The sequence below is a fragment of the Pseudomonas sp. HR1 genome, from assembly GCF_030175875.1.
Taxonomy (GTDB): Bacteria; Pseudomonadota; Gammaproteobacteria; order Pseudomonadales; family Pseudomonadaceae; genus Chryseomonas; species Chryseomonas oryzihabitans.
Genome location: NZ_JASNRF010000001.1, coordinates 224,660 through 449,749 on the forward strand (window position 1 = coordinate 224,660; position 225,090 = coordinate 449,749).

Below are 225,090 nucleotides of genomic sequence, written 5' to 3' on the forward strand. Positions count from 1 at the left end.
GCCGCCAGCCTGCGCCGCCGCCAGCGGCTGCCGCACAACATCGTCAAGAGCCTCAGGGCCGGCGGCCTGATCGCCGCGGTCGAGCGCAGCGTCTGCGCCTCGGGCATCCTGCAGTGCCACAACGGCTTCTATGAAGACGGCCTGGAGCCGGGCGCCTTCGAGCGGATCGTCATGCGCCATCCCCATGAATTCGGCGATCACGCCCGCCAGAGCGCCGCCCTCTACTTCGCCCAGGAACCCTTCGCCCTGGAACAGTCGCAAGACGTGCACGACCAGCCGCTGCAGGCCAGCGCCTGATGAGCGAGGCGCACGCAATGACCGGGGCGGCCGGGAGGCCCCAGACCCCGTTCGCCTGCGCGCGTCTCGCCGCCCCCGTTCCCGCGTGCGGTACCGCTTTTCCGGAGTCCTGGCGCATGACGCCCGCTTTCGCGCCGCTCAGCCCCCCATAGCACCCCTGCCCTCGCCGGCCGGCCGATCTCGCTGATCGTGTCGGCTGTCGTCCTTTCGTTGCCGGCCCAGCCGGCAGCGGCCTTTGCCTGCGCGCGTCTTATGACGGGCGTCTCTGCCGATGCCGTTCGCGTCGCCGTCCAGCCGGAGTCCGCTCCCGGAGGGTGGCCGCGGCATGGGCCACGGCTGCGAGGAGCAGACATGACTACCGCCCACGTCCCCCAGGGACGCAACAACTTCGATTTCCTGAGATTCGCCGCGGCCTCCACCGTGGTGATCGGCCACGGCTTCTGGCTCTCGGGGCATATCGGCGCCGAGCCGATCCTCAACTTCACCGGCTTCACCGACGCGGCCAACATCGCCGTCTATGTGTTCTTCGTGATCAGCGGCTTCCTGATCACGGCGTCCTTCCAGCGCAGTCGCAATCCCCTGGACTTTCTGCTCAAGCGCGCCCTGCGGATCTTTCCGGCGCTGATCGTCTCGGTGCTGTTCTCGGTGCTGGTGGTGGGCTGGCTGGCCACCAGCCGGGAAACGAGCGCCTACTTCAGCGATCGTCAGACCCTGGGCTTCTTCAAGAACATCCTCTTGATGACGCGCTTCGAACTGCCCGGCGTCTTCACCGGCAATCCCTTTCCGGACACGGTGAACGGCAGCTACTGGACCCTGCCCTACGAGGTGTTCATGTACCTGTCGCTGCTGATCATCGGGGTGCTGGGGCTGCTGACCCGCTCGGTGGTCATGGCCACCCTGGTGGTGCTGGTGCTGGGCAACTTCCTGCTGCTGCCGCAGATGGGCATCGCCAGCTTCGTGCTGCACAAGGTGTTCAGCCTGGGCATGTTCTTTTTCGCCGGCGCCCTGCTGCAACTCGCGGGACCGCGCATCCCCTGGCGCCTGGAGATCGCCCTGGCGCTCTGCCTGCTGTCGCTGGCGGCCATCGTCTGGCATGTCCTGCCGGTGATCCACCTGGTGTCGCTGGCCTATGTGATCATCTACCTGGCCCAGGTGCAGGTACCGGTGCTGCATGGCTTCGGCCGCTTCGGCGACTATTCCTACGGCCTCTACCTGTTCAACTTCCCGGTCCAGCAACTGCTCATGCACTGGTTTCCCGACAGCTTCTCGCTGCCCGGTTTCCTGCTGGTGAGCTATGTCCTGACCCTGGGGTTCGCGGTGCTCTCCTGGCACCTGATCGAGGCGCCGGCGCTGAGATTCAAGCCGCGGCGCCAGGCCCCGGCGGCGCCGGCCTGAGGCCAGCTGGCCGGGCGTCTCAGCCGAGGCGACCGGCCAGGGCGAAACCGGCCAGGGTCAGCAGCAGCGAGCCCAGCACATGGATGGTCACGGTGAGCGCCGCCCAGCCCAGGCGGCCGCTCTGCAGCAGCCCCACCACCTCGGCGGAAAAGGTCGAGAAGGTGGTGAAGCCGCCGCAGAAGCCGGTCACCAGCAGCAGGCGCCACTGGGCTTCCAGCCCCGGATAACGGGAGAACAGCCCCAGCGCCAGGCCGATCACGAAGCCACCGACCAGATTGACCAGCAGCGTGCCCAGGGGCAGCAGCGGAAACAGCGCATTCAGCCGCAGACCGACCCACCAGCGACAGGCGCTGCCGAGGGCACCGCCAAACATCACCGCGAACAGCGCATAGGGCATCTCAGACTCCTCTCAACGGCGAGGGGCGGCGAGGAGCAGGACGGCAACGCCCGCCAGGGCCGACAGCAGCGACCCCAGCAGCACGCCGATCTTGACCTCGTCGACCAGGAAGGGCGCCCCCGGAAAGGCCAGGGCGCCGATGAACAGGCTCATGGTAAAGCCAATGCCGCAGAGCAGCGCCACGCCATAGAGCTGCAGCCAGCTGGCACCCTCGGGCAGCCGCGCCAGACCGCTGCGGATGGCCAGCACCGCCATCAGGGAAATCCCGATCTGCTTGCCAAGGAACAGCCCCAGGGTCACGCCCAGGGGCACCGGATCCAGCAGATTGGCCGGTGACATCCCGGCCAGGGAGACCCCGGCATTGGCGAAGCCGAACAGCGGCACGATCAGGAAGGCCACCCAGGGATGCAGCGCGGACTCCAGCTTGAGCAGCGGCGAGGCGTCGTCGGCCTCGGTGTCGCCCAGGGGAATGAACAGCGCCAGGATCACCCCGGCCAGGGTCGCATGGATGCCCGAACGCAGCATGCAGAACCATAGCAGCGCCCCCACCAGCAGATAGGGCAACAGGGCGGTGACCTTGAGGCGATTGAGCACGAACAGCACCGCCACCAGACCGGCCGCGGCCAGCAGCATGCTGCTGGAGAGGTCGCTGGTGTAGAACAGCGCGATGATCAGCACGGCGCCGAGGTCATCGAGGATCGCCAGGGCGGAGAGAAACACCTTGAGCGACACCGGCACCCGCGAACCCAGCAGCGACAGCACGCCCAGGGCGAAGGCGATGTCGGTGGCGGCGGGAATCGCCCAACCCGAGAGGGTCTGGGGATCGTGGCGATTGACCAGGGCATAGAGCAGTGCCGGCACCAGCATGCCGCCCAGGGCGGCGAGCCCCGGCAGGGCGCGATCGCCCCAGCTGGCGAGTTGGCCGACCGCCATCTCGCGCTTGATCTCCAGCCCCACCAGCAGGAAGAAGATGGCCATCAGGCCGTCGTTGATCCAGTGACCGAGCGAAAGGCCACCGACGTACCAGTGCAGACTGGCGAAATAGCCCTCGGCCAGCGGCGAGTTGGCGACGATCAGGGCGATGGCGGCGGCCACCATCAGCACGACACCACCGGCCGCTTCGGCCGCGACGAAGCGATTGAGATAGGCCAGGGCCCTGGCCGGAGAAAGGGGAGAGTTCATGGGCAGCCGTACTCCGCGCGGCGGCCCGACCTGCGCTCGATTCAACCTGTCCTACCGCGTGGCTGCGGCGACACCCAGCCGATGATCCTACTACGGCAGCCCCGGCGGTCGCAGCAGAAAATCGCCTGGAGACGGCAGCCGCTCTGGGTCGCCGCCTGGCCGTCGACCCGGGCGCCGAGCGCGCCGCGCCGGTCTTGCCAGGGCTGCGCCCAGGAGGGACCATCAGCGCCCTCGTTCTGCCCAGCAGCTGCCTTTCCCATGTCCCAGGAACCCCTTACGCCGTCGCCTTCGCCGTCTCTCTTCGCCCGCCTGGTCCAGGGCCTGCGCGCCTTCTGGCCGGCGCCGCTGCCCATCGACGGACGCGAGCGGCTGCGCGCCAGCCTCGGCGCCGGCCTCGGCATCCTGCTCGCGGCCCTGCTCGCCGCCTGGTGGCTGGAAGGCCAGCCGGTGCATCAGCATGGCGCCCTGGCGCTGGCGCTGGTGGCGCCGCTGGGCGCCAGCGCCGTACTGGTGTTCGCCCTGCCCTCCAGTCCGCTGGCGCAGCCCTGGTCGGTGGTGGGCGGCAACACCCTGTCGGCGCTGATCGGCATCGCCTGCGCGCTGTGGATTCCCGAGGCCAACCTGGCCGCCGCCGTGGCGGTCGCCCTCGCCATCGCCGCCATGTTCACCCTGCGCTGCCTGCACCCGCCGGGTGGCGCCTCGGCGCTGCTGATGGTGCTGATCGGCGCCCAGGACTTCAGCTATGCCTGGAGTCCGGTGGCGCTGGATTCGCTGCTGCTGGTGAGCGCCGGCCTGCTCTACAACAACCTGACCCGCCGCCCCTGGCCCCATGTGCCACGCCCGGCCGAGCCGAGTGGCGAGACGCGCCTGCAGCGCGCCGACCTGGACGCCGTGCTGGCACGCTACAACCAGGTGCTGGACATCAGCCGCGACGACCTCGCCGAATTGCTCGAACAGGTGGAGGCGCGCGCCTACCAGCGCAAGATGGGCGAGTTGCGCTGCGCCGACGTCATGAGCCACGAACCGGTGACGGCCCGCGCCGAGATGCCGCTGCAGCAAGCCTGGGCGCTGATGCGCGCCCGGCGCATCAAGGCGCTGCCGGTGGTGGATCGCCAGGGTCATCTGCTGGGCATCGTCACCGTCGCCGACTTCATGCGGCAGATCGATCTGGACGTCCACGAAGGCCTCGGCTGGCGCCTGAGATCGCTGGTCCGCCCGCGCACGCGCCAGGAGGAAAACAGCGTCGGCCACATCATGACCCGTACCGTGCGGGTGGCCAGCGCCGACCGCCTGCTGATCGATCTGGTGCCGGTGTTTTCCGAGAACGGCCACCGCCACATCCCCATCATCGACGGCTCGCGCCGCCTGGTGGGCATCATCACCCAGTCGGATCTGATCCGCGCGCTGTACCAGGCGGTACGGGCCTGACCGCAGCGAGCCGCCCTCGGCTGGGGTTCTGCAGCGAACCTCGCCGCGTTTTCGTCGTCTCAAAGGCACTGTCGCCCATTCCGGGCGACCTGCCAGGAATGTTCGGATGAAAACCGGTCCCGCTCGTGCCTCTTCGTTCTCCGCGCCTCGTGCGCTGCTCGCCAGCCTGGTCCTGGGCGGCGGTCTGCTGCTCGCGGGCTGCGCCGGCAACCCGCCGACCGCGCAGATGGCCGTGACCCAGTCCGCCGTCAACGAAGCCGTGAGCGGCGGCGGCAACCAGTTCGCCCCTATCGAGACCAAGTCGGCCCAGGACAAGTGGACCCAGGCCCAGGCCGCCCTGTCCAACGAGAAGTACGACGAGGCCAAGCGCCTGGCCGAGCAGGCCGAGTGGGATGCCCGTCTGGCGACCCGCAAGACCCAGGCCGCCAAGGCCCAGGCGGCGCTGCAGGATGCCCAGAACAGCATCCAGCAGATCCGTGAGGAAGGTCAGATCAACCTCCAGCTGCAACAGAATCTACAGAAAAAGGTGCAGCAGTAAGGCTGCCCGCTCTCTTGAAGGACGAAACCATGCGTAAACGTTTTCTGCTCCCGCTGATGTCGGCGCTGACCCTCACCCTGGCCGCCTGCGCCACGCCGCCCAACCCCAACCTGGAAAAGGCGCGCAACGACTACGCCGCCCTCGAATCCCAGCCCCAGGCCACCCAGCTGGCGGCGTTGGAAACCAAGGACGCCGGCACCTGGCTGGCCAAGGCCGACAAGGCCTACAAGGACGGTGAGAACGAGCGCACCGTCGACCAGCTGGCCTACCTGACCCAGCAACGCATCCAGACCGCCATGCAGACCATCAAGCTGCGCATGGCCGAAGCCGAGCTGAAGAAGGTCGACGCCGAACGCGGCGAAGCCCGCCTCAACACCCGCACCCAGCAGCTGCAGCAACTGCAGAAGGCGATCAAGTAAGGTCCAGGGCGCAGGTCCCCTGGCGGGAATCCTGCGCCCCCTGCCGTGGTCCTCTACTGACCCGCGAGCGTCCTGCTCGCCACAGTCCGGAGGATTTCTCATGCACGCCATACGCCTACGCAAACCCGGTGGTCTGGACCAGCTGGAGCCCTGCGAACTGCCCGATCCCGGGCAGCCGGGGGCTGGCGAGATCCGGGTGCGGATCAAGGCCAGTTCGCTGAATTTCCATGACCTGGGCGTGGTGCTGGGCAAGATGCCGACCGCCGATGGGCGCATTCCCATGTCCGATGGCGCCGGGGTGGTCGAGGCGGTGGGCGCGGGGGTCAGCGAATTCGCCGTGGGCGATCACGTGGTCTCGACCTTCTTTCCCCACTGGCTGGACGGCGCGCCGCCCATCGATGACTTTTCCACCACGCCCGGCGATGGCGTCGACGGTTTCGCCTGCGAGGTGGTGGTACGTCCAGCCACCGCCTTCACCCGCGCGCCCAAGGGCTACAGCCATGCCGAGGCGGCGACCCTGACCACCGCCGGGCTGACCGCCTGGCGCGCCCTGGTGGTGGACGGTGGCCTCAAGGCCGGTGACAGCGTGCTGGTCATGGGGACCGGCGGCGTCTCCATCTTCGCCCTGCAGATGGCCAAGGCCATGGGCGCCACGGTGATCGCCACCTCGTCCTCGGACGAAAAGCTGCAGCGCGCCTATGCCCTGGGCGCCGATCACCTGATCAATTACCGTGAAGAGCCAGAATGGGGCGCCAAGGTGCAGGCCATCACCGGCGGCCGTGGCGTCGACATCGTGGTGGAGGTGGGCGGTCCGGCGACCCTGGCGCAGTCCATCCAGGCCGCGCGCATCCATGGGCACCTGGCGCTGATCGGGGTGCTCACCGGCGTCGAGGGCCAGGTCCCCACCGCCAACCTGATGCGCCGCCACCAGCGACTGCAGGGTTTGATCGTCGGCAGTCGTCGCCATCAGCAGGAGATGATTCGCGCCCTGGAAAGCACCGGGATTAAGCCGGTCATCGATCGCAGCTACCCGCTGAACGAGATCGCCGCGGCCTTCGCCTTCCAGAAGGACGGCAGCCATTTCGGCAAGATCGTCCTGGAGTTCTGATAATGGTCAGACGAAAGCCAGACTGAGCCCAGCAGGCCTCTGCTAGACTTCCGGAATCGTCTCATCGCGTTCCGGAAGTCCCGATGACCTCGCCTGCTCCCCTCCCCTATCTCGTCGTCATCGAAGACAACGGGCTGCTCGCCGAACTGCTGAGCAATCACCTCGAAGAGCGACTGGGCTGGACCTGTGTTCGCTTCGACAACGCCGACGACGCCCTGGTGCATCTGCTCCAGCAGCAGCAAAGCCCCGGGCTGGTGATCACCGACCACCTGATGCCCGGCCAGCTGCGTGGCGGCGAACTGGCGGAGATGCTGTTGCAGCGCTGGCCCGCGCTGCCCATGGTGATCACCTCGGGCTACGGCTACGAGATCACCACGGCGCTGCCCGAGCAGGTGATCTTCCTGCAGAAGCCCTGGACGCTGGACGAGGTGGATTCGGCGGTACGCCTGGCACGGGCGCGCCAGGCGGCGGGCTAGACACCCAGCTGGCCGCAGGCCTTGAGCAACTGGTCGATGGTCCAGGGCTTGGGCAGGAACAGCGCCCGCTCCTCGCGCTCGGCGTACTGCTGGCCGGTATAGCCGGAGGACACCAGGATCGGCAATTGTGGAAAGCGCTGACGCACCTGTTTGGCCAGGGCGAGTCCGTCCAGCCGACCCGGCATGCGCACGTCGGTGAACAGGAGATCGGGCGGTAAGGGATCGGACTCGAGCCAACCCCAGGCGGCGTCGGCGGTATCGAAGGACTGGACGGCATAACCTTCCATCTCGAACACCTCCGTCGCCAGCGATCTCAGCACCGGATCGTCTTCGACGACCAGCACAGTGGTAACAGCAGCGGAAGAAACTACATCGGTCATGGCAACGCTACTTCATTAGTACGACTAAATAGACCGAAATTTCTCGAATTGGATCACAAGGCTCGGATGGGCGGCTGGCAGCCGGGTGCCGGCACTTGTCTGATGCCGTAACGGCTACTTAATTCCCTGTCTGTCGGAAAAAGGTGCTGGCAGATCGCTAGCCATCGCCCGACTCTCTTACTCTAAGGCTCTCGCCGGACGTCACCGCCGTCCGCTTCCGCTGCTCACGCGTTCGAACGACCCCATGGCTGAATCCGCTCTCTCCCACGCTGAACTCCAGGCCGAAGTCCGTCGCCTCCGCGCCGCGCTCGACCAGTGCACCGCGCTGCCGCCCCAGGACGCCCAGCGGCGTCTGGCGATCTTTGATGGTGCCATTGATTTCGCCATGATCGTGCTCGATCCGGCCGGGGTGATCACCGACTGGAACAGCGGCGCCGAACGCCTGCTGGGCTGGACCGCCGCAGAGATTCGCGGCGCGCCGGTCGAGCGCTTCTTCACCCCCGAAGACAACCAGATCGGCCGGGCCGCGCTGGAAATGCGGTTGGCGCTGCAGGACGGTCGCGCCGAAGACGAACGCTGGCACCTGCGACGCGACGGCACCCGCTTCTGGGCCAGCGGCGAGATGCATCCGCTGCACGACGACGCCGGCCGCCATACCGGCTTCGTCAAGATCCTGCGCGACCGTACGCCCCAGCATCTGGCCGGCCAGGCCCTGCGTGACAGCCAGCGCCACGTGGGCGAGGTGCAGCAGAAACTGGCGGAAAGCGAGCGCTATTGGCGCGGTCTGTTCGAGCAACTGGACGAGGGCTTCATCCTCGGCACCATTCTGCGCGATGAGCAAGGTCGCGGCTGCGACTGGCGCTATGACCAGGTCAACCGAGCCTGGTGCACGCACTTCGGCCTGAGCCCGGAGCAGGCGATCGGCCAGACCGCCCGCACCCTGTTTCCCGAACTCGAAGACCTCTGGGTGGAGGATTTCACCCGGGTGGTGGATACCGGCCAGTCGTTCAGCTACGTGCGGCAATTCCAGGCCAACGGGCGCTGGTACGAAGGTCATGCGCACAAGGCCGGCGCGGAGAGCTTCCTGGTGCTGTTCCTGGATGTCACCGAACGCGAGCAGGCCGCCCAGGCGACCCGCGACGAAGAGCGCTATCGCCGCGCCCTGGCAGAACTGGGCGAAGGCTTCAGCCACCTCAACGACATCGAGGCGGTCACCGAGCTGGCCTGCACAGTGCTGGGCACCCTGCTGGACGCCCAGCGGGTGGGCTACGGCCTGGTGGACGCCGACGCCGAGACCATCAGCGTGGAACGCGACTGGACGATCCCGGCCGCCGGAAGCCTGATGGGCACCCTGAATTTCCGCGACTATGGCAGCTGCATCGAGGACTTCAAGCGCGGCGAGACCGTGGCCATCGAAGATGTGCGCGAGGATGCCCGCACCTGCCACAACCTCGCCGCCATGCAACGGCTGGACACCCGCGCCTTCGTCAGCACCCCGCTGTTCGAGCACGGCCATTTCGTCGCCCTGCTCTATGTCAGCGCCAGCCAACCGCGGTGCTGGACGTCGGCCGAAGTGCAATTCATCCGCGAGGTCGCCAATCGCACCCGCTCGGCGACGGCGCGGCTGACCGCTGAGCGCGCCCTGCGCGACAGCGAACTCAATCTGCGGCTGGTGGCCGACACCCTGCCCTGCCTGATCGCCTTCGTCGATCGCGAGCTTGTCTATCGCTTCGCCAACATCGAGGCGCCCAAGTGGTTCAAGGACGCTCCGGAAAGCATCCTGGGTCGCAGCATGGCCGAGGTCTTCGCGCCGGAGCTGTTCGCGGCCCGGCGTCCGGCCATCCAGGCCGCCCTGGACGGCACCCCGGCGCGGCTGGACCTGCCCTGGGCCTGGCCGGACGGCCGGCGACGCATCGCCGACATCCACTATCGTCCGCGACGCGATGCGCGCGGGGCGGTGGACGGCTTCTATGTCTTCGCCCAGGACGTCACCGCCCAGCGCGACGCCCAGACGCTGATCCAGGCGCAGAATCTCAGCCTCAGCCAGGAGGTCCAGGCGCGCACCGCCGAGCGCGACCGGCTCTGGGCGCTCAGCGAGGATCTGCTGCTGACCGCCGATTTCAACGGGCAGCTCCTGCGGGTGAGTCCCTCCTGGTCGCGCGGCCTGGGCTATTCCGAAGCCGAGTTGCTCAGCCGCCCCTACCGGGAACTCATCCATCCCGACGATCTGCCAGGGGTGCTGGTGGCACTGGACGAACTGCGCCGCAGCGGCCTGCCGGCGCGGGTGGAAAATCGCGTGCTGGCGGCGGACGGCAGCTGGCGCTGGCTGTCCTGGACGCTGTCGATGGACACCGAACAGGATCGCCTCACCGGCGCCGGGCGCGACATCACCCGGGAACGGGACGCCGCGGAGACCCAGGCGCTGCTGGAAGAGCAGTTGCGCCAGTCGCAGAAGATGGAAGCGGTCGGCCAGCTCACCGGCGGCCTGGCTCATGATTTCAACAACCTGCTCGCCGGCATCGTCGGCAGTCTGGATCTGCTCACGGTGCGCATCGGCCAGGGCCGGCTGAACAATCTCGAGCGCTACACCACCGCCGCCCAGGGCGCCGCCATCCGCGCCGCCGCCCTGACCCACCGGCTGCTGGCCTTTTCCCGGCGGCAGACGCTGGATCCCAAGCCCACCGACGTCAATCGCCTGGTGGCCGGCATGGAAGACCTGATCCGTCGCACGGTGGGTCCGGCGATCCAGATCGAAGTGGTGGCCAGCAGCGAGCTGTGGTCGACCCTGGTCGATCCGCCGCAACTGGAAAACGCCCTGCTCAACCTCTGCATCAATGCCCGCGACGCCATGCCCGAGGGCGGTCGGATCTTCATCGAGACCGCCAATCGGGCGCTGGATGCGCGCATGGCCCGGGTCCGCGACCTGGAAGCGGGCGAATACATCGCCCTCTCGGTGACCGACAACGGCTGCGGCATGCCGCCCGAGGTGATCGCCAAGGCCTTCGATCCCTTCTTCACCACCAAGCCGATCGGGGTGGGCACGGGGCTGGGCCTGTCGATGATCTACGGTTTCGTGCGCCAGTCCGGCGGCCAGGCGCGCATCCATTCCCAGGTCGATCAGGGCACCAGCGTCACCCTCTTCCTGCCACGCCATCGCGAAGCGGCCACCGGCGTCGACCTCGCCGCCAGCCAGCCGACCCTGCCACGCCAGGGCCACGGCGAGACGGTGCTGGTGGTGGATGACGAACCCACGGTACGGATGCTGGTGGTGGAGGTGCTGGAGGAACTGGGCTACGCCGCCCTGGAGGCGGCGGATGCCAGCTCCGGCTTGCGCCTGCTGGAATCCGACGTGCGCATCGACCTGCTGATCAGCGACGTCGGCCTGCCCGGCGGCATGAACGGTCGCCAGATGGCCGACGCCGCCCGCCAGCGCCGCCCAGGCCTCAAGGTGCTGTTCATCACCGGCTACGCCGAGAACGCCGTGGTCGGCAACGGCCACCTGGAGCCCGGCATGCACGTGATGACCAAGCCCTTCGCCATGGACGCCCTGGCGGTGCGCATCCGCGATCTGATCGAAGGGACCTGAGGTCAGCGTCGGAGTGGATCATCCCTCACCCCAGCCCTCTCCCGGAGGGAGAGGGGGCGGTTGGGAGGCGTAGGGTGGATAGCGGCGTAGCCTTATCCACGAATGGCGGGAAGGTTCGCCCAGTGGAAAACGCTGCGCGGTTTTCCACGCTACGCCAGGACATCGGCTGGATCGCGGCCATGGGCCGCTCCTACGGGAAGCGGTCGCGCCAGGCTCGACCGCCCCTCTCCCCTGGGAGAGGGCTGGGGTGAAGGCGCTCCAGCGCAGAGGTATCCCCTCCGTTGGGCTTCGCTGCGCTCAACCCAACCTACGTGGCCGTAGTGTGGATAACGGCGTAGCCTTATCCACGAATGGCGGGAAGGTTCGCCCAGTGGAAAACGCTGCGCGGTTTTCCACGCTACGCCAGGACATCGGCTGGATCGCGGCCATGGGCCGCTCCTACGGGAAGCGGTCGCGCCAGGCTTGACCGCCCCCTCTCCCTCTGGGAGAGGGCTGGGGTGAGGGCGCTCCAGCGCGGAGGTATCCCTCCGTTGGCCTTCGCTGCGCTCAACCCAACCTACGCGGCCGATCTCGGCCGTAGTGTGGATAACGGCGCAGCCTTATCCACGGATGGAGCAGGGCTTGCCCAGCGGAAAACGCTGCGCGGTTTTCCACGCTACGGTGACTTGGCCAAGACGCCCGAACCACACGCCGCGCCAGGCTCGACCGCCCCCTCTCCCCCTGGGAGAGGGTTGGGGTGAGGGCGCTCCAGCGCGGAGGTATCCCCGCTGTTGGCCTTCGCTGCGCTCAACCCAACCTACTCTGCCGGTACCCGTACCCAGCCTTCCATCAGGCGCCGGGCGCTGCGGCTCATGCTGGCCTTTTCCACCTGCCAGACGCCGCCGACCTCGCGCGCCCGGGCGCCGACCGCCACGGTGCCGGCGGTATGGCCTATGCGGACCTGGCGGCCGTCCAGGTCGCCGGTCAGGGTGTGGACCAGGGTCCCCGGCAGCGCCGCGGCCACCGCCACGGCGACCGCGCCGGTGCCGGGGATGGCGTGGTGCAGCTTGCCCATGGAGATCATCCGCGCGATGACGTCGAGTTCCTCGGCCTGGACCTGCTTGCCACCCGCCACCCGGTAGGTCTGGGGTGGGGCGATCAGGCACAGCTTGGGCGTATGTGGCCGCTCCGCCGTGGCCTGGGCGGCGGTCGCGGCCAGCCCCATGGCCACCGCGCCCGCCGCGCGCAGAGCCTCCAGGCGCGCCAGCAGCGGCCCATCGCCGTTGACCTGCGCCTGGGTTTCGGTGCCGCTCAGGCCCAGGGTTTCGGCGCGCACGAAGACGGTAGGATTACCGGCATTGAGCAGGGTCACCGGCAGCCGGCCCAGTCCCGGGACGTCCAGTTCGTCGACCGCCCGCCCGGTGGGCAGCACACTGCCGTCGCTGCCCGCCGGATCGAGAAAGTCGAGCACCACCTCGGCGGCCGGAAAGGCCACGCCGTCGAAGCGAAAATCGCCCTCCTCCTGCACCTCGCCATTGGCCATGGGAACGTGGGCGAGGATGCGCTTGCCCAGGTTGGCCTGCCAGATGCGCACCCTGGCCAGGCCTTCGCGCGGCGCCTGGACCAGGCCCTCGCTGATGGCGAAGGGGCCGACGGCAGCGCTGAGATTGCCGCAGTTACCCGACCAGTCGATCACCGGGACCTCGATGGCCGGGGCGCCGAACAGATAGTCGACGTCACAGTCCGGGCGGCAGGACGGCGCGATCACCACCACCTTGCTGGTGCTGGAGGTGGCCCCGCCCAGGCCGTCGATCTGCTTGCCGTAGGGATCGGGGCTGCCGATCACCCGCAGCAGCAGCGCATCGCGCGCCGGACCGGCCGGCGGCAGGTCGCGGGCATGAAAGAACACGCCCTTGCTGGAACCGCCACGCATGTAGACGGCGGGGATACGCAGTTGCGGCATCAGAGGTCTCCGTCAGGTGCCTAGGCGAGATAGCGGCCGAACCAGCCCAGGGTGCGGTCCCAGGCCAGGCGCGCGGCGGCTTCGTCGTAGCGCGGGGTGGAATCGTTGTGGAAGCCATGGTTGGTGCCGGCATAGCGATGCACCTCATAGGTCTTGCCGGCCGCCTGGAGCGCCGCTTCGTAGGCGGCGGCGCCCTCGTTGATGCGCGGATCGTTCTCGGCGTAGTGGATCAGCAGCGGCGCCTTGATCGCGGCCACCTCCTCGGCGCGCGGCTGACGTCCATAGAAGGGCACGGCGGCAGCCAGTTCCGGGTAGGCCACGGCGGCCGCGTTGGCCACCCCGCCGCCATAGCAGAAGCCGGTGATGCCGACCTTGCCGGTGCTGAATTCGTGGCCCATCAGGGTTTCCACGGCGGCGAAGAAATCGTTCATCAGCCTTTCCGGATCGACCTGCTGCTGCAGTTCGCGACCCTTGTCGTCGTTGCCGGGATAGCCGCCCATGGCGGTCAGGCCATCCGGCGCCAGGGCCAGGTAGCCGGCCTTGGCCAGGCGCCGGGCGACGTCTTCGATATAGGGATTGAGGCCGCGATTCTCGTGGACCACCACCACCGCCGGCACCTTGCCGCTGGCCTTGGCCGGGCGCACCAGATAGCCACGGACGCGGCCATGGCCCTTGGGCGAGGGGTAGTAGACGTATTCGGCGATGATGTCCGGATCGGTGAACTCGACCTGGGTGGCCAGGGCATAGTTGGGCGTCAGGGCCGCCAGCACCCCGGTGGCCGACAGCCCCAGCACCGCGGCGCAGGCGCCGGCGCGGTCGAGGAAGTCGCGGCGGCTGATGCGACCGTGCACATAGAAGTCGTAGAGCTCGAGCAGTTCGGGCGAGAAATCCTTGGCGGTGAGACGAGTCATCGCGGCGCTCCTCTGGCGGGAAACGGGGCCGCCGGCCCGGTTGGGCGGGCGCCCCGATGGCTCCCGAGTGTGCCGCGAATCGTCTGACTAAGCTACCGTCCGCGCGCCCTCAACCGGACGCCTGCAGCTCCTGCAGGATGGCGATCAGCGCCTCGAAACTGACCGGCTTGTTCAGATGCCGGGCGAAACCCGCCGCCCGTGCCTTGTCGATGTCCAGCCGGGTGCCGTAGCCGGACAGCGCCACCGCCGGCGTGCCGACATTGCGATCGCCCGCCCGTATCTGGCGCAGGAATTCGTGGCCGTCCATCTCCGGCATGCCGATGTCGGAGAGGATGACGTCGAAATCCTGCGCCTGGGCCAGCGCCAGGCCGCTCTGGGAGTCGGTCGCGGCGGTGACCAGGATGCCCTCCTCTTCGAGCAGCAGTTGCAGGGTCTCGACGATATCGGGGGAGTCGTCCACCAGCAGCACCCGCAGCCCGACGACGGAATGGCCTTCCGCCTGCGCCTCGTCCAGCTGGCGTTCGTCATCCTGGCACAGCGGCAGCCAGACGCTGAAGCGCGCGCCCAGGCCAAGGCCCTCGGAATGGGCTTCGATGCGCCCGCCATGGGCCTCCACCAGCTGCTTGACCAGCGCCAGGCCGATGCCCAGGCCATGCTGGGCGCGAGCGGTGTATTTCATTTCCGCCTGGCCGAACATGTCGAACACCCGCGGCAGGAAATCCGCTGCTATGCCCTGCCCGGTATCGGTGACGTCCAGCCGCGCCTCGTCGCCGTCCACCCCCAGGCTGATCTCCACCTGGCCGCCGGCCGGGGTGAACTTGATGGCGTTGTTGAGCAGATTCCAGACGATCTGGCCAATGCGGGTGGCATCCGCCTGGACATGCAGCGGCGTCTCCGGCAGCCGGGTGCAACTCACCTCCACCTCGCCTGCCAGCGGACGAATCACGTCGGCGATCTCGCGCAGCTGCTGGGCCAGGTCCAGACTCCGGCGCTCCAGCTTGAGCTTGCCGGTACGGATGCGCGACAGGTCGAGCAGGTCATCGATGATCTGCGCCTGGCTGCGCACCGCGCGCTGAATGGCCTCGGTAGCACGGCGCGCCAGGGGTACCTCGCGCAGCACCGGCGAACGGGTCAGCAGCTCGCTGTTGAGCTGGATGAGATTGAGCGGGTGCTTGAGTTCATGGGACATCACCGCGAAGAACTCGTCCTTGAGCTTGCCCAGCGCCTGACTCTGAGCCAGGTGGTTGGCCGTTTCACTGGCGCGTACGTGATCGGCGGTGGCATCCCGGGCGATCTTGGCGTAGCCCTCACCGCCAGAGGCGTTGCTCATACGGCTGAGCACCCCGGTGCAGTACAACCGGCTGCCGTCCTTGCGTCTCAGCCAGCGTTCGTCGTGGGCGACGCCCGCTTCCCGGGCCTGGCGCATCTCGGCGTCCGGTACCTGGGCGGCGACGTCTTCCGGGGTGAAGATCAGGCCCATTGGCTGGCCCAGGGCCTCGCGCTCGCTGTAGCCGAACAGCCGGGTGGCCCCGCCGTTCCAGCTGTTGATGATGCCGGCGGCATCCAGGGTGACGATGGCGTAGTCCTGGATGTTCTGCGCCACCAGGCGCATGTTTTCCTCGCCGGCGCGGGCGCGATCCTGGGCCAGGCGCCGGTCGGTGATGTCGATGAAGGTCAGCACCGCGCCCTCGATGCGATCCTCGGCGGTGCGATAGGGCAGCAGTCGCGCCAAATACCAGCGCTCGTCCTGGCTGCGCACCTCGCGCTCGATCAGCCGGAGCGATTCGAAGACCTGGTTGGCGTCGGCGGCCAGCTCGGGATAGTCCAGCCGATGGGTGATGTCGAGCAGCGAACGCCCGGTATCGCTGACGATCATGTTGAAGATGCTCACCGCGCGCGGGGTGAATCTCTTGATGCGCATGCCGCGATCGACGAACACCGTGGCGATGTCGGTGGAGGTGATGAGGTTCTGCAGATCGTCGTTGATCTTGCCGGTTTCCTCGATCTTGGACTTGAGCTCGTAGTTGACGGTGATCAGTTCCTCGTTGATCGATTGCAGTTCTTCCTTGCTGGTCTCCAGTTCCTCGGTGGCCGACCGCAATTCCTCGTTGATCGCCTGCAGCTCTTCGTTGGACGCCTTGAGCTCCTCGGTAGAGGTCTCGGACTGCTCGATGGTCAGCTGCAACTGCTCCTTGGTGCGCTGCAGCTCGGCCTCCAGCTGGGTGAGCACGCTGTCCTTGGCCTCGGTGTGATCGCCGCCGGCGTCGGTGCTCATGACGTCTTCGACTTCATCGAAGAGCACCAGCATGTAGTCGGTACTGGTGTCGCTGTCGCGGAAGGGGCGCACCACCATGTTGATGTAGTAGCTGCGGTCGTCGCGCTGGATATGCACGCGACGCGCCTCGACGCTCTTGTTGCTCTGCAACGCCTGGAACAGTGCCGTACGCAGCTCCAGGCGCAGTTCCTCCAGCACCAGCGCTGGCAGGCTGTAGCTGGGCTCGCCGCCGACGTAGCGCAGAAAGCGCCCGGCCCGCTCGGACATGTGCACGATATTGGATTCGCGGTCGACGATGATGCTCGGCGGCGCGTACTGCTCCAGTACCCGCTGATGCACCTCGGCGAAGGAGACCTTCTTGCGCCGGCCGACCTGGTGCGGCGGCAGGCGCACGCTGTGCATGCCCGGATTGAGGTTGAGCAGCGGCGTGGGCCGCACCACGCTGGTGGTGTGCTTGGCGCGGTAGATGCGGTTCTTCTTGTCCACCGTGGCGAACAGACTGCTCTGCACGTCGGCCGACTCGGAGCTGCCGAGGAACAGATAGCCACCCGGCTTGAGGGCGAAATGGAAGGTGTGCAGGATCTCGGCCTGCACCTCGCGATCCAGATAGATCAGCAGGTTGCGGCAGCTGATGAGATCCAGGCGGGAAAACGGCGGATCGCTGAGCAGGTTGTGCTGGGCGAACAGCACCTTCTCGCGCAGCTCCTTTTTCACCCGGTACTGATTCTGCTCCTTGAGCAGGTGCTGGCGCAGGCGCGCGGGGGCGACGTCGGTGACGATGGAGCCCGGATAGACGCCATGCCGGGCCACCGCCAGGGCATGCTCGTCGAGATCGGTGGCGAACACCTGCAGCCGGGCGCCGGACTGGCGCAACTCGGCCTGTTCGGTCAGCAGCATGGCCAGCGAATAGGCTTCCTCGCCACTGGAACAGGCGGCGCTCCAGACGCGCAATTCCTGGTCGTCTTCGTTGACCGGCAGGTGCTCGAACAACTCCGGAATGACATCGCGTTCCAGGGCCTCGAAGGCCTCGCGATCGCGAAAGAAGTTGGTCACGCCGATGAGCATGTCCTTGAGCAGCGCCGGCGTCTCTTCCGGATGCTCATGGAGAAAGCCGGCATAGGCCGGCATGTCGGCGATGGCGTTGACCTGCATGCGCCGCTCCACCCGGCGCAGCACCGTGGCGGTCTTGTACTGCTTGAAATTGTGTCCGGTGCGGGTGCGCAGCAGGGTGAGGATGTCGCGTAGCGCCAGCTGCATGGCCTTGCTGGACGGACCGGGCACCCGGGACTCATAGTCCAGCTGGCGCAATTCGCTCTGGCTCAGGCTGCTGATGGTGGTGGCCAGTTCCAGCAGCTTCTGCGGCATCTCCACCACGGGCAGGATGAAATCCACGGCGCCCGCGGCGATGGCGCTGCTGGGCATGGAGTCGAATTCGGCATCTTCCGGCGCCTGGGCCAGGGTCACCCCGCCCTGCTCCTTGATCCGCCCCAGGCCCACGGCACCATCGGCGCCGTTGCCCGAGAGGACGATGGCCACGGCATGGGTCCGGTGCACATCGGCCAGGGTGCGAAAGAACAGATCCACCGCCACATGATCGCCCTGGGGGCGTTCCGCTGGACTCAGGCGCAGATAGCCATCGTTCATGGTCAGGTCATGGCCTGGCGGAATCACATAGACATGCTCGGCCTGGATGGGCACCGGCTGGGTGACCTGATGCACCGGCAGGCGGGTAGCGCGCTGCAGGATCTGGTCAAGGTTGCTCTGGTGTTCCCGCGACAGGTGCATCACCACCACGAAGGCCATGCCGCAGTCGGCCGGCAGGGCTTCGAAGAAGCGCAGCAGGGCCTGGATCCCCCCGGCGGAAGCCCCGATTCCCACCACCGGAAACGGCAGATCACTGGGGGTCAGGTGCTTGGAACTGTTGGGTTTGGCCACATCTGCCTGTTTGCTCATCTATCCGCCGTCAGAAAATCCGCAAGAAATCGTGATCGCCGCACCTGCACCGATCCAGCCAGGCCCTCCTCCCTTTCGCCCGGAAAAGGCCTGCCGCCGGCCGAGTATAACGAGCGCACGCCAAAGGGGCGGCCCTCATCCTGCCGCAAGAAGGCGTGGATCGGGGTGTACCGCCTGAATGGGACTGACGAGCGTCGGGCAAGTGCGAGCGAAACGCGGGAAAGGGGCGGGGTGAGGGTGTCCCACGCTCGGCCATTGGCTACACCGGAAACTACGCGTGGATGAGGCTGCGCCGTCATCCACCCTACGCAGGACCCACCCCCCACGCCGATTCGCCCCCTCTCCCGCCTGCGGGAGAGGGCGGGGGTGAGGGTGCTTCAGGCGGCGCGAGTGGCCACGTCAGGAAGCACGCGTGGATAAGGCTGCGCCGTTATCCACCCTACGCCGAACCCACTACCCATGCCGATCCGCCCCCTCTCCCGCCTGCGGGAGAGGGCTGGGGTGAGAGTGCTCCAAGCTACGCGATTGGCCCCGCCGGAAACTACGCGTGGATGAGGCTGCGCCGTCATCCACCCTACGCAGGACCCACCACCCACGCCGATCCGCCCCCTCTCCCGCCTGCGAAAGAGGGCTGGGGTGAGGGAGGGTGTTCCAGGCTACGCGAGTGGCCACACCGGAAACTACGCGTGGATGAGTTGCGCCGTTATCCGCCCTACGCGGCAACATCACTCCAGCCCCCCTAGAACAACCCCATCTGCTGATCCAACAGCCGGTCGAAGCGGTCGCCGACGAAGGGCAGGATGGCGTCGGCCACAGGGGCCAGCTGGCGCTGCACGTAGTGGTCGTAGTCCGGCGGCGCATGGGGCAACTCGACCGGTTCGGCGCCGGCGGTGGTGATCAGGTAGCTGATCCAGCCGCCACGGCGAAAGCGGCTGCGGCGTCCCAGGCGGGCGCCTTCCGCCTCCAGCAGGCGCGCCGCGCGGACCTGCGGCGAGAGGTTGCTCTGGTATTCCTCCAGCGGCCGGCGCAGGCGCTTGCGATAGACCAGCAGGTCGTCGAAGTCGCCGGCGCGGGTACGGGCGACGAAGTCGCGCACATAGTCCTCATGGGGCTCGCCGGTGAAGATGCGCAGGTAGAGCTCGCGCTGGAAGCGCTGGGCCAGCGGCGACCAGTCACTGCGTACCGTCTCCAGGCCCTTGAACACCAGTTCCGGCTGACCGTCCGTCCCGGGTCGCAGCCCGGCGTATCTTTTCTTGCTGCCCTCCTCCGCGCCGCGGATGGTGGGCATGAGAAAGCGGCTGAAGTGGGTCTCGTATTGCAGCTCCAGGTGGCTTTCCAGCCCCAGCTCGGTCTGCAGCTGCGCGCGCCAGTAGGCGTTGACCGCCGCCACCAGGTCGCGACCGATGCGCTCGGCCTCGGCCTCTTGGTGAGCGCGGCCGAGCCAGACGAAGGTGGAATCGGTGTCGCCATAGATCACCCGATGGCCACGCGCCTCGATCAGCTCGCGGGTCTGGTGCATCACCGCATGACCGCGCAGGGTGATGGACGAGGCCAGGCGGTGATCGAAGAAGCGGCAGTGCGGGGTGCCCAGCACGCCATAGAAGCTGTTCATGATGATCTTCAGCGCCTGGGCCAGGGGCGCATTGCCGGCGCGCTTGGCCGCATCGCGCCCCTCCCAGACCCGCGCCACCATCTCCGGCAGGCAGTGCCGGGTGCGATGGAAGCGCGCGCCGCGAAAGCCCGGTACCGTCTCCGCCTCGGGCAGCGCCAGGCCCTCCACCAGGCCCACCGGATCGATGAGAAAGGTGCGGATCAGCGAGGGATAGAGACTCTTGTAATCCAGCACCAGCACCGAGTCGTAGAGCCCGGGCCGCGAATCCATGACGAAGCCGCCCGGGCTGGCCTCGGGCGGCTGGGCGCCGAGATTGGGCGCGACGAAACCCTGGCGGTGCATCAGCGGCAGATAGAGGTGGTAGAAGGCGGCGATGGAGGCGCCATGCCGCTCCAGCGGCAAGCCGGTGACGCTGGCCCGCTCCAGCAGGAAGCGCAGCAGGCCGGTCTTCTCGAAGATGCGGGTGACCAGCTCGCCGTCCACCAGGTTGTAGCGCGCCAGGGCGCTCTTCTCGCCGGCGAACATGCGATTGATCGAGGCCATGCGGTCGTGGGGATTGTCGATGGCCTTGCCCTCGCCCAGCAGGGTGCGGCTGACGTTCTCCAGGCTGTAGGAGGGAAACACCCAGGTCGCCGACTTGAGCGCCTCCACCCCATCGATGATCGGCCGCCCGGCCAGTAGGGCGTGGAAGGGCCGGCCCTGGCCGCCGGGTTCGTAGCGATCGTCCTCGACGGCGCCGCGGCCCAGGTGCAGGGTCACGCCCAGTTTGCGCGCGTGCTCGTGGAGCACGCGGATGTCGAATTGCAGCACGTTCCAGCCGATGATGACGTCGGGATCATGACGCGCCATCCAGGCATTGAGGCGTTCGAGCAGGGTGGCGCGGTCGGCGACATATTCCAGGTCGAAGTCCACCGCGGCATCTTCCCCGGTAGGCGGGCCGAGCATGTACACCTGGCGCTGGCCGCAGCCGTGCAGGCCGATGCTGTAGAGCTCGCCGCGCTCGCTGGTCTCGATATCCAGCGACAGGGTGCGCAGCGTGGGGCGGTAGTCGGGATCCGGCCGCAAGGGCGCGCCGTCGGCGGTGGGCAGCGTCACCGGCGCGGTGATGAAGCGCTCCATGAGAAAGCGATCCGCCGGGGCGATATCCGTCTCGTAGACGTCGATGCCGGCGGCGGGGAGGCGCTGCTCCAGTTCGCGTAGGGTGCGATAGCGCGGCGCATAGAGCCCCAGGACGGGGCGCCGCTGGAAGTCCTGCAGCGCCAGCTCGCGGATCTCCACCCCGGCCGGCAGCAGGCGCTCTATGTCCGCCCGTCGTGCGGCCGGGGCAAAGGCCACCGCCTGTTGCCCCGGCACCCGCAGCTGGTGCGGACCGCTGTCGGTGGCGAACCAGAACACCAGCTCCATCCCGGTGGAAGTCTCGCGCCAGAGGCGTGTCAGCAAGAAACCCTGGACGGCGGCCAAAGCGGTGGCGCTCCTCGACATGGATGAAAGACCCATTCTCGCAAGGCCAGCCGATACAGGCGACCTCGGCGCGCCCGGTGGTCCGCTCGTCGCCCCCGCCGAATAGCCTGTGTCCTGTGGCGATGATCTTGCATCGAATGCCCACACCCGTCGTAGAGCCGACTGTTCGGCGCCTGGGCGCACCCTAGCTTTCAGTTGTCAGGCCGTGTCATGAATCCGTTGTCGTCGTCGTTTCCCACCGCTGCCGCACCCCGCTACAACGCCCAGCAAGCGCGCGTGCGCGAGCAGGCGCGTCGCTGGCTGGAACAGGACGTCCTGGTGCTGGATACCGAGGCGACCGGCCTGGGCGAGGATGCCCAGCTGATCGAGGTGGCGGTCATGACCCTCAGTGGCCGGGTGCTGCTCGATACCCTGGTCCGCCCAGGCATCGCCGTACCGCGCGAGGCGACCCTGATCCACGGCCTGACCGACGCCCACCTGGCCCAGGCGCCGCGCTTTCCCGAGGTGTTCGCCACCCTCTGGCCGCTGCTGCGGGGCCGCACCGTGCTGGCCTATGGCATGGCCTTCGACTATCGCCTGCTGGCGCACAATGCCCGCCTCCACGGCCAGGCCCTGCCGCCGGAACTGGAGCGCGAGACGCCGCCGGTGCAACTGGTGGATGGCACCCGCCTGCACTGCCTGATGCAGCTCTATGCGCACTTCTGGCAGGAGCCGAGTCTGGACAGCCGCAGCCAGGATGGCTGGCGCCGCAAGTCCCTGGCCATGGCCGCCCGCCAGCAGGGCGTCGTGGTCCAGGAAACCCATCGCGCCCTGCCCGATTGCCGACTCAAGGCCGCCCTGGTGCAGGCGCTGGCCGGGGAGGCACCGGCCACCTGGCAGGGCCTGCAGGCGCTGGCGGGCTAGCCGAGCGGCAAGGTACCGGCTGGCAGACAGGCTAACGCTGCGCGACTTGCCATACTGGAGTCGTCATCCCGCCCGAGGTCCCGCCATGAAAGCCGTCGTCTACGAAGCCTTTTCCGCGCCACCCCGCCTGTGCACGGTGCCGGACCCCACTCCCGAAGCCCATGGCGTGGTGCTCAGGGTCATGGCCACCGGCGTCTGCCGCAGTGACTGGCACGGCTGGGTCGGCCATGACAGCGACATCGAATTGCCCCATGTGCCGGGCCACGAACTGGCCGGCGTGGTCGAGGCGGTGGGCAGGGACGTGACCCTCTGGCGCGTCGGCGACCGGGTGACGGTGCCCTTCGTCGGTGGCTGCGGCGCCTGTCCGCAGTGCCATGCCGGCCACCAGCAGGTCTGCGATCACCAGTTCCAGCCCGGCTTCACTCACTGGGGATCCTTCGCCCAGTACGTCGGCATCCACCAGGCCGATCTCAATCTGGTCGCCCTGCCCGAGCAACTGGACTTCGCCACCGCGGCCAGCCTGGGCTGCCGTTTCGTGACGGCCTTTCGCGCGGTGGTCGATCAGGGCCGGGTCAGCGCCGGCCAGTGGGTCGCGGTGCACGGCTGCGGTGGCGTCGGCCTCTCGGCGATCATGATCGCCCGCGCCCTGGGCGCCCAGGTGGTGGCCATCGACATCACCGCCGACAAGCTGGCCCTGGCGCGTCGCCTCGGCGCGGTGGCGACGATCGATGCCACCCAGGTGGCCAGCGTGCCCGAGGCGGTGCAAGAACTGACCGGCGGCGGTGCGCACCTCTCCCTCGATGCCCTCGGCCATCCCATCACCTGCTGCAATTCCATCGCCTGCCTGCGCAAGCGCGGCAAGCACGTCCAGGTCGGACTGCTGCTGGGTGACCAGGCGACCCCGGCGCTGCCGATGAACCTGGTGATCGCCCGGGAACTGGAGATCCTCGGCAGCCACGGCATGCAGGCCCATCGCTACGACGTGCTGATGGCCATGCTGCGCCAGGGCACCCTGGCGCCGGAGAAACTGATCGGCCGCGAGATCAGCCTGGCCGAATCCGGCGCGGCGCTGATGCACATGGACAGGTTCGAAGGCACCGGGGTGACCGTCATCACCCGCTTCGACTAGTCCGGGCTAGTCGGCCTCCGCCGCCTGCAACACCCAGCGCAGGCCCTGCAGGTCCTCGGCGGACAGGATCTCGCGCAGGCGGCAGAGGCGATAGTGAACGCGGGTGTTCATGGCCACCCACTCCAGGTCCTGGCGGGTGGGCTGGGCGACGAAGTATTCGCCATAGCGCTCGTCCAGCCCGGCCATGCGGTACTGGCCCTTGAGCGGCAGATAGATCTGGTTGTTCATCTCCCAGCGACTGGCGCTGCAGCCATGGAAGCGCACCTTGTCGCCAAAGGTGGACAGCTGGGTGCGAAAATCGGTGGTGGCATTGCCGGCACTGGTCTTGAACTGGCTGGCGATCACGCTGAAGACGATGCCTTCCGGCGAAGGCGCGCCCCGCCATTCGATGACCCGGCGATTGAGCGCCGTGTCGAATCCATCGGTGAAGATACCGGCGGCCTGCGCCGTGAGCGTTGGCAGGGTCAAGGCACCCAGCAACGCCATCATTGTTTTCAAAACGAGCTCCTGGTGATGACCCCGGCGTCTAGCCTGAGGCAGCAGGCCGAGGCGGCAAAGGGCCAGCTTCAGACTTTGGAGACCCGATTGGCTGAAAGGTGCCCCCGCCGGTCCGGATAAGCGGTATCTTTCACAGTCTAGCGACGAGCCCGCCTCGTCCACCCCCTTGAACCGTCGCCGGCGAGGCGTACGGCCCGACCACGAAACGACCGGCCAAGCCGCCGGAGAGCACTGCGAGGATCTATGAGCGCTGCGGACATCGATTGGAAGACCCTCGGTTTCGACTACATCAAGACCGACTTCCGCTATATCGCCACCTATCGCAACGGCAGCTGGGGACCCGGCGAGCTGACTCGCGACAACCAGCTGCACATCAGCGAAGGCTCCACGGCCATCCACTACGGCCAGCAGTGCTTCGAAGGCCTCAAGGCCTATCGCTGCCAGGACGGCTCCATCAACCTGTTCCGCCCCGACCGCAACGCCGCGCGCATGCACAAGAGCTGCGCCCGCCTGCTGATGCCGCCGGTCCCCACCGAGATGTTCATCGACGCCTGCCAGCAGGTGGTCAAGGCCAACGAGGCCTGGATCCCGCCGTACGGCACCGGTGGCGCCTTCTACCTGCGCCCCTTCGTCATCGGCGTGGGTGACAACATCGGCGTACGCACCGCCCCCGAATTCCACTTCGTGGTGTTCGGCATCCCGGTCGGCGCCTACTTCAAGGGCGGCATGACCCCGCACAACTTCGTCATCTCCAGCTACGACCGGGCCGCGCCCCAGGGCACCGGCGCCGCCAAGGTCGGTGGCAACTACGCCGCCAGCCTGATGCCCGGCGCCCAGGCCAAGGCCGAAGGCTTCGCCGACTGCATCTACCTGGACCCCCTGACCCATCGCAAGATCGAGGAAGTCGGCTCGGCTAACTTCTTCGCCATCACCGGCGACGGCAAGTTCGTCACCCCGCGCTCCGAGTCGGTGCTGCCGGGCGTGACCCGCATGTCGCTGATGGACCTGGCGCGCGAGCGGCTGAACCTGGAAGTGGTCGAGGGCGACGTCCATATCGACCAGCTCGACCAGTTCGTCGAAGCCGGCGCCTGCGGCACCGCGGCGGTCATCACCCCCATCGGCGGCATCCAGTACGGCGAGAAGCTGCACGTCTTCCACAGCCTGACCGAAGTCGGCCCGGTGACGCGCAAGCTGTACGAAGAACTGACCGGCATCCAGACCGGCGACAAGCCGGCGCCGGAGGGTTGGATCGTCAAGGTCTGACTCGCGGTTGGTTTGGTTTGAAGAAGGCGCCTCAGGGCGCCTTTTTCATTGGACAAGGGGTTGGCGGTAGGTTGGGTTGAGCGCAAGCGAAGCCCAACGCTACGGTGCTACAGGCTTGGCTTTGTCGGTGCCTTGGCTGCTTATCGAGTGCGTTGACGGTTTTGATTTCGCCCACCCGGGCGAGTCACTTTTGCCAATCCCGGCAAAAGTAACCAAAAACGCTTGCCCCGGACATCCGGCCCTCCGCTGCGCTCCGGGTCCGCTCACGCCAGCGCCGCTCCGGGGTCGGCCTACACGGGCCGTCCATGGCCCGTTAGGCCTCTCGCCGCATCCATGCGGCTCGACCCACTCCACGACACTGGCGTTCGCCCTCCTGAACGGGGCGATTCACGTGCCTGATGCTTTGGGTGCAAACCGGTAGGGTGGACAACGGCGCAGCCTTGTCCACGCGTTAAGCGTTACTCCCTCAGTGGAAAACGCTGCGCGGTTTTCCACGCTACAACCTGTGAACACCCAAGTATCAGGCTTGCGTCCCGTCCCCGTCAGTGAGGCCGAGTGCAGGCGTTGCGCAGGGGGATGCGAGGCAGGACGCCGAGCAAGGCGCGAGGGGCAGGAGGCCCCTTCGTGCCGTGCCCCCGGAGCGGCGCCGGAGCGCGGGGACCCGGAGCGCAGCGAAGGGCCGAAACGTGGGGACAAGCGTTTTTGGTTACTTTTTTGGCGTTTGAAAAAAGTGACTCGCCCGGGTGGGCGAAACAGCAACCATCAGCAAACCACGATAATAAGCCAGTACAACAGCTCAAACCCAAAGCCTTGGGCTTCGCCTGCGCTCAACCAAACCCACACAGCCGCCCTCCCCTACACCCCCTCCCGCCGCCGCAGGATGGCGCGGGCGCCGATGAACAGCACCGCCACGCAGATCGCCGCTGCGAAGAACCACCGCTTCGACACATGATGCTCGGCGAAGAAGTCGCGCAGGATCTCGCCCACCGCATAGCCGATGCCGGTCATGACGAAGCCCCAGAGCAACGCGCCGATGATGTTGTAGAACAGGAAGCGCCGTGGGCGTACGCCGCTGGCGCCGATCAGCAGCGGGCCGATCAGGCGGAAGCCGTAGGCGAAGCGGATGCCGATGATCCACAGCGCCTCGTGGCGATGGATGCGGCTGCGCAGCCAGTCGATGCGTGCCTGCTGGCGCTTGAAGCGACCGAGGATGCGATCGCCGTAGCGACGCCCCAGAAAGAACAGCGTCTGGTCACCGATGAAGCCGCCCAGGGCCACGCAGACCGCCGTGAGCGGAAACAGCAGATAGCCGTGGCGGGCGGCGATGCCGGCCAGGATGGCCACGCCATCGCCCTCGATCAGGGCGCCCAGCACGGCGGCGCCGTAGCCGTAGTTGCTGATGACCTCGCTGTCGATCATGGCGCGTCCCTAGAGACCGAGGATGGTCAGCATGATGAAGGTGCCGAACAGCACGAAGTGGGTCATGCCCTCGATGGCGTTGGTCTCGCCGTCGTTGAGGTTGATGGCGGCGACGATCAGGGTCACGGCCATCATCACCGTCTGCACCGGGGTCATGGCCATCTGGATGGGCTGGCCATTGAACAGGGCGATGGCCTCCACCACCGGTACGGTGAGGATGACGGTGGACAGGCTGGCGCCCAGGGCGATGTTGATCACCGACTGCATGCGATTGGCCATGGCCGCGCGCAGGGCCGTGAGGATCTCGGGACTGGCGGAGATCACCGCCACCACCAGGGCAGGCACCAGGGCCGGCACGGCCAGGCCTTCCAGACCGGTATCCAGCGACTTGGACATCACCTCGGCCAGGGCCCCGGTGGCGACGATGCCGACGATCAAGAGGCCGATGGACAGCGCCGAGCTGCTCTCGCCATGGCCGCCTGCCTCGCCCTGCCCTTCCACGGCCGGGCGCTTGCGCTTCTTCTCTGGGTAGCTGTAGCTGAAGAAGTAGCTGTGTGGACCGGTCTGCATGCGCAGGAACAGCGCATAGAGCAGCGCCATGGCGCCGATGGTGAAGAAGGAATAGACGTGCCACTGGGCCGTGGGGATGAACTCCGGCACCAGCATGGAGATGCTCACCGCGGTCATGATCATCACGCCGTAGCTGCGGCTGGAATCGTCGTTGTAGGGCTGCTCGCCGTGCTTGAGGCCGCCGAGCAGCGCCGCGAGGCCGATGATGCCGTTCATGTCCAGCATCACCGCGGCGTAGATGGTGTCGCGGGCCAGGGTCGGCGAGTGGTCGTGGCTCATCATGATCGCCAGGATGATCACCTCCACCAGCACGGCGGAAAGGGTCAGGATCATGGTGCCGTAGGGATCGCCGACCTTTTCCGCCAGCAATTCGGCGTGGTGGGCGACGCGCATGGCCGCGCAGATGATGGCGGCGATCAGGCCGCCGGCGGCGACCAGCGCCAGGGTCTGGCCACCGCCGAGCAGCGCGTGTTCGAACACATAGGCCAGCACCGTGGCACCGATGGCGACCAGCAGCAGGGTTTCGTCTTTGAGGGCGGCGAGCATGGAAAAGGCGTCCTTGGTTGAGCAATGCCTTGTTACGACCGCCATAGACGGCAAAACGCTCGCACCGCGATACGCCCCTGCCCTGATCGCCCGCGCGGCGGCCCCTCAGCCGACCCGGGCGCGTGGCGCCAGACGCTTCCACACCGCCTTGGTGCCGGTGGCGCAGACCTGGCGATAGCCCAGGGCGTGACGCTCGACCAGGTACCAGGACACCACCGCCAGCGGGAGGGTGATGCCGATGGAAAGGATCACCATGGTCCAGGCCTCGATGCCGGGGATCACCGCCGCCAGGGTCTGCTGCACCGGAAAGGAGTAGATGTAGAGGCCATAGGAATAGTCGCCCACCTCGTTGAAGGCGCGGATGCGCCCGGCCGGCACGAAGGCGAGATAGAGCAGTACGTAGCCCAGCACCAGGTTATAGACCAGAAAGAAGCTGTCACGGTCGGGCGTGGCCACCGCCAGCAGCGCCACGGCGGCGGCGAAGAGCGCGCGCGACAGCGGGATGTAGGCGCGCAGCACATAGAAGGCGCCACCGAGAAAGAACATCTGGAACAGCCGCAGCAGATGGGATTCGCTGGCGAAGAAGTAGTGGGCGAACAGCTTGAACAGGGCGGCGCCCACGGCGAACAGCAGGATGGCGCGCTGGAAGTGGCGGCTGTCCAGGCGCAGCCAGAGCACGGCCAACCAGAGCAGCGCCAGCGCGCCGTACATGCCTACCTCGAAGGGCAGCGTCCACAGCGAGCCATTGACGATGGCCTGCAGCGGATTGCCCTCGAACAGCCCGGGCAGGTCGAACTCGGCGCCGGCGATCAGGCCGGTGTTCTTGAACAGATAGAACCAGGTCTGGGGATCGCTCAGATAATCCTGCAGGGGCGCCCGGGTCAGCCAGGCGCCGAGGCCGAGCACCGTCAGCACCAGCATCACCAGCAGCCCAGGTACCACGCGCAGGGCGCGACCCCAGACGAAGTCGATGATGTCGGCCCGGCTGAGCAGGCTCTTGGTGACCAGGAAACCGCTGGTGATGAAGAAGATGTCGACCGCGATGTCGCCCAGGGTCATGCCCAGGCTCTCGCGTCCGGGCTCCGCCGTGGGGGTGCCACTGGAGATGGCGAAGCTGTGGCTGAAGACCACGGCGAGCGCCGCGATCATGCGAATCAGATTGAGATTGTTGTTCTTGCCGCCAACATGATCCTGAACGGTCTGCACGGATACCTCACGCGTGGTGTTTGGAGCCATGCGTCCCGATTGTAGTCAGATCCAGACCCGATGCAGGCGTTATGGCCTTTTGCTGGCCCAAAGCGTGGAATGCTGGGAATTTCTGACCGACGAAGCCACCGTACATCGGTCGGCGGGAACCCGGACGGCTGCGGAAAACCGGGCAAAGCGTGCGACAATCGTCCATCTTTTCCTGATTCAAGCTATCCCGAGGATCCCATGTACGACTGGCTCAACGCCCTGCCCAAGGCCGAACTGCACCTGCACCTGGAAGGCACCCTGGAGCCCGAGTTGCTGTTCAAGCTGGCCGAGCGCCATGGCGTCGCCCTGCCCTGGGGTGATGTCGAAGCCCTGCGCGCCGCCTACAACTTCGGCAATCTGCAGGAATTCCTCGACCTCTATTACGCCGGTGCCGACGTGCTGCGCACCGAGCAGGACTTCTACGACCTGACCTGGGCCTATCTGCTCAAGTGCAAGGAACAGAACGTCATCCACACCGAACCCTTCTTCGATCCTCAGACCCACACCGATCGCGGCATTCCCTTCGAGGTGGTGGTGCGCGGCATCACCCAGGCGCTGAGCGACGGTGAGAAGCAGCTGGGCGTGACCAGCGGGCTGATCCTGAGCTTTCTGCGGCACCTGTCCGAAGACGCCGCCCAGGCCACCCTGGACCAGGCGCTGCCGTTCCGCGACCACTTCGTCGCCGTCGGCCTGGACAGCTCGGAAAAGGGGCATCCGCCGAGCAAGTTCAAGCGCGTCTTCGCCCGTGCCCGCGCCGAAGGCTTTCCGGCCGTCGCCCACGCCGGCGAGGAAGGTCCGCCGGAGTACATCTGGGAAGCCCTCGACCAGCTCGGCGTGGTGCGGATCGACCACGGCGTGCGCGCCTTCGAGGACGAGCGCCTGATGGCTCGCCTGGTCGACCAGCAGATCCCGCTCACCGTCTGCCCGCTGTCCAACACCAAGCTCTGCGTGTTCGACGACATGAGCCAGCACACCATCCTCAAGATGCTCGACCGCGGCCTCAAGGTCACCGTCAACTCGGATGACCCGGCCTACTTCGGCGGCTACGTCACCGAGAACTTCATGGCCCTGCACGAAGGCCTGGGCATGACCCAGGAACAGGCCCGGCGCCTGGCGCAGAACAGCCTCGACGCCCGCCTGGTGAAATGAGCATGAGCCTGACCGCTGCCGAGATTTCCTACTACGAACGCTTCGCCGAGCGCCTGGCCGATGCCGCCGCCGTGGCCATCCAGCCCTACTTCCGCGCCCAGCTGGCGGTGGACGACAAGGGCGACGCGGCCGTCGCCGGGCGTCGCTACGATCCGGTGACCATCGCCGACAAGGCCGCCGAACGAGTCATGCGCGAACTCATCCAGGCCGAGCACCCGGATCACGGCATCCTCGGTGAAGAAGAGGAAAACGTCGCCGGCAGCAGTCCCCTGAGCTGGGTGCTCGACCCCATCGACGGCACCCGCGCCTTCATCACCGGCCTGCCGCTGTGGGGCACCCTGGTGGCGCTCAACGACGGCAGCCGCCCGGTGATCGGGGTGATGAACCAGCCTTTCACCGGCGAACGCTACCTGGGCACCCCGGCCGGCGCCTGGCGCAACGGCGCGGCCCTGCGCACCCGCCCCTGCGCCAGCCTGGCCCAGGCCCGGCTGATGTGCACCAGCCGCGACATCTTCGACACCCCCGAGCGCCTGGCGGCCTTCGACGCCGTGGCCGCCGAGGTGCAGCTGGCCCGCTTCGGCGGCGACTGCTACGCCTACTGCATGCTGGCCTCGGGCTTCGTCGACGTCATCATCGAGGCGGGCCTGCAGCCCTACGACGTCCAGGCGCTGATCCCCATCATCGAAGGCGCCGGCGGCCGCATGACCGCCTGGGACGGCGGCGATGCCCAGCAGGGCGGCGCCATCCTCGCCTGCGGTGATCCGAAGTTGCATGCGCTGTTGGTGGAGCGGTTGCAGCACCTGGCCTGAGGCTTGGCAGACGGATTCGTAGGTTGGGTTGAGCGGAGCGAAGCCCAACACGGAGTCTGCCGTGATGTCTTGGCTTATCAGTGCCCTATTTGCTTATCGAGTGCTCGGATGGCTTTTGTTTCGCCCCCTCGGGCGAGTCACTTTTGCCAGTCGCGGCTGCGCGCCCCGGACAAAAGTATGCAAAAACGCATGCCTCACGTTCGGCCCTTCGCTCCGGCGGCGCTCTAGGGGCACGGCACGAAGGGGTGTCCTGCCTCGCACCTCCCTCCGCAACACCTGCACTCGGCCTCACTGACGGGGACGGGAGGCCAGCCTGAGACTACGGTGTTTACAGGCAAAGTCAGAGCGATTCGTAGCGTGGAAAACCGCGCAGCGTTTTCCACTGAGGGAGTAAGGCCTATCGCGTGGACAAGGCTGCGCCGTTGTCCACCCTACCGGTTTGCACCCAAGGCATCAGGCTAGCGAATCGCCCCGTTCAGGAGGGCGAACGCCAGTGTCGTGGAGTGGGTCGAGCCGCATGGATGCGGCGAGAGGTCCAGTGGGCCATGGACGGCCCATCTGGACCGACCCCGGAACGGCGCTGGCGTGAGCGCACCCGAAGCGAAGCGGAGGGCCGGATGCCCGGGGTAAGCGTTTTTGCTTACTTTTTTGCGGGGCGCGCAGCCGCGACTGAAAAAAGTGAGTCGCCCGGGTGGGCGAAACAAAAACCTTCAAAGCGCTCGATAACCAGCCCTGGCACCAATACCAGCCATCGCGGCCATGGGCCGCTCCTACAGGCCCAACCCAAGCCTGTAGGAGCGGCCCAAGGCCGCGATCGCCCCCCGCTACCCCCTTAAGCCCCCTCTAAGCCAACTCCCGTATACCGGCAGGATTCCGCCAAGAGTCCCTGCCGTGCTCCCCTCCTCTTCCACCGCCTCCCCCAGAGCCGCACAGCTGGAGCGGGCCTTGCTGCTCGGCTGCCTGGCCGCCTACCTGCTCGCCGGCCTGTTCGGTCGTGGTCTGTGGAAGGCCGACGAACCCTATTCCTTCGGCATGGTGTGGAATTTCCTCACCACCCCGGACTGGCTGGTGCCCCGAGTCGGCACCGCGCCCTTCATGGAAAAGCCGCCGCTGATGTACTGGACCGGCGCCTTGACCGCGCGACTGGCCACGCCCTGGCTGAGTGCGCCCGACGGCGCGCGGCTGGCGGTGCTGGGCTGGATGCTGGTGACCCTGGCCGCCCTCGCCTGGCTGACCGAGCGGCTGCTGCCCGGCCGCCGGCGCGAGGCCGTGCTCGCCCTGCTGGGCATGCTCGGGGTGGTGCAGCACAGTCATCTGCTGATCGCCGACGTGCCCCAGCTGGCCGGCGCCACCCTGGGCCTTGCCGGGCTGGCCGCGCAGCTGCACGACAACCGCCATCCCTGGCGCCGTGGCCTACTGTTTGGCAGCGGCCTGGGCATCGCCTTCATGAGCAAGGGCCTGCTGGTCCCCGGGGTGCTGGGCCTCACCGGACTGCTTTGTGCGCTCTGCTGGCCGCGGCGGCTGGTCGAGCCGGAAGGACGGCACTGGCTGCTCGCCGCCAGCCTGGCCGCCCTGCCCTGGCTGCTGGTCTGGCCGGCGCTGCTCTGGCACCGGTCGCCGGAGCTGTTCCATACCTGGCTGTGGACCAACAACATCGGCCGCTTCTTCGGCCTGGAGGCGCGCAACAGCGATACCGATGGCCTGGCCTCCAGCCTGGCGGATTTGCTGGCGCTGTCCTTTCCCACCGGGCTGATCCTGCTGGGCGCCACGCTCTGGCAGCTGTATCGCCGCGGCGGCAGCCCGCTGAAGCGCCTGGGTCGGCATCCGGGACTGGCCACGGTGGTGCTCTATGCCATCGTCTGCCTGGCGGTCCTGCTCAAGTCGGCGGTGTTCCGCAGCCTCTATCTGCTGCCGCTGTTTCCGGCCCTGGCGCTGCTGGCGGCGCGGCTGCAGCCTCCGCCCGCGCTCGCCGCCCTCGGGCGCACCCTCGGCCTGGCCTTCTGGACGCCGATCATCGTCTTGCTGACCTTGGGCGGTTTCGGCCTGGCGCTGGGCTGGCCGCTGCCCTGGCCAGCGCTGGTCCGGGACCATCTGCCGCTCGCTGAACGACTGCCGGTCGGCCTGCTGGCCTGGACCCTCGCCGCGCTGGCGTTGCTCGGCTGGGGCCTGGCACTAGGACTGCACAGACGCCTGGCACCCGGCAGTCTCTGGTTCGTCGGCCTCACCGTGAGCTGGAGTCTGGCCAACAGCCTCTGGCTGCCCTGGGTCGACCTGGGCAACAGCTATGCCCGGCCCTTCACCGAGTTGCAGCGGGTGCTGCCACGGACGGATTGCGTGGCCAGCTACGGCCTGGGCGAGTCGGAGCGTTCCATGCTGCACGTCTACGGCGGCTACCCACCATTGGAGCTGACCGCGCTGCGTCAGGCGCCCTGCCAGGTGCTGGTGGTACAGGACGAATGGCACGAAGCCGTGGCGGTACCGCCGGGCTGGCAGTTGCTCTGGCAGGGCGCGCGGCCCGGCAATCTCAAGGAGCGCTTCCGCGCCTTCATGGTGTCGCCGCGGGTGCCCTGAGGTGTTGGATGCTCAAGCCAACCTACGGCGCCCCCGACGCAGGTTGGGTTGAGACGGCTCCATCGTCGAAGCCCAACGGACCGCGATCAGGAGTCGCTGCCATCACCCCAGGCCGAGAGCAGATCCTGGGATTCCATCACCAGCCCCAGATGCAGGGAGACCATGCTCAGCGCCGCTCGCTCCAGGCTTTCATTGGTCCCTCGTACCAGGTCGCGCAGGACGATGACGCGATAGGTGCGGTTGCTGGCATCGAAGGCGGTGTTGAGCACGCAGCAGTCGGTGAAGCCGCCATCCAGCACCACGGTGGTGATGCGCTGGTTGCGCAGCAGGAAGTCCAGGTCGGTGGGATAGAAGGCCGACAGCCGCCGCTTGTTTTCCACCCGCAGATCCTCGGGCAGCACCTCGGTGAGCAACTCGGTCCAAGGCGAGCCTTCCAGGGCATGGGCGTCGGCATTGGGAATCGGCCCGACGTGCAGCGGAAAGGTCCGTCGCCAGGCCGCGGGAATGCCGCCCAGGTCATCGGCGCCATTGGCGCGCAGTACCGACTTCACATGGACGATGCGCACGCCCAGGGCGCGGGCCTGGCGGTGGAAGGCATCCACCGGCGCCACCAGATCGCGGGCGCGGGGCGCCGGGCAGGGGCAATCCGGCGAGGCGTCCAGGTGGCCGCGGTGCAGATCGATGGACAGCACCGCCGTGGTGCTCGGGTCCAGGTAGTCGGCGAAGTCCGTCCGCGCCAGCAGCCGGGGTTCCTCATAGACGAAAGCACGCAGGTTCATCGACGCTCCTCGCGGACATAGGCTTCGCCCAGGGCGCCGGGTTGGCTCAGGCGGTCACGCCCGGCCAGGGCGACCCAGATCATCACGCCCAGGGTGACGGCATAGGGCGCCATCAGGATGAAGTATTGCGACAGCCGCACCCCGGCGGCGGCCAGCTGGGGAATCAGCGCCTCGATGCAGCCGAACAGCAGCGCCCCGGCCAGGGCGCGCCAGGGCGACCAGCGGGCGAAGATCACCAGGGCTACGGCGATCCAGCCACGGCCGCCGGTCATCTCGGCGATCCACAGCTTGGTGCTGAGCACGGCGATATAGCCGCCGGCGAGACCCACCAGCGCCGCGCCGGCGAGGATCGCCAGCAGTCGATAGCCGGCCACCGAGAGACCGGCGGCATCGGCCGCCTGGGGATTCTCGCCCACCGCCCGCAGGCGCAGGCCGGGGGTGGTGCGTTCGAGCCAGGCGATGACGGCGAGAAAGATCAACGGAGTCAGGTAGACCAGCAGGTTCTGCTGGAATAGACGCCCCACCAGCGGCAGCTCCGACAGCGGCCAGAGCGCCAGCGCCGGCAGGCCGGCCACCGGCTGGTTGGTCCAGCCCCAGAGGGTACCGAGCAGGCCGGTGAGGCCCTGGCAGAAGAACACCAGGGTCAGGCCGGCGATCACCTGGTTGATGCGCAGCCAGATCACCATGACCGCGAACAGCAGCGAGACCAGCGCCGCCGCGCCCATGGCCGCCAGCAGCGCCAGGCCGGCATTGCCCAGGGCCAGTTGCGCGCCGATGCCGAACAGGGCGCCGACCAGCATCAGGCCCTCGGCATGCAGGGCCAGCACCCCGGATCTTTCCGTGAGGATCAGCCCCAGCGCCGCCAGGGCGTAGGGTATGGCGAAGTCGGGGACGTTACCCAGCCAGCTGGCGAGCAGGTTCAAGCGGCACCTCCCTGGCTGCGTCTGAGCCGATGGCGGATGAAGAAATCCGAGGACGCCACGCAGATGACGATCAGCGCCTGGATCAGCTGCACCATGGCGAAGGGGATCTGGTAGAACACCTGCAGATTGCGCCCTGCGACGAACAGGGTCGCCACCAGGAAGGCCACCACGGCGGCGGCCAGGGGGTTGTTGCGCGCTAGGAAGGCGATGAGGATCCCGGAGAAGCCATAGCCCTGGTAGAAGGACTGGGTCAGCCGCCCCTCCTGCCCGGCCGCCACCACGAAGCCGGCCAGCCCGGCCAGGGCGCCGGAGGCCAGCACCGTGGCGAGGATGGTGGTGCGCACCGGCACCCCCACGGCGCCGGCCACCCGCGGATTGGCGTCGACGAATCTCAGGTAGAGCCCGGCCCGGCTCAGGGCCACGAACCACCAGGCCAGCACCGCCACCAAGAGCGCCAGGGGCACCGCCAGGCTCAGCCCGGGCAGCAACTCCGGCAGCCGCTCGAAGGGGCGGAACAGCGGCGAATAGGGAAAGGCGTCGCGCGGGTCCTTCCAGGGACCGAACACCAGGTGCAGCAGGAAGTTGGCGGCGATGTAGTTGAGCATCAGCGAGGCGATGATCTCGTTCACCCCCAGGCGCAGCTTGAGCAGCAAGGGCGCCAGTGCCCAGAGCAGACCGCCGAGCAGCGCCGCCACCAGCATCAGCGGCAGGCGCAGGGCCTCCGGACCGATCTCGAACAGCGACACCGCCGTGGCGCCGATGGCCCCCCAGATCATCTGGCCTTCCAGGCCCAGGTTCCAGAAGCGCGCGCGAAAGGCCAGGCAGCCGGCCAGGCCGACCAGGATCACCGGCGCGGCCTGGAACAGGGTGGCCTGCAGACTCTGGGCATCGAACAGGGTGGCGACCACGAATTCGTTGAGCAACTCGCCGGCCGGCACCCCGGCCAGGACCAGGATCGCAGCCGACAGGCCCAGGCCCAAGAGCAGCGCCAGGCCGAGGATCAGCGCCTGCCAGGGCCAGGCCAGCTGCTGGCGGATCTCCAGGGTGTAGCGCCGGCTGAACAGCGGTTGCCGTGGTCGCGGGCCATCGACCGGGGAAAGCGGAGCACTCAGGGGTTCAAGCATGATTCACCATGGCATGGCCGATCGCCTGGCGATCGGCGGGTCGCTGGAATTCGGCGACGAGGCGTCCGGCGCTCATCACCCCGATGCGATCAGCGAGGGCCAGCACCTCGTCCAGGTCTTCGCTGATCAACAACACCGCGGCGCCGGCCTCGCGGGCAGCCAGCAGCCGTGCCTGCACCTCGGCACCGGCACGCACGTCGAGGCCACGGCTGGGGCTGTGGGCCAGCACCAGCCGCGGTTCGCGGCCGAACTCCCGGGCGATCACCAGCTTCTGGGCGTTGCCGCCGGAGAGCAGCGCCGCCTTCTGCCGCACCGAGCGCACGCCCTGAACATCGAATTGCGTGACCGCCGCCTGGGTCGCCGCTTCCTGGGCGCGTCTATCCAGGCGGGCGAAACCACCGAAGCGACCGCTGTGCACCGCACCGATGGCGAAGTTGTCGGCCACCGACAGGGAGCCGGCCAGGGCACTGCCATAGCGGTCGGCGGGAATGGCGGCGATGCGCAGGTCGCGGCGGCGGGCGCTGGCAGCCGCGGCCAGGTCGCCGAAGCCCTCCAGCCGCACCTCGCCTTCGTAGGGCTGCGGCAGTCCCATCAGCACATCGGCCAGTTCACCCTGGCCGTTGCCGCCGACGCCGGCGATGCCATAGATCTCGCCAGCGCGCAGTTCCAGATCGATGCCATCCAGGGCGCGCCGCCCGCCGCGTTCCGGGGTGCGCAGGCCGCGCACCCTGAGCAGCGGTGCCCCGGCAGCACGGCGCGGGGTATCGGCCAGCGGCTGGGCGTCCCCCACGGTAAGGCGTACCAGTTCGTCCACCGACACCTCGGCGGGGTCCAGGCTGCGCAGGGTGCGACCGCCGCGCATCACCGTGAGGCGGTCGGCGTAGGTCAGGGCGTCCTGCATGCGATGGGTCACCAGCACCACCGCCGCGCCCTCCGCCGCCAGGGCGCGCAGGGTCTGCAACAGCCGCTCGCCTTCGCCATCGGTAAGCACCGCGGTGGGTTCGTCGAGGATGAGGATGCGCGCCCCGGCCAGTAGCACCTTGAGGATTTCCACCCGCTGCTGCTCGGCGATGGACAGCTCCGCCACCCGCTGCTCCGGGCGGATGGCGAAGCCCAGGGCGGCGGCCTGCTGGCGAATACGCTCGCTGATCTCGGCCAGGCGCCGGCGATGGCTACCCTCCCCCGCCGGCAGGCCGAGCAGGACGTTCTCCGCCACACTGAAGGGTCGCACCAGCTTGAAGTGCTGGTGGACCATGCCGATGTGCAAGCGGGCGGCGTCCGCCGGACCGCGTAGCCGCACCAGGTTGTCGTCCACCAGGAGCTCACCGGTCTCCGGCGCATAGAGGCCGGCGGCGATGTTCATCAGCGTCGACTTGCCCGCGCCGTTCTCGCCGAGCAGCGCATGCACCTCGCCCCAGCGCACCAGGAAATCCGCCTGCTGCAGCGCCTGGAAGCCATCGAAGGTCTTGCCGACGCCGCGCAGTTGCAGGGCGTTGTGTCTTTTCATGCTGGTCGGCCTTTATCCAGGGATCGCCTCCGTGGAAAACGCTGCGCGGTTTTCCACCCTACTCAGGCATCAGCTCCGGTGCCGGGCCTCGAGAGACCCGGCACCCAGAGGTGAACCGCTACTTCTGCGTCGTCACGCCCTGGACGAACCAGTCCATCTGCCACAGCGCCGGGTCGGACAGCACCTGGCCGGCGGGGACGCGCTCCTTGCCGTCGCGATCATTCAGGGGACCGGCGTAGATCTGCTTGCCCTTGAGCAGGGCCTCGCGCTCGGCCAGGATCTTCTCCTGGGCCGCCTTGGGCACGGCATCGCCGAAGCCGGCGATGTCGGTGCCGCCGTCGGCCATGGACACCAGGGCACCGTTGGGCGCGGGTTTCCAGTGGCCGGCGATCACGCGCTTGAGCTCGGGCACCAGGAAGCGATCCCAGACCCACACCGAGGAACAGAGGGTGGCCTTGGGCGCGAACTGGCGCATGTCGCGGTGGTGGCCGGTACCATACACGCCGCGCTCCTGGGCGACGATCTGCGGCGTGGGGGTGTCCACGTGCTGGCCGATGACGTCGGCGCCCTGGTCGATCAGGGCGGCCGCCGCGGCGCGCTCCTTGACCGGATCGTTCCAGCTGCCGGTATAGATCACCGTGAGGGTGGCGTTGGGATTCATCTGCCGGGCGCCTAGCTCGTAGGCGTTGATGGTCCAGTTCACCACGCCGAAAGGATTGGCAGCGACGAAGCCCAGCTTGCCGGTCTTGGAGGCCGCGCCCGCGGCCATGCCGCAGAGGTACTGGCTCTCGTAGGTACGACCGTAGAAGGATTCCAGGTTGCGCCCGTTGGTGGTGCCCGAGGCGTTGAGGAAGGCCACCTCGGGATACTGGTCGGCCAGTTGCTTGAAGGTGTCGGAATAGCCGAAGGCGGTACCGATGACGATGTTGGCGCCGCGCTTGATGAAGCGCTCGGCCGCCGGGCGGATGGCCGAGGCGGTCTCCGGCACGTTTTCCACGAACTGGATCTTCAGGCCCAGTTCCTTCTCGATCTTGACCCGCGCCTCGTCCATGGCCTGGGTCCAGCCGCCGTCGTTCTTGGCGGTGAAATACAGCATGGCGATCTTCGGCTCGCCCTTGAGGGTGAAGCCCTCGTCGTCCGCCCGTGCCACGCTGCCCAGCCCTACCAGCGCCAGCACGCACGCCACTCTTCCCAGCCATCTGCTCAGCATCGTCTCGTCCTTAGTCTTGTCTACAACATGTGGTTGATACGGAACACGTTGCCTTCCGGGTCCAGCAGCACCGCCTGGTACCAGTGGTAGTAGGTTTCGTAGGGCGCCTTCAGCAGCCGGGCGCCAGCGGCCTCGGCCACCGGCACCAGCCGGTCCACCTCGGCGCGGCTGTCCACCTCCAGGTTGAGCAGGAAGCGGCAGCCTTCACTGCCGGCGAATTCGCCCAGCCCCAGCAGTTCATAGGCTTCCGGCGCATTGAAGCCGATGGCGGTCTTGCCGGTGTCCAGGCCGCGAAAGATCGGCGAGCGGATCGCCTCGATCTCCGGGAAGCCGAACACCCGCTGGTAGAAGCCGCTCAGGGCCACCACGTCCTGGGCGAAGACGTTGACGTAGGAAAGACTCGGCATCAGGCCACCCGCACGCCGGTCTGGGTACCGCCAAAGGTGGTCTGCTTGACGAACTTGGATCTCAGGTGGTCGCCCGAGGTGATGGGCGCATGGCGCGGCGGCGTGCCGGGCGTGGCGCAACCGGGCAGGCATTCGATGAGGGTGTCGTAGTTGGGCTGGTGGAAGAACACCAGGGACTGGCGGCGGGTGTCGCAACCGGCATCCGCCGGTGGATTCACCACCCGGTGCAGGGTCGAGACCCAGCGGTCGTTGGTCCACTGCATCATCAGGTCGCCGATGTTGACCACGAAGCTGCCCGGCACCTTGGGCACGTCCACCCACTCGCCGTCGGCATTGCGCACCTGCAGGCCACCGGGGGCGTCGTCGGGACGGACGATGGTCAGGCTGCCGTAGTCGGTATGGGCACCGGCGCGCAGCTGGCCAGGCAGCGCCGCCTGCTTCTGGTGGGGATAGCAGAGGGTGCGGAACATGCTGATGTGGCGATCGATGCGGCTGTCGAAGTAGGTCTCCGGCAAGTCCAGCCCCAGGGCGAAGAGCCGCATCAGGGTGCGCGCCAGATCGCTCATGGCGGCGAAATACTCTGCATAGGCCTGGCGAAAGCCGGGAATGGCCGCGGGCCAGACATTGGGCGCGAAGTGCGGCCCGGCTTCGGGACCGCGGTAGTAGGCCGTCTCCGGGACATCCAGCGGCCCGATGGAAAAGGATTCCTTGAGATCCCCCGGCGCCGCCTCCTCCAGGCTGTAGGACAGACTTTCCTCGGCCACTGCGCTGTAGCCGCGTACCTGATCCGGGCGCGGTCGATCGGCCTTGCGTTTCTCGGCCAGCGGCAGGTCGAAGAAGGCCCGCGACAGGCGCGAAACGCGCTCGACCAATTCGTCGGGCACCTGATGGTGGGTGATGACCAGAAAGCCGATGTCGCGGCAGGCCTGGTCGACGGCCTTGGCCACCGCCTGCTTGCCGGCGGTCGAGCCTGCGAAATAGGGGGCCAGATCGATGATGGGAACACTGGACAGCGACATGACGGACCTCACGAGTGGGACGGAAGGAGACAGCGCGACGCACGTTCACCGGGCAGGACGGCAGCAGGGAAATTGCAACCGTTGTGCCATCTTTGGACCATTTGGTAAAAACTATAAAAGCCAATCAAAACAGCGGGTTGAGGGAGAAAGTCAGGATCCGCTGCTGGTGCGCTGCACCTCGAACGGTCAGCGTGCACCGGGGTGGCGCCTGGGGATGCGGTCAGGGCTGACAGGGAAGGCTTTGGGGTGTCGGATCGGCGTGGCGGTGTTGGGCTTCGCTGCGCTCAACCCAACCTACGGCGGTCATGGGTTGGGTTGAGACGGCTCCCTCGTCGAAGCCCGACAGCCCCCGCTAGGCCAGCTCGTGATAACGCCGGTCGAAGTACAGCAGTCCGCCTTCGCCACCCGGCTCGGCCACCCCCAGCACCTCGCAGAGCAACAGGTCGTGGCTGCCCACCGACTGCACCCCGGCGATGCGGCAATCGCAGGCCACCAGGGCGCCGTCCAGCACCGGCGCACCGGTGGCGAGGCGGGTCCAGCGCGCCGCGGCGAAACGTTCGGCCATGGCGGTCTTGCCGCCGAAGAGGTTGGCCAGCGCCTGCTGGCCGGCGGCCAGGACGTTGACGCAGAGCACGCCGTTGGCGCTGAAGGCCGGATGCACCGAGGCGCCGCGGTTGAGGCAGACCAGCAGGGTCGCCGGGCTGTCGCTGACGCTGCATACGGCGGTGGCGGTAAAGCCGGCCGGGCCGGCCGGACCATCGGTGGTGACCAGATTGACCGCGGCGCCCAGGCGCGCCATGGCCCCACGGAAGAGGTCGCGTTCGACCGGGGCGGCGGGCGTCGTGGCAGGCGGCAAGGCATGGGCAACGGACATGGCGCTATTCCTCGGAAGATTGGCTGAGATAGTCGAGCACCACCCGGTCGAAAGTGGCGGGGTCGGTGACGCTGGAGGCATGGCCGCCCCACTCCAGCAATTCGAAGCTGGCCTGGGGCAGGCCCGTGGCCAGGCGCTGGGACGAGGTCCAGGGCACCAGCACATCGTCGCGGTTGGCCAGCACCAGGGTCGGCACCTCGATCCGCGCCAGTTCGGCGTCCACGTCGAAAGCCAGCAGGGCGCCGATGCGCCGCAGGACATTGGCCTCACCGGGGAAGTGCGCCAGGGCATGGGCCTCGTCGGCGGCCAGGCGCTCGCCGTGTTCGGCGATCCAGGTGGCCGGATAGAGAAAGATCGCCTGGGCCTGGACATAGGCCGCGGCGCCGCTGTCGCGCAGCAGCCGTTGACGCAGGGCGAAGCAGCGCCCGGTGTGCGGATTGGGCCGGCTCCAGGCATTGACCAGCACCTGGCGGCGGATCAGGCCCGGGCGCAGCAGGTTGGCCTGCAGGCCCACCAGGCCACCCAGCGCATGGCCCATGAACAGACAGCGGTCGAGTTCCAGGCGATCAGCCAGCGCCAGCAGGTCCTCGGCCATATGCTGGATGCGGTAGTCCGCCGGCAACTCGGCCGGGCTCTTGCCGGTGCCGGTCTGGTCATAGACCACCACCCGGAATCTTTCGCCGAGGGTCGCCAGCTGCGGCGCCCAGAAGGCCCCGGCGCCGCCCAGCCCGGAGCTGAGCAGCAGGGTCTCGGCCGCCGGATCCTGGCGGCCATGGAGTTCGAAGTGCATGGGCGGTCCTTGAAGGTTGGGTGGTTGAGGCGGCCCTCACCCCAGCTCTCTCCCAGAGGGAGAGGGGCTAGACGGAGCGCGGCCTAGCCGACATGGGCGATGCTGGCGATCTCGATCAGGGCGTCGGGCTTCACCAGGCCGCACTGGATGCAGTAGCGCGCCGGCTTCTCGCCGGGAAAGAATTCGGCGTACACCGCATTGATGGCGGCGTAGTTCGCCCAGTCGGTGAGCATGATCATGTTGAAGGTGACGTCGGCCATGGTGCCGCCGGCCGCCTCCACCACGCCCTGGATGGTGGTGAGCACATGGCGTGCCTGGGCCGCGGCGTCGCCGACGTGGACCACGTTGTTCTGGGCATCGAACGGCAGAGTGCCGGAGACATAGAGCACCCCATCGGCCAGGCTGCCAGGCACGAAGGGGGCGATGGGGGTACCGGTACCGGCGGGGATCACGGCTTGCTTGGGCATGGTGGCTCAGTCCTTGGCGAAGGTGGTGTGGAAGTCGGCGCAGCTGGCGACCCAGCCGAAGAAGGTCTCGATGTTGAACAGCGCGGCCTCGTGGGCCGAACGGGGCCCGGCCTGGTGGCAGGCGTCGTGCAGACAGACGCCGAAGTATTCGAGGAAGAAGCCGTCCCTCAGGGTCGACTCCACGCAGACGTTGGTGGCGACGCCGACGAACACCAGGTTGCGGATGCCACGGGCGCGCAGCAGGCTGTCCAGGTGGGTGTTGTAGAAGCCGCTGTAGCGGGTCTTGGGCACCACCAGGTCGGCGGCGGCCGGCTGCAGCCGATCCACCAGGGCATAGTCCCAGCCACCCTTGGCCAGCAGCTGCCCCTGCAATTCGGGTCGCTTGCGCATGGTCTTGAGGGCATTGGACTTGTGCCAGTTGGGCGAACCCGGCCCGCCCGCCTCGCGATACTCCGGATCCCAGCCATTCTGGAACCAGACCACCTGAATGCCCGCGCCGCGGGCGGTCTCCACCACGGCGGCGACGTTCTCGATCACCGGGCCGGTGGCCGAGACGTCGAAGCCGGCCAGATCCAGATAGCCGCCCTGGCTGGCGTAGGCGTTCTGCATGTCCACCACGATCAGGGCGGTCTCGCTGGCCTTGAGCCGCACAGGTTCGGGACGCGCCGGCAGCGTCACGGCTTCGGCGTCGTCGGCAGGCAGGGCATAGCCCGCCAGGGTTTCCACAGCGTTCATCAGGCACTCTCCTTGAGCAGATCGACGTGACGGCGGCTCTGCATCAGCGGCTGGATGCGCTCGCCGAAGTCGGTCACGCCCTGGACGAAGTCATCGAAGGTCAGCAGCACCCCGCTGGCCCCGGGTACCTCGGCGATCTCGTCGAGCATCCGTGCCACGCTGGCGAAGGAGCCCACCAGGGTGCCCATGTTGATGTTCACCGCCGAGGTCGGATCAGCCATCTGCCGCACGTTGGTGTCGCTGCCGGACTTGGTGTCGGCGGCCGCCTGGGCGCCCAGCCAGGCGATGGCCTCCTCGTCGGCCCCGGCCTTGTAGTGCTCCCACTTGGCGCGAGCGGCCTCGTCGGTCTCGGCGGCGATGATCATGAATAGGGCGATGGAGGAGACCTCGCGCCCGGTCTTGGCGGTGGCGGCCTGCAGCCGCTCCACCGCCGGGGCGAAGGCCTTGGGCGTGTTGACGCCCTTGCCGAAGACGAAGCTGTAGTCGGCGTGTTCGGCGGCGAAGGCCAGGCCGGCATCGCTCGCCCCGGCGCAGACGATCTCCATGGGTGCCTGGGGCTGCGGACTGACCCGGCAGTCTTCCATGCGGAAGTGCGCGCCCTGGAAGTCCGACTGGCCGGTGCCCCAGAGATCGCGCAGCACCTGGGCGTATTCACCGAGGTATTGATAGCGACTGGCAAAGAACTCATCGCCTGGCCAGAGCCCCATCTGGCTGTATTCGGGCTTTTGCCAGCCGGTGACCAGGTTGACGCCGAAGCGGCCACCGGAAATGCAGTCGATGGTGGCGGCCATGCGCGCGACGATGGCCGGCGGCAGGGTCAGGGTCGCGGCGGTGGCGAACAGCTTGATGCGCGAGGTCACCGCCGCCAGCCCGGCCATGAGGGTGAAGGACTCCAGGTTGTGGTCCCAGAATTCGGTCTTACCGCCGAAGCCGCGCAGCTTGATCATCGACAGGGCGAAGTCGAAGCCGTAGTGCTCGGCACGCTGCACGATCTCGCGATTCAGCTCGAAGGTGGGCCGGTACTGGGGCGCGTTTTCCGACAGCAGCCAGCCGTTGTTGCCGATGGGAATGAAGACACCGATGTTCATCGCTCGCACTCTCCCGCAGTCAGGAATCGAAGCGCATCCAGATGCGCCGTTGCTGCAGGATCGGAGCAGAAAGCTTGCCAAGTCTTGAAAGTTCAAGCCAATCAAACACTTGGGATCTATTCGAGAATAAAACTGGACCATTTGGTCCAGATTAGAGCACCTAGTTTGTGCAAGACGCCCGAATCCGGGGCATGCAGGCTGGCGCGTCATGCTAGAGTTCGGAGACCGGCGCGCTACCCTTCGGGGTCTGCCGATGATTCGTCACCAGGACGGTGCGAAGCTCAACGACCGCGCCTGCAGCCGGCCCGCGTCAGATGTCCAAGAAGGCCCAAGGAGCAGTTCGTGAGTCAGGCCAGTGATCTTCCGCCACGCAAGTCCCGCCAACCCAGCCCTGCCGCCCAGCAACGCCGGCAGCGCCAGATAGAAGCCAAGCGCGCCCAGATCCTCAGCGCGGCGCTCGATATCTTTTCCCGCTTCGGTCTGCACGGCGCCAGTCTGGATCAGGTGGCGCTGCAGGCGGACGTCTCCAAGACCAACCTGCTCTACTATTTCAGCAACAAGGAAGAGCTCTATGTCGCCGTGCTGCGTCAGCTGCTGGCGACCTGGCTGAATCCCCTGCGCACCTTCAGCGAAGAGCAAGAACCCCTCGACGCCCTGCGCGGCTATCTGCGCCAGAAGCTGGAGATGTCCCGCGACTATCCCGCCGAGTCCCGGCTGTTCTGCCTGGAGATGGTCCAGGGCGCACCGCTGCTGCTGCCCGAATTGCAGGGCAGCCTGCACGACCTGATGGACGAGAAGACCCGGGTGATCCGCACCTGGATCGCCGCCGGCAAGCTGGCCCCGGTGGATCCGCACCACCTGATCTTCAGCATCTGGGCCATCACCCAGCACTATGCAGACTTCCGGGTGCAGGTGCAGACCCTGTGCGGCCGCTCGCTGAAGGATCCGCTGTTCTTCGACGAGGTCCTGCAGGGCCTGGAGACGCTGATCATCGACGGGCTCAGGCCCCGCGCCGGCGGCCCGGCCTAGGCCGCCAGGAAGAACTCGGCGAACAACTCGCTCAGCCTCGGCCAGAGCGGTGCCGGCAGGTCATGGGCCATGTCCGGTATCAGCTCGAAGCGGGCGCCGGGAATGGCCCGCGCCACGGCGCGACCACAGGCCGGACGCAGCAAGGGATCCCGCGCGCCGTGCACCACCAGGGTCGGCGCCTGGATGCGGCGGGCGAAGGGCCGCAGATCGCCGCTGCCGAGCAGGGCGAACAACTGCCGCTGCACCCCCTCCACATCCACCCCGCGCGCCAGGATACGCTGCACCAGTCGTTCCAGATCGGCCTCGCTCTGGCGATACCTCGGACTCTCGATACCGCGCAGCAGGGCCTTCTGCCGGGCGAGCGCCGCCTCCGCCGGCAGATCGGCCGGCGGCCGCAGCAGCAGGCTGCCCAGCAGCTTGAACGAGGGTGGCGGCAACAGCGGCTGATTGGTCGACGAGAACAGGATGCCCAGCCGCGCGACCCGCTGAGGCCATTGAGCGGCGAGGATCTGGGCGATCATGCCGCCCATGGAGCCACCCAGTACGAAGGCGCGTTCCAGCCCCAGGTGATCGAGCAGCCCGACCGCATCGGCGGCCATGGCTTCCAGGCGATAGGGCACCGCGCTGGGCTTGCCCAGTTGCGCCCGCCCCAGCACCGGCCACAGTGAAGGCGGCCGTCCACCCGGCCAGCTCAGCCGCGAGGACTGGCCGACGTCGCGATTGTCGAAACGAATCACCCGCAGGCCCCGGCGCACCAGGGCCTCGCAGAAGCCTTCCGGCCAGAGCAGCAACTGGGCGCCAAAGCCCATGATCAGCAGCAGCGCCGGATCGGCGGGATCGCCCCAGTCCTCATAGGCCAGCTCGAGGGCGCCGACCCGGGCGCGACCTTCACGTATGTCCATGGCTCCCTCGCGAAATGGCTAAAGGGCCATGCTACCCCAAGGTCGTACCCGCGAAAGCGGCAGAACCGGGCGGTCACGCAGCGCTGCTGCGCTATGCTCGGACAGACCTCTTCCAGAGACCTTCGCCATGTCCGCAGCGCCCCTGGTTTACCACCTGACCGACGAAGCACGCGAAGACCTGCGCCAGGCCATCGCCGCGCCGCTGAGGCGCTACAACGACAGCCAGGCGGGCCCGAGCGGTTACCGGGCCCTGGTCATCAGCCTGACCCGTGGCGGCGAAGCCCTCGGCGGCCTCTGGGGCTACACCAGCTATGGCTGGCTCTATGTGCAGTTGCTGGCGGTGGAGGAAGCCGCCCGCGGCCAGGGCGCCGGCCGCGAATTGCTGCGGCGCGCCGAGGCCGAAGCCCTGGCCCGCGGTTGCCACGGCGCCTGGCTCGACACCCACGAATTCCAGGCCCGCGGCTTCTACGAACGCCTGGGCTACGAGGTATTCGGCGAGCTGGCGGACTATCCGCCGGGCTTCGCGCGGTATTTCCTGCGCAAGGCGCTGTGCCCGACGCCCGCCGTCGGCACTAGCGCTGGCCCTGACTGAGGGCGCTGAGGCGGGTCGAGAGTCCCTGCATCTCCTGGCCGAGCTGACGCAGCGCACCGGCGTCGCGGGCGCCCTCCTCGCTCGCCGCATGGATACGCACCGCCAGTTCATTGATTTCCTGGGTCACGTGGCTCTGCTCCTGGGCGGCCACGGCGATCTGCTGAGCGCGCTCGACGATGCCATCGAAGCTGTCGACGGTCCCGCTCAGGGTGCCGGCCACGACGGTCGCCTCTCGGACGGCGACTTCGGTACGCTGCACCCCGGCCTGCATGGTGGCCACGGCGGCGCTCGACGCCTGGCGCAGGCTGGCGATCATCCCCTGGATTTCGTTGGCGGACGCCTGGGTCCGCCCGGCCAGCGTGCGCACCTCGTCGGCGACCACGGCGAAGCCGCGTCCCTGTTCACCTGCCCGGGCCGCCTCGATGGCGGCGTTGAGGGCCAGCAGGTTGGTCTGTTCGGAGATCGACTTGATCACGTCCAGCACGCCGCCGACCCGCTCGATGTCCTCGCCCAGATGGGTGATGGCGGTGGCAGCGCCACCGATCTCCTGGGCCAGCCCCTGCATGGAGTCGGTGTTGCGCGCCATCTGGCTCTGGCCGGTGTGCACCGTGCCGAGCGAAGCGCGGGCCACGTCCGAGCAGTCGGTGGTGTTGCGCGCCACCTCGCCGGCGCTGGCCGACATCTCGGTGATGGCCGTCGCCAGCAGGGTGTTGTCTTCGCGCTGCTTTTCCGCCCGATCGGCCAGGCCATGGGAGAGTTGCGCCAGCTCGGTCGCCTGGCCCTGCAGCAGCGAGGCGTCGGCGGCGATCCGGCGGAGCATCTCGCGCAGCGAGCCGGCATAGCGATTGACCGCGCCGCGCAAGCGGCCGATTTCGTCGGCACGCCGGATGTCCAGTTCGCTCGCGTTGGCACCGTCCTGGCCCAGGCGCTCGATCTGCAGGGTGGTCTCTTCCAGCTGGGCCAGCAGGCGACGGCCGGCGAGCCAGGCTATGCCCAGCAGCAGTGCCAGGAGCGGCAACAGCAAGAGCAGCATCTGGCTGGTCAGGCGCGTGGCCAGGCCGGTGACCTGAGCTTCGGGCGTGACCAGACCGACCTGCCAGCCGGTCGCATCCATCGGCACCAGGGTGACGTAAGCGGCGCCATCGAGCTGGCGGTCGTGAGGGAGGTACAGGGTGCGGTTGCCCGTTTGGCCGAGGGCATCCGCCACCGCCTTGAACGAGGCCTCACCCGCGATCACGTCGTTCAGCGTCGGCAGGCCCTTGGCACCCTTGATCCCAGGGAAATAGAGCAGATTGCCACTGCGATCGACGGCGAAGGCATAGCCACCGGTCACGCCACCCTGGCGTTCGAGGAAGGCGGCGAGACCATCGAGCTTGAGGTCCAGCGTCGCCACGCCGGCGAAGGCGTTCTGTTGGCGATAGGGCACGCTGCAGGTGGTCATGGCGACCTGGCTGACCGGGTCCTGGTAGGCGTCGGACCAGACGCACCGTCCCGCGGTGGCCGCCTTGGCATCGCGATACCAGGATTCGTCGCGATAGGCCGAGGTCTGGGGCGCATTGTAGTCGTCCGAGTACTCCAGGCCGCCGGCGCCGTTGCGAGCCCAGAAGAAGCTGCGGCGGTCGACCCCCGGGGTGAAGGCGGCGGGTTCCGGCCAGAGGCCGCCGCCGGCGATAGCCTGGTCGCCGTGGCTGTCGATGAGCCTTGGCAGGACGGCCTTCACCAGCCCTTCGTCATGGGGCAGCGTCTCGCCCAGATCCGCCAGGGCCACGCTGGTCCCTTCGATACGCGCCAGCTGCAGGGCGAGTTGCCGTGCGATGGCGGTGGCCGACTGTTCGGCCGCGGCCGTCCCGGCGGCCACCAGTTGCGGTTTACCACCAAAGGCCATCACGGCGTAGACGCCGATGGCGGTGAGCCCCAGCAGGCAAAGCACGCCCAGGGTCATGCGCCCGGCGATGCGGGTGGGTATCAGAGTCATACGGCGGCTCCAGAAGGTTGCCAGGGGGAATGGCCAGTATTACGGCCGGGACGGCGGTCAATTGAGCGAAGCGATATCCCCGCGCGGGATACCGCCGATGAACGGCGGGCAATCAGCCCGCGGTGAGGAAGTTGCCGATCCGGGCGTTGTCCTGCCCACCTTCCAGCAGCGGCACCTCGGCTTCGTCCTTGAGTTGCACGCCGGAGAGCTTGCGGCGATCCGCTTCGCGCATCAGGTAGAGCAGCTTGTGCGCCGCCAAGCCATAGGCCAGGCCCTCCAGGCGCACGTTGGAGATGCAGTTGCGATAGGCGTCGTTGAGGCCCGGGCGCGGGCCGTAGGTGAAGTAGAGGCCGAGGCTGTCGGGCGAACTCAGACCGGGGCGCTCGCCGATCAGCATCACCAGCAGACGCGCCTTGAGCAGCCCGCCGATCTCGTCGCCCACCGCTACCCGCCCCTGCTCCACCAAGGTCACCGGCGCCCAGCGCCAGCCCTCGGCCCCGGCCTGGTCGGCGAGGCGCTCCAGGAACGGCAGCGCATGGCGATGCACCGCCAAGGCCGAGAGGCCATCGGCAATGACCACGGCGACGTCGAAGCCCACGGGATGCTCGGCGGCATAGGCCTGTAGCTCACGCGCGGATTCCTCGGACAGCCTGCGGCCTAGATCCGGCCGCTGCAGATAGGTGTGGCGATCCGGCGCGGCGCTCTTGAGCACCAGGGTCTCGCGACCCTGGGCGGCCAGGCCTTCGCGCAACGCCTGATGATCGAAAGCCAGGTGCACCGCATCGCGGGCCTGGGCGTGGGCGGCCTGGAAGTCCAGCTGGGCCGACGTCGGCAGGCTGGTGCCGGCGCGGCCCAGGGCGATGCGCGCCGGGGTCAGGCGCCGCAATTCGGCCCAGGGGTCGGGGCGGGCGGTGTCGTTGGGGTTCATGAGCGACTCCTGAACGATTCGGTATCTAAGCTATCGCGGCCATGGGCCGCTCCTACGGGTACAGAGGGAGTTTGTAGGAGCGGCCCATGGCCGCGATCCTCCCTACAACTGCGCCAGCGCCCGCTGGAATGGCGCCGGCAAGCCTTCGCCGAGGCGGAAGCGGCCGTCCTCCAGCCGCAGGATGCCCAGTCGGTCGAGCCAGGCGGCGAATTCCGGGGCGGGCTGCAGGCCCAGCACCTGGCGGGCGTAGAGGGCGTCGTGGAAGGAGGTGGTCTGGTAGTTGAGCATCACGTCGTCCGACCCGGGGATGCCCATGATGAAGTTGATGCCCGCCGCGCCCAGCAGGGTCAGCAGCATGTCCATGTCGTCCTGGTCGGCCTCGGCATGGTTGGTGTAGCAGATGTCGCAGCCCATGGGCACGCCGAGCAGCTTGCCGCAGAAGTGATCCTCCAGCCCGGCGCGGATGATCTGCTTGCCATTGTAGAGGTACTCGGGGCCGATGAAGCCGACCACGGTGTTGACCAGCAGCGGCTTGAATTTCCGCGCCACGGCGTAGGCGCGCACCTCGCAGGTCTGCTGGTCGACGCCGTGGTGGGCGCCGGCGGAGAGGGCACTGCCCTGCCCCGTCTCGAAATACATGAGGTTGTCGCCCAGGGTGCCGCGGCGTTGCGACAGCCCGGCCTCGTAGCCTTCCTGCAACAGCGCCAGGCTGATGCCGAAGCTTTCGTTGGCGCCCTGGGTGCCGGCGATGGACTGGAACACCAGGTCCACCGGCGCACCCCGCTCGATGGCGGCGATGCTGGTGGTGACGTGGGTCAGCACGCAGGACTGGGTGGGAATCTCGTAGCGCTGGATCACGGCGTCGAGCATCTTCAGCAGTTCGCAGATACCACTGGTGCTGTCGGTGGCCGGATTGATGCCGATCACCGCATCGCCGTTGCCATAGAGCAGGCCGTCGAGGACGCTGGCGGCGATGCCGGCCGGATCGTCGGTGGGGTGATTGGGCTGCAGCCGGGTCGACAGCCGTCCACGCAGGCCGATGGTGTTGCGAAAGCGGGTCACCACCCGGACCTTTTGCGCCACCAGGATCAGGTCCTGGATACGCATGATCTTGGACACCGCGGCGACCATCTCCGGGGTCAGCCCCGGAGCCAGGGCGGCAAGACTCGTCTCGTCGGCCACCGGCCCCAGCAGCCAGTCGCGGAAGCCGCCCACGGTGAGGTGGGCGACCGGCGCGAAGGCCTGGGCATCGTGGCTGTCGAGGATCAGCCGGGTGACCTCGTCGGCCTCGTAGGGGATCACCGCCTCGCTGAGAAAGTGCTTGAGCGGCACCTCGGCCAGCGCCATCTGCGCCGCCACCCGCTCCACGTCGCTGCTGGCGGCGACCCCGGCCAGGACATCCCCGGATCGCGCCGGGGTGGCCTTGGCCAGCAGTTCCTTGAGATCGGCGAAGCGCCAGGTCTGGCCACCCACGCTGTGCTGGAAACCGCTCATGCTACCTCCTCGGGTTGCGCTGCGCAGAGCCTGTTCAAAGGCTCGCGAGCTAGAGACAAACAAGGCGAAAAATGGCTGAGGAAGCGGAGTTTACGAGTGGTAAATGAGCATTCCGAAGCCATTTTCAACGCCGTTTGGCCGACGCGCAGCAGACTTTCAACAGGCTCTCAGGCCTCGCCAAAGGCAGCGTCAGGAGCGATGTCGCTCTGCCTACGGCTGAGACCGCAGACCAGCGCGCCTATCACCATCAGCATCACGAAGACGCTGGCGATCACCGGGTTGTACCAGACCATGGCGATCAGGCAGACCACCGCCAGCACCAGGGCGATGGCCGGCACCACCGGATAGCCGGGGGCGCGGAAGGTGCGCTCCAGGTTCGGCTCGCTGCGCCGCAGCTTGAACAGGCTGAGCATGCTCATGATGTACATGACGATGGCGCCGAACACGCTCATGGTGATCATGGCGGCGGTCAGGGTCAGGCCCTGCAGGCTGATCACACCGTCGCTGAAGATGGCGGCGATGCCCACCACGCCACCGGCCAGCACCGCGCGGTGCGGGGTCTGGAAGCGCGACAGCTTGGCTAGGCCATGGGGCAGGAAGCCGGCGCGGGCCAGGGCGAAGAACTGCCGGGAATAGCCGAGGATGATGCCGTGGAAGCTGGCCACCAGGCCGAACAGGCCGATGCCCACCAGCAGGTGCAGCCACATCGAGCCCTCGCCCACCACGCCCTTCATCGCCTGGGGCAGCGGATCGTTGATGTTGGACAGGGCGCGCCAGTCACCCACGCCGCCGGCAAAGATCATCACGCCGATGGCCAGGGTCACCAGGGTGAGGATACCGGCGATGTAGGCCTTGGGAATGGTCCGCTTGGGGTCCTTGGCTTCCTCGGCGGCCATGGCCGCGCCCTCGATGGCGAGAAAGAACCAGATGGCGAAGGGAATGGCGGCGAACATGCCGCCCACCGCGGCCAGGGAGAACTGGTCCTGCCCGGCCCAGCCGCCGCTGGTGAAGTTGGTCAGGCTGAAGCCCGGCGCCACCACCCCCATGAAGATCAGCAGCTCGATCACCGCCAGCACCGTGACCACCAGTTCGAAGGTGGCGGCGATGCTCACCCCGAGGATGTTCAGGGTCATGAAGATGAAGTAGGCCGCCACCGCGCAGAGCTTGGGATCGAGGGTGGGAAACTGCACGTTGAGGTAGGCGCCGATGGCCATGGCGATGGCCGGTGGGGCGAAGACGAATTCGATCAGGGTGGCGATGCCGGCGATGGTGCCGCCCATGGGGCCGAAGGCGCGCCGGCTGTAGGCGAAGGGCCCGCCGGCGTGGGGAATGGCGGTGGTGAGCTCGGTGAAGCTGAAGATGAAGCAGGTATACATCACCGCAACCACCAGCGCGGTGATCAGAAAGCCCAGGGTCCCGGCGACGCCCCAGCCGTAGCTCCAGCCGAAGTATTCCCCGGAGATCACCAGCCCCACGGCGATGCCCCAGAGGTGCAGGGTGCCGAGGGTCGGCTTGAGTTTCTCGTTGGTCATGACAGGCCACTCCCCTTGTAGCGACGTGATCCGGATGGGTCACCGCGATCCCGCGATGCCCGGCTTTTTCGAGCTTAAACAGCTCGGGGCCGTGGCGACTTGACCGCTCGGCACGGTCGCTGTGACCCCGGGTCAAGTCGGCGTTACCCCTCTTCCCAGGGTGCTACCCGAGACCGCACCAGCCTGGTGCGATGCCTGACCACCCGCCCCGCGATGAGGCACGCCAAGACGCCCAATAGCGTGAAGCCCTCGGCGTTCCCGCCCCGATGGAGGACCGCTTTCCGCCCCGGGGCACAGCCTTTGCTTCATTCATGCCGATCCCCTCCCTGGACCCGCACCATGCCCCTGGCCGCCTCCGGCTTCGCCGCCCTGACCTCACCGTCGCGCAACCTTGGCGTGCTCTCCGCCGCCGCCAGCGGACTGGACGCCGTCATCACCAGCCATGGTGGCGATGTCGATCGCATCTTCGGCACTGCCGGCATCGACCCCGAACAGCTGCAGCACCCCACCCTGAGCCTGGGGTTGGGCAACTACTGCCGGGTCCTGGAGGAAGCCGCCGCCCAGTCCGGCTGCGACAATTTCGGCCTGCACTACGGCGGCCAATTCAAACCGCAGATGCTCGGCCTGCTGGGCTACGTGGGGCTCTGCTCGCCCACCGCCGAAGCGGCCCTGCAGAATTTCGCCGCCGCCTTTCCCTTTCACCAGCACAGCACCCTGATCCAGCTGGTGGACGCCGGTGACTGCTGGCGCTTCGACTACCAGGTGCGCCACGGCGCCATCGTCGCCCGCCGCCAGGACGCCGAGCTGACCCTGGGCATGCTGCTCAACCTCTTGCGCCATGTGCTCGGGCCCACCTGGGCGCCGCGCGCGGTGCAATTCGAACATCCGCGCCCCGAAGGCTGGCACGAGCACCGCCGGCTGTTCGACGCGCCAGTCAGCTTCGGCCAGCCCTGCAATGCCATGCTGGTGCCCAAGGCCGACCTGCGCGGCCGCGCCATGCCCGACCACGATCCGCTGCTCCTCTTGGTGGTGCAGGACGCCATCCGCCAACTCGGCCAGCGGCTGCCACAGATGGAACTGCTCGAAGAGGTCCGCGCCTCGGTGCGCCTGGCGTTGCCCCTGGGCGAGCCCAGCCTGGAGTCCATCGCCCAGCGTCTGGACCTTTCCACCAGCCAGCTGCAACGCCGCCTGCGCGACCAGGGCGCGAGTTTCTCGGCGCTGGTCGAGGGCGTCCGCCGCGACCTGGCGCAGCATTACCTGCGACAGCGGCTGCCGGTCACCGACCTGGCGCCGCTGCTGGGCTATTCGGAGACCAGCGCCTTTTCGCGGGCGTTTCGGCGGTGGTTTCAGGTGAGTCCGCGGCAGTGGCGGGGGATTTCTTAAAATGGCGTGGGGAAAAGAGCCACGAACGCCGGCTGACGTAGGTTGGCGCTGAGCGTAGCGAAGCCCAACAAGGTGGGGTTGCGGCTCTGTGTTATGGGTGCCATAGCTGTTTATCTAGCTTTGCTGGTACTTCTTGTTTCGCCCCCTCGGGCGAGTCACTTTTGCCAATCGCCGCAAAAGTAACCAAAAACGCTTGCCCCACCATCCGGCCTTTCGCTTCGCTCCAGGTCCGCTCACGCCAGCGCCGCTCCGGGGTCGGCCTACACGGGCCGTCCATGGCCCGTTAGGCCTCTCGCCGCATCCCTGCGGCTCGACCCACTCCACGACACTGGCGTTCGCCCTCCTGAACGGGGCGATTCGCCAGCCTGAAAATATTGGTTGAACAGCCACAAAAGCCCGTAGCCCGTAGCCCGTAGCCCGTAGCCCGTAGCGTGGACAACGGCGAAGCCTTGTCCACTGATGGCTTAGGTGCCCACCAGTGGAAAACGCTATGCGGTTTTCCACGCTACAGATCCTGTGAACACCCAGGCATCAGGCTGGCGCCCCGCCCCGTCAGTGAGGCCAAGTGCAGGTGTCGCGGAGGGGGATGCGAGGCAGGACGCCGAGCAAGGCGCGAGGGGCAGGAGGCCCCTTCGTACCGTGCCCCCCGGAGCGGCACCGGAGTGAGGGGACCTGGAGCGAAGCGGAGGGCCGAAACGTGGGGCAAGCGTTTTTGGTTACTTTTTTGGCGACTGCAAAAAGTAACTCGCCCGGGTGGGCGAAACAAAACCATCAACAGACCTCGATAAGCAGCTAGAGCACTGGTAAACCGAGGCATCACGGCCAACCTCCGCAACGTTGGGCTTCGCTCCACTCAGCGCCAACCTACCGAAGCGGTGAAGGTGATGCGCCCGAGCGGGCGAAACAAAAACCATCAAAGCACTCGGTAATCAGCCAAACACCCCCACCATACCTAGCCGAAAGCCAACCTCTGCCCACTCGGTCAGATTCTTGCAAGGCGCTCCCCAAACAGCCCCAACCAGAACAACGACCACCCGATGACCTCTGCCCTGCCCCCTGCCCTTTTCACCCCCGCCTGGCTGGCGCGCCTGGAGCTGGCCTATGCCCGCCAGGGCGACTGGACCCGGCCGACCACCCGCCGCCACCTCGGCCCCTTGCGGGTGCAGAAACACCTGCACGCCGAAGGTCCCGAGGTCTGCCAGCACATCGTCGTGCATCCACCGGGGGGCATCGCCGGGGGTGATCGGCTGGACATCGACGTCAGCGTCGGCGAAAACGCCTGGGCCCAGCTCACCAGCCCCGGCGCAGCCAAGTGGTATCGCGCCGACAGCGCCGCCCACCAGCAGGTCGAGCTGCGCGTCGCCGCCGGTGCCACCCTGGAATGGCTACCCCAGGAGACCATCGTCTTCGCCGGTGCCCAGGCCCACCTCGCTACCCGCATCGAGCTGGAGGGCGATGCCCGCCTCTGCTACTGGGACATCGTCGCCCTGGGTCGTCCGGCCAGCGCCGAGCGCTTCACCGACGGCCTGTTTCAGGCCCATCTGGACATCCGTCGCGACGGCACCCCGCTGTGGCACGAGCGCCAGCGCCTGGTCGGCGCGGATCGCCTGCTGGACTCGCCCATCGGCCTCGCCGGTCAGCCGGTGTTCGCTACCCTGCTGCTCACCGGCACCCTGGACGCCGACACCCTGGAGCGCTGCCGCGAACTCGACCTGCCGGTGCGCGGCGACCTGACCCAACTGCCGGGCCTGGTGGTCGCTCGCTGCCTGGCCGCCGAGTCGCTGCAGGCCCGCGCCTGGCTGATCGCGGTCTGGCGCCTGCTGCGCCCCGCCCTGCTCGGCCGTATCGCCGTCCCGCCGCGAATCTGGAGTACCTGATATCTTCGTGATCGCGGCCATGGGCCGCTCCTACAGGGAAGCGCAGAATTGTAGGAGCGGCCCATGGCCGCGATGTCCTTCGCCAAAGAGAACACCCATGGACCTGACGCCCCGCGAGAAAGACAAACTGCTCATCTTCACCGCCGGCCTGGTGGCCGAACGCCGCCTGGCGCGTGGGGTGAAGCTCAACTACCCGGAAGCCATGGCGCTGATCTCCGCCGCCCTGCTCGAAGGCGCCCGTGACGGTCGCACCGTGGCCGAGCTGATGCACTACGGCACCACCCTGCTGACCCGTGACCAGGTGATGGAAGGCGTCCCGGAAATGATCCCGGAGATCCAGGTGGAAGCCACCTTTCCCGATGGCACCAAGCTGGTCACCGTCCACCAGCCGATCGCCTAGGGAGTCCGCCATGAGTCTGATCGTCCGCGACGCCACCCCTGCCGACCTGCCGGCCGTGCTGCACATCTACAACGACGCCGTCAGCAACACCACGGCGATCTGGAACGAGACCCCGGTGGACCTGGCCAACCGCCAGGCCTGGTTCGACCTGCGCGCCACCCAGGGCTACCCCATCCTGGTCGCCGAGAACGCCGAAGGCACGGTGGTGGGCTATGCCTCCTTTGGTGACTGGCGCCCATTCGAAGGCTTTCGCCATACCGTCGAGCACTCGGTCTATATCCATCCCGACCAGCGCGGCCAGGGCATCGGTCCGCGGCTGATGACGGTGCTCATCGAACGCGCCCGCGCCTGCGACAAGCACGTGATGGTGGCCGCCATCGAGAGCGGCAACCAGGCCTCCATCCGCCTGCACGAGCGACTGGGCTTTATCACCACCGGGCAGATGCCCCAGGTCGGCACCAAGTTTGGTCGCTGGCTCGACCTCACCTTCATGCAACTGATGCTGGAGCAGCGCCCATGATCCCCGGCGAATACCAGATCCAGGACGGCGACATCGAACTCAACGCCGGCCGCCGCACCCTCAGCCTGACCGTCGCCAACAGCGGCGACCGGCCGATCCAGGTGGGCTCCCACTACCACTTCCACGAAACCAACGACGCCCTGGTGTTCGACCGCGCCCTGGCGCGCGGCATGCGCCTGAATATCGCCGCCGGCACCGCCGTGCGCTTCGAGCCGGGCCAGAGTCGCGAGGTGGAACTGGTCGAGCTGGCCGGCCTGCGTACCGTCTACGGCTTCGCCGGGCGGGTGATGGGCAAGTTGTAGCGGCAAGCGCCCTCACCCCAACCCTCTCCCGCAGGGAGAGGGGGCTAAAAGCAGACATCGAGCTCCCGCCCTTCCCCCTCCCTCCGGGGGAGGGGAAGGGTGAAGGCCAACCAGAACACCCAGCCTCCCAGGAACGGCTCCCTGCGAGGCAACAGGACGACACCCGCCCTCCCCCTCTCCCTCCGGGAGAGGGCCGGGGTGAGGGCCAACCAGAACGCCCAGCTTCCCAGGGACGACGCCCTGCGAGGCAACAGGATGCCACCCGCCCTTCCCCTTCTCCCTCCGGGAGAGGGTCGGGGTGAGGGCAAACCAGAATACCCAGCTTCCCAGGGACGACTCCCTGAGAGGCAACAGGATGCCACCCGCTCCTCCCCCTCTCCCTCCGGGAGAGGGTCGGGGTGAGGGCCAACCGGACCACCTTTATTCGGGATTCACACCTATGAAAATCTCCCGCCAAGCCTATGCCGACATGTTCGGCCCCACCACCGGTGACCGGGTGCGCCTGGCCGACACCGAGCTCTGGATCGAGGTCGAAGAAGACCACACCGTCTACGGCGAAGAAGTGAAGTTCGGCGGCGGCAAGGTCATCCGCGACGGCATGGGCCAGAGCCAGCTGCTCGCGGCCGAGGTGGTGGATACCGTCATCACCAATGCGCTGATCGTCGACCACTGGGGCATCGTCAAGGCCGACGTCGGCCTCAAGCACGGCCGCATCCATGCCATCGGCAAGGCCGGCAACCCGGACATCCAGCCGGGTGTCAGCGTGCCCATCGGCGCCGCCACCGAGGTCATCGCCGGTGAAGGCATGATCCTCACCGCCGGCGGGATCGATTCCCACATCCACTTCATCTGCCCGCAGCAGATCGAAGAGGCGCTCATGAGCGGCACCACCACCATGATCGGCGGCGGCACCGGGCCGGCCACCGGCACCTATGCCACCACCGTGACCCCCGGTCCCTGGCACATGGCGCAGATGCTCAAGGCCGCCGACGCCTTCCCGATGAACATCGGCTTCACCGGCAAGGGCAACGCCAGCCTGCCGGGTCCGCTGGAGGAGCAGGTCCGCGCTGGCGCCATCGGCTTGAAACTGCACGAGGACTGGGGCACCACCCCCGCCGCCATCGACAACTGCCTGGCGGTGGCCGATCGCTTCGACATCCAGGTGGCCATCCACACCGACACCCTCAACGAATCCGGCTTCGTCGAGACCACCCTGGGCGCCTTCAAGGGTCGCACCATCCACACCTATCACACCGAAGGTGCCGGGGGCGGCCACGCGCCGGACATCATCAAGGCCTGCGGCTTCCCCAACGTGCTGCCCAGTTCCACCAACCCGACGCGGCCCTTCACCAAGAACACCATCGACGAGCACCTGGACATGCTCATGGTCTGCCACCACCTGGACCCGAGCATCGCCGAGGACGTGGCCTTCGCCGAGAGTCGCATCCGCCGCGAGACCATCGCCGCCGAGGACATCCTCCACGACCTCGGCGCCTTCGCCATGATCAGCTCCGACAGCCAGGCCATGGGCCGCGTCGGCGAGGTCATCACCCGCACCTGGCAGACCGCCGACAAGATGAAGAAGCAGCGCGGCCCGCTGCCCGAAGACGCCGCCGGCAACGACAACTTCCGGGTCAAGCGCTACATCGCCAAGTACACCATCAACCCGGCGATCACCCATGGCATCAGCCACGAGGTGGGCTCCATCGAAGTGGGCAAGTTCGCCGACCTGGTGCTCTGGCGCCCGGCGTTCTTTGGCGTCAAGCCGACGCTGATCCTCAAGGGCGGCGCCATCGCGGCGAGTCTGATGGGCGACGCCAACGCCTCCATCCCCACCCCGCAACCGGTGCACTACCGCCCCATGTTCGGCAGCTACGCCGGCATGCTCCATGACACCAGTCTGACCTTCATCAGCCAGGCCGCCTTCGAGGCCGGGGTGCCGGAGCAACTGGAGCTGAAGAAGCGCATCGGCGTGGTCAAGGGCTGCCGCACCGCGCAGAAGAGCGACCTCATCCACAACGGTTATCTGCCGACCATCGAGGTCGATCCGCAGAACTACCAGGTCAAGGCCGACGGCCAGCTGCTCTGGTGCGAACCGGCCGAGGTGCTGCCGATGGCGCAGCGGTATTTCCTGTTCTAACCAGGCACAGGAAATGTTGGGCTTCGCTTTCGCTCAACCCAACCTACGGACTCAGCCGCGACTGATCGGCGCCGCTGGCGCTTCGGCCCGGTCGTCGCGGTCGTAGGCGGCCTTGTCCAGCTGGCCCATCCAGCGCGCGGTCAGGGTGCCGGCGGTCATGGAGCCGTTGACGTTGAGGGCGGTGCGGCCCATGTCGATCAGGGGTTCGATGGACACCAGCAGCGCCACCAGGGTGACCGGCAGGCCGAGGGCCGGCAGCACGATCAGAGCGGCGAAGGTGGCGCCGCCGCCCACGCCGGCCACGCCCGCCGAACTCAGGGTGACGATGCCCACCAGGGTGGCGATCCACAGCGGATCGAAGGGGTTGATACCCAGGGTCGGGGCGACCATCACCGCCAGCATCGCCGGATAGAGACCAGCGCAGCCGTTCTGGCCGATGGTGGCGCCAAAGGAGGCGGCGAAGCTGGCGATGGCCGGCGGTACGCCGAGGCGCTCGGTCTGGGCCTCGATGTTCAGCGGGATGGTCGCCGCGCTGGAGCGGCTGGTGAAGGCGAAGCTCAGCACCGGCCAGACCTTGGGAAAGAAGCGCGCCGGCGACAGGCCGCTCAGGGTCAGCAGCAGCGCATGGACGCCAAAGAGGATGGCCAGGCCCAGGTAGGAGGCGATCAGGAAGGTGCCCAGCTTGAGCACGTCCTGGGGACTGGCGGTGGCGACCATCTTGGTCATCAGCGCCAGCACGCCATAGGGGGTGAGTTGCAGCAGCAGGCGCACCAGCTTCATCACCCAGGCCTGGAGCACGTCGATGCCGGCCAGCACCTTCTCGCCGCGCACCGGATCGTCACGCTGCAGGCGCAGGGCGGCGACGCCGAGGAAGGCGGCGAAGATCACCACGCTGATGATGGAGGTGGGATTGGCGCCGGACAGATCGGCGAAGGGGTTCTTCGGAATGAAGGACAGCAGCAGCTGCGGCACCGACAGATCCGCCACCTTGCCGACATAGCTGTTCTGCAGGGCGGTCAGGCGCGCGGTCTCCTGGGCGCCCTGCACCAGGCCTTCGGCGCTCAGGCCGAACAGCCAGGTCACCAGCACCCCGACCAGGGCGGCGATGGCGGTGGTGAACAGCAGGGTGCCCAGGGTCAGCAGGCTGATGCGCCCCATGGAAGAGGCTTCGCGCAGCCGCGCCACGGCGGCCAGGATGGAGGCGAACACCAGCGGCATGATGCTCATCTGCAGCAGCTGCACATAGCCGTTGCCGACCAGGTTGAACCAGCCGATGGAGGTCTTGAGCACAGGGGCGTCATGCCCGTAGACGAGTTGCAGCACCAGGCCGAAGGCCACGCCCAGGGCGAGACCGATGAAGACGCGCACGGCCAGGCTCCAGCCGGTGTTGCGGGTACGCGCCAGCAGACCGAGCAGCACGGCGAAGGCGACGAGGTTGAGGACGAGAGGCAGATTCACACGAGGTCTCCGATACGGCGCCCGACGCGGCCGCCGGACGAAAAGGCGGCGATGGTAGCAGCTCGGGCCGACTCGGCTTAGATCGAGGCGCTATCACCTGATAACCCTGGGACCTTGGGAGGAGCGGTTCTATCGCCGGGGCGAACGGTATTTCCGCCGGGCCTGGCACTGCTAGAGTGCGCCCCGTCGGGAAACGATGCCCGACGCTGCCAACCCAAAAAGGAGTGACTCCATGCAACGTTTCGCCAAGCTCGCCGCTTCCTTCGCCCTCGCCGCCGCCGTCGCCGGCTGCACCGGCACCGCGATGAAGACGCAAAATCTGGATCCGTCGCAGTACACCGTCGTCGGTCATGGCGAGGGCAAGGCCACCGGTCTCATGATCCTGGGCTTCATCCCGGTCCAGCAGAACGACCGCTTCGTGCGCGCCCAGCAGGCCGCCATCAAGTCCCGCGGCGGCGATGCCCTGATCAATGCCCAGGTGCAGGAAAACTGGTTCTGGGCCTATGTCCTGAACGGCTACACCACCACCGTTTCCGGCGACGTGGTCAAGCTCAAGCGCTGAGCCCCGCCCGACCGACAGGCGCCGCCCATGGAGGCGGCGTTTTTGCGCTAGGCTGGTCGCTTCTTTCCGAGGAGCCGACCATGACCGCGACCCTGATGAAACTCCCGCTGCAATCCATCGATGGCGAAACCCTGACCCTGGAACGCTACCTGGGCAAGGTGCTGCTGGTGGTGAACGTCGCCTCCAAGTGCGGCCTGACCAGCCAGTACGAGGGGCTGGAACGCCTCTATGAGGCCCAGCGCGAACGCGGCCTGGAAGTGCTCGGCTTTCCCGCCAACAACTTCAAGCAGCAGGAGCCCGGCAGCGACGCCGAGATCAAGGAATTCTGCACCCTGACCTATGGCGTGCAATTCCCTATGTTCGCCAAGCTCAGTGTGGTGGGTGAAGACAAGCATCCGCTCTATGAAGAACTCACCCGTGCCCAGCCCGAGGCGACCGGTGACGGTCCCTTCCGTGAACGCATGGTGAGCCGTGGCGGCAGCCCCAATCCCAAGCCCGAGGTGCTGTGGAATTTCGAGAAATTCCTGATCGGGCGCAATGGCGAGGTGGTGGGGCGCTTCGCGCCGGATGTGACGGCGGATGATCCGCGGTTGGTGAAGGCGATTGAGAAGGAATTGGCGAAGGGCTGAGGGCTTGAGTGTTCACCAGAGCTGTAGCGTGGAAAACCGCGCAGCGTTTTCCGCTGGCAGTAGCTTGACTACCGAATAGGGGCAACGTCTTTATCGCGGCCATGGGCCGCTCCTACGGGATCTTCCGATTGCTGTAGGAGCGGTCCATGACCGCGATTCCAATAGCTCAAGGACGACGTCTGAGCTTGATCGCCGACAGTGGACAAGGCTTCGCCGTTGTCCACGCTACGGGTTACGGGTTATTCAACCAATAATTTCAGGCTGGCGAATCGCCCATTCAGCAGGGCGAACGCCAGGGTCGTGGAGTGGGTCGAGCCGCATGGATGCGGCGAGAGGTCCAGTGGGCCATGGACGGCCCATCTGGACCGACCCCGGAACGGCGCTGGCGTGAGCGGACCTGGAGCGAAGCGAAAGGCCGGATGGTGGGGCAAGCGTTTTTGGTTACTTTTTTGCGGGGCGCGCAGCCGCGATTGCAAAAAGTAACTCGCCCGGGTGGGCGAAACAAAAACTCTCCAAGCACTCAATAAGCAGCCATGGCACCTACTAAACAAGCGTGAGCCCTGCAACGTTGGGCCTCGCTAACGCTCAACCCAATCTCCAGGCGTCTTCTGCTCAAGAGGTCGGATTGCGACGGTCGACCGCCACAACCCAACCTTCTCCTTACCCGCGCTGCAACACCCCGCGCATGGAGCCGAAATGCCCCGGGAAGGAGCAGAAGAAGGTGTATTCCTTGCCGGCTTCCAGGGCCCCGGTATCGAAGGTCACGGAATCCTTCTCGCCACCACCCAACATCTTGGTATGGGCGATGATGCGTTCGTCGCCCTCGGGCAGATAGCCCTTGGCTTCGCCCGCATTCATGCCGGCGGCGTCGACGGCCGAGGCGTCGGTGGAGCGGGTCAGCACCCAGTTATGGCCCATGACGTTCTTGGGCAGGCTGCCGTTGTGGATCAACTCCACGGTAAAGGTCTTGCACGAGGCCGGGACCTGGATGGAAGCGCGGCTGTAGGTCATCTGGTCGCCGGCTTCGATCTGGGTGGTACAGCTGTCGGCGGCCCAGGCGCCGGTACTTCCCAGGGCGAACAGCGCGGCGGCGAAAAACGTGGATTTCATGAACCCTCCGGATGCGTGAAAGTCGCCAGTCAGACCGATGCGAGGGTGGCGGGTTCCAGCGGCCATGGCAAGGGAGCGGCTTCGCTCTATCGCCTCCATCGAAACCTTTGCCAGGTCGCTGGGCCTTACCTCTGGGTACTATCCCTTCATCACCCGCCAGCCAAGGACGCCCGCCATGACCCTTACCGCCCTGCTGCACGAGTTGTTTGCCAGCTATGCCCAGGCCGCCAGCGGCAATGCGCCGGAAGAGGCTTTCCTCGCGCGATGACGGTGCTTTGATCACGGGTGACGGGCAGCTAGGCTAGGCGTTTTGCCTGCCTAGGAGTCCCCATGTCGCTGAAAACCGTCTGTGTCTTCTGTGGTGCCAAGCCCGGCGCCTCACCGGTCTTTGCCGAAGCGGCCGCACACCTCGGGCGGACCCTCGCCGAGCGCGGCCTCACCCTGGTCTACGGCGGTGGCAAGGTCGGCCTGATGGGCGTGGTCGCCGATGCCGCCCTGGCCGCCGGTGGCGAAGTCATCGGCATCATTCCCCAGAGTCTCAAGACCGCCGAGCTGGGCCATACCGGTTGCACCCGCCTGGAAGTGGTCGACGGCATGCATGCGCGCAAGGCGCGGATGGCGGAGTTGGCCGATGCCTTCATCGCCCTCCCCGGCGGCCTGGGCACCCTGGAAGAACTCTTCGAGGTCTGGACCTGGGGCCAGCTCGGCTATCACGCCAAGCCGATGGGCCTGCTGGAGGTCGACGGCTTCTATGCCCAGCTGGAGGGCTTCCTCGATCACCTGGTCGCCCAGGGCTTCGTCGCCGCGCCGCACCGCGCCATGCTGCAGGTGGAGGCTTCGCCAACCGCCCTGCTAGACGCCCTCGCCGCCTGGCAGCCCACGGTGCCGCCGCGCTGGGCCGAACCGGCACCCCGCTAGCGCCGCTACACCGCCCGTCCCGGGTCTCGAACCCTCGCCGCTTGTGGCCTGTCGGTACTGACAGGCCCGCAAAAGTCACACGAGCGACGAGGATTCTTTCATGACCGATTTTCCCAAAGCCCCGATGCCCGAACAGCAGCAAGCCGTTCCCGGCCTGCAATCGCGCATGAATCCGGTCCCGGATTGCGGTGAGCAAAGCTACAAGGGTTCCGGCCGTCTGGCCGGCAAGAAGGCGCTGATCACCGGTGGCGACAGCGGCATCGGCCGCGCCGTGGCCATCGCCTTCGCCCGCGAGGGCGCCGACGTCGCCATCAGCTACCTGAACGAGCACGAAGACGCCGAGGACACCGCCCGCCTGGTGCGTGAAGCCGGCCGCGAGGCCCTGCTGCTGCCGGGTTGCCTGTCCCAGCGCGAGCAGTGCCTGGCGGTGGTGGACAAGACCGTGGCGGCCTTTGGCCGGATCGATGTGCTGGTCAACAACGCCGCCTTCCAGATGACCCACGAGACCCTCGACGAGATTCCCGACGACGAGTGGGTCTACACCTTCGATGTGAACATCACCGCCATGTTTCGCATCACCCAGGCCGCGGTGAAGCATATGGGCCAGGGTGGCTCCATCATCAACACCACCTCGGTGAATTCGGACATGCCGCGGCCGACGCTGCTGGCCTATGCCACCACCAAGGGCGCCATCGCCAACTTCACCGCGGGCCTGGCGCAACTGCTTGGCGAAAAGGGCATCCGCGCCAACAGCGTGGCCCCCGGCCCCGTCTGGACCCCGCTGATCCCGGCCACCATGCCGCCGGAGCAGGTCAAGGAATTCGGTGGCAACACCCCGCTCGGCCGCCCCGGCCAGCCGGTGGAACTGGCGCCGGTCTACGTGATGCTGGCCTCCGACGAATCCAGCTACACCTCGGGCGCGCGCATCGCCGTCACCGGCGGCAAGCCGATTCTCTGAGTGTTCTCTGCCCCGGCCCGGGCCGGGGCGCCTTTCTTGCCGCTGGAGTCCCCCGATGCTCGGCCAACCCCTGCGCCTTTCCACCCCCTTGCGCACCCATGTGTTCGGCGGTCACGAGATCGCCGAGCGCCTCGGCAAGCGTGGCCTGCCCCCGGGCCGCATCGCCGAGACCTGGGAAATCAGCGACGTACCGGGCAGCAGTGCCACGGTGCTCGACGGTCCCCTCGCCGGCCAGAGCCTGCATGACGTGGTGCAGGCCTATCCCGAACAACTGGTCGCGCCCGGCTGGCAGGGTCCCTGGTTTCCCCTGCTGACCAAGTTCATCGACGGCAGCGGGCGCCTGCCGGTGCACCTGCACGCCGATGACGCCACCGCCCGGCGCCTGGAATGCCAGCCCAACGGCAAGACCGAGGCCTGGCACATCCTCTGGGCCGAACCGGGCGCCACCGCCCTGGTGGGCCTCAAGCCCGGCCAGAGTCGCGAGCGCGTGCGCGACGCCCTGCTGCGGCAGGACTACGACGCCGTCATGCGGCGCCTGCCGGTGCGCGCCGGCGAGACCTTCTTCATCCCCGGCGGCACCCTGCATAGCTTCGGTCCCGGCACCCTGATCTACGAGATCGAGCAGACCTCGGACATCCAGCAGCAGGCCATGCCCTGGCGGATGACCGATGGCGAGCCGCTGCCCCATGCCGACTGGCGCGCCGGCATTGAGGCCCTGCTGGACGAACTGGATCTGAACGCCGATCCGCGGGTCACCCCCGGTCTGCGCCTGCCCCTGGGCGATGGGCACGACCGCCTGCTGTGCACCGCCTGCCGGCACTTCGCCCTGGAACGCTGGCGGCTGGCCGGCGCCGGCGCGCCGCCGCTGGACTATGGCTTCTCCAGCGCCCGCCTGCTGAGCAACGTCGGGCGCCCGGTACGGCTGGAGGCGCCTGGCTGGAGCGGCATGCTCGGCGCCGCCGAATCCCTGCTGCTACCGGCCGCGCTCGGCGAAGTCCGCCTGAGCGGCCCGGCCGACCTGCTGATCGGCTACGTGCCGGATCTGCACCAGGACATCCAGGCGCCCCTGGCCGCCGCCGGCTACGGCCCTGCGGTCATGGCCGACCTGGGTATCGAATGTTCTTCCTGAACTGCAAGCTCACTGACCTTCAAGGAGTCCCCATGAGCGATTATCCCAAGCCCCCGCTGAAACCCCAACCCCAGACCTTTCCCGGCTCCGAAGCGCGCATGGATCCGCTGCCCGACAGCGGCGCCGCAACCTATCGCGGCTCGGGTCGCCTCAAGGGCAAGGCGGCGCTGATCACCGGTGCCGACAGCGGTATCGGCCGCGCCGTGGCCATCGCCTTCGCCCGTGAGGGCGCCGATGTCGCCATCGCCTACCTGGACGAGCACGAGGATGCCCAGGAGACCGCCCGCCTGGTCACCGAGGCCGGGCGCCAGGCCGTCCTGCTGCCCGGCGATCTGGTCGACCGCCAGACCTGCCTGGACGTGGTGCAGAAAACCGTCGAGGCTTTTGGCCGCATCGACGTGCTGGTCAACAACGCCGCCTTCCAGCAGGTGCGCGACAGTCTCGACGAGATTCCCGACGAGGAATGGGTGCATACCTTCAACGTGAACATCCACGCCATGTTCCGCATCACCCAGGCGGCGGTGAAGCACATGCCGCGCGGCGGCTCCATCATCAACACCGCCTCGATCAACGCCGACATCGCCCCGCCGACCCTGCTGGCCTATTCGGCGACCAAGGGCGCCATCGCCAACTTCACCGCGGGCCTGGCGCAACTGCTCGGCGACAAGGGTATCCGCGCCAACAGCGTGGCCCCCGGCCCGATCTGGACGCCGCTGATCGTCAGCACCATGAAGCCCGACGAACCTGAGCAATTCGGCGCCAGTACCCCTCTTGGTCGCGCCGGCCAGCCGGTGGAGCTGGCCCCGGCCTATGTGCTGCTGGCCTCGGACGAAGGCAGCTACATCTCCGGCGCAATGCTGCCGGTGACGGGCGGGATGCCGGTGCTCTAAGGGTTTTGGCTGGGGTGAATGGGTTTGCCCTCACCCCGGCCCTCTCCCCGAGGGAGAGGGGTTAAGTCCGTAGGTTGGGTTGAGCGCAGCGAAGCCCGACGTGAGGTATCTGGCAGCGTTGGGCTTCGACGATGAAGCCGTCTCAACCCAACCTACGAGGCTTGCCCTCTCTCCGAGAGAAGATTGCTCGGGTAGCCGCGTGGAAAACGCTACGCGGTTTTCCACCCTACGAATCCAGGCAGCGACTGGAGACCTCGGTCAGACGCCCCCTCTCCCCCTGGGAGAGGGCCGGGGTGAGGGTCGCCTGGAGGTCCTACGGCTGCAGGTAGCGCACCATGGCATCGCCGATCATGGTCTTGTGGCGGCGCAGCACCGCCGGTTCTTCCATGTCGATGTCGTGGATGCGGCCGAAGGTGTGGCGGTTGGAGACGCGGTAGAAGCAGAACGAACACATCAGCAGGTGCACGTCCACCGCGTCCAGCCCGTTGCGGATCTCGCCGCTGGCTTCGCCGCGGGCGAGGATGCGGCGCAGGGCTTCCAGCGCCGAGGAGTTGAGGCTGGAGATGGTCTCGGACTGGGCCAGATGGCGACCGCGGTGGATGTTCTCGATGCTCACCACGCGGATGAAGTCGTCGTGACTGCGGTGATGCTCGAAAAGGAATTCCGCCAGGGTGCGGATCGCCTCCAGTGGCGGCAGGCGGTCCAGCGGCAGTTCGGCCTCGTTGCCGCGCACGTCGCTGTAGAGCTTTTCCAGCACCGTCAGGTAGAGCTGCTCCTTGCTGCCGAAGTAGTAGTAGATCATCCGCTTGGAGGTGTGGGTGCGCTCGGCGATGGCGTCCACCCGCGCGCCGCTCAGGCCCAGGTCGGCGAACTCGGCCACGGCGGCGGCGAGGATGGCCTGGCGGGTCTTCTCGGGATTGTTCTTGCGCGGGGTACGCAGCGTGGGCGCGAGCGCCGGGGTGTCCTGCATCGGGCTGACTCTTGTCGGAGGAGAGGCGCGGGCACCCCGGGGTGCCCGCCTGGCTCAGAATTCCAGGGGCGCCGGGCGACCCTGGCGCGCCTGGAGCATGGCCGCCAGGCGGACCGGGCTGTTGGCGGCGCCGTAGCCACTGTAATCCTTGCGCTGCAGGATTTCGAAAAAGAAGCGGTCGGCGAAGGACTCGGTGTAGACGTGGAACAGCTCGCCGCCCTGGGCATCGCGGTCGTAGAGGACGTTGTAGTAGGCCAGCCGACTGAGGAAGTCGTCGTCGAAATCGAAGCGCGCCCCCAGGTCGTCGTAGTAGTTCATCGGGATCTCCAGCAGGGGCACCCCGGCGGCCTTGGCCTGCTCCACCGCCTGGAAGATGTCCTGGCAGGCGAAGGCGATGTGGTGCACACCCGAGCCGCGATAACTGGACAGCGCCCGGGCGATGGCGGTGTTGCGATTCTCCGAGATGTTCAGCGCCAGGCGCACGCTGCTCTCGCGATTCTTCAGGGCGCGACTCTTGACCAGGCCATAGGGGTCCGGGACCACCACCTCGTCGTCGGCGCTGAAATCGAACAGGCTCTTGTAGAACAGCACCCAGCTGTCCAGGGCATCGGCCGGCAGGGCGATGGCCACGTGGTCGACGTGCGTCAGGCCGAGGCCGCCGCTGGCGCCGGCGCTGACGTCGAAGTCGGTGTCATAGAGACTGCGGCCGTCGGCGCCACGATCGGCGAGATAGATCAGGCTGCCATCGGGCGCCCGCACCGCCGGGATCTCCCGCTCGTTGGGACCGACCAGGCCGCGATAGGGCTGCGCCCGGTACTGCTGGGCGCGCTCCAGGGCGGCCTGGCTGTCCGGCACGCGCAGGGCCATGGCGCACAGCGAGGGGCCGTGGGCCTCGAAGAAGTTGTGGCCGAAGGAATAGGGTTCGGCATTGAGCACCAGGTTGATCTCGCCCTGGCGCAGCAGGGTGACGTTCTTGGAGCGGTGCCGGCCGGCCCGGGCAAAGCCCAGTTTGCCTAGCCAGCCCGCCAGGTCGGCGCCATGGCCGTCGTCCACGGCGAATTCGAGGAATTCGGTGCCCTCCAGGCGCGGCGCCTCGGGCGGGGCGAACAGCGGCGCTGCCACCGGGCTCTCTTCGCGCTGCAGTCGCGCGGCGGTCTGCTCCTCCAGGTAGAGCAGGGACCTCAGGCCATCGGCGGCGGTGGCGCGGGTCTGGGCGGCGCGGAAGCCGTCGTTGAAGATCTCCAGTGACAGCGGCCCCTGGTAGCCGGTCTGCAGGATGGGCGCGAGGAAACCGGCCAGGTCGAATTCGCCCTGCCCCGGGAAGCAGCGGAAATGCCGACTCCACTCCAGCACGTCCATCTGCAGCACGGGCGCATCGGCCATCTGCACGAAAAAGATCTTGTCCCCCGGGATCTGCGCGATGCCCGCCGGATCACCACCAATGGACAGGGTGTGGAAGCTGTCGAGCAGCACGCCGAGATTGGGATGATCGACCGCCTTCACCAGCCGCCAGACCTGCTGCCAGGTGTTGACGTGACGCCCCCAGGCGAGGGCTTCGTAGCCGATGCGCAGGCCACGCGGGGCGGCGCGCTCGGCCAGCAGCTGCAGGTCGTCGGCGATCAGGCGCTCGTCGCCGAGGCTGTCGGCGGCGGTGTTGCTGCACACCAGGATGAGGTCGGTGCCCAGCTCCTGCATGAGGTCGAACTTGCGCTCGGCGCGGTCGAGATTGCGCTGCAGCCGCTCGCGGCGATTGCCTTCGAAGTCGCGGAACGGCTGGAACAGAGTGATCGCCAGCCCCAGGTCCTGGGCGCGCTGGCGGATCTCCCGCGGACTGGCACCGGAATACAGCAGGTCGTTCTCGAAGATCTCCACACCGTCGAAGCCCGCCGCGGCGATGGCCTCGAGCTTTTCGGTCAGGGTGCCGCTGATGGATACGGTCGCGATGGAACGCTGCATGCCGGTGCTCCTGTGTTGAACGGCCACTCCGCGGGCTGGGCCAGGGCGGGGTGACACGGATCTGTCGGGTCTGGTGCCGATTATTCGTGGCGCCCGGCGACCCAACAATGGATTATGTACGAACCGGTTAGTTTCTGTTCGCTGATCGAACAGTTGGGCTTCCGGCGAATTGACCAGTCCCGTTAGCGCCTCGCACTATGATCTTAGAGCCCAGCGCTCGTCGCTTCCGCCGCGTCGACCATAACAAGACAAACAAGAGTGTGCGTCCATGCCCCAGCTATCCACGTTATCCTGCGTCCCCCGTCTCGTCTGCAGCCCTACCACGCGCAGCCGGCGACGGCCAGGCTAGGTCCTCCCGTCCTTTCCATCTTCGGCTCCCGCGACCCGAGCGAGTTCGTGCGCGGCGCTGAAACCCTCCTGGCCTGACAATAAAATTCCGGAGACAACCATGGCCACTACCGCCTCCCCCACCCCCGGCTCCCAAGCCAAGAAAGCCACTGCCAGCGGCTGGATCGGCTCGGCGCTGGAATACTACGACTTCTTCATCTACGCCCAGGCGGCGGCGCTGATCTTCCCGCAGATCTTCTTCCCCTCCAGCGATCCCAAGATGGCCATCGTCGCCTCCCTCGCCACCTATGGCGTGGGCTATCTGGCCCGTCCGGTCGGTGCCTTCGTGCTCGGTCACTGGGGCGATACCCGCGGCCGCAAGAACGTCCTGCTGCTGTGCATGTTCCTCATGGGCATCGCCACCATGGCCGTGGGCCTGCTGCCCACCTACCACCAGATCGGTATCCTCGCGCCCATCCTGCTGGTGGTGCTGCGCCTGATCCAGGGGTTCGCCGTGGCCGGCGAGATCTCCGGGGCCAGCTCCATGGTGCTCGAACACGCCCCCTTCGGCCGGCGTGGCTACTATGCGAGCTTTACCCTGCAGGGCGTCCAGGCCGGCCAGGTGATGGCCGCGGCGATCTTCCTGCCGCTGGCCTACTTCATGCCCGCCGACGCCTTCAACAGCTGGGGCTGGCGCATTCCCTTCCTGCTCAGCGCCTTCGTCCTGCTGGCCGGTTTCATCATCCGCCGCGAGGTCCATGAGACGCCCGCCTTCGTCAAGGAAGAAGCCAAGACCGAGACCGCCAGCGTGGCCCGGCGCTCGCCCATCGGCGAAGCCCTGAGCACCAGCTGGAAGGCCATGATCCTGGTCGCGCTGATGGCGCTGATGAACGTCATCCCGGTGGTGGCCACCATCTTTGGCGCCGCCTATGCGGTGCAGCCGGCCTACGGCATCGGCTTCGACAAGAGCGTCTACCTGTGGATACCGGTGGTGGGCAACATCGTCGCCGTGCTGGTGATCCCCTTCGTCGGCAACCTCTCCGATCGCATCGGCCGCCGGCCGACCATGATCGGCGGCGCCCTGGGTTCGGGTCTGCTGGCCTTCGGTTACCTCTACGCCATCAGCATCCACAACCTGCCGCTGGCCTTCGTCATGTCGCTGCTGATGTGGGGCGTGGTCTACCAGGGCTACAACGCCGTGTTCCCGAGCTTCTACCCGGAGCAGTTCCAGACCCGCTATCGCGTCTCGGCCATGGCCATCGCCCAGAACATCGGCACCATGTTCACCGCCATGCTGCCGGCGCTGTTCACCCTGGTCGCCCCGCCTGGCACCGAGAACATCTGGCTGGTGGTCGGCGGCCTGGCCTTCGGCGTGACCTGCCTGTCGGCCCTGGCGGCCTACCTGTCGCCGGAGACCTACCGGGTGCCCATGAGCGACCTGGGCAAGCCAGGCGCCCTGCAGATGGACAAGCACTCCTACGACACGGCCCGCCAGGACAGCCTCAAGGCCAGCGTCTGACCCCTCGCGAGCCCTCGCCTGGCGAGGGCTCCGCCCTGCTACCTTGGTAGCCTTGCCGCAAGACATACGTTGTCATATAACTACTCAGCCGAACGCCTCGGTCGCTGCTTTCCGATAATTCAAATAAGAAAGGAATCCCCCATGTCGCCTGCACCCTCCTAGCCGTCCCTCGCCTCACCGCCCGACCCGCCCTCGTCAGATGCCGCCCCCGCGCCGGCAGGGCACCCCTTACCTACAAGAACAAGGAACACCATGAGCACTCGACTCGCTTCCGGCCGGCTCGCCCGTGCCTGCGCCGCCCTTGCCGCCCTCGCCAGCACCACGCCGCTGTGGGCCGCGGACGGCTTCATCGAAGGCACCAAGGCCAATCTCAACCTGCGCAACTTCTACTTCAATCGCAACTTCGTCGATCCGGCCTACACCGCGCAGAACAAGGCCGAGGAATGGACCCAGAGCTTCATCTTCGGCCTGACCTCCGGCTACACCCAGGGGCCGGTGGGCTTCGGCATCGATGCCCTGGGGCTCTATTCGGTCAAGCTCGACGGTGGCGCCGGCACCTATGGCACCCAGCTGCTGCCGATCCATGCCGGCAACGAGCCGGCCAAGGATTTCGGGCGCCTGGCGGTGGCCGCCAAGGCCAAGGTCTCCAAGACCGATATCAAGGTCGGCGAGTGGTTCGCCGTGCTGCCGATCCTCAGGTCCGACGACGGCCGCTCGCTGCCGCAGACCTTCCAGGGCGCGCAGATCCACTCCACCGAGATCCAGAACCTGGAACTCTGGGGCGGCCAGATGCGGCAGAACAGCCCGCGCAACGACGCCAGCATGGAAGACATGTTCATGCAGGGCCGCGCCAATGCCACCTCCGACCGCTTCAACTTCGTCGGTGGCGAATACAGGTTCAACGAGAAGCGTACCCAGATCGGCCTCTGGTACGCCCAGCTCGAAGACATCTACCACCAGAAATTCATCAACCTGATCCACTACCAGCCGCTGGGCAGCTGGACCCTGGGCGCCAACCTCGGCTACTTCATCGGCGACGACGACGGTTCGGCCCGCGCCGGTGCCCTGGACAACCGCACCGCCTATGCGCTGCTCTCGGCCAAGCAGGGCGGCGGCACCTTCTATGTCGGCCTGCAGCGCGTCAGTGGCGACAGCGCCTGGATGAGGGTCAACGGCACCAGCGGCGGCACCCTGGCCAACGACAGCTACAACTCCAGCTACGACAACGCGCGGGAACGCTCCTGGCAGGTGCGCTACGACCACAACTTCGCCGCCTTCGGCGTGCCGGGTCTGACCCTGATGAATCGCTACCTCAGCGGCGACAACGTGCACACCGGCAGCATCACCGACGGCAAGGAATGGGGTCGCGAATCCGAGGTGCAATACGAAGTGCAGAGCGGGCCGCTGAAGAAGCTGCTGATCCGCTGGCGCAACTCCAGCATGAGACGCGACTACAGTGCCAGCGGCTCCTTCGACGAGAACCGCATCATCCTCAACTACCCGATCTCGGTGCTGTAGGGCGCCGGTTCGCGGCTGGGCGGGTGGCCGTTCCGCCCGCCCAGCCGACCGCTGTCGCTTGCCCGGATCGCCCAGGCCTTATACTGTACAAAGATACAGCCAAGAGGCCTCGACATGACCCAGCCCCAGCGCCCGCCACGGGGTCGTGGCACCGCCAGCAATCCTCACAATCGCTTTGCCGCCACCCGAAGCGAGGCCGAGCACGATGGCTGGTACGAGGAAGCCACCCCGCTGACCTTTACCACCGCCGTCCGCCAGGAAACGGCCAAGACGGTGATCAGCCGCAACCAGTCGCCGGACGTCGGCTTTGATCGCTCGGTGAATCCCTATCGCGGCTGCGAGCATGGCTGCATCTACTGTTTCGCCCGCCCCTCCCACGCCTACTGGGACCTCTCGCCCGGCATCGATTTCGAGACCCAGCTGATCGCCAAGACCAATCTGGCCGAGCGGCTGGAGGCGGAGCTGAGCAAGCCGGGCTACCAGCCGCAGCCCATAGCCCTGGGCATCAACACCGACGGCTACCAGCCCATCGAGCGGCAATACCAGCTGACGCGCCAGGCGCTGGAGATCCTGCTGCGCTATCGCCATCCGGTGACCCTCATCACCAAGAGCGCGCTGATCCTGCGCGACCTGGATCTGCTGGTGCAGCTGGCCGAGCGCAACCTGGTGCGGGTGGCCTTCAGCCTCACCACGCTGGATGATGACCTCAAGCGCATCCTCGAACCCCGCACCGCGGCGCCCCAGGCCCGGCTGCGCGCCATGCGCACCCTGCACGAGCACGGGGTGCCGGTGAGCGCCCTGCTGGCGCCGATGATTCCCATGATCAACGACCATGAACTCGAAGCCTTGCTGGAGGCGGCCCGCGACCACGGCGCCCGCTCGGCCGGCTACACGCTGTTGCGGCTGCCGCTGGAGATCGTCGAGCTGTTCGAGGAATGGCTGCAGACGCACTTCCCCGAGCGTGCTGCCCATGTGATGAGCTTGATCCGGCAGTCGCGCGGCGGCAAGAACTACGACAGTCGCTTCGGCATCCGCATGAAGGGCGAAGGCCAGTTCGCCGAGCTCCTGGCCCAGCGCTTTCGCCTGGCACGCCGCCGCTTCGGCCTGGAGCGCCGCGAGGGCGAAGGCCTGGACTGCAGCCAGTTCGCCCCGCCGGGAGAGCAGCTGGGGTTGTTTTAGCACGGGTGCAGAACGGGGTGCTCCCTCACCCCAACCCTCTCCCAAAGGGAGAGGGGGAAAAGCGCCGCAGCCCCTCACCCCAGCCCTCTCCCAAGGGGAGAGGGGAAAAGCGGCGGCGCACGCCTCGTAGGTCGGGTTGAGCGCAGCCAAGCCCAACGGCGTGGCCTCCCTCACCCAGCCCTCGCCATCCAGCTGCTAGGCTAAACGGCTGTGCCTATCTCTGGAGTCGCCATGACCGCCCCTACCCCGCTCACGCCGGCCCAGGCCGTTGCCGCCGGTATCGACTTCGCCGAACTCAAGGTCGATGCCAGCGGCCTCTACTGGAGTCAGTACGATCCCACCGATGGCGCCACCCGCCTCTGGGTCCGCGAGGCCGGCGCCGCGCCGCGCTGCCTCACGCCGGCGGGGTTCAGCCTGCGCAGCAAGGTCTACGAATACGGCGGCGGCGCCCTCTGCCTGGGCGATCAGGGACCGCTGTTCGTCAATGAAGCCGACCAGGCGGTCTATCGCCAGCCGCGTGACGGCGGCGCGCCCGAATGGCTGGCCGGAGGCGAGGCCTGGCGCTACGGCGATCTGCACTGGGATGGTGTCCGGCAGCAGGTGCTGGCGGTCGAGGAGGATCGCCGCGAGCAGCCGCCGCGCCATCGCCTGGTCGCCTTGAGTGCCGGTGGCGCACGCCAGGTGCTGGCCGAGGGTGCGGATTTCTATGCCGCACCGCGCACCAGCGCCGACGGGAGCCGCCTGGCCTGGATCGAGTGGGACAGGCCCCACCAGCCCTGGACCTGCACCCGGCTGCTGACGGCGACGCTGGACGCCGAGGGACGTCCCGGTGCGCCCACCGTGGTGTCGGCCGATCCCGAGGAGTCGCTGCAACAGCCGCTGTTCGATAGCGAGCAGCGGCTCTGGGCACTGAGCGATCGCCAGGGCTGGTGGCAGCCCTGGTGCGAGTCCGCGGCGGGCTTCGCGCCCCAGGAGGCGCCTGCGGCGGATCATGCCGCCGCGCCCTGGCAACTGGGCGGCGCCAGCTGGTTGCCGACGGCGGAAGGCTGGCTGGCGACCTGGCAGGAAGACGGCTTCGGCGTGCTCGGCGAGCGCCGGGCAGCGGGCGAGACCCGCCGCCTGGCCGCGGACTTCAGCCGTTTCCGCGGGCTGGCCCTGGACGACAGCCATTGCTACTGCATCGCTGCGGCGCCCACGCGCCCCTCGGCGGTGCTGACCATCGATCGCCGGAGCGGCGCGGTGGAGATCGTCACCGGCGGCGTCGCGCCCCTGGGCGACAGCGCCATCGTCGCCCCCCAGCCGCTGAGCTATCCCAGTGGCGACGGCCAGGCCCAGGGCTTTCTCTATCTGCCGGAGCGGCACGGCGAGGGCCCGCCGCCGCTGCTGGTCAGCATCCACGGCGGTCCCACCTCCTGCACCTATCCGGTGTTCGATGCGCGCATCCAGTTCTGGGTGCGCCAGGGCTTCGCCGTGGCCGATCTCAACTATCGCGGCAGCAGCGGCCACGGCCGGGCCTACCGCCAGGCGCTGCACCTGCGCTGGGGCGAGGTGGACGTCGAGGACGCCTGCGCGGTGGTCGACCACCTGGGCGCCCAGGGCCTGGTGGATCCGACACGGGCCTTTATCCGTGGCGGCAGCGCCGGTGGCTACACGGTGCTCTGCGCCCTGGCCTTCCGCGACGTCTTTCGCGCCGGCGCCAGCCTCTATGGCGTCAGCGATCCCCTGGCGCTGGCCAAGGCCACCCACAAGTTCGAGGCCGACTACCTGGACTGGCTGATCGGCGATCCCGAGGCCGATCGCGCGCGCTACGAGGCACGGACGCCGCTGCTGCATGCCGAGGGCATCCAGGCGCCGGTGATCTTTCTGCAGGGCCTCAAGGACGCCGTGGTGGTCCCCGCCCAGACCGACGCCATGGCGGCCGCGCTGGAGGCGCGTGGCATACCGGTGGTGGTCAGGCGCTATCCCGACGAAGGCCATGGCTTTCGCCGAGCGGCCAACCAGGCGGATGCCCTGGAACAGGAAGCCGCCTTCTATCGCCGCTGGCTATGACGGCGGCGCGCTCAGAAAGTCGGTCCAGGCCGACGCTGAGCGCGCCTGGCCCGTATAGAATGGCGCTTTAGCCGTCGAGTTCTTGCATGCCCTTCGTTCGCCGCGGTATCGAAAGCATCGTCTCCACCTGGCTGGCAGGCCTGCTGCTGCTCCTGCCACTGGTGCTGACCCTGGCGCTGATCGGCTGGATCGTCAGTTTCCTCAATGGCCTGATCGGCCCCAACACCACCCTGGGCCGGTTGTTCGTGGCGGTCGGTCATCCCTTCGTCGGCAATTCCATGGCGGCCTATGGCCTCGGCACCCTGCTGCTGCTGGTGCTGCTCTATCCGCTGGGGCTGGCGGTCAAGCTGGGCCTGCGTCGGCCGCTGGGCTGGTTCGCCGACATGACCTTTCGCCGCATTCCGGTGGTGGGCAAGCTGTATGGCATGGCCGAGCGCTTCGTCGAGTTGCTCGATCGCAAGGAAGGCGGGGCGGACATCCGCGCCATGAGTCCGGTGTGGTGCTTCTTCGGGGGTCAGGGCGTGGCGGTGCTGGCACTGCTGCCCAATCCGGCGGTGATCGACATCGAGGGTCGTCACTATCACGCCGTGCTGGTGCCTTCGGCGCCGGTTCCCGTGGGGGGCGGCCTGCTCTATGTCCCGGTGGACTGGGTGAAGCCGGCGGACATGGGCATCGACATGTTCACCAGCATCTATGTCTCCATGGGCATCACCCTGCCGCCAGTGGTCAAGGATCGCCAGGTGGAATTCATTCCCCTGGAAGAAGCCGTGCGCCGCCAGCAGGAAAACGGGACGGCCGAGGAGCCGCCCCGCCAGCCTCGATAAGGATTTGCTAAAAGGTCGCCGAGCGAAGGTCAGGCAAGGCAAAAACCAGCGAGGAAGCGGAGTTTACAAATAGTAAATGAGCATTCCGAGCTGGTTTTTAACGCAGCATCACCGAGCGCAGGCACTTTTTAACCTTAGTTCTGCACCGCCTGGACCGAGCCCCCATCCACGCGCAGGTTGCTGCCGTTGATGAAGGAAGCACGCTCGGACACCAGCAAGGCAATGGCCGCGGCCACCTCTTCCACCTTGCCGCGGCGCTTCTGCACGATGCCGGGCCGCTCTTCGTCGAGAAAGCTTTCGATGGCTTCTTCGAAGGAGACGCCCTTTTCCTCGGCGCGCTTTTCCATCATGCCGTCGGTCATGCCGGTCTCGATGAAGGCGGGGGACACGGTGTTGCACAGCACGCCGTGGGCCGCTTCCTTGTACGACAGGTTCTTGATGAAGGCGGCCAGGGCCGCCTTGGCCACGTTGTAGACGGCCTCCTCCCAATAGGGTTGGACGGCGTTTTCCGAGGTGATGCAGACGAAGCGACCCCAGCCGCGCTTGCGCATGCGCGGAATGGCGGCGCGACCTACGCGCACGGCGGAAAAGAAGTCGGTGGCCCAGGCTTCCTCGTAGTCGGCATCGGCCAGTTCCAGGGGATCGCCCTTGGCGCCGGTGACGCCGGCGGTGTGCACCACGATGTCGATCTGGCCGAAGCGGGATTCGCCCTGCTCCACCAGCCGGTCCACCGCGGCCTGGTCGGTCATGTCGGCCGCGATCAGCAGCGTATCGCCCGGCAGGCCCTTGGCCGCCTCTTCCAGCTTGCCCTGCTCCAGGTCGGAGAGCACCAGCTTGACGCCCTCCTCGGCCAGCAGCTTCGCCGTGGCCAGACCCATGCCACCGCTGGCACCCGTGATAAGGGCGACGCGCCCCTTGATTCCCAGATCCATACCGACCTCGCTCGCAGATTTTTTCAATGCCGTGATCCGGCGTCTCTGATTCCGACTCGCCACGAGGCGCCGTTGCGCTTACCGTTCGGCGGAAAGCGCAACGGCAGCCCGGTCTGCCGGTCCAGATAGGCAAGACCCCTGGGAAGTTCAAGATGCACGCACCCCGCCTGCCCCTGACCCTCTTTCACGACGGCGCCTGCCCGCTGTGCGCCCGCGAGATCGCCTGGCTGCGGCGCCATGCCGACCCCGGCCAACTGCGCCTGGTGGACCTGGCCGCGCCGGACTACCCGAACCAGGCGCCGGTCGATGCGCCACCGCGCCAGGCCATGCTCGATCTGCTGCACGCCCGGGATGCCGACGGCCGCTGGTTCAAGGGTCTGGACGCCACCTACTGGAGCTGGCGCACCGCCGGCCTCGGCCACTGGGCGCGGCCGCTGGCCTGGCGGCCGTTGCGGCCCCTGCTGGAACTGGGCTATCGCCTGTTCCTCAAGCTGCGCCCGGGTCTGACCTGGCTGCCCCATCCCGAGGGCAGTCGGCGGTGCCAGGATGACGTCTGCACCCTGGACGAGCCGCGCGACCGCTCGCGCCGGGGCTGACGCCGCCACTAGCTCGCATCCGCTTCGGTCCCGCAGACGCGCGGGCCCACCCTGCTGGCATCCGGCCAGGGTTCGCCTGCAGGCGCGTCTCGGCTAAACTGCGCGGCTGCTCGCGTTACGGATCCTGACATGTCTGCTGCTCTACCCGCCCGCGCCCTGGGCCTCGACTTCGGTACCTCCAACTCCACCGCCGGCTGGTTCAGGCCCTCGGGCGAGGTCCTGCTGCCCCTCGAAGAGGGCAAGGCCACCCTGCCCTCGGTGATCTTCTTCAACGCCGAGGAGCGCCGTCCGGCCTATGGCCGCCAGGCGCTGCACGAATACCTGGAAGGCTACGAGGGGCGTCTGCTGCGCTCGCTCAAGAGTCTGCTCGGCTCCAACCTGCTCAAGGGCGAGACCAGCATCCTCGGCAGTGCCCTGCCCTTCACCGAGGTGCTCGGCCTGTTTCTCGGCACACTCAAGCAGCGCGCCGAACAGCAGGCCGATCGCCCCTTCGACGCCGTGGTGATGGGCCGTCCGGTGCACTTCGTCGATGACGATCCGGTCGCCGACCAGGAAGCCGAGGACACCCTGGCCGCCGTGGCGCGCCAGGTGGGCTTCAGCGACATCTCCTTCCAGTTCGAACCCCTCGCCGCCGCCTTCGACTACGAGCGCAGCATCGAACGCGAGGAACTGGTGCTGATCGTCGACATCGGCGGTGGTACCTCGGACTTCTCCCTGGTGCGCCTGGCACCGGAGCGCCGTGCCCTGGCCGATCGCGCCGGCGACATCCTCGCCACCGGCGGCGTGCACGTCGGCGGTACCGACTTCGACCGCCAGCTGAGTCTGGAAGGGGTCATGCCGCTGCTGGGCTACGGCAGCGCCATGAAGAGCGGCGCCACCATGCCCACCAGCCACTACATCAACCTGGCGACCTGGCACACCATCAACGCCGTCTATGCCAAGAAGAGCGTGCTGGCCCTGCGCGACATGAGATACGACGCCCAGGACACCCGCTGCATGGATCGCCTGTTCAAGCTGATCGAACAGCGCGCCGGCCACTGGCTGGCGATCCAGGTGGAAGACGCCAAGATCGCCCTGACCGACGACTGGCGCCGCACCCTGCGCCTGGATCGCATCGAGACCGGCCTGGCCGCGGATCTGGAACGGCCGCTGTTCGACGCCGCCATCGCCCTGCAACTGGAACGCCTGAGCCGTGGCGTGGACGACCTGCTGGCCCGCGCCGATCTGGATCCGGCGCGGGTCGACAGCCTGTTCTTCACCGGCGGCTCCAGCGGCATCCCGGCGCTGCGCCAGGCCCTCGCCAGGCGCTTCCCCGGCGCCCGCCTGGTGGACGGCGACCGCTTCGGCAACATCGGCAACGGCCTGGCCATCGAGGCCTTCAAGCGCTACGGCTGAGTCCTTCGATACTGTTGGGGCCGGCGTCGACTCCGCATCAGGCTCGCTTGCCGGCCGCGCTCCGCCGCGATCTCGCTACCGCGAGCCAAGCCGCCGAGACCCCGAAGTAGCAGGCACCGAAAGCCACATAAGGCGTCACGCTGGAAACATCCAGCGGGACACCGTCAGCTGCCTGCTTCACGAAGAATCCGCCCGCCAGGGCGGATTGAGCGCCACTCAGGATCATCGCCCACTGGCCAGCGGACGTCCGCCAGCGTCGTACCGCCACCGCCAGCTGGAAAAGCCCAGCGGCCATGGCCCAGACCCCGAACACCCCGATCGCGGCGCCCACGCCAGACGTCAGTGCCAGCCCTATCGCCACCGCGACGCCCAGACTGACGACGGCGTTGAGCCGCTGCCCAGCGTTGTGCCGCAGTCCGCCGCTCTGGTGGGCATCGAGGACGTTCGCCAGGGCATCCCACGCAGGGTAGAGGACGAGCAGGAGCGGCCCCGCCCAAGCCGTCGCGTGGCCAAGGGCGAGGGCCAGCGCGATCCACAGCAGCGCAACCGCCGCCCTGAGCAAATAGTAGCGTTGCAGCCAGGGGCTGCCGGTCGAAGCGCCTAAGGCATGACTCATGGAGTACTCCAGCGGTGTTCATCCAGGGAACGGCAAAAAGGCTTGCCGAGAAAAGCAGCCACTCACCGGGCGAAACGGCCCCGGCCCCCCGGCGATGAGCAGGCCGCCCAGGCGGGTCGGGCAACGGGGGGATCGAGATGATCCGCGCGGTGCGTGGAAGGGTCGGGGGCCACGCAGCCCCGCCTGGATCTATCAGTCGAAGTCGGTAGGCAGGGCGATGTCGCGCCAGGTCGCCATATCAGCGCGCAGCGCCTGCGACTTGCGCTCCGCGATGTCGTAGGCGACCGGTCCGAGCGGCAGATGCAAGGGTGGCTCGGTCGCCATGACGGCCTGCACTATCACCGCGGCAGCCTTGCGCGGATCGCCGGCCTGTTTGCCGTCGTTGCTGTCCCGGTAGGCACGTCGTCGCCCGGCCGTGTCGGCATAGGCCGGGATCACCCGATTCGCCATGGCGATGGAGCGCCCGAGAAAATCGGTGCGAAACGGCCCGGGCTCGACGATGGTCACGCGGATTCCGAAGGGTTCCACTTCCTTGGCCAGCGACTCGGAAAATCCCTCGACAGCAAACTTGCTCGCGCTGTAGTAGCCGGAACCCGGTCCTCCCGAGAGCCCTGCCCCGGATGAGAGGTTGACGATGCGGCCGCCGCCGCGTCGCCGCAGGGCAGGCAATGCCAGGCGGGTCGTTTCGATCAGACCGAATACATTCACCTCGAATACCGGCCGGTATTCGCTGGGCTCGGCCTCCTCCACGGCACCGATGAAGCCTATCCCGGCGTTGTTGACCAAGACATCGAGACCGCCGAATTCCCGCTCGGCATAGGCAATCGCGGCAGCCACCGAGGCGGGCTTGGTGACGTCCAGCTGCACGGCCCTCAGGTTCTCCGGGAATTGCCGAACCAGGGGTTGCAACAGGGCGGGATCGCGAGCCGTTGCGACGACTTTGTCGCCACGCGCGGCGGCCATGGCCGCAATATGGCCGCCAAGACCGCTCGAGCAACCGGTAATAAGCCAGGTCTTTCTCATGCTGTTCTCCTCGCGCGGTGAAAGGCGCTGTTCAGTCTGCATCGCAGGCCCCTCGCGTGGCGGTCGCCGGAGCGCTCGGCCAGCTCAAAACGGCCGCTAGCGCCAAGGCCCCGCCCATCGTCAGGGCGGCAGCGGAAAAGGCCATCTGCACCTCTCTTCCGCCAGCACCATCGGGGGCGAGGGCGAAAAACAGGCCGCCAATGAGCGCCACCGCCAGGGCGGCGCTGATCTGCAGGGTGGCATTCGTCAAGCCGGCGGCGAGTCCGGCCAGGCTCGGTGCCACCTGGTCCGCGTTCACCCTCACCAAGGCCGGAAGCGCTATGCCCTGCCCCAGGCCGATCAACAGCAGCGGCACCGGCAGCCAGGAGGGCAGGCCCGCCAGCGCGGCCGCCAACAGCAGGCCCATGACCTCCAGGGCCATGCCGAAGGCGGCGGTGCGTGCCCCCAGCCGCTGGGCAAGATGCGGACTGCAGAGGGGCCCGAAGAGGAAACCGATCCCCAGCGGCAGGATCGCCCACCCCGCAGCCAGGGCTCCATGCCCCAGACCGGCCTGCTGGTAGACGGCGAAAACGAGAAAGAAAGGCGCCAGGGCATAGAACAGGAAGGTCGCCAGGAGGCTGCGTCTCAGCCGGGGGGCGGCAAGCAGGGAAGGCAGCACCAGGGGCGTCTCGCCGGCCGCCTCCTTGCGTTGTTCGTAGCGCCAGAAGGTGATCAGCAATCCGCCACTGACGACGAGCAGGGGGAGCGACCACCAGGGCCAGTGCAGGCGTGGCCCCTCGACCAGGGGCACCACCAGCGCCAACAGCCCCGCCGCGAGCAGGCCGGCACCCATGACATCCAGCCGGCCCGGTTGCGGGGCCCGGCTCTCGCGCAGCGCAACCAGCGCGGCCGGCAGGGCGCAGAGAATGACGGGAAGATTGATGAGGAAGATGCTGCGCCAGCCCAGTCCGAAGGGATTGGCCTCGATCAGCACCCCGCTCAGGACCTGGCCCAGCACAGCGGCGAGTCCGAAGGTCGCGCCGTACAGGCCGAGCGCCCGATTCTTCTCTTCTGCCGGAAAGGTCGCATGGATCAGGGCCATGGACTGCGGCGCCATGATGGCCGCCGCTACCCCCTGCAGCAGCCGCCCGGCGATCAGCACAGCTGGCGTTGGCGCGAACCCGCATAGCGCGGAGGCGATACCGAAGCCGAGCATGCCGCCCAGATAGACACGCTTGCGGCCGAACATGTCACCCAGGCGACCGCCCAGGATCAGAGTGACCGCATAGGCCGTCGCATAGACGGATACCACCAGCTGGGCCAGATCCGACGAGGTAGCGAAGTCGCGACGGATCACCGGCAGCGCCACATTGACGATGAAGAAGTCGAGCGGTGGCAGTAGCGTACCCACCAGCAGCACGCCCAGCGCGAACCAGCGACGGCTATCGGGCTGGGCCATGGGAAGGGATGAGCTCATGACTTTTACCTTTAATCGGGCTGATCCGCGCGCGTTGCCGGCGCGCGGCGGGTTGATGCAGCGATTTCTTGAAAAGCGCGGCCACAGCTGGCAGGAGCGTGCCCGCGAGCGGTTGGCAAGCGGCCGACCGCTGTCGGCGCGGCAGGGGCCACCGCCTGGTCTAGCGCATGCCGCCGGAGCCGAAGAGAGTTTCGCCGGTCACCCAGCGGGCATCGTCGGACGCCAGGAAGGCGACGATGGGGGCGATATCCCCTACCTGGCCGATACGGCCGAGCGGGGTGCGGGCCTCGTTCCAGGCCTGGAATTCCGCGCCGAGGGCGCCGGCGGTCTGGGTGCCCTCGGTGTCGATGAGGCCAGGATTGACGGCATTCACGCGGATACCACGAGGGCCCAGCTCGCGGGCGAGCACACCCGTGATAGCATCGAGCGCACCCTTGGTGCCGCTGTAGACGGCGCTTTCCGCCGGCAGGACGCTGGTGACATTCGAGCTGACGTTGATGATGCTGCTGCCGGCGCCCAGGTAGGGGCTGGCGGCGCTTATCAGCTGCAAGGGCCCGAGCACATTGATGTCGAATTGCAGCCGATACAGGTCTGCCGTGGTGTCCTCGATCCTGGCGAATCGATAGACGCCGGCATTGTTCACCAGGATATCCAGGCGCCCGAAGTGCTCGCGGGCCGCCTCTACCAAGGCCTCCATATCGGCCCGCTGGCGGACGTCGGCGCGTAGCGCGATGGCCGTACCCCCTGCGGTCTCGATGTCCGCCAGGATGGCATCCGCCCCGTCCTTGCCGGACGCATAGCTAATGACGACCTTGGCACCGTCCGCCGCCAGTTGCCGGGCAATACCCGCACCGATGCCTTTGGAGGCACCCGTTATAATCGCAACCCTATCTAGCAATCTGCTCATATCTGCTCACCTGCACAGCGCCAGTTCGAACATGCCTGGCTGAAGCCAACGGATCTACGTCGATGTGAGCTGTCATGGTCACCCCTACGATATTGTTTGGGGACTGCCTTTCCTGCATATTTGATGTTCATTTTTGTACGCAGGTACGCCATGGAATGGAGCGATGTACGGATCTTTCTGGCAGTCGCCCGGGGCGGTTCCTATGGCTCGGCCGCGCGAGCCTTGGGAATCAGCCACCCAACGGTAGGTCGACGGATCAAAACGCTCGAAGATGAAGCCGGACAGGCGCTGCTACGGCGCACCCGCGAGGGCCTGATCCTGACGAATTCGGGAGATACCGTATTCGCCCTGGCCGAGCCCATGGAAGCCTCGGCCCTGGCGATGGAGCGGCGCCTGGCAGGTAATCACCAGCGCCTGGAGGGAATCCTGCGCATCTCTTCGGCGGACTGGTTCGCCGGCTATGTGCTGGCGCCGGTCCTGGCCGACCTGACCCGGCGGCACCCTGCCGTGGTACCCGAGGTCATCGCCAGTTATCGACTGCTGGATCTCTCCCGACGCGATGCGGACGTGGCCTTTCGCCTGGTGCCCTTCAGCGAACCGGATATCGTGCAGCGCCGTTTCCTGAGGATGCCCTACGGCCTCTACGGCTCCGCAGAGACGGCGCTAGCGGTGCAGGAGGATACGGCTGCGGTCGGGCTGATCCTCATGAACAGCGCGCAATCGCATTTTCCCGATGTCGCCTGGTTGCTCGAGCGGCTGCCGGACTCGCCACGGGCCTTCACCAGTACCAGTCGAACCGTTCAGGCGCAGATGTGCCGGCGTGGCCTGGGGGTGGCCGTCCTGCCCCGCCCGCTCGGCGATGCGACCGCCGGACTGCAGCTCATCGAGCGCTTCGGCAGTCCTCCATCACGGGATATCTGGGTGGGCTATCACCAGGACCTGCGCCACATGGACAGGCTGCGGGCGTTGCTGGATATCGCCGAGGAGCTATTGGGACCGGCGCACTAGGCTGGCCTGCCGGATAGCCGGCCGTCGCCCCTATCGCCTGGGCCCTGGGCGATAGGGGTACGCACTCGATCAGGCGCCGAAGGCGCCGTCGATGGTGTGCATGGCGCCGGTGACGAAGCCGGCCTCGGGGCCGGCCAGCCAGGCGACCATGCCGGCCACCTCGTCGGCGCTGCCGTGGCGCTTGATCGCCAGGAAGCTGTGCATCAGCTCCTTCATGGGGCCATCCGCCGGATTCATCTCGGTATCGATGGGACCCGGCTGCACCACGTTGACGGTGATGCCGCGCGGACCAAGGTCCCGTGCCAGACCGCGGGCGAGACCCTGCAGGGCCGACTTGCTCATGGCATAGGCGGCCAGGCCGGGCAGTGGCATGCGATCGCCATTCACCGAGCCGATGACGAGGATCCGCCCGCCCGCCGGCATCTGCCGCGCGGCTTCCACGGCCGCGTGATAGGGCGCCTGCACATTGATGCTGAACAGGCGATCGACGGCGTCCGGATCCTGTTCCAGGGCATCGCCGAACAGCGCCACGCCGGAATTCACCACCAGCACGTCCAGCGGACCACAGGCGCGCACCCGGGCGATCACCGCGTCGCGGTCGGCGCTGTCGGTCAGCTCGGCGGTGCTACCGGTTTCCGCCGCCAGGGCCTGGGCGGCGTCCCTGGAACTGGCATAGGTGAAGGTCACCTGGGCGCCATCGGTGGCGAAGCGCCGCACGATGGCCGCGCCTATGCCGCGACTGCCGCCCAGCACCAAGACCTTTTTGCCTGCGAAATTGCTCATGAGTCAGCCTCCTGATTAATGTAGTGAGTGCTACAATAATCTTCTCCCGTCCGCTGTCAAAGTATTTTTGTAATGAGCACTACAAATAAAACCGCAACCCGTGGGCGGCCCCGCCGCTTCGATCCGGACGAGGCCATCGTCCAGGCCCAGCGCCTGTTCCATGAAAAGGGCTATGACGGGGTGAGCGTCGCCGACCTGACCCAGGCGCTCGGCATCAGGCCGCCGAGCTTCTATGCGGCCTTCGGCAGCAAGCTGGAGCTGTACCAGCGGGTGCTCGAACGCTACATCTCGACGGGCGCCGTGCTGCTGCACGAGATCCTGGACGGCGAACAGTCCCTGGCGGTAGCGCTCACCCGAGTGCTGGAAGAGGCGGCGCGCAGCTATGTAGCCGACCCCAGCTCGACCGGCTGCCTGGTGCTGGAGGGCACCCATTCCGACGATCCCCAGGCCCGTGCGGCAGCCGACCGACACCACCAGACGGCCCAGGCGCTTATCCGCACTCATATCGCCGGTCGCCAGCCGCAGCGTGCGCAGGAGCTGGCCGACTTCGTCATCACCACCATGGCCGGACTCTCCGCCAGCGCGCGGCATGGGCAGAGCCTGGAGCGGTTGCTGGCCAGCGCGCGCCTGGCGGGCCTGGCGCTGACCCAGGCCCTTCATGCGGAGACGTGACGCGGCGCTGGCGCCTTATTCCCCGGCGATGAACAGCGGATTGAAGCCGCTGCGGGCATAGCGCCCTTCTTCGGCCAGGGCGAAGTCCAGCGGCAGGCTGGCGAGGTCGTCGGCCAGGGGCTCGGCGCCCAGGTTGAAGCTCTTGCTGACCAGTTTGAGGTAGCTGTCGCAGCTGTCGCAGGTCTCGGCCTGGGCGGCCAGGGGCGTCTTGCCGGCGTCGTCTTCCAGGGCCAGATAGCGCACCTGGGCGCTGGTATTGCAGCAGCTGCACTTGCTGCGCTCCAGGTGCCACTCGGTGGCGCAGAGGCTGCAATGCAGGTAGCGCACGTTGTCGCGATCGCGGTCGGCGTGGACGATGCTGGCCAGCGGCGGCGCCGCGCAGGTCGGGCACAGCACCCGGCTGGCGTCGCCATGGCGCTGGGGCGGTTGCGGCAGGCCCAGGGCCAGGCGCACCCAGGCCACCTGCAGGGCAGCGCCCACCAGCGGCAGCAGCCCCCGGACCTCTGGGGCGCCGGGCTCCTGAGCGAGCAACTGCTCGGCGAGCCGTTGACGCTCGGTCGCCGGCAAGGCGGCCAGCTGTTCGAGCACTGGCCGCTGACGCGCGGCGATGCGCAGTTCCAGGTTGGCCAGCAGCGCCTCCAGATCGCCCTGCCAGTCCAGATCCCGCAGCAGAGCCTGCCCTTGCAGCGGCGGCATGCCGTGCTCCAAGGCCAGGCTGAAGGCATCCGGCGCCGGTTGCCAGCTGGGCTGGCGCTCCTGCAGGACGGCCTCCTGGGCCTGGACCAGCAGGGCCATGAAGCCGAGGAAGTCGCCCAGCTCGGGGCTGCGCTCGGCCAGTTCGCGCAGGCGGCGGGCGCGACGGGCGAACAGCTGGCGATCGGGCAGGACCACCGGTGGCGGATTGAGGATGCCGGTGGGCGAGGTGCCGTACTGATGCATCAGGGGGTCCCCTTGTCGGGCATGCGGTGTTCATCCAGGGGGCGCTCGCCCCGCTCGCCGCCTTCGCGGCGCTCCTGCTCGACGATCTCGTCGTACCACAGCCGGTGGTGATGCTTGGCCCAGGCGCGGCTGACGCGGCCCTGGGTCATGGCGCGGAAGGAGCCCTTCACCCAGATCGCCGAATAGACGTGGATGATCAGGGTGACGATGGCGACGAAGGCGACATAGGCGTGCACCAGGCTGGAAAAGCGCAGCCAGCCACGCGGCAGGATGTCGGCGAAATACGGCCGCCAGATGAAGAAGCCACTGAGCAGCAGCGCCGGCACCGACAGCAGCATCACCCAGTACACCAGCTTCTGCCCCGGGTTGTTGGCGCCGATGGGCGGTGCCAGCTCGTCGCGGTTGGCGAGGACGTCGCCGATGCGCCGCACCCAGGCCACGTCGTGGCGCTTGAACAGGTTGACCTTGAAGAAGCGCACCGCCATGACCACGAAGCCCAGGCTCATGGCCACCCCGATGAAGGGGTGCAGGATGCGCGTCATGGTCGGCCCGCCGAACAGCGCCGTGAGGTCGAAGAAGAACGGGTGGAAGAAGGCCAGGCCGCTCAGGGTCAGGCAGACGAAGGTGAAGGCGATGAACCAGTGATTCAGCCGGCTGAAGGTGGTGTAGCGCAGGATGCCGCGCTTGTTGTCCGACGGCGTGGTCATGGCCGATCCTCCTCGCGCGCGGCGTGGCGCTCTGCCTCGTCCGGGGATTCCTCGGGTTCTTCCTTGGGTCCCTTGGTCAGGTAGTGGGCGATGCCGGCGATGGCGGTGACGCCCAGCAGCGCCGACATGATCGGCTTGGTCACGCCCTTCCACAGGCTGACCATGGGGCTGATCTGCGGATCGGCCGGCAGGTGGGTGTAGAGCTCCGGCTTGTCGGCATGCTGCAGCACGTACATCACATGGGTGCCGCCCACCCCGGCCGGATCGTAGAGGCCGGCGCCGGGAAAGCCGCGGTCATGCAGCTGGCCGACGCGCATCTGGGCGTGTTCGGTCATGTCCTCCTTGGTACCGAACATGATCGCCCCGGTCGGGCAGGACTTGACGCAGGCCGGCTCCAGGCCGTGGTAGACGCGGTCGGAACAGAGGGTGCACTTGTAGGCCTTCTGGTCCTTCTTGGAGATGCGCGGCACGTCGAAGGGGCAGCCCGAGACGCAATAGCCGCAGCCGATGCAGTGCTCGGAATTGAAGTCGACGATGCCGTTGGCGTACTGCACGATGGCCCCCGGCGCCGGGCAGGCCTTGAGGCAGCCCGGCTCGGCGCAGTGCATGCAGTTGTCCTTGCGGATCAGCCACTCCAGGTTGCCCTTCTCGTTGACGTATTCGTCGAATCTCATCACCTGGAAGGTCTCCGGGGTGAGGTCCGGCGGATTGTTGTAGGTACCGTTGCAATGCCCGACCTCGTCGCGCAGGTCGTTCCATTCCGAACAGGCCACCTGGCAGGCCTTGCAGCCGATGCAGCGCGACACGTCGATCAGCTTGGCCACCGCTTCCACCCCGCCGATGCGGGTGTGGGGCGACTCCTCGGAGGTGGCCGAGCGTGCGACGATGTTCTGGAAGTTGACTTGATCGCCTCTCATAGAACCTCCCTCAGACCTTTTCCACGTTCACCAGGAACGACTTGAATTCCGGTGTCTGGGTATTGGCGTCGCCCACGTAGGGGGTCAGGGTGTTGGTGAGGAATCCGGGGCGGGTGACGCCCTTGAAGCCCCAGTGGATGGGGATGCCGATGTGGTGCACGGTGCGCCCCTCCACCTGCAGCCCGTGCATGCGCTTGGTCACCACCGCCACCGCCTTGATGTAGCCGCGCTTGGAGCTGACCTTGACCCAGTCGCCGGCCTTGATGCCGAGTTCGGTCGCCAGGTCCTCGCCGATCTCGACGAACTTCTCCGGCTGGGCGATGGCGTTGAGCCGCGCATGGGTGGTCCAGAAGTGGAAGTGCTCGGTCAGCCGGTAGGTGGTGGCCGCATAGGGGAATTCCTCGCGGGTACCCAGCCGCGCCCGATCGCCCGGGAAGATCCGCGCCGCCGGGTTGTTCTTGGCGCGCGGGTTGTCCGGGTGCAGCGGGTTGTGGTCCAGCGGCGACTCGAAGGGCTCGTAGTGCTCCGGGAAGGGCCCCTCGGCCAGCAGGCTGCCGCCAAAGAAATGCGCGACGCCCTCCTGGTTGAGGATGAAGGGCCCGGCCTTGGCCGAGGGTGGCGAGGTCCAGGGGAAGTCGGGGATGTCGGCGCCGGCCCAGCGTTCGCCGTTCCACCAGATCAGCCGCTTCTCCGGCGCCCAGGAGGTGCCATCCGGCCGGGCGCCGGCGCGGTTGTAGAGGATGCGGCGATTGAGCGGCCAGGACCAGGCCCAGCCCAGGGTCATGCCGATGTTGTAGGGATCGGCGTTGTCGCGCCGATCCATGTTGTTGCCCTGGCGGTTGTAGGAGCCCGAATAGATCCAGCAGCCGCAGGTGGTGCTGCCGTCGTCGGCGAGGAAGCCGAAGTCGTCGAGCAGTTCGCCGCGCTTGTGGGAAATGGTCCCGTTCGGCCCGGGCAGGTCGGCCAGGGCGCGACCGTTGTATTCCTGGGCGATGTCCTCTGGATTGGGCTCCTCCGGATTGCTGTAGGGCCAGGTGAGATTGAGGATGGGATCGGGGAAGGCGCCGCCCTCGTCGCGATACATCTGCTGCAGGCGATGGAACAGCCCGGCGAGGATGGCCACGTCCGGCCGCGATTCGCCCGGCGGCGGCGCGGCGCGCCAGTGCCACTGCAGCCAGCGCGAGCTGTTGACGATGGCGCCGTTCTCCTCGGCGAAGCAGGTGGTGGGCAGGCGGAACACCTCGGTCTGGATCTGGCTCGGATCCACGTCGTTGAGTTCGCCGTGGTTCTGCCAGAATTCGGCGGTCTCGATGGCCAGCGGATCCATCACCACCAGGTACTTGAGCTTGCTCAGCGCCTGGCTGACCTTGTTCTTGTCCGGGAAGGAGGCCAGCGGGTTGAAGCCCTGGCAGAAGTAGCCGGTGATCTCGCCGTGGTGCATGCGCTCGAAGGTGTGCAGGACGTCGTAGAGCGGCTCGCTGAGCTTGGGCAGCCAGTCGTAGCACCAGTCGTTGTCCTTGGTCGCCGCCTCGGAAAACCAGGCCTTCATCAGGCTGACGTGGAAGCGCTCGTAGTACTTCCAGTAGGAGACCTCGCCCTCGCGCAGGGGCTGCTTGGCCCGCCGCTTGATGTAGTCGCGGTATTCCTGTTCCTCGTGGGAGGCCAGGTAGAGATAGCCCGGCAGCTGGTTGGAGAGCAGGCCCAGGTCAGTCAGCCCCTGGATGTTGGAGTGGCCGCGCAGGGCGTTGACCCCGCCGCCGAGCATGCCGATGTTGCCCAGCAGCAGTTGCACCATGGAGGCGGTGCGGATGATCTGGGCGCCGATGGAATGCTGGGTCCAGCCCAGGGCGTAGAGGATGCTCATGGTGCGCTCGGGGCGCGCCGTCTCGGCGATCATGTCCCAGGTGGTCTGGATCTGCTCGCGCGGCATGCCGCAGACGCGCTCCACCAGCTCGATGGTGTAGCGGCTGTAGTGCGCCTTCATCAACTGGTAGACGCAGCGCGGGTGCTGCAGGGTCGGGTCTTCCTTCACCATGCCGCGCTCGTCGAATTCGTAGCTCCAGCTGGATTTCTCGTAGGCGCGACGCTTGTCTTCGCCGAAGCCGGAGAAGAGACCGTCGTGGAAGCCGAAGTCTTCCTTCACGATGAGGGCGACGTCGGTGTAGGCCCTTACGTACTCATGCTGGATCTGGTCCGTGGTGAGCAGGAAGTTGATCAGCCCGCCCAGGTAGACGATGTCGGTCCCGGTGCGGATATAGGCGTGGTAGTCCGCCACCGCCGAGGTCCGGGTGAAGCGCGGATCGATGGTGATCAGCTTGGCGTTGTTCTTTTCCTTGGCCTCCACCATCCAGCGAAAGCCCACCGGGTGCGCCTCGGCCGAGTTGCCGCCCATGGACAGGATGAGATTGGCGTTGCGGATGTCGACCCAGTGATTGGTCATGGCACCGCGGCCGAACGAAGGGGCAAGACCTGCCACCGTCGGTCCGTGTCACACGCGCGCCTGGTTGTCGATCGCCAGCATGCCGAGGCTGCGGATCACCTTCTGGGTGAGGTACGCGGTCTCGTTGGAACAGGCCGAGGCCGCCAGGAAGCCGGTGGTGATCCAGTGATTGACCAGGTGGCCATCGGCGTCATGGGTGACGAAGTTCTTGTCTCTGTCCTCCTTCATGTAGCGGGCGATGCGGTCCAGCGCCTCGTTCCAGCTGATGCGCTTCCACTCGTTGCTGCCCGGCTCGCGCACCTCGGGGTGGGAGAGGCGCGATTCGCTCTTGATGAAGTCCAGCACCCCGGCGCCTTTGGGACAGAGGGAACCGCGACTGACCGGATGATCCGGATCGCCTTCGACGTGGTAGATGTCGCTGACGGTGTTGATGCCGCCATCGCCGCGGCTGTAGAGCAGCATGCCGCAACCCACCGAGCAGTAGGTGCAGGTGTTGCGCGTCACCTTGGCGGCAGCGAGCTTGTAGTAGCGGATGGACGCCAGTGCCGGTTCCGGGGCGAAGCCGAGCATGGCCATGCTCGAGGTGGCGACCCCCGCCGTACTGAGTTTGAGAAAGTTGCGGCGCGATACCTTGATCGACATTTCTTGGGTAACTCCAGGCACATCACGGTAGGACTTCGTCCTGACCCGGGCCTGGCAGTTCGAGCGAAGCGTCGTCTTTCTTCGTCGAAAAATCATTCAAAATCAGTGTTTTAGCGAAGCGGCAAGAGGACCTGGCAGGGTCTGCGGCAGGGCCTGGCGGCGGCTGCGACCTTTCGTCCGATGGCCGCCCCGGCTGACCGCCGCGCGCCGCTGGAGTAAGGTGACGGCCTTCATCGCATCTTCGAGAGAGTCTGTCCCATGTCGCTGGAAATCGTCGACCATCCCGCCCTGGAAGTGACCGGTCTGCTGTTCGAGCCTGGCCAGGGCGAAGACATCGCCGCCCTCTGGCGGCGCTTCGCCGACCGCGCCGGGGAGATCACCGGGCGCGAGGGCGCGGCCGAATGGTATGGCCTGAGCTGGCGCCAGGCCGGCGCCATGCACTACCTGGCCGCGGTGGCCACGGCGCCGGGCGCCCCACTGCCCGCCGGCATGGTGCGCCAGGAACTGCCGGAAGGCCGCTACGCCCGCTACGTGCACCTGGGCACCGCGCCCAGCGTGGCCAAGAGCCTCGGCCGGCTGTTCGCCGAGCTGCTGCCGGCGCGCGGCCTGCAACCCCGTCCCGGCGCCTGCTTCGAGCACTACACCGAGGCCTTCACCGGGGTGGATGCCCAGGATTCGCAGATCTACATCTTCGTGCCGGTCTTCTGAAGGCCACTCGCCGCAGCGCGGACAGGACGTTCGTCAGCTGCGGCTTGCCTCCCGGCATAACCCTTTCCAAGCTGGGGATATCGACCGCAACCCCAGGTGCACGATGTCCCTGCCCGAGCTCCAGTCCTTTATCGCCCGGCACGAGCGGATCTTTCTGCTCACCGGTGCCGGTTGCAGCACCGATTCCGGCATTCCCGACTACCGCGACCGCGACGGCGCCTGGAAGCGCCCGCAACCGGTCACCCTGCAGGCCTTTGTCGGTGACGAATTGTTGCGCCGCCGCTACTGGGCCCGCAGCCTGATCGGCTGGCCGCGTTTCTGCCAGGCGCGGCCCAACGCCACCCACCAGGCCCTGGCGGCCCTGGAGCGGCGCGGCCAGGTGGAGATGCTGCTGACCCAGAACGTCGATCGGCTGCACCAGGCCGCCGGCAGCGAGGCGGTGATCGACCTGCACGGGCGCCTCGACCAGATCCGCTGCCTGGGTTGCGAGCTGCGCCTGCCGCGCCAGGAATTCCAGCAGTGGCTGGGCGAACTCAATGGCGACTGGCTGCAGCTGGACGCGGCTACCGCGCCGGATGGCGATGCCGATCTGGAAGGCGTGGACTTCATGAGTTTTCGCGTGCCGGACTGCCCGCGCTGCGGCGCCCTGCTCAAGCCGGACGTGGTGTTCTTTGGCGAGCACGTGCCCGGTGCGCGGGTGGAGCGCGCCTTCGCCCACCTGGGCCGCGCCGATGCGCTGCTGGTGGTGGGCTCGTCGCTGATGGTCTATTCCGGCTTTCGCTTCGCCCAGGCCGCGGCTCGCGCCGGCCTGCCCATCGCCGCCCTGGGCTATGGCCGCACCCGCGCGGACGACCTGCTCGCGCTCAAGGTGGAAGCCTCCTGCGCCCAGGCACTGGCCTTTCTGCTGGAGTATCCCGGGGCGGCGCCGGCGCTTAGGCCGGCACTTGCCGAGGCCGTGGCGCCCGGCCCAGGTGCATCAGCGGACGCTCGATCCAGCGGTAGCTGAGCATCGACAGCAGGCAGGCGAGCACCAGCACCGGTGGCAGCAGGGCCATGAAGCCGACCGTACCCAGGACCTCGACCGACCCCAGGTTGAGCAGGGTGAAGAGGCCATAGAGCAGCAGGCCATGGGTGAGGTAGAGGCTGTAGCTGATCTCGCCCAGCACCTTGAGGCCGCGACTGCGCAGGAGGCCGAAGAGGTCGTTGCCGGCGGCCATGGCGGCGAAGGGCAAGGCCAGCGCCAGCATCTGCCTGAGGTTGTAGTCCGGCTGGGTCATGGCATAGGCCACCAGCGCCAGCGACAGCGCGGCCACCAGGGGCGTGCGCAAACGTGCCAGCAACGCCGGCCGATGGACCTTGACGAACACCGGCAGGAATCCCAGCAGGAACAGCAGGCCGAAGCGCGCGCCCAGCACGTGGTAGTGATAGCCGGCGGCGACCAGGCCGCCCACCAGCAGCGCCGAGACCAGCAACGGCAGGCCGAAGCCACGACGATTGAACAGCGCGGCGATGAGCGGAAGGGCCAGGTAGAACAGCGCCTCGTAGCGCAGCGTCCAGTGGGCGCCGGCGGTCATCCAGCCGCTCTCCTCCAGGCCGTTGAGACTGAAGCCGGAAAACAGCTCCCAGCTGAGCAGCTCGAGCATGAAGCGCTGGCCGTCGGCGATGACGAAGTGGGTGCGGATCAGGGTGAAGAGCACCACCACGGCCACCACGCAGAGATACAGCGGCATCACCCGCAGCACCCGCGAACGGAGCAGCTCGCCCCAGTCCGGCGTGCGGCGATAGACCTTTCCGAAGAACAGGTAGCCGGTGATCATGAAGAACAGCGAGACCGGTACCACGCCCATGTTGTAGAGCAGGTCGCTGTCGGGTTCGCGCCACTGGCCCTCGGCCTTGAGGTGATAGGTCAGCACGAAATGCAGGCAGACCACGGCGGTGGCGAGGATGCCGCGCAGGGCATCCAGCGGCGAGGAGCGCGCCAGGGTCTCCTCGGTCAGCAGCGGGCTGCGGCGCAGGGCGAAAGCCAGCAGCACCAGGGTGCCCAGGTAGAGGGCGATGGGGAGAGCGACGTCAGTCATATCCGTGACCTTCTTGACAGGAACCGGCAAAGACCCGCCCCCAGACCACCGGAGCGGTCGCCGGAGCGAGCGAGAGAAAAGCGCGACAGCCGGGCACGCTACCGCGCGGTACGCGACCGAGGGCAGGAGGGCCGGAGCGAAGAGGGAAAGCAGGGAGCGGAAGGATCCGCCCATCTCAGGAAAGCCCGAGAATGCCCATCAGACAAGTCTTGTTACAGGCGTTCCCTGAGCGATCGAAGGTAAAACAGGCTCTGGCACTGGCTATAGCAGAGATCTACCGCTTGTCGGTTAGGCATCCAACTGATCGTTTGAGGCATGGTAGTGCTGGATGATTGCTGCCTTTTAAGCTTCAATTGCAGCCTAAAAGGCAGCAATAAGGTTTTCGATGTCACTCGCGTCCGTCCTTTTTCCCGACTATCGCCGCAAGGTCTTGGCGCTGCTGCTGCTCCATCCGGATAGTAGCTATCACCAGCGTGAAATCGCGCGATTGACCGAGACCCAGTCCGGTACCCTCAGCCGCGAACTCGTCAAGTTAGTCTCGGCGGGTCTGGCCGTGAAAACGCGCGTGGGTAATCAGCAGCACTACCGTGCCAATCCGGACTGCCCGATCTTCGAAGAGCTGGCGAGCATTCTGCGCAAGACCAGTGGCCTTACCGACATCCTGGCCGAGGCATTGGGCCCTGTTGCAGACCGGATAGAAGCAGCTTTCGTCTTCGGCTCGATGGCCAGCGGCAAGGCGAACAGTGGAAGCGATATAGACCTCATGATCCTGGGCACCGTGACCTTCGGTGAAGTAGTGGCGGCCCTTTACCCCTGCCAGGAAAGGCTTGGCCGCGAGATCAATCCCAAGGTATACCGGCAAGAGGAATGGCAGAAGCTGTTGGCGGAAGGGGGAGCCTTCGTCACGGATCTGCTAGAAAAGCCCAAGCTGTTCGTCATAGGCGACGCTGGCGAACTGTCACAAGGATGGACAGATGACCCTGGATAATTTGATTGGCAAACGTCTCGAAGCGATTACGCCGGATTCGGCAGGTATCCGGCGCCTGCTGGAGGCAGCGCAGCGTAGCCTGACGGACGCCCGCCTGCCGACGCTGAGCAGTGAAAGCCGCTTCGATCTGGCCTACAAGGCGATCATGCAGGGCGCCAATGCAGCGCTTCAGGCCAATGGCTATCGCACCCTGACCAGTCGCCCTGGCCATCATCAGACCATGATCCAGTCCTTGCCCCGGACCATAGGTCTCGCTACGCCAACGATGCTGGTACTGGACACCCTGCGGAAGCAACGCAATGTCATCGACTACTCGGGCGACTTGGTCAGCGACTCGATGGCCGAAGAGGCATTACGGCAGGCTGAAACCCTGCTCCAGCAGATCGTACTATGGCTGGAGCAACAACGACCCGACCTGCTGCCGGGTCGCGAGCCCTGACGGCGCTCGCGACCCGGCAGCATTCCTTACTCAGGGCGCCAGTGCCCGCGCCACCACCGGGTAGTGATCCCACACCTGGCCGTCCGCCATGGAGCGCAGCAGCTTGACGTATTCGGCGTGGGACCAGGCCAGCGGCGTCGCCGAATCGGTGCCCTGCCCCTTGGTGTAGCCGTGGCGCCGGTTGTCGCCCACGCCGTCCCAGACCTGCTCGGGCAGCATCAGGCCGGCGTTGGCGAACAGTTCCAGGCCACGGACGTAGGTGTCGCGCAGTTTGCCGAGCGCCGCCGCATCCGGCTTGCCCTGCAGGACCAGGCGCGCCAGCTCGTAGTGCCCGCGCTCACCGGTGAAGATCGGCCAGACCCGGCCGCGCAGTCCGGAGTTGGGCACCGGCTGCTCGGTGGCCGGGAAGTTGATGCCGGAGCTTTCGCTCTCGCCATAGCCGTCGTTGCCGTAGCGGCGCCAGCCGGGGAAGGTGCCCTGCACTCCCGGGTACTGGAAGCTGTACTTGACCCGCAGATTCTCCGGCAGGCCCTCGTCGTCCAGCACCGCCAGGCTCTTCTGCACCAGGGGATCGCCGGCCGGTCGCACGCCGTAGCGCACCAGTTCGAGGAAACCGGCGTCCAGCACCTGGTCCTCCGGCAGGCCCGGGCGGCTGTTGTTGTCCACCAGCTTGCCCTTGTCGTTGGGATCCTCGTTCTGGGTGATGCGCAGGTAGTAGTTGCCGGCGCCCAGGCTGCCCTGGGTGGTGGCCATGGTCTTTTCCACCTGGCTCGAATAGCGCCGCGCGGTGTCGCGGTAGCGACTGGCATTGGCCTCGTCGCCGGCATGGCGCGCCAGTTCGCTGGCCGTGGCGAGACCGGCGATCACCGCCGCGGTGGTGGACGGCGAATAGCCCCACTGCTCTTCCCAGCGCTCCTGCTGGGTCTGCGGCGGCTTGACCTGCCAGGTGTTCCAGCCCAGGTTGACCTGGCTGTCGCGGGCGAGGAAATCCGCCGCGGGCCGGAGCATATCGCGATACCAGCGATCGATCTCGGCGTCGCCCAGCAGGCCGCCTTGCCAGAGGCGGTAGCCGAGCATGATCGGCATGGCGGTCTGGTCCAGTTGCACGCCCACCCATTCGATGGTGCCGTCGACGTGGGTCTTCTGTAGGAACCAGCCGGTGGCGCCCGGGGCGCGGACCTCGTCGCCCTGCTTCTGCTGGTGGATGAAGGCGGAGCTGTCGGCCGGCTTGCGCGCGGTGTTGGCGTCCACCTGCACCTGCTTGAGGTAGCTGAAGGCGACCTTGGGCGTCTGCCGGTCGCCCAGCGCCAGCAGCGCCATGGCGCACTGGTAGAAGTCCCGCGGCCAGACCGCCTTGTAGCCGGTGGTGCCCTTGGCGGCCGGCACCGTCTCGCCCCAGGGGTTGGACAGCGAAGCGATCAGGGCGCCAGCGTGGGTCTTGTCTTCCTGGGCCTTGAGCACCAGGGCGCTGGCGTTGAGCAGCTTGCCGCCGTCGCCGGCCTGGGCCTGCAGGCGCGGCAGCTGATCGAGACTGTCCAGGTAGTCCTGCCAGCCGATGGCGTCGCCCTCGCCGTTGTAGTGGGCCAGCACCTTCTGATAGCCGCGGGCCAGGGTGGCATCGGCCGCCGCCTCGGCCTGGCGCGGATTGGCGCCAAAGCCCACCACCACGTCCAGGGTGGTCTCGGCGCCCTTGAGCGGCAGCTTGGCCAGCATGGCGACATTGCCGGCCTGGTCGCCGGTGCTGCTGTAGAGCTGGGTCAGCTTGCCGTTGCGGCGCAGGTCGTCGAGGCCGTCGGAGCCGCCGACGAAACCCACGGTGGGCGTCTGCAGGGGCTGGCTGGCCTTGACCACCAGGGCGTGCTCGCCTTCGCTGGCGTAGAGCACCGCGCCCTTCACCGCCGCGCGATCATGGCTGCCGCTGTTGGCCAGCGCCGGATCGACATAGAGATAGGGCTGGATGCGCGGATCCTGGCTGCGAAAGATGACGCGCATGACCAGGGTGTCCTGGTCCGGGTCGGTGAAGACGTGCTTCTCGATCTCGTAGCGGCCCTGGCGGTCGCGATTGACGATTCGGTAGGCCAGGGAAGTCGGCCGGCCGGCGCTATCGGTGGCCAGGTATTCGATGCGGCTGTCGGTGTCGTCGCGCTCCAGGTGGGTGAAGTCGGGGCCGCGGATCACCAGTTGCATCTCGCGCAGCTGCGCCTCGTGGATGAGGCCCTGCATGGTCTCGGTGACCACGCCCTGGGCCAGGGAGAACCAGACCCGCGAGACGCGTCCGGTACTGGCCTGGTCATTGTAGGCGCCATCGCGATAGGCCTCGTAGCTGGTGCCGATGCCGGTCTTGCCGGAATAGGACCAGAAGGGTGCGGCGCCGGGGGCGCCCGGGGCTTCCAGGGCAGACGCCAGGGGCGTCAGGAGAAAACTGGCGGAACAGAGCAGCGGACGGACGAAGCGGACGGGCATGGGCAGGCGGGCCTTGTTGTGGTTGTGCCGAAAGTCGCATGGCAGAGGGCCTGCTGGCCCTCCCCGTCCGTAAGCCTAGTCGGATTTTGGCCGGCTGCTGGCTAGCCTTCGTCGCGCGCCGGTGGCCGGGCCTGCGGCAGATGCCCGGCCAGAGGCGAATCCGGCGCCAGCAGCGAGGTGCGGATGACGTGCAGGTAGCTGGCGATGCGCCGCAGCGGCGAGCGGTCAAAGTCGCCGGGATTGGGCTCCAGGTGGCGCTGGGCCTGGTGCGCCAGCAGGATGGCCTGGTCCACCGCGCCCAGGGCGCGGGCCAGGTTGGCGGCATCGGGCTGGCGAGCCAGCCGCACCAGCGCCCGACCCAGGGCGCGGATCGCCAGGCGCCAGGCGCGCTGTTCGCGATACCAGGGCAAGGGCGGCAGCGTGGCCTGTTCCAGGCGCAACTCGATGATGGCGTGGCCCAGTTCCAGGCTGAGAAAGGTCCAGCGCAGCAGCTGCCGCTGCACCAGCGGCTGGCCCACGGTGAGCACCTGCACCTGGTTGAGCAGATCGCGCAGGCCGGAATCGAAGCGGCCACTCAGGCCGGCCAGGGGCGCGCCTATGGCGTGGACCAGGCGCTCGCGCAGGGCAGCCTCCAGCCGCCGCCAGACCCAGGGCTGGCTGGGCGGCAGCAGCACGCTGACGGCCACCACCGCCACGCCGCAGGCCACGAGGTAAGCCAGGTAGGTGTTGCAGAAGAGATCGGCGTCGTAGCGCGGCAGATTGCCCGGCAGGGCCGCCGAGCAGAACCAGACCATCAACCCGGTGCCATAGCCGGCCAGGCGTGGCCGGGTGATCAGCCAGGCGCCGGCGGTGAATACCGGCGCCAGCACCAGCAGCAACAGCGCGAAGCCGTCGATCCAGGGCAGCACCTGGAATTGCAGCAGCCCGCCGGCCAGGGCCCCGACCAGGGTGCCACCGGCCAGTTGCAGGCAATAGCGGTGCGGATCGGCCGAGGTGGAGGCCAGCGCCGAGATCAGCGCCGCCGCCAGGGTGCAGGCCGCGCCGCTCGGCCAGGCGGTCTCGATCCAGAACAGCCCTACGCCCAGCACCACCAGGGCGCTGCGCACCCCGGCCATCCAGGCCACCGCGCGACTGGCGAGCGGCGTGAAGGTCTCGCGCGTCTTGGGCGCGGTGCTGGTCGGCAGGTCCAGCTCCAGCTGGGTATTCAGCAGCAGATGCAGATCCTCGGCGAAGCGATAGAGCAATTCGGCGGCGGTGTCGTAGTCGAGCCGGTCGACCTCGGCCGCAGGCGCCGTGCGAGCCAGTTGCTGACGACCGGCGCGGATCGCCGCCATCAAGGTTTCGCGCTCCGCGGCCAGGCGCTCGTTGAGCCGGCGCAGATCACGCTCTTCCGGTAGTCGGCCCAGGCTCGGTGCCAGGGCGGCGGCGATCAGTTCCAGGGCAGGCGCCAGGGCCTGACGCACCGCCGGCGGCCGCTCGGCCAGGCGCGCCAGCAACTGGTAAAGGGCATGAAAGCGGGTGTTGAGCAGCATGAGCCGATTGCCCAGGGCCGCCAGGCGCCCGCTGCGCCGCCGCAGATAGGGCTCTTCGAAGACGCTGGCGCTGCGCAGGCTCTCGAAGCCCACGGAATCGGCGGCGAAGCGAGCGCTGAGCGCGGCGAAGCGTTCGGCCTCGAGGCGGCCGAGCAGGCCGTCATGGGCCATGGCGAGGAAGTCACGCAGGCGCTGCGCCAGGGTGCGGCGCAGCACGCCGCGGGTGGTCTGCGGCAGGATCGCCACGCTCACCACCCCGGCGCAGCAGATGCCCAGGGCGATCTCCAGCAGACGCCAGATCGCCTGCAAGAAGGCGCCCTGGGGCTCGGCCACCGCCGGCAGCCCGACCAGGCAGGCGGTATAGCCGGCCAGCAGAAAGGCATAGCTGCGAAAGTCGCGATAGCGCGCCGCCCCGCGGGTGCAATAGCCGATCCACAGCACCAGGGCGCCGAGCAGCAGGACCCGCTCCTGGGCGAACAGGGCGATGGCGGCCACGGTAAAGCTCAGGCCGGCCAGGCTGCCGAGGATGCGATAGAAACTCTTGGCCAGCACCTGGCCGCTCTGCGGCTGTAGGACGATGAAGACGGTGACCAGCACGGTGCTCGGTTGCGGCAGTTCCAGGCGATAGGCCAGCCACAGGGCCAGGGCCGCGGCCAGCAGTGCCTTGGCGATGAAGGCCCAGGTCTGGCCGTCGGTGCGGGCCCATTCGCGGCCGGCGCGGCGCCAGGCATTCAGGCTGGGCCAGCGTTGGCGCGGAATGGAGCGGGCGGGCCGCAGGGGCAACGGCGAAGCGAGGGGCATGCTGGGCAACGACGGGATCGACGGGAGGGGGCGAGACGCAGCGCCTCGGCGGCCATTCTAGGAAGCCGGGTCCACCCCGATTAAGCCGGGTGCGACAGCAAAGAGCGTTAACCAACGGGCGGGTAATGGCCCACAATGGCCCTTTCCACCGCCCTGCCCCGTCCATGGATCATCTCTTCAATCTGCGCGCCTTCGCCTGCGTGGCCCAGACCGGCAGCTTCACCGCCGCCGCGCGCCAGCTGGAACTCACCACCGCCTATGTGTCGCGGGCGGTCAGCCAGCTGGAGCAGCACCTGCAGACCCGGCTGCTGCACCGCACCACCCGCCAGTTGCGCCTGACCGAGGCCGGCGAACGCTACCTGGTGCGCTGCCAGCGCATCCTCGCCGACCTCGACGAAGCCGATGCCGAGGCTCGTCATGCCCTGGCCGTGCCGCGCGGGCGGCTGCGCATCCACACCATGACCGGCCTCGGCCAGCACTACCTGATCCAGAGTCTGGCCAGCTATGGCGAGCGCTATCCCGAGGTCGACCTGGATCTGCAACTGACCAACACCTTCACCGACATCCTCAAGGAAGGCTACGACCTGTCGCTGATCCTCGCCGACGGCCTGCCGGACTCGGCCTTCCATTCGGCGCGCCTGGGCAGCACCCACAGCGTGCTCTGCGCGGCGCCCGCCTACCTGGAACGCCAGGGCCGACCGACCAACCCGGCGGAGCTGACCGGGCACCGCTGCCTGCGGCTGGTCAATCGCGCTATGGCGCCGGATCGCTGGTTGCTGGAAGGACCCGAGGGCCTGGCCGAGGTGGCGGTGGATCGACCGCCCTTCCAGGTCAACACCGCCGACGCCCTGGCCGAAGCCGTGGCCAGCGGCCTGGGCATCGGTGCCCTGCCGCTGTACGCCGCGGTCGAGGGTCTGACCAGTGGCCGTCTGCAACGGGTGCTGCCCGGGCACCGGCTCTATGCCCTGGACATCCATGCGCTCTATCCCTCGCGGCGCTTTCTCGACGCCAAGATCCGCACCCTGGTGGACCACCTGCGCGAGACCCTGCCGGCGCTACTGGAGCGCGACCGGCAGCGGGTGGAAGGCAGCGCCTAGAGGCGTTGCTCGGGGAGCATCCGTTCCAGCGTCCCGTCCCGGCGGATCGCCACATGCCAGACCACCGCCGCCACGTGCAGCAGCACCAGGCCATAGACGGCGAACTGACCGGCCTCATGAATGCGATTGGCAAGGATGCCGAGGGCTTCATGACGGGGAAAACCCGGCAGGGAAAACAGCCCGAACACCGGCACCGGCTGGCCCTGGCCGGCCATCAGGTAGCCGGTCACCGGCATCAGCAGCAGCACGGCATAGAGTAGGCCGTGATTGAGACCGGCGAGCAGCCGCAGCAGGCGCCCGTCGCGGGGATTGGCCGGCGGCGCCGGATGCCGCCAGCGCCAGGTCAGGCGAATCAGGATCAGCAGGAACACCGAGATCCCGGTGGATTCGTGCAGCAGGTACCAGAGGGTGCGCACCGGCCCGGGCGGAAAGTTTTCCGCCACCCAGACGAAGGGCAAGAGCAGGCACAGCAGGGCGACGGTCAGCCAGTGCAGCGCCTGGGCGAAGCCGGTATAGCGGGCGATGGCCATGGGCGATGCTCCGTAGCGGACGAACCTCGATAGTGCCCCAGGCGCAGCGGCAGCGCCGCTACGCCTGGAGACCGTCCGTCAGAGATGGATCAAGGCAGCCAGCGCCAGCAGCAGCGCCGGGATCATCACCACGGCGCCCAGCTTGAGGAATTGCCAGAAGCTCACCGACAGCCCTTCGCGGCGCAGCGCGGCCAGCCATAGCAGGGTCGCCAGGGAACCGGTGATGGACAGGTTGGGGCCGAGGTCGATGCCGATCAGCACGACACCGGCGATCTTTTCCGAGACATGGGCGGCCTGCACCGCCGCCCCGGCCAGCAGCCCGGCCGGCAGGTTGTTGACCAGGTTGCTGCCAAAGGCCACCAGCAACCCGGCGCCCCAGGCGGCGCGCTCCGGGGTCGCCTGGGCGGCGGCCTGCAGCTGATTGGCCAGCGCCTGCAGCACCCCGGTGGTCTCCAGGGCCTCCACCAGGACGAACAGCCCGGCCACCAGCGGCAGCACGCCCCAGGAGATGTGCTTGAGCAACTCCAGGCCGCCGCCGCGCTTGCAGGCCACCACCACCAGGAAGGTGGCGAAGCCGGCCAGGAAGGTCGGCAGACCCAGCTCCAGATCCAGCGCCGAGGCGCCGAGCAGCACCAGGATGGTCAGGATCAGGCCGCAGCCGGCGATGCGTCCGGTGGTGGGCAGCGCGTCCACTGCGCCCCCTTCGGACAGCTGCTCGGCGCGCAGGACCTTGGCCTGGGTCGCCCAGAGGGTGAGGAAGGTCGCGGCGATGGCCAGGATCGACGGCACCGTGAACAGCGCCAGCCAGCGGCTCAGCTCGGGCATATGCTCGGCGAAGACCACCAGGTTGGCCGGGTTGGAGATCGGCAACACGAAACTCGCCGCGTTGGCGATGAAGGCGCAGGAAAACAGATAGGGCAGCGGATTCTTCACCTTCGCCGCGCGGGTGGCGTAGTAGACCGCCGGGGTCAGCACCACGGCGCAGGCGTCGTTGGAAAGAAACACCGTGACCAGGATACCGACGCCATAGACCAGCGCGAACAGCCGCAGCGCCGAACCCTTCGCCGCGCGCACCGCGTGGCCGGCGACCCAGTCGAACAGCCCTTCCTTGCGGGCGATCTCGGCCAGCAGCATCATGCCGATAAGGAACAGATAGACGTCGGTGCCCTTGGCGATGCCGTGCCAGACGCCGTCCAGCGGCAACAGGCCGAACAGCGCCAGCAGCACGGCACCGGCCACGGCGAACAGCGCCTCCGGCAGACCGAAGGGCCGCGAGACCACCCCGAGGGTGGCCAGGGCGGCGATGACCCACGTCAGGACGTGGGGAGTGGTGACGATGGACCCCATGAAAGCGCTGTTCCTTCTAGTCGAGTCGCGAGGTCGGCGCTGCCGACCTCACCATTTGCGGCCATTGCGATTGGGTCCCAATTGGGTCCCCAGCACGCCCTTGGCCTGCCATTCACCCAGTTGGGTGCGATCCGAACCCCAGTCGGCCGGCGCCGCCAGCGGCCGGTGACCGCCGTCCAGGTCGAGCCGGTCGATATCTTCGCCGCCGCGAGAGTCCCTGACCCGCACCTGCAACCGCCGCGTCCCTTCCGGCACTGACCGATCGCCCTGGTAGCGACCCTTGCCCAACGGCTGCAGCGGCCACCAGGGGCCGTCGTCGCACTGCCATTCGCAGGCGGAGAGGTCGGCGTCGCCCAGCACCAGCACTCGGCACTCGTGACCCTCGGCCACGCCAGCGCCGTTCAGGCGGGGATCGCCAGGCGCGGTGATCTGCACCCAGGGCCAGGTGTCGGGCAATTCGCGAAAGCGCCAGCTCACCGCCGGACCGTCCAGGGTGACCAGCGCGAATCCTACACCGCCTTCCTCGATCTGGCCGGTGGATCTGCAGGCGGCATAGAGCACGCCGCCGTCGTGGGCCAGTTCGTTGTAGTGGGTATGGCCGATCTCCACCAGGCGCACCGGGCCCTCGTGCAGCAGCCGCGCCACCCGCTCGGCTTCGCCGGGCCCCTGCAGGTCCGCCGGATAGCTGTGCATGAAGACCACGCAGCGCTGCTCCCGCCGGGTCGCCTCGTGCAACTCCTGCTCCAGCCACTGCAGCTGCTCGCTACCAAGGCGGAAATCCGGCCCGCCGGTGCCCGGTCCGCACATGTCGAGGAACAGGCAACGCACGCCGCCCACCTCCTTTGAATACGGCAGTTGCGGCACCTGCAACTCGGCATAGAAGGGGTCGAGATCGCCGCCCTCCATGTCGTGGTCGCCGGTGATCACCGTTACCGGCAGCGAAAAGTCGTCCAGCAGCCGCCTGAGCAGCCGATACTGCTCCGCAGTGCCGTTGTCGGCGTTGTCCCCGGGCAGATAGACGAAATCCAGTTCGGTGCGCTCGCGCAGGCGCTGCAGGAGGGTCTGCAGGTCCCGGGCGTTGTCGGCCTCGGCGGTGGTCAGGTGCAGATCGCCGATATGGGCGAAGGCGAGAAAATCATCCTGGCGTGCCATCTCAGCCTCCCACCACAGTACCGGTGGAACGCGCCGCCTCTCCGGCAACGTGCTCGTCGCGGGTCTCCGGCATCAGCAGCAGATAAAGCACGAAGCCCACCGCGGCGATGGCGGCCAGGGTGGTGAAGGCCGCCGCATAGCCGAAGCGGACGATGATGATCCCGGCGATGGTGGCGCTGATCGCCGCACCCAGCCCCTGGGCGGTGGCGATGGCGCCCTGGCTGACGTTGAAGCGTCCGCTGCCGCGGGTCAGGTCGGCGACGATCACCGGCATCAGGGCGCCATAGATCCCGGCGCCGATGCCATCGAGCAGCTGCACCGCCACCAGGTAGTAGGGGCTGTCAGAAAAAGTGTAGAGCACACCGCGGATCGCCAGCACCGCGAAGGCGAAGAGAAAGATCGGCTTGCGCCCGAAGACGTCGGCCTTGCGCCCCACCAGGATGGCCACCGGCACCATCACGCACTGGGCGGCGACGATGCAGACGGCCACCAGCGAGGTGGCGCTGTCCTTGCCGACGATATGGGTCAGCTGCTGACCGACCGAGGTCAGCATGGCGGCATTGGCCAGGTGGAAGATGGCGGCCAGCAGCGCCAGCAGCTGCAGCTTGCGATTGGCCAGCAGCGCCTGCCAGGCCGACACCGGCTTGGCATCGCGGGCGCCGTTTTCCTCGCCCAGTCCCTGGGCCAGGTCATCGTCGATCTCGTCCTGGGGTACGCGGACGATGGCGACGATGGAGGCCGCCGCGAGCAACGCCATCAGCCAGAACACCACGGTGGGACCGAAGAAATAGGCCAGGCCACCGGCCAGGGCCGCCGAGACGGCGTTGCCGGCGTGGTTGAAGCCCTCGTTGCGGCCGATGTGCTTGGTGAAGGCCTTGGGGCCGACGATGCCCAGGGTGATGGCCGCCAGCGCCGGGGCGAAGATGGCCGCCGCGGCGTGGGCCAGCGACTGGGTGGCCGCCACCACATAGAAGTTGGAGACGAAGGGCAGCAGCACGCTGCAGATCGTCACCACCAGGGCGGCGACGCCGACCATGAGGCGCTTGTGGCGGGTGCGGTCGATCAGGGCGCCGGCCGGGGTCTGGGCGATCAGCCCGGCGATGCCGGCCAGGGTCATGATGAAACCGGCGGTGGCCTCGTTCCAGCCCTCCCCCGGACCGCGCACGGCGATCAGGTAGATGGCGAGGTAGGGCCCCAGGCCGTCGCGGACGTCGGCCAGGGTGAAGTTCAGGGCATCCAGGGCATGGCGCGCGCGGCGCGAGGGTTCGGCGCTGGCCCCGGCGGTCGGGAGACGGGTTTCGGACATGAGCGGGCATCCGTAGCGAGATATAGGTCGCGGGACGCAGGTCCCACGGCACCTCTCGCCCCGGCCCGCCAGCGACCCATGGCAAGCGCCGCTGGGCCCCAGCCAACCACCGCTGCCAGGGGAGATTGCAAAATGTGACCGGAACGAAGCGGCGCTAGTGCCGTGCCCTCACGAAAGAAATGCCTCTGGCGCGGGACTTTCCGCACGTTTTCCGTCCCACCTGCCCCGCACTCCCCGGCTGACGCCGCCGGTCAGGCCACCCGTCGGCTCGGTGCGGCGTCGGCCTCGGGCTGGGCCAGGGCCACCGCACTGCCCTCTTCGCTGCGCGGCCGCAGCATCGACAGCAGGTTGGCCTCGATGGTGGCGCACAGCTTGTCCATGGTGATCTGATGCTGGCTGTCGGCGAAGGGCGCCTGCAGATCGCTGCCGATGCGCTCCAGGGCCAGCAGCATGAAGCCGACCACGGTGGACACCAGCGGGGTGAACCAGCCGAGGGTGGAGACCAGGCCCAGCGGCATGGCGATGCAGAACAGGAAACTGAACAGCTGCGGAAAGCAGACGTAGGGATAGGGCAAGGGGGTGTTGGCGATACGCTCCATGCCGCCCTGCCAGTTGGACATGTCCACCAGGGTCTCTTCCAGCCGCGCCAGGCGGATGCTGTCCAGCCGGCCCTGGCGGTATTCGCTGGCGATCAGCTCGGCGGTGCCGGCGAGGATGTCGTTGGCGAAGTTGAGGCTGCCTTCGGCCAGCGCCAGTTCATGACGGGCCAGATAGGGCGCGGCCGCCTGGGCCGGATCCTGACGCTTGAGCTGGGCGCGCAGGGCATGCAGATAGCCCATGTGCCGACGCAGGAGCACCGCCTTGACCCGATTCTGCGCCTTGCCCTGGTCGTCGATCAGGGTCAGCACCTGGCGGCCGAAGCTGCGCGAGCTGTTGACCATGGCGCCCCACAGGGTGCGGGCCTCCCACCAGCGGGCATAGGCGCTGCTGTTGCGAAAGCTGATCAGCACCACCAGCGCCGAGCACAGCAGGGTCAGGGGCGTCAGCGGCAGGTCGAAGCGATCGTCGACGAACAGCATGGCGTCCACCGTCACCGCCACATCCCACAGCAGCAGACCGAACAGCGACCAGCCGACATAGCTGAAGGTGGTGCGCAGGAACTGGATCTTCTTCTGGATGGAATGGAGCTGGATCGGACTGGACATCTGCTACTCCCGGCGACGCGGATTCTCGATTCGCGGTTGCCCTGGCCGTCCTGTCGTCACGCCGCGAGCCGTCGAGCCCGTCACCGTTTCCCCTCCCTGAGAATGCAACCTGTTCGCGAGACTAGTCGGCGGTCCTTAAGTCAAACTTAATCTGGAGCGACGGGCGGATCATGGCAAAGTGCCGTGTTAGAGCCTTCGGCAAAGGCCCCGACGCCTCTACCAGAAGCCTTCCCATTCACCTGACCACTGATCGGCCGTACGTCCGCGCCACTCGTCCGGGTTGGCGAAAATGTGAGCGATCCTGCAACCGCTCCTGTAGTCGTGTCCCTGATGGCTCGCATAGCCAGCAGCGCTTTTGGGACGGCCAGCGCCCTCGTCGCCGGGGGTGCCGTGCCATAATCCGGACACCTTCGCCGTCCCAGATGCCTGCATGTCCAGAATTGTGAAAGCGAGCCTCGTGCTGCTCGTGCTCTTGGCCCTCTACAGTCTGCTCGGATTCCTGGTCGGACCGCGCCTCGCCCTGCACTACCTCAACCAGACGCTTGCCGAGCGCCTCACCCAGCCGGCCAGTCTGCAGGCGCTGAGGTTCAATCCCTTCACCCTGCAGCTGCACGCCGAAAAGCTGCTGATCGGCCCGACTGAGCATCCTGTAATCGCCGCCGAAGGCTTCTCGGCCGACCTGCAGTGGGACAGCCTCTGGCGGCGCACCCTGCACCTGACCGAGGTGCGCCTCGACCAGCCCCAGGTCGATCTGCGCATCGCCAAGGGCGGCCAGGTCAATCTGGCCCAGCTCTGGCGCAGCGAGCCCGCTACCCCCGTCACGCCGACGCCGGCCGCCACGGAGCCCGGCCAACCCTTCCCGGTGCACATCGAGCGCATCGCCCTGGTCGGGGGCCGCCTGCATTTCCTCGACGCCCAGGGCGCCCAGCCGGTGGAAGCCACCTTCACCCCCCTGGATGCCACCCTGCAGGAGTTCCGCACCCGCAGCGGCGACACCCCCGGCCAGCTGGCACTGACCGCCACCACCGCCCAGGGCGGCCAGCTCACCTGGAAAGGCAGCCTGGATCTCTTGCCGCTGCGCAGCGAAGGCGACCTGACCCTCAAGGGCGTCAGCCTTGCGCCCTGGTGGCCCTATGTGCGTAACCAGTTGCCACTGGCACTGGGCAAGGGGCGGCTGGAAGCCAGCGCCCACTACCGCCTGGACCTGAGCAAGACGCTGCAACTGCAACTCAGCCAGGGCCGCCTGGCGCTGAACGACGTCGCCGTGCAGGCGGTGAATGCCGAACCCAAGGCCAGCTTCAAGCACCTGGCCGCCGAGGGCATCGCCCTGGATCTGCAAAAGCGCGAGGTCAGCATCGCCCGCCTGCGCGGCAACGGCCTGGATGCCTGGGGCAATCGCGAGCAGGATGGCAGTCTCGACTGGCAGAGGCTGTTCCCCGCCAGCGACGCCCCGAGCAGCGGCGGCCCGGGCTGGCGCGTGCGCCTCGACGACGCCCAGCTCAGCGACAACCAGCTGCACCTGGTGGACCGCGTGCCCCAGGAGCCGGCCAGTCTCTACTTCAGTGGCCTGGACCTGGCCGTGAAAGGCTTCGACAGCGCCGGCAGCAAGCCCTTCGACCTGGCGCTCAAGACCACCCTGGGTGATCGCGGGCGCATCACCGCCGATGGCCAGCTGGCGCTGACACCGTTGCAGGGCAGCTTCGACATCGGCATCGACGAACTCAACCTGCGCCAGGCCCAGCCCTATCTCAGCCCCTATGTGCGCCTGGAGATCCGCAGCGGCCAGTTGGCCAGCCGGCTCAAGGTGGCCCTGGCCCCGGGCGAACCCCTGGGCCTCACCGTCAGCGGCGCGGCGCAGGTCACCCAGGTGCATGTGCTCGATACCCTGCACCAGCAGGACTTCATGCGCTGGCAGCGGCTGGACGTGCAGGGCATCGCCTTCGAACTGGGCAAGCGGCTGGTGATCGACAGGATCGACCTGGAAAAGCCCTATGGCACCCTGGTGATCAACGAGGACCTCAGCAACAACTTCAGCGCCCTGCTGGTCCCCCAGCCGAAAACCGAGTCGAAGGACAGCTCGCCACCGCTGCAGATCCGCATCGGCGGGGTGAGCATCAGGGACGGCAGCGCCGACTTCGCCGACAACAGCTTGAAGCCCGGCTTCGCCACCAACATCCAGTCCCTGGAAGGCGGCATCGGCACCCTGGACACCGCCGCCTCCAAGCCGGCCGACATCCACCTCGCCGGCAAGGTCGATCGCTTCGCCCCGGTGGAGATCAAGGGCCGCCTCGATCCCCTCGATCCCCTGCAGCAGCTGGACGTGACCGCCTATTTCCGCCAGGTCGAACTCACCACCCTGTCGCCCTATACCGGCAAGTTCGCCGGCTACGCGGTGCGCAAGGGGCGCCTCGACCTGGATCTGCAATACCGCATCGACGACGGCAAACTGCAGGCGCAGAACCACGTGGTGCTCGACCAGCTGGAACTGGGCGAGCGGGTGGACAGCAAGGACGCCGTGGACCTGCCGGTGCGCCTGGCGGTGGCCCTGCTCAAGGACAGCCACGGTCGCATCGACCTGCGCCTGCCGGTGGCGGGCAATCTCGCCGACCCCAATTTCAGCGTCATGCCGGTGGTCTGGCAGACCCTGCGCAATGTGCTCAGCCGCGCCGTCCAGGCGCCCTTCCGCATGCTGGCTGGACTGGTCGGCGGGCACGAGGCGGATCTCAGCGCCATCGACTTCGCCCCCGGCAGCACCAGCCTCTCGGCCCAGGCCCGCGGCGAGCTGGACAAGCTGGCCGCGGCCCTGCGCCAGCGGCCGCAGCTGACGGTGGAGGTCAAGGGGCATGCCGGCGCCGCCAGCGACGGGCGCGCCCTGGCCGCCAGCCAGCTGGAAAAGGACTTCCAGACCCAGTACTTCAACCTGCTGCAGCGTCGCGGCGACAAGGTCCCGGCCGATCCCAGCCAGTTGCAGGTGCCCGCCGACATGCGCGCGCCCCTGCTGGAAGGCCTGTACCGCCTGCGACTGCAGGCGCAACCGCCGCAGGAATGGGATAGTCTTGACGATGCCACCCGCACGGCGCGCCTGCGCCAGGCGGTGCTCGAAGCCTGGAGCGGCAACGACGGCCTCCTGCGCAGCCTGGCCCAGCAGCGCGCGGGCGCCATCAAGACCTACCTGGTGGACACGGCGAAACTGGACGCCCAGCGGGTCTATCTGCTGGACGTCAGCACTCAAGCCCAATCCGGCGAATCGCCCACGGCCGCGCAGTTGCAGCTCGGGGTGCTCTGACCGGTCAGGAGACCCCCATGCGTTGCCTGCTCGCCGCCTTCACCCTGCTGGTCGCCACCGGCGCCGCCGCCGATTCCATGAGGTGCGGCAACGCCCTGGTCAGCCGGGGTGATCGCGCCTTCGAAGTGCTGCAGAAATGCGGCGAACCCGCCCATCGCGACCTGGTGGGCTACGAACTGGGCCGCAACGAACGCCGCGAGGCGGTGATCGAAGAATGGGTGTACGGCCCGAAGAACGGCGCCAACTACATCCTCACCTTCGAAGCCAACCGCCTCTCTCGCATCGAGTTCCAGCGCCAATGAACCTGCGCCCCCTGCTGTTGCTGCTCCTGCTCGCCACCGGCACCAGTCAGGCCGCGTCGCTGCGCTGCGGCAGCGCCCTGGTCTCCACCGGCTCCACCACCCACGAGGTCCGCGGCAAGTGCGGCGATCCGCTGAGCGTCACGCCGCTGGGCGAACGCCAGGTCACCGATGGCTACGGCTATCGCCAGGTGGAATTCGTCGAGGAATGGGCCTATGGCCCCTGGAACGGCATGCTGTACTTCCTCACCTTCCGCGGCGGCCGCCTGGACCAGGTGGACAGCAAGAGAGCCAACTGAGGCTTGCCTTGTGAGATTCGCGTGGACGAGGCGGCGCCGTCGTCCACCCTACAGCTCGTAGCGTGGAAAACCGCGCAGCGTTTTCCACTGAAGCGTCGTAGTCACCCAGGTTGGGTTGAGACGGCTCCATCGTCGAAGCCCAACGGGGATGTTCAATCCTGTGCACCGTTGGGCTTCGCTGCGCTCAACCCAACCTACGGCTCAACCCGGCAGCCTCGCTCAGTAGCGTGGAAAACCGCAGAGCGTTTTCCACTGACAAGGCCAACTTCGCTGCAGTCCATGCACTGCACGTAACCGCCCCCTCTCCCCTTGGGAGAGGGCTGGGGTGAGGGAAGCATCGTAGGTTGGTTTGAGCGCCAGCGAAGCCCGACACCACCCAAGGCCCAGCCCCGCCGTTGAGCCCCGAGCCACGGAAACCAGGCCGCGCCAACCCTCACTCCTCCCGCAGATGAACCCCCAACCCCGTCCGCCCCGGCGCCAGCTCGGGCTTCAGGGTCAGCGCAGGAATCTCGTATTCCCCGCCATTCTGTCGCCGGAACGCCAGGGGCGTGTCCGTGGCCAGCCCATCCAGCCGTGCCCCATAGGCCTGGCACAGCCGCTCGAAGGCGACCGCGTCGACCTTGCTCGTGCGATAGACCGGAAACGGCGGCAGCACGCTGAAACCGGGATAGAAGAGGATGCCGTGCTGGATGGGAAAGAGGATGTCGTCCAGGCCGCCGTTGATCCCACGCGCGCTGTAGTGTGATTCCCAGCCGCCACAGGTCACCACCAGCATGGCGCGCTTGCCGGCCAGGGTGCCTTCGCCGTAGCGATCGCCCCAGTGGCTATCGCTGTGCTCGCCCACCCCATAGGCGAAGCCGCAGGCATAGACCCGCTCCACCCAGCCCTTGAGGATGGCCGGCAGGGAAAACCACCACAGCGGAAATTGCAGGATCAGCACATCGGCCCATAGCAGCTTGGCCTGCTCGGCGGCGATATCCGCCGGTTGTCCACCACTGGCATAGGCGCGCTGGGAATCGAGGACCGCATCGAAACGCTCGCCGGATGCCAGGTGCGGGGCGTCCGCGACATCCAGGGTGGCCTTCCAACCCATGGCATAGAGATCGGAGACCTGGACCTCATGGCCGGCCGCCTGCAGATGGGCCACGGCGAAGTCGCGCAGCGCGCCGTTGAGCGACTGGGGTTCGGGATGGGCGTAGACCAGCAGGACCTTCATGGTGATCACCTCGTGAGAAAGAGGTGCCTAGACTAGAAGCGGTCGCGCTATGCTGAAAATGAATTGCCGAAACAGCAGCCATTGCCATGCACAATAGCTTAAGGCGCCTCGACCTCAATCTGCTGGTCACCCTCGACGCCTTGCTCGCCGAACTCAACGTGACCCGCGCCGCACGCCGGCTCAACCTGGCGCAGCCTACCGTCAGCCTGCAACTCGGCCGACTGCGCCAGGTGCTCGAAGATCCCCTGCTCTTGCCGGGTCCCCGCGGCATGCGCCCCACGGCGCGTGCCGAGGCCCTGCGCGAGCCGTTGCGCCAGGCACTGGCTGCGCTGGAAGACGCCCTGGCACCGGCCGCCCCCTTCGAACCGGCCCGCGCCGAGCGAACCTGGCGCATCGCCGCCAGCGACCATAGTGCAACCACCCTGCTCACCCCACTGCTGGCTGACCTGCGTCAGCAGGCGCCCGGTATCCGCCTGGCGCTGCTGGACAAGAAGCCAGCGTTGCTCGCGGAACAGCTGGAGGGGGATCACCTGGACCTGGCACTGGATGTGGCCGATACCGCCGCAGCGGGTCTGCGCCAGCGTCTGCTGTTCACCGAACACTATCTGCTGGCGGGCCGGCGCGGCCATCCGGCCCTGCAGCAACCTGTGTCCCTGGACACCTTCTGCCAACTGGATCAGGCGCTGGTCTCGCCGAGCGGCGGCGGCTTCGCCAGCGTCACCGATCGGTTGCTGGCGGAACAGGGCCGCGCGCGGCGGGTGGTGCTGTCGGTGCCCCACTTCGCCACCCTGGCCAGTGTCCTGCTGGTCAGCGATCTGGTGGCCCTGCTGCCCGCCCAGATCGCCCTGAATCATCCCGGCCTGCAGGTCCAGCCGTCACCCCTGGCCATCCCGGGCTTCGACATGCTGCTGCTCTGGCCCGAACGCCTGCACCGCGATCCCGCCCATGCCTGGCTGCGCGAACGGATCGTCGCCAGCCTCGTGAGCCAAACGCCGGCCTGACCAATCGACTCTTTGCATGAAGGGCATACAGCGAGTTGGCTGTTGCTCCCCCGCCCTGGCCCGGCATTCTTGGTCACCTCAGACGAACGCGGCACGACCGCCCGCAGTCGCATGTTGCGTCACTGTCCCTTCCGGAGCCCGCCATGGCCAAGCTACGCCTCTTCACCTCGCCGTCCGCCTTCCCCAACCCGCAACGGCTGCGGCTGTTCATCCATGAAAAGGGCATCGCCGATCAGTTCGAGGAGGTCATCCTGAAGATGGCGCCCGAAGGCGAGCAACGCCAGTGGCAGCACCTCAAGCGCAATCCCTGGGGCGAGACCCCGACCCTGGAACTGGCCGAAGGCGGCTACCTGGCCGAGAGCGCGGCCATCGCCCGCTATCTGGACAACAGCCATCCCGGGCGCAAGGTCATGGGCGAAACGCCGCTGGAGCAGGGCCAGGACGCCATGTGGAACGACCGCATCTTCGTCCATGTGCTCTATCGCATCGTGACCATGTTCCATGTGCAGCACGAAGGCCTCGGCCACAAGCTCGAGCTGACCCATAACCCGCAATGGGGCGAGCATTGCCGCAAGGAAGCCCTGATGCACGCCGCGCTGGTGGATCGGCACTTGGCCGACGGGCGCGAATGGCTGCTGGGCGGCGCAGCGCCGACCTTCGCCGACATCACCCTGTGCACCGCCATCGCCTTTTCCAAGTTCCCCACCAACCAGACGCCGCTGGACGAGCGCTTCGAGCACCTGGCGGCCTTCTGGGCGCGCTGGCAGCAGCGCGACAGCTTCCGTGCGGCCTATGCCGATGGCCACAGCGGACTGGACGAACTGGCGGCCCTGGCGCACGGCTGACTCCGCTGCAACCGCGCTCCTCCCCGGCTCAAGGCCCCGTAGCGTGGAAAACGGCGCAGCCTTTTCCACTGTCCTGACCGCCAGCCACCCCTCTCCCCTCTAGGAGAGGGCTGCACGCCCCCGCCCCGCTAGCCCAGCCGCTCGCGCAATACCGCCAGGGCCTCCTCCGGGCCCCCGACGACGATGCTGGCCGGCACCGCCAGCATCAGATTGAGCGGCAGGCCGAACTCCTCCAGCGTCCAGCCATCACGGTCCAGCAGCCCCTTGCCCACCCACTCGGGATGGCGGGCGCGAATCCGCTCGGCCAGGCTGCCCGCTTCCGGCACATGGCCGACCACCGGCTTGCCCAGGGCGACGGCGTAGCCCACCTCGAAACAGGTGCCGCTGTCGGGCTCGGCGCCGCGAAAGAAGTCCAGGCTGGCCAGGACGCCATCGGCCTGCCTGATCAGCGCCAGATTCGCCCGATAGATCCAGGCGGCCTGCGCCCCCGGCTCGGTCAGCTCCGGGGGAATGGCATTGTCCAGTGGAAACAGGCCCGTGCAGCCGTGACGGGCGCACAGTGCCTTGAGCGCCTCGCCTTGGGCGACGGCGTCGGGACGAAAGACCTCGGGGCCGGCAAGATAGATACGGGGTGGCATGGCAGGACCTCGCGAAAAGCGCCAGTGTAGAGGGTGGGTACTACCTCGTCTGCCTGACAAGGTTTCGTGATCGCCATGCCACTCGTGCTCCCGGCACGACCGTTTACGCAATAACCAATCCGCCCGCCCCCGCTTGTATACGTTTTGAAAGCTAGACCTTTTAAGATCGGCGCACCTTGAGAGCCTGACTCCCCCGCTGTCCGGAATCGGCTCGCCTCCTGGGCATGCTCGCTTCGGTGTCGCCTGATGTCTGGCCGTTTTCTGCTGACCGTTCACCTCAATCGACTGATCAATGCCTTGCTGGTGGTGACCTCGCTCGCCACTGCCTGCGGCATGGCCCTGCTCGTGCGGCAGGCCCATGAGAATTCGACAGGCATGCGCCTGACCCGGGATCAGTTGCCGGTCTACGCAGAGGCGCTGCGGTTGGTGGAAGCCGTCTCCGCCGAGCGTGGCCCGACCAATGCCCTGCTCGGCGGTCGTGGTGGCGATAGCCGTGAGCTGGCGCGCGCCCGAGCCCTGAGCGATCAGCGCTTCGCTCGTCTGCAAGACCTGCTGCAGGACTGCCAGCAATGCAGCGTGACCGCCGAGCAGGCGGCAAACGGCTATCAGGCGCTGCTGCAGGCGCGTGCCCGGGTCGACCAGCGCCTCTGGGCGACACCGGACGATCCCGCGCCCCAGGACATCGCCACCCTGGTCCAGGGCATGTTCCGCGCCCTCGACAGCAACTTCATCACCGCCGACCTCACCCTGCACGACCTCATCCAGCGCAGCCCGGCCGTGGCCATCTACCTGGTCAATGCCAAGCTGGCCGCGCGCCTGCGCGACACCGCCGGACGCCTGGGCTCGCTGCTGACCCCCGCACTGCAGGCGCAGCGCCTGCCCAGCGGCGCGGAACAGGTCCAGTTGCTGCAGACCCAGGGCCGCATCAACCAGCTGATGGACCTCCTGCGCAGCAATCTCAATCTGGCCCCCGGTCGCCCCGAACGCGATCGTTTCGTGCAGGTGCAGGAGCGCTACCTGGGCGAAGGCCTGGACTGGTACCACCAGACCCTCGCCGCCCTGGCGACCGGCACGGCGCCCAGTGCGGCCAGCTTCGCCCGGGGCTATGTCCCGACCATGGTCAGCATCCTGGAGTTGCGCGACGAAGCCCTGAGCCTGGCCCGCGAGGAAGCCGACGCCCTGGCCCGCGAGGCCCAGCTGCGGCTGCTGCTGACCATCGCCGCGGCGGTGGGCATCCTGCTGGCGCTGGGCACCGGCCTGCTGCTGCTCAAGCAGCGCCTGCTGACGCCGCTGCTGGCCAATACCCAGCGGCTGCTCAGCCTCAGCCGGCGCGCCCGACCGCTGGGGACGGTGGCCGAAGACGATCCGCGCACCCTGTTCGCCGCCTTCGCCCAGTTGGAGGACGAACTGCTGCAGGCCGACCGACTCCGCCAGGAGCGTGACGCCCTGATCGCCGAACTGGGCATCCGCGCGGAGACCGACTACCTCACCGGCCTGGCCAATCGCCGCGCCTTCGAACGCGAACTGGCGCAGGGGGTGACCAGCACGCCCGGGCAGTTGGCGGCGATCGCCTTCGATGTCGATCACTTCAAGCGCATCAACGACACCTACGGCCATGCCGCCGGCGATCTGCTGCTGCAGCAGCTGGCGCAGCGCTGCCGCGAGCTCTTGCGCCCTGGCGACCGCATCGCCCGGATCGGTGGCGAGGAATTCGCCGTGCTCGCCGACGTGGCCCAACCGGCCGACGCCCTGGCACTGGCCGAGCGCCTGCGCCAGGGCATCGCCGCGACGCCCTTCGCCGTCGGCCCGACCGAGGCGCTGCCGGTCACCGCCAGCTTCGGCGTGGCGGTGACGCCGCGCCTGGCGGAAGGCGTCCCGGTCCGCTTGCTGGCGCAAGCCGATGCCGCCCTCTACCGGGCCAAGCATCGCGGGCGCAATTGCAGCGAGATCGCCGAACTCGGCTAAGCCAGCGTCGCCAGCGACCGCGGCAGCGCCTCGTCGAGCAGTCGGCAGGCGGCTTCGCCCACGCGCCGTACGCCCTCCTCGATCCCTGGACGCTGGGCCTGGGCATAGTTCAGGCGCAGACAGTTACGGTACTTGCCCGAGGCGGAAAAGATGCTGCCGCAGGCGATCTGCACGCTCTGGGCGAGCAACTCGCGATTGAGTCGATGGCTGTCGCAGGCCTCGGGCAACTCGACCCATAGCAGGAAGCTGCCCTGAGGCTGGCTGACCCGGGTACCGGCGGGAAAGTAGCGCTGCACCCAGGCGCTCATCAGGTCGCGATTGCGCTGGTACTGGGCGCGCATGCGCCGGACGTGCACGGTGTAGTGACCGGCGGCGATGAATTCGGCGATGGCCAGTTGCGGCTGGGGCGCGGTGCAGCCGGTGCCTATGTACTTGAGGTGCAGGATGCGCTCGGCATAGCGCCCGGGCGCCACCCAGCCGACCCTCAGACCCGGCGCCAGGGTCTTGGAAAAGGAACTGCAGAGCACCACCCGGTCGTCTTCGTCGAAGGCCTTGAGCGCCCGGCCCCGGGGATAGCTGTAGAGCAGGTCGCCGTAGACATCGTCCTCGATCACCGCCAGGTCATGCTTGCGCGCCAACGCCACCAGCTGGCGCTTGTTCGCCTCGGGCATGCAGTAGCCCAGGGGGTTGTTGCAGCTGGGGGTGAGCTGGATGGCCCGCACCGGCCACTGCTCCAGGGCCAGCTCCAGCGCCGGCAGGCTGATGCCGGTGCGCGGATCGGTAGGTATCTCCAGCGCCTTGAGCCCCTGGCCCTTGAGGGTCTGCATCACCCCGTGAAAGGTCGGCGAATCCACCGCGACGATGTCGCCCTCCTGGCAGGTGGCGCGCAGGGCGATGGCCAGCGCCTCGTGGGCGCCACTGGTGATGACGATGTCATCGGCGGTGAGCACGCAGCCGGCGTCCAGCTGCAGCCGCGCCACCTGTTCGCGCAGCGCCGCCACGCCCTGGATGCTGTCGTAGGACAGCCCAGCATTGCCCGGCCGCCGCGCCAGGCGTGCCATGCCGGCGAGCAAGGGGGCCAGGGTCGGCGCCTCGGTATCCGGCAGGCCGCGGCCGAGTTGCACCCGCACCGAATCCGGGGTGGAGGTCATCAGCTCCCGCACCGGTTCCCAGCCGGACACCTCCACCGGCCAGCGCGCCGGCCGGGTCACCCGCGGCAATTCGATGGCGCGTCGCTCCAAGCGGACGAAATAGCCGGACTTGGGCCGGGGCTCCACTAGGCCGCGGTCTTCCAGCAGCCGATAGGCCTGCTGCACCGTGGCCAGACTGACCCCGTGCTCCTGGGCCAGGGCGCGCACCGACGGCAGGCGTTCGCCCGGTCGGTAGAGGCCCTGCTCGATACGGCGGCCGAGGGCATCGGCCAACAGCTGATAGCGATTCATGCCCGGACTATAGCGGCGCAGACAGGCATCGCGCGCCATACAGATGGCCACGCCGTGCACCATACAGCTGAGCGCTGTAAGGCAGCTGTATGGCGGACAACCCATCGGCCTGGATCTGCCCCTGAAGCGGCTGGCGGCGGAGCATGGAGACAGCCCAGGAGAGACGCCATGCCCAGAGACCCCAGCCTTCACGACCAGACGCGCGCCAGCGGTTGCTGGCTGCTGTTCCAGCGCCAGCTGACCACCCGCCGCGTCCTGCCGGAGCTTACCGACCGGGAACTGGCCGATGTCGGCCTGGACCGCCATACCGCCCTGCGCGAGGCCCGGCGCCCCTGGTGGCGACTGCTGCTGGAGGCCTGGCGTCAGTCCGGCAGGCGCGACAGTCGCGCGGCCCAGTCCGCCACTGGCGATGGCAGCTCCGGATGCCAGAGTCTGCGCCAGACCACCGCCAGCTGTTCGCGGCCCCCTCGCTCGCGCGGCCACAACGACGGCTCGGCGACCAGTCGCCAACCGCTCGCCTCCCGCTGAGCCAGGACGAAACGAAAACTGTGGTAGCCGGTGGCGCCCAGGCGCAGATCGGTCACCACCAGGTCGTTGCCCAGGCGGTCGTAACGCAGCCAGTCATCGGTGAACCAGCGCAGCCGCTGCTCGGCCGGCGAATCGGCGAGGATCGGCGCCAGTTCGCCACCCCGTGGCAGCGGGATCAAGGTGGGTGGGCGATCGTCGAACAGTCCCACCCAGGTCTCCCGGTAGCGCTCGGGTCCGTCATCCACCATGACCCGCCAGAGCAGGCTGGTGAACGGCAGCGGCGCGCTGAACAGGCGGGCACCCGCCTGCCCCTGGGCCGCCAGTACCTGGCGCACCTGGCGCTCGGCGGCGTACTTGGCCACCAGGGTCCAGCCCAGATAGACGGTGGACAACGCCAGCGCCGCCACGGCCAGCCGCGGCGAGCGTCCGCGCGGGCCGATCAGCAGCCCGGCCAGCACCGCCGCCAGCAGCGGCAGGGTATAGAGCGGATCGATGATGAAGACGCTGGACCAGGCCACCGGGGTCGTCGGCAGCGGCCAGAACAACTGGGTGCCATAGGTGGTGAAGGCATCCAGCAAGGGATGGGTGACCAGCACCAGCCAGAGCGTCAGGAACAGGCGTCCCTGGCTGTAGCCGGGATCGCGCCAGCGACCGCAGATCCCCGTCAGCAACAGCGCCAGTCCGGTCAGCACGAACAGCGAATGGCTAAAGCCGCGGTGATAGGTCATCTCCTTGACCGCATCGCCGTAGTCGATGACCACGTCGAGATCCGGCAGGGTGGCCAGGGTGGCGCCATAGAGGATGGCGCGCCGCCCCTGCCAGCGACCCAGGAGTGCGGTCTGGACGGTGGCGCCGAGCACGGCCTGGGTCAGCGAATCCACCGGTCAGAGCTCCCGGGCGAAGTCGAGCATCAGTCGCGCCAGGGCCTGGGGCGTCTGCAGCGGCATCAGGTGGCCGGCGCCGGGAATGACCTCCAGGCGGCTGTTGGGAAAGGCCGCCAGGGTGGTGCGGCGCTGCTCTTCCGGCCCCGGCACCTGCTGGTCGTCGGCGCCGCAGACCAGCAGCACCGGATAGTCCAGGGTATCGATCCGCTCGCTCCAGTCCTCGCGACTGCCGTGATCGACCCAGGCGCGCCAGGCCTGCAGATTCAGCCGCTGGGCATCGGCGATCACCACCTCGCGGATGGCATCGGGCAGGCGGTGGGCGCTGGATTCGTCGACGAAGGCCTCGGCCTCCGCCCGGCTCTTGCCATAGGCGCGCTGGGCATCGCGATCCGCCTCGCTCATGGGCTGCGGTCCGGGCGGCGAAGGCGCCACCAGGATCAGCCCGACCAGATAGTCCGGTCGCCGCGCCGCCAGCACCACCGCCACCTTGCCGGTCATCGAATGGCCGACCAGGATGCAACGCGTAAGACCCAGGGCGCGGATGCTGGCATCCACCTGATCGGCCATCTCGGCCACGCTGTAGCCCTCGACCGCGGCGGCGTCGCCGAAGCCCGGCGTATTGAGCGCCACGCAGCGGTGTTCGCCATCCAGGTAGGGGGCGGTGGGAAACCAGGTGCGGTGCGAGCCACCGAGAAAATGCATGAGCACGAAGGTGGGCGAACCGCTGCCCTGCTGGCTGTGGGGAAGCATGGAAAATCCTCGGTGCGGGGCTGAAGGCACTCCTCAGATGGAGAGGTGGGCATCGCGCTAAGTTCCGCTTCGCTCGAGGCCCGGCAACCCGGGCCGCGCCGGCCGGTCTCACCAGAACCGCCCCCTTGCCAGGAGTCCACCATGGCCGATCTGTCGCGCTTTCCCATCACCCACCGCTGGCCGGCTCGGCATCCCGAGCGCCTGCAACTCTATTCGCTGCCCACGCCCAACGGCGTCAAGGTCGCCATCCTGCTGGAAGAACTCGGCCTGCCCTACGAGGTGCATCGCATCGACTTCGGTAAGGACGACCAGCACACCGCGGAATTCCTCTCCCTGAGCCCCAACAACAAGATCCCCGCCCTCCTCGACCCCGACGGCCCTGGCGGCGAACCCCTGGGGCTGTTCGAATCCGGCGCCATCCTGCTCTATCTCGCGGAAAAGACCGGGCGCCTGCTGCCGGAGGATCCGGCGCGGCGCTACCAGGCCATCCAGTGGCTGATGTTCCAGATGGGCGGCATCGGCCCCATGTTCGGCCAGCTCGGCTTCTTCACCAAATTCGCCGGCAAGGACATCGAGGACCCCCGCCCCCGCGAGCGTTATGTAGCCGAAGCCCGGCGCCTGCTCGGCGTGCTGGATGGCCAGCTCAAGGGCCGCGCCTGGATCCTGGGCGAGGACTACAGCCTCGTCGACATCCCCACCTTCCCCTGGATCCGCGCCCTGCTGGAGGTCTACCAGGTGGCCGACCTGATCGGCTTCCACGACTTCCCCGAGGTGCGTCGCGCCCTCGACGCCTTCCTCGCCCGCCCGGCGGTGCAACGCGGCCTGCAGATCCCGGCAGCGCCCTGATGCCGGGCGACGTCGAGCTGGGGCTGCGCCAGTGGCTGGAAATCGGCCCGGCGTTCACGCACCGGAAGACTGCTTCGGCCCTAGCGCAACTGACTGTCCTTGCTCGCCCGCCGGTTGTAGCCGCCGGCGCGTTGGTCTTCGGCGTCCTGCTCGGATTGGCAGCGGATGCACAGGCGCACGCCCGGTACCACTTGGCGGCGTGCTTCGGGGATGGCGTCGCCGCATTCCTCGCAATGGGTGAGGCTCGCGCCCCGATGCAGACGGCTGCGGGCGCGCTGCACCGCATCGTCCACCGTGCTGTCGATCTGTTCCTGAACCGCGCCGTCTCCGGCCCAACCATTGGCCATGACTGATCTCCCAGTGCGTTGCCCTGATAGCCATTGGAAGCGCCGCGCGCGCAGTTGTTCGCTGCCGAGCCGCGTCCGCTCGTCGTGGCGGCGCCTGTTGCCGCTGCTGATGCTGGGCATGGCGCTGACGGGCTGTGCCAGCCGCGACCTGCTGCGCCAGGTCACGACCGGGCTCTGCGTGCCCAATGCCCGGCTCACCGGTCTGGCGGCGCCCTGTCGCCAGGTGGTGGCGGATCCCGGCTTCGCCATGCTGCGCGCGCCGGGTGAGCGACAGCATTTCATTCTGGTCCCGCTGCGGCCTCTGCGCGGGCTGGAAAGTCCGGCGCTGTGGCAGCCCGGCCAACCCAACTGGTTCGGTCTGGCCTGGCGCCAGCGCTGGTACCTGAGCGCCTGGGGCCGGGCGCCGGTGGCGGACGAGCGGATCGCCCTGGCCCTCAATGCCCCCAGCGGGCGTAGCCAGGATCAGCTGCATGTGCACCTGGCCTGTCTGCGGCCCGAAGTACGCGCGCAGCTCTGGCAGCTGGCGCCCGCTCTGGACGAACACTGGCACGCGCTGCCAAAGGCGCTGGCGGGCAGTCTTTATCAGGCGCGGCGGCTAAGCGAAACCCAGTTGCTGGCCGTGGATTTCTTCCAGGCCCTGGCCAACCGGCCGCCCTATCCGCTGCCGGATCCACGGCTGTCACTGGCGGTGGTGGCCTTGCCGAGCCGGGACGCCAGCCGCCAGTTCCTGTTGCTGGCCGGTCGCGCGGGCAGCCAGCCGGGCGACCAGGGTTCGGCGGAACGATTGCTGGCGGCGGACTGCCAGGGAACGACCGCGGCCCCGGCGACTCAATAGCGCCAGCGCGCCAGGAGCCCCCATGCCGCAGGAATTCCAAGACCTCTTCGACTTCATCGATCAGCTGCTCGCCTGGTCCGACTTCTATCTCAAGTCCGGCCTGTTGCTCTGCGGGGTAGGCATGGTGGCCGGCGCGATCGCCTGGAAACGCTGGTGGGGCAAGGCGCTGGCCTTTGGCTGCGCCGGCCTGGGCGCGCTCGCGGCCCTGAGTCTGGATCTGCTCCATCGGCTCTGAACCGCCGCTGCAAGATCCTGAACGGCTTTGCCGCTTTTACCGCCTACCCCATGGCGGCAAGATGACACTGGCCGTCGCTTTCCGCCGCCAAAGCTTGAACTGCTTCACCGTCTCGAACAGAGGGCGCTACGGGTTGGCGGATAGATCGCGGCGGCTTGCTAGGGTACTGCCCCACAATAATCCGGCTTGTTCATCACGGCCTTCATCTTTTCAGCTCATGCATACAGACCCGATCATGCCCATGTCCCCATCTCGCCTGCTGTCCCGCCTACCGCATCTCGGCCTCTGCCTGGCTGCCTCCCTCGCTTCCCTGGCCGGCACCGCCGTGGCCCAGGAAGGCACTGCCCGCTGGGTCAGCGACAGCCTGACCACCTATGTCCGCAGTGGTCCCACCGATGGCTATCGCATCGTCGGCACCCTCAAGTCCGGGCAGAAGGTCGAGCTGATCAGCACCCAGGGCGACTACAGCCAGGTGCGCGGCGAAGGTGGCAGCACCGTCTGGATCCCCAATGCCGACCTGCAGGCCAAGCCCGGCCAGGCCGAGCGCCTGCCACAGCTGGAACAGCAGGTGGCCGAATTGAGCGGCCAGCTCAAGACCATCGACGACAGCTGGAAGAATCGCGTCCAGGGCATGCAGGAGACCCTGGATTCGCGCAAGAAGCAGATCGACGAACTGGAGAGCCGCCGCAAGGACCTCGACGCCCAGCTCACCCAGGCCCAGTCCGAACTGCGCAGCACCCAGGCCAAGCTCGGCAACGAGAACAAGCAGGCGCTGATGCAGTACATGGTCTATGGCGGCAGCATCGCCGGCGCCGGCCTGCTGGCCGGTCTGATCCTGCCGTCCATGACCCGGGGTCGCAAGAAGAACGACCGCTGGTTCTAGACGTCGGGGCCAGCCCTTCTCGCGGCTGGGCGGAACCCGGGGTCACGGGGCATGCCTCAGAAAGGCAGCGCTTCTGCTACCGTGGCCCGACGCCTCCTGTCCAGACGAGCCCCCATGCCCGACACCTCCCGCATTCGCATCCAGCAGGTCGAGACCCTTTCCGCCGACTGGGGCCTGCTGAAGAAGACCACCTTCGACTACCTGCGCCGCGACGGCAGCTGGCAACGCCAGACCCGCGAGACCTACGACCGCGGCAACGGCGCCACCATCCTGCTGTACGACCGCGAGCGGCGCACCGTGCTGCTGATCCGCCAGTTCCGCCTGCCGACCCTGGGCAACGGCCTGGACGACGGCCTGCTGGTGGAGACCCCCGCCGGCCTGCTCGACGCGGCCGCCCCCGAAGCGCGCATCAAGGCCGAGGTCGAGGAAGAGACCGGCTATCGCCTGGACAACGTCCAGCACCTGTTCGACGCCTTCATGAGTCCCGGCTCGGTGACCGAGTTGTTGCACTTCTTCGCCGGTGAATACCGCGCCGACCAACGCATCGCCGACGGCGGTGGACTGCACGAGGAAGGCGAGGACATCGAGCTGCTGGAACTGCCCTTCGACGAGGCCCTGGCCATGGCCCGCGACGGCAGGCTGCTGGATGGCAAGACCATCATGCTGCTGCAGTACGCGGCGCTCTACCTGCTGCCGCGCTAGTCCATGGAGCGGATCCGCAGCCGTATCGAGCAACAGGTGATGAGCCTTACCGGACTGGCCCTGGGCGAGGTCGACTACGAGCAACCACCGGGCGACCCTGGGTTGTTCGGGCCTGGCAGCGTGCCCTGGCGGGTGCACAGCGACTTCACCTGCATGCTGATCGGTGGCATCGCCGCCCTGCTCATGCAGACCCTGCACCCGCTGGCCCTGGCCGGGGTCTGGGACCATTCGAAATTTCGCGAAGACATGCTCGGCCGCCTGCGGCGTACCGGTCAGTTCATCGCCGCCACCACCTTTGGCAGCCGCGGCGATGCCGAGCGACTGATCGCCCGGGTCAAGGCCATCCACCGGCATATCCGGGGCCAGGCCGCCGACGGCCGCCCCTACAGCGCCGAAGACCCGGCGCTGCTGACCTGGGTCCATGTGGCCGAGGTCAGTCACTTCCTGGCGGCCTATCTGCGCTATTTCGATCCCCGACTGCCGGGCACCGAACAGGATCGCTACTACGCCGAAATCGCTCTGGTCGCCGAACGCCTGGGCGCGACCGACGTGCCCCGCTCCCGGGCGGAGATAGCCGCCTACTACCAGGCGATCCGCCCGCAGCTGGTGTGCGACGAACGCAGCCGCGAGGTCTGCCGAGTGCTGTTGCAGGCGCCCGCGCCCAGCGCCCTGGCCAAGCCCTTCGGCGCCTTGATGATGCGGGCCGGCATCGACCTCTTGCCCGACTGGGCTAGCGCGGAGCTGGGTTTCCACCAGGGTCCGCTGCAACGGCAGCTGATTCGCACGGGCATAGGCGCCACCGCCCCGGTGCTGCGCTGGGCCGTGCGCAACGGCTCCTCGCATCGCGCCAGACGGCGGATGGGGATCGAGGGCTGAGGCAGGTGGGGTCGGGACGACTCCATCGTCGAAGCCCGACAGCCCGAGGTACGTCAAGGCACTCGAGCGACCCCCTCTCCCCCTGGGAGAGGGCTGGGGCGAGGGCGCGCCTCGCGACGAAGCCCCAGTGGAAAAGGCTGCGCCGTTTTCCACGCTACGGCGCTGCTTGGATAGCCCCCTCTCCCCCTGGGAGAGGGCTGGGGTGAGGGCGCCCCTCGAGACGAAGCCCCAGTGGAAAAGGCTGCGCCGTTTTCCACGCTACGGCGCTACTTGGATAGCCCCCCTCTCCCCCTGGGAGAGGGTTGGGGTGAGGGCGCGCCTCGCGGCGAAGCCCCAGTGGAAAAGGCTGCGCCGTTTTCCACGCTACGGCGCTGCTTGGATAGACCCCTCTCCCCCTGGGAGAGGGCTGGGGCGAGGGCGCCCCTCGCGACGAAGCCCCAGTGGAAAAGGCTGCGCCGTTTTCCACGCTACGGCGCTACCACACACCTGAGACAGGCCTATCGCTGATCGCGGCCGTGCCGGTGCGCCGTAGCGACTGCTCCTACAGATCGGTTTGCTACCTGTAGGAGCGGCCCATGGCCGCGATAAGGCAAATACCGTCAGGAGCGGGTCGTCAGAGCCACAATGCCCGTAGCCAAATCCGCCCTACAGCATCCGCACCTTGATCGACCGCCCCTTGATCTTGCCCTCGCTCAGGCGCTGCAGCGCCTGGCGGGCGATGTCTCTTTCCACGGCGACATAGGCCTGGTTGTCGAACAGGGTGATCTTGCCGATCTTGGCGCCGGGCAGGCCGGCGTCGCCGGTCAGGGCGCCGAGGATGTCTCCGGGGCGCAGCTTGTCCTTCTTGCCGGCCGCCAGGGCCAGGGTGTGCATGGCCGGTACCAGCGGCTCCGGGGTGTCGCGCAGGGCGCCAAGGGGCTGCCAGTCCAGCGGCGAGCCCTGCTGCACCTCGATGGCCTGGGCGCGACTGGCTTCGGCCGGCGCCACCAAGGACAGCGCCAGGCCCTGCTCACCCGCCCGACCGCTGCGACCGATGCGGTGCACGTGCACCGCCGGATCGCGGGACAGCTCCACGTTGATCACGGCCTCCAGGCCGGCGACGTCGATGCCGCGGGCCGCCACGTCGGTGGCCACCAGCACGCAGAGACTACGGTTGGCGAACATCGCCAGCACCTGGTCGCGCTCGCGCTGCTCCAGGTCGCCATGCAGGGCGGCCGCGGAGATGCGCTGGGCATGCAGCGCCTCGACCACCTCCTGGCACTGCTGGCGGGTCTGGCAGAAGGCCACGGCACTGGCCGGGCGATGGTGCCGGAGCAGGCGCACCACGGCGGCCAGGCGATCCTGGGCGGCGATCTCGTAGAAGCGCTGGCGGATCTGGGTCTCGCTGTGCTGACTCTCGACGCTGATGCGCAGCGGCGCCCGCAGATAGTCCTGGGCCAGGCGCTCGATGCCTTCCGGATAGGTCGCCGAGAACAGCAGCGTCTGCCGCCGTGCCGGCGTCTGGCTGAGGATGTCGGCGATGGCGTCGATGAAGCCCATGTCGAGCATGCGATCGGCTTCGTCGAGCACCGCGACGTTGAGGCCGTCCAGCACCAGAGTGCCCTTGCGCAGGTGCTCCTGCACCCGCCCCGGGGTGCCGACGATCACCTGGGCGCCATGCTCCAGGGAAGCGATCTGCGGCCCCAGCGGCATGCCGCCACAGAGGGTCAGGATCTTCATGTTGGGCGTGGTGCGCGCCAGGCGACGCAGTTCGCGGGCCACCTGGTCCGCCAGTTCGCGGGTCGGACAGAGCACCAGCGCCTGACAGCCGAAATAGCGCGGATTGAGTCCCGTCAGCAAGCCGATGCCAAAGGCCGCCGTCTTGCCCGAACCGGTCTTGGCCTGGGCGATGAGGTCCTGGCCCTTGAGGATGATGGGCAGGCTGGCCGCCTGGATGGGCGTCATGCTCAGGTAGCCGAGTTCGGCCAGATTGGCCTGCATGGCCTCGGCCAGCGGCAGGGAATCGAAGGATGAGGGCACGGGAGTCCTGTGAAACGGCTGGTAAAGGTTTACCAGTTTAGCAGAAGGGTACCGGCTCTCCTGCGAATGGACGCTGGATGAGGGCCTACCTATGCTAAGGGGTACGACAACTCAAGGAAGCTTCACCATGTTCGACCGGCCTGTGCTCTATACCCACCCCATGTCGCGCGGACGCATCGTGCGCTGGCTGCTGGAGGAGCTCGGACAACCCTACGAGGTGCAACGGGTCGACTACGGGCCGGCGATGAAATCCCCGGCCTATCGCGCCATCAACCCCATGGGCAAGGTGCCGGCGCTGCGCCATGGCGCAGCCGTGGTGACCGAGACCGCCGCCATCTGCGCCTATCTCGCCGACGCCTTTCCCACCGCGGGGCTCGCGCCTCCACTGAGCGATCCGGCGCGCGGTGCCTACTACCGCTGGCTGTTCTTCGCTGCCGGTCCGCTGGAGGCGGCCACCACCAACCAGGCGCTGGGCGTCGTCTTGCCCGAGGATCCGCAGAAGCGCGGCGCGGTGGGCTATGGCAGCCTCGCCGAGGTGCTCGACACCCTCGACGCCGTCCTGGCCCCCGGTGAATACTTGGTGGACGACCGCTTCACCGCCGCCGACGTCTATGTCGGTGCCCATCTCGCCTGGGGCATGGCCTTCGGCACCATCGAGAAGCGCCCCCACTTCGAGCGCTATGTCGCCGGGCTGGTGTCCCGCCCGGCGGCGGTACGCGCTCGCGAACTCGACGACGCCGAGCTCGCCACGCTCAACTGAGCCGCGTTACAGCTCCACCGGTCCGCGCGGATGGTGCAACGGGCAGCCGTTGCGCTCGCTGCGAAACTGCGACGACATCTCGTAGGCCGGTTGCCGCGATCTCATGATGCCGCCCAGCGGGCGGTGCGCAGCCAGGCCATGCCAGGGACTGAACACCATGCCGTCGTCCACTTCGCGCGAGCGCGCCTCGTTCCAGGCCGGCTGCGGCTGGACCTCCAGGCGCGCCACGGTCACATAGGGACTGAGGTCTTCCGGCCAGACCACCGAGGCGTCCTCGATGGGTGTCCGCTCGATATCGACGCCCAGCTGCACGCGGATCTCCCAGACGCCGCCGTGCCGGGCGAAATGGGCATTGACCGCCTCGCGCAGGCCGTCGGGCTTGCCGTTGACCTCGACCGGCGCGTCGGTCAGGGCGGTCAGCTCGGGCGCCACCGGGACCACGCTGAGCTTGGCGAAATAGGGGCCGTAGAGAAAGGGCACCATGGTGTAGAAGGTTTCGCCGAGCGGATGGGTCTCCGGGTGGCCCCCCAGGCTCTTCAGCGTCGGACTTTCGCCGCCAAAGGCTTCCACCACCTTCTCGGTGCCGCGCAGCACCGCTGACGCCACCTTCTTCAGGCCCTCACCGCGGTCGGTGGTCCTGGCCAGCAGCTTGAGCGTCTTGAGAAAGGTCTTGGGATCCGGCGCGGTAAAGGCCGGGGCGTTCTGCATGACGAAATCCTGGGTCACCTGGCCTTCGCTACCGGGCAGGCGCTCGCCCGGCACGTCGATCAGCTTGAGCGCCAGACCCCGCGGGGTGGAAACGCTGTCGGCCAGGATGTCGCCCGGATTGGTCGAGAATCTCAGCACCGCTGCATAGCTGCCCGGCACGGCGAAGGCACCCTGGGCATAAGCCGGCGGCAAGCCGCCCAGCACCGTCACTCGACCCGTGAGCAGGCCATGGCTCTTGGCGTGCACGCTGCGGATGGCATGGCCGCCGTTGGCGTAGGTGGTCTCGGTAATGTCTCTCATGGCCGCGACCATCTCGCGAACGGTTTCGGCTTCATCATCCGGCACCTGTTCGAAGGCGGGCTGGAACGGCAGCGGGTGGACAGCGGTAGGCGTGGTCATCACGGGACTCCTCGGGCGCCGTCATTCGGATGAGACGGTCAACCGATAGACCGCTATCGCGCTAACGACGTTCGAGCGCTGGCCACCCCGCCGACACGAGGTCACTGTCGACAGCCGCTCGGGAACGGCCCCGCCCAGAGGGGTTCGATATCTCCACACCCACCCCGGAGAGCCACCATGAGCGACGCCAACCAGAAGACCTACGACAATCCCAGCAACACCCCGCCGCCCGAAGAGCTGCCCTATGCGGACATGGAGCCGGAAGAGTTTCCGGACGATCCGGACGTGGCCGGCGAGACCGAATCGGGCACTCCTGGCTAGCCATGCCCTGACCCGCGGACGACAGCCTGAGCGGCGTCCGCGACACTTTGTGACCGGCCGGTTTGACGGGCGCTCAAGGCGCCGCGAAGATGGGCAGGCGTCTGCCGTGTCGAGTCCCCCATGCTTTCCACCAAGGTACCCTTGCTTCTGCGTAGCCTGATCGGTCGGCTGGTGCGTATCGCCATCGCCTCCGGCGTGACCTACCAGACCTTCGATCGCCTGCTGCGCCAGACCTACTTCGAGGTCGCCCAGGATTTCGAACCGCTGCGCGACAAGCCCAATTCCGACAGCCGTATCTCGGTGCTGACCGGCCTGCCGCGCCGCGAGGTCCGCGCCCTGCGCGAGGCCAGCCCGGAACGTACGCCCTGCACGCCAAGCCTGGAATGGCAGGTGCTCAGCGCCTGGACCTCACGATTGGATCTGCTCGATGCCGAGGGCAATCTGCGCCCCCTCCCCCGCACTCAGCGCCGTGGCGGCGAACAGAGTTTCGACGCCCTGGTCGCCAGCGTCGGCAGCGACGTGCGCGCCCGCACCGTGCTGGATGAATGGCTGCGCAAGGGCTATGCCCGCCTGGACGAGGAAGACCGGGTGGTGCTCACCCCCCGCTCGCTACTGCGCGGCACCGAGAGCCAGGAAGGCGCAGGGCGGCTGCTGGCCCATTTCACCGGCGACCTGCTGGCCGGCTTCGAGCGCCTCTACCTGCAGGACCGCGCCGCGCCGGACTTCACCTTTCACGTGGTCTACGGCCACAACCTGACCGAGGATTCCACGCTCAGCCTCTATCGCACCGCCTACGACGAATCCATGCACCTGCTCAACCGCCTCAACCGCCTGGTGGTCGAACACGAAGCCCGCGACGCCGGCAAGGCCGACGCCACCCAGCGGGTCACCCTGGGCTTCGGCGGCTATCGCGTGGAACAGGACAGGGATGCCGGCCTGGTACAGGGACGGGAGGATTAGCGCCAGCAGTCACTGGGATCACCCCTCGATACCTTTTTGACGCCTTGAGCGTTAAGTATCAGATTGCCACAGGAATCTTTTTCCTGACTGCCCTTGGGCAGTGCGGTCAGCACATAGGGACCATCACTGCTATAGCCAGCACTACCAGCAGCGCTGGTTAAAATCGTCAGTTCGTAGTACCCGCTGCTGGAGAACACTCTGTCACTGCCGGGGTTGGTCTTTGTATTGACAATGTTTAGGTCTTTTACCTTCGCCGGATAGGCATTGTTCTGCGCATAGAAGCGCTCCATCCGTGCCGCCGCCTCGTTGAGCAGTGCCTGCCCCTCGCTGCGGTTGGAGCGCAGCACAGAGGTCTGATAAGTCGGATAGGCAATGGCTGCCAGGATGCCAACAATCGCCACGACGACCATCAGTTCGATCAGGGTAAAGCCTCGTGCTCGCATCGCTACCTCAGAGATCGGGAATCTGATTGAAGAAGGTACGCCAGGTCTGACGTGCGGGTGTTATGCCTGACACCCATACTCAAACTGCCAGGCCACGTTGCTGCGCTTTAGGCAAACGCTTTGCCTAGCAGCATGCTGGGCCTCACGCTCGATTGGACCACTACCACACACCAGATTCTCAGCTTGCGCAAAGCTCGGCGACCGGCAGCCAAGCCAACACAAAAAGCCGTAGGAATAAGGACCTAGCCTTTCGTGCCCATAGCCTAACGATAGGTAATGGCGTTCGAATCGCAAGGATTCTTGCTGGAGAGAAACCTGCACGCCGACAAGCCCGATCTTGAGACCTGCTGAGACTCAAGGACATGGATGAGTCGGTGTGGGGATGCAGCACGGACAATCCGTACGAACGGCATCCGCCCTCTTTGCCCCACACGCTTGATTCTTCCACGCCTGCAATATCCTCTGCGATTTGCTTCTCTCGTCCTTGCCTGACCCTATCCCATCACCAAGGTCTTACTACTACGCCACAGAAGCGTAAAAACGGCCTGACTTTCAGCCCACAACTGATTTGATTGAACGAACAAATAATAAACTGATATTTAAATTGAAAGAACGAACAATCAAAAACAATTAGAACTACCAACTTCTCATTCAAGCCAGATAACGCCCGACACAACTAGCCAAACACCGTGCGATTGTTCTAAAACAGTAAAGATCCTATCTGGAGCAGCCGTCACGCCTGGCTTGCAGCCCCTGGATACAAAAGCGAAAGAGCCACTTCCAATCCGCACGACGAAATAGCGAAGCGCCTGCTTCCATCGACGGGCCGCAACTCTTCACCCTCGGACGCCGCGCCGAGTTGGCGCCGTAACGCCTCTGCTTTCATCTACCGACAATGACAAGGCCGCTATGCACGACTCGAAGAAAATCGATTATTCGCTGAATACCGCCGACACTTCCGCACCGCACTCCGCGCTGGACAATGCCGCCATCATTTCCGCCTACCGGCGCTGGGCCAATGTCTATGATCGGGTGTTCGGCGGCGTTTCCGCCCCCGGTCGCAAGCGTGCGGTGGCGGCGGTCAACGCCCTGGCGGGTACCCGGGTGCTGGAAGTGGGCGTCGGGACGGGGCTGGCCCTGCCCCACTATGGCGCCGACAAGCGCGTCACCGGGATCGATCTCTCGCCCGACATGCTGGCCAAGGCCCGGGAGCGAGTCATTCGCGACGACATCACCACGGTGGACGCCCTGCTCGAAGCCAATGCCGAGGAAACCGGCCTGCCCACCGGCTCCTTCGATATCGCCGTGGCCATGTTCGTGGCCTCCGTGGTGCCCAATCCGCGCAAGCTGATGCAGGAGATGCGCCGGGTGGTGAAGCCGGGAGGTCACCTCTTGCTGGTCAATCACTTCCAGGCCGAGAGCGGCCTGCGGCTGCTTGCGGAAAAGGCCTTGGCACCGGCCTCGCGCAAGCTCGGTTGGCACCCGGACTTCGCCATGGACTCCATCCTCTCCCGCGAAGACCTGCGCCGCGCCAGTCGCAGCAGCGTGCCGCCCTTCGGGCTGTTCACCCTAGTGCAGCTGACCAACGACTGATGGCCACTCCACCCGACAGCTACTCCACACGATAGCCACGCCCCGCCAGGCAGGCCGCCAGCGCCTGGCGGAAGCGCGGGGTGAGGTAGGGATCGCCGACCGCGCCGGGTCGTTCGGGATCGAAGCCCGACTCCCCGGCGGCGTAGCGCCGGCAGTCGTAGCGATCCGTGGCGTAGCGCTGCGGCGACTGCCCCTGCATAGGATAGGCGGTGACGTCATAGGCATCGTAGTCCGTTCCGGCAGGCGCTGCCGTCGTGGCCGGCACGGCCGCCACGGTGGGATCGGCGACGGTGACGAAGCCGCCGCCCGGATCGGTGCGGTAATAGCTGCCCGCGGCGAAGTAGTAGGTGGTGCCGCCCATCCACAGGGTCTCGGCGAAGGCCGGCAGGACGCTGACCCGTACCCCGGTCGGTGGCAGGGTCACCACATAGCGCGGCCCCTGGGGTCGATACCAGTAGCCATCGGCATAGTAGTACTGGCTGTCGCGGTACCAGACGCGGGTGAAGCCGGCCGGCACGCCCGGCACCTCGAAGCCCGGACGCCACTGGGGATTGGTGCCCCAGCCCGGACGCGGACCGGCCCACTGGGGATCCCGCTCCGGACGCGGTGGCGGCGGCGGCGGGTAGTTCCGTCCCGGTTGGTCGGGCGCCGGCATCATATATCCCGGGCGCGGCAAGGGAACGGGGCGATCCTGCCAGGCCGGCTGATAGCCCGGCCGCGGTGGCGGGGGGTCGTTGCGCTCCCAGCGCTCCAGCGCCGGACCATTGCCGCGCCCAGGACCGTCGCCACGCCCGGGCGGCCCCCCATTCCAGTCACCCTGGCCACCGCCCTGCCAGCGCCCGGCGTTGCCGGCGGGGGCGATCGGCGGCTGGGCCCCGGCTGGCGGGGTCACGTAGCCGCCGCCGAGGCGATAGTTGTTGTCGGCCCAGGCGGGCGCGGCGTTCCACAGGGAAACGCCGAAAAGGACGAGCGCACACAGCACGGCAGGCGATTTCATCGCACGGCTCCACGAGGGGATGATCCAGAGTACCCCAAGGCTTGGACCCTGCCCCAGCCTGGCCGTTAGCCGCGCGCCCCTCTGCCATCGACTGGCCGCCACAGACTGCCGAGGACGAGCCGGGAAAGCCGGAGGCCGCAAGGTCGGAGCGGAGGCCCGGGCCTGAAATCTCCCAAGGCCGTGCAGGCATTCCCGGGTCGCTCCCTGGAGGCGGCGGGGAAGTTTCTGCCCCTCTGTCATCGCACTTCTAGCGGTCCGCTCGGGTCTATGGCCCCACGCAAGGAGGAAAACACATGTCGAAACACCATCATCACGTTGGCTGGTTCAAGCGCCGCCATGAGGTAAAACCGGACGACCTCACCATCGTCGACAATTCTCTGGTCAAGCGCGCCGTCGGCGCCGCCGCCCTCGGCAACGCCATGGAATGGTTCGACTTCGGCGTCTACGGCTACCTGGCCGTGACCCTGGGCAAGGTCTTCTTTCCCGATGGCGATGCCGCCGCCCAGCTGATCGCCACCTTCGCCACCTTTACCGTGGCCTTCCTGGTCCGCCCGATCGGCGGCATGGTCTTTGGCCCCCTGGGCGACAAGTACGGTCGCCAGAAGGTGCTGGCCCTGACCATGATCATGATGGCCCTGGGCACCTTCAGCATCGGCCTGATTCCCAGCTACGAGAGCATCGGCATCTGGGCACCGGCCCTGCTGTTGCTGGCGCGCGTGGTGCAGGGCTTCTCCACCGGGGGAGAATACGGCGGCGCAGCGACCTTCATCGCCGAATACGCCACCGACAAGACCCGCGGACGCATGGGCAGCTGGCTGGAATTCGGCACCCTGGCCGGCTATATCGCCGGCGCGGGAACGGTCACGGCGCTCACCGCGGCCCTGACCCAAGAACAGCTGCTCGACTGGGGTTGGCGGGTGCCCTTCTTTATCGCCGGCCCGCTCGGCCTGCTCGGCCTCTATATGCGCCTCAAGCTGGAAGAGACCCCGGCGTTCAAGGCCCACACCGAAGCCAACGAAGGCAAGGCCGCGGACGGTCCGGCGCACAGCCTGCGCGAGCTGTTCACCCTGCATCGCGTCGCCCTGCTCAAGTGCATCGGCCTGGTGCTGGTGTTCAACGTCACCGACTACATGCTGCTGACCTACATGCCCAGCTACCTGGCCGTGACCATGGGCTACGCCGAGACCAAGGGGCTGCTGCTGATCCTCATCGTCATGGTGGTGATGATGCCGCTCAACATCCTCGGCGGCTTCTTCAGCGACCGCCTGGGCCGCAAGCCGATGATCATCGGCGCCTGCCTGGCGATCCTGGTCCTGGCGATTCCCTGCCTCAAACTGATCGGCAGCGGCCACGACTGGCTGATCTTCCTCGGCCTGATGCTCCTGGGCGTGGCCCTGGCCTGCTTTACCAGCACCATGCCGTCCACCCTGCCGGCGCTGTTCTACACCCCGATCCGCTACAGCGCCCTGTCCATCGCCTTCAACATCTCGGTATCGCTGTTCGGGGGCACCACCCCGCTGGTCACTGCCTGGCTGGTGGAAAAGACCGGCGACCCCCTGGTGCCGGCCTACTACCTGATGGCCGCGGCCGTGATCGGCATCCTGACCATGCTCACCGTGCGCGAAACCGCCGGCAAACCCCTGCGCGGCTCGCCCCCCTCGGTGGCCAGCGAAGAGGAAGCAAAGGAATACCTTGCCAGCGACGCACCCCTGACCGTGGACAAGCAGCCGCCCGGGCAGGCGTAAGCCTGAAGGTCTGCTCGCGGCCATGGCGGTCCGCCGAGGCGGCCGCTCCTACAAGCATGGACTTTTGTAGGAGCGGCCCATGGCCGCGATCGAATAGCCTCCAAAGCAGCGGCCGCCATGGCCGCGATGCTCTTCCCACCCAACCTCCCCCAAACGCCCCCTCTCCCTCTGGGAGAGGGCCGGGGTGAGGGTGAGCCCAACGCCAAAACTTCCGCCCAAAAGAAAAGGGGAGACCTTGCGGCCTCCCCTTGAATTCGTTGTCCTCTCGCACCGCTCGTGACGGTGGCTGCGATCGACCAGGAATGGTGACCTGGGCGGGCCCGGGCGCGGCGGACGGGATACCGTCGTTGGCGATGCGAAAGGCCCTCCTGGGGCGCCTTCGTTGGACAGCTCTACCGGGCTATCGAAGTTGAGTTCAGCTTACGCCCCTGCTGCCAGCAGCGGGTTGCGTTGTACAGCTTCTTTCCCACCTCTTGCGCAATCCCTGGCCATAAACCTAGCATTGGGCGCAATCGGATAGCGCAAGGCATGCAAAATGGACAAACTCGATCGCTTCGATCTGAAAATCTTGGCAGAACTGCAGCGCGACGCGCGCCTCTCCAATCAGGAACTGGCTGAACGCATCGGCCTGTCGCCCTCACCCTGCTCGCGACGGGTCAAGCAACTGGAAGACAGTGGCTACATCACCCGCCAGGTCGCCCTGCTGGATCGCAAGAAACTCGGGCTGTCACTGACCGCCTTCGTGCTGATCGGCATGGACAGGCACACCCCCGAGCGCTTCGAGAACTTCCAGGGGATCATCGCCCAGTGTCCCGAGGTGCTGGAGTGCTGCCTGGTCACCGGCATGGATGCGGATTATCAGCTCAAGGTGGTGGTGCCCGACATGGAGCACTATCAGCAACTGCTGCTGGGTACCCTGACGCGCATCGAGGGGGTCTCCAGCGTGCGCTCGAGTTTCGTGCTCAACCAGATCCTGGCCAGCACCGAGCTACCGCTCAACCATCTGCGGCCCTGAGCGCGGTGCGGCCTCGGCACCCGGGGCGAGAAAGCGCGGCAGCACCAGCATGTGGGGTACGGCGAAGGCCGCCAGCACGGCGAACAGCGCCCGGATGCCGGTGCGCTCCTGCAGCGCGAAGACCAGGCCACCGGCCAGGGTGAAGACGACCGCGCCCAGCAGGATCGGCCAGGTCAGCCACAGATAGGCCGTGAAGGTAGGCGCCCCCAGCAGCCGCTGGCGTACCCCGGTCTGGGGTGCGGCATGCAGCAGGTAGAAGCCCAGGGCGAAACCGACCAGAGGCGGCGCCAGCACCACGGCCAGCAGCGTGGCCGCCAGCCAGGGACAGCGGCGCTGCCAGGCGGCCAGCAGCAGCACCGGCAATGCCAGCGTCCCAGCCAGGACCAGCAGCCTGGCCAGCCACTCGGCCAACGCCGGAGCGGCATCCGGCCCCATGGCCAGCGCCAGTAGCCGGGCCACGGCCGTCTCGTGCAGCACCGCCGGACCACCCACGATGAACAGTCCCAGCGCCAGAGCACTGAGCCGATCGGCGAGGAGTTCGTCTTCATGGGCGAAATGCCAGATCGACAACAGCAGGAACAGCGGCAGCGCCAGCGTCCCCGCCAGTTGCCAGCAGAGCAGGCAGGCCAGAGCCGTCGCCAGGTAGCTGCCAAGAAAGGCGAGGCGCCGTGCGGAAGCGACCAGGCGTAGATCGCTTGCGCCATGCAGGAGCCCCAGCCCCAGGCCCACCAGCAGCGCGAAGGCCAGCTGCCCTGCCCCACCCGCCAGGCTGGCGAGCCCGGCGGCCGGCAGCAACAGCCATCCGCCGCGCCCGATGGCCGTCATGCTCAGACGCCAGACCGCGCCAGGGCCGTCTTGAGATTGCGCTCCGAGGTGAAGGCGTAGACCACCTTGGCCAGCACATCGAGAATCAGGAAGACCCAGACCGTGGCCGCATCACTCACCGCCCAGACACCCTCGGGTCCCACGGCGAAGACCACCGGATAGATCAGCCAGAGCACACTGAGAAAGCCGACGTTCTTGCGATAGGCCGCACCGATGGCGGCATGCTGCCCGGCCAGGGTCGCCAGCGGCTTCCACAGCAGATAGAGCACCCCGACGAAGGCCGCGCAGGACCAGGCGAAGAACACCCACTTGATGGTGCCGTAGGGCGCCAGAGAGGCGACCAGACCGGTCACGATCATCACCACGTCGAGAGTCACGATGGAGGCCACGAAACCGGCCTGGCCTTCCTGCTCGCGGGCACCTAGGTAGGCCGAGCTCACCACCCCGGCCAGCAGCAGCGGCGTGGTGAAGGTCCAGTCCAGGTAGCGGGCGACATAGGTGATGCTGCCGTCCGGCTTGATCAGGTTGCCGACCCCCAGGTACATGGCCAGATAGGCCGTGGCGGCGATGAAGGGCACGGCGGCATGGACCAGGGTGTGGCCACGCAGCGGACCGCGGTGGGCGCCCTTGGCATAGATGGCCAGGGAGGCGAGCGACATGATGACGAAGCCGATTAGCAGAGGGGTCGGACTCATGGGGTTCTCCAGGGGGATAATAGGTGCGCCGCGACGGACCAGGCCCTCTGGAGTAGGGGTTTCTCGGCGATCGCTGCGCTTAAGGTAGAGAAGCCGCCTTGTGAAATGGTTCAAAATGTTTCAGAGAGTCGCGAAGCGTCCTCCTCTTGATGGGAATCAAGACAACCTCGGCATCGCTCGGGCAGGCTGCGCCGTTTCTTGCTGACCCAGGAATCCGCATGCTGCCGGCCCAGAACGTGATGCTGAGCTACGGACGCTGCTGCGCCAGCCCCGCCTTCTTCGATGATTTCTACCAGCGCTTCCTGGCCAGCTCGCCCCGGGTGCGGGAGAAGTTCGTCCACACCGACATGGCCGCGCAAAAACTGCTGTTGCGCCACGGCATCATGAACCTGGTACTGGTGGCCCGCGGCATGCCCGCCACCAAACTGCGTCAACTCGGCGAAAGCCATTGCCGCGCACGACTGGACATAGGCCCTGAACTCTACGACCTCTGGGTCGACTGCCTGCTCGCTACCCTGGCCGAGCACGACCCGGACTTCTCTCCAGCGCTGCGCCAGGAATGGCGAGACGTGCTGGAGGCCGGGATCGCGGTGATGCGCAGCTATTACTGAGCGGACTGGGCCCTGTTGGGCTGCGCTGCGCTCAACCTACGCCCCCCTGCACCGTACTCGCCCCAAACACCCCCTCTCCCTCAGGGAGAGGGCCAGGGTGAGGGCAAACCCAAGCGTCTGAATTTGGACAAGGCATTAGGAACCGCTGCAATCTTCCTGCTCTATCCTCACCTCCTGACCAGCAACCGGAGGCCAAGCCGTGCGCAAGATCGTCCAGATTCAGGTACTGCCTGCCGATGCGGAATCGGCATCCAACCGGCTTTGCGCCCTTTGCGACGACGGTTCGCTGTGGTTGTGGGCTTCTCAGGCCGCCGACGGCTGGCAACCGCTGCCGCCGATCCCTGCTGCTTCTCCCGATGCGGTCGCCGATACGGTCAACAAACCCGCCCAGGCGGGCGCCCGGTGGACAGCCGAAGACGACACCGAGCTCGCGCAACTCTGGTACGAGGCCCAACTGGATGTCGCCCGTATCGCCGCACAGGTCCAGCGCAGCGAGGGCGCCATCGTGTCGCGGCTGGTCAAGCTCGACTTCTTCGCCTCGAGCGAAGACGCCCGTGCCGCCAATCGCCTGCGCCGCAAGACGCCGGTCGACTCGACACCGGACTAGGGCGAGCAAAGCGCCTGGTCGGGCAAGGCCGCTACTGCGCTGCGCTCATCAACAACCCCACAAACGCCTCCGCCTGCGGCGACACCTCATCCCGGCGCCTGAGCAACCACACCGCCGAGGTCGCCTCGGGATCGTCCAGTTCGCGATACACCAGCCCTTCCATCTGGGTGCGCTGATAGGTGGCGGGTAGCACGGTGACGCCGAGGCCGGCGGCGACCAGGCCGAGGATGATGAGGACTTCGCTGGCCTCCTGGACGATGCGCGGGGTGAAGCCAGCGCGGGCGGCGAGGCTGTGGAGCTGCTGGTAGAGACCGGTGCCGAAGCTGCGCGGGAAGTAGACGAAGGGCTCGTCGGCGAGGGCGGCCAGGGGCAGCGGGCCGCTGCCCTGCTGCGCCAGCGGATGGTCGTGGCGCAGGGCGACCACCAGGGGTTCGCGGAAGAGTTCGACCGCCACCAGGGCGTCGGGCAATTCGATGGGGCGGATCAGGCCGATCTGCAGGTTGCCGGCGAGCATGGCGTCGATCTGTTCGCGACTGCTCATCTCCTGCAGTTGCAGGCGCACCTCGGGATAGGCGCGGCGGTAGACGAACAGCGTCTTGGGGATGGTGGCGACGAAGGGCGAGGAGGCGCTGAAGCCCACCTGCAATTGCCCGGTCTCGCCGCGACCGGCGCGACGGACCCGTTCGGCGGCGCGTTCGCTGGCCAGGAGGATCTGCCGGGCTTCGTCGAGAAACAGCCGGCCGGCCTCGGTCAGGGCGACGCGTCGATTGGTGCGCTCCAGCAGGCGGGTGCCCAGTTCGCTTTCCAGGGCCTGGATCTGCTGGCTGAGCGGTGGCTGGGAGATGTTCAGGCGCTCGGCGGCGCGGCCGAAGTGCAGCTCTTCGGCCACCGCCACGAAATACCTCAGGTGGCGCAATTCCATACGTCTTCCATTGAGTCGTAGAACCTATCAATCGAGACGGACAATATATTGGATATATGGCAGCCACCAGCCTAGGGTGGTGAGATCAGACCTGTCCTGAGGTACCCGTGAACACGTCCCGGTCGTCCGCCACGCCATCCGCCCCCACCCTGACCACCCTGCCCGCCGCCAACGAAGCCCACCACGAACCGGACGTCTTCATCGAGAAGGGCACGCCGCAGTTCCTGCGCACCGCCCTGGCACTGTTCTGCGGCGGCTTCGCCACCTTCGCCCTGCTCTATTGCGTGCAGCCGCTGATGCCGATCTTTTCCCAGGCCTTCGGCCTCACCGCCGCGGCCAGCAGTCTGTCGCTGTCCCTGGCCACCGGGCTGATGGCCTGCGGCCTGCTGGTGACCGGACCGATCTCCGATGCAATCGGGCGCAAGTCGGTGATGGTCTATGCGCTGTTCGCCGCGGGCGCCTTCACCCTGCTCAGCGCCCTGATGCCCACCTGGGACGGCATCCTGGTGACCCGTGCGCTGGTCGGGCTGTCGCTGGCCGGGGTGGCGGCGGTGGCCATGACCTACCTGGCCGAGGAGGTGCACCCCGAGCACCTGGGCTATGCCATGGGCCTCTATATCAGTGGCAATGCCTTGGGCGGCATGTCGGGTCGGGTGATCAGCGGGGTGCTGGTGGACTTCGTCTCCTGGCGCATCGCCCTCGGCGCCCTGGGGGTTTTGGCACTGGTGGCGGCGCTGCTGTTCAAGCGCAGCCTGCCGGCGTCGAAGCGCTTCCAGCCACGACCGCTGCGACCGCGTAGCCTGCTCGCCGGCTATGCCCTGCACTTTCGCGACGCCGGCCTGCCCTGGCTGTTCCTGGAGGCCTTCCTGCTGATGGGCGCCTTCGTCACCCTGTTCAACTACATCGCCTATCGCCTGCTGGCCGAGCCCTATCATCTCAGCCAGGCCTGGATCGGCGTCCTCTCGCTGGTCTATCTCGCCGGTATCTACAGCTCGGCCAAGTTCGGCAGCCTGGCCGATCGCTTCGGTCGGCGACAGGTGTTCGCCGCGGCCATCGTGCTCAAGCTCGGCGGCCTGCTGCTGACCCTGTTCACCCCGCTGTGGCTGGTGCTGCCGGGGATGCTGCTGTTCACCTTCGGCTTCTTCGGCGCCCACTCGGTGGCCAGCAGCTGGGTGGGTCGGCGGGCGCGCCAGGCGCGAGGCCAGGCGTCGTCGCTCTATCTGTTCAGCTACTACGCCGGCTCCAGCGTGGCCGGGACTCTGGGTGGCTTCTGCTGGCACCTGGGTGGCTGGACCGGGGTCGGCCTGTTCATCGGCGCCCTGCTGCTGGCGGCCCTGGCCGTGGCGATTCGGCTGTCGCGATTGCAGCCGCTGCCGGCGGCCTGATCGCGGGCCGCGGCGGCTTTTGGCAGGAGGAAATTCCTCTGGAGCCGCCGGGAAGGCCATGATCGCGATAACCTTCAGCGACAGCTTCGCCTTTACCTTCATTCCTGTCCCGCAAATCGGGGTTGGCGCTGCCGCTCGTCGCACGGAGCGGCGTTTCACTCCCTGAAAAGGGGCTCTCTACCTCCCGCCACGCTAGCCTGTCTCTGGCTTGGCGGCGCGACTGTCACCTCTTCGCAAAGTTCAGACAAATGTTTGCCTAGGGTGGGAGCCGCTTGGATAATGCGCGCCGAACGCTGCAATACCCTGCTCATCAGGGATAGATGAAACGGCAAGCACGTAAGGCTCCGGGGTAGATTCGGCTGTGAACATGCACTTCCAGATTAGCGATTGGCGCGCCTGGGCACCTGGTCTTGGCGACCAGGACGCCTGGCGGCAGTGGTGCGCCGCGCCCTGGCGTCCGGCGGACGACGGCAGCCAGCCCGATGCCAGCTTCCTGCCGGCCATGCAGCGGCGCCGCCTGAGCCGGCTGGCGCGCATGACCTTCCAGGTCGCCTGGCCGCTGGCCGACGCCCATGGCGAGCCGCTGCCGCTGATCTTCGCCTCGCGCCATGGCGAGACCCCGCGCACCCTGGCCATTCTCCAGGAGCTGGCCCGCGGCGAGCCGCTCTCGCCGACCCAGTTCAGCCTCTCGGTGCACAACGCCATCATCGGCCAGTGGTCGATCCTGCGCGGCGACCACAGCGAGATGAACGCCCTGGCCACCGGTCGCGACGGCCTCGAACACGCCGTACTGGAGGCCTGCACCCTGCTCGCCGAAGGCGCCAGCGGCGTGCTGGTGGTGATCGCCGAGGAGGCCCCGCCGACCCTCTATGCCCCCCAGATCGACGACGTCCCCTTTCCCTATGCCGTGGGCCTGCTGCTGACCCCGGGCGGCAGCCATGGCCTGAGCGGTGCGCCGGCTCCGGCGGAGGCCGCGACCAGCGCCTGGCCCCACGCCCTGGAGTTGCTGCGCCTGCTGGAAGCGCCTGGCGCCCTGCACCTCGCCTATGCCGGACGCGCCTGGCACTGGCAGGCGGAGACCCGCGGATGAGCGGCCGCCTGGACTACGGCTACCGCCTGCTGGCCACGGGGCTCAACTTCGTGGTGTTCGGCTGCGGCGCCCTGGTCTTTCGCCTGCTGATCCTGCCGCTGCTGCTGGCGCTGCCGGGCACTCCCCTGCGCCGCCGCCAGCGCGCGCGGCGGGCCAATGCCCGGTTGTTCCGCTTCTTCGTCGCCTTCATGGTGCTGACCCGGGTGATGAATCTGCGCATCCAGGGCCGCGAGCGCCTGGGGCGTCCGGGCCAGCTGATCATCGCCAACCACCCCTCGCTGATCGACGTGGTGGTGCTCATCGGCCTGGTGCCCGACGCCAATTGCGTGGTCAAGCAGGGCCTCTGGCAGAACCCCTATCTCAAGCGGCAGATCCAGGCCGCCGGCTACATCAGCAACAACGGCAGCGCCGAGATGCTCGACGAAGCCGCCGACGCCCTGCGCGACGGCCAGACGCTGATCATCTTTCCCGAAGGCACTCGCACCACCCCCGGCGAGCCGCCGCGCTTCCATCGCGGCGCCGCGGCCATCGCCCTGCGCGGCGCCCGCTGCATCACCCCGGTGATCATCCGGGTGGTGCCCAGCACCCTGACCAAGGCCACGCCCTGGTATCGCATCCCCTCCCGGCGCTTCGACTTCCAGCTGGACGTCGGCGCCGACATCGATCCCTCCACCTTCGCCGGGCGGCCATTGCCGCTGGCGTCGCGTGAACTCAACGACCAGCTACACCAGCTCTACCTGAAGGAAACCGGCAACCATGACTGATCTCAATCTCGAGCTCAAAGGCCTGATCATCGAGGCACTCGGCCTCGAGGACGTCACCGTCGACGACATCGGCGACGACCAGATCCTGTTCGGCGACGGCCTGGGTCTGGATTCGGTGGACGCTCTGGAGCTGGGCCTGGCGATCCAGAAGCGCTACGGCATCCGCATCGACGCCGAAGCCAAGGACACCCGCACCCATTTCGCCAGCGTCAACGCCCTTGCGGCCTTTGTCGCCGCCCAGCGCGCCGCCTGAGGAGATCGCCATGCAAAGCCGTGAAGCCATCTTCGAGACCCTGCGCAGCGCCCTGGTCGAACTCTTCGAACTGGAGCCCGAGCGGGTGACCCTGGAGGCCAACCTCTACGAGGACCTGGAGATCGACAGCATCGACGCCGTCGACCTGATCGACCACCTGCGCCGCCAGACCGGCCACAAGATCGCCGCCGAGCAATTCCGCCAGGTGCGCACCGTGGGCGACGTGGTCGAGGCCGTCCATCGCATCAGCCAGGCGGACGCCTGATCCGCCGCTTATGAGTGCCCTGCCTTCCCGCTCTCCCCTGGGCCTGGTCGCCAGTGCCCTGCTGCTCCTGCTCGGCCTGGCCTATCCCTTCGCCGTCTACTTCGGCCTGCAGCACCTCTCGCCGCGCCTCTTCGCCGCCGGCCTAGGCGCCCTCTGGGGCCTGCGCCTGCTGCAACCCGGTCTCAACGGCCTGCAGCGCGGCACCGCCCTGGTCGCCCTGTGCTTCTGCCTGCTGCTGGCCCTGAGCGACGCCGCCGTCCTGCTGCGCTGGTATCCGGTGCTGCTCAGCCTCTTCCTGCTGGCGGTGTTCGGCCTGAGCCTGCTGCGCGGCCAGCCGCTGATCGAGCGCCTGGCGCGGCTGCGCGAACCCGAGTTGCCGCCGCGCGCGGTGCGCTATACCCGCCGGGTGACCCAGGTCTGGTGCCTGTTCTTTCTGTTCAACGCACTGACCGCCGCCGGCCTGGCGCTGTGGGCGCCACTGGCCTGGTGGACGCTCTATACCGGCGTCATCGCCTATGGCCTGATGGGCCTGCTGTTCGCCGGCGAATGGCTGGTCCGCCAGCGCGTGCGGAGGCTGCCATGACCTTTTCCCCCCTCGCCGAATTGCTCGCGCCCGCGAGTCCGCTGGACCTGGTGCTCAGGCAGCGCGCCCTGCGGCTGGCGGCCGCCTTCCAGAACGCCGGTCTCAGGCGCCTGGCCTTGCACCTGGACGATGCCGAAGACCTGGCCTGCGCCCTGCTCGGCGCCTGGCGCGCCGGGGTCGAGGTGATCCTGCCGGCGGATGCCCAGCCCGCCACCCGCGCGCGCCTGGCGCCGACGCTCGATGCCTGGCTCGACGACCTCGACGGCTGGACCGCGGCCGAACCCCTGAAGCCCGCCCGGCTCGATCTGCAGGCGCCGCTGCTGACCCTGAGCACCTCGGGCTCCAGCGGTGAACCCAAACTCATCGCCAAGCAGCTGTTCCAGCTGGCCAACGAGGTCGCCGCCCTGGAGCGCCTCTGGGGCGCGTCCCTTGGCGCGGCGACCGTCCTTGGCAGCGTCTCCACCCAGCACATATATGGCCTGCTCTTCCGGGTGCTCTGGCCGCTCTGCGCCGGGCGGCCCTTCGCCCGCCAGGCGCTGCCCTTCACCGAGGAATTGCAGCGCGAGACCGCCGCCCTGTCGCGCCAGGGCCGGCGCGCGGTGTGGATCAGCAGCCCGGCATTGCTCAAGCGCCTGGGCGAGAATCTCGACGATGCCGTCCTCGGCCAGGTGGTGCAGGTATTCTCTTCTGGCGGCGTGCTGCCAGGCGCGGCCGCCAAGGCCTGTCAGCAACGCTTCGGTCGTTATCCCACCGAGGTCTATGGCAGCTCCGAGACCGGCGGCATCGCCTGGCGGAGAGGCCCGCAACCCTGGCAGGCCTTTGCCGACATCGAGCTGGGCCAGGATGCCGAGGGCGCCCTCTGGCTGACCTCGCCCTACCTGCCCCAGGGCGTGCGCGAGCAGACCATGGACGACGTGCGCCTGCTGGGCGACGGCCGCTTCGAGTTGCTCGGCCGCCTGGATCGCATCGTCAAGCTGGAAGAGAAACGCATCGCCCTGCCAGCCCTCGAAGCGCGGCTGCTCGGCCATCCCGCCATCGCCGATGTCCGCCTGGGCGTGGTGCAGCAGGGCCGCGCCCTGCTCGGCGCCCTGGTCGCCCTGAGCGAGCGCGGTCTGCACCAGCTGCGCAACGGCGGTCGCCGCGCCCTGGTGGCCGAGCTGCGCGAACACCTGGTCGGCCATTGCGAGGCCATCGCCCTGCCGCGCCGCTGGCGCCTGCTGCTGGCGCTGCCCTATAGCGCCCAGGGCAAACTGGCCCAGGCCGAGGTGGAGCGCCTGCTGGCCCAGCCCCGGCCGGTGGAGATCGAGCCTCTCAGTGTCGAGCAGACCGCAGATGGCTGGCGGCTGGAGCTGGAAGTCGCGCCGGACCTGGCGTTCTTTTCCGGCCACTTCCCCACGGCGCCGGTGGTGCCCGGGGTGGTCCAGGTGGGCTGGGCCCAGCGCCTGGCGCGCCAGCACCTGGCCCTACCGGCGGACTTCGCCGGGATGGAGGTGCTGAAATTCCAGCAGCTGCTGCGCCCCGGCGATCGGGTGACCCTGACCTTCCATTTCGACGCCAGCCGCAGCAAGTTGCACTTCGCCTTTCGCCAGGGTACGGCGGCTTGCTCGTCCGGGCGCATCCTGCTCAAGGAGGCGCGGTCTTGAGCTTTCGTGCCTGCGCGGTGATCCCGGTGTTCGACCACGAGCACGCTCTGCCGTTGGTGGTCCAGGCGCTGCGCCAGCGCGCCCTGCCCTGCGTGCTGGTGGACGACGCCTCCAGTCCCGCCTGCGCCCAGGTGATGGACGAGCTGGCCACGCAACCCGACATCCACCTGCTGCGCCTGCCGGTCAACCAGGGCAAGGGCGGCGCGGTGATGGCCGGCCTCGCCGAGGCGCAGCGCCTGGGCTTCAGCCATGCGCTGCAGGTGGACGCCGACGGCCAGCACGACCTGGCCGACGTGGCCGCCTTTCTCGCCGAGGCCCAGGCTTATCCAGACGCGCTGATCTGCGGCTATCCGCAATTCGACGACTCGGTGCCCAAGGGCCGGCTCTATGCCCGCTACCTCACCCATGTCTGGGTCTGGATCAACAGCCTGTCGCTGGAGATCCGCGACAGCATGTGCGGCTTTCGCGTCTATCCGCTGGCACCCACCCTGGCGGTGATCCGCGCCGGCGGTCTGGGCAAGCGCATGGATTTCGACCCGGAGATCCTGGTGCGTCTGGCCTGGCGCGAGCAGCCCATGCGCTGGCGTCCGACCCGGGTGCACTATCCGCTGGATGGCCGCTCGCACTTTCGCCTCTGGCAGGACAACGTGCTGATCTCGCGCATGCACACCCGGCTGTTCTTCGGCATGCTGCTGCGCGCGCCGCGCCTGCTCTGGCGCCGGGTGCGCGGATGAGCGGCCACTGGGCGCAGCAGCGCGAGCGCGGCAGCCCCGTGCTGATGCGCCTCACCGCCTGGCTGGCGCGGCATCTGGGCCGCCGCGCCATCGCCCCGCTGCTGCGGTTGATCGTGCTGTACTTCTTTCTGTTCGGCGCCCGCGCCCGCCGTGGCATCCGCGAGTACCAGCAGCGCCTGGCCGACTGGAGCGGTCGTCCCGAGCTGCAGCCCAGCTGGCGCAGCGGCTATGCCCAGTTCATGGCCTTCGCCGAAGCCCTGCTGGACAAGCTCGATGCCTGGAACGGCCGTCTCGGCCTGGATCAGGTGCAGTTGCACGACCCGGACCAGGTGCACGGCCGCATGCACGGGCCGCGCGGCGAGATCCTGGTCACCGCCCACCTGGGCAACCTCGAAGTCTGTCGCGCCCTGGCCCAGCTGGGGCGGCGGGTACGCCTCAACGTGCTGGTGCACACCCGCCACGCCGAGGCCTTCAATCGCCTGCTGGAAGAAGCCGGCGCCAGCGACCTGCGGCTGATCCAGGTCAGCGAGCTGGACCCGGCGGTGATGCTGCAGCTGAGCGAGCGCCTGGAGCGCGGCGAGTGGCTGGCCATCGCCGGCGACCGGGTGCCGCTGCATGGCGGGCGCACCGTGGCGGTGGATTTTCTCGGCGCCCCGGCGCCCTTCCCCCAGGGGCCCTGGCTGCTGGCCCACCTGCTGCGCTGCCCGACCAACCTGCTGTTCTGCCTGCGCGAAGCCGACGGCTACCACCTCTACCTGGAAGACTTCGCCCCGGCGCCAAGCTGGCGCCGCCAGGAGCGCGCCGCCGGCATCCAGGGCCTGGCCCAGGCCTATGCCGAGCGCCTCGCCGCCCATTGCCTCAAGGCGCCGCGGCAGTGGTTCAACTTCTATCCCTTCTGGAGTCGCGATGAACGCTAGTGTGCGCTTTGGTAGCCAGGCCCTCGCCCTCGAAGACCTGGTCGCCCTGGCCGAGGGCCGGGCCCGGGCCGACCTGCAGGACGATGCGGCCTTTCGCGACGGCATCGCCCGCGGCGCGCGCTTCGTCGAGTCGCTGCTGGCCCGCGAGGGCTCGGTCTACGGCATCACCACCGGCTATGGCGACTCCTGCGTGGTCGCCGTGCCCTTGGCCCAGGTCGAGGCCCTGCCACGCCAGCTCTATACCTTCCACGGCTGCGGCCTAGGGCGCCACCTGGATCCGGCGGCGACCCGCGCGGTGCTGGCGGCGCGGCTGCAGTCGCTGTGCCAAGGGGTTTCCGGGGTGCGCGTCGAATTGCTCGAACGCCTCACCGCCTTCCTGCGCGAAGACATCCTGCCGCGGATCCCCGAAGAGGGTTCGGTGGGCGCCAGTGGCGATCTCACCCCGCTGTCCTACGTCGCCGCCGCCCTCTGCGGCGAGCGCCAGGTGCTCTGGCGCAACGAGGTGCGGGACGCCGCCGACGTCCACGCCGAACTGGGCTGGACGCCCCTGGTGCTCCGGCCCAAGGAAGCCCTGGCGCTGATGAACGGTACCGCGGTGATGACCGGCCTGGCCTGCCTGGCCTTCGCCCGCGCCGAGTACCTGCTGCGCCTGGCGACCCGCATCACTGCCCTCAACGTGGTGGCCCTGGCCGGCAATCCCGAGCACTTCGACCAGCGCCTGTTCGCCGCCAAGCCCCATCCGGGCCAGGGCCAAGTCGCCGCCTGGCTGCGCGCGGACCTGGCCGCCGAAGGTCCGGCCGCGCCGCTGCACCGCCTGCAGGACAGGTATTCGCTGCGCTGCGCGCCCCATGTGCTGGGGGTGCTGGCCGACAGCCTGCCATGGCTGCGCCAGTTCATCGAGACCGAACTCAACAGCGCCAACGACAATCCGCTGATCGACGCCGAGGACGAGCGGGTGCTGCATGGCGGCCACTTCTATGGCGGCCACATCGCCTGCGCCATGGACAGCCTCAAGACCCTGGTGGCCAACGTCGCCGACCTGCTCGACCGCCAGCTCGCCCTGCTGGTGGACGCGCGCTACAACCACGGCCTGCCGGGTAATCTCTCCGGCGCACCGGCCGAACGCGCCATGCTCAACCACGGCTTCAAGGCGGTGCAGATCGGCGCCAGCGCCTGGACCGCCGAGGCGCTCAAGGGCACCCTGCCCGCCAGCGTCTTTTCCCGCTCCACCGAATGCCACAACCAGGACAAGGTCAGCATGGGCACCATCGCCGCCCGCGACGCCCTGCGCGTGCTGGAGCTCACCGAACAGGTGGCCGCCGCCACCCTGCTGGCTGCCCAGCAGGGCGTCTGGCTCAGGCGCCAGCAGGGCGTGGAGCCGCCCGCACCGCTGGCCGCCATGCACCGCGACCTGGGCGAGACCTTTGCGCCGCTGATCGAAGACCGCGCCCTGGAGGCCGAATTGCGCCAGACCCTGACCCTGATCCGCGCCCGCCACTGGAGGCTCTATGCGTAAGACCGGTGCCCTGCAGGTCGAGGTGGAGATGCAGATCCCCTTCTTCGACGTCGACATGATGGAAATCGCCTGGCACGGCCATTACGTCAAATACCTGGAAGTGGCGCGCTGCGCCCTGCTCGACCGCCTGGGCCACAACTACCTGCAGATGCGCGAATCCGGCTATGGCTGGCCGGTGATCGACCTGCAGATCCGCTACATCCGTCCCCTGCTGTTCCAGCAGCGCGTGCGGGTAAAGGCCGATCTGGTGGAGTGGGAGAACCGCCTCAAGCTCAACTACCTGATCAGCGATGCCGCCACCGGCGAGCGCCTGACCCGCGCCAGCACCGTGCAGGTGGCCGTGGACATGGCCAGCCGCGAGATGCAGCTGGCTTCGCCCAGGGTCTTCATCGACGCCGTGGAGAGGGCCCTGGCATGCGCACGCTGATCGCTCTGCTGCTCATCCTCGCCGCCCCCCTGGCCCAGGCCTTCGATCTCGACGACCTGGCCACCCAGCTGGCGCGTCCGGCCGCGGTCACGGGCAGCTTCGTCCAGCAACGCTATCTGCGCGCCCTGCCGCAGCCGCTCACCAGCAGCGGCCACTTCACCCTGGCCCGCGGCCTGGGCCTGCTCTGGCGGCTGGAGAAGCCGCTGACCCAGACCTATCGCATCACCCCCGGCGCCATCGCCAAAGAGACCCCCGCCGGCTGGACGCCGCTGCCCGGCAGCGACCTGGCCGCGCGCCAGAGTGCGCTGTTCCTCGCCGTGCTCGGCGGCGATCGCAGCGGCCTGGAGCGCGACTTCGAACTGGCCCTGAGCGGTGACGCCCGCCACTGGCAGCTGCGCCTGACCCCGCGCGGCGCCCTGCTCAAGCAGGTGTTCGACGGCATCCTCATCCAGGGTGGTGAGCTGGTGGAGCAGGTGGAGATCCGCGAGACCCAGGGTGATCGCAGCCTGCTCAGGCTCGACGGTCAGGCCCGCGACGCCCTCTCCGCCGACCAGCGCGCGGCCTTCCAGTGATCCGCCTGCAGCGCCCCTTCCTGCTGTTCCTCTTCGCCCTGCTGGCGCTCAGCGCCTGGCAGTGGCGGCACGGTCCGCCGGTGGCCGCCGATCTGCTGGCACTGCTGCCCCAGGGCGCCGGTGATGCCCTGACCCTGCAGGCCGAGGCGCGCATGGCCGAGCCGCTCAATCGCGAGGTGCTGCTGCTGGTGGGCCATCCCCAGCGCGAGCGACTGCCGGCCCTGGCCGAGCGCCTGGGCCAGGCCTGGTCGCGGGAGCCGCTGTTCGAAAGGGTGCAGTGGCAACTCACCCCTGACCTGCCCGGCCTGCGCCAGCAACTCCTGGCCAGTCGCCTGGCGCTGGCACCGGGGCCAGCGCGCGACGAGCTGATCAAGACGCCCGACGCCTATCTGCAAGCACGCGCCGCGGCCCTCTTCGATCCCTTCGCCGGCGCCGGTGCCCTGCCACTGGAGCAGGACTGGTTCGGCCTCGGCCTGCTGCTGCAGCGCCAGCTCACCCCGGCCAGCAAGGTGCAATTCGACGCCGGCAGCGGCCTCTTGCTGACCCAGGGCGACGGCCTGAGCTGGGCGCTGATCCGCGCCCGCACCCGCGCCGATGCCTTCGACTTCGATGCCCCGCCGCAGGTGGAAGCCCTGATCGAGGCCGCGCGCCGCGAGGTAGTGGCCGACGGCGGTCAGCTGCTGGCCGCCAGCGGCCTGAGATATGCCGCTGGCGGCCAGGCCACCGCCAGTCGCGAGATGTCGCTGATCGGCGGCCTCGCCACCTTCGGTACCCTGGCCCTGCTGCTGGGGCTGTTCCGCCGCTGGCGGGTGCTGCTCAGCCTCTTGGCGGTGGGCGTGGCCCTCTTGGCCGGCAGCGCCGCCTGCGTGCTGCTGTTCGGCCAGATCAACGCCCTCACCCTGATCCTTGGCGCCAGCCTGACCGGGGTGGCCGCCGATTATCCGCTGCACTATCTCAGCAAGAGCTGGAAGGGCGGTCCCTGGGACGCCACGGCCATCCTGCGCGAGACCCTGCCCGGTCTGTCCCTCAGCCTGGCCACCAACCTGCTCGGTTATCTGGCGCTGGCCTGCACGCCCTTTCCGGCGCTGACCCAGGTGGCGGTGTTTTCCGCCGCCGGCCTGATCGGCGCCTACCTCACCACCCTCTGCCTGCTGCCAGCCTGGTGGCAGCGCCTGGACCTGGCACCGCCTGCCGCGCCGCTGCGCGTCATGCAACGGCTGCTCGAGCTGCGCCTGCGCCTGCTGGGCCGCACCGGCAGCCTGCCGCTGCTCTTGGCCCTGCTGGCCTTTTGCGGCGCCGGTGTCTGGCAGCTGCACCTGCAGAACGACCTGCGCCTCTGGCTCGGCCAGGACCCGACATTGACCCGCGAAGCCCAGGCCATCGCCCGTCTCACCGGCCTGCAACCCACCAGCCAGTTCTTCCTGGTGCGTGGCGCCGATGCCGACCAGGTGCTGGAGCGCCAGACCGCCCTGGGCCAGCGCCTCGACGCCCTGGTCAGCGCCGGCCAGCTGCAGGGCTATCGTGCGCTCAGCGGTCTGCTCGCTCCCGCCGCGGCCCAGGCCGAATTGCGCCAGGCCCTGGCCGGTTGGGGCGAACGCCTGCAACCGCTGCTGGCCGTGGGTATCCCGGCGGAGGCGCTGGAGGCCGAGCTCAAGCAACTGCAGCAGCTGCCCGACCTGAGTCTCGACCAGGCGCTGGCCGGCCCCCTGGGCGAACCCTGGCGACCGCTCTGGCTGGGCCGCACGACCGAGGGCGGCGCGGCCGGCCTGGTCAGCCTGCAAGGCCTGGGCAACGCCGAGGTGCTACAGACGCAGGCCGAGGGCCTGCCCGGCGTGCAACTGGTGGATCGCCTGGGCGAATTGCGCGGACTGTTCGTCCACACCCAGCGCCTGGCGGTGGAACTCAAGCTGCTGGCCTCGGGCGCCATCTTTCTCCTGCTGCTCTGGGCCTTCGGCCGCCGCGCGGCGCTGCGCATCGTCTGCCTGCCGCTGCTGGCGGCCCTGGCGGCCCTGGCCTGCCTGGGCTGGCTGGGTCAGCCGCTGACCCTGTTCAGCCTCTTCGCCCTGCTGCTCATCACCGCCATCGGCGTGGATTACGCCATCCTCATGCACGAGGCCATCGGCGGTGCGGCGGTCAGTCTGCTCGGCGGCCTGCTGTCCGGCGTCGGCAGCTGGCTATCCTTTGGCCTGCTGATGCTCAGCAGCACCCCGGCCATCGCCAACTTCGGCCTGGCCATCAGCCTGGGCCTGGTGTTCAGCTTTCTGCTGGCGCCCTGGGCCTCGCCCCCCGTCTCCCACGAAAAGGACCTTCGTCATGGTTGAACATCATCCCCTGATCGTCATCGGTGCCGGCCCGGCGGGCGCCGTGGTCGCCGCCCTGCTCAAGCGCCGCGGCCATCCGGTGCTGGTGCTGGAAGCACAGCACTTTCCGCGCTTTTCCATCGGCGAGAGCCTGCTCTCCCACAGCCTGGACTTCGTCGAGGAAGCCGGGATGCTGCCCGCGGTCGAAGCCGCCGGCTTCCAGACCAAGATCGGCGCGGCCTTCGCCTGGGGCGAGCGCTACACCGACTTCGACTTCCGCGACACCTATAGTGGTGGCCGCAGCACCTTCCAGGTCCAGCGCGGCCCCTTCGACAAGATCCTGGCCGACGACGCCGCACGCCAGGGGGTTACGATCCGCTACGGTCAGCGCGTCACCGCCGTGACCCTGGGTGAAGATGGCGAAAGGACCCAACTCGAGGTGCAGGGCGACGACGGCCAGGCCTATGCGCTGACCACCGACTTCCTGCTCGACGCCAGCGGCTACGGCCGGGTGCTGCCCCGCCTGCTGGATCTGGAGGCGCCTTCGGACTTCCCCGTGCGCCGCGCCCTTTTCACCCATGTCGAGGATCGCATCGACGATCCCGGCTTCGACCGCCAGCGCATCCTCATCACCACCCATCCGACCCTGCGGGACGTCTGGTTCTGGACCATTCCCTTCAGCGACGGCCGCACCTCGATCGGGGTGGTCGCCGCCGCCGAGCGCTATGCCGGACGCGCCGCCGATCTCGCCACCTGTCTGCGCGACTGGGTGGCCGAGACCCCGAGCCTGGCCCGGGTGCTGCACAATGCGGTCTGGGATACGCCGGTGCGCGAACTGGGTGGCTACGCCGCCAACGTCAAGCGCCTGCACGGCCCCGGCTTCGCCCTGCTGGGCAACGCCGCCGAGTTTCTCGACCCGGTGTTTTCCTCGGGCGTGACCATCGCCCTGCGCTCGGCCAGCCTGGCCGCACCGCTGGTGGATCGCCAGCTGCGCGGCGAGTCGGTGGACTGGGAGGCCGAATTCGCCCGGCCGCTCAAGGCGGGCGTCGATACGTTCCGTGCCTATGTGGAGGGCTGGTACGATGGCAGCTTCCAGGACGTCATCTATTTCGAACACGCCGATCCCGAGATCAAGCGCATGATCTGCGCCATTCTCGCCGGCTACGCCTGGGACGTTCGCAACCCCTTCGTCAAGGAGCCCCGGCGGCGCCTGCGCCTGCTCGTCGAGCTCTGTCAGCTGAATTCGGCCCATCCTGCATGACCCTGCCCCGTCCGTTCGTCTTCGCGCTGGCCTGCCTGCTGCTGCTCGCCGCCTGCGCCAGCCAGCCGCCGCTGCCCAGCAGTCCGCCGCCGCTGGCGCGTGCCCTGGTCTACCAGGTGGAGCGCCAGACCGCCGAGGGCAGCGACGCCCTGCTGCTGGCCATCCAGCCGGAAGGCGCCGCCCTGCGCTTTTCGCTGTTCGATCCCCTTGGCGTGCCCCAGGCGCGCCAGCAACTGATCGACGGCGCCTGGCACGCCGACGGCCTCTTGCCGCCCAATCCCCGGGCGCGCACCTTCTTCAGCGTGCTGCTGTTCGCCCTGACCCCGACCGACCAGTTGCCAGGGGCCTATGCCGCGGGCGACTGGCAGAGGGCCGCCGACGGCAGCCGCACCCTCAAGGACTGGCAGGTGCGCTATCCCGCCACCGACCGCCTGGAGCTGCAGGCGCCGGATGGGTCCAGCTATCACCTGGCGCTCTTGCCGGAGTCCGCGCCTTGAGCGCCTACCTGAATGCCCTGGGCCTGCTCTGCGCCCTGGGCCAGGGCAAGGCCGAGGTGGCCCGTGGCCTGTTCGCCGGTGATACGGCCGGCATGCAGCCTACGGCGGGCTGGATTCCCGAGCGCCAGCCGCCGGTGGGTACCGTCACCGCGCCGCTGCCAGCCTGGCCGCTGGAGTGGACACCTTTTTTCAGCCGCAACAACCAGCTGCTGCTGGCGGCCCTGGCCGAGATCGAACCCCAGGTGCGCCAGGCCATCGAGCGCCACGGCCCGGCGCGTATCGGCGTGGTGCTGGGCACCAGCACCTCGGGCATCCACGAGGCCAGCCTGGGCATCGCCGTGCACCAGCGCAGCGGCCAGTTGCCCGAGGGCTATCAGTACGCCCAGCAGGAACTGGTGGCGCCAGCGGACTTCCTCGCCCGCTACCTGGGCCTGAGCGGCCCCTGCTACGGCCTTTCCACCGCCTGCACCAGCAGCGCCCGCGCCCTGCTCAGCGCCCGGCGGCTGCTGGTCCAGGGCCATTGCGACGCCGTGCTCTGCGGCGGGGTCGACAGCCTCTGCGGCCTGACCCTGAACGGCTTCGCCGCCCTCGAAGCGGTCAGCGAATCGCTGTGCAATCCCTTCTCGGTCAATCGCTGCGGCATCAACATCGGCGAGGGGGCGGCGCTGTTTCTGCTGACTCGCGAACCCGGCCCCATCGCCCTGCTCGGCGGCGGCGCCAGTTCCGATGCCCACCATATCTCCGCCCCCGATCCCAGTGGGCGCGGCGCCATCCAGGCCATGCAGGCGGCCCTGCGCGCCAGCGGCCTGCAACCGGAGGACATCGGCTATCTCAACCTGCACGGCACCGCCACGCCGCACAACGACGCCATGGAAAGCCAGGCCACCCACCAGGTGTTTCCGGCCGGGGTGCCCTGCTCCTCCACCAAGCCGCTGACCGGCCATACCCTCGGCGCCGCCGGCGCCCTGGAAGCCGCCTTCGCCTGGCTGACCCTGGACCCGCAGCTCAATCCCGCTGGCCAGTTGCCGCCGCAGCGCTGGGACGGCCAGGCCGATCCGGCCCTGCCACGGCTGGCGCTGACGGATGCCGACAGCCGCCTGGACGGTCGCCGCCACGCCATGAGCAACAGCTTCGCCTTTGGCGGCAGCAACGTCAGCCTCATCCTCGGAGCCACGCCATGATCCCCTGGACCCTCGCCGAGCTGGTGCCCCACGCCGGCGACATGCTGCTGATCGACGAGATCCTCGCCTGTGACGAGAGCGGCATCGAGACCCGCCTGGTGGTCAGGCCCGGCCTCTTCACCGATGCCGCGGGCGCCCTGCCGGCCTGGATCGGCGTGGAACTGATGGCCCAGAGCGTGGCCGCCTTCGCCGGCTGCCAGGCGCGCCGTCGCGGCGAGGCCCCGGCCCTGGGCTTTCTGCTCGGCACCCGCCAGTTCGCCTGCGACGTGCCGGCCTTTCCCGCTGGTGGCGAATTGCGCATCCGCGCCCAGCCGGCGCTGGAAAACGACGATGGCATGGCCATCTTCGACTGCCACCTGCAGGGCCCTGGCTGCCAGGCCAGCGCCCGCCTGAACGTCTATCGTCCACCCCAGGTGGATCTGTACCTAGAGGAGCCCGCGCCATGAGCGTCGCCCCCGCTCCGGTCCTGGTGACCGGTTCCAGCCGCGGCCTGGGCCGCGCCATCGCCCTGCGCCTGGCCGCCGCCGGCCATGACCTGGTGCTGCACTGCCGCAGCCGCCGCGAGGAAGCCGAGGCGGTGCGCGCCGAGGTCGAGGCCCTGGGCCGCAACGCCCGGGTGCTGCAATTCGACGTCGGCGACCGCGCCGCCTGCGCCGCCATCCTGGAGGCCGACACCGAGGCCCACGGCGGCTACTACGGGGTGGTCTGCAACGCCGGCCTGACCCGCGACGGCGCCTTTCCGGCGCTGACCGGCGAGGACTGGGATGTGGTCCTGCGCACCAACCTCGACGGCTTCTACAACGTGCTGCACCCGGTGGTCATGCCGATGATCCGCCGCCGCGCGCCGGGGCGCATCGTCTGCATCACCTCGGTCTCCGGGCTGATCGGCAATCGCGGCCAGGTCAACTACAGCGCCTCCAAGGCCGGCCTGATCGGCGCCGCCAAGGCCCTGGCCGTGGAGCTGGCCAAGCGCAAGATCACCGTCAACTGCGTGGCCCCGGGGCTGATCGACACCGAGATCCTCGACGAGCACGTCCCCGTGGAGAAGATCCTCGAGATGATCCCGGCCGGGCGCATGGGCACCCCCGAGGAGGTGGCCCACGCCGTGGCCTTCCTGCTCGCCCCCGAGGCCGGCTACATCACCCGCCAGGTGCTGGCGGTCAACGGAGGACTGTGCTGATGAGCGCGCGCCGCGTCGTGATCACCGGGATGGCCGGCGTCACCGCCCTGGGCAGTGACTGGCCGACCATCCGCGACCATTTCCTCGCCGGCCACAGCGGCATCCGCCGCATGGACGCCTGGGATCGCTACACCGAGATGAATACCCGTCTGGGCGGCCCCATCGTCGACTTCCAGGTGCCGGGCCACTGGACCCGCAAGCAGTTGCGCAGCATGGGGCGGGTGTCCCAGCTGGCGGTGGCCGCCGGCGAGCGCGCCCTGGCCGATGCGGGGCTGCTGGACGACGCCCGCATCACCGACGGCCGCATGGGCGTGGCCTGCGGCTCCTCCACCGGCAGCACCGACGACATCAAGGCCCTGGCCAACATGCTGCTCAGCGACGCCGCGGTAGGCCTCAACGCCAACACCTATGTGCGCATGATGCCGCACACGGCGGCCGCCAACCTGAGTCTGTTCTTTGGTCTCAAGGGTCGGCTGATCCCCACCTCCAGCGCCTGCACCAGCGGCAGCCAGGGCATCGGCTACGCCTACGAGGCCATCAAGTTCGGGCGCCTGCCGCTGATGCTGGCCGGCGGCGCCGAAGAACTCTGTCCCAGCGAGGCCATGGTCTTCGACACCCTCTATGCCACCAGCCTGCGCAACGACGCCCCCCAGACCTCGCCGCGTCCCTACGACCGCAGTCGCGACGGCCTGGTGATCGGCGAAGGCGCCGGCATCCTGGTACTGGAAGAACTGGAACACGCCCGGGCGCGGGGTGCGCACATCCATGCCGAGATCGTCGGCTTCGGCAGCAACGCCGATGGCCAGCACTCCACCCGCCCCGAGCAGGCCACCATGCAACGCGCCATGGAGCTGGCCCTGGAAGACGCCGGGCTGACCCCGGACGCCATCGGCTACGTCAACGGCCACGGCACCGCCACCGAACAGGGCGACATCGCCGAGACCCGCGCCACCCAGGCGCTGTTCGGCGCCCGCATGCCCATCAGCTCGCAGAAGAGCTACCTGGGCCATACCCTGGGTGCCTGCGGCGCCCTGGAATCCTGGTTCAGCATCGCCATGATGAACGAGGAGCTGTTCGTGCCCACCCTCAACCTCGACGAACTGGATCCCCAGTGCGGCGAGCTGGACTATCTGCGTGGCGGGCCACGCGCGCTGCGCACGGACCATGTGATGAACAACAATTTCGCCTTTGGCGGGGTGAACACCTCGCTGATCTTCCGCCGCTGGTCCTGATGACCCTATCCCGAGGTATGCCCATGTTGCGTCGCCTGCTGCTCGTCTCCGCTCTGCTGTTCCTGGCGGCCTGCACCCGCGCGCCCCTGGTGACGCCCCAGGAGGTCTTTCCGGCGGATCGGGTGGAGAACGCCGCCGATGTCCGCCGCGCCATCGTCGATACCCTGGAACGTCGTGGCTGGAGCGTCGGCCAGGAGAGCCCCGGCCTGGTGGTCGCCAGCATCGTGGTGCGCGATCGCCACCAGGCCTGGGTCGACATCCCCTACAGCACCAAGGGCTACCAGATCCGCTACCGCGACAGCGCCGGCCTCGACTACGACGGCGAGCGCATCCATCGCAACTACAACAAATGGGTCCAGCTGCTCGACGCCGACATCCGCCGGCAACTGCAGTTGCCGGCCCCCGCAGCCGCCGCGGAGTGACCATCCGCGGTCTGCGCGATAGCACAGAACGCCGGTCCCGCGGCTGACGGAGCGGGCGTTCTGGGTTAAACAGTCATCCCCACCACCACAAGGAAGTCACCATGCGTATCCTCACCTCCACCCTCGCCCTCACCCTGAGCCTGGCCGCGCTGCTGCCCGGCGCCGCCCAGGCCCGCGACACCACCCTGCAACTGCCCTTCGCCGAAGTCGTCCAGGAAGCCCTGGCCGCCAAGCGCCTGGATGGCAGCGTGAAGTTCTACCTGGCCGGCAATCCGGTGCCGGGCAAGGCCACGGTGGTCAACTCCAGCATCACCACCAATCAGAAGACCAACGCCTTCAACAAGACCGACGAGGTCGCCTGCCGCTGGGTGCTGCAATCGGCGCTGATCCGCCTGCAGGAAGCGGCCAAGGCCGCCGGTGCCAATGCGGTCACCGACATCACCAGCTACTACAAGAAGAACGAGTGGAGCGATCCCACCCGCTACGAGTGCCACGCCGGCGCCCTCATGGCCGGGGTCGCCCTCAAGGGCAAACTGGTCATCCTCAAGTAGATCGGAACGGCGGCGCGTCTGGGTGGGTCTGTCTAGAAACCCGCCCCGAGGCCGCCGCCATGCCCATGTTTCGCGTCCACTACCGCAAGGACGGCGAGTCCCGCCAGCTCGACCTCGAGCATCCGCAGGCCAGTCTCGCCCCGCACGAAGCCGCCCTGGCCGTGCTGGAACAGCTGCGCGCCGACGCCGAGAACAGCCTGGCGCTGCCGCCCGCCGATGCACCCGCCGCGGCCATCCTGCGCCAGGCGGAGGTGCATGGATTGACGGATATCCGATTGGAGCCGCTGGCTTCGTAGGTTGGTGTCGAGCGTCTGGCGCGTGGTCATCCTCACCCAACCCTCTCCCGCAGGGAGAAGGGGCGGTTGGGCTCCGCAGCGCGTAGCGCGGAAAACCGCGCAGCGTTTTCCACTTTTTGCGCCAAATACCAATCGCGGCCATGGGCCGCTCCTACAGGCTTGACCGTAGGAGCGGCCGCATCGGCGGACCGCCATGGCCGCGATCAATTGCGCTTACCCGTAGCGTGGAAAACGGCGCAGCCTTTTCCGCAGACGAGCCGCGGTGCCAACGGTGGATAAGACTGCGCCGTTATCCACCCTACCCGTAGCTTGGCGCTGGGCGCCGCAAAGTCCAGCAGGTGGCAGCTTCCGGTATGGGGCTACACTCACCCCAGCCCTCTCCCCGAGGGAGAGGGGGCCGTCTGGTCCAGCGTGGGCTTGTGGGCGCATCGCGGCCATGGCGGTCCGCCGCTGCGGTCGCGCCTACAAGAACATCATTCCCTGTAGGAGCGGCCCATGGCCGCGATCATCGCCGTAGCGTGGATAAGGCTGCGCCGTTGTCCACCCTACCTGCAGCGAAGCCCAACACCACCGGACCTCAGCCCAGGAACAACCGGTACGCCGGATTCTCCGTCTCGTCCCAGTAGCGATAGCCGATGGCATCCAGGGTCGCCAGCAGCTCGGGCCGCTCGGCCTCGCTGGCCTCCAGCCCCGCGAACACCCGGCCGTCCGCCGCGCCGTGGTTGCGGTAGTGGAACATGCTGATGTTCCAGCGCCCGCCCAGGCGTTCGAGAAAGTCGAACAGCGCCCCGGGGCGCTCGGGGAATTCGAAGCGGAACACCTGCTCCTGGCCGACCCGCGCAGCGTGGCCGCCCACGGTGTGGCGGATATGCAGCTTGGCCAGCTCGTTGTCGGTCAGGTCCAGCACCGGAAAACCCTGGTCGCGCAGGCCCTGGATGAGGGCGTCACGCGGATCGCGCTGAGGATGGGTCTGGACGCCGACGAAGATATGGGCCTCTTCGCCAGTGTGGTAGCGGTAGTTGAATTCGGTGATCTGCCGCCGGCCGAGTGCCTCACAGAAGGCGCGGAAGCTGCCCGGTCGCTCGGGGATGGTCACGGCGATGATGGCTTCGCGCTGCTCGCCCAGTTCGGCGCGCTCGGCCACGTGTCTCAGGCGGTCGAAATTGATGTTGGCGCCGGAGTCGATGGCCACCAGCACCTGACCGCCACTGCCTTCCCGCTCGGCGTATTTCTTGATCCCCGCCACGCCCAGGGCGCCGGACGGCTCGGTGATGGAGCGGGTGTCGTCGTAGATGTCCTTGATCGCCGCGCAGATCTCATCCGAGCTGACGGTGATCACCTCGTCGACATAACGGCGGCAGATCTCGAAGGTGTGGTGGCCGATCTGGGCCACGGCCACGCCGTCGGCGAACAGCCCCACCCGCGGCAGCACCACCCGCTCACCGGCGGCCATGGCCTGCTGCAGGCAGTTGGAATCGTCCGGTTCGACACCGATGATCCTGATCTCGGGGCGCAGGTATTTCACATAGGCGGCAACCCCGGCGATCAGGCCACCACCGCCCACGGGGACGAAGATGGCATCCAGCCGACCAGGATGCTGGCGCAGGATCTCCATGGCCACGGTGCCCTGGCCGGCGATGACATCAGGATCGTCATAGGGCGGGACGAAGGTGTAGCCCTGCTCCTCGACCAGGCGCAGCGCCTCGGCCAGGGCCTCGGGAAAGGCGTCGCCGTGCAGCACCACCTCGCCGCCGCGCGATTGCACGCCGATGACCTTGAGCTCGGGCGTGGTGCGCGGCATCACGATGATCGCCCGCACCCCCAGTTCGCGGGCCGCCAGGGACAGGCCCTGGGCGTGGTTGCCGGCGCTGGCGGTGATGACGCCACGGGCCTTTTCGCTGGCCGAAAGGCTGGCCAGCTTGGTGTAGGCACCACGGATCTTGAAGGAGAACACCGGCTGCAGGTCTTCGCGCTTGAGCAGCACCTGGCAGCCCAGTCGTTCGGACAGCGCCCGCGCCGGTTGCAGGGGCGTTTCGATGGCCACGTCGTAGACGGGGGCGAGCAGGGTCTTCTTCACATAGTGTTCGAGCATCGGCGGAGCGATCCGGTGGGTGCGGCGGGGGCGAAAAGTCTACTACGGGCACCTCCGGGTGGGTTAGCCAGGCCGTCCGAGCGGCTATAATCGGCGACCCTCCACCCGTTTTCGCGGATACCCCCATGAATCAGGACCAGCTCAAGCAGGCCGTCGCCCAGGCCGCGGTCGACCTCATCCTCCCCCAGCTCTCCCGCGACAGCGTGGTCGGCGTGGGCACCGGCTCGACCGCCAACTTCTTCATCGACCTGCTGGCCAAGCACAAGCTGGAGTTCGATGGCGCCGTGGCCAGTTCCCAGGCCACCGCCGACCGGTTGAAAAGCCATGGCATCACCGTCTATGACCTCAACGGTGTCAGCGACCTTGAATTCTATGTGGACGGCGCCGACGAAGCCGACGGCCACCTCAATCTGATCAAGGGCGGCGGCGCGGCCCTGACCCGCGAGAAGATCGTCGCCGCCGTAGCACGCAAGTTCATCTGCATCGCCGACGTCAGCAAGCGCGTCGACGTCCTCGGCGAATTCCCGCTGCCGGTGGAAGTCATCCCCATGGCCCGCAGCCACGTGGCCCGCGAGCTGGTGAAGCTGGGCGGTGATCCCGAGTACCGCGACGGCGTGGTGACCGACAACGGCAACGTCATCCTCGATGTGCACAATATGCACATCGTCGATCCGGTGGGCCTGGAAGCCAGGATCAACAACATCGTCGGCGTGGTCGCCAACGGCCTCTTCGCCGCCCGCCCGGCGGACGTGCTGCTCTTGGGCACCGCCCAGGGCGTGGAGCGGCTGGAGCGCAGCTGAGCCACCCGTAGCGTGGAAAACCGCGCCAGCGTTTTCCACAGGTGAGCTCATGCACGGCCAGTGGATAAGGCTGCGCCGTTATCCACGCTACGGCGTTTATCGCGGCCATGGCGGTCCGCCGATGCGGCCGCTCCTACAAAAGCACGATATACCTGTAGGAGCGGTCGCTACGGCGCACCGGCATGGCCGCGATCATAGACACCACCTCACAAAAAAGCCCCGGTCAGGCGAACCCGACCGGGGCTTTTTCATGCCGCCTGACGGCTTAGAACAGCACGCGGCAGCGGATGGTGCCCTTGACGTTCTGCAGCTTTTCCTGGGCCAGGTCGGAATACTCGGCGTCGACGTCGATCACCACGTAGCCGACCTTCTCGTCGGTCTGCAGGTACTGACCGGAGATGTTGATGCCGCTCTCGGAGAAGACGCGGTTGATCTCCGACAGCACGCCCGGCACGTTCTGGTGGATGTGCAGCAGGCGGTGCTTGCCCGGGTGCGACGGCAGGGCCACTTCGGGGAAGTTGACCGAGGACACCGAGGTACCGTTGTCGCTGTACTTGACCAGCTTCTCGGCCACTTCCAGGCCGATGTTGGCCTGGGCCTCGGCGGTGGAGCCACCGATGTGCGGGGTCAGGATGACATTGTCCAGGCCACGCAGCGGCGAGACGAATTCGTCGTTGTTGGAGCGCGGCTCCACCGGGAAGACGTCGATGGCGGCGCCGATCAGGTGCTCGTCCTTGATGGCGGCGGCCAGGGCGTCGAGGTCGACCACGGTGCCGCGGGCGGCGTTGATCAGAATGCCGCCCTTCTTGATCGCGCGGATCTCGCGCTCGCCGATCATCAGCTGGGTGGCGGGGGTTTCCGGTACGTGCAGGGTGACGATGTCGCTCATGCCGAGCAGTTCGGTCAGGGAGCCGACCTGCTGGGCGTTGCCCAGGGGCAGTTTGGTGATGACGTCATAGAAGAACACCTGCATGCCCAGGCCCTCGGCCAGGACCGACAGCTGGGTGCCGATGGACCCGTAGCCGATGATGCCCAGCTTCTTGCCGCGGATCTCGAAGGAGTTGGCCGCGCTCTTGATCCAGCCGCCGCGGTGGCAGGAGGCGTTCTTGGCCGGGATGCCGCGCAGCAGCAGGATGGCCTCGGCCAGCACCAGCTCGGCCACCGAACGGGTGTTGGAATAGGGGGCGTTGAACACGGCGATGCCGCGCTCGCGGGCGGCCTGCAGGTCGACCTGGTTGGTGCCGATGCAGAAGCAGCCGACGGCGACCAGCTTCTTGGCGCAGTCGAACACCTCTTCGGTGAGCTGGGTGCGCGAGCGGATGCCGATGAAGTGGGCGTCGGCGATCTTTTCCTTGAGCTGGGCATCCGGCAGAGAGCTGGTGACGTACTCGATGTTGCTGTAACCCGCGGACTTGAGGATATCCACGGCGGACTGGTGGACGCCTTCCAGGAGAAGGAAGCGGATCTTGCTCTTGTCGAGGGAAGTCTTGCTCATCTGCGTTGAATCCAGAGTGTCCAGGGAGAAGGATGCCGGCGCGGCGCAGGCCAGGTCAGCCAGCGGCAAAGGGGTCGCTATCTTAGCATGAGCCACCGGATGCAGGTCCGGTTGCGACCTGAAGCTTTCTCAGGGCGACCATGAGCGCCTTGCGACCAGGACCGCGCCGCGGCCTCCGCTTTTGGTTAAGATCGCCAGCAGACGCCACTCACCAGGAGCACAAGATGGCCTACCAGCACCAGTACCTCGATGGCACCAAGATCCACTTCCCCCTGGGCAAGGTCGTCTGCATCGGCCGCAACTACGCCGAGCACGCCAAGGAGCTGAACAACCCGGTTCCCACCGAGCCCCTGCTGTTCATCAAGCCGGCCAGCTGCGTGGTGCCGGTGGCCGAGGGTTTCGCCATCCCCACCGATCAGGGTTCGGTGCACTACGAGGCCGAGATCGCCGTGCTGATCGGCAAGCCGCTGTCGAAGAAGCCGTCGGCCGAGGAAGTGCGCGATGCCATCTCCGGCTTCGCTCCCTCCCTGGACCTGACCCTCAGGGACGTGCAGAGCCGCCTCAAGGAAAAGGGCTATCCCTGGGAGATCGCCAAGAGCTTCGACGGCGCCTGCGTGCTCGCGCCCTTCGTGCCGGGCGATGCCTTCGAGGACCTGGCCGACATCCCGGTGCGCCTGACCATCAACGGCGAAGTGCGCCAGGACGGCAACAGTCGCGACATGCTCAACCCCATCCTGCCGCTGATCCAGACCATCGCCGGGCATTTCTCCCTGCAACCGGGCGACGTCATCCTCACCGGCACGCCGGTAGGTGTCGGACCTCTCAACGTGGGCGATGACCTGGTACTGGAGCTGCCGGACGTTAGCCGCTTCGAAACGCGCGTGCTATAACCCCGCCACCCACCGTCGCCTGGCCGGTGCCTGGCGACGGTGTGTCGGCACGGCCGCGACGCTCTAACAAGAAGCCGTCCGAGCCCGCATGTCCAGACTCCTCCGCCTCATCCTGTCGCGCCTCCTCCCCGCCTTCGTTTTGCTGGTGCTGATCGTCCTCACCTTCGTCTGGCACTGGAACGACCGGGCGCTGCTCTGGTGGCAGGAATACCGCACGCCGCCGGAAGTGCGCGCCCAGGCGGTCTGGCTGCCGGACTACCAGGCGGTGATCCAGGGCAAGCCGCTGCCGGGTCTGGCCGAGGCCGAGACCTCCGACCTCACCTACGATCCCCGTACCCGCACCCTCTTCGCCGTTACCGGCAGCACCCCCTATCTGGTGCAACTGAGCCTGACCGGCGACATCCTCAGACGCATCCCGATCCGCAACGTCTCCAACCTCGAAGGGGTGACCGCTCTGGAAGACGGGCGTCTGGCCATCGTCGACGAGCGCCAGCGGCGGCTATCGCTGTTCCAGCTGGCCGACGACGCCCGCGAACTGGACGCCAACACCTTCGAACACCACGACCTGGGCTTTCCCGACGCCGGCAACAAGGGCTTCGAAGGCATCGCCTGGGATCCGCGGCACCAGCGACTGATCCTCAGCAAGGAACGCGATCCGGCCGCCCTCTTCACCCTGGCCAGCGACGGCCGCGGCGTCTCCGGCAGCCTGCAGCCCTTTGCGCTCAAGCAGCTGGTGATCGACTATTCCGCGGTGGCGGTCGATCCGCGTACCGGCCACCTGCTGGCGCTGTCCGACCAGTCCCACACCCTGGTGGAGATGACCGCGGACGGCCAGCCGGTCAGCTTCATCAGCCTCAGAAGCGGCCTGCACGGTCTCAAGGCGACCATGGAGCAACCGGAAGGCGTGGCCCTCGACGAAGCCGGCAATCTCTACATGATTGGTGAACCCAATCTCTTCCACGTGTTTCACAAGGTGTCCGGCGCGGCGCAATGAGCGCCTATTCAGCTTGAATTCAGGGTCGCGCCCTTAGGCTGCGCGGCATTACCGCCTCAGGACCCTGTCGATGTTCCCGCTGTTTTCCCCTCGCACCCTGGGTGCCCTGCTGGGCGGGGCCCTGCTGCTGGCCCTGACCCTGGTGGCCCAGCAGCACCGGCTGTTCGAGCGGCTCTGGTTCAACGTCCAGAGCCAGCTCCAGGCCGAAAGCCGCCAGGCCCGCTCGCTGTGGCTGCCGGGCTACCGGGTCACCGTCGAGGCCAGGCCCATCGGCGACGGCATCACCGACGTCTCGGCGCTGAGCTTCGACCCCGACCGCCGCACCCTGGTCAGCGTCACCAACAAGCCGGCGCGCTTTCTCGAACTGGACCTGGACGGCCGCCTGCTGCGCCAGGTGGAGCTCAGGGGCTTCAGCGATCCGGAGGCCATCGAGTACATCGCCCCCGGCGTCTACATGATCAGCGAAGAGCGCCGCCAGCGCCTGGTGCGGGTACGGATTGGCGCCGACACCCGGGTGGTGGACATCGACGACCGCCAGGTCAGCCACCCCTTCAGCCTCAGCGACGTGCAAAGCGACAACCGCGGCAACGAAGGCCTGGCCTACGACGCGGCGCGCGAGCGCTTCTTCGTCGCCAAGGAAAGCGATCCGGTGCGCATCTACGAGATCGAAGGTCTCGGCAGCGAAGCCTTCGAAGGCCTGCAGGCGCTGTCGCTGCGCACGGATCCGCAACGCGATCGCCGCCTGTTCGTGCGCGATCTCTCCAGCCTGCAATTCGACCCCGGCACCGGCCACCTGCTGGCGCTCTCGGATCAGTCGCGGCTGGTGCTGGAGCTGGACGACGACGGCAAGCCGATCAGCTCGCTGTCACTGCTGCGCGGCCAGCACGGCCTGAGCCGCAGCGTGCCCCAGGCCGAAGGCGTGGCCATGGACGACCAGGGCCGGCTGTATGTGGTCAGCGAGCCGAATCTGTTCTATCGGTTCGAGAAGCCGTGAGGTAGAGGCTCATCGCGGCCATGCCGGTGCGCCGTAGCGACCGCTCCTACAGGTGTTTCCTGATCCGTAGAAGCGGCCCATGGTCGCGATCAGTTCCTGGCCTTCCCTCACCCGGAGAGGGGTGGTTCCGCGCTAGCGGATGGCCTGGCGACAATGGAGCGAATCCGCCTTTGGCGCTAAAAACGAACGCCTGCTCCAACAGCCCCCTCTCCCCTCGGGAAAGGGGCGGGGTGAGGGCGCGCCTGGCACCTGATCTCCATGTGGAAAAGGCTGCGCCGTTTTCCACGCTACGCAGCCGGTGTTGAGCGCAGCGAAGCCCAACGGGCTGGAGTGGTTTCACCCTCACCCCAGCCCTCTCCCTGAGGGAGAGGGGGTGGTTCCGCGCTAGCGGATGGCCTGGCGACAATGGAGAGAATCTGCCTTTGGCGCTGGCAACGAACGCCTGCTCGAACAGCCCCCTCTCCCCTTGGGAGAGGGGGTGGTTCCGCGCTAGTGGATGGCGTGACGACAATGGAGCGAATCTGCCTTTGACGCTGGCAACGAACGCCTGCTCGAACAACCCCCTCTCCCACTGGGAGAGGGTTGGGGTGAGGGCGCGCTTGGCACCTGATCTCCATGTGGAAAAGGCTGCGCCGTTTTCCACGCTACGCAGCCGGTGTTGAGCGCAGCGAAGCCCAACAGGCGGGAGCGGCTCGACCCTCACCCCAGCCCTCTCCCCTTAGAGAGAGGGTCATCCAGCGCAGAGTGCGGCTCCCGAGCTCTTCTACTCTCCCTGCTCGAACAACTCCTCCAGATAGCGCCGCGCATTGGCCACATAGACCTGGGCATTGGCTGCCAGCTGTGCCTGCTGGGCTTCGCTGAGGGCGCGGACCACCTTGGCCGGCGAGCCGAGCACCAGGGAGCCGTCGGGGATCACCGCGTTCTCGGTAACCAGGGCATTGGCGCCCACCAGGCAGTTGCGCCCGATGCGCGCGCCGTTGAGCACCACGGCGTGGATGCCGATCAGGCTGCCGTCGCCGATCTCGCAGCCATGCAGCATGGCTTGGTGGCCAACGGTGACGCCGCGCCCCAGGGTCAGCGGCGAGCCGGGATCGGTGTGCAGCACGGCGCCGTCCTGCACATTGCTGTCCGGGCCGATGTGGATCAGCTCGTTGTCGCCACGCAGCACCGCGCCGAACCAGACGCTGGCACCCTCGTCCAGGCGTACCTTGCCGATCACCGCGGCGGTGGGCGCGACCCAGCTCTGTGGATGGGCCTCGACCCGCTGTTCTCCCAGGCGGTATTTCATGGTGTCGCTCCTCGTATTGTTGTCGTTGGCGGAACGCCCGATTGTTCGCCAGCGCGGGGCCTGGGCGCAATCGACGCCGACAGGAGCCCCAGCGTTGTTGCAAGTCATTCTCGATAGCGAAAGAATGCCAGGGGAACCTAAGCCCGCCCGACTGCGACGAATGACCACGGCCAGAACGCTGGGAAAGGCCCTCGGCCTTTGCAAAGCTGGCGGCCGCTGACCGCACCGTCCTTGTAACCGCAGCGTCAGCCGTCCCGGCCCAGGCCGGTTTCCCGAGACCACCGGAATCTGCGAGCGCCCGATGCGTACCACCTGGAAATTCCTGCTGCCCCTCGCCGTCACCGGACTGCTGGCGCTGCTGCCGGCTCCCGACGGCCTGCCCGTTCATGCCTGGCTGTACTTCGCCCTGTTCGCCGGCGTGGTGGTGGGGCTGATCCTCGAGCCCCTGCCCGGCGCGGTGATCGGCCTGATCGGCGTGGCCCTGGCGGCCCTGCTGGCGCCCTGGGTGCTGTTCAGTCCGGCGCAACTGGCCACCCCCGGCTTCCGGGCGCCCCAGGAGGCGCTGAAATGGGGCCTGGCGGGCTTTTCCAACAACACCGTCTGGCTGATCTTCAGTGCCTTCATGTTCGCCCTGGGCTACGAGAAGACCGGACTCGGGCGGCGCATCGCCCTGCTGCTGGTCAAGGCCATGGGTCGGCGGACCCTGACCCTGGGCTATGCGGTGATGCTAGCGGACCTGGCCCTGGCGCCCTTCACCCCGTCCAACACCGCACGCAGCGGCGGCACCGTCTACCCGGTGATCCGCAATCTGCCGTTGCTCTACGATTCCAAGCCCAACGACCCCAGCGCGCGGCGCATCGGCTCCTACCTGATGTGGGTGGCGATCTCCTCCACCTGCGTCACCAGCACCCTCTTCCTCACCGCCCTGGCGCCCAACCTGCTGGCCGCCGCCCTGATCGAGAAGACCGCCCAGGTGCACATCAGCTGGGGCCAGTGGTTCATCGCCGCCGCGCCCATGGGCATCCTCCTGCTGGCCCTGCTGCCGCTGCTGGCCTACTGGCTGTATCCGCCGGAGATCAAGCGCAACGACCAGGTGCCGCTGTGGGCGGCCAAGGAACTGGCCGCACTCGGCCCGCTGACGCGCGACGAAAAGCTGCTGCTGGCCCTGGTGATCGGTGCCCTGGCGCTGTGGATCTTCGGTGCCGCCTGGGCCGATCCGGCGCTGGTGGGCATCCTGGTGATCGTGCTGATGTTGCTGCTCAAGGTCATCACCTGGAACGACGCCCTGGGCAACAAGGCCGCCTGGAACACCTTCGCCTGGTTCGCCACCCTGGTGGCCCTGGCCGACGGCCTGACCCGGGTCGGCTTCGTCGCCTGGTTCGGCCAGTGGGTCGCCGGCCATCTGGGCGGCTTCCATGCCGGCACCGCCATGGTGGTGCTGGTGGTGGTCTTCTTTCTCGCCCACTACCTCTTCGCCAGCTCCACCGCCCACACGACCGCGCTGCTGCCGGTGATGCTGGCCGCCGGCATGGGCATTCCCGGCATCGACCTGCCGGTGTTCGCCCTGCTGCTGGGTACCTCCCTGGGGCTGATGGGCATCATCACCCCCTACGGCACCGGACCGAGTCCCGTGTACTACGGCAGCGGCTACCTGCCCAGCGCCGACTACTGGCGGCTGGGGACGATCTTCGGGGCGCTGTTCCTGCTGGTGCTGCTGGGGATCGGGGTGCCGTGGATCATGATGGTGGCGTGAGGGGTAGCTGGGCGTTCGGTGCCCAACGCCTGGGTCGTGGTGATCCGGGCGGATCGGCGTAGGTTGGGTTGAGCGATAGCGAGGCCCAACGGTGCGGCGGTTGCCGTGATGCCTCGGTTTATCGGCGCCCTGGCTGCTTATCGAGTGCTCAGATGGCTTTTGTTTCGCCCACCCGGGCGACTCATTTTTGCCAATCGCGGCTACGCGCCCCGGACAAAAGTAAGCAAAAACGCTTGCCCCGACCATCCGGCCCTCCGCTGCGCTGCGGGTGACTCGCGTCGCTCACCTTTCGGGCCAGCCTACAGCTGTTACTTCACTGCGCTACGTTTCGCTCACACCAGCGCCGTTCCGGGGTCGTTCCAGATGGGCCGTCCTTGGCCCACAGGACCTCTCGCCGCATCCATGCGGCTCGACCCACTCCACGACACTGGCGTTCGCCCTTCTGAACGGGGCGGTTTCGCGCGCCTGAAAGTTTTAGTTGAAGAGCCATAACCGTCCGTAGCGTGGACAACGGCGAAGCCTTATCCACTGGTCCCGACTAAGCTCACTTGTAGAAAACGCCGTTACGACCTGACACCGGAAATCGCGGCCATGGGCCGCTCCTACGGGATATCCGACTTCTGTAGGAGCGGCCCATGGCCGCGATAAAGACGTGGTTTTCACGCTACAGATCTTGTGAACACTGGAGTCCTAGGCTGGCGCCCCGTCCCCGTCCCCGTCAGTGAGGCCGAGTTCCGGTGTCGTGGCGGGGGTTGCGAGGCAGGACGCCGAGCAAGGCGCGAGGGGCAGGAGGCCCCTTCGTGCCGTGCCCCTGCCACGGCGCCGGAGCGAGGGGACCCGGAGCGCAGCGGAGGGCCGAAACGTGGGGACAAGCGTTTTTGGTTACTTTTTTGGCGAATGCAAAAAGTAACTCGCCCGGGTGGGCGAAACAAAAGCCCTCAGAGCACTCGATAAACAGCTAGGGCACCCATACCCCTAATCCGTTGGGCTTCGCTACCGCTCAACCCAACCTACAGCCCCCCCATCCCCTCCTCCAAAATTTCCCCTCCCACCCGACCTTTTGCTTAGGGACCTAAGCATCCCTTCGGCGTAGAATCCACATTCTTAGTGTGCTTTCGATAACACCCGCAGAGGTCGTCATGTCCCACCGTATTCGCCATCCCGGTTTCGCCGCCAAGCGCCAGAGCGCCGAGCAGGCCTCGCAGTTCATTCGTCACGGCATGACCGTGGGCATGAGCGGCTTCACCGGGGCCGGTTATCCCAAGGCCGTGCCCGGTGCCCTGGCCCAGCGCATCACCGCCAGTCACGGCGCCGGCGAGCCCTTTCGCATCAAGGTGCTGACCGGCGCGTCCACCGCACCGGAGCTGGACGGCGCCCTGGCGCGGGTCGATGGCATCGAGTTGCGGGTGCCCTTCCAGTCCGATCCGGAGCTCCGTAGCCGCATCAACGCTGGCGGCCTGGACTACATGGACATCCACCTGGGCCAGCTGGCGGAAAAGGTCCGCTATGGCTTCTTCGGCAAGATCGACGTGGCCGTGGTGGAGATCGCCGCCATTCGCGAAGACGGGCTGCTGGTGCCCTCCTCCTCGGTGGGCAACAACAAGACCTGGCTGGACATGGCCGATGCGGTGATCCTCGAGGTCAATCGCTGGCAGCCCGACGCCCTGGACGGCATGCACGACATCTACACCGACGGCGCCCTGCCGCCCCACCGCACGCCGATTCCACTGGCGCACCCCGGCGACCGCATCGGCTCGCCCTATCTCGAGGTGCCGCTGGACAAGGTGGTGGCCGTGGTGGAGACCGACGCCCCCGACCGCAACAGCCCGTTCAAGGCGCCGGACGCCGCCTCCCAGGCCATCGCCACGCACCTGCTGGACTTCCTCCGCTTCGAAGTCCGCCAGGGGCGCATCCCGGCCAATCTGCTGCCCATCCAGTCGGGGGTCGGCAACATCGCCAACGCCTTCATGCAGGGCCTGGCCGAGAGCGAGTTCGAGGGGCTGACCGCCTTCACCGAGGTGATCCAGGACGGCATGCTGGAACTGCTCATCAGCGGCAAGATGGAGCTGGCCTCGGCCACCTCCTTCTCCCTGAGCCCGGCGGGCATCGAGCGCTTCGTCGAGCACGCCGAGTCCTTGCGCAAGCGCATCATCCTGCGCCAGCAGGGGGTCAGCAATCACCCGGAACTGGTGCGGCGGCTGGGCTGCATCGCCCTGAACGGCATGCTCGAAGCCGACCTCTATGGCAACGTCAACTCCACTCACCAGATGGGCACGGGGATGATGAACGGCATCGGCGGCTCCGGCGACTTCGCCCGCAACGCCTATCTGTCGGTGTTCATGGCGCCGAGCACCGCCAAGAACGGGCTGATCTCGACCCTGGTGCCCATGGTCAGCCACGTCGACCACACCGAGCACGATGTCTCGGTGATCGTCACCGACCAGGGCCTGGCCGACCTGCGCATGCTCAGTCCCAAGCAGCGCGCCCGGGCCATCCTCGAGCACTGCGTGCACCCGAGTTTCCGTCCGGCGCTGGCGGATTACTTCGAGCGCGCCCTGGCCGGCAGCCATGGCAAGCACACCCCGCACCTGCTGCCCGAGGCGCTGGCCTGGCACGAGCGCTACCTGGTCACCGGCAGCATGCTCGGCCCCGCCGCCCAGGAAGCCCACGACTGAAAGGCAAGGCGCCCGAGGCCTCTCGGGCGCCCTTTCGCTCCGCCATCCCTGCCGTCCGTCGCCCATCTGCAACTAATTGTGACTTTTTGCCAGCGCGCTGTGTAAAAAGCTGCCTTGTCGGATTCCCAGCCGACATTCCGGGTGATAAAAGACGTGAAATCTCTGAGCAATGTCCTTGATCTGCAAGGGGCATTGCCGTTCGCGGTTGTTCTAACCCCGCCCCCTTTTCGAGAGCTGCCACCGTGAAGATCTGTCATCAACTTGCCGGCCTGTTGCTGGCTGGCTTGGTCGGGCTGAGTCCGGCCGTCCTGGCCCAGACCCCACCGAAGGTCAAGGCCGCGGCCGCCGCCACCGCCCAGCGCCTGGCCTCGAACCACGCCCTGGTCGTCGACCTCAAGACCAACCAGGTACTGTTTTCCCAGAATCCCGACCAGGTCGCCCCCATCGCTTCGGTGACCAAGCTGATGACCGCCATGGTGGTGCTCGATGCCCGGCTGCCGCTGGAGCAGACCATCGACATCGACATCAGCGAGAATCCGGCCATGCGCGGCATCTTCTCGCGGGTGCGCCTGGGCAGCCAGCTGACCCGCCGCGACATGCTGCAACTGGCGCTGATGTCCTCGGAAAACCGCGCCGCCACCAGCCTCGCCCACCACTATCCGGGTGGCCAGCGGGCCTTCGTCGCCGCCATGAATGCCAAGGCCCGCGCCCTGGGCATGAGAAACACCCGCTACGCCGAACCCACCGGCCTGTCGCCGCTGAACGTCTCCACCGCGCGTGACCTGGTCACCCTGCTCAAGGCCACCGAGCACTATCCGCTGCTCGGCCAGCTCAGCACCACCCCGGAAAAGACCCAGGCCTTCCACAATCCCAACTATGTGCTGGGCTTTCGCAACACCAACCACCTGGTCTACAACGCCGACTGGAGCGTGCAGCTGACCAAGACCGGCTACACCGACAAGGCCGGTCACTGCCTGGTGATGCGCACCGTGATGGCCGGTCGTCCGGTGGCCTTCGTGGTGATGGACGCCTTTGGCAAGTTCACCCACATGGCCGACGCCACCCGCGTCCGCCGCTGGCTGGAAACCGGCGCGCTGAGCCCCCTGCCGGGCGCGCCCAAGGCCGGTCGCAGCACGGTACTGGCGCGGCAGTGACGCCCGCCTGAGCAGGTCCCGAAGCCGCGTCTCGACGCGGCTTTTTCTTGCCCGGCGCCTTTCCGCGGGTCGGATACCGGGCGCCGCGCCTGGCGGGATCGGCGGCGGACGACAATAGTTGTCTCAAGCGCTGGAGACCGCAGTACCGGCACGCCCCCACGCCAAGAGGTGTCCCGATGAAGCCCACCCTGTCGCGTCGCCAAGTCCTGCAGTGCGCCTGCTGCCTGCCGCTGGCCGCCGCCCTGGCACCTATGACCCTGCCCGCCCTGGCGGCCCCGACCAAGGCCCACACCACCCTCACCGCCGAGCAGGCCCTGCAACGGCTGATCGACGGCAACCAGGGCTTCATGGACGACCAGCCGCTGCACGGGGAAACCAATCGCGACCGGCGCCTGGCGATCGCCAAGGGCCAGACGCCCTTCTGCGTGCTGGTGTCCTGCTCGGATTCGCGGGTCTCGCCGGAGCTGCTGTTCGGGCGCGGCCTGGGCGAGCTGTTTATCGTGCGCAACGCCGGCAATACCCTGGACACCACCGCCCTGGGCTCGGTGGAGTACGCCATCAGCCAGCTGGGGGTGCCGCTGATCGTGGTGATGGGCCACGAGAAGTGCGGCGCGGTGGAGGCCGCGGTGGCGGTGGTGGAGCAGAACGCCCTCTATCCCGGTGCCATCGGCGCCATGATCGAACCCATCCTGCCGGCGGTGCTCAGCGCCCGGGTCGGCAATCCGCCGGATCTGCTGGAAGCGGCGGTGCGCAGCAACGTGCAACGCACGGTCAGGCGGCTGCGCGCAGCCTCCGAACCGACCCTGCTCGCGCCGCAACAGAAGGGCCAGGTCAAGGTGGTGGGCGCCTACTACACCCTGGAAAACGGCCACGTGGATTTCTTCGACGTCTGAGGCGGGCACCCCCGGCGTCAGCCGCGGTCTAGGGCTGTATCCCCTGCCTGGAACGCCCCATGAGCAAAGACGCGATCGCCCACGAGTACTACGAGACCGTCACCGGCCGCTGCTGGCTGGATGACGTGCGCGAATGGCGCCGCCTGCAGGCCGAAGCCCAGGCCGCCGCGGATCGCTACCTGGCCTGCCCGGAGGATCTCGAGGCACCCGAACGCCTGCGCCTGGAACAGACCTGGCGCGCCAGCAACGAAGAGGCCGGCGCCTTCTGGCAGCGCATGTGGTCGAATCTGGATCGTCAGTGAGGGGTAGAGGTCTCAGCCAGCGCTGGTGAGCAGCGCCAGCAGGCCTTCGGGTACCAGCCGACAGCTGTCGTCGAAGGAATCGAGTGAGCGCCAGGTAGCCATGAAGGCTTCACCATCGCTCTCCTGACCGGGCAGCTCCGCCTGCGCATAATGCTGCCGATCAACAAATTCGGCGGCGTAGACCAGCACCACCTCGTGGCCCGGCCGTCCCGCGTAGCTGAACAGCGACTCCAGAGTGCCCAGCAGCCTGACCTCGGTCAGCTCGGCGCCCAGCTCTTCGTGGATCTCGCGGCGCACCGCCGCCTGGCTGGTTTCGCCGAACTCCACGCCACCGCCCAGGGGCCGACAGAAGCGTTGGCCATCATGCGGATCCTGCGTCTCACGCACCAGGATGCGGTCGTCCTGACGCAGGATGCAGAGCGCCAGGACGCGGATCTGACCGCCCATTACACCAGCCCTTCCGCCTTCAGTTCGCTCTTGAGATAGGCGTAGTACACCGGCGCCGCCACCAGCCCGGGCAGGCCGAAGGCCGCCTCGAACACCAGCATGGCCACCAGCAATTCCCAGGAGCGGGCGCTGATCTGGCCGCCGACGATGCGGGCGTTGAGGAAATATTCCAGCTTGTGGATGGCGATCAGGTAGCCCAGCGCCGCCACCGCGACCCAGATCGACAGCGACAGGCCGGCGATGAAGATCAGGGTGTTGGACATCAGGTTGCCTATCACCGGCAGCAGGCCGAGGATGAAGGTGAGGATCACCAGGGTCTTGGCCAGCGGCAGGTGGACATCGAACAGCGGCAATACACCAAGCAGGAAGATGCCGGTCAGGGTGGTGTTGAGCAGCGAGATCTTGATCTGGGCGAAGACGATGTTGCGAAAGGCCTGGGCCACCAGGCCGAGGCGCACCAGCAGCGCGCCGGACAGCGGCCGCAGGCGCTCGGGATCGGGGGTGGGCTGCAGGGCGACGATGGCGCCGAGGATCATGCCGATCAGCACGATGACAAAGGTCCGCGCCGCATCGCGACCGAACAGCTGCAGTTGCGCCACATGGGCGCGCACCCATTCCACCAGCTCCTGCTTCATGCTGTCGGCGTTGGCCGGCAGGTAGGCGTCCAGCGAGGGCGGCAACTGGGCGCGAGCGCGCTCGGTGAGCACCATGAACTTGTCCAGCAGCCGTCCGGGGTTCTGCACCTCCTGGATGATGAAGCTGGTGAACCAGACGAAGAACAGCGTCAGCAGGCTCACTACCAGGGTGCCGAGCAGGGCCACGGCGAGCCAGCGCGCGCCGCCGCCGGGCAGATGACGCTGCAGACGCCCGGCCAGGGTGTTGACCAGTTCGTACACCAGCAACCCGGCCAGCAGGCTGGGCAGGAGCTTGAGCGGGAGAACCAGATAGAGCGCGGTGAAGACGATGATCCAGCTGGCCAAGATGGCCTGGCGTTGCGTGAAGGCGTACATAGATTACCGGCGGCAGAATCCCTGCCCGCAGTCTGACAGTCTGCCGCCTCGCCGCCCAGCCTAGTGTGGTGTTTCAAAAGTTATCTACGCAATTTTGCCGGCGCTTTTTGTCCTTGGACGTCGTTGCCCCTCCTCGCCATAGCCCTGCTATGACTCGTCCCGGCGCCTCGCCCAAGAACAAAAATCACTCGCCAATTCTTGCGCGAACTTCTGAAACACCACACTGGACCACGAAGAAAGCCCGGACCTCTGTTACCCGGCGTTACCCGAGCGGGTGCTTCGGCACCCCTCGCCTCAGCCGGCCAGTTCCGCGGCGCAGACCCGGGCGCGGCCCTGGTGCTTGGCCGCATAGAGCTGGGCATCGGCGGCAGTGATCAGGGCGGCCGGATCGACGGCGGTGGGCGGCAGCGCCGTGGCCACGCCCAGACTCAGGGTGACGTAACCGGTCACCGAGGAATAGCCATGGGTCAGGCGCTGGTCGCGCACCTGCTGCAGCAGTCGCTCGGCGACCTGGGTGGCGCCTTCCAGATCGGTGCCCGGCAGCAGGCAGCCGAATTCCTCGCCGCCATAGCGCGCCAGCAGGTCGTAGGGGCGGAACAGCCCCTGCCCCAGTGCCTGGGCTACCTGGCGCAGGCACTGGTCGCCGGCCAGGTGGCCATAGTGGTCGTTGTAGGCCTTGAAGTGATCGATATCCATGAGAATCAGCGAAAAGGGCGTGCCTTCGCGCTGACTCTGGCGCCAGCCGCGCAGCAAGGCCTCGTCGAACTGGCGGCGATTGGGGACGCCGGTGAGGCCATCGACCAGGGCGATGCTGCGCAGGGCGTCGCGCTGCGCCTTGAGGGTCAGCTGGGTGCGCACCCGGGCGCGGACGATGACCGGATTGATCGGCTTGCTGATGAAATCCACCGCGCCCAGCTCCAGGCCGGTCACCTCTTCGTCGGGGCCCTCCTGGCCGGTGACGAAGATCACCGGGATGGCGGCGGTGGCCGGATCGGCCTGCAACCGGCGCAGGACCTCGTGACCGTCGAGCTGGGGCATCATCACGTCGAGCAGGATCAGGTCCGGCTGCTGGGTCAGGGCCAGTTGCAGGGCCTGGGCGCCACTGGTGGCCATCAGCGTCTCGCAATCCTGGCGAAAGAGTTCGTGGAGGATGCGGATGTTCAGCGGTTGGTCGTCGACGATCAGCAGTTTGGGTTTGCTGCGCCGTCCGGCGGCCTCGGCGGTCGGCGGAGTCATAGGGCTTCCTTCAGGTCAGGCAGGGTGGTGAGCGCCGCGGCGAAGTCGAGGGTCTCGACCTGGGCGCGCAAGAGGTCGTAGCGCACCTGGGCTTCGGCGCGGCAGTGCACGGGCAGCTCGGCGATCAGCGCCAGGGCGTCGAGATTGCCCTGGCTGAGCAACTCTTCGAGTTCGTTCAGGCGTGCGCGCCAGTCCACCTGGGTGTCGGTGGGGGTGGCGGCTGTGGTTTCGGCAATGACGGGCGGCGGCAGGACCTCGGCCAGGGCACCGCGCAATTCGCCGAGGGCTTCGTCGAGCAGTTGTCGCAGGGTCGTCAATTCCACCGCCACCTCCGTGGGGACACCTGCTCCGGCCTTGCCGGCGCGTTCGCCCTCGGCGGCGCGCGCGGCCAGGCGCTGGGCACCCATGGTGCCGGCGCTGCCCTTGAGGGAGTGTAGTACCGCCACCGCCGCCTCGCTGTCGGCGGTATGCCAGGCCTGGGCGAGCCTTTCCAGCAGGCCGGCGGAATCCTCGGCGAAGCGTTCCAGCAGCGAGCCGAACAACCGGGCATCGCCGCCAAAGCGGCGCAGGACGATGCTCAGGGGCTCCACCTGGCGATCCTCGATGACCGGGGCGGCAGCGGGCGCGGCGCTCACCTCCTGGCCGGTCAGGCGCCGCAGACGGGCGACCAGCAATTCCAGGTCGATGGGCTTGCCGATATGGTCGTCCATGCCGGCGGCCAGGCAGGCGTCGCGATCGGTGTGGGAGGCGTTGGCGGTCATCGCCAGGATCGGCAGGGTGCGGAAGCGCCCGTCGGCGCGGATGCGGCGGGTGGCTTCCAGGCCGTCGATGTCGGGCATCTGCATGTCCATGATGACCACGTCCAGCGGCGCGCCGGAAAGCACCCGCTCGACGCCTTCCAGGCCACCTTCGGCCAGTTCCACCTGGGCGCCCTGGGCCAGCAGCAGCTCGGCGGCCACCTGGCGGTTGAGGGCGTTATCTTCCACCACCAGCAGGCGCAGGCCGGCCAGGCGATGGCTTTCGTCGACCACCGCGGCGGCGTGCACGCCGGCCGGGATCTCCGCGCCCAGAGCGCGCTCCACCACCTCGACGATCTGCGCCGGGGTCACCGGCTTGGTCAGGTAGTCGTCGAAGGGCGCATCGTCGCTCTGCTGGGCCTCGGTAAGGAAGTCGCGACCGAAGCCGGTGAGCATGATGACCTTCGGTCGGTGGTCGGCCTGCCGCTCACGCAGCTGCCGGGCCGCCAGCAGGCCATCGCCGTCGGGCATGCGCCAGTCCATCAGCACCGCCTCATAGGGCTGTGCCTGCTGCTGGGCCTGGGCGACCCGCGCCAGGGCGGCGGCGCCGCTGGTGACCAGATCCACCTGCCAGCCGAGAGCCGCCAGGGTCTCCACCAGCACCTCGCCAACCAGGGTGTTGTCGTCGGCCAGCAGCACCCGTCGGCGTACCGGCGCCAGCTGGGCCTCGCCCTGGCTATCCACCGCCAGGGCGGCATCGAACCAGAAGCGGCTGCCCACGCCCAGTTCGCTTTCCACCTGCAGCTGGCCATCCATCAGCTCCACCAGGCGCTTGCAGATGGCCAGGCCCAGCCCGGTACCACCGAAGCGCCGGCTGATCGACGCCTCGGCCTGGGTGAAGCCCTGGAACAGCTGTTCCTGCTGGGCCGGACTGATACCGATGCCGGTGTCCTGCACCGAGAATTCCAGGCGCAGCTGACCGTCCGCTCGCGACAGCTGGCGCACGCTGACCAGTACCTGTCCCGCCTCGGTGAACTTGAGGGCGTTGCCGGCCAGATTGATGAGGATCTGCTGCAGGCGCAGGCTGTCGCCGATCAGGGCGGTGGGCAGCCCGGCGTCCAGGTGGTAGTTGATCTCGACGTTCTTCTCGCCGCTGTTGCCCGAGAGCACCACGCCCAGGTTGCGCAGCACCTGCTCCAGGCTGAAGGGATGGACATCCAGCTGCAGCTTGCCGGCTTCGATCTTGGAGTAGTCCAGCACGTCGTTGAGCAGCCCCAGCAGCGAACGCGCCGCCTGCTGGGCCTTGGTCAGATAGTCGCCCTGGCGCGCGTCGAGCGCGGTGCGTTGCAGCAGCTGCAGCATGCCCAGCACGGCATTCATCGGCGTACGGATCTCGTGGCTCATGTTGGCCAGGAAGGACGACTTGGCCTGGCTGGCCAGGTCGGCGCGGGTGCGCTCCTCGCGCAGCCGGTGCTCCAGCTCCAGCTGTTCGGTGATGTCGCGGTTGATGCCCACCACCCGCAGCACCCGGCCGCGCGGATCCCGCTCGGTGCGGGCGCCGGCGATGATGTGGCGCAGCGAGCCGTCCTGACGGCGCACGCGGAACACCGGATCGAACACCGCGCGCCCGGCCATGGCGGCGCCCAGGCGCTCTTCGGCGCTGGCCAGGTCGTCGGGGTGCACGCGGCAGCGCCAGTCGTTGTAGGTGATGCCGGCGGCGCGCTGGGCATCGGTCCACTCGTAGAGTTCGAACATCCGGTCGTTGCACTGCACCTGGCCGGTGTCGGGCTGCCAGCACCAGATGCCCAGCTGGGCGACGTCGGCGGCCATGGTCAACTGGTCGCGGGCCTGCAGCAGCGCCTGGCGCTGGCGACTCTGCTCGGTGATGTCGGCGATGATGGCCACCGCCAGGCGCTCGCCGTCGGTCCACATCACCCCCAGGCTCAGGGTGAGGGGGAAGACGCTGCCATCCGCGCGGCGCCCTTCCATCTCCTGGCCCTGCGGGCTGGCCTGGTCGTCGGGGATCTCCTGCGGGCAGCTGAACAGCGCTTCGTAGCCGGCCAGGTAGCCGGGGATCAGCCGGCGGACCGGTTGCCCCACCACCTCGGCGGCGCGATAGCCGAAGATGCGCTCGCCGGCCGGGTTGAAGGAGCGCACCAGGCCCTGGCTGTCGACGGTGACGATGGGGCTGACCGCGGTGTCCAGGATCGCCCGGGTCAGGGCCAGGCTGGCCGCCAGTTCCTGCTCGGCGGCCTTGCGTTCGGTGACGTCCGAGGCGATGCCCAGGTAGCCGCTGATCTGCCCGCCGGCGTCGCGCATGGTGGTCACCACCAGGCTGACGTCGCGGTGCTCGCCGTCGCGGCGGACGAAGGTCCACTCGCGGGCGTCGGCGCCGGTGCGCTCGGAGCGCTCCACCAGCACGCGAAAGCCGGCGACCGGCAGGCCGTACTCGGCTTCCAGGGCCGCACCCTGGGTGGCCAGTTCTTCCGGCAGATGGAGGTCACTGGCGTGCCAGCGCCCCACCACCTCCTCGGCGCGATAGCCGAGCAGCCGCTCGGCGCCCTCGTTGAACAGGGTGATCAGGCCGTCGCGGTCGGTGGCGATGATGCCCACCTCGGAGGCCGCGCGCAGCACGTCGCCGAGCAGGCGGTTGGTCTGGCTGAGTTCGGCGGTGCGCTGGGCCACCTGCTCTTCCAGGCGGGCGTTGAGCGCCAGGATCTCGGCCTGGGCGGCCTTCTGCAGCGAGATGTCACGCACCGTCTTGGAGGCGCCGACCACTCGGCCGTCACGGCCACGCATGGGCGAGACGCTGACCAGCACATCGATCAGGTGACCGTCGCGGTGCTGGCGACGGGTCTCGAAGTGCGGCACCGGCTCGCCTCGGCCGATGCGTTCGAGTACCCACCACTCCTCGTGTTCCAGTTCGGTGGGCACCACCAGATCGAGCAGGCGCTGGCCCACGGCTTCGCTGGCCGGATAGCCGAACAGCTCTTCCGCCGCGTGGTTCCAGCTCAGTACCACGCCGTTGAGGTCCTTGCTGATGATGCCGTCGGAGGAGCTTTCCACCACCGCGGTGAGGTTGGCCTGGTCCTGCTGATACTGGCGCCGCCGCTGGCGCGTGGTCAGCACGGCGAAGGTGAGGCCGGCAGCCAGCAGGCTGACCAGCTTGCCGACCAGATGGACCAGCGGCACCGAAACCAGGTGCTGGGCGGCGACGAAGGTCGGGGTGGCGGTGAATGCCAGCTGCCATTGCCGGCCATAGACCTCCTGCACCAGCCGTCGCTCGGACAGCCCTTCGGCCTCCTGCTCGTCCTCGCCCTGGCGATAGAACAGGCTGGGCGCCTCGGGAACGGTCACGTCGCTCAGGCGGATGATGACGCCGGGGATGTTCAGGCGCAGGCTACCGAACATTTCCTCGATGCTCAGGGGCACATAGGACCACCCCAGGGTTGCCGCCTCGCGGGCGGCCGGCTCGACCGGAGGGCGTCCGCCCTGGTAGATCGGCAGCAGCATCAGAAAGCCGGGCTCCGGCGGCGAGGAAGCCTGCAGCTGCAACGGACCGGTGAGGTGGATGTCGGCGTGCCGCATGGACAGCACGGCGGCCTCGCGGCGGATGGGATCGGACGCCGCGTCCATGCCGATGGCCTTCAGATTGCGCCAGGCGGGCTCCAGGTACTGGACGACATAGCGATCGCCTGCGTGAGGGACGAAGGGATGGATGGTGAACTCGGGCGCGCCATCGGCACGGGCCTTGGCAAGAAAGGCGGCCTCCTCGCCCTCAGGCACGCGGCGGATGAAGCCGACGCCGCGGGCACCGCGAAACTCCTGGCCCAGGTCGTGGACCCGCCCGTAATCGCCGAGCAGCTCGCGCGACAGACCGCCCCCGGCGACCACCACCACATCGCGCATGCCGATCAGGCTGTATTCGTAGATGCGCAGCCGGTCCAGCACCTGATCGCGAACGTCGTCGGCGACGTCGTCGAGGGCGCTGCGCACCTGCTGATCGTTGCGCTCGGTCAGATGGCGCATGGTCAGGCTGGTCAGCAGGACGCCGAACAGAAAGACGCCGAGACTCCAGCGTACGCGAGAGGATTTGCACAGCCTGCTGAACATGGAGCCCCTGGTGGCAAAAGGTGCCACGCCGTTGGTTAGGCGGTGCCAGGAGCGGGAAGCGCGAACGGAACGGGGCCTCCACCAGACCTGGCGGTAACAGCTAGCCCATCGGCGGGAAAAAAGGCTTTCTTGATACCGCGGATCGGCCGCCGGGCTGAAGCGCAGCGGCGGGTGCGTGCAAAGCGGCAGTCCAGAGCAAGTTCACGCGCTAATTAGTTTTACTGTTTCTGACGAGTGGTCGAGGAAAGATCGGCATTCACGCAAGTCTTCCTGACCTTCCGGACAGCAAAAAGGGAGAGCCGACCTGACGTCGACTCTCCCTTTTAGCGGACTTTTCGCGCGAATCAGATGCGGAAGCCACCCACCAGGCGCTGCAGGCGACCGGCCTCGGCTTCCAGGGCGGTACAGGCCGCCAGGGTGGCCTGGAGGTTGTCGACGCCCTGCTGATTCAGCAGGTTGATCTCGCTGATGTCCATGTTCAGGGTCTCTACCACCGAGGTCTGCTCCTCGGTCGCCGTCGCGACGGACTGGTTCTGGCCGTCGATCTCGCCGATGCGCTCGGTCACGCTGCCCAGCCGCTCGCCGGCGCTCTTGGCCACCTGCATGCTGTGGGCGCTCTGCCGCTGGCTTTCCTGCATCAGGGCCACGGCGTCGCGCGAGCCGGTCTGCAGCTCCTCGATCATCTGCTGGATCTGCTGCGCCGAACTCTGGGTACGGCTGGCCAGGGAACGCACCTCGTCGGCCACCACGGCGAAACCACGCCCGGCCTCACCGGCCCGCGCCGCCTCGATGGCGGCGTTGAGCGCCAGCAGGTTGGTCTGCTCGGAGATGCCGCGGATGACTTCGAGGATCTGGCCGATGTTGGCGGTCTTGCCGTTGAGCGCTTCGATATGCTCGCAACTGGTGCCGATCTTGCTCGACAGTGCCTGCATGGCGTGCAGGGCTTCGTCGAGCACCTCGCGGCCCTCTTCGCCCTGGGCACGCGCCGTGCTGGCCTCGCCGGAGGCATGGGCGGCATTGCGGGCGATCTCCTGGGCGGCGGCGCCCAATTCGTTGATCGCCGCGGCCACGCTGGTGGTGCGCTGGGCCTGGAGGTCCGACTGCTGCATGGACGATTGCGAAGACTCCAGCACGCGCCGAGTGCTCTGATTCAGCTCGCAAGTGGTCTGGGCCACGTCACGGATCGAGGTGTGGATGCGCGCCACGAACTTGTTGAAGGCCTCGGCCAGGGCGCCGAATTCGTCCTGCGCCTGTACGGGCAGGCGGCGGGTCAGGTCGCCCTCGCCTTCGGCGATGTCGGCCATGGCGCGGGTCAGGTCATGCAGCGGGCGCAGCAGGACGCGGATCAGCAGCCCCAGCAGCAGGATGATGGCGATCACCGCCACCACGGTGGCGACGATGGCCAGGTTGCGGGCCTGGGTCACCGGGGCATAGGCCTTGGCCTGGTCGATGGACAGGCCCAGGTACCACTTGACCGAGGGCAGGCCATTGACCGGGGTGAAGCTCACCAGGCGGTCGCTGCCATTCTGGGTGACGGCGTGCAGACCGGGCTGCAGGGATGGGGTCTGCTCGGGGAAGACGTCCTTGAGGGTCTTGAGCACCTGCTCGGGATGGCTGCTGACCAGCACCTTGCCGTCGCCGTCGACCAGGAAGGCTTCGCCGAGGCCGCCGACGTTGAGCGAGGTGATGATTTCCACCAGCGCCGAGAGGTTGAGGTCACCGGCCACCACGCCGGCCAGCTGGCCGTCACGCTGCAGCGGGGTAGCGATGGTCACGCCTAGCTGGCCGGAGGAGGCGAAGATATAGGGCGGGGTCAGCACCGTGGTGCCGGCGGCGGTGGCGGCCGCGTACCAGGGCCGCTTGCGCGGGTCGTAGCCGGCCGGCAGGCTGCGCAGCGGACGGGTGGTGTAGGTGCCATCCACTTCGCCCAGGTAGGTGGAATCGAAGGTGCCCGTGTAGATCTTCTGGTCCAGCAGACCGACCAGGCCTTCGGGCGAACGATCGCGCGCCAGGGTCTGGGCTTCGCCTTCGATGAGCTTGACCCGCGCGTCCAGCCAGTAGGCGATGTTGCCGGCGGTGACCCGCCCGGTTTCCGCGAGGTTGGCACTCAGGCTCTGGTCGATGGCCTGGCGTTGCAGATAGGCATTGAAACCGGCGGAAGCGGCCAGCGCGGTGGTGATCACCAGCGCCGCGACCAGCAGGATCTTGTGGCTGAATTTCAGGTGTCGCTTCATACAGGTCTGCGTCCGTAGCTAGGGAGCCATGCCGGATTCAGGGCATGGCTATCGCACTATTTATCGGGCATTACTCAGACTACTTGAGCGTAGCGGCGACCTATTGCAGCCAACCGCTCTAGATCCGGAAGCCGCCCACCAGCCGTTGCAGACGCCCGGCTTCGGCTTCCAGGGCGGTACAGGCCGCCAGGGTGGCCTGGAGGTTGTCGACGCCCTGCTGGTTCAGCAGGTTGATCTCGCTGATGTCCATGTTCAGGGTCTCCACCACCGAGGTCTGTTCCTCGGTCGCCGTCGCGACGGACTGGTTCTGGCCGTCGATCTCGCCGATGCGCTCGGTCACGCTGCCCAGGCGCTCGCCGGCGCGCTTGGCCACCTGCATGCTGTGGGCGCTCTGCCGCTGGCTTTCCTGCATCAGGGCCACGGCGTCGCGCGAACCGCTCTGCAGCTCCTCGATCATCTGCTGGATCTGCTGCGCCGAACTCTGGGTACGGCTGGCCAGGGAACGCACCTCGTCGGCCACCACGGCGAAACCACGCCCGGCCTCACCGGCCCGCGCCGCCTCGATGGCGGCGTTGAGCGCCAGCAGGTTGGTCTGCTCGGAGATGCCGCGGATGACCTCGAGGATCTGGCCGATATTGGCGGTCTTGCCGTTGAGCGCTTCGATATGCTCGCAACTGGTGCCGATCTTGCTCGACAGTGCCTGCATGGCGTGCAGGGCTTCGTCGAGCACCTCGCGGCCCTCTTCGCCCTGGGCGCGCGCCGTGCTGGCCTCGCCGGAGGCATGGGCGGCGTTGCGGGCGATCTCCTGGGCGGCGGCGCCCAGTTCGTTGATCGCCGCGGCCACGCTGGTGGTGCGCTGGGCCTGGATGTCGGACTGCTGCATGGACGACTGCGAGGCCTCCAGCACCCGGCGGGTGCCCTGGTTGAGTTCGCCGGTGCTCTGGGCCACGTCGCGGATCGAGGTGTGGATGCGCGCCACGAAGTGGTTGAAGGCTTCGGCCAGGGCGCCGAATTCGTCGCGGGACTGCACCGGCAGGCGGCGGGTCAGATCGCCCTCGCCTTCGGCGATGTCGTCCATGGCGCGGGTCAGGTCATGCAGCGGGCGCAGCAGGACGCGGATGAGGAAGCCCAGCAGCAGGATGATGGCGAACACCGCCACCAGGGTGGCGACGATGGCCAGGTTGCGCGCCTGGGTCACCGGGGCATAGGCCTTGGCCTGGTCGATGGACAGGGCCAGATACCACTTGACCGAGGGCAGGCCCGCGACCGGGGTAAAGCTCACCAGCCGCTCGCTGCCGTTCTGCAGGACGTGATGGAAGCCCGGGGCCAGGGTCGGGGTCTGCTCCGGGAAGACCTCCTTAAGCGATTTCAGCACCTGGTCGGCGTGGCTGCTGACCAGGATCTTGCCGTCGCCGTCCACCAGGAAGGCTTCGCCCAGACCGCCGGCGTCCAGCGAGGTGATCATCTTCATCAGGCTGTCCATCACCAGGTCGCCGGCCACCACGCCGATCAGCTTGCCGTTCTGCAGGACCGGCGCGGCAATGGTGATGCACAGAAAGCTCTGCGGCGGCGCGGTCAGGTAGGGCTCGGTGAGGATGGGACCGCCGGCGCTGACCGCGGCCTTGTACCAGTCGCGCTGGCGGGCATCGTAACCGGCCTCCATGGGGGTATGGGGGCGGTCGGTGAAGGTGCCGTCGACCTCTCCCAGGTAGGTGGAATCGAAGTTGCTCGTGTAGAGCTTCTCTTCCAGCAGGCCCACCACGTTGGCCGGGCTGCTGTCGCGGCTGAGCGCCTGGGCCTGGCTGTCGATCAGCTTGACCCGCGCGTCCAGCCAGTAGGCGATGTTGCCGGCGGTGATGCGGCCGATCTCGCCCAGCGAGGCTTCGAGACTCTGGGTGATGGCCTGGCGCTGCAGATAGGCGTTGAAGCTGGCGAAGCCGGCCAGGGCCAGGGTCACCACCAGGGCGGCCGCCAGCAGGATCTTGTGGCTGAATTGGAGCGAGCGTTTCATGGTTACCACACGTAAGACTTGGGGAGTGGGCGGCCGCTCTCCTCGCACATACTTATTGCGATAGGCATCGAGAGGGCAAATCGACCGGGGACGGTCGAGGCCGCACTATTACGCATAAATCCGACTTTTAGCTGGCGCCAACCGATAAACGTTCTCACAACGCCGATGTCTGGGCGGCGTGCCCTACAGCAGGCTGAAACCTTTCAGCAGTAGCAACCCCAGATTGGTGGTCAGCATCCCGCCCAGGGTACTGAGCACCACGATGGTCGCTGCCAGCTGGGCATTGCTGCCGGCGGCGCGGGCCATGACGAAACTCGACGCCGCCGTCGGGCAACCGAGGTAGAGAAAGAGAATGCCCAGCGCCGGTCCCTGGATGCCCAGCGCCAGGGCGCCCAGCACGCCCAGCAGCGGAATCCAGACGATCTTCCACAGGCTGGCGCCCACCGCCAGACCGCTGCTCTCGCGCAGCGAGGCCAGCGATAGGGTGGCGCCGATGCACATCAGCGCCAGCGGCAGGGTGAGCCCGGCGAAATAGCGCGCCGAGGTGTCCAGCCAGCGCGGCAATTGCCATTGGAAATAGGCGAAGGGAATCGCCAGCAGGATGCCAATGATCAGTGGATTGCCGAGGATGCTGCGCAGCAGGGTGCGCCAGTTGGCCTCCAGGTGCGGACTGTAGAGCGCCAGCACGATGGCCGAGAGCACGTTGTAGAAGAGGATGACCATGCCGGCCATGATCCCGCCCACCGACAGCCCATAGTCGCCGTACTGGGTCGCCGCCAGGGCCAGGCCGACGATGCCGCAGTTGCCGCGAAAGGCGCCCTGCACATAGACCCCGCGATCGGCATGGGGACAGCGCCAGATCGCCCAGCCCCAGGCGGCCAGGAAACTCACCACCGTGGCCAGAGCGAAATAGCCCAGCAGCAGCGGCTGCAGCGCCTCGCCGAGATCGGCCTTGAGGATGCCGAGAAACAGCAGGGTCGGCATGGTGGCGCGAAACACCAGGGCCGAGGCGGTGTTGATGAAGGGGGTGTCGATCCAGCCCAGCCGCTTGAGCACGCAGCCCAGCAGCACCAGGGCGAAGACCGGGGCGGTGACGTCGAAGGTCGCCTGGACCAGGGCAAGCACGTCGGACATGGCGGAGGGCATCGCGGAAACGGCTCGCGATGGTAGCAGGCACGGCGCGCCACGGGGCCCTTCCTTCCGTCATCGCGAAGTGACATCAGTCAATGCTTAGCTTACTATCTACCCGCCCGATTCAGACGACGCCCCCGATCCATCCCCCGCTTCGCCTCAGCGCGACCGCTCTAACTTCCTGCCAGGGAAGCCGGCGAAGGGGTGGAACAATAAGACAGACAACAGGTTCAGACGTAGCAGACGACAGATCCGCATGCGGTTCCGATTTGCGATGTCGTCGATCGAGTCGAAGTCTCTTTTCACGATTGCATTGCGAGCGCTGCCATGACTGTCACTTCCAACGCGAGACCGGGAGGCCTGCCTGCCAGGTTACTCGGCATCCTGTTCATCCTCCTGGGCCTGGCCCTCTTGGGGCTGGGCATCAAACTGGCCACCCTCGGGGGCTCCCTGTACTACCTCGGCGGCGGCGTGCTGCTTGCCCTGAGTGGTTACCTGCTGTGCATCCGGCGGGCCAGCGGGGTCTGGGTCTATGCCTTCTTCCTGGTGATGTCCACCGCCTGGGCCGTACTGGAAGTCCAGTTCGACTGGTGGCAGCTGGTGCCGCGCCTGGCGCTCTGGTTCGTCCTTGGCCTGGTGCTCCTGATCCCGGTGTTCCGCCGTCCGCTGGACAGCCGCAGCGGCGGCCTGCCGCTGGTCGGCTCCCTGGTGATCGCTGCGGTCGTCGCCCTGGTCGCCCAGTTCGTCAACTACAACCGTCTGGACGGTGACCTGGGCCGCGACACCGCCGGCACCCAGAGCGCCGCGCCGACCGCCGCCGATGGCGACTGGCCGTCCTATGGCCGCACCGCCTTCGGTGATCGCTACTCGCCGCTCAAGCAGATCGACGTCAACAACGTGAAGGAGCTGCAACCGGCCTGGACCTTCCGTACCGGCGACATCCCCGGCCCGAACGATCCCCAGGAGACCACCGCGGAAAACACCCCGCTCAAGGTCAACGGCAAGCTCTATGTCTGCACGCCGCACAGCCAGGTGATCGCCGTGGATCCCGACAGCGGCAAGGAAATCTGGCGCTTCGATCCCAAGCTGAGCACTCAGCACGCCGACAGCTTCAAGGGCTGGGCGCACATGACCTGCCGCGGCGTGGCCTACCACGACGACGCCACCTATGCCGGCACCACCACCGCGGGCCAGAGCCCGGCCACCGGCAGCGCCGTCCCGGTCGACGAGCAGAGCACCCCGGCCGCCAGCAGCTGCCCGCGCCGCCTGTTCCTGCCCACCGCCGACACCCGCCTGATCGCCATCAACGCCGACACCGGCAAGGTGTGCAGCGACTTCGGCGACAACGGCCAGGTCGACCTGACCGCCAACATGGGCAGCTTCACGCCCGGCGGCTACTACTCCACCTCGCCGCCGGCGGTGACCCGCAACCTGGTGATCATCGGTGGCCACGTCACCGACAACGTCTCCACCGACGAGCCGTCCGGCGTGATCCGCGCCTACGACGTGCACACCGGCAAGCTGGTGTGGAACTGGGACAGCGGCAATCCGGACGCCACCGCGCCCATCGCCGCCGACGGCATCTACACCCGCAACTCGCCCAACATGTGGTCGATGATGGCCGTCGACGAAAAGGTCGGCATGGTCTATCTGCCCATGGGCAACCAGATGCCCGACCAGTGGGGCGGTGACCGTACCCCGGCCTCCGAGAAGTACAGCGCCGGCGTGGTCGCCCTCGACATCGCCACCGGCAAGGTGCGCTGGAACTATCAGTTCACCCACCATGACCTCTGGGACATGGACGTGGGCGGTCAGCCGACCCTGGTGGACATCAAGACCGAAGGCGGCGTGAAACCCGCGCTGATGGCCTCGACCAAGCAGGGCAGCATCTATGTGCTGGACCGCACCAACGGTCAGCCCATCTACCCGATCACCGAAACCCCGGTGCCCCAGGGCGCGGTGGAAGGCGACCACACCTCGCCGACCCAGCCGGTCTCCTCGGTCAACCTGGCCGCGCCGACCCTCAAGGAAAGCGACATGTGGGGCGGTACGCCCTTCGACCAGGCGCTGTGCCGCATCGCCTTCCGCGAGCACCGCTACGAGGGCATCTACACCCCGCCGTCCACCCAGGGCTCGATCGTCTACCCGGGTAACTTCGGCGTGTTCGACTGGGGCGGCATCTCGGTCGATCCGGTGCGTCAGATCGCCTTCCTCAACCCCAGCTACATGGCCTTCACCTCCAAGCTGGTACCGCGTGAAGAGATCGCCAACCAGCCGGCGCGCAAGAGCGAGACCGAGGGCATCCAGCCCAACAAGGGCGCGCCCTACGGCGTGATCCTGTCGGCCTTCCTGTCGCCCCTGGGCCTGCCCTGCCAAGCACCCGCCTGGGGCTACGTGGCGGGTCTCGACCTGACCACCGGCAAGCTGGTCTACAAGCACAAGAACGGCACCGTGCGCGACAACTCGCCGGTTCCGCTGCCCCTGCCCATGGGTGTGCCCAGCCTGGGCGGCACCGTCACCACTGCTGGTGGCGTGGCCTTCCTGAGCGGCACCCTGGACCAGTACCTGCGCGCCTATGACGTGAAGAACGGCAAGGAACTGTGGAAAGGCCGCCTGCCGGCCGGTGGCCAGACCACCCCCATGACCTACACCGGCAAGGACGGTCGCCAGTACGTGCTGGTCTATGCCGGCGGCCATGGCTCGCTGGGCACCAAGCAGGGTGACTACGTGATGGCCTTCGCCCTGCCCGAGAAGAAGTAAGGGCGCCCGCGCCCGAGCTCCCCTCTCCTTCGGGAGAGGGTCCGGGGCGAGGATGCTTCGAGCATTTTTGACATCCTGTTGGAATCCCCCTCGCCCCACCCCGAAATCCCGGCCCAGCCGGGATTTTTTTCGCCTGGATTTTTTCTTTCCATGAAAAGAGCTTTGCTCCTTCCGGAAGGGAACGGGGACGAGAGCCCCCTGGCACCCAGGGCTCCAGTGGAAAAGGCTGCGCCGTTTTCCACGCTACGGTGTCGAGACCGCGCAGCGAACTCCCCCTCTCCCCTTGGGAGAGGGTTGGGGAGAGGGCCGGGGTGAGGGCAAACCCGCTCCATCCCCTCCACCCGACTCGGTTAAGCTACCCCCATGCCCACCTCCACCCCCCTCCATCGCCGGCTGCGCCTGGCCAACGGCCTGGCCGTCGCCCTGCTGCACGACCCCGAGCTGCCCCAGGCCGCCGCCCTGGTGCGCATCGGCGCCGGCAGTCACCAGGCGCCGCGGGCCTTTCCGGGGCTGGCGCACTTTCTCGAACACCTGTTCTTTCTCGGCAGCCGGCGCTATCCGGCGGCGGACGGCCTGATGCCACTGGTGCAGCGCCTCGGCGGCGAACTCAACGCCAGCACTCGCGAGACCACCACCGACTTCTTTTTCGCCCTGGCCCCCGAGCACCTGGCCGCCGGGCTCGCCCGGTTGCTGGACATGCTCGCCGCGCCCCTGCTGGCAGCCGACGCCCAGCGCCGCGAGCGCGAGGTGCTGCACGCCGAGTTCATCGCCTGGTCACGCAGCGCCGATACCCGCCGCGACCTGGCCCTGGCCGCCGGCCTGCCCGCCGACCATCCGGCCGCCGGCTTCCATGCCGGCAACCGTTACAGCCTGCCGCTGCAGAGCTCAACCTTCCAGGCCGCCCTGCGCGACTTCCAGCGCCAGCACTACCGGGCCGACAATGCACTGCTGGTGCTGGCCGGGCCGCAACCGCTGGCCGAATTGGCCGACCTGGCCCGGGAACAGGGCGCCCTGCTGCCCCCTGGCCAGGCGCCCAGCTCCATAACGCCCCAAGCGCTCCCGGCTGCAGGCGAACGCTGGCAGACCACCGCCACAACGCCCCCGACGCTGGCCGTGCAATTCGCCCTCGACGATCTGCCACCCGGCAGCTGGGAAGCGACGGAGTTGCTGGAAACCCTGCTGCTCGGCGACCATCCCGGCGGCCTGCCCGCCCTCCTGCGCCAAGCGGGCCAGGCCGAACGACTGAGCCTCGCCTGGCCCTATCGCCAGGCCCGCCAGGGCCTGCTCCGGCTGGATCTGGTGCCCGGCCCCCAGGCCAGCCCGAGCCACCTGACCGGCCTCCTGTGCCCCTGGCTGGACGCCCTGCGCCAGACGCCCCTTGCCGCACTGCAGCAGGGCCACGCCGAACGCACCCAGCGCCTCTGGGCCACCCTACCCGCCCTGGCACTGGCAAGGCGCCTAGGTGAACGCCTCTGGCTGGATCGGCCAGGAAACGCCTGGCCACAACCGGCGCTCTCCCCGGCCGCCCAGGCCGCCTGGCCCCGGCTGCTCGCGCAACTGGTCCCGCAGCGCCTCAGCGGTTTCGCCGCCGGCCTGGTCGACTCCCCGTGCACAACAGCTCCCGTCGCCGTCCCCTTTGCCCTCCCTCCGATCAATCCTTTGCTCGCCGATCCCGTCACGCCGAGCGCCCCGACGAGGCAGTTCTGGCCGATCAGCCAGGCCCTCGCCCCCCAGCGGCGCGAAGGCCTGCTGTTTTTGCGCTGGCAATGGCCGGGACCGGCACCGGTCGCGCCCGACGTCCGGGTACTGGGCACGCTGCCCCGGCTGGCCGCCGAAGCGGGCGTCACCCTGCGCTGGAGTCCGCCCGGGGCACCTTGGGAATTGCGGCTACAGGGCTGGGCCATGGCGCTGCCGGCGGTGCTGGAGCAGGCGCTCGGCCGCCTGACGAACGCGCTGGACCTTTCCCAGCCGCTCCCCGCAGCCTCGATCGAGCCCATGCTGATCCGCCAGTTGCTCAAGGTCCTGCCCGAGCGACTAAATGCGGTCATGCCGCTGACTAGCAATGAAGCAGACCCGCGCTGGCAGGCCCTGGCCTGCGGCCTGCCCCAGGCGGCGCAGGCGTCCCTGGCCGTCCTCACGCCGCCACCTCAGCCCCGGGCAGAGCCGCTGGGCGAAACGCCGGGCTGCACCGGTCGCCACTGGCACCACGAACCCAGCGCCGATGCCCAGCAGGCGCTGCTGCTGTTCTGTCCGCAACCCGATGCGCGCCCCGCTACCGAAGCGGCCTGGCGACTGCTCGCAGCGCGCCTGCAAGGACCGCTGTTCCAGCGCCTGCGCAGCGAGCGACAACTGGGCTATGCGGTGTTTTCCGCCTATCGCCTGCTGGGCGATCACGGCGGCCTGCTGATCGGCGTGCAGTCGCCCCAGGCCCGGGCAGCGGAGATCCTCGCGGAAATCGAAGGCTGCCTGGCCGACAGCCTCAAGGCGGTGCAGGCCGAGGCCACGACGCTGGCAGAAGACATCCGTCAGCTGGGGCGCGACTTCAGCCCCGCCACCCCTCAGCGCGCCGCCCTGGCCGAGCGACTCTGGTGGGGCTTCCAGCGCAGCGGGGCGCTGGATCTCGCGCCCCTGCAGCAGGCCCTCGCCGCCCTGGATGACGGGGCTCTGCAGCAGGCCTGGCAACAACTCACCGCCAGCGACGCGCCGCGCTTCGCCCTGGCCAATGCCCGCGCGCCATCCGGCTGGATGTCATAGCTTTCAACACTTTCCCGGGAGCGTCGGCCGGCCTTGGCGGTCAATCTGTTGCAGGATCGGTAAGACAGTTATGTCCGCCGGACCGCCAGCGATTCGTCGCGGCAAAAACCCTTAGCTAGGTAACATTTGTTAGACTTGACGACCGGATCCTTCCGGCTTTCGCAGTCAAAAGAGGAGACCTCCCATGTGGACCAAGCCTGCTTACACTGACCTGCGCATCGGCTTCGAAGTCACCATGTACTTCGCCAACCGTTGATGCGCCCCACGCCCCGGTTCGCCGGGGCGTACTTTTTCCAGGTTTAGCCTTTCCCATGCATATCCAGATTCTCGGCTCCGCCGCCGGCGGTGGCTTTCCCCAGTGGAACTGCAATTGCGTCAATTGCGACGGCTTCCGCAAGGGCACCCTCAGGGCCCAGGCCCGTACCCAGTCTTCCATCGCCCTGTCCGACGACGGGGTGAACTGGATCCTGTGCAACGCCTCGCCCGACATCCGCGCCCAGCTGGCCGGCTTCGCCCCGCTGCAACCGGCGCGGGCCCTGCGTGACACCGGCATCCGCGCCATCGTCCTGCTGGACAGCCAGATCGACCACACCACCGGCCTGCTCAGCCTGCGCGAAGGCTGCCCCCACGAGGTCTGGTGCACCGAGATGGTCCACCAGGACCTCACCACCGGCTTTCCGCTGTTCAACATGCTCGAACACTGGAACGGCGGGCTCAGCTGGCAGCCCATCGCCCTGAGCGGCAGCTTCACCATCCCGGCCTGTCCGAATCTGGAATTCACGCCCTTCCCGCTGCGCAGCGCCGCGCCGCCCTATTCGCCCCATCGCCACGATCCGCACCCGGGCGACAACCTGGGGCTGCTGGTCCACGACCGACGCACCGGCGGCAAGCTGTTCTATGCCCCGGGCCTGGGCCAGCCGGACGCCGCCCTGCTGGAGCTGATGGGCCAGGCCGACTGCCTGCTGGTGGACGGCACCCTCTGGACCGACGACGAGATGCAGCGTCGCGGCGTGGGCACCCGCACCGGCACCGAGATGGGCCACCTGCCGCAGAGCGGCCCCGGCGGCATGCTGGAGGTGCTGGCCGGCTTCGAGCGCCAGCGCAAGGTGCTGATCCACATCAACAACACCAATCCGATCCTGGACGAAGACTCCCCCGAGCGCGCCATCGTCGCGCGCCAGGGCGTGGAAGTCGCCTGGGACGGCATGTCCATCGAGTTGTGAACGCCATGCCCGACGCCCTTACGCCCGCCGAATTCGAAGCCGCCCTGCGCGCCAAGGGCGAGCTCTACCACATCCACCACCCCTATCACGTGGCCATGTACCAGGGCCGCGCCAGCCGCGAGCAGATCCAGGGCTGGGTGGCCAACCGCTTCTACTACCAGGTCAACATCCCGCTCAAGGACGCCGCCATCCTGGCCAACTGCCCGGATCGCGAGATCCGTCGCGAATGGGTGCAGCGCATCCTCGACCACGATGGCGAGCCCGGCAGCGAAGGCGGCATCGAGGCCTGGCTGCGCCTGGCCGAGGCCACCGGCCTGGATCGCGAGCAGGTGCTCTCCCAGGAACTGGTGCTGCCCGGGGTGCGCTTCGCAGTGGACGCCTACGTCAACTTCGCCCGTCGCGCCTCCTGGCAGGAAGCCGCCAGCAGCTCCCTGACCGAACTGTTCGCGCCGCAGATCCACCAGTCGCGCCTGGACGCCTGGCCGACCCACTATCCCTGGATCGATCCGGCCGGCTACGAGTACTTCCGCACCCGCCTGGGCCAGGCCCGCCGCGACGTCGAGCACGGTCTGCAGATCACCCTGCAGCACTACACAACCTGGGAGTCCCAGCAGCGCATGCTGGAGATCCTGCAGTTCAAGCTGGACATCCTCTGGACCATGCTCGACGCCATGAGCATGGCCTACGAACTGCACCGCCCGCCCTATCACAGCGTCACCGCCGAGCGCCGCTGGCACCGAGGAATCGACCTATGAGCTTCGACCGCACCCAGGTGCCGCGCTGGCGCCCCGGCTATCGCTTCCAGTTCGAGCCGGCGCAGGACGCCCATGTGCTGCTCTATCCCGAGGGCATGATCAAGCTCAACGACAGCGCCGCCGCCATCGGCGAGCTGATCGACGGCCAGCGTGACGTGGCCGCCATCATCGCCGTCCTCGACGAACGCTTCCCCGGCGTGCCCGAGCTGGGCGCCGACGTCGAACAATTCATGGAGGTCGCTCGTGCAGAGCACTGGCTCCTGCTCGGCTAAGCCTTATTCGAGAAGTCGCCGAGCGAAGGTTAGGCAAGGCAGAAACCCGCGAGGAAGCGGAGTTTACAAATGGTAAATGAGCATTCCGAGCGGGTTTCTAACGCTGCATCACCGAGCGCAGGCACTTCTCAATTGCCTGGAGTGCCCATGCAACTCCCGCAGCCACCGGCGATAGGCAAGCACAACGTCGGCCTGCCGCTGTGGCTGCTGGCCGAGGTCACCTATCGCTGTCCGCTGCAGTGCCCCTATTGCTCCAATCCCCTGGACTTCGCCGCCCAGGGTCGTGAGCTGACCACCGAACAGTGGTTCAAGGTGATGGCCGAGGCGCGGGAGATGGGCGCCGCCCAGATCGGCTTTTCCGGCGGCGAGCCCCTGGTGCGCCAGGACCTCGCCGAACTGATCCGCGAGGCGCGCCGGCTGGGCTACTACACCAACCTCATCACCTCCGGCATCGGCCTCACCGAGGCGCGCATCGCCGAATTCAAGGAAGCCGGCCTGGACCATATCCAGATCAGCTTCCAGGCCAGCGATGAACAGGTGAACAACCTGCTGGCCGGCTCCAGGAAGGCCTTCGCCCAGAAGCTGGCCATGGCCAAGGCGGTCAAGGCCCATGGCTATCCCATGGTGCTCAACTTCGTCACCCACAGGCACAACATCGATCGCATCGACCAGATCATCGACCTCTGCCTGGCCCTGGAAGCCGACTTCGTCGAACTCGCCACCTGCCAGTTCTACGGCTGGGCCGAGCGCAATCGCGCCGGTCTCCTGCCGACCAGGGCCCAACTGGAGCGCGCCGAAGGCATCACCAATGACTACCGCGCGCGCCTCAAGGCCGAGAACCACCCCTGCAAGCTGATCTTCGTCACCCCGGACTACTACGAAGAGCGCCCCAAGGCCTGCATGGACGGCTGGGGCAAGCTGTTCCTGACCATCACGCCGGACGGCACCGCCCTGCCCTGCCACGGCGCCCGGCAGATGCCCATCGCCTTCCCCAACGTGAAGGAGCAGGACCTCAGGCACATCTGGTACGACTCCTTCGGCTTCAACGTCTACCGCGGCTACGACTGGATGCCCGAGCCCTGCCGCTCCTGCGACGAGAAGGAAAAGGACTACGGCGGCTGCCGCTGCCAGGCCTTCATGCTCACCGGCGATGCACGCAACGCCGACCCGGTCTGCGCCAAGTCCCCGCACCACGACCTCATCCTCGCCGCCCGCCAGGAAGCCGAGACCGCGACCCAGCGGATCGAAGATCTGCACTTCAGGAACGAGCGCAACTCGCGGCTGATCGCCAAGGCCTAGGGCCGGCGGCGGCGCCAGGCACGCCAAGGTCGCCGCTGGAATCCAGGTCCCCGCGCCAAGGCGCAGGCTAGCGACGGGACTCACCACCCACGGCTCCGAGGCGTTTGCCTCCCGGCCGGGCAGTGACCATACTGCCCGGCCGGACCTTTTCCCCCGCCTCGTCATGCCTTCGATACGCCCGCTGCGTCCCGCCGACCTCCCGGCCGTCCTCGCCATCCAGGCGGCCAACTACCCCGCCGACCTGCTCGAAGACCACGCCTTCTACGCCAATCGCCTGGAGCTCGCCCCGGAACACTGCTGGGCGGCCCTGGACGCCGAGGCGCGGCTGCAGGGCTATCTGATCGCCTATCCCTGGGACGACGGCCTGCCACCGGTGCTGGGCGCCCGCCTGGAGCAGCTGCCGGGCGCGGCCTCGACCTGGTTCCTGCACGACTGCGCCGTGCATCCCGCCGCCCAGGGCCAGGGCGTGGCCGGGCGGCTCTATCGCCACGCCAAGGGCCAGGCCCGACGCGCCCGCCTGCGCCAGGGGCGGCTGGTGTCGCTGTCCAACGCCATCGGCTACTGGCAGCGCCATCACTATCACCCGGTTCCGGCCGACGCCGCGCTCGAGGCCAAGCTGGCCGGCTATGGCGCCGGCGCCTGCCTGATGCAGCGCACCCTCGATACGCCGGACAGCGACAAAGCGTAAAACCTGCAAATCTAAATGCAAGTATTTCGCTTTCGCCTTAACATGACCTAGCCCAGGAGGGCCTCCGCTGCCCGGCGCTCTGGCGCGGGTATCTTGATCGCCGCTACAAGGAATCCCTGATGAACATCGCTCCAGCGTCTTCGGCCAAGGGCCGGCGCGTCTTTTCCGTCACCCTGCTGGCCGCCCTGCTGGCGCTGGGCGGGCAAGCCGCCCAGGCGCGCTCCAGCTTCGAAGCCCCCGATCCGGACTACCACGGCGAGATCAAGGCCAGTCCCGTCACCGGCACCGCCATCCTGGCCGGCAGCGAGGTCGCGCTGGACGGCCGTGGCTTCACCCCCGGTCAGCAGATCACCCTGTCGCGCGGTGGCGTGGCGCTCAACCCCGACGCCGCCTATGTGGCCGACGCCCAGGGCAACTTCAAGGCGACCCTGCGCATCCCCGAAGACGCCACACCCGGCCAGCACCCCATCGTCATCAGCACCGCCCAGCCCTCGGGCGCCGCGGTCTTCCCGCTCAAGGTCTCGCCGGTGGTGCCGCTGTCCGGCGCCGAGGCCTATAGCCTCACCGCGGTCAAACTGGTCCCCGGCCTCTACCAGGTGGACAGCAGCGCCAAGACCGGCGCCCTCTTCGTCACATCGGCCGTGGGCCGCCCGCCGGTCAAGGTCTCGCAGCTGCTCAAGCTCGATCCCAAGGACCTGTCCATCCAGCGCCAGATCACCCCGGCCGCCGCCCCGGGCGAGGACGCCGGTGTCTACGCCGTCTACGGCGTGGGCGTGGACGATCGCAACGGCACCGTCTGGACCACCAATACCCGGCAGAACACCGTGGCGGTCTATCGCCAGAGCGACCTGGGCCTGGTCAAGCAATTCGAACCCGGCCTCGTGCCCCATGCCCACACCGTGGTGGTCGACGAGAAACTCGACCGCGCCTTCGCCTCGGCGGCCATGACCCCGGACATCGTCAGCTTCGACGCCAAGACCCCGGCCGTGCGCAAGCACATCGCCATCGAATCGGGCGTGCGCGGCGAGCAGTTCGCCGTGGTCGGCATGCACCTGGACCCGGCGGTGCACAAGCTCTACGCCGTCAGCCTCAAGACCAACGAAGCCGCGGTGATCGACGCCAAGACCGAGCAGGTCGAGAAGGTCTTCCCGATCCAGGGCGCCAAGACCCCCATGGGCGTGGCCCACGATCCCCAGACCGATCGCCTGTTCATCACCGCCCAGGGCAGCGACAACCTGCTGATCGTCGACGCCAAGACCGGCAAGACCCTGCACAACGTCACCACCGGTGCCGGGGCGCTGAACGTGGCCTTCGACCCGGTCAAGCGCCTGGCCTACGTGACCAACCGTGGCGCTGGCACCCTGACCGTGGTCGACCCGGACGGCACCATCAAGGCCAACCTGGAACTGGGCACCTACCCCAACCACGCGGTGGTGGATGGCAAGGGCGTGGTCTACGCAGTCAACAAGGCCAAGGGGCAGGATGATGCCGAGGGGGATCGGATTACGCGGGTAGTGGCCAAGTAAGGGGCCTGAGGCCCTGTGGCTGGGCAGGGCTGCCTTCGTACAGAGCGACTGCCCTATCGCGGTCATGGACCGCTCCTACAGTTTCAAACTCCTGCTGTAGGAGCGGTCCATGACCGCGATAAGGGCATGATTTCAGCCTTGAACTGCGCGCCGTGCAGGTGCCCTGGCTGTTTATTGAGTTCTGCTGATGCCCCTGGTTTCGCCTGGCCGGCGACTCACTTTTCTTTGCTTGCGGATCGCCGCCCGGTGCAAAGAAAAGTAAGCAAAAGAAAGCACACCCCAACAGTTCGGCCTCACTGACGGGGACGGAGCGCCAGCCTGAGGCTTCCGTATTCAGAAGATTCGTAGCGTGGAAAACCGCGCAGCGTTTTCCACTTACGGAGTAACGCTTAACACGTGGACAAGGCTGCGCCGTTGTCCACCCTACCGGTTTGCACCCACGGCATCAGGCGCATGAATCGCCCCGTTCAGCAGGGCGAACGCCAGCGTCGTGGAGTGGGTCGAGCCGCAGGGATGCGGCGAGAGGTCCAGTGGGCCAGGGACGGCCCATCTGGAAAGACCCCGGAACGGCGCTGGTGTGAGCGGACCCGGAGCGAAGCGGAGGGCCGGATGATCGGGGCAAGCGTTTTTGCTTACTTTTTTGGCGACTGCAAAAAGTGAGTCGCCCGGGTGGGCGAAACAAGAACCTTCAAAGCACTCGATAACCAGCCCTGGCACCCAATAGCACAGGCGTTGGGCTTCGCTAACGCTCAACCCAACCTACGCCCAACAACCAACGCCCGCCAAATCCAACCCGGCGGGCATCATCCAAACAGGGGCCAAAGGGGGGAAACTCACCCCTCCAGCGACTCCACCCCCAACTCATCCCACACCGCCTCCGCCAGATGGAAGGTGGCATTGGCCGCCGGGATGCCGCAGTAGATGGCGCTCTGCATGATCAGCTCCTTGAGCTCCTCCCGCGTCACCCCGTTGCTGCGGGCGGCGCGCAGGTGCAGGCGCAATTCGCCTTCGCGATTCATGCCGATCAGCATGGCGATGGTGATCAGGCTGCGGGTGTGCCGCGGCAGACCCGGGCGGGTCCAGATATCGCCCCAGGCGTGGCGGGTGATCATCTCCTGGAATTCTTCGTTGAAGGGGGTCAGCTTTTCCAGGCTGCGATCGACGTGGGCGTCGCCCAGCACCGCGCGGCGGACCTGCATGCCGGCTTCGTAACGTTCTCTTTCGTCCAAGATCGACTCCTTCAGGCGCTGAGAAAGGCCAGCACGCGCTGGGTAAAGGCAGTGCCCATCTGCACGTTGGACAGGTGGGCGGCGGGAAACTCGACGTACTCGGCGCCGGGGATGCGTTCCTGCAGGAAGCGCCCGTCGGCCGGGGTGGTCACGGCGTCGTGGGTGCCGGCGACGATCAGCGTCGGGGCCTGGATGGCGTCCAGCACCTCGCGGAAGTCGGCGTCGCGTACCGCCGCGCAGTTGGCGGCATAGCCCTGGGGCGAGGTGCCGGCGAGCATGGCGACGATGCGGTCGACCCGATCCGGTTTGGCGCTGGAGAAATCGGGGGTGAACCAGCGGCCGATGGAGGCGTCGCGCAGGTCGCGCATGGCCTGCTCGCCGCCGGCTTCGACGGTCTGGATGCGGGTATTCCACACCTCGGGGGTGCCGATCTTGGCGCCGGTGTTGCACAGCACCAGGCGGGTGACCCGCTCGGGGGCGTTGATGCCCAGCCACTGGCCGATGGAGCCACCCATGGACAGGCCACAGAAGGCGAAGCGGTCGATACCCAGGGCGTCGGCCAGGGCCAGGACGTCACGGCCGTTCTGATCCATGCGATAGGGGCCGGGCGTCACCAGGGAGGCGCCGTGACCGCGGGTGTCGTAGCGCAGCAGGCGAAAGCGCTCGCTGAAGGCGGCGGCCTGGTCGTCCCACATGGCCAGGTTGGTGCCCAGGGAATTGGACAGGATCAGCACGGGGGCGCCCTCGGGGCCCTCCAGCCGGTAGTTCAGGTCGCCATCGGCGAGACGTACGCTGGGCATCAGGCAGTCCTCTTTTCTAGGGATGGGAAAGCAGGGTCTGGTGTTCGGCCAGGGCGCGGGCCACCCAGGCCCGGGCCTGGCCCTGGTAATGGGCGGGGTCCAGCAGGCGATCCAGCTCGGCGCTGGAGAGTTCGGCGGTGACCTCGGGGGTATCGCCGAGCACCAGACGCAGATGGCGACCCTCCTGGACGGCGCGCTTGCAGCTCTGCTCCACCAGGTGGTGAGCGGCCTCGCGCCCCAGGCGTCCGGCGAGGGCGATGCTGACCGCCTCGGCCAGCACCAGGCCGTGGGTCAACTCCAGATTGGCCTGCATGCGCGCGGCATCCACCTCCAGCCCGGCGACGATGGCCTGGGCCTGCTGCAGGGCGCCGGAGACCAGGCAGAACAGCTCCGGCAGGGTTTCCCATTCGGCATGCCAGAGTCCCAGGCTGCGCTCGTGCTCCTGGGGCATGGCGGAAAACAGGGTGCTGACCAGACCCGGCGCGCGGGTGGCAGCGGCGATCAGCACCGCGGCGCCGACCGGATTGCGTTTGTGCGGCATGGTGGAGGAGCCACCCTTGCCCGGCGCCGAAGGCTCGAACACCTCGGCGGCCTCGGTCTGCATCAGCAGCGACAGATCGCGCCCGAGCTTGCCCAGGCTGCCGGCCACCAGGCCCAGCCAGGCGCCGACCTCGACCAGGCGATCGCGCTGGGTGTGCCAGGGTTGCTCCGGCAGGCTCAGCCCCAGCTCGCGGGCCAGGGCCTCGGCCACCGGCAGGGCGTCAGCGCCCAGGGCGGCCAGGCTGCCCGAGGCGCCGCCGAATTGCAGCACCAGCACCCGCGGCCGTAGTTCGGCCAGGCGCTGGCGGTGCCGGGTGATGGCGCCCAGCACCCCGGCCAGTTTCATGCCCAGGGTCACGGGCGTCGCGTGCTGCAACCAGGTCCGGCCGGCCAGTACGGTACCGGCATGGCGCTCGGCCTGGGTGGCCAGGGCCTCGGCCAGTTGCGCCAGATCGGCGTCCAGCAGGTCCAGCGCCTGGCGAATTTGCAGCACCAGGCCGCTGTCCATGGCGTCCTGGCTGGTGGCACCGCGGTGCACATGGCGCTCGGCCTCGGGGTCCTGGGCGGCGATCTGCCGGCCCAGGGCCTTGACCAGCGGTATGGCGGAATTGCCGGCGCTGACCACCGCCCGGGCCAGCTCGGCCGCGTCATAGCGCTCGGCGCGGCAGGCGGCGGCGATGGGCGCCACCGCCGTCTGGGGGATTACCCCCACCGCCGCCTCGGCGCGCGCCAGGGCCGCTTCGAAGTCCAGCATGCCCTGCAGTCGCCCCTGGTCACAGAACACCGCGCGCATGGCGGCCTGGGTGAAGTAGGCGTCGAACAGCAGGTTGGACATGGGGACTCCTCGGGGCTCAGTGGTCGTGATGCAGGTAGGTGGCCTGCCGCGGCAATCTCAGGCTGACCAGGAAGGCCACCGCCAGCATCACCGAGACATAGATGTAGAAGACTTCTTCATGCCCCTGGGTCTTGAAGCTCAGGGCGACGAATTCCGCCGAGCCGCCAAAGACCGCGTTGGCCACCGCATAGGACAGGCCCACGCCCAGGGCGCGTACTTCCGGCGGGAACATCTCTGCCTTCACCAGGCCGCTGATGGAGGTGTAGAGGCTGATGATGGCCATCGCCAGGCAGATCAGCAGGAAGGCCACGAAGGGACTCTGGACGCTGGCCAGCGCGGTGAGGATCGGCCAGGTGCAGACCGTGCCCAGGCCACCGAACAGCAGCATGGAGGCGCGCCGGCCGATGCGGTCGGAGAGCATGCCGAACAGCGGTTGCATGAGCATGAACACCAGCAGGGCGCAGGTCATCACGGCACTGGCGGTCTTGGCGTCCATGCCGCTGGTGTTGACCAGATACTTCTGCATGTAGGTGGTGAAGGTATAGAAGATCAGCGAGCCGCCGGCGGTGTAGCCGAGCACGGTGAAGAAGGCCGCCTTGTGGTGCTTGAACAGGCCGCTCAGGGTACCGGCTTCCTTGTTGGCGCGGGTCTCGGCGGTGGTGGTCTCTTCCAGCGAGCGCCGCAGGAACAGCGAGATCACCGCGGCGGCGGCGCCGACCAGGAAGGGAATCCGCCAGCCCCAGGCACGCAGGTCGGCGTCGCTCAGCACCTGCTGCAGGATGACCACCACCAGCACCGCCAGCAGCTGGCCGCCGATCAAGGTGACGTACTGGAAGGAGGCGAAGAAGCCGCGCTGGCCACGCAGCGCCACCTCGCTCATGTAGGTGGCGGTGGTGCCGTATTCACCGCCCACCGAGATGCCTTGCAGCAGCCGCGCGAGCAGCAGCAGGGCCGGCGCCGCGACGCCGATGCTGGCATAGGTGGGCAGGCAGGCGATGGCCAGGGAGCCGGCGCCCATCATCAGGATGGAGATGACCATGGAGGTGCGCCGGCCGTACTTGTCGGCGATGCGCCCGAAGATCCAGCCGCCCAGGGGCCGCATCAGGAAGCCCGCGGCAAAGACGCCGGCGGTGCTCAGCAACTGCACGGTGGGATCGCTCTTGGGGAAGAAGGCGGCGGCGAAGTAGATGGAACAGAAGGCGTAGACGTAGAAGTCGAACCATTCCACCAGGTTGCCGGACGAGGCGCCGACGATGGCGAAGATGCGCTTCTTGCGCTCCTCGAAGCTGTAATGCGGGTGAGTGCTCATGGAGATCCTTAATTATAGGTATGGATGGACGGAGGACAGCCTACCGCCATCGGACCAGGAGAGACACACGCGGTTACAGGAGGTGTGGGCATGGGGTAGATTGGGTTTCAGTGATTTGCTGTAGCGGAGGCATTCGATAGAGGTCTATATCGCGGCCATGGGCCGCTCCTACAGTGTCATGCTTTTGTAGGAGCGGCCCATGGCCGCGATGGCCCCAGCGACAAAGCCTCAGATCCCGTCCACTCGCTCCACCGCCAGCGCCAACCCCTGGCCGACGCCCACGCACATGGTGGCGAGACCCAGGCGGCCGCCGGTCCTCTGCAGGTGGTGCACCGCGGTGAGCACCAGGCGGTTGCCGCTCATGCCCAGGGGATGACCCAGGGCGATGGCGCCGCCGTTGGGATTGACCTTGGGACTGTCGTCGGCCACGCCCAGCTCGCGCAAGACGGCCAGGCCCTGGGCAGCGAAGGCTTCGTTGAGTTCGATGACGTCGAAGGCGTCGATGGACAGGTCCAGTTGCTTGAGCAGCTTGCGCACCGCCGGGGTCGGGCCGACGCCCATGATGCGCGGCGCCACCCCGCCACTGGCCATGCCCAGCACCTTGGCCCGCGGCGTCAGGCCGTGCTTTTTAACGGCCTCCGCCGAGGCCAGGATGATGGCCGAGGCGCCGTCGTTGAGGCCCGAGGCGTTGCCGGCGGTCACGGACTTATCCGGGCCGTTGACCGGCTTCAATTTGGCCAGGCCTTCGGCGGTGGTGTCCGCACGCGGATGCTCGTCGCGCTCGACCACCACGTCACCCTTCTTGCCCTTGATCGTCACCGGGACGATTTCCTCGGCGTAGTAACCGGATTCCTCGGCCGCGGCGGCGCGCTGCTGGCTGCGCAGGCCGAAGGCGTCCTGGTCGGCGCGGCTGACGCCATAGTCGGCGGCTACGTTGTCGCCGGTGACCGGCATGCTGTCGACGCCATAGGCCTCTTTCATTGCCGGATTGACGAAGCGCCAGCCCAGGGTGGTGTCTTCCAGTTTCTGGCCGCGGCCAAAGGCGCTGTCGGCCTTGCCCATCACATAGGGCGCGCGGGTCATGGATTCCACCCCGGCGGCGATCACCAGCTCCATCTCGCCCAGGGCGATGGCGCGGTAGGCCTGGCCCACCGCTTCCATGCCCGAGGCGCAGAGGCGATTGAGGGTCACGCCCGGCACCGTTTCCGGCAGTCCCGACAGCAGCACCGCCATGCGTGCCACGTTGCGATTGTCTTCGCCAGCCTGGTTGGCGCAGCCCATGAACACCTCGTCCACGGCGGACCAGTCCACCTGGGGATTACGCTCCTGCAGTGCCTTGAGCGGAATGGCCGCCAGGTCATCGGCGCGTACCGCCGAGAGACCGCCGTTGAGCCGGCCGATGGGGGTGCGGATGGCGTCGCAGATATAGACGGGGCGACTCATTCCTCACCTCCCTTCTGGCCGCCGTGAGCCGCCGTGGTGCGGGCCTGCAGATCGCGCAGGGCCTCGAGTTCGGTGGCGGTCGGCGCCTCGGTGGTGGCGACCTGATCGGCGAAGCGGAGGGCCCAGCCGGTGGCGGCCACCACCTGCTCGCGGGTCACCCCGGGATGCAGGGCGGTCACCACGAATTCGTTCGTGCCGGCTTCCGGCTCCATGATGCAGAGGTCGGTGATGATGGCGGTCGGGCCCTTGCCCGGCAGCCCCAGTTGCTGGCGGTGATCGCCGCCCTCGCCAAAGCCCACCGAGGTGATGAAGGCCAGCTTGTCGACGAAACTGCGGTGCGACTGCTTGAGAATGATCAGCACCTCCTTGGCCGAACCGGCGATCTCCGGCGCGCCGCCGGCGCCCGGCAGGCGCACCTTGGGCTGGTGGTAGTCGCCGATCACCGTGGTGTTGATGTTGCCGAAGCGGTCGACCTGGGCCGCGCCGAGGAAGCCGACGTCGATGCGCCCGCCCTGCAGCCAGTAGCGGAAGATCTCGCCGGTGGGCACCACGGTGTCGGCGGTCTCGGCCAGTTCGCCGTCGCCGATGGACAGCGGCAGCACCGAGGGCTTGGCGCCGATGGGACCGGATTCGTAGATCAGCACCACATCCGGCGCATGGGTCAGGCGCGCGAGATTCGCCGCGGTGGACGGCAAGCCGATGCCGACAAAGCAGACGCTGCCATTGCCGAGGCGGCGCGCGGCGGCCACGGTCATCATTTCATTGGTGGTGAAGTCGCTCATGGTTCAGGCCTCCGCAGCCAGCTTCGCCTGGAAGGCGGCGAAGTCCGCGGTACCGCGGATGTAGGTGTCGATCCACTGGGTAAAGGTGTCGCGATCGCGGGCGATCGGATCCCAGGCCTGGTAGAAGCGGTTGTCGCGCTCGTAGTAGCCGTGGGCATAGGACGGATGCGCCCCGCCGGGCACCACGCAGACGGCGCTCAAAGCCCAGGTCGGCAGCACGCAGGCGTTCATCGGTGCCTGGAGGTCGTCGACGATCTCCTCCACGGTGACGATGCAGCGCTGGGCGGCCAGCGCCGCTTCCTTCTGCACGCCGAGGATGCCTTGGATCAGCACGTTGCCCTGGCGGTCGGCCTTCTGCGCATGGATGACGGTGACGTCCGGGCGCACGCTGGGCACCGCGGCGAGCTGCTCGCCGGTAAAGGGACAGGCGATGAACTTGATGTCCGGATTGACCTTGGCCAGGTCCGAGCCCTGGTAGCCGCGCAGGACGGCGAACGGCAGGTTGGAGGCACCGGCGACATAGGCATTGGCCAGGGCCGCGTGGCTGTGCTCGGAAATCTCCAGCGGGTGCGGCCAGCCCTTTTCCACCGCATCGCGCAGCCGGTGCAGGGAGCCGACACCTGGGTTGCCACCCCAGGAAAAGATCAGCCGCTTGGCGCAGCCGGCACCGATCAGCAGGTCGTAGACCAGGTCGGGGGTCATGCGCACCAGGGTCAGGTCGCGCCGATTCTGGCGGATCAGCTCGTGGGCGGCGGCGGTCGGAATGAGATGGGTGAAGCCTTCGAGGGCGACGGTCTCGCCATCGTGGACGAAGCGCTGGATGGCTTCGCTCAGGGACAGGATCTGGGCCATGGATTGTCGACTCGCGTCTTTGTTGTCGGCGCCGCCCGGTGCGGCGGTCTGGGGTCAGACTACAAAGCCCCATCGGCGCAAACAATCCGATAATCGACTAACAGTTCGATTATCGAACAGCATCGTTCCGCAGGCGGGCGACCGCTTCGCTGCGCAGCGCGGCGTCGTAGCGGCTACACTGCCCTGCCCTTACCCAGAGCCCTGCCGATGTCCGACAAGCCCCGCCCCTCCCTGGAAGGGATCACCCTCGAAGCCCTGCTCACCCGCCTGGTGGAGCATCACGGCTGGGAAGAACTTGGGCGGCGCATCCCGCTGCGCTGCTTCACCCATGAGCCCTCCATCAAGTCCAGCCTGACCTTCCTGCGCCGCACGCCCTGGGCACGGGAAAAGGTCGAACAGCTCTATCGGCGCTTGCCCAAACAGGGTTGAGCCTGGCCCGGTATAGGTTGGGTTGAGACGGCTCCACCGTCGAAGCCCAACGAGCCAGAGCCGAACCCGGGCACCGTTGGGCTTCGCTGCGCTCAATCCAAACTACGACGCCTGTTCCTGCCGGAACACCAGCACCTTGAGTCCGCCCTCGGGATCCTCGTCGGCGAATTCCGGTGGATTGGCCAGGCGCTCGACGAAGGCCAGTCCGGGGGCTTCCTGGGCCATGCCAGCGATGAGGAAATCCGCGCCCACGCCGGGGTCGTTGACGCAGGCCAGCACCCGGCCGCCGGGGGTGAGCAGTTCGGGCAGGCGGCGCAGGATGCGGGCGTAGTCCTTGGTCAGGGCGAAGCTGCCCTGCTGGAAGCTGGGCGGATCGACGATCACCAGGTCATAGGGCCCCAGCTTGCGTACCTTGCCCCAGGACTTGAACAGTTCGTGGCCGAGAAAGCTGACCTTGCCCAGGTCATGGCCATTGAGTCGGTGATTCTCTCGGCCGCGGGTCAGGGGCCCGCGGGCCATGTCCAGATTGACCACCTGGGCCGCGCCGCCGGCCAGGGCGGCCACCGAGAAGCCGCAGGTGTAGGCGAACAGATTGAGGATGCGCAGGCCGGCGGCCTGCTCGCGCACCCAGCGGCGGCCCAGGCGCATGTCGAGGAACAGCCCCATGTTCTGGTGGCGGGTGAGGTCCAGGCCGAACTTCAGGCCGTCCTCGTGGATGACATGCTCGCCCACCGGCGCGCCGATCAGCGCCTCGCTGGCGGCATCCAGGCGATAGCGATGCTGCAGCAGGAGACTACGGGCACCGCTGGCCATCCACACCGGGGTCACGCCCAGGGCGGTCAGGGTGGCGCGCAGGGCCTCCAACTCGGCCGCGGGCAATTCGCGAAACAACCCCACCCGCACCACGCCTTCCAGCCAGTCGACGGTGAGTTGCTCCAGCCCCGGCAGCAGCCGGCCACGTCCATGCACCAGTCGGCGTGCCTCGGCGGGCGGCGAAGCGAGGGCGGTAAGCAGGAGCTCGGAGAGGCGGGCAAGGGTGGCGGTATTCATGGGCGGTCACGACGGCAAAGGAGCGGCATGCTACGGCAAAAGCGCCGGCCCCGCCTCCCGCGGCGAGTGCGGTAACCGTCTGCCGGCGCCTCGGCGCGGACACCCGGGCCGGACGTCGCCAGCGAACCGACCAGCCCGATGAAAATATGTCTCAGGCGGTAACGACTCGCAGTTGTATCCACTTTGTAACCCGCTCTAGAATCCGCCCCCCCAACCCCAGGACGATAACAATGCGCCGGCTGGTCCCTGCTCTCTATCTGCTGCCCCTCTGTGCCCTCCCCCTCGCCGGTCATGCTCAGGAGCAGGCGGAAGACTCGCCCCAGGCGCTGTCCGATCTCACCATCGTCGGCGCGGCCGAATCGCCCACCGGTCCGGTACAGGGCTACAAGGCAGAGCGTTCCAGCAGTGCGACCCGCACCGACACCCCGCTGCACGAGACGCCCCAGTCGGTGAGCGTGGTCTCCCGCGAGGCCCTCGACGACCTCTCCGCCACCCGCCTGCAGCAGGCGCTGGACCAGGCCGGCGGCGTCGGCCGTGGCAACAACTTCGGCGGTCAGGGCCTGACCAGCTACACGGTGCGCGGCTTCACCAGCTCCGAATATTTCCGCAACGGCTTCCCCATGAATCGCGGCTATCCCAGCGCGCCGGATGCCGCCACCCTGGAGCGGGTCGAGGTCCTGCGCGGCCCGGCGGCGACCCTCTATGGCCGCAGCGATCCGGGCGGCACCTTCAACGTGGTCACCAAGCAGCCGCTGGGCGAGCGCAAGACCACCCTCGGCAGCCAGTTCACCGACCAGGGCCTGCGGCGCGGCACCCTGGACACCACCGGCCCGGTGGATGAAGACGGCCGCCTGGCCTATCGCCTCAACCTGATCGCCGAAGGCGGCGACAGCTTCCGCGACGATGTCGAGCACGAGCGCTACGAAGTGGCCCCGGTGCTGAGCTGGCAGGCCACCGACGCCACCCTTATCACCTTCGAGGCGGACATCATCCGCAGCAACGCCCCGCTGGACCGCGGCCGCACCAACTACCTGACCCAGCGCGCCGAAGCCAGTCGCTCCACCAATGCCTGGGAAAAGGGCACCACCAACCTGCTGCACAACGACAGCGAGGCCTATCAGCTGCGCTTCGAGCACCAGTTGAACGACGCCTGGACCCTGGCCGGCGGCTTCCAGTACCTCGACGGCAGCCTCAAGGGCAATGCCGTGGAAGCCAACGGCGTGCAGGCCGACGGCGTGACCCTGGGTCGCAACTTCAACTACCGCAAGCTGGAGTGGAGCGATCGCGACCTGCAGCTGAATCTGACCGGTCGCTTCGACACCTTCGGCCTCGGCCATACCCTGATCACCGGGATCGAGGTGGAAGACTACGACTATCAGTCGATCATCCAGCGCTCCCCCGGCGGCGCCGGGGTCTATGCGGTCAACCTGGTCGATCCGGTCCTCGGCCAGCCGCGCCCGGCCCTGACCCGTACGCCCACCCACGACCACGAGACCCTCAAGACCTGGGCCGCCTTCGTGCAGGACCAGATCGCCCTCACCGAGCGCTTCAAGGTGCTGGGTGGCGTGCGCCTGGAGCGCTTCGAGCACGACTACGACAACTTCGTCGCCGGTGGTCAGAGCTGGTCCAATGCCGACAACGCCGTTACCCCGCGCCTGGGCGTCAGCTATGACCTCACCCCGGAATTGGCCCTCTACGCCAGCGCCTCCAAGTCGTTCAAGCCCAACACCGGCGCGGCGCGCCTGGGCGGCGGTTTCGACCCCGAGGAAGGCAAGGCCTACGAACTGGGCATGAAGTGGGCGGCGCTGGACGGCCGCCTCAGCGTCGACACGGCGATCTTCCACACGGTCAAGGAAAACGTCCTGACCCTGGACCCCGTCGATCCGAATTTCAACGTCGCCGCCGGCGAGGTACGCAGCCGCGGCTTCGAAGTCAACGTGACCGGCGACCTGACGCCCAACTGGCGCATCCTCGGGGGCTACGCCTTCACCGACGCCGAGGTCACCAAGGACAACACCCTGGCCCGCGGCACCCGCCTGACCAACATTCCGCGCAATGCCGTCAACCTGCTCAACGTCTACGAATTCCACGACGGCGTGCTGCGCGGCCTGGGGCTGGGCGCCAACCTCAAGTATGTGGGCGAACGCGAAGGCCAGAAGACCGCAGTCAGCGACTACACGATGGACAGCTACACGGTCACCGACCTGCTGAGCTTCTACAAGGTCGACGAGCACCTGCGGCTGAACCTGGACGTGCGCAACGTCTTCAACAAGGGCTACGACGAGAGCTCCTGGAACGCCTACAGCTATCCGGGCGAGCCGCGTACGGTGCAGGCCGGTTTCACCTACACCTTCTAAAAGCACCCAACAAAACTACTGCGCGTCCGCCAGGCGGGCGCGTGCAGTGCTCGGAGTCCTCATGTACTGCTTGTACACTGCGGCTCCTGCGCGCCGCGCGCACCCGCCTGACAGCCGCTCGCTACGTTTTGTTAGCCGCTTTATGGCTCTCTAGAGTCAGGCCTCGCTGAAGGCCTGACCGGTCAACGGCTGCACCACCGGGCGGCCCTGCCGGTCGTGGAGGATGTCCACCGCCACGCCGTAGGTGGCTTCCAGCAGGTCGGCGGTGACGATGGCGGCGGGTCGGCCGGCGGCCAGCAGGCCACCGTTGACCAGCACCAGCAGCGAATCGGCGTACTGGCAGGCCAGGTTGAGGTCGTGCAGCACCACCACGGTCACCCGCTGGTGCAGGCGGGTCTCGTGGCGCACGCGATCGAGCAGGTTGATCTGGTGCCGCAGATCCAGGGCGCTGACCGGTTCGTCCAGCAGCATCACCTCGGGTTCGCGCATCAGCACCTGGGCAAAGAACACCAGTTGCCGCTGACCGCCACTCAGGGCGCCCAGCTGGCGCGAGGCCAGATGGCCGATGCCCACCTCGTCGAGCTTGCCCAGCGCCCGTTCCAGCAGCTCATCGTCCAGGTGCAGGGTCAGCCGTTCCAAGCTGCCCATGGCCACCGTCTCCAGCACCGACAGCACCGCCTCGGCATGGGAATCCTGGGGCATGTAGGCCACGCCCTGGCGCCAGCCGTCCCGCTGACCACGTAGCGAAGCCCCCGCCACCAGCCGCCTGGCGCCGCGCTCGATCTGGCCGGCCGCCAGCGGCAGATCACCGGCCAGGGCGCGCAGCAGGGTGGTCTTGCCGGTGCCATTGGGGCCGAGGATCACATGCACCTGCCCCGCGTGCAGCTCGGTGCAGAGTCCGGAGATGACGGTGCGGTCGCCGCGCTTCAGCGCGAGGTCCTGGAGGCGGATCATGGGCTGGACCTGCGGGGGGCGAAGATGAGCCAGAGCAGAAAGGGCACCCCGACGATGGCGGTGACGATGCCCACCGGAAACAGCGCCCCGGGCAGGATCGACTTGGACAGCACCGAGGCGAAGGATAGCATCAGGGCGCCGCAGATCGCCGACAGTGGCAGCAGGAAGCGCTGATCCTCGCCCACCTGCCAGCGGGCGATATGGGGCGCGACCAGGCCGACGAAGCCGATCACCCCGACGAAGCTGGTGGCCGTGGCGGTCATCACCGCCACCAGGATCAGCACCTTGAGGCGCAGCCGGCGGATATTTACGCCGAGGCTCTCGGCCCGTGCCTCGCCCAGCCGCAGGGCGGCCAGCTTCCAGGCATCGCGCAGGAGCAGGAGGCAGCACAGCAGGGTCACCCCGGCGACGATGGCCAGGGTGGTCCAGGTGGCGCGACCGAGGCTGCCGAACAGCCAGAAAAGGATCTGCTGCGACAGCTCCGGCGAGGAGAGGAATTGCACCAGCGACAGCAGCGACTGGAAGAGGAACAGCAGGGCGATGCCGCCGAGGATGATGGTGTCGCTGCCGGTGCGCTTGAGCGAGGCCAGGGCGAAGAGAAACAGCGCCGCCAGCATGGCGAAGGCGAAGGCGCCCAGCGGCATCCCGATCAGCGCACCCAGGCCGAAGCTGCCCAGCGCCAGGCTGAGGGCGGCGCCACAACCGGCGGCGGCGGCCATGCCCAGGGTGTAGGGGCTGGCCATGGGGTTGTTGAGCAGCGTCTGCATCTGCGCCCCGCCCGCACCGAGGGCGGCGCCCACCGCCAGGGCCATCAACGCCACCGGCAGGCGCAGGTCGCGGACGATGGCGTCGGTCATCGGCTGCCGCTCGCCGAGCCCGGTCAGCGACTTGAGCACTTCCAGCGGCGAGAGCAGCGACGGCCCGGTGGCGATGTCCAGCACCAGACCCGCCAGGGTCAGCAGCAGAAACACCCCGCAGGCCCGCCAGCGGCGGCGCTCGCGGGCGCGTTGCTCGGCGATGGCGTTGCCGTGGCTGGCGTTCGCGGCCTCGCTCATGGCGTCAGGCCTATGGCAAAGGTGCCCTCGGGCTGGATCGGCATGTAGCGGCGGTAGTACTCGCGGTAGTTGGCCATCGGATCCACGTCCTGGAACAGATCCGGATAGAGCTGCTTGGCGATGAATTGCAGCATGGCGAAGTCTTCCAGGCTGCGCGAGGCGCCTTGGTAGACGCCATAGAGACGCCCGTCGCGGATCGCCGGCAGATTGGCCCAGCCCGGTCGCTGCATGAAGGCGCGCAGGTGGCTGCGGGCGTCGTCGGCGGTGACCCCGGGGCCCATGGGCAAGGCGGAGGGATTGCTGTTGTCCTCGCGCCCGGAGATGAAGATGACCTCCGGCTGGGCCAGGAGCACCTGCTCCGGATTCATCACCCCCCACCACTGGATGAAGGGCGCGGCGATGTTGTCGCCACCGGCCAGGGTGACCATGGCGCCCCACATGTTGCGGCCATAGGTGAAGGAGTATTCGGCCGGGCCCTTGTTGCCGAACTCGGCATAGACCCGCGGTTTCGGGCGATGAGCCGCCGCGATGCGGGTCTGGATGTCCTGCACCACCTTGGCGTAGAAGTCGGCCAGCTCGTTGGCGCGCGCCTCCTGGCCGGTGATCACCCCGAGCAGGCGGGTGGACGCCAGGTGGCGCTCCAGGGTCTGGGCGTTGTAGTCGATCGCCACCACCGGGATGCCGAGCTGTTCCAGGCGCTTGACCTCGCTGTCCAGCGCCTGGAATTGCCAGGCGGCCAGGACCACCAGATCCGGCTTGAGGGCGAGCACCTTTTCCACGGAGAAACTGTTGTTTTCCGTCTCGCCCACATCGGGAAGGCTGGCCAGGGAAGGTCGGTGGGCGACGTTGAGCGCCCAGTTGGCCGGCACCTTGCGCTCCCAGGCGCCACGGGAGACACCGACCACGGCGTCGAAGGCCTGCTCGCCACCGACCGCCAGGTAGTCGCCATAGTGGAAGCCCAGCACCACTCGCTTGGCCGGCGCCTCGATGGTCACCGTGCGCCCGAGGACGTCGGTCACCTGCCGGGTCTCGGCAAAGGCCGGTGCAATCAGAAAGCAAGCGATAAGCGTTACCAGCCGGACAGCCCACTGTCCGCTGCGAGCGAAACCTTTCATGGAACCCCTTGGACGTCTGCACCCGCTCTAGACGGGTGACTGCGGCGCATGCAAAGGGTGCAACTTTACGCGGTGGCAGCGCCTGCGCCTAGCGCCCGCCACGCTCCCAGAGCCCGCTTATAATCTCGCGAGCTAGAGCTAAACAAGGCGAAGGCCCTAGGAAACGGAGTTAGCCACGGTAAGTGAGCATTCCGACCGGGCTGGCGACCCAGGGCCTTTTCAACGCAGTTTGGCCGACGCGCAGCAGATTAGGAGCGGGCTCTCAGGTCGCGTCGGCGTGACTGACCACCCCCTTGATCAACACCGCCAGGGCCGCGAGACCCGCCGGCAGGAGCAGCGCGGTGAGCACCTGGGTGAAGGTCCAGCCCAGGCCCAGCAGGGTCGCACCCATCCAGGCGCCGGTGATGGCGCCGAAGCGGCCGATGCCGAGCATCCAGGACACCCCGGTGGCGCGGCCGTGGGTCGGATAGTACCGCGCCGCCAGCGAGGGCATGGCCGACTGGGCGCCGTTGATGCACATGCCGGCCACCAGTACCAGGGTGGCGACCAGGGCGACCTGGCCCAGGCTCTGGCCGACGCAATAGGCGAAGACGCCGGCCAGGACATAGAACAGGCCGATCACCTTGTGCGGGTTGAATCTGTCCATGGCCCAGCCGACGAACACCGCGCTGAGCACCCCGCCGAACTGGAACAGCGCGCCGATCAGGGCGGCCTGCTCCAGGCTGGCGCCGGCGTCGCGCATCAGCGTCGGCAGCCAGCTGGTGAGCAGGTAGACGATCACCAGGCCCATGAAATAGGTCAGCCACAGCAGCAGGGTGCCGGCGCTGTAGCTGCGGTTGAAGATCACCGCGAAGACGTTGCCGGTCTTGACCGACTTCTGCTCGGGCACCACGAAGTGCCGCGCCTCGGCGGCTTCGCGGCCGATGGGCGCCAGCACCCGGCGGATGCGCTCGGCGCTCTTGCCGTGCACCACCAGATAGCGCGCCGATTCCGGCAGCCAGAGCAGCAGCACCACGGCCAGCGCCAGGGGCAGCACGCCGCCCAGCACCAGCAGGCTGTGCCAGCCGTAGGCCGGGATCATCCAGGCCGAGACGAAGCCGCCGCCGGCCATGCCCAGGTTGAAGCCGCAGAACATGCTGGTCACCAGCAGCGACTTGAGGCGCTCGGGGGTGTATTCCGAGAGCAGCGTGGTGGCGTTGGGCATGGCGGCGCCCAGGCCCAGCCCGGTGAGGAATCTCAGGATCACCAGCTGTTCGAGGTTGCTGCTGAAGGCCGACAGCAGGCTGAAGCCGCCAAAGATGAAGGTGGCGACCACCAGCACGCCCTTGCGACCGAAGCGATCGGCCAGCGGCCCGGAACCCAGGGCGCCAAAGACCATGCCGCCCAGCGCGGCGCTCATCACCGGCCCCAGGCTGGCCCGCGGGATGTTCCATTCCACCGACAGCGCCGGGGCGATGAAGCCCATGGCCGCGGTGTCGAGGCCGTCGAGAAAGACGATGAGAAAGCACAGGGCGACGATGCGCCACTGGTAGGCGGACAGCGCCTGGCGATTGATGAACTGCTGGACGTCCAGGGTGCCGGCTGTCGCCGTGGCCAAGGAATCGGCCAGGGGCACGGCGCCCGCGAGGGTGTGCGTCATGGTGGTCTGCTCGTGTTGTTGTTATCGGCGTGTTGCGCCACTGCGCCGACGTTAAGCCCAACCCCAGACAGCTGACAATTCGATTATCGGCGATATGGCCGATAATCGACCGGATTCGCTAGTGAAACAGCCGGGTGCTCAATTCCTGGCTGGCGGCCAGCAGCACCGGCAGGAAGCGCGTCTCCAGTTCCTGACGACTGACCCGACTGGCGTGGGTGCCGACGTTGAGCGACGCCAGCACCTGGCCGGCGGCGTCTCTCAGGGGCACCGCCAGGGATCTCAGCCCCACCTCCAGCTCCTGGTCGACGATGACGTAGCCCTGCTGGCGCACCTGGCCCAGGCACTCGATGAGCGCCGGCGGCTGATAGAGGGTACGGCTGGTCTTGGCCTGCAGATCGGCGTGTTCCAGATAGTCGTGCAGGGCGGCATCGTCCAGGGCGGCGAGCAGGATGCGGCCCATGGAGGTGCAATAGGCCGGCAGCCGGCTACCGACGCTGAGGTCCACCGAGATCAGCCGCTGCGGCGTGGCCGAGCGGGCGATATAGAGGATCTCGTCGCCTTCCAGGGTGGCCATGGAGCAGGCCTCGTGCAGTTGCTCGCTCAGGCGATCGAGCACCGGCTGGGCGGTGACCGCCAGCGGCGTCGACGACAGATAGGCGTGCCCCAGGGTCAGCACCTTGGGCAGCAGCGAATAGGTGCGCCCATCGGTGGTGACATAGCCCAGTTTCATCAGGGTGTGCAGGCAGCGACGCACCGCGGCGCGGGGGATCTCGGTGCGATGGCTGATCTGGGCGATGGTCAGCTGGCGCTTGCGCTCTTGGAAGGCGTGGATGACCGCCAGGCCGCGGGCCAGGGAGGTCATGAAATTCGGGTCGCCGGTGAAGGCTTCGATGCGCTTGGCCGGCGAGGCGATGATGGGCGGCGCGGCCAGTGGCGGCAGGCCGGTGGCGTGAGCGGTGCGGTTATCGTCCATCGACCCTATCCTCGGCAGGCTTTTGATCGATTATCGAGCGAGGGGGCGATTATCGCAATCGCATTTCTGCCGACACCCGCAGACGCGCAGGGGCCTCCAGGTGCATGCTGAGGCTTCCCGCCCAGCCGCCTGGATGCCTGTCGATGAAGACCCTGGAAGATCATCTCAGCCAGTACGCGAGCTACCACCGCGATCCGCGCAATATCGCCAGCCACTTCCCCGGCATCCTGCTGATCGTGCTGGCGGTGGCCATCCTGCTGTCCCGACCGGTCTTTACCTTGGCCGGCTGGCCGCTGTCACCCGCGGTGCCGGTGGCCGGTGCGGTGGCGCTCTTCTATCTGCGCCTGGATCGGCCGCTGGGGCTGCTGATGAGCGTCCTGCTCGCGCTCGCCCTCTGGCTGGGCGCCGCGCTGGCGGCCCAGACCACGGGTGTCTGGCTGGCCTGGGGGCTGGGTCTGTTCCTGGTCGGCTGGGCCATCCAGTTCGTCGGCCACCACTACGAGGGGCGCAAGCCGGCCTTTCTCGACGACCTGGCCGGCCTGGCCATCGGTCCGCTGTTCATCGCCACCGAAGCCGTCTTCTGGCTGGGCGGTCGCCAGCAGCTCAGGCAGGCGATCGAAGAACGGGCCGGCCCGGTGCGGCGCCGTCAGCCCAGTCGATAGCGGATCGACGGCCGACCGTCGGGACCGTCCAGCGTCACCTGCGCCCTCACCCCCCAGACCTGCTGGATCAGCGCGGCCGTCAGCACCTCGCCGGGGGCGCCTTCGGCGACCAGGCGGCCGTCGCGCAGCACCGCCAGGCGATCGCAGAACAGCGCGGCCAGGTTGAGGTCGTGGATGGCCAGCACGCAGGTTGCCGGCAGGCGGCGGACCAGGTCGAGGATCTCCAGCTGGTGCTGGATATCGAGGTGGTTGGTGGGTTCGTCCAGCAGCAGTTCGCTGGGCTCCTGGGCCAGGGCACGGGCGATCTGGGCGCGCTGGCGCTCGCCGCCGGAGAGGCTGTGCCAGCGCCGTGCCGCCTTGTCGACCAGGCCGACCTGGGCCAGGGCGCGCTGGCAAACCTCGGCGTCGCGCGCGCTCCAGGCATCGAGCAGGCCGCGATGGGGCGTGCGCCCCAGGCGCACCACCTCGGCCACCGAGAGATCGGCTTCGGTACCGGCCTGCTGCTCCACCAAGGCGACCCGGCGCGCCAGGTCGCGCCGGCGCAACTCGGCCAGCGGCGTCCCGTCGAGACTGACCCTACCCTCCTCCGGCCGCCGCAGCCCGGCCAGCAGCCGCAGCAGACTGGACTTGCCCGAGCCATTGGGGCCGAGCAGTCCGAGCACCCCGCCCGGCGGCACCGCGAGGGTTACCCCGGCGAGGATCGGCTGCCCGCCGGCGCTCCAGGCCACGTCGCGCGCAGCGAGGCTCATCGGACCTCCCGTGCGCGATAGAGGATGAAGGCGAAGGCCGGGGCACCGACCAGGGCGGTGACCACGCCGATGGGCAGGGTCTGCTTGGCCACCAGGGTGCGGGCGACGATGTCGGCCAGCACCATGAACAGCGCGCCGATCAGGGCGCAGGTGGGCAGCAGCCGGCCATGCCCCGGACCGACCAGGAAACGCGCCACATGGGGGATCACCAGGCCGACGAAGCCCACCGCGCCCACCAGGCTGACCAGGCAGGCGGTGATCAGGCCGGTGACGGCCAGCAGCAGCAGGCGCAGCGGTCCCACCGCCACCCCGAGGCTGGCGGCGGCGTCTTCGCCAAAGGCGAAGGCATCCAGCGCCCGGGCGCAGGCCAGGCACACCAGCAGCCCGGCGAGCACCACCCCGGCGGCCAGCCAGACATCCGGCCAGCGCACCCCGGCCAGGCTGCCGAGCAGCCAGAACATCACGCTGCGCGCCTGCTCGGCATTGGCCGCGGTGGCAACGATATAGGCGGTCAGGGCATTGAACAGCTGGGAAGCCGCCACCCCGGCGAGGATGATGCGGGTACTGCCGCCGCTGCCGAGAAAGGGCAGCACCACGGCGAAGGCCAGCACCGCGCCGAGAAAGGCGCCCAGGGAGACACCAAGCACCCCGCCGCCGACGCCCAGCAGCATCACCAGCACCGCGCCGGTGGAGGCGCCGGCCGATAGGCCGAGCACATAGGGCTCGGCCAGGGCGTTGCGCAGCAGCGCCTGGAGGATGGCCCCCGAGACCGCCAGGCCCGCACCGCAGCAGGCGGCCACCAGGGCGCGACTGAGGCGGTATTCCCAGACGATGCCCTGGACGATGCGCTCCACCGGATAGGGCCCCAGGCCGAGGCCGTTGGCGATGGCCTGCAGACTGGTCAGGGGCGCGATGGGCATCTCGCCGAAGGACGCCGCCAGCACCACGCTCGCCGCCAGCGCCAGCACCGCGGCCAGGCCCAGCAGCCAGCGCCAGGGCCGGGCGCCTTCGGCCGCGAGGGGCAGACTCATGGTTGCGGCTTGGCCAGGTCGGCGGCCAGGGTCTCGACGCTGTCCACCACCCGCAGCGAGGGATTGAGGGTCGGGGCGTCCACCACCAGCAGATGATTCTCGCGTACCGCGCGCAATTCGCGGGTCAGGGGATCGCTGCGCAGGAAGGCCAGCTTCTTGTCCACGTCATCGGCCGGGTAGAGACGCCGGTCCATGCGCGCCACGACGATATAGTCAGGGTCCAGGCTGGCGATGCGCTCCCAGCTCACCGCCGGCCATTCCTCGGCGCTGTCGACCACGTTGCGCAGGCCCAAGGCCCGGGCGATCCAGGCCGGCGCACCGAGGTTGCCGGCGACCCAGGGATCCCCTTCCAGCCGCGGACTGGAAAACCAGAACAGCACCGAGCGGCCCTGCACCCCGGCGGCTTTGGCCTGCTCGCCCGCGGCGGCGATACGGCGGTCCAGGTCGGCGACGAGGCGCTCGCCGGCCGGCTGCACATCGAGGATGGCCGCCAGCTCGCGGGCTTCACGGGTCACCAGCTGCATGTCGAAGGGCGCGCTGCGGCTGCCGTCGCTATTGGAGTCGGCGGTCACCGCCTTGCCCTCGCAATCGCTGGGCGCCACATAGGCGGCGATGCCCAGCTTGGCGAAGCGCGGGAAGTCCGCCACCTCGCCACCGGGGCCGACGTGATAGGTGTACTGGGCCGCGACCAGGTCCGGCCGGGTGCCGACCACGGCCTCGAAGCTAGGGGCGTTGTCGGCCAGCCGCGGAATGCCCTTGCCCGCCGCCTGCAGGTCCGCGGGCAAGCCGCCGAACCAGACACCGGTGCCCACCAGCCGCGCGCCCACGCCCAGGCGCAAGAGCAACTCGGTGCTGGCCTGACCGAGGCTGACCAGCCGCTGGGGCGCGCGCTCGAAGACCAGCTCACGACCGCAGTTGTGCACGGTCAGCGGATAGGCGGTGGCCGCCTGGGTGGTGAGAGAGGCAGCGGACAACAGGCCGGCGGCGAGCAGCGGCAGAAGACGGCGAAACATGGACTCTCCTTGGGATGACGCGTCCCTGGTAGCTAATTGACGTCCCCTGGCAAGGTCTGGCTCGCTTCTCGCGAAGCTCACAGTGGCGCGACCGCGCCGGAGTTGCACCGGCTTCCCACCAAGGGATGTAAAGGGTCGCCGAGGGTGAACCAGCGGCGACGGGGATTCAAGCACTAAATGTTACTTTATAACAATTCCGGATCGTACCAGCGCGGCGTATAGACCCACTCACCGCCATCGGCCCGCTTGAAACGCCGGGTATGGCTGGAGCCGAGGATCACCAGAGTGCGCGAATCCACCATGTCGCTGCGCAGCGCGCCGAGGCTGGTGTATTCGAGACCGCCACCGGGACGGCCGACGTCGCGGCCGAGGATCACTGGGGTGTTTGCCGGACGGCAGCTGCGCAGGACGTCCAGCGCTCGCTCCAGCTGATGCGGTCGGGCCTTGGAGATGGGGTTGTAGAAGGCCATGGCCAGGTCCGCCGCGGCGGCCTGGCGCAGGCGCTGCTCGATCACCGCCCAGGGCTTGAGGTTGTCGGACAGGGAGATCAGGCAGAAGTCGTGGCCCAGGGGCGCGCCGGCCAGGGCGGCGCTGGCCATGGCCGCGGTGATGCCCGGCAGGATCTCCAGCTCCACCGCTGCCCAGCGCGGATCGTCGGCGCCTTCCAGCACCTCCAGCACCGCGGCGGCCATGGCGAAGACGCCCGGATCGCCGGACGACACCATCACCACCTGGCGCCCGCTGGCGGCCAGTTCGAAGGCATGGCGGGCGCGCTGCAATTCTTCGCGGTTGTCGCTGGCATGGGCCAGTTGATCCGGGCGCAAGGGGCCGGCCATCTGCAAGTAGGTGCCGTAGCCGAGCACGTCCTGGGCCTGGTCCAGGGCGCGGCGCACCACCGGTGCCATGAGCTCCGCCGCGCCGGGGCCGAGGCCCACCACGCTGAGGCGCCCGCGGCGCTGGCCGAGGTCCTCGGCGTCCAGCGGGCGGTCATGCAGGTGCAGGGCGAGGCCCTGGGCCTGGGCCCGTGCCACCGACGCCCGGGCGAAGTCCGGGGTGCGGGTGTCGACGAATCTCAGGGGTACGGCCAGCGTCTGGCTCAGTTCGGCGAGGCCGGGCGCGGCCATGTCTTCCGCCCGCGCCAGCAGCAGCGCCACGGCGCCCGGCGCATAGCCGCCGCTGGCGAGCAGCGCGGTGACGGCGGCGGCCGTGGCATCGGCGCGTACCGCCACCAGCACAGCGCGGGGATGGATCAGCAGGGTGTGGTCGTCGGCGCTGGTCAGTGGCGAGACCAGGATGCGCTGCCGCGCCGCGGGATCGCGGGCCAAGGGTACCGCGTCCAGCCAGGGCGCCTCGCCCTCGATGCGTACCGGGGCGCCGGCCAGCAGATCGGCCACCCGGTGCTTGGCCACGTCGACGTCGGCCAGGGCATAGCCGGCCGGCGGATCGAGCAGGCAGGTGCCGAATCTCAGCTCGCCACTGGTGGTGATGGCCGGGGCCACGCCCAGCAGCGTACCGAGCTGACGAGCCAGGCGATTGGCGCCGGCCAGGCCGCCCAGCAGCGGCACCACGGCGCTGCCGTCTTCGGCCACCGCCAATACGGGTGGCTCGGCGGTCTTGTCGTCCAGCAAGGACGCCAGGCTGCGGATGACGATGCCGGCGGCGCAGAGCACCAGCAGCGGGCGCTGTTGCCGATAGAGCTCGCGCAGGTGATCGCCAACGTTCGTATAGCTGACGTCGCCCTCGGCCCGCCCGGCCAGGCCGTGCACCAGGCTGCCCGGCAGGCCGGCCTGCAAGCGGCGAGCGGTGGCCAGGGCGCCGGGGCCGAGGATGACGATGGCCGGGCTCAACCCTTCCATTTCACCCCCGGCACCACCACCAGCGAGAAATACGGCGAGGCCATGGGGTCGACGTCGTCCAGCGCGACGATGCGCTGGTTGTCCATGGTGGCGCGCTCGATGTAGCGGGCGCGCTCGTCCAGGCCCAGCTCACGCAGCACCTGGCGCACCTTTTCGAAGTTGCGCCCCAGCTTCATCACCACGGCGGCGTCGGCGCTGGCGAGGCGCGCCTTGAGCTCTTCCGCGGAGAGCACCCCGGAGAGCACCGTGAGAGTCTGGTTGCGATAGACCAGCGGCAGGCCGAGCATGGCTACGCCGCCAAGCATCGAGCAGACCCCCGGCACCACCTGGGCCTCGTAGCGTTCGGCCAGGCGGTCGTGCAGATACATGTAGGAGCCGTAGAAGAAGGGATCGCCCTCGCAGATCACCGCCACGTCGCGGCCGGCGTCCAGATGATCGGCCACCTGGGCGGCGGCGGTGTCGTAGAAGTCGGCGATCACCGTCTCGTAGGACAGTGGCGGCGCCAGCTTCTCGGTGGTCACCGGATAGACCAGCGGCAGGCGCTGCTGGCCGTCCAGCAGATAACCCTCGATGACGCCATAGGCATTGCCGCCCTGGCCCGCGTTGGCCTTGGCCTTGGCGACGAAATAGGCCACCACCGGCGCGCCCTGCAGCAGGCGCAGGGCCTTGAGGGTGATGAGTTCCGGATCGCCGGGGCCGACGCCCAGGCCGAGCAGGCGGCCGGCCATCACTCCACCTCCGTGGCCAGGGCATTGACCGCCGCGGCGGCCATGGCGCTGCCACCACGGCGGCCGCGGACGATGACGTAGGGCACGCCGCGGCTGTCGGCGGCCAGGGCGTCCTTGGACTCCATCGCCCCGACGAAGCCCACCGGCATGCCGAGGATCAGCGCCGGCCTGGGCGCCCCGGCGTCGAGCATTTCCAGCAGATAGAACAGCGCGGTGGGGGCATTGCCGATCACCACCACGCTGCCGGCCAGATGCGGCCGCCAGCGCTCCAGGGCCACCGCCGAGCGGGTGTTGCCCTGGGCCACGGCCAGTTCGCGGATGCCCTCGTCGTGCAGGGTGCAGATCACCTGATTATTCGCTGGCAAGCGGGTGCGGGTGACGCCCTCGGCGACCATGCGCGCATCGCAGAGGATGGGCGCGCCGGCCGCCAGGGCTTCGCGCCCGGCCGCCCCGGCCCCCGGGGAAAAGGCCAGGTCCTGGACCACGTCGACCATGCCGCAGGCGTGGATCACCCGCACGGCGAGCTTTTCCAGGTCGGCGGGGATGGCCGAGAGATCGGCTTCGGCGCGGATGGTGGCGAAGGATTGGCGATAGATCGCCTGGCCGTCGCGTTCGTATTCAAGCATCACTGGGACTCCGGGCCAGCCAGGCGGCGGCCTCGTCGAGGGACAAATGGGTGGCGCGCCGCCGGCCCGGACCGGGCTGGGTGGCGTCGCGCACGAAGAGGTCATAGCGACCGGGGGCCATCGCCAGCAGGGTGTGGGGTGCCTGTCCGGCCAGGGCGCAGCTGCGCGGGCAACCGGAGAGGTGCACCTCGACGCCGGCCGGCAGCCGCTCGGCCAGGCGCAGGGCATCGCCCTTGGTGTCGGCCCGGCCCTTGGCGCAGCCCTGACTGCCGGTACAGGCGACCAGCCGGGCCAGGGGCGCGGCGGGATCGGTGGTCAGATCCAGTAGTTTCAGCGCTGCGAGCAGCTCGGGGGCCTGTTCGACCGGCACATCCGGCAGCAGCAGGCCCTGCCAGGGGGTGAGGTGCAGGTCGCCATTGCCGTGGCGCTCGGCCAGGTCGGCGACCGCAGCCAGGCTCGTTGCCGGCAGGCGGCCCAGGGCGGGTTGGGCGCCGATCCAGTTGAAGCCGGCTTGGCGCTGCTGATGGCTACCCAGGCGCAGCGCGGCGTCGGCCGGCGCGCGGGCGGTTACCGGTGTTGGCAGCAGGTCCAACCCCGCCAGCAATTCCGCGACCGGGCGCTGCGCCAGCAGCTGGCGCATGCGGTGCTGCTCGGGACCGGCCAGGTCGAGGAAGCGATGCAGCAGCCGCGTGATGGTCGCCACCTCCTGGCCCGGGGCGATCAGCCCAACCGGCCTGTCCAGCGGGGTACCGGCCAGGCCAAGGACGTAGCCCTCGGCGCGAGCCGACAGCCAGACATCGTGGGGATGGTCGAGCCGGGCCAGGGCTTCGCCGCCGTCCAGTTGCAGGGCGAACTTGGCCGACAGCCCATGCAGGCGGCGGTCGCCTTCCAGCAGGGCGAGCAATTCGGCGGCCAGGGGACGAACGTCGCGCAGCTGCTGCGGATCCCTGCCGGCAGACGGGCTGAGCAGCAGATTGCGCACGTCATCGGCGGCGGGATCGCTGGGACCGAGGTCGGCGGCCTGCAGCTCGGCCACCAGGGCAGCGGCGCCGTCCTGGCGTACACCACGCAATTGCAGGTTGGCTCTGTTGGTCAGCTCCAGAACCCCGCTCGCCCAGCGCGCGCTGGCGGCGGCGATGGCCCGCGCCTGGGCTGACGTCAGCCGGCCCCCCGGCAACTTCACCCGGCACAGGCCGCCATCGCGCGCGGGCACGATGCGCAGCAGCCCCGGACAGGCCGAAGGCCGCGGGACGAGGGCGGAAGGAGACGGAGGATTCACGGCGGAAGGTCGGGCTGAACGGGGAAAGACGTTATTATGCCCGCTTTGCCCGACCCCTTGAAAACGCCCGGTCGGCTGACGTTCGATGAGGTGTGTTCATGATCCCCTGGCTGACCGTGGTGGGTATCGGCGAAGACGGCTACCCCGGCCTCGGCAAGCAGGCCCGCCGCGCCCTGCTGGAGGCGGCGGTCGTCATTGGCGGTCCACGCCAGCTGGCGCTGCTGCCACCCTGCATCCGCGCCAGCCGCGAGCCCTGGCCGCAGCCCTTCGCCCTGGCCCCGGTCCTGGGCCGGCGCGGCACCCCGGTCTGCGTGCTGGCCAGCGGCGATCCCATGCTGTTCGGCGTCGGCGCGAGCCTGGCGCGCCAGCTGTCGGCCGACGAGCTGCAGGTGCTACCGGCGCCCTCCTCCTATTCCCTGGCCGCGGCTCGCCTCGGCTGGCCGCTGCAGGACATCACCCTGCTGTCGGTGGTGGCCCGCCCCCTGGCCGCCGTGGTGCGCCATCTGCACCCGGGCGCCCGCCTGCTGGTATTGAGCAACGACGGCCACAGCCCTGCGGCCCTGGCCG

198 protein-coding genes, 1 other RNA gene, 5 pseudogenes and 1 riboswitch (2 of these 205 only partly in view) are annotated in these 225,090 nt (G+C 67.9%); of the genes and pseudogenes, 108 read left to right on the plus strand and 96 right to left on the minus strand.

Annotated features, from left to right (window positions below):
• A protein-coding gene (locus QKY98_RS01040; protein WP_027600084.1) for a hypothetical protein crosses the window boundary here: on the plus strand, window positions 1-297 show its 3' portion. Its footprint begins 225 nt before the window's first position; 297 of the gene's 522 nt are visible here — the last part of the coding sequence; its start codon lies off the left edge, out of view; its stop codon occupies window positions 295-297.
• Window positions 298-648: 351 nt separating this feature from the next.
• Window positions 649-1,692 (plus strand): acyltransferase family protein, encoded by a 1,044-nt coding sequence (locus QKY98_RS01045; RefSeq protein WP_027600922.1) that lies wholly within the window; start codon window positions 649-651, stop codon window positions 1,690-1,692.
• A 19-nt stretch (window positions 1,693-1,711) separates the two neighbouring features.
• On the opposite strand, the gene crcB is transcribed toward QKY98_RS01045, so the two are convergent.
• Entirely contained in the window at window positions 1,712-2,089 is a 378-nt protein-coding gene (crcB, locus tag QKY98_RS01050) for a fluoride efflux transporter CrcB (RefSeq protein ID WP_027600082.1), read from the minus strand.
• A gap of 12 nt (window positions 2,090-2,101) precedes the next feature.
• Window positions 2,102-3,271: a Na+/H+ antiporter NhaA gene (nhaA, locus tag QKY98_RS01055; protein WP_074585405.1), complete on the minus strand. Its 1,170-nt coding sequence runs from the start codon at window positions 3,269-3,271 to the stop codon at window positions 2,102-2,104.
• A gap of 258 nt (window positions 3,272-3,529) precedes the next feature.
• Between nhaA and QKY98_RS01060 the strand changes: the two genes are divergently transcribed.
• The 5 genes and pseudogenes from QKY98_RS01060 (at window position 3,530) to QKY98_RS01080 (ending at window position 7,240) form a co-directional block, all read left to right on the plus strand.
• Window positions 3,530-4,699 carry an HPP family protein gene (locus tag QKY98_RS01060; RefSeq protein WP_037006749.1) on the plus strand — a complete coding sequence of 390 codons (1,170 nt, stop codon included), beginning with the start codon at window positions 3,530-3,532 and terminating at the stop codon, window positions 4,697-4,699.
• Between the two features lie 106 nt (window positions 4,700-4,805).
• The gene (locus tag QKY98_RS01065; RefSeq protein WP_027600079.1) at window positions 4,806-5,237 is read left to right on the plus strand and encodes a DUF4398 domain-containing protein; all 432 of its coding nucleotides are present in this window, start codon (window positions 4,806-4,808) and stop codon (window positions 5,235-5,237) included.
• A 29-nt stretch (window positions 5,238-5,266) separates the two neighbouring features.
• Window positions 5,267-5,650, plus strand: a pseudogene (locus QKY98_RS01070) (DUF4398 domain-containing protein); the annotation flags it as partial.
• Between the two features lie 106 nt (window positions 5,651-5,756).
• Complete coding sequence (locus QKY98_RS01075) at window positions 5,757-6,764, plus strand: zinc-dependent alcohol dehydrogenase family protein (protein ID WP_115945277.1); 1,008 nt, start codon at window positions 5,757-5,759, stop codon at window positions 6,762-6,764.
• Window positions 6,765-6,847: 83 nt separating this feature from the next.
• The gene (locus tag QKY98_RS01080; protein ID WP_284670196.1) at window positions 6,848-7,240 is read left to right on the plus strand and encodes a response regulator; all 393 of its coding nucleotides are present in this window, start codon (window positions 6,848-6,850) and stop codon (window positions 7,238-7,240) included.
• Here QKY98_RS01080 and QKY98_RS01085 read toward each other — a convergent pair.
• Window positions 7,237-7,620, minus strand: coding sequence for a response regulator (locus tag QKY98_RS01085; RefSeq protein ID WP_007160682.1), 384 nt, complete (start codon window positions 7,618-7,620; stop codon window positions 7,237-7,239). The genes QKY98_RS01080 and QKY98_RS01085 overlap by 4 nt on opposite strands.
• Window positions 7,621-7,864: 244 nt before the next feature.
• Here QKY98_RS01085 and QKY98_RS01090 point away from each other — a divergent pair, with 244 nt between their 5' ends.
• Window positions 7,865-11,206: a PAS domain S-box protein gene (locus QKY98_RS01090; RefSeq protein WP_284670197.1), complete on the plus strand. Its 3,342-nt coding sequence runs from the start codon at window positions 7,865-7,867 to the stop codon at window positions 11,204-11,206.
• Between the two features lie 796 nt (window positions 11,207-12,002).
• On the opposite strand, the gene prpF is transcribed toward QKY98_RS01090, so the two are convergent.
• The 4 genes from prpF to QKY98_RS01110 form a co-directional block, all read right to left on the minus strand.
• A complete protein-coding gene (gene prpF / locus QKY98_RS01095) occupies window positions 12,003-13,148 on the minus strand; it encodes a 2-methylaconitate cis-trans isomerase PrpF (protein WP_044341649.1) in 1,146 nt (381 codons plus the stop codon).
• 20 nt (window positions 13,149-13,168) lie between these two features.
• On the minus strand, window positions 13,169-14,059 hold the full coding sequence (gene yghX / locus QKY98_RS01100) for a YghX family hydrolase (RefSeq protein WP_284670198.1): 891 nt from the start codon (window positions 14,057-14,059) through the stop codon (window positions 13,169-13,171).
• A gap of 109 nt (window positions 14,060-14,168) precedes the next feature.
• On the minus strand, window positions 14,169-18,287 hold the full coding sequence (locus QKY98_RS01105; RefSeq protein WP_284670199.1) for a CheR family methyltransferase: 4,119 nt from the start codon (window positions 18,285-18,287) through the stop codon (window positions 14,169-14,171).
• Between the two features lie 739 nt (window positions 18,288-19,026).
• Window positions 19,027-21,360: a DNA polymerase II gene (locus tag QKY98_RS01110; RefSeq protein ID WP_284670200.1), complete on the minus strand. Its 2,334-nt coding sequence runs from the start codon at window positions 21,358-21,360 to the stop codon at window positions 19,027-19,029.
• Window positions 21,361-21,570: 210 nt separating this feature from the next.
• Here QKY98_RS01110 and QKY98_RS01115 point away from each other — a divergent pair, with 210 nt between their 5' ends.
• Together QKY98_RS01115 and QKY98_RS01120 are read left to right on the plus strand one after the other, a co-directional pair.
• Window positions 21,571-22,263, plus strand: coding sequence for a 3'-5' exonuclease (locus QKY98_RS01115; RefSeq protein WP_027600071.1), 693 nt, complete (start codon window positions 21,571-21,573; stop codon window positions 22,261-22,263).
• Window positions 22,264-22,348: 85 nt separating this feature from the next.
• On the plus strand, window positions 22,349-23,392 hold the full coding sequence (locus QKY98_RS01120) for a zinc-dependent alcohol dehydrogenase family protein (protein ID WP_284670201.1): 1,044 nt from the start codon (window positions 22,349-22,351) through the stop codon (window positions 23,390-23,392).
• Window positions 23,393-23,398: 6 nt separating this feature from the next.
• On the opposite strand, the gene QKY98_RS01125 is transcribed toward QKY98_RS01120, so the two are convergent.
• A complete protein-coding gene (locus QKY98_RS01125) occupies window positions 23,399-23,890 on the minus strand; it encodes a hypothetical protein (RefSeq protein WP_284670202.1) in 492 nt (163 codons plus the stop codon).
• A 243-nt stretch (window positions 23,891-24,133) separates the two neighbouring features.
• On the opposite strand from QKY98_RS01125, the gene QKY98_RS01130 reads away from it, so the two are divergent.
• Window positions 24,134-25,153, plus strand: coding sequence for a branched-chain amino acid aminotransferase (locus tag QKY98_RS01130; protein WP_027600068.1), 1,020 nt, complete (start codon window positions 24,134-24,136; stop codon window positions 25,151-25,153).
• A gap of 855 nt (window positions 25,154-26,008) precedes the next feature.
• On the opposite strand, the gene QKY98_RS01135 is transcribed toward QKY98_RS01130, so the two are convergent.
• The 3 genes from QKY98_RS01135 to QKY98_RS01145 all read right to left on the minus strand — a co-directional run bounded on the left by QKY98_RS01135 (window position 26,009) and on the right by QKY98_RS01145 (window position 28,894).
• A complete protein-coding gene (locus tag QKY98_RS01135) occupies window positions 26,009-26,572 on the minus strand; it encodes a DedA family protein (protein WP_284670203.1) in 564 nt (187 codons plus the stop codon).
• Window positions 26,573-26,581: 9 nt separating this feature from the next.
• Window positions 26,582-27,688: a calcium:cation antiporter gene (locus QKY98_RS01140; protein ID WP_027600066.1), complete on the minus strand. Its 1,107-nt coding sequence runs from the start codon at window positions 27,686-27,688 to the stop codon at window positions 26,582-26,584.
• A gap of 105 nt (window positions 27,689-27,793) precedes the next feature.
• Complete coding sequence (locus QKY98_RS01145; RefSeq protein WP_256204019.1) at window positions 27,794-28,894, minus strand: acyltransferase family protein; 1,101 nt, start codon at window positions 28,892-28,894, stop codon at window positions 27,794-27,796.
• Between the two features lie 228 nt (window positions 28,895-29,122).
• Here QKY98_RS01145 and QKY98_RS01150 point away from each other — a divergent pair, with 228 nt between their 5' ends.
• From QKY98_RS01150 to QKY98_RS01160, 3 genes are all read left to right on the plus strand, one after another.
• Complete coding sequence (locus tag QKY98_RS01150; protein ID WP_145249925.1) at window positions 29,123-30,073, plus strand: adenosine deaminase; 951 nt, start codon at window positions 29,123-29,125, stop codon at window positions 30,071-30,073.
• A gap of 2 nt (window positions 30,074-30,075) precedes the next feature.
• Complete coding sequence (hisN, locus tag QKY98_RS01155; RefSeq protein WP_284670204.1) at window positions 30,076-30,882, plus strand: histidinol-phosphatase; 807 nt, start codon at window positions 30,076-30,078, stop codon at window positions 30,880-30,882.
• An 891-nt stretch (window positions 30,883-31,773) separates the two neighbouring features.
• Window positions 31,774-33,453 (plus strand): ArnT family glycosyltransferase, encoded by a 1,680-nt coding sequence (locus tag QKY98_RS01160; protein ID WP_284670205.1) that lies wholly within the window; start codon window positions 31,774-31,776, stop codon window positions 33,451-33,453.
• Between the two features lie 86 nt (window positions 33,454-33,539).
• Here QKY98_RS01160 and QKY98_RS01165 read toward each other — a convergent pair whose 3' ends face one another.
• The 12 genes from QKY98_RS01165 to rutA form a co-directional block, all read right to left on the minus strand.
• A complete protein-coding gene (locus tag QKY98_RS01165; protein WP_284670206.1) occupies window positions 33,540-34,232 on the minus strand; it encodes a cysteine hydrolase family protein in 693 nt (230 codons plus the stop codon).
• On the minus strand, window positions 34,229-35,155 hold the full coding sequence (locus QKY98_RS01170; RefSeq protein ID WP_027600937.1) for an ABC transporter permease: 927 nt from the start codon (window positions 35,153-35,155) through the stop codon (window positions 34,229-34,231). Before QKY98_RS01170 ends, QKY98_RS01165 begins: the two co-directional genes overlap by 4 nt.
• On the minus strand, window positions 35,152-36,279 hold the full coding sequence (locus QKY98_RS01175; protein ID WP_027600938.1) for an ABC transporter permease: 1,128 nt from the start codon (window positions 36,277-36,279) through the stop codon (window positions 35,152-35,154). The genes QKY98_RS01170 and QKY98_RS01175 overlap by 4 nt, the downstream gene beginning before the upstream one ends.
• The gene (locus QKY98_RS01180; RefSeq protein ID WP_108582419.1) at window positions 36,272-37,786 is read right to left on the minus strand and encodes an ABC transporter ATP-binding protein; all 1,515 of its coding nucleotides are present in this window, start codon (window positions 37,784-37,786) and stop codon (window positions 36,272-36,274) included. Before QKY98_RS01180 ends, QKY98_RS01175 begins: the two co-directional genes overlap by 8 nt.
• A 118-nt stretch (window positions 37,787-37,904) precedes the next feature.
• Window positions 37,905-38,996 (minus strand): BMP family ABC transporter substrate-binding protein, encoded by a 1,092-nt coding sequence (locus QKY98_RS01185; RefSeq protein ID WP_108582418.1) that lies wholly within the window; start codon window positions 38,994-38,996, stop codon window positions 37,905-37,907.
• Window positions 38,997-39,016: 20 nt separating this feature from the next.
• On the minus strand, window positions 39,017-39,403 hold the full coding sequence (locus QKY98_RS01190) for a VOC family protein (protein WP_027600056.1): 387 nt from the start codon (window positions 39,401-39,403) through the stop codon (window positions 39,017-39,019).
• Entirely contained in the window at window positions 39,403-40,422 is a 1,020-nt protein-coding gene (locus QKY98_RS01195; RefSeq protein WP_284670207.1) for an isopenicillin N synthase family dioxygenase, read from the minus strand. The genes QKY98_RS01190 and QKY98_RS01195 overlap by 1 nt, the downstream gene beginning before the upstream one ends.
• A gap of 352 nt (window positions 40,423-40,774) precedes the next feature.
• Window positions 40,775-41,296 (minus strand): flavin reductase, encoded by a 522-nt coding sequence (locus tag QKY98_RS01200; RefSeq protein WP_042138494.1) that lies wholly within the window; start codon window positions 41,294-41,296, stop codon window positions 40,775-40,777.
• A gap of 4 nt (window positions 41,297-41,300) precedes the next feature.
• Entirely contained in the window at window positions 41,301-42,086 is a 786-nt protein-coding gene (gene rutD / locus QKY98_RS01205; protein ID WP_284670208.1) for a pyrimidine utilization protein D, read from the minus strand.
• A gap of 83 nt (window positions 42,087-42,169) precedes the next feature.
• Window positions 42,170-42,553, minus strand: a complete 384-nt coding sequence (gene rutC / locus QKY98_RS01210) for a pyrimidine utilization protein C (protein ID WP_027600052.1) — start codon at window positions 42,551-42,553, stop codon at window positions 42,170-42,172.
• 6 nt (window positions 42,554-42,559) lie between these two features.
• The gene (rutB, locus tag QKY98_RS01215) at window positions 42,560-43,288 is read right to left on the minus strand and encodes a pyrimidine utilization protein B (RefSeq protein WP_077171505.1); all 729 of its coding nucleotides are present in this window, start codon (window positions 43,286-43,288) and stop codon (window positions 42,560-42,562) included.
• Window positions 43,288-44,376, minus strand: a complete 1,089-nt coding sequence (gene rutA, locus QKY98_RS01220) for a pyrimidine utilization protein A (RefSeq protein WP_027600944.1) — start codon at window positions 44,374-44,376, stop codon at window positions 43,288-43,290. The genes rutB and rutA overlap by 1 nt, the downstream gene beginning before the upstream one ends.
• A gap of 342 nt (window positions 44,377-44,718) precedes the next feature.
• Here rutA and rutR point away from each other — a divergent pair, with 342 nt between their 5' ends.
• Window positions 44,719-45,405 carry an HTH-type transcriptional regulator RutR gene (gene rutR / locus QKY98_RS01225; protein ID WP_027600049.1) on the plus strand — a complete coding sequence of 229 codons (687 nt, stop codon included), beginning with the start codon at window positions 44,719-44,721 and terminating at the stop codon, window positions 45,403-45,405.
• Here rutR and QKY98_RS01230 read toward each other — a convergent pair.
• Window positions 45,402-46,307, minus strand: coding sequence for an alpha/beta fold hydrolase (locus tag QKY98_RS01230; RefSeq protein ID WP_027600946.1), 906 nt, complete (start codon window positions 46,305-46,307; stop codon window positions 45,402-45,404). The two genes, rutR and QKY98_RS01230, sit on opposite strands and share 4 nt — an antisense overlap.
• 127 nt (window positions 46,308-46,434) lie before the next feature.
• On the opposite strand from QKY98_RS01230, the gene QKY98_RS01235 reads away from it, so the two are divergent.
• Entirely contained in the window at window positions 46,435-46,899 is a 465-nt protein-coding gene (locus QKY98_RS01235) for a GNAT family N-acetyltransferase (protein ID WP_027600947.1), read from the plus strand.
• Here the strand turns inward: QKY98_RS01235 and QKY98_RS23830 are convergent.
• From QKY98_RS23830 to eat, 5 genes and pseudogenes are all read right to left on the minus strand, one after another.
• A complete protein-coding gene (locus QKY98_RS23830; RefSeq protein WP_502945078.1) occupies window positions 46,880-48,013 on the minus strand; it encodes a methyl-accepting chemotaxis protein in 1,134 nt (377 codons plus the stop codon). The two genes, QKY98_RS01235 and QKY98_RS23830, sit on opposite strands and share 20 nt — an antisense overlap.
• Before the next feature lie 255 nt (window positions 48,014-48,268).
• Window positions 48,269-48,874: pseudogene (locus QKY98_RS23835) on the minus strand (cache domain-containing protein); the annotation flags it as partial.
• A gap of 112 nt (window positions 48,875-48,986) precedes the next feature.
• The gene (gene eutC, locus QKY98_RS01245; protein WP_077171500.1) at window positions 48,987-49,802 is read right to left on the minus strand and encodes an ethanolamine ammonia-lyase subunit EutC; all 816 of its coding nucleotides are present in this window, start codon (window positions 49,800-49,802) and stop codon (window positions 48,987-48,989) included.
• A 102-nt stretch (window positions 49,803-49,904) separates the two neighbouring features.
• Entirely contained in the window at window positions 49,905-51,296 is a 1,392-nt protein-coding gene (locus QKY98_RS01250; RefSeq protein WP_284670210.1) for an ethanolamine ammonia-lyase subunit EutB, read from the minus strand.
• A gap of 167 nt (window positions 51,297-51,463) precedes the next feature.
• Complete coding sequence (eat, locus tag QKY98_RS01255; protein ID WP_284670211.1) at window positions 51,464-52,828, minus strand: ethanolamine permease; 1,365 nt, start codon at window positions 52,826-52,828, stop codon at window positions 51,464-51,466.
• 339 nt (window positions 52,829-53,167) lie between these two features.
• Between eat and qhpR the strand changes: the two genes are divergently transcribed.
• The 6 genes from qhpR (at window position 53,168) to ureC (ending at window position 59,450) form a co-directional block, all read left to right on the plus strand.
• Window positions 53,168-54,211, plus strand: coding sequence for an AraC-like transcriptional regulator QhpR (gene qhpR / locus QKY98_RS01260; RefSeq protein ID WP_044342964.1), 1,044 nt, complete (start codon window positions 53,168-53,170; stop codon window positions 54,209-54,211).
• Window positions 54,212-55,248: 1,037 nt separating this feature from the next.
• Window positions 55,249-56,088, plus strand: a complete 840-nt coding sequence (locus QKY98_RS01265) for an urease accessory protein UreD (RefSeq protein ID WP_284670212.1) — start codon at window positions 55,249-55,251, stop codon at window positions 56,086-56,088.
• Window positions 56,089-56,185: 97 nt separating this feature from the next.
• A complete protein-coding gene (gene ureA / locus QKY98_RS01270; RefSeq protein WP_007162996.1) occupies window positions 56,186-56,488 on the plus strand; it encodes an urease subunit gamma in 303 nt (100 codons plus the stop codon).
• Between the two features lie 10 nt (window positions 56,489-56,498).
• Window positions 56,499-57,008 carry a GNAT family N-acetyltransferase gene (locus QKY98_RS01275; RefSeq protein WP_027600040.1) on the plus strand — a complete coding sequence of 170 codons (510 nt, stop codon included), beginning with the start codon at window positions 56,499-56,501 and terminating at the stop codon, window positions 57,006-57,008.
• Window positions 57,005-57,310, plus strand: coding sequence for an urease subunit beta (locus QKY98_RS01280; protein WP_007162998.1), 306 nt, complete (start codon window positions 57,005-57,007; stop codon window positions 57,308-57,310). Before QKY98_RS01275 ends, QKY98_RS01280 begins: the two co-directional genes overlap by 4 nt.
• A gap of 439 nt (window positions 57,311-57,749) precedes the next feature.
• Complete coding sequence (ureC, locus tag QKY98_RS01285; protein WP_284670213.1) at window positions 57,750-59,450, plus strand: urease subunit alpha; 1,701 nt, start codon at window positions 57,750-57,752, stop codon at window positions 59,448-59,450.
• 51 nt (window positions 59,451-59,501) lie between these two features.
• Here ureC and QKY98_RS01290 read toward each other — a convergent pair whose 3' ends face one another.
• Window positions 59,502-60,908, minus strand: a complete 1,407-nt coding sequence (locus QKY98_RS01290; RefSeq protein WP_284670214.1) for an L-cystine transporter — start codon at window positions 60,906-60,908, stop codon at window positions 59,502-59,504.
• A 232-nt stretch (window positions 60,909-61,140) separates the two neighbouring features.
• Here QKY98_RS01290 and QKY98_RS01295 point away from each other — a divergent pair, with 232 nt between their 5' ends.
• Window positions 61,141-61,470: a hypothetical protein gene (locus QKY98_RS01295; RefSeq protein ID WP_007163001.1), complete on the plus strand. Its 330-nt coding sequence runs from the start codon at window positions 61,141-61,143 to the stop codon at window positions 61,468-61,470.
• Window positions 61,471-61,550: 80 nt separating this feature from the next.
• A complete protein-coding gene (locus QKY98_RS01300; protein WP_284670215.1) occupies window positions 61,551-62,099 on the plus strand; it encodes a glutathione peroxidase in 549 nt (182 codons plus the stop codon).
• 660 nt (window positions 62,100-62,759) lie between these two features.
• Here the strand turns inward: QKY98_RS01300 and azu are convergent.
• Window positions 62,760-63,209, minus strand: a complete 450-nt coding sequence (gene azu / locus QKY98_RS01305) for an azurin (RefSeq protein WP_150339681.1) — start codon at window positions 63,207-63,209, stop codon at window positions 62,760-62,762.
• Window positions 63,210-63,539: 330 nt separating this feature from the next.
• Between azu and QKY98_RS01310 the strand changes: the two genes are divergently transcribed.
• The 4 genes from QKY98_RS01310 to QKY98_RS01325 all read left to right on the plus strand — a co-directional run bounded on the left by QKY98_RS01310 (window position 63,540) and on the right by QKY98_RS01325 (window position 67,104).
• Window positions 63,540-64,127 (plus strand): cytokinin riboside 5'-monophosphate phosphoribohydrolase, encoded by a 588-nt coding sequence (locus tag QKY98_RS01310; protein ID WP_044342968.1) that lies wholly within the window; start codon window positions 63,540-63,542, stop codon window positions 64,125-64,127.
• 100 nt (window positions 64,128-64,227) lie between these two features.
• Window positions 64,228-65,085, plus strand: coding sequence for an SDR family oxidoreductase (locus QKY98_RS01315; RefSeq protein ID WP_241809626.1), 858 nt, complete (start codon window positions 64,228-64,230; stop codon window positions 65,083-65,085).
• 55 nt (window positions 65,086-65,140) lie between these two features.
• Entirely contained in the window at window positions 65,141-66,214 is a 1,074-nt protein-coding gene (locus QKY98_RS01320; protein WP_284670216.1) for a class I mannose-6-phosphate isomerase, read from the plus strand.
• A gap of 32 nt (window positions 66,215-66,246) precedes the next feature.
• The gene (locus QKY98_RS01325) at window positions 66,247-67,104 is read left to right on the plus strand and encodes a glucose 1-dehydrogenase (RefSeq protein WP_077171494.1); all 858 of its coding nucleotides are present in this window, start codon (window positions 66,247-66,249) and stop codon (window positions 67,102-67,104) included.
• 313 nt (window positions 67,105-67,417) lie between these two features.
• Here the strand turns inward: QKY98_RS01325 and QKY98_RS01330 are convergent, their stop codons facing one another.
• The gene (locus tag QKY98_RS01330; protein WP_027600959.1) at window positions 67,418-68,074 is read right to left on the minus strand and encodes a TetR/AcrR family transcriptional regulator; all 657 of its coding nucleotides are present in this window, start codon (window positions 68,072-68,074) and stop codon (window positions 67,418-67,420) included.
• A 54-nt stretch (window positions 68,075-68,128) separates the two neighbouring features.
• Complete coding sequence (gene quiC, locus QKY98_RS01335) at window positions 68,129-70,030, minus strand: 3-dehydroshikimate dehydratase QuiC (protein WP_144948080.1); 1,902 nt, start codon at window positions 70,028-70,030, stop codon at window positions 68,129-68,131.
• Window positions 70,031-70,478: 448 nt separating this feature from the next.
• Here quiC and QKY98_RS01340 point away from each other — a divergent pair, with 448 nt between their 5' ends.
• The 5 genes from QKY98_RS01340 to QKY98_RS01360 all read left to right on the plus strand — a co-directional run bounded on the left by QKY98_RS01340 (window position 70,479) and on the right by QKY98_RS01360 (window position 77,446).
• Window positions 70,479-71,876 (plus strand): MFS transporter, encoded by a 1,398-nt coding sequence (locus tag QKY98_RS01340; protein WP_044342971.1) that lies wholly within the window; start codon window positions 70,479-70,481, stop codon window positions 71,874-71,876.
• 252 nt (window positions 71,877-72,128) lie between these two features.
• Complete coding sequence (locus tag QKY98_RS01345; RefSeq protein ID WP_284670217.1) at window positions 72,129-73,394, plus strand: OprD family porin; 1,266 nt, start codon at window positions 72,129-72,131, stop codon at window positions 73,392-73,394.
• Between the two features lie 114 nt (window positions 73,395-73,508).
• Window positions 73,509-74,573: a PA0069 family radical SAM protein gene (locus tag QKY98_RS01350; protein ID WP_027600962.1), complete on the plus strand. Its 1,065-nt coding sequence runs from the start codon at window positions 73,509-73,511 to the stop codon at window positions 74,571-74,573.
• A gap of 231 nt (window positions 74,574-74,804) precedes the next feature.
• Entirely contained in the window at window positions 74,805-76,622 is a 1,818-nt protein-coding gene (locus QKY98_RS01355; protein ID WP_284670218.1) for an alpha/beta hydrolase family protein, read from the plus strand.
• Between the two features lie 86 nt (window positions 76,623-76,708).
• A complete protein-coding gene (locus tag QKY98_RS01360; RefSeq protein ID WP_284670219.1) occupies window positions 76,709-77,446 on the plus strand; it encodes a DUF502 domain-containing protein in 738 nt (245 codons plus the stop codon).
• A gap of 134 nt (window positions 77,447-77,580) precedes the next feature.
• Here QKY98_RS01360 and QKY98_RS01365 read toward each other — a convergent pair whose 3' ends face one another.
• The gene (locus QKY98_RS01365; RefSeq protein WP_027600025.1) at window positions 77,581-78,378 is read right to left on the minus strand and encodes an SDR family NAD(P)-dependent oxidoreductase; all 798 of its coding nucleotides are present in this window, start codon (window positions 78,376-78,378) and stop codon (window positions 77,581-77,583) included.
• A gap of 152 nt (window positions 78,379-78,530) precedes the next feature.
• Between QKY98_RS01365 and QKY98_RS01370 the strand changes: the two genes are divergently transcribed.
• The gene (locus QKY98_RS01370) at window positions 78,531-78,974 is read left to right on the plus strand and encodes a thiol-disulfide oxidoreductase DCC family protein (protein WP_074585065.1); all 444 of its coding nucleotides are present in this window, start codon (window positions 78,531-78,533) and stop codon (window positions 78,972-78,974) included.
• 129 nt (window positions 78,975-79,103) lie between these two features.
• Window positions 79,104-80,369: an Hsp70 family protein gene (locus tag QKY98_RS01375; protein ID WP_074585064.1), complete on the plus strand. Its 1,266-nt coding sequence runs from the start codon at window positions 79,104-79,106 to the stop codon at window positions 80,367-80,369.
• A 37-nt stretch (window positions 80,370-80,406) separates the two neighbouring features.
• Here QKY98_RS01375 and QKY98_RS01380 read toward each other — a convergent pair whose 3' ends face one another.
• The 4 genes from QKY98_RS01380 to QKY98_RS01395 form a co-directional block, all read right to left on the minus strand.
• Window positions 80,407-80,985: a DUF308 domain-containing protein gene (locus tag QKY98_RS01380; protein WP_284670220.1), complete on the minus strand. Its 579-nt coding sequence runs from the start codon at window positions 80,983-80,985 to the stop codon at window positions 80,407-80,409.
• 192 nt (window positions 80,986-81,177) lie between these two features.
• A complete protein-coding gene (locus tag QKY98_RS01385; RefSeq protein WP_197852146.1) occupies window positions 81,178-82,008 on the minus strand; it encodes an oxidoreductase in 831 nt (276 codons plus the stop codon).
• A gap of 31 nt (window positions 82,009-82,039) precedes the next feature.
• The gene (locus QKY98_RS01390; protein ID WP_284670221.1) at window positions 82,040-83,464 is read right to left on the minus strand and encodes an MFS transporter; all 1,425 of its coding nucleotides are present in this window, start codon (window positions 83,462-83,464) and stop codon (window positions 82,040-82,042) included.
• Between the two features lie 160 nt (window positions 83,465-83,624).
• Window positions 83,625-84,371 carry an SDR family NAD(P)-dependent oxidoreductase gene (locus tag QKY98_RS01395; RefSeq protein ID WP_284670222.1) on the minus strand — a complete coding sequence of 249 codons (747 nt, stop codon included), beginning with the start codon at window positions 84,369-84,371 and terminating at the stop codon, window positions 83,625-83,627.
• Window positions 84,372-84,521: 150 nt separating this feature from the next.
• Between QKY98_RS01395 and QKY98_RS01400 the strand changes: the two genes are divergently transcribed.
• Window positions 84,522-85,379, plus strand: coding sequence for a LysR family transcriptional regulator (locus tag QKY98_RS01400; protein ID WP_284670223.1), 858 nt, complete (start codon window positions 84,522-84,524; stop codon window positions 85,377-85,379).
• 69 nt (window positions 85,380-85,448) lie between these two features.
• Here the strand turns inward: QKY98_RS01400 and bdcA are convergent, their stop codons facing one another.
• Window positions 85,449-86,162, minus strand: a complete 714-nt coding sequence (bdcA, locus tag QKY98_RS01405; RefSeq protein ID WP_042137596.1) for an SDR family oxidoreductase — start codon at window positions 86,160-86,162, stop codon at window positions 85,449-85,451.
• Window positions 86,163-86,234: 72 nt separating this feature from the next.
• Here bdcA and QKY98_RS01410 point away from each other — a divergent pair, with 72 nt between their 5' ends.
• Window positions 86,235-86,834: a TetR/AcrR family transcriptional regulator gene (locus QKY98_RS01410; protein WP_077171484.1), complete on the plus strand. Its 600-nt coding sequence runs from the start codon at window positions 86,235-86,237 to the stop codon at window positions 86,832-86,834.
• A 15-nt stretch (window positions 86,835-86,849) separates the two neighbouring features.
• On the opposite strand, the gene fdhE is transcribed toward QKY98_RS01410, so the two are convergent.
• From fdhE to fdnG, 4 genes are read right to left on the minus strand one after another with little or no spacing between them, the layout of a single operon-like run.
• Window positions 86,850-87,773 (minus strand): formate dehydrogenase accessory protein FdhE, encoded by a 924-nt coding sequence (gene fdhE / locus QKY98_RS01415; RefSeq protein WP_284670224.1) that lies wholly within the window; start codon window positions 87,771-87,773, stop codon window positions 86,850-86,852.
• Window positions 87,773-88,480, minus strand: coding sequence for a formate dehydrogenase subunit gamma (locus QKY98_RS01420; protein WP_007160995.1), 708 nt, complete (start codon window positions 88,478-88,480; stop codon window positions 87,773-87,775). Before QKY98_RS01420 ends, fdhE begins: the two co-directional genes overlap by 1 nt.
• A complete protein-coding gene (gene fdxH / locus QKY98_RS01425) occupies window positions 88,477-89,397 on the minus strand; it encodes a formate dehydrogenase subunit beta (RefSeq protein WP_007160996.1) in 921 nt (306 codons plus the stop codon). The genes QKY98_RS01420 and fdxH overlap by 4 nt, the downstream gene beginning before the upstream one ends.
• 10 nt (window positions 89,398-89,407) lie before the next feature.
• Window positions 89,408-92,473, minus strand: coding sequence for a formate dehydrogenase-N subunit alpha (gene fdnG, locus QKY98_RS01430; RefSeq protein WP_138956550.1), 3,066 nt, complete (start codon window positions 92,471-92,473; stop codon window positions 89,408-89,410).
• 264 nt (window positions 92,474-92,737) lie between these two features.
• Between fdnG and QKY98_RS01435 the strand changes: the two genes are divergently transcribed.
• The gene (locus QKY98_RS01435) at window positions 92,738-93,187 is read left to right on the plus strand and encodes a GyrI-like domain-containing protein (protein ID WP_284670225.1); all 450 of its coding nucleotides are present in this window, start codon (window positions 92,738-92,740) and stop codon (window positions 93,185-93,187) included.
• A gap of 103 nt (window positions 93,188-93,290) precedes the next feature.
• The gene (locus tag QKY98_RS01440) at window positions 93,291-94,193 is read left to right on the plus strand and encodes an NAD-dependent protein deacetylase (protein ID WP_028700302.1); all 903 of its coding nucleotides are present in this window, start codon (window positions 93,291-93,293) and stop codon (window positions 94,191-94,193) included.
• Here the strand turns inward: QKY98_RS01440 and QKY98_RS01445 are convergent.
• Complete coding sequence (locus QKY98_RS01445) at window positions 94,120-95,265, minus strand: acyltransferase family protein (protein ID WP_108582988.1); 1,146 nt, start codon at window positions 95,263-95,265, stop codon at window positions 94,120-94,122. The two genes, QKY98_RS01440 and QKY98_RS01445, sit on opposite strands and share 74 nt — an antisense overlap.
• A gap of 385 nt (window positions 95,266-95,650) precedes the next feature.
• On the opposite strand from QKY98_RS01445, the gene QKY98_RS01450 reads away from it, so the two are divergent.
• Window positions 95,651-96,253, plus strand: a complete 603-nt coding sequence (locus QKY98_RS01450) for a nucleotidyltransferase domain-containing protein (RefSeq protein ID WP_144948774.1) — start codon at window positions 95,651-95,653, stop codon at window positions 96,251-96,253.
• Window positions 96,240-96,692: a DNA-binding protein gene (locus tag QKY98_RS01455; RefSeq protein WP_144948771.1), complete on the plus strand. Its 453-nt coding sequence runs from the start codon at window positions 96,240-96,242 to the stop codon at window positions 96,690-96,692. The genes QKY98_RS01450 and QKY98_RS01455 overlap by 14 nt, the downstream gene beginning before the upstream one ends.
• Before the next feature lie 30 nt (window positions 96,693-96,722).
• Here QKY98_RS01455 and QKY98_RS01460 read toward each other — a convergent pair whose 3' ends face one another.
• Both QKY98_RS01460 and QKY98_RS01465 read right to left on the minus strand, forming a co-directional pair.
• Window positions 96,723-99,155, minus strand: coding sequence for a glucan 1,4-alpha-glucosidase (locus QKY98_RS01460; protein ID WP_284670226.1), 2,433 nt, complete (start codon window positions 99,153-99,155; stop codon window positions 96,723-96,725).
• 101 nt (window positions 99,156-99,256) lie between these two features.
• Window positions 99,257-101,488 (minus strand): FUSC family protein, encoded by a 2,232-nt coding sequence (locus tag QKY98_RS01465; RefSeq protein WP_284670227.1) that lies wholly within the window; start codon window positions 101,486-101,488, stop codon window positions 99,257-99,259.
• Window positions 101,489-101,652: 164 nt separating this feature from the next.
• Here QKY98_RS01465 and QKY98_RS01470 point away from each other — a divergent pair, with 164 nt between their 5' ends.
• Window positions 101,653-102,585, plus strand: a complete 933-nt coding sequence (locus QKY98_RS01470; RefSeq protein ID WP_284670228.1) for a LysR family transcriptional regulator — start codon at window positions 101,653-101,655, stop codon at window positions 102,583-102,585.
• Here the strand turns inward: QKY98_RS01470 and QKY98_RS01475 are convergent.
• The 5 genes from QKY98_RS01475 to QKY98_RS01495 form a co-directional block, all read right to left on the minus strand.
• Entirely contained in the window at window positions 102,582-103,115 is a 534-nt protein-coding gene (locus tag QKY98_RS01475) for a cytochrome b (RefSeq protein WP_284670229.1), read from the minus strand. The two genes, QKY98_RS01470 and QKY98_RS01475, sit on opposite strands and share 4 nt — an antisense overlap.
• 78 nt (window positions 103,116-103,193) lie before the next feature.
• Window positions 103,194-104,462, minus strand: a complete 1,269-nt coding sequence (locus QKY98_RS01480) for an arsenic transporter (protein ID WP_284670230.1) — start codon at window positions 104,460-104,462, stop codon at window positions 103,194-103,196.
• A gap of 48 nt (window positions 104,463-104,510) precedes the next feature.
• Window positions 104,511-105,614: a metallophosphoesterase family protein gene (locus QKY98_RS01485; RefSeq protein WP_284670231.1), complete on the minus strand. Its 1,104-nt coding sequence runs from the start codon at window positions 105,612-105,614 to the stop codon at window positions 104,511-104,513.
• A gap of 1 nt (window position 105,615) precedes the next feature.
• Complete coding sequence (locus QKY98_RS01490; protein WP_144961578.1) at window positions 105,616-106,920, minus strand: MFS transporter; 1,305 nt, start codon at window positions 106,918-106,920, stop codon at window positions 105,616-105,618.
• Between the two features lie 251 nt (window positions 106,921-107,171).
• Window positions 107,172-108,125: a bestrophin family protein gene (locus QKY98_RS01495; RefSeq protein ID WP_027600005.1), complete on the minus strand. Its 954-nt coding sequence runs from the start codon at window positions 108,123-108,125 to the stop codon at window positions 107,172-107,174.
• Between the two features lie 430 nt (window positions 108,126-108,555).
• On the opposite strand from QKY98_RS01495, the gene QKY98_RS01500 reads away from it, so the two are divergent.
• The 3 genes from QKY98_RS01500 to QKY98_RS01510 are packed head-to-tail and all read left to right on the plus strand — an operon-like array spanning window position 108,556 to window position 112,009.
• Entirely contained in the window at window positions 108,556-111,411 is a 2,856-nt protein-coding gene (locus QKY98_RS01500) for a DUF748 domain-containing protein (RefSeq protein ID WP_502945074.1), read from the plus strand.
• Between the two features lie 17 nt (window positions 111,412-111,428).
• Entirely contained in the window at window positions 111,429-111,713 is a 285-nt protein-coding gene (locus tag QKY98_RS01505; RefSeq protein WP_007161012.1) for a DUF2845 domain-containing protein, read from the plus strand.
• Window positions 111,710-112,009 carry a DUF2845 domain-containing protein gene (locus QKY98_RS01510; protein ID WP_007161013.1) on the plus strand — a complete coding sequence of 100 codons (300 nt, stop codon included), beginning with the start codon at window positions 111,710-111,712 and terminating at the stop codon, window positions 112,007-112,009. Before QKY98_RS01505 ends, QKY98_RS01510 begins: the two co-directional genes overlap by 4 nt.
• 433 nt (window positions 112,010-112,442) lie before the next feature.
• Here QKY98_RS01510 and QKY98_RS01515 read toward each other — a convergent pair whose 3' ends face one another.
• Window positions 112,443-113,225, minus strand: a complete 783-nt coding sequence (locus tag QKY98_RS01515; protein ID WP_284670233.1) for an NAD(P)H-dependent oxidoreductase — start codon at window positions 113,223-113,225, stop codon at window positions 112,443-112,445.
• 86 nt (window positions 113,226-113,311) lie between these two features.
• Between QKY98_RS01515 and QKY98_RS01520 the strand changes: the two genes are divergently transcribed.
• Window positions 113,312-114,226, plus strand: a complete 915-nt coding sequence (locus tag QKY98_RS01520) for a LysR family transcriptional regulator (protein WP_108582995.1) — start codon at window positions 113,312-113,314, stop codon at window positions 114,224-114,226.
• Between the two features lie 143 nt (window positions 114,227-114,369).
• Window positions 114,370-115,071: a glutathione S-transferase family protein gene (locus QKY98_RS01525; protein ID WP_027600000.1), complete on the plus strand. Its 702-nt coding sequence runs from the start codon at window positions 114,370-114,372 to the stop codon at window positions 115,069-115,071.
• Between the two features lie 128 nt (window positions 115,072-115,199).
• Here QKY98_RS01525 and QKY98_RS01530 read toward each other — a convergent pair whose 3' ends face one another.
• The gene (locus QKY98_RS01530) at window positions 115,200-115,709 is read right to left on the minus strand and encodes a nucleoside 2-deoxyribosyltransferase (RefSeq protein ID WP_042137559.1); all 510 of its coding nucleotides are present in this window, start codon (window positions 115,707-115,709) and stop codon (window positions 115,200-115,202) included.
• A 246-nt stretch (window positions 115,710-115,955) separates the two neighbouring features.
• Here QKY98_RS01530 and QKY98_RS01535 point away from each other — a divergent pair, with 246 nt between their 5' ends.
• Window positions 115,956-117,674, plus strand: coding sequence for a GGDEF domain-containing protein (locus QKY98_RS01535; protein WP_027600991.1), 1,719 nt, complete (start codon window positions 115,956-115,958; stop codon window positions 117,672-117,674).
• Here the strand turns inward: QKY98_RS01535 and QKY98_RS01540 are convergent.
• Entirely contained in the window at window positions 117,671-119,116 is a 1,446-nt protein-coding gene (locus tag QKY98_RS01540; RefSeq protein WP_177411495.1) for an aminotransferase-like domain-containing protein, read from the minus strand. The genes QKY98_RS01535 and QKY98_RS01540 overlap by 4 nt on opposite strands.
• Window positions 119,117-119,284: 168 nt before the next feature.
• Here QKY98_RS01540 and QKY98_RS23765 point away from each other — a divergent pair.
• Window positions 119,285-119,392, plus strand: a pseudogene (locus tag QKY98_RS23765) (hypothetical protein); the annotation flags it as partial.
• Between the two features lie 86 nt (window positions 119,393-119,478).
• Here the strand turns inward: QKY98_RS23765 and QKY98_RS01545 are convergent.
• Both QKY98_RS01545 and QKY98_RS01550 read right to left on the minus strand, forming a co-directional pair.
• Complete coding sequence (locus QKY98_RS01545) at window positions 119,479-120,525, minus strand: metal-dependent hydrolase (RefSeq protein ID WP_284670234.1); 1,047 nt, start codon at window positions 120,523-120,525, stop codon at window positions 119,479-119,481.
• A gap of 3 nt (window positions 120,526-120,528) precedes the next feature.
• Window positions 120,529-121,278 (minus strand): alpha/beta fold hydrolase, encoded by a 750-nt coding sequence (locus tag QKY98_RS01550; protein WP_284670235.1) that lies wholly within the window; start codon window positions 121,276-121,278, stop codon window positions 120,529-120,531.
• A 141-nt stretch (window positions 121,279-121,419) separates the two neighbouring features.
• On the opposite strand from QKY98_RS01550, the gene QKY98_RS01555 reads away from it, so the two are divergent.
• Window positions 121,420-122,124: a glutathione S-transferase N-terminal domain-containing protein gene (locus tag QKY98_RS01555; RefSeq protein ID WP_284670236.1), complete on the plus strand. Its 705-nt coding sequence runs from the start codon at window positions 121,420-121,422 to the stop codon at window positions 122,122-122,124.
• Between the two features lie 80 nt (window positions 122,125-122,204).
• Here QKY98_RS01555 and QKY98_RS01560 read toward each other — a convergent pair whose 3' ends face one another.
• Entirely contained in the window at window positions 122,205-122,471 is a 267-nt protein-coding gene (locus QKY98_RS01560; RefSeq protein ID WP_027599993.1) for a DksA/TraR family C4-type zinc finger protein, read from the minus strand.
• On the opposite strand from QKY98_RS01560, the gene QKY98_RS01565 reads away from it, so the two are divergent.
• The 5 genes from QKY98_RS01565 to QKY98_RS01585 all read left to right on the plus strand — a co-directional run bounded on the left by QKY98_RS01565 (window position 122,470) and on the right by QKY98_RS01585 (window position 126,002).
• Window positions 122,470-123,306: a CDP-diacylglycerol diphosphatase gene (locus QKY98_RS01565; protein ID WP_284670237.1), complete on the plus strand. Its 837-nt coding sequence runs from the start codon at window positions 122,470-122,472 to the stop codon at window positions 123,304-123,306. The genes QKY98_RS01560 and QKY98_RS01565 overlap by 2 nt on opposite strands.
• Window positions 123,307-123,328: 22 nt before the next feature.
• Window positions 123,329-123,541: a hypothetical protein gene (locus QKY98_RS01570; protein WP_007161022.1), complete on the plus strand. Its 213-nt coding sequence runs from the start codon at window positions 123,329-123,331 to the stop codon at window positions 123,539-123,541.
• Between the two features lie 235 nt (window positions 123,542-123,776).
• Window positions 123,777-124,424 (plus strand): TIGR04211 family SH3 domain-containing protein, encoded by a 648-nt coding sequence (locus QKY98_RS01575; RefSeq protein WP_133863252.1) that lies wholly within the window; start codon window positions 123,777-123,779, stop codon window positions 124,422-124,424.
• 114 nt (window positions 124,425-124,538) lie between these two features.
• Window positions 124,539-125,126 carry an NUDIX domain-containing protein gene (locus tag QKY98_RS01580; protein ID WP_027599990.1) on the plus strand — a complete coding sequence of 196 codons (588 nt, stop codon included), beginning with the start codon at window positions 124,539-124,541 and terminating at the stop codon, window positions 125,124-125,126.
• A gap of 3 nt (window positions 125,127-125,129) precedes the next feature.
• Window positions 125,130-126,002: an oxygenase MpaB family protein gene (locus tag QKY98_RS01585; protein ID WP_077171464.1), complete on the plus strand. Its 873-nt coding sequence runs from the start codon at window positions 125,130-125,132 to the stop codon at window positions 126,000-126,002.
• Between the two features lie 645 nt (window positions 126,003-126,647).
• Here the strand turns inward: QKY98_RS01585 and dbpA are convergent.
• Window positions 126,648-128,021 (minus strand): ATP-dependent RNA helicase DbpA, encoded by a 1,374-nt coding sequence (gene dbpA / locus QKY98_RS01590; RefSeq protein ID WP_007161026.1) that lies wholly within the window; start codon window positions 128,019-128,021, stop codon window positions 126,648-126,650.
• 127 nt (window positions 128,022-128,148) lie between these two features.
• Here dbpA and QKY98_RS01595 point away from each other — a divergent pair, with 127 nt between their 5' ends.
• Window positions 128,149-128,781 (plus strand): glutathione S-transferase family protein, encoded by a 633-nt coding sequence (locus QKY98_RS01595; protein ID WP_284670238.1) that lies wholly within the window; start codon window positions 128,149-128,151, stop codon window positions 128,779-128,781.
• A 6-nt stretch (window positions 128,782-128,787) separates the two neighbouring features.
• On the opposite strand, the gene QKY98_RS01600 is transcribed toward QKY98_RS01595, so the two are convergent.
• On the minus strand, window positions 128,788-129,888 hold the full coding sequence (locus tag QKY98_RS01600) for a catalase family protein (protein WP_284670239.1): 1,101 nt from the start codon (window positions 129,886-129,888) through the stop codon (window positions 128,788-128,790).
• Between the two features lie 177 nt (window positions 129,889-130,065).
• Here QKY98_RS01600 and QKY98_RS01605 point away from each other — a divergent pair, with 177 nt between their 5' ends.
• Both QKY98_RS01605 and QKY98_RS01610 read left to right on the plus strand, forming a co-directional pair.
• A complete protein-coding gene (locus QKY98_RS01605; protein ID WP_169742430.1) occupies window positions 130,066-130,209 on the plus strand; it encodes a hypothetical protein in 144 nt (47 codons plus the stop codon).
• 120 nt (window positions 130,210-130,329) lie between these two features.
• Window positions 130,330-131,169 carry a DUF6502 family protein gene (locus tag QKY98_RS01610; RefSeq protein ID WP_007161030.1) on the plus strand — a complete coding sequence of 280 codons (840 nt, stop codon included), beginning with the start codon at window positions 130,330-130,332 and terminating at the stop codon, window positions 131,167-131,169.
• Here the strand turns inward: QKY98_RS01610 and QKY98_RS01615 are convergent.
• Window positions 131,166-131,612 carry a type IV pilin protein gene (locus QKY98_RS01615; protein ID WP_284670240.1) on the minus strand — a complete coding sequence of 149 codons (447 nt, stop codon included), beginning with the start codon at window positions 131,610-131,612 and terminating at the stop codon, window positions 131,166-131,168. The genes QKY98_RS01610 and QKY98_RS01615 overlap by 4 nt on opposite strands.
• A 909-nt stretch (window positions 131,613-132,521) precedes the next feature.
• Between QKY98_RS01615 and QKY98_RS01620 the strand changes: the two genes are divergently transcribed.
• A complete protein-coding gene (locus QKY98_RS01620; RefSeq protein ID WP_007161037.1) occupies window positions 132,522-133,205 on the plus strand; it encodes a class I SAM-dependent methyltransferase in 684 nt (227 codons plus the stop codon).
• 19 nt (window positions 133,206-133,224) lie between these two features.
• Here the strand turns inward: QKY98_RS01620 and QKY98_RS01625 are convergent, their stop codons facing one another.
• Complete coding sequence (locus tag QKY98_RS01625) at window positions 133,225-134,202, minus strand: DUF6515 family protein (RefSeq protein WP_108583004.1); 978 nt, start codon at window positions 134,200-134,202, stop codon at window positions 133,225-133,227.
• A gap of 293 nt (window positions 134,203-134,495) precedes the next feature.
• Between QKY98_RS01625 and proP the strand changes: the two genes are divergently transcribed.
• The gene (gene proP / locus QKY98_RS01630; RefSeq protein WP_027599979.1) at window positions 134,496-135,947 is read left to right on the plus strand and encodes a glycine betaine/L-proline transporter ProP; all 1,452 of its coding nucleotides are present in this window, start codon (window positions 134,496-134,498) and stop codon (window positions 135,945-135,947) included.
• 535 nt (window positions 135,948-136,482) lie between these two features.
• On the plus strand, window positions 136,483-136,962 hold the full coding sequence (locus QKY98_RS01635) for an Lrp/AsnC family transcriptional regulator (protein WP_007161040.1): 480 nt from the start codon (window positions 136,483-136,485) through the stop codon (window positions 136,960-136,962).
• Here QKY98_RS01635 and QKY98_RS01640 read toward each other — a convergent pair.
• Together QKY98_RS01640 and QKY98_RS01645 are read right to left on the minus strand one after the other, a co-directional pair.
• Window positions 136,936-137,787, minus strand: coding sequence for a Brp/Blh family beta-carotene 15,15'-dioxygenase (locus tag QKY98_RS01640; RefSeq protein WP_284670241.1), 852 nt, complete (start codon window positions 137,785-137,787; stop codon window positions 136,936-136,938). The two genes, QKY98_RS01635 and QKY98_RS01640, sit on opposite strands and share 27 nt — an antisense overlap.
• Before the next feature lie 2 nt (window positions 137,788-137,789).
• Entirely contained in the window at window positions 137,790-138,482 is a 693-nt protein-coding gene (locus QKY98_RS01645; protein WP_027599977.1) for a bacteriorhodopsin, read from the minus strand.
• A 218-nt stretch (window positions 138,483-138,700) separates the two neighbouring features.
• On the opposite strand from QKY98_RS01645, the gene QKY98_RS01650 reads away from it, so the two are divergent.
• Both QKY98_RS01650 and QKY98_RS01655 read left to right on the plus strand, forming a co-directional pair.
• A complete protein-coding gene (locus QKY98_RS01650) occupies window positions 138,701-139,093 on the plus strand; it encodes a globin domain-containing protein (protein ID WP_058792927.1) in 393 nt (130 codons plus the stop codon).
• A gap of 199 nt (window positions 139,094-139,292) precedes the next feature.
• Window positions 139,293-139,700, plus strand: a complete 408-nt coding sequence (locus tag QKY98_RS01655) for a hypothetical protein (protein ID WP_284670242.1) — start codon at window positions 139,293-139,295, stop codon at window positions 139,698-139,700.
• Window positions 139,701-139,731: 31 nt separating this feature from the next.
• Here QKY98_RS01655 and QKY98_RS01660 read toward each other — a convergent pair whose 3' ends face one another.
• Complete coding sequence (locus QKY98_RS01660) at window positions 139,732-140,622, minus strand: LysR substrate-binding domain-containing protein (RefSeq protein ID WP_284670243.1); 891 nt, start codon at window positions 140,620-140,622, stop codon at window positions 139,732-139,734.
• Between the two features lie 149 nt (window positions 140,623-140,771).
• Between QKY98_RS01660 and QKY98_RS01665 the strand changes: the two genes are divergently transcribed.
• From QKY98_RS01665 to QKY98_RS01770, 22 genes are all read left to right on the plus strand, one after another.
• Window positions 140,772-142,007: an MFS transporter gene (locus QKY98_RS01665; RefSeq protein WP_186354114.1), complete on the plus strand. Its 1,236-nt coding sequence runs from the start codon at window positions 140,772-140,774 to the stop codon at window positions 142,005-142,007.
• A 367-nt stretch (window positions 142,008-142,374) separates the two neighbouring features.
• Window positions 142,375-143,097, plus strand: a complete 723-nt coding sequence (locus QKY98_RS01670) for a beta-ketoacyl synthase chain length factor (protein WP_284670244.1) — start codon at window positions 142,375-142,377, stop codon at window positions 143,095-143,097.
• Complete coding sequence (locus tag QKY98_RS01675) at window positions 143,094-143,861, plus strand: lysophospholipid acyltransferase family protein (RefSeq protein WP_284670245.1); 768 nt, start codon at window positions 143,094-143,096, stop codon at window positions 143,859-143,861. Before QKY98_RS01670 ends, QKY98_RS01675 begins: the two co-directional genes overlap by 4 nt.
• The gene (locus tag QKY98_RS01680) at window positions 143,854-144,114 is read left to right on the plus strand and encodes a phosphopantetheine-binding protein (protein ID WP_027599970.1); all 261 of its coding nucleotides are present in this window, start codon (window positions 143,854-143,856) and stop codon (window positions 144,112-144,114) included. The genes QKY98_RS01675 and QKY98_RS01680 overlap by 8 nt, the downstream gene beginning before the upstream one ends.
• Before the next feature lie 10 nt (window positions 144,115-144,124).
• Window positions 144,125-144,379 carry an acyl carrier protein gene (locus QKY98_RS01685; protein ID WP_027599969.1) on the plus strand — a complete coding sequence of 85 codons (255 nt, stop codon included), beginning with the start codon at window positions 144,125-144,127 and terminating at the stop codon, window positions 144,377-144,379.
• A gap of 10 nt (window positions 144,380-144,389) precedes the next feature.
• A complete protein-coding gene (locus QKY98_RS01690) occupies window positions 144,390-144,962 on the plus strand; it encodes a COG4648 family protein (protein ID WP_284670246.1) in 573 nt (190 codons plus the stop codon).
• Window positions 144,959-146,605, plus strand: a complete 1,647-nt coding sequence (locus QKY98_RS01695) for an ApeI family dehydratase (protein WP_284670247.1) — start codon at window positions 144,959-144,961, stop codon at window positions 146,603-146,605. Before QKY98_RS01690 ends, QKY98_RS01695 begins: the two co-directional genes overlap by 4 nt.
• Window positions 146,602-147,339, plus strand: a complete 738-nt coding sequence (locus tag QKY98_RS01700) for a glycosyltransferase family 2 protein (protein ID WP_027601013.1) — start codon at window positions 146,602-146,604, stop codon at window positions 147,337-147,339. The genes QKY98_RS01695 and QKY98_RS01700 overlap by 4 nt, the downstream gene beginning before the upstream one ends.
• The gene (locus tag QKY98_RS01705) at window positions 147,336-148,256 is read left to right on the plus strand and encodes a lysophospholipid acyltransferase family protein (RefSeq protein WP_027599965.1); all 921 of its coding nucleotides are present in this window, start codon (window positions 147,336-147,338) and stop codon (window positions 148,254-148,256) included. The genes QKY98_RS01700 and QKY98_RS01705 overlap by 4 nt, the downstream gene beginning before the upstream one ends.
• Window positions 148,246-149,772 (plus strand): HAL/PAL/TAL family ammonia-lyase, encoded by a 1,527-nt coding sequence (locus tag QKY98_RS01710; protein WP_284670248.1) that lies wholly within the window; start codon window positions 148,246-148,248, stop codon window positions 149,770-149,772. Before QKY98_RS01705 ends, QKY98_RS01710 begins: the two co-directional genes overlap by 11 nt.
• Window positions 149,765-150,199: an acyl-CoA thioesterase gene (locus tag QKY98_RS01715; RefSeq protein WP_027599963.1), complete on the plus strand. Its 435-nt coding sequence runs from the start codon at window positions 149,765-149,767 to the stop codon at window positions 150,197-150,199. The genes QKY98_RS01710 and QKY98_RS01715 overlap by 8 nt, the downstream gene beginning before the upstream one ends.
• Window positions 150,187-150,771, plus strand: a complete 585-nt coding sequence (locus tag QKY98_RS01720; protein WP_284670249.1) for an outer membrane lipoprotein carrier protein LolA — start codon at window positions 150,187-150,189, stop codon at window positions 150,769-150,771. Before QKY98_RS01715 ends, QKY98_RS01720 begins: the two co-directional genes overlap by 13 nt.
• Complete coding sequence (locus QKY98_RS01725) at window positions 150,768-153,092, plus strand: MMPL family transporter (protein WP_284670250.1); 2,325 nt, start codon at window positions 150,768-150,770, stop codon at window positions 153,090-153,092. The genes QKY98_RS01720 and QKY98_RS01725 overlap by 4 nt, the downstream gene beginning before the upstream one ends.
• On the plus strand, window positions 153,085-154,332 hold the full coding sequence (locus tag QKY98_RS01730; protein ID WP_044343129.1) for an NAD(P)/FAD-dependent oxidoreductase: 1,248 nt from the start codon (window positions 153,085-153,087) through the stop codon (window positions 154,330-154,332). The genes QKY98_RS01725 and QKY98_RS01730 overlap by 8 nt, the downstream gene beginning before the upstream one ends.
• On the plus strand, window positions 154,329-154,829 hold the full coding sequence (locus QKY98_RS01735; protein WP_284670251.1) for a hypothetical protein: 501 nt from the start codon (window positions 154,329-154,331) through the stop codon (window positions 154,827-154,829). The genes QKY98_RS01730 and QKY98_RS01735 overlap by 4 nt, the downstream gene beginning before the upstream one ends.
• The gene (locus tag QKY98_RS01740) at window positions 154,826-156,010 is read left to right on the plus strand and encodes a beta-ketoacyl-[acyl-carrier-protein] synthase family protein (protein ID WP_284670252.1); all 1,185 of its coding nucleotides are present in this window, start codon (window positions 154,826-154,828) and stop codon (window positions 156,008-156,010) included. The genes QKY98_RS01735 and QKY98_RS01740 overlap by 4 nt, the downstream gene beginning before the upstream one ends.
• On the plus strand, window positions 156,007-156,456 hold the full coding sequence (locus QKY98_RS01745) for a hotdog family protein (protein WP_007161062.1): 450 nt from the start codon (window positions 156,007-156,009) through the stop codon (window positions 156,454-156,456). Before QKY98_RS01740 ends, QKY98_RS01745 begins: the two co-directional genes overlap by 4 nt.
• A complete protein-coding gene (gene fabG / locus QKY98_RS01750) occupies window positions 156,453-157,190 on the plus strand; it encodes a 3-oxoacyl-ACP reductase FabG (protein ID WP_027599957.1) in 738 nt (245 codons plus the stop codon). The genes QKY98_RS01745 and fabG overlap by 4 nt, the downstream gene beginning before the upstream one ends.
• A complete protein-coding gene (locus QKY98_RS01755) occupies window positions 157,190-158,422 on the plus strand; it encodes a beta-ketoacyl-ACP synthase (RefSeq protein WP_284670253.1) in 1,233 nt (410 codons plus the stop codon). Before fabG ends, QKY98_RS01755 begins: the two co-directional genes overlap by 1 nt.
• A 23-nt stretch (window positions 158,423-158,445) precedes the next feature.
• The gene (locus QKY98_RS01760; RefSeq protein ID WP_007161065.1) at window positions 158,446-158,844 is read left to right on the plus strand and encodes a hypothetical protein; all 399 of its coding nucleotides are present in this window, start codon (window positions 158,446-158,448) and stop codon (window positions 158,842-158,844) included.
• 101 nt (window positions 158,845-158,945) lie between these two features.
• Entirely contained in the window at window positions 158,946-159,395 is a 450-nt protein-coding gene (locus tag QKY98_RS01765; RefSeq protein WP_007161066.1) for a hypothetical protein, read from the plus strand.
• 59 nt (window positions 159,396-159,454) lie between these two features.
• Window positions 159,455-159,691 (plus strand): hypothetical protein, encoded by a 237-nt coding sequence (locus tag QKY98_RS01770; protein WP_284670254.1) that lies wholly within the window; start codon window positions 159,455-159,457, stop codon window positions 159,689-159,691.
• Between the two features lie 577 nt (window positions 159,692-160,268).
• Here QKY98_RS01770 and ilvA read toward each other — a convergent pair.
• Window positions 160,269-161,795 (minus strand): threonine ammonia-lyase, biosynthetic, encoded by a 1,527-nt coding sequence (ilvA, locus tag QKY98_RS01775; protein WP_350030283.1) that lies wholly within the window; start codon window positions 161,793-161,795, stop codon window positions 160,269-160,271.
• 113 nt (window positions 161,796-161,908) lie between these two features.
• On the opposite strand from ilvA, the gene rpiA reads away from it, so the two are divergent.
• Window positions 161,909-162,583: a ribose-5-phosphate isomerase RpiA gene (gene rpiA, locus QKY98_RS01780; RefSeq protein ID WP_284670256.1), complete on the plus strand. Its 675-nt coding sequence runs from the start codon at window positions 161,909-161,911 to the stop codon at window positions 162,581-162,583.
• A 265-nt stretch (window positions 162,584-162,848) separates the two neighbouring features.
• On the opposite strand, the gene serA is transcribed toward rpiA, so the two are convergent.
• Complete coding sequence (gene serA, locus QKY98_RS01785; RefSeq protein ID WP_027598764.1) at window positions 162,849-164,078, minus strand: phosphoglycerate dehydrogenase; 1,230 nt, start codon at window positions 164,076-164,078, stop codon at window positions 162,849-162,851.
• A gap of 224 nt (window positions 164,079-164,302) precedes the next feature.
• Here serA and QKY98_RS01790 point away from each other — a divergent pair, with 224 nt between their 5' ends.
• From QKY98_RS01790 to QKY98_RS01800, 3 genes are all read left to right on the plus strand, one after another.
• On the plus strand, window positions 164,303-164,968 hold the full coding sequence (locus tag QKY98_RS01790) for a fumarylacetoacetate hydrolase family protein (protein WP_027598765.1): 666 nt from the start codon (window positions 164,303-164,305) through the stop codon (window positions 164,966-164,968).
• Between the two features lie 88 nt (window positions 164,969-165,056).
• Entirely contained in the window at window positions 165,057-165,962 is a 906-nt protein-coding gene (locus QKY98_RS01795) for an SdiA-regulated domain-containing protein (protein WP_284670257.1), read from the plus strand.
• A 70-nt stretch (window positions 165,963-166,032) separates the two neighbouring features.
• The gene (locus QKY98_RS01800) at window positions 166,033-166,956 is read left to right on the plus strand and encodes an SdiA-regulated domain-containing protein (protein ID WP_144948659.1); all 924 of its coding nucleotides are present in this window, start codon (window positions 166,033-166,035) and stop codon (window positions 166,954-166,956) included.
• A 763-nt stretch (window positions 166,957-167,719) separates the two neighbouring features.
• Here the strand turns inward: QKY98_RS01800 and QKY98_RS01805 are convergent.
• Entirely contained in the window at window positions 167,720-168,244 is a 525-nt protein-coding gene (locus QKY98_RS01805; protein WP_027598768.1) for a gamma carbonic anhydrase family protein, read from the minus strand.
• 301 nt (window positions 168,245-168,545) lie between these two features.
• Between QKY98_RS01805 and QKY98_RS01810 the strand changes: the two genes are divergently transcribed.
• The 5 genes from QKY98_RS01810 (at window position 168,546) to QKY98_RS01830 (ending at window position 175,021) form a co-directional block, all read left to right on the plus strand.
• A complete protein-coding gene (locus QKY98_RS01810; protein ID WP_042137461.1) occupies window positions 168,546-169,997 on the plus strand; it encodes an anion permease in 1,452 nt (483 codons plus the stop codon).
• 1,139 nt (window positions 169,998-171,136) lie between these two features.
• Window positions 171,137-172,672 carry a succinyl-CoA:acetate CoA-transferase ScpC gene (scpC, locus tag QKY98_RS01815; RefSeq protein WP_027601028.1) on the plus strand — a complete coding sequence of 512 codons (1,536 nt, stop codon included), beginning with the start codon at window positions 171,137-171,139 and terminating at the stop codon, window positions 172,670-172,672.
• 242 nt (window positions 172,673-172,914) lie between these two features.
• Window positions 172,915-173,826: a D-alanyl-D-alanine endopeptidase gene (gene pbpG / locus QKY98_RS01820; protein WP_037006760.1), complete on the plus strand. Its 912-nt coding sequence runs from the start codon at window positions 172,915-172,917 to the stop codon at window positions 173,824-173,826.
• Between the two features lie 176 nt (window positions 173,827-174,002).
• Window positions 174,003-174,719, plus strand: a complete 717-nt coding sequence (locus tag QKY98_RS01825) for a carbonic anhydrase (protein WP_284670258.1) — start codon at window positions 174,003-174,005, stop codon at window positions 174,717-174,719.
• A 59-nt stretch (window positions 174,720-174,778) separates the two neighbouring features.
• On the plus strand, window positions 174,779-175,021 hold the full coding sequence (locus tag QKY98_RS01830) for a hypothetical protein (protein WP_027598773.1): 243 nt from the start codon (window positions 174,779-174,781) through the stop codon (window positions 175,019-175,021).
• Window positions 175,022-175,033: 12 nt separating this feature from the next.
• Here the strand turns inward: QKY98_RS01830 and QKY98_RS01835 are convergent, their stop codons facing one another.
• From QKY98_RS01835 to QKY98_RS01865, 9 genes and pseudogenes are all read right to left on the minus strand, one after another.
• Complete coding sequence (locus tag QKY98_RS01835; protein WP_284670259.1) at window positions 175,034-175,468, minus strand: NUDIX hydrolase; 435 nt, start codon at window positions 175,466-175,468, stop codon at window positions 175,034-175,036.
• Window positions 175,468-176,478, minus strand: coding sequence for an AI-2E family transporter (locus QKY98_RS01840; RefSeq protein ID WP_007161081.1), 1,011 nt, complete (start codon window positions 176,476-176,478; stop codon window positions 175,468-175,470). The genes QKY98_RS01835 and QKY98_RS01840 overlap by 1 nt, the downstream gene beginning before the upstream one ends.
• 294 nt (window positions 176,479-176,772) lie before the next feature.
• On the minus strand, window positions 176,773-177,714 hold the full coding sequence (locus QKY98_RS01845) for a diguanylate cyclase domain-containing protein (protein ID WP_169854480.1): 942 nt from the start codon (window positions 177,712-177,714) through the stop codon (window positions 176,773-176,775).
• Complete coding sequence (locus tag QKY98_RS01850) at window positions 177,711-182,564, minus strand: PAS domain S-box protein (RefSeq protein WP_284670260.1); 4,854 nt, start codon at window positions 182,562-182,564, stop codon at window positions 177,711-177,713. The genes QKY98_RS01845 and QKY98_RS01850 overlap by 4 nt, the downstream gene beginning before the upstream one ends.
• 344 nt (window positions 182,565-182,908) lie before the next feature.
• Window positions 182,909-183,673 carry a methyl-accepting chemotaxis protein gene (locus tag QKY98_RS23840; protein ID WP_371099681.1) on the minus strand — a complete coding sequence of 255 codons (765 nt, stop codon included), beginning with the start codon at window positions 183,671-183,673 and terminating at the stop codon, window positions 182,909-182,911.
• A 93-nt stretch (window positions 183,674-183,766) separates the two neighbouring features.
• Window positions 183,767-184,798: pseudogene (locus QKY98_RS23845) on the minus strand (HAMP domain-containing protein); the annotation flags it as partial.
• A gap of 118 nt (window positions 184,799-184,916) precedes the next feature.
• Window positions 184,917-185,681, minus strand: a complete 765-nt coding sequence (locus QKY98_RS23850; RefSeq protein WP_371099683.1) for a methyl-accepting chemotaxis protein — start codon at window positions 185,679-185,681, stop codon at window positions 184,917-184,919.
• Between the two features lie 93 nt (window positions 185,682-185,774).
• A pseudogene (locus tag QKY98_RS23855) lies at window positions 185,775-186,809 on the minus strand (HAMP domain-containing protein); the annotation flags it as partial.
• A gap of 183 nt (window positions 186,810-186,992) precedes the next feature.
• Window positions 186,993-187,934: an AEC family transporter gene (locus QKY98_RS01865; protein WP_027598778.1), complete on the minus strand. Its 942-nt coding sequence runs from the start codon at window positions 187,932-187,934 to the stop codon at window positions 186,993-186,995.
• Between the two features lie 333 nt (window positions 187,935-188,267).
• Here QKY98_RS01865 and QKY98_RS01870 point away from each other — a divergent pair, with 333 nt between their 5' ends.
• From QKY98_RS01870 to QKY98_RS01910, 9 genes are all read left to right on the plus strand, one after another.
• Window positions 188,268-190,700: a glucose/quinate/shikimate family membrane-bound PQQ-dependent dehydrogenase gene (locus tag QKY98_RS01870; protein WP_284670263.1), complete on the plus strand. Its 2,433-nt coding sequence runs from the start codon at window positions 188,268-188,270 to the stop codon at window positions 190,698-190,700.
• A 363-nt stretch (window positions 190,701-191,063) separates the two neighbouring features.
• Window positions 191,064-193,454 carry a pyrroloquinoline quinone biosynthesis protein PqqF gene (gene pqqF, locus QKY98_RS01875; protein WP_284670264.1) on the plus strand — a complete coding sequence of 797 codons (2,391 nt, stop codon included), beginning with the start codon at window positions 191,064-191,066 and terminating at the stop codon, window positions 193,452-193,454.
• Between the two features lie 184 nt (window positions 193,455-193,638).
• Entirely contained in the window at window positions 193,639-193,710 is a 72-nt protein-coding gene (gene pqqA / locus QKY98_RS01880; protein WP_003243383.1) for a pyrroloquinoline quinone precursor peptide PqqA, read from the plus strand.
• A 55-nt stretch (window positions 193,711-193,765) separates the two neighbouring features.
• Window positions 193,766-194,677, plus strand: a complete 912-nt coding sequence (pqqB, locus tag QKY98_RS01885; RefSeq protein WP_027601037.1) for a pyrroloquinoline quinone biosynthesis protein PqqB — start codon at window positions 193,766-193,768, stop codon at window positions 194,675-194,677.
• Window positions 194,678-194,682: 5 nt separating this feature from the next.
• Window positions 194,683-195,432 (plus strand): pyrroloquinoline-quinone synthase PqqC, encoded by a 750-nt coding sequence (pqqC, locus tag QKY98_RS01890; RefSeq protein WP_284670265.1) that lies wholly within the window; start codon window positions 194,683-194,685, stop codon window positions 195,430-195,432.
• Entirely contained in the window at window positions 195,429-195,704 is a 276-nt protein-coding gene (pqqD, locus tag QKY98_RS01895; protein ID WP_267398589.1) for a pyrroloquinoline quinone biosynthesis peptide chaperone PqqD, read from the plus strand. Before pqqC ends, pqqD begins: the two co-directional genes overlap by 4 nt.
• 147 nt (window positions 195,705-195,851) lie before the next feature.
• Window positions 195,852-197,003: a pyrroloquinoline quinone biosynthesis protein PqqE gene (pqqE, locus tag QKY98_RS01900; protein ID WP_197851201.1), complete on the plus strand. Its 1,152-nt coding sequence runs from the start codon at window positions 195,852-195,854 to the stop codon at window positions 197,001-197,003.
• Window positions 197,004-197,166: 163 nt separating this feature from the next.
• The gene (locus tag QKY98_RS01905; RefSeq protein WP_027601040.1) at window positions 197,167-197,691 is read left to right on the plus strand and encodes a GNAT family N-acetyltransferase; all 525 of its coding nucleotides are present in this window, start codon (window positions 197,167-197,169) and stop codon (window positions 197,689-197,691) included.
• Between the two features lie 119 nt (window positions 197,692-197,810).
• A complete protein-coding gene (locus tag QKY98_RS01910; protein WP_284670266.1) occupies window positions 197,811-199,217 on the plus strand; it encodes a YncE family protein in 1,407 nt (468 codons plus the stop codon).
• An 833-nt stretch (window positions 199,218-200,050) separates the two neighbouring features.
• On the opposite strand, the gene pcaC is transcribed toward QKY98_RS01910, so the two are convergent.
• The 7 genes from pcaC to QKY98_RS01945 all read right to left on the minus strand — a co-directional run bounded on the left by pcaC (window position 200,051) and on the right by QKY98_RS01945 (window position 207,007).
• Complete coding sequence (gene pcaC / locus QKY98_RS01915; RefSeq protein ID WP_093257243.1) at window positions 200,051-200,446, minus strand: 4-carboxymuconolactone decarboxylase; 396 nt, start codon at window positions 200,444-200,446, stop codon at window positions 200,051-200,053.
• A gap of 11 nt (window positions 200,447-200,457) precedes the next feature.
• A complete protein-coding gene (pcaD, locus tag QKY98_RS01920; protein WP_284670267.1) occupies window positions 200,458-201,246 on the minus strand; it encodes a 3-oxoadipate enol-lactonase in 789 nt (262 codons plus the stop codon).
• A 16-nt stretch (window positions 201,247-201,262) separates the two neighbouring features.
• The gene (locus tag QKY98_RS01925) at window positions 201,263-202,621 is read right to left on the minus strand and encodes a 3-carboxy-cis,cis-muconate cycloisomerase (protein WP_284670268.1); all 1,359 of its coding nucleotides are present in this window, start codon (window positions 202,619-202,621) and stop codon (window positions 201,263-201,265) included.
• Window positions 202,622-202,637: 16 nt separating this feature from the next.
• Entirely contained in the window at window positions 202,638-203,930 is a 1,293-nt protein-coding gene (locus QKY98_RS01930) for an MFS family transporter (RefSeq protein ID WP_027598789.1), read from the minus strand.
• Window positions 203,931-204,158: 228 nt separating this feature from the next.
• The gene (pcaF, locus tag QKY98_RS01935) at window positions 204,159-205,373 is read right to left on the minus strand and encodes a 3-oxoadipyl-CoA thiolase (RefSeq protein WP_284670269.1); all 1,215 of its coding nucleotides are present in this window, start codon (window positions 205,371-205,373) and stop codon (window positions 204,159-204,161) included.
• Window positions 205,370-206,155, minus strand: a complete 786-nt coding sequence (locus QKY98_RS01940) for a CoA-transferase subunit beta (RefSeq protein ID WP_027598791.1) — start codon at window positions 206,153-206,155, stop codon at window positions 205,370-205,372. The genes pcaF and QKY98_RS01940 overlap by 4 nt, the downstream gene beginning before the upstream one ends.
• A gap of 3 nt (window positions 206,156-206,158) precedes the next feature.
• Window positions 206,159-207,007, minus strand: a complete 849-nt coding sequence (locus QKY98_RS01945; protein WP_042137423.1) for a CoA transferase subunit A — start codon at window positions 207,005-207,007, stop codon at window positions 206,159-206,161.
• Window positions 207,008-207,214: 207 nt separating this feature from the next.
• Here QKY98_RS01945 and QKY98_RS01950 point away from each other — a divergent pair, with 207 nt between their 5' ends.
• Window positions 207,215-207,436 carry a VF530 family protein gene (locus QKY98_RS01950; RefSeq protein ID WP_042137422.1) on the plus strand — a complete coding sequence of 74 codons (222 nt, stop codon included), beginning with the start codon at window positions 207,215-207,217 and terminating at the stop codon, window positions 207,434-207,436.
• A 102-nt stretch (window positions 207,437-207,538) separates the two neighbouring features.
• On the opposite strand, the gene QKY98_RS01955 is transcribed toward QKY98_RS01950, so the two are convergent.
• Window positions 207,539-208,486 carry a class I SAM-dependent methyltransferase gene (locus tag QKY98_RS01955; RefSeq protein WP_027598794.1) on the minus strand — a complete coding sequence of 316 codons (948 nt, stop codon included), beginning with the start codon at window positions 208,484-208,486 and terminating at the stop codon, window positions 207,539-207,541.
• 230 nt (window positions 208,487-208,716) lie between these two features.
• Between QKY98_RS01955 and QKY98_RS01960 the strand changes: the two genes are divergently transcribed.
• A complete protein-coding gene (locus QKY98_RS01960) occupies window positions 208,717-210,843 on the plus strand; it encodes a TonB-dependent siderophore receptor (protein ID WP_284670270.1) in 2,127 nt (708 codons plus the stop codon).
• 61 nt (window positions 210,844-210,904) lie between these two features.
• Window positions 210,905-210,980, plus strand: a non-coding RNA gene (locus QKY98_RS01965) — sX9 sRNA.
• Between the two features lie 19 nt (window positions 210,981-210,999).
• Here QKY98_RS01965 and QKY98_RS01970 read toward each other — a convergent pair.
• The 5 genes from QKY98_RS01970 to QKY98_RS01990 form a co-directional block, all read right to left on the minus strand.
• The gene (locus tag QKY98_RS01970; RefSeq protein ID WP_284670271.1) at window positions 211,000-211,797 is read right to left on the minus strand and encodes an ABC transporter ATP-binding protein; all 798 of its coding nucleotides are present in this window, start codon (window positions 211,795-211,797) and stop codon (window positions 211,000-211,002) included.
• On the minus strand, window positions 211,794-212,852 hold the full coding sequence (locus QKY98_RS01975; protein ID WP_284670272.1) for a FecCD family ABC transporter permease: 1,059 nt from the start codon (window positions 212,850-212,852) through the stop codon (window positions 211,794-211,796). Before QKY98_RS01975 ends, QKY98_RS01970 begins: the two co-directional genes overlap by 4 nt.
• Entirely contained in the window at window positions 212,849-213,871 is a 1,023-nt protein-coding gene (locus QKY98_RS01980) for an ABC transporter substrate-binding protein (RefSeq protein WP_256203980.1), read from the minus strand. The genes QKY98_RS01975 and QKY98_RS01980 overlap by 4 nt, the downstream gene beginning before the upstream one ends.
• A gap of 358 nt (window positions 213,872-214,229) precedes the next feature.
• A complete protein-coding gene (gene pcaK, locus QKY98_RS01985) occupies window positions 214,230-215,606 on the minus strand; it encodes a 4-hydroxybenzoate transporter PcaK (RefSeq protein WP_231501043.1) in 1,377 nt (458 codons plus the stop codon).
• A 118-nt stretch (window positions 215,607-215,724) separates the two neighbouring features.
• Window positions 215,725-216,579, minus strand: coding sequence for an IclR family transcriptional regulator domain-containing protein (locus QKY98_RS01990; protein WP_017642952.1), 855 nt, complete (start codon window positions 216,577-216,579; stop codon window positions 215,725-215,727).
• A gap of 143 nt (window positions 216,580-216,722) precedes the next feature.
• Between QKY98_RS01990 and QKY98_RS01995 the strand changes: the two genes are divergently transcribed.
• Window positions 216,723-217,241 carry an Mpo1 family 2-hydroxy fatty acid dioxygenase gene (locus QKY98_RS01995; protein WP_044343002.1) on the plus strand — a complete coding sequence of 173 codons (519 nt, stop codon included), beginning with the start codon at window positions 216,723-216,725 and terminating at the stop codon, window positions 217,239-217,241.
• Here the strand turns inward: QKY98_RS01995 and QKY98_RS02000 are convergent.
• The 7 genes from QKY98_RS02000 to cobG form a co-directional block, all read right to left on the minus strand.
• On the minus strand, window positions 217,226-217,990 hold the full coding sequence (locus tag QKY98_RS02000) for an ABC transporter ATP-binding protein (RefSeq protein ID WP_027598801.1): 765 nt from the start codon (window positions 217,988-217,990) through the stop codon (window positions 217,226-217,228). The two genes, QKY98_RS01995 and QKY98_RS02000, sit on opposite strands and share 16 nt — an antisense overlap.
• Window positions 217,987-219,021, minus strand: a complete 1,035-nt coding sequence (locus QKY98_RS02005) for a FecCD family ABC transporter permease (protein WP_017642949.1) — start codon at window positions 219,019-219,021, stop codon at window positions 217,987-217,989. Before QKY98_RS02005 ends, QKY98_RS02000 begins: the two co-directional genes overlap by 4 nt.
• Entirely contained in the window at window positions 219,018-220,034 is a 1,017-nt protein-coding gene (locus tag QKY98_RS02010; protein WP_284670273.1) for an ABC transporter substrate-binding protein, read from the minus strand. The genes QKY98_RS02005 and QKY98_RS02010 overlap by 4 nt, the downstream gene beginning before the upstream one ends.
• Window positions 220,035-220,065: 31 nt before the next feature.
• Window positions 220,066-220,203: riboswitch (cobalamin riboswitch) on the minus strand.
• A gap of 16 nt (window positions 220,204-220,219) precedes the next feature.
• Window positions 220,220-221,890: a precorrin-3B C(17)-methyltransferase gene (cobJ, locus tag QKY98_RS02015; RefSeq protein WP_284670274.1), complete on the minus strand. Its 1,671-nt coding sequence runs from the start codon at window positions 221,888-221,890 to the stop codon at window positions 220,220-220,222.
• The gene (locus QKY98_RS02020) at window positions 221,878-222,618 is read right to left on the minus strand and encodes a precorrin-2 C(20)-methyltransferase (RefSeq protein WP_284670275.1); all 741 of its coding nucleotides are present in this window, start codon (window positions 222,616-222,618) and stop codon (window positions 221,878-221,880) included. The genes cobJ and QKY98_RS02020 overlap by 13 nt, the downstream gene beginning before the upstream one ends.
• Complete coding sequence (locus QKY98_RS02025) at window positions 222,618-223,244, minus strand: precorrin-8X methylmutase (protein WP_169854465.1); 627 nt, start codon at window positions 223,242-223,244, stop codon at window positions 222,618-222,620. The genes QKY98_RS02020 and QKY98_RS02025 overlap by 1 nt, the downstream gene beginning before the upstream one ends.
• Window positions 223,237-224,523, minus strand: coding sequence for a precorrin-3B synthase (cobG, locus tag QKY98_RS02030; protein ID WP_284670276.1), 1,287 nt, complete (start codon window positions 224,521-224,523; stop codon window positions 223,237-223,239). Before cobG ends, QKY98_RS02025 begins: the two co-directional genes overlap by 8 nt.
• Window positions 224,524-224,621: 98 nt before the next feature.
• Between cobG and cbiE the strand changes: the two genes are divergently transcribed.
• A protein-coding gene (gene cbiE, locus QKY98_RS02035; protein WP_284670277.1) for a precorrin-6y C5,15-methyltransferase (decarboxylating) subunit CbiE crosses the window boundary here: on the plus strand, window positions 224,622-225,090 show its start. It continues 734 nt past the right edge of the window; 469 of the gene's 1,203 nt are visible here — the first part of the coding sequence; the start codon lies at window positions 224,622-224,624; its stop codon lies beyond the right edge, outside the window.

Bases quoted from the DNA above. Each gene is read 5' to 3' on its own strand.
- QKY98_RS01045 (WP_027600922.1), top strand. From the start codon at position 649: ATGACTACCGCCCACGTCCCCCAGGGACGCAACAACTTCGATTTCCTG.
- crcB (WP_027600082.1), bottom strand. From the start codon at position 2,089: ATGCCCTATGCGCTGTTCGCGGTGATGTTTGGCGGTGCCCTCGGCAGC.
- nhaA (WP_074585405.1), bottom strand. From the start codon at position 3,271: ATGAACTCTCCCCTTTCTCCGGCCAGGGCCCTGGCCTATCTCAATCGC.
- QKY98_RS01060 (WP_037006749.1), top strand. From the start codon at position 3,530: ATGTCCCAGGAACCCCTTACGCCGTCGCCTTCGCCGTCTCTCTTCGCC.
- QKY98_RS01065 (WP_027600079.1), top strand. From the start codon at position 4,806: ATGAAAACCGGTCCCGCTCGTGCCTCTTCGTTCTCCGCGCCTCGTGCG.
- QKY98_RS01075 (WP_115945277.1), top strand. From the start codon at position 5,757: ATGCACGCCATACGCCTACGCAAACCCGGTGGTCTGGACCAGCTGGAG.
- QKY98_RS01080 (WP_284670196.1), top strand. From the start codon at position 6,848: ATGACCTCGCCTGCTCCCCTCCCCTATCTCGTCGTCATCGAAGACAAC.
- QKY98_RS01085 (WP_007160682.1), bottom strand. From the start codon at position 7,620: ATGACCGATGTAGTTTCTTCCGCTGCTGTTACCACTGTGCTGGTCGTC.
- QKY98_RS01090 (WP_284670197.1), top strand. From the start codon at position 7,865: ATGGCTGAATCCGCTCTCTCCCACGCTGAACTCCAGGCCGAAGTCCGT.
- prpF (WP_044341649.1), bottom strand. From the start codon at position 13,148: ATGCCGCAACTGCGTATCCCCGCCGTCTACATGCGTGGCGGTTCCAGC.
- yghX (WP_284670198.1), bottom strand. From the start codon at position 14,059: ATGACTCGTCTCACCGCCAAGGATTTCTCGCCCGAACTGCTCGAGCTC.
- QKY98_RS01105 (WP_284670199.1), bottom strand. From the start codon at position 18,287: ATGAGCAAACAGGCAGATGTGGCCAAACCCAACAGTTCCAAGCACCTG.
- QKY98_RS01115 (WP_027600071.1), top strand. From the start codon at position 21,571: ATGAATCCGTTGTCGTCGTCGTTTCCCACCGCTGCCGCACCCCGCTAC.
- QKY98_RS01120 (WP_284670201.1), top strand. From the start codon at position 22,349: ATGAAAGCCGTCGTCTACGAAGCCTTTTCCGCGCCACCCCGCCTGTGC.
- QKY98_RS01130 (WP_027600068.1), top strand. From the start codon at position 24,134: ATGAGCGCTGCGGACATCGATTGGAAGACCCTCGGTTTCGACTACATC.
- QKY98_RS01135 (WP_284670203.1), bottom strand. From the start codon at position 26,572: ATGATCGACAGCGAGGTCATCAGCAACTACGGCTACGGCGCCGCCGTG.
- QKY98_RS01140 (WP_027600066.1), bottom strand. From the start codon at position 27,688: ATGCTCGCCGCCCTCAAAGACGAAACCCTGCTGCTGGTCGCCATCGGT.
- QKY98_RS01150 (WP_145249925.1), top strand. From the start codon at position 29,123: ATGTACGACTGGCTCAACGCCCTGCCCAAGGCCGAACTGCACCTGCAC.
- hisN (WP_284670204.1), top strand. From the start codon at position 30,076: ATGAGCCTGACCGCTGCCGAGATTTCCTACTACGAACGCTTCGCCGAG.
- QKY98_RS01165 (WP_284670206.1), bottom strand. From the start codon at position 34,232: ATGAACCTGCGTGCTTTCGTCTATGAGGAACCCCGGCTGCTGGCGCGG.
- QKY98_RS01175 (WP_027600938.1), bottom strand. From the start codon at position 36,279: ATGCTTGAACCCCTGAGTGCTCCGCTTTCCCCGGTCGATGGCCCGCGA.
- QKY98_RS01180 (WP_108582419.1), bottom strand. From the start codon at position 37,786: ATGAAAAGACACAACGCCCTGCAACTGCGCGGCGTCGGCAAGACCTTC.
- QKY98_RS01185 (WP_108582418.1), bottom strand. From the start codon at position 38,996: ATGCTGAGCAGATGGCTGGGAAGAGTGGCGTGCGTGCTGGCGCTGGTA.
- QKY98_RS01190 (WP_027600056.1), bottom strand. From the start codon at position 39,403: ATGCCGAGTCTTTCCTACGTCAACGTCTTCGCCCAGGACGTGGTGGCC.
- QKY98_RS01195 (WP_284670207.1), bottom strand. From the start codon at position 40,422: ATGTCGCTGTCCAGTGTTCCCATCATCGATCTGGCCCCCTATTTCGCA.
- QKY98_RS01200 (WP_042138494.1), bottom strand. From the start codon at position 41,296: ATGTCCGTTGCCCATGCCTTGCCGCCTGCCACGACGCCCGCCGCCCCG.
- rutD (WP_284670208.1), bottom strand. From the start codon at position 42,086: ATGCACTTCGAACTCCATGGCCGCCAGGATCCGGCGGCCGAGACCCTG.
- rutC (WP_027600052.1), bottom strand. From the start codon at position 42,553: ATGCCCAAGCAAGCCGTGATCCCCGCCGGTACCGGTACCCCCATCGCC.
- rutB (WP_077171505.1), bottom strand. From the start codon at position 43,288: ATGAACGCTGTGGAAACCCTGGCGGGCTATGCCCTGCCTGCCGACGAC.
- rutA (WP_027600944.1), bottom strand. From the start codon at position 44,376: ATGAACATCGGTGTCTTCATTCCCATCGGCAACAACGGCTGGCTGCTG.
- QKY98_RS01230 (WP_027600946.1), bottom strand. From the start codon at position 46,307: ATGGACATACGTGAAGGTCGCGCCCGGGTCGGCGCCCTCGAGCTGGCC.
- QKY98_RS01235 (WP_027600947.1), top strand. From the start codon at position 46,435: ATGTCCGCAGCGCCCCTGGTTTACCACCTGACCGACGAAGCACGCGAA.
- QKY98_RS23830 (WP_502945078.1), bottom strand. From the start codon at position 48,013: ATGGATGCGACCGGCTGGCAGGTCGGTCTGGTCACGCCCGAAGCTCAG.
- eutC (WP_077171500.1), bottom strand. From the start codon at position 49,802: ATGAACCCCAACGACACCGCCCGCCCCGACCCCTGGGCCGAATTGCGG.
- QKY98_RS01250 (WP_284670210.1), bottom strand. From the start codon at position 51,296: ATGAGCGGTTTCCAGCACAGCGTGGGTGGCCAGACCTGGCGCTTCGCC.
- eat (WP_284670211.1), bottom strand. From the start codon at position 52,828: ATGACCAACGAGAAACTCAAGCCGACCCTCGGCACCCTGCACCTCTGG.
- qhpR (WP_044342964.1), top strand. From the start codon at position 53,168: ATGCCCCTGGCCGCCTCCGGCTTCGCCGCCCTGACCTCACCGTCGCGC.
- QKY98_RS01265 (WP_284670212.1), top strand. From the start codon at position 55,249: ATGACCTCTGCCCTGCCCCCTGCCCTTTTCACCCCCGCCTGGCTGGCG.
- ureA (WP_007162996.1), top strand. From the start codon at position 56,186: ATGGACCTGACGCCCCGCGAGAAAGACAAACTGCTCATCTTCACCGCC.
- QKY98_RS01275 (WP_027600040.1), top strand. From the start codon at position 56,499: ATGAGTCTGATCGTCCGCGACGCCACCCCTGCCGACCTGCCGGCCGTG.
- QKY98_RS01280 (WP_007162998.1), top strand. From the start codon at position 57,005: ATGATCCCCGGCGAATACCAGATCCAGGACGGCGACATCGAACTCAAC.
- ureC (WP_284670213.1), top strand. From the start codon at position 57,750: ATGAAAATCTCCCGCCAAGCCTATGCCGACATGTTCGGCCCCACCACC.
- QKY98_RS01295 (WP_007163001.1), top strand. From the start codon at position 61,141: ATGCAACGTTTCGCCAAGCTCGCCGCTTCCTTCGCCCTCGCCGCCGCC.
- QKY98_RS01300 (WP_284670215.1), top strand. From the start codon at position 61,551: ATGACCGCGACCCTGATGAAACTCCCGCTGCAATCCATCGATGGCGAA.
- azu (WP_150339681.1), bottom strand. From the start codon at position 63,209: ATGAAATCCACGTTTTTCGCCGCCGCGCTGTTCGCCCTGGGAAGTACC.
- QKY98_RS01310 (WP_044342968.1), top strand. From the start codon at position 63,540: ATGTCGCTGAAAACCGTCTGTGTCTTCTGTGGTGCCAAGCCCGGCGCC.
- QKY98_RS01315 (WP_241809626.1), top strand. From the start codon at position 64,228: ATGACCGATTTTCCCAAAGCCCCGATGCCCGAACAGCAGCAAGCCGTT.
- QKY98_RS01320 (WP_284670216.1), top strand. From the start codon at position 65,141: ATGCTCGGCCAACCCCTGCGCCTTTCCACCCCCTTGCGCACCCATGTG.
- QKY98_RS01325 (WP_077171494.1), top strand. From the start codon at position 66,247: ATGAGCGATTATCCCAAGCCCCCGCTGAAACCCCAACCCCAGACCTTT.
- QKY98_RS01330 (WP_027600959.1), bottom strand. From the start codon at position 68,074: ATGCAGGACACCCCGGCGCTCGCGCCCACGCTGCGTACCCCGCGCAAG.
- quiC (WP_144948080.1), bottom strand. From the start codon at position 70,030: ATGCAGCGTTCCATCGCGACCGTATCCATCAGCGGCACCCTGACCGAA.
- QKY98_RS01340 (WP_044342971.1), top strand. From the start codon at position 70,479: ATGGCCACTACCGCCTCCCCCACCCCCGGCTCCCAAGCCAAGAAAGCC.
- QKY98_RS01345 (WP_284670217.1), top strand. From the start codon at position 72,129: ATGAGCACTCGACTCGCTTCCGGCCGGCTCGCCCGTGCCTGCGCCGCC.
- QKY98_RS01350 (WP_027600962.1), top strand. From the start codon at position 73,509: ATGACCCAGCCCCAGCGCCCGCCACGGGGTCGTGGCACCGCCAGCAAT.
- QKY98_RS01355 (WP_284670218.1), top strand. From the start codon at position 74,805: ATGACCGCCCCTACCCCGCTCACGCCGGCCCAGGCCGTTGCCGCCGGT.
- QKY98_RS01360 (WP_284670219.1), top strand. From the start codon at position 76,709: ATGCCCTTCGTTCGCCGCGGTATCGAAAGCATCGTCTCCACCTGGCTG.
- QKY98_RS01365 (WP_027600025.1), bottom strand. From the start codon at position 78,378: ATGGATCTGGGAATCAAGGGGCGCGTCGCCCTTATCACGGGTGCCAGC.
- QKY98_RS01370 (WP_074585065.1), top strand. From the start codon at position 78,531: ATGCACGCACCCCGCCTGCCCCTGACCCTCTTTCACGACGGCGCCTGC.
- QKY98_RS01375 (WP_074585064.1), top strand. From the start codon at position 79,104: ATGTCTGCTGCTCTACCCGCCCGCGCCCTGGGCCTCGACTTCGGTACC.
- QKY98_RS01380 (WP_284670220.1), bottom strand. From the start codon at position 80,985: ATGAGTCATGCCTTAGGCGCTTCGACCGGCAGCCCCTGGCTGCAACGC.
- QKY98_RS01385 (WP_197852146.1), bottom strand. From the start codon at position 82,008: ATGAGAAAGACCTGGCTTATTACCGGTTGCTCGAGCGGTCTTGGCGGC.
- QKY98_RS01390 (WP_284670221.1), bottom strand. From the start codon at position 83,464: ATGAGCTCATCCCTTCCCATGGCCCAGCCCGATAGCCGTCGCTGGTTC.
- QKY98_RS01395 (WP_284670222.1), bottom strand. From the start codon at position 84,371: ATGAGCAGATTGCTAGATAGGGTTGCGATTATAACGGGTGCCTCCAAA.
- QKY98_RS01400 (WP_284670223.1), top strand. From the start codon at position 84,522: ATGGAATGGAGCGATGTACGGATCTTTCTGGCAGTCGCCCGGGGCGGT.
- bdcA (WP_042137596.1), bottom strand. From the start codon at position 86,162: ATGAGCAATTTCGCAGGCAAAAAGGTCTTGGTGCTGGGCGGCAGTCGC.
- QKY98_RS01410 (WP_077171484.1), top strand. From the start codon at position 86,235: ATGAGCACTACAAATAAAACCGCAACCCGTGGGCGGCCCCGCCGCTTC.
- fdhE (WP_284670224.1), bottom strand. From the start codon at position 87,773: ATGCATCAGTACGGCACCTCGCCCACCGGCATCCTCAATCCGCCACCG.
- QKY98_RS01420 (WP_007160995.1), bottom strand. From the start codon at position 88,480: ATGACCACGCCGTCGGACAACAAGCGCGGCATCCTGCGCTACACCACC.
- fdxH (WP_007160996.1), bottom strand. From the start codon at position 89,397: ATGAGAGGCGATCAAGTCAACTTCCAGAACATCGTCGCACGCTCGGCC.
- QKY98_RS01435 (WP_284670225.1), top strand. From the start codon at position 92,738: ATGTCGCTGGAAATCGTCGACCATCCCGCCCTGGAAGTGACCGGTCTG.
- QKY98_RS01440 (WP_028700302.1), top strand. From the start codon at position 93,291: ATGTCCCTGCCCGAGCTCCAGTCCTTTATCGCCCGGCACGAGCGGATC.
- QKY98_RS01445 (WP_108582988.1), bottom strand. From the start codon at position 95,265: ATGACTGACGTCGCTCTCCCCATCGCCCTCTACCTGGGCACCCTGGTG.
- QKY98_RS01450 (WP_144948774.1), top strand. From the start codon at position 95,651: ATGTCACTCGCGTCCGTCCTTTTTCCCGACTATCGCCGCAAGGTCTTG.
- QKY98_RS01455 (WP_144948771.1), top strand. From the start codon at position 96,240: ATGACCCTGGATAATTTGATTGGCAAACGTCTCGAAGCGATTACGCCG.
- QKY98_RS01460 (WP_284670226.1), bottom strand. From the start codon at position 99,155: ATGCCCGTCCGCTTCGTCCGTCCGCTGCTCTGTTCCGCCAGTTTTCTC.
- QKY98_RS01465 (WP_284670227.1), bottom strand. From the start codon at position 101,488: ATGCCCCTCGCTTCGCCGTTGCCCCTGCGGCCCGCCCGCTCCATTCCG.
- QKY98_RS01470 (WP_284670228.1), top strand. From the start codon at position 101,653: ATGGATCATCTCTTCAATCTGCGCGCCTTCGCCTGCGTGGCCCAGACC.
- QKY98_RS01475 (WP_284670229.1), bottom strand. From the start codon at position 103,115: ATGGCCATCGCCCGCTATACCGGCTTCGCCCAGGCGCTGCACTGGCTG.
- QKY98_RS01480 (WP_284670230.1), bottom strand. From the start codon at position 104,462: ATGGGGTCCATCGTCACCACTCCCCACGTCCTGACGTGGGTCATCGCC.
- QKY98_RS01485 (WP_284670231.1), bottom strand. From the start codon at position 105,614: ATGGCACGCCAGGATGATTTTCTCGCCTTCGCCCATATCGGCGATCTG.
- QKY98_RS01490 (WP_144961578.1), bottom strand. From the start codon at position 106,920: ATGTCCGAAACCCGTCTCCCGACCGCCGGGGCCAGCGCCGAACCCTCG.
- QKY98_RS01495 (WP_027600005.1), bottom strand. From the start codon at position 108,125: ATGTCCAGTCCGATCCAGCTCCATTCCATCCAGAAGAAGATCCAGTTC.
- QKY98_RS01500 (WP_502945074.1), top strand. From the start codon at position 108,556: ATGTCCAGAATTGTGAAAGCGAGCCTCGTGCTGCTCGTGCTCTTGGCC.
- QKY98_RS01505 (WP_007161012.1), top strand. From the start codon at position 111,429: ATGCGTTGCCTGCTCGCCGCCTTCACCCTGCTGGTCGCCACCGGCGCC.
- QKY98_RS01510 (WP_007161013.1), top strand. From the start codon at position 111,710: ATGAACCTGCGCCCCCTGCTGTTGCTGCTCCTGCTCGCCACCGGCACC.
- QKY98_RS01515 (WP_284670233.1), bottom strand. From the start codon at position 113,225: ATGAAGGTCCTGCTGGTCTACGCCCATCCCGAACCCCAGTCGCTCAAC.
- QKY98_RS01520 (WP_108582995.1), top strand. From the start codon at position 113,312: ATGCACAATAGCTTAAGGCGCCTCGACCTCAATCTGCTGGTCACCCTC.
- QKY98_RS01525 (WP_027600000.1), top strand. From the start codon at position 114,370: ATGGCCAAGCTACGCCTCTTCACCTCGCCGTCCGCCTTCCCCAACCCG.
- QKY98_RS01530 (WP_042137559.1), bottom strand. From the start codon at position 115,709: ATGCCACCCCGTATCTATCTTGCCGGCCCCGAGGTCTTTCGTCCCGAC.
- QKY98_RS01535 (WP_027600991.1), top strand. From the start codon at position 115,956: ATGTCTGGCCGTTTTCTGCTGACCGTTCACCTCAATCGACTGATCAAT.
- QKY98_RS01540 (WP_177411495.1), bottom strand. From the start codon at position 119,116: ATGAATCGCTATCAGCTGTTGGCCGATGCCCTCGGCCGCCGTATCGAG.
- QKY98_RS01550 (WP_284670235.1), bottom strand. From the start codon at position 121,278: ATGCTTCCCCACAGCCAGCAGGGCAGCGGTTCGCCCACCTTCGTGCTC.
- QKY98_RS01555 (WP_284670236.1), top strand. From the start codon at position 121,420: ATGGCCGATCTGTCGCGCTTTCCCATCACCCACCGCTGGCCGGCTCGG.
- QKY98_RS01565 (WP_284670237.1), top strand. From the start codon at position 122,470: ATGACTGATCTCCCAGTGCGTTGCCCTGATAGCCATTGGAAGCGCCGC.
- QKY98_RS01560 (WP_027599993.1), bottom strand. From the start codon at position 122,471: ATGGCCAATGGTTGGGCCGGAGACGGCGCGGTTCAGGAACAGATCGAC.
- QKY98_RS01570 (WP_007161022.1), top strand. From the start codon at position 123,329: ATGCCGCAGGAATTCCAAGACCTCTTCGACTTCATCGATCAGCTGCTC.
- QKY98_RS01575 (WP_133863252.1), top strand. From the start codon at position 123,777: ATGCCCATGTCCCCATCTCGCCTGCTGTCCCGCCTACCGCATCTCGGC.
- QKY98_RS01580 (WP_027599990.1), top strand. From the start codon at position 124,539: ATGCCCGACACCTCCCGCATTCGCATCCAGCAGGTCGAGACCCTTTCC.
- QKY98_RS01585 (WP_077171464.1), top strand. From the start codon at position 125,130: ATGGAGCGGATCCGCAGCCGTATCGAGCAACAGGTGATGAGCCTTACC.
- QKY98_RS01595 (WP_284670238.1), top strand. From the start codon at position 128,149: ATGTTCGACCGGCCTGTGCTCTATACCCACCCCATGTCGCGCGGACGC.
- QKY98_RS01600 (WP_284670239.1), bottom strand. From the start codon at position 129,888: ATGACCACGCCTACCGCTGTCCACCCGCTGCCGTTCCAGCCCGCCTTC.
- QKY98_RS01605 (WP_169742430.1), top strand. From the start codon at position 130,066: ATGAGCGACGCCAACCAGAAGACCTACGACAATCCCAGCAACACCCCG.
- QKY98_RS01610 (WP_007161030.1), top strand. From the start codon at position 130,330: ATGCTTTCCACCAAGGTACCCTTGCTTCTGCGTAGCCTGATCGGTCGG.
- QKY98_RS01615 (WP_284670240.1), bottom strand. From the start codon at position 131,612: ATGCGAGCACGAGGCTTTACCCTGATCGAACTGATGGTCGTCGTGGCG.
- QKY98_RS01620 (WP_007161037.1), top strand. From the start codon at position 132,522: ATGCACGACTCGAAGAAAATCGATTATTCGCTGAATACCGCCGACACT.
- QKY98_RS01625 (WP_108583004.1), bottom strand. From the start codon at position 134,202: ATGAAATCGCCTGCCGTGCTGTGTGCGCTCGTCCTTTTCGGCGTTTCC.
- proP (WP_027599979.1), top strand. From the start codon at position 134,496: ATGTCGAAACACCATCATCACGTTGGCTGGTTCAAGCGCCGCCATGAG.
- QKY98_RS01635 (WP_007161040.1), top strand. From the start codon at position 136,483: ATGGACAAACTCGATCGCTTCGATCTGAAAATCTTGGCAGAACTGCAG.
- QKY98_RS01640 (WP_284670241.1), bottom strand. From the start codon at position 137,787: ATGACGGCCATCGGGCGCGGCGGATGGCTGTTGCTGCCGGCCGCCGGG.
- QKY98_RS01645 (WP_027599977.1), bottom strand. From the start codon at position 138,482: ATGAGTCCGACCCCTCTGCTAATCGGCTTCGTCATCATGTCGCTCGCC.
- QKY98_RS01650 (WP_058792927.1), top strand. From the start codon at position 138,701: ATGCTGCCGGCCCAGAACGTGATGCTGAGCTACGGACGCTGCTGCGCC.
- QKY98_RS01660 (WP_284670243.1), bottom strand. From the start codon at position 140,622: ATGGAATTGCGCCACCTGAGGTATTTCGTGGCGGTGGCCGAAGAGCTG.
- QKY98_RS01670 (WP_284670244.1), top strand. From the start codon at position 142,375: ATGCACTTCCAGATTAGCGATTGGCGCGCCTGGGCACCTGGTCTTGGC.
- QKY98_RS01675 (WP_284670245.1), top strand. From the start codon at position 143,094: ATGAGCGGCCGCCTGGACTACGGCTACCGCCTGCTGGCCACGGGGCTC.
- QKY98_RS01680 (WP_027599970.1), top strand. From the start codon at position 143,854: ATGACTGATCTCAATCTCGAGCTCAAAGGCCTGATCATCGAGGCACTC.
- QKY98_RS01685 (WP_027599969.1), top strand. From the start codon at position 144,125: ATGCAAAGCCGTGAAGCCATCTTCGAGACCCTGCGCAGCGCCCTGGTC.
- QKY98_RS01690 (WP_284670246.1), top strand. From the start codon at position 144,390: ATGAGTGCCCTGCCTTCCCGCTCTCCCCTGGGCCTGGTCGCCAGTGCC.
- QKY98_RS01695 (WP_284670247.1), top strand. From the start codon at position 144,959: ATGACCTTTTCCCCCCTCGCCGAATTGCTCGCGCCCGCGAGTCCGCTG.
- QKY98_RS01705 (WP_027599965.1), top strand. From the start codon at position 147,336: ATGAGCGGCCACTGGGCGCAGCAGCGCGAGCGCGGCAGCCCCGTGCTG.
- QKY98_RS01710 (WP_284670248.1), top strand. From the start codon at position 148,246: ATGAACGCTAGTGTGCGCTTTGGTAGCCAGGCCCTCGCCCTCGAAGAC.
- QKY98_RS01715 (WP_027599963.1), top strand. From the start codon at position 149,765: ATGCGTAAGACCGGTGCCCTGCAGGTCGAGGTGGAGATGCAGATCCCC.
- QKY98_RS01720 (WP_284670249.1), top strand. From the start codon at position 150,187: ATGCGCACGCTGATCGCTCTGCTGCTCATCCTCGCCGCCCCCCTGGCC.
- QKY98_RS01730 (WP_044343129.1), top strand. From the start codon at position 153,085: ATGGTTGAACATCATCCCCTGATCGTCATCGGTGCCGGCCCGGCGGGC.
- QKY98_RS01735 (WP_284670251.1), top strand. From the start codon at position 154,329: ATGACCCTGCCCCGTCCGTTCGTCTTCGCGCTGGCCTGCCTGCTGCTG.
- QKY98_RS01745 (WP_007161062.1), top strand. From the start codon at position 156,007: ATGATCCCCTGGACCCTCGCCGAGCTGGTGCCCCACGCCGGCGACATG.
- fabG (WP_027599957.1), top strand. From the start codon at position 156,453: ATGAGCGTCGCCCCCGCTCCGGTCCTGGTGACCGGTTCCAGCCGCGGC.
- QKY98_RS01755 (WP_284670253.1), top strand. From the start codon at position 157,190: ATGAGCGCGCGCCGCGTCGTGATCACCGGGATGGCCGGCGTCACCGCC.
- QKY98_RS01760 (WP_007161065.1), top strand. From the start codon at position 158,446: ATGTTGCGTCGCCTGCTGCTCGTCTCCGCTCTGCTGTTCCTGGCGGCC.
- QKY98_RS01765 (WP_007161066.1), top strand. From the start codon at position 158,946: ATGCGTATCCTCACCTCCACCCTCGCCCTCACCCTGAGCCTGGCCGCG.
- QKY98_RS01770 (WP_284670254.1), top strand. From the start codon at position 159,455: ATGCCCATGTTTCGCGTCCACTACCGCAAGGACGGCGAGTCCCGCCAG.
- rpiA (WP_284670256.1), top strand. From the start codon at position 161,909: ATGAATCAGGACCAGCTCAAGCAGGCCGTCGCCCAGGCCGCGGTCGAC.
- serA (WP_027598764.1), bottom strand. From the start codon at position 164,078: ATGAGCAAGACTTCCCTCGACAAGAGCAAGATCCGCTTCCTTCTCCTG.
- QKY98_RS01790 (WP_027598765.1), top strand. From the start codon at position 164,303: ATGGCCTACCAGCACCAGTACCTCGATGGCACCAAGATCCACTTCCCC.
- QKY98_RS01795 (WP_284670257.1), top strand. From the start codon at position 165,057: ATGTCCAGACTCCTCCGCCTCATCCTGTCGCGCCTCCTCCCCGCCTTC.
- QKY98_RS01800 (WP_144948659.1), top strand. From the start codon at position 166,033: ATGTTCCCGCTGTTTTCCCCTCGCACCCTGGGTGCCCTGCTGGGCGGG.
- QKY98_RS01805 (WP_027598768.1), bottom strand. From the start codon at position 168,244: ATGAAATACCGCCTGGGAGAACAGCGGGTCGAGGCCCATCCACAGAGC.
- QKY98_RS01810 (WP_042137461.1), top strand. From the start codon at position 168,546: ATGCGTACCACCTGGAAATTCCTGCTGCCCCTCGCCGTCACCGGACTG.
- scpC (WP_027601028.1), top strand. From the start codon at position 171,137: ATGTCCCACCGTATTCGCCATCCCGGTTTCGCCGCCAAGCGCCAGAGC.
- QKY98_RS01825 (WP_284670258.1), top strand. From the start codon at position 174,003: ATGAAGCCCACCCTGTCGCGTCGCCAAGTCCTGCAGTGCGCCTGCTGC.
- QKY98_RS01830 (WP_027598773.1), top strand. From the start codon at position 174,779: ATGAGCAAAGACGCGATCGCCCACGAGTACTACGAGACCGTCACCGGC.
- QKY98_RS01835 (WP_284670259.1), bottom strand. From the start codon at position 175,468: ATGGGCGGTCAGATCCGCGTCCTGGCGCTCTGCATCCTGCGTCAGGAC.
- QKY98_RS01840 (WP_007161081.1), bottom strand. From the start codon at position 176,478: ATGTACGCCTTCACGCAACGCCAGGCCATCTTGGCCAGCTGGATCATC.
- QKY98_RS01845 (WP_169854480.1), bottom strand. From the start codon at position 177,714: ATGACTCCGCCGACCGCCGAGGCCGCCGGACGGCGCAGCAAACCCAAA.
- QKY98_RS01850 (WP_284670260.1), bottom strand. From the start codon at position 182,564: ATGTTCAGCAGGCTGTGCAAATCCTCTCGCGTACGCTGGAGTCTCGGC.
- QKY98_RS23840 (WP_371099681.1), bottom strand. From the start codon at position 183,673: ATGCAGCAGTCGGACCTCCAGGCCCAGCGCACCACCAGCGTGGCCGCG.
- QKY98_RS23850 (WP_371099683.1), bottom strand. From the start codon at position 185,681: ATGCAGCAGTCCGACATCCAGGCCCAGCGCACCACCAGCGTGGCCGCG.
- QKY98_RS01870 (WP_284670263.1), top strand. From the start codon at position 188,268: ATGACTGTCACTTCCAACGCGAGACCGGGAGGCCTGCCTGCCAGGTTA.
- pqqF (WP_284670264.1), top strand. From the start codon at position 191,064: ATGCCCACCTCCACCCCCCTCCATCGCCGGCTGCGCCTGGCCAACGGC.
- pqqB (WP_027601037.1), top strand. From the start codon at position 193,766: ATGCATATCCAGATTCTCGGCTCCGCCGCCGGCGGTGGCTTTCCCCAG.
- pqqC (WP_284670265.1), top strand. From the start codon at position 194,683: ATGCCCGACGCCCTTACGCCCGCCGAATTCGAAGCCGCCCTGCGCGCC.
- pqqD (WP_267398589.1), top strand. From the start codon at position 195,429: ATGAGCTTCGACCGCACCCAGGTGCCGCGCTGGCGCCCCGGCTATCGC.
- pqqE (WP_197851201.1), top strand. From the start codon at position 195,852: ATGCAACTCCCGCAGCCACCGGCGATAGGCAAGCACAACGTCGGCCTG.
- QKY98_RS01905 (WP_027601040.1), top strand. From the start codon at position 197,167: ATGCCTTCGATACGCCCGCTGCGTCCCGCCGACCTCCCGGCCGTCCTC.
- QKY98_RS01910 (WP_284670266.1), top strand. From the start codon at position 197,811: ATGAACATCGCTCCAGCGTCTTCGGCCAAGGGCCGGCGCGTCTTTTCC.
- pcaD (WP_284670267.1), bottom strand. From the start codon at position 201,246: ATGCCCAGCGTACGTCTCGCCGATGGCGACCTGAACTACCGGCTGGAG.
- QKY98_RS01925 (WP_284670268.1), bottom strand. From the start codon at position 202,621: ATGTCCAACCTGCTGTTCGACGCCTACTTCACCCAGGCCGCCATGCGC.
- QKY98_RS01930 (WP_027598789.1), bottom strand. From the start codon at position 203,930: ATGAGCACTCACCCGCATTACAGCTTCGAGGAGCGCAAGAAGCGCATC.
- pcaF (WP_284670269.1), bottom strand. From the start codon at position 205,373: ATGAGTCGCCCCGTCTATATCTGCGACGCCATCCGCACCCCCATCGGC.
- QKY98_RS01940 (WP_027598791.1), bottom strand. From the start codon at position 206,155: ATGAGCGACTTCACCACCAATGAAATGATGACCGTGGCCGCCGCGCGC.
- QKY98_RS01945 (WP_042137423.1), bottom strand. From the start codon at position 207,007: ATGGCCCAGATCCTGTCCCTGAGCGAAGCCATCCAGCGCTTCGTCCAC.
- QKY98_RS01950 (WP_042137422.1), top strand. From the start codon at position 207,215: ATGTCCGACAAGCCCCGCCCCTCCCTGGAAGGGATCACCCTCGAAGCC.
- QKY98_RS01955 (WP_027598794.1), bottom strand. From the start codon at position 208,486: ATGAATACCGCCACCCTTGCCCGCCTCTCCGAGCTCCTGCTTACCGCC.
- QKY98_RS01960 (WP_284670270.1), top strand. From the start codon at position 208,717: ATGCGCCGGCTGGTCCCTGCTCTCTATCTGCTGCCCCTCTGTGCCCTC.
- QKY98_RS01970 (WP_284670271.1), bottom strand. From the start codon at position 211,797: ATGATCCGCCTCCAGGACCTCGCGCTGAAGCGCGGCGACCGCACCGTC.
- QKY98_RS01975 (WP_284670272.1), bottom strand. From the start codon at position 212,852: ATGAGCGAGGCCGCGAACGCCAGCCACGGCAACGCCATCGCCGAGCAA.
- pcaK (WP_231501043.1), bottom strand. From the start codon at position 215,606: ATGACGCACACCCTCGCGGGCGCCGTGCCCCTGGCCGATTCCTTGGCC.
- QKY98_RS01990 (WP_017642952.1), bottom strand. From the start codon at position 216,579: ATGGACGATAACCGCACCGCTCACGCCACCGGCCTGCCGCCACTGGCC.
- QKY98_RS01995 (WP_044343002.1), top strand. From the start codon at position 216,723: ATGAAGACCCTGGAAGATCATCTCAGCCAGTACGCGAGCTACCACCGC.
- QKY98_RS02000 (WP_027598801.1), bottom strand. From the start codon at position 217,990: ATGAGCCTCGCTGCGCGCGACGTGGCCTGGAGCGCCGGCGGGCAGCCG.
- QKY98_RS02005 (WP_017642949.1), bottom strand. From the start codon at position 219,021: ATGAGTCTGCCCCTCGCGGCCGAAGGCGCCCGGCCCTGGCGCTGGCTG.
- QKY98_RS02010 (WP_284670273.1), bottom strand. From the start codon at position 220,034: ATGTTTCGCCGTCTTCTGCCGCTGCTCGCCGCCGGCCTGTTGTCCGCT.
- cobJ (WP_284670274.1), bottom strand. From the start codon at position 221,890: ATGGAAGGGTTGAGCCCGGCCATCGTCATCCTCGGCCCCGGCGCCCTG.
- QKY98_RS02020 (WP_284670275.1), bottom strand. From the start codon at position 222,618: ATGGCCGGCCGCCTGCTCGGCCTGGGCGTCGGCCCCGGCGATCCGGAA.
- QKY98_RS02025 (WP_169854465.1), bottom strand. From the start codon at position 223,244: ATGCTTGAATACGAACGCGACGGCCAGGCGATCTATCGCCAATCCTTC.